This is a genomic window from Dinghuibacter silviterrae, from assembly GCF_004366355.1.
Lineage (GTDB): Bacteria > Bacteroidota > Bacteroidia > Chitinophagales > Chitinophagaceae > Dinghuibacter > Dinghuibacter silviterrae.
This window is the reverse complement of the sequence record NZ_SODV01000001.1, coordinates 343,001-572,922: the sequence shown is the minus strand read 5'-3', so window position 1 is coordinate 572,922 and position 229,922 is coordinate 343,001. Positions and strand designations below refer to the sequence as shown.

The 229,922-nt window shown below is 55.2% G+C and carries 214 protein-coding genes, 1 tRNA gene and 1 pseudogene (2 of these 216 running past the window's edge); 130 read left to right on the top strand and 86 right to left on the bottom strand.

Features of this window, described 5'->3' with window-relative positions; all coding sequences use genetic code 11:
- Positions 1–614 carry the 5' portion of a sensor histidine kinase gene (locus tag EDB95_RS02490; RefSeq protein ID WP_133990242.1) on the bottom strand. Its footprint begins 889 nt before the window's first position, so the window shows 614 of its 1,503 coding nt (coding positions 1–614); the start codon lies at positions 612–614; the stop codon falls past the left edge of the window.
- An 11-nt stretch (positions 615–625) separates the two neighbouring features.
- On the bottom strand, positions 626–2,065 hold the full coding sequence (locus EDB95_RS02485) for a sigma-54-dependent transcriptional regulator (protein WP_133990240.1): 1,440 nt from the start codon (positions 2,063–2,065) through the stop codon (positions 626–628).
- Between the two features lie 188 nt (positions 2,066–2,253).
- Here EDB95_RS02485 and EDB95_RS02480 point away from each other — a divergent pair, with 188 nt between their 5' ends.
- Positions 2,254–2,673 carry a response regulator gene (locus tag EDB95_RS02480; RefSeq protein WP_133990239.1) on the top strand — a complete coding sequence of 140 codons (420 nt, stop codon included), beginning with the start codon at positions 2,254–2,256 and terminating at the stop codon, positions 2,671–2,673.
- A 103-nt stretch (positions 2,674–2,776) separates the two neighbouring features.
- Positions 2,777–3,112: a response regulator gene (locus EDB95_RS02475; RefSeq protein ID WP_133990237.1), complete on the top strand. Its 336-nt coding sequence runs from the start codon at positions 2,777–2,779 to the stop codon at positions 3,110–3,112.
- Here EDB95_RS02475 and purH read toward each other — a convergent pair.
- The 3 genes from purH to EDB95_RS02460 all read right to left on the bottom strand — a co-directional run bounded on the left by purH (position 3,109) and on the right by EDB95_RS02460 (position 7,854).
- Positions 3,109–4,629: a bifunctional phosphoribosylaminoimidazolecarboxamide formyltransferase/IMP cyclohydrolase gene (gene purH, locus EDB95_RS02470; protein ID WP_133990235.1), complete on the bottom strand. Its 1,521-nt coding sequence runs from the start codon at positions 4,627–4,629 to the stop codon at positions 3,109–3,111. The genes EDB95_RS02475 and purH overlap by 4 nt on opposite strands.
- Positions 4,630–4,676: 47 nt before the next feature.
- Complete coding sequence (gene carB, locus EDB95_RS02465) at positions 4,677–7,496, bottom strand: carbamoyl-phosphate synthase large subunit (RefSeq protein WP_133990233.1); 2,820 nt, start codon at positions 7,494–7,496, stop codon at positions 4,677–4,679.
- A gap of 130 nt (positions 7,497–7,626) precedes the next feature.
- The gene (locus EDB95_RS02460; protein WP_133990231.1) at positions 7,627–7,854 is read right to left on the bottom strand and encodes a hypothetical protein; all 228 of its coding nucleotides are present in this window, start codon (positions 7,852–7,854) and stop codon (positions 7,627–7,629) included.
- 353 nt (positions 7,855–8,207) lie between these two features.
- Here EDB95_RS02460 and EDB95_RS02455 point away from each other — a divergent pair, with 353 nt between their 5' ends.
- Both EDB95_RS02455 and bcp read left to right on the top strand, forming a co-directional pair.
- Positions 8,208–9,776, top strand: coding sequence for a M23 family metallopeptidase (locus EDB95_RS02455; RefSeq protein WP_162852461.1), 1,569 nt, complete (start codon positions 8,208–8,210; stop codon positions 9,774–9,776).
- A gap of 13 nt (positions 9,777–9,789) precedes the next feature.
- Positions 9,790–10,260, top strand: coding sequence for a thioredoxin-dependent thiol peroxidase (gene bcp / locus EDB95_RS02450; protein WP_133990227.1), 471 nt, complete (start codon positions 9,790–9,792; stop codon positions 10,258–10,260).
- Position 10,261: 1 nt separating this feature from the next.
- On the opposite strand, the gene EDB95_RS02445 is transcribed toward bcp, so the two are convergent.
- Both EDB95_RS02445 and EDB95_RS02440 read right to left on the bottom strand, forming a co-directional pair.
- Positions 10,262–11,710, bottom strand: coding sequence for an isocitrate/isopropylmalate family dehydrogenase (locus EDB95_RS02445; RefSeq protein WP_133990225.1), 1,449 nt, complete (start codon positions 11,708–11,710; stop codon positions 10,262–10,264).
- Between the two features lie 58 nt (positions 11,711–11,768).
- The gene (locus EDB95_RS02440; protein WP_246073454.1) at positions 11,769–12,563 is read right to left on the bottom strand and encodes a biotin--[acetyl-CoA-carboxylase] ligase; all 795 of its coding nucleotides are present in this window, start codon (positions 12,561–12,563) and stop codon (positions 11,769–11,771) included.
- A 22-nt stretch (positions 12,564–12,585) separates the two neighbouring features.
- Here EDB95_RS02440 and rsfS point away from each other — a divergent pair, with 22 nt between their 5' ends.
- Genes rsfS through EDB95_RS02415 form a run of 5 tightly spaced genes read left to right on the top strand, consistent with a single transcriptional unit; the run spans position 12,586 to position 17,311 of the window.
- Positions 12,586–12,990 (top strand): ribosome silencing factor, encoded by a 405-nt coding sequence (rsfS, locus tag EDB95_RS02435; RefSeq protein WP_133990223.1) that lies wholly within the window; start codon positions 12,586–12,588, stop codon positions 12,988–12,990.
- Positions 12,991–13,037: 47 nt separating this feature from the next.
- Positions 13,038–15,110 (top strand): ATP-dependent zinc metalloprotease FtsH, encoded by a 2,073-nt coding sequence (gene ftsH / locus EDB95_RS02430; RefSeq protein WP_133990221.1) that lies wholly within the window; start codon positions 13,038–13,040, stop codon positions 15,108–15,110.
- A gap of 9 nt (positions 15,111–15,119) precedes the next feature.
- The gene (locus EDB95_RS02425) at positions 15,120–15,755 is read left to right on the top strand and encodes a LutC/YkgG family protein (RefSeq protein ID WP_133990219.1); all 636 of its coding nucleotides are present in this window, start codon (positions 15,120–15,122) and stop codon (positions 15,753–15,755) included.
- A gap of 9 nt (positions 15,756–15,764) precedes the next feature.
- A complete protein-coding gene (locus EDB95_RS02420; protein ID WP_133990217.1) occupies positions 15,765–16,520 on the top strand; it encodes a UDP-2,3-diacylglucosamine diphosphatase in 756 nt (251 codons plus the stop codon).
- Positions 16,517–17,311, top strand: a complete 795-nt coding sequence (locus EDB95_RS02415; RefSeq protein WP_133990215.1) for a hypothetical protein — start codon at positions 16,517–16,519, stop codon at positions 17,309–17,311. Before EDB95_RS02420 ends, EDB95_RS02415 begins: the two co-directional genes overlap by 4 nt.
- Here EDB95_RS02415 and EDB95_RS02410 read toward each other — a convergent pair.
- Together EDB95_RS02410 and EDB95_RS02405 are read right to left on the bottom strand one after the other, a co-directional pair.
- On the bottom strand, positions 17,308–18,012 hold the full coding sequence (locus tag EDB95_RS02410; RefSeq protein ID WP_133990213.1) for a MerR family transcriptional regulator: 705 nt from the start codon (positions 18,010–18,012) through the stop codon (positions 17,308–17,310). The two genes, EDB95_RS02415 and EDB95_RS02410, sit on opposite strands and share 4 nt — an antisense overlap.
- Positions 18,012–18,983: a M23 family metallopeptidase gene (locus EDB95_RS02405; RefSeq protein WP_133990211.1), complete on the bottom strand. Its 972-nt coding sequence runs from the start codon at positions 18,981–18,983 to the stop codon at positions 18,012–18,014. The genes EDB95_RS02410 and EDB95_RS02405 overlap by 1 nt, the downstream gene beginning before the upstream one ends.
- Before the next feature lie 132 nt (positions 18,984–19,115).
- Between EDB95_RS02405 and alaS the strand changes: the two genes are divergently transcribed.
- From alaS to EDB95_RS02385, 4 genes are all read left to right on the top strand, one after another.
- Positions 19,116–21,752 carry an alanine--tRNA ligase gene (gene alaS / locus EDB95_RS02400; RefSeq protein WP_133995052.1) on the top strand — a complete coding sequence of 879 codons (2,637 nt, stop codon included), beginning with the start codon at positions 19,116–19,118 and terminating at the stop codon, positions 21,750–21,752.
- Between the two features lie 109 nt (positions 21,753–21,861).
- Complete coding sequence (locus tag EDB95_RS02395) at positions 21,862–22,878, top strand: PDZ domain-containing protein (protein WP_133990209.1); 1,017 nt, start codon at positions 21,862–21,864, stop codon at positions 22,876–22,878.
- A 329-nt stretch (positions 22,879–23,207) separates the two neighbouring features.
- The gene (gatB, locus tag EDB95_RS02390) at positions 23,208–24,653 is read left to right on the top strand and encodes an Asp-tRNA(Asn)/Glu-tRNA(Gln) amidotransferase subunit GatB (RefSeq protein WP_133990207.1); all 1,446 of its coding nucleotides are present in this window, start codon (positions 23,208–23,210) and stop codon (positions 24,651–24,653) included.
- 5 nt (positions 24,654–24,658) lie between these two features.
- On the top strand, positions 24,659–25,831 hold the full coding sequence (locus EDB95_RS02385; RefSeq protein WP_162852460.1) for a TlpA disulfide reductase family protein: 1,173 nt from the start codon (positions 24,659–24,661) through the stop codon (positions 25,829–25,831).
- 366 nt (positions 25,832–26,197) lie between these two features.
- Here the strand turns inward: EDB95_RS02385 and EDB95_RS02380 are convergent, their stop codons facing one another.
- Positions 26,198–28,528 (bottom strand): efflux RND transporter permease subunit, encoded by a 2,331-nt coding sequence (locus tag EDB95_RS02380; RefSeq protein ID WP_133990203.1) that lies wholly within the window; start codon positions 28,526–28,528, stop codon positions 26,198–26,200.
- Positions 28,529–28,583: 55 nt separating this feature from the next.
- Here EDB95_RS02380 and porZ point away from each other — a divergent pair, with 55 nt between their 5' ends.
- The gene (gene porZ, locus EDB95_RS02375; protein ID WP_133990201.1) at positions 28,584–30,782 is read left to right on the top strand and encodes a type IX secretion system anionic LPS delivery protein PorZ; all 2,199 of its coding nucleotides are present in this window, start codon (positions 28,584–28,586) and stop codon (positions 30,780–30,782) included.
- The gene (gene recO, locus EDB95_RS02370; protein ID WP_133990199.1) at positions 30,779–31,513 is read left to right on the top strand and encodes a DNA repair protein RecO; all 735 of its coding nucleotides are present in this window, start codon (positions 30,779–30,781) and stop codon (positions 31,511–31,513) included. Before porZ ends, recO begins: the two co-directional genes overlap by 4 nt.
- 41 nt (positions 31,514–31,554) lie before the next feature.
- Here the strand turns inward: recO and EDB95_RS02365 are convergent, their stop codons facing one another.
- Positions 31,555–32,490, bottom strand: a complete 936-nt coding sequence (locus EDB95_RS02365; protein ID WP_133990197.1) for an NADP-dependent oxidoreductase — start codon at positions 32,488–32,490, stop codon at positions 31,555–31,557.
- Positions 32,491–32,532: 42 nt separating this feature from the next.
- Here EDB95_RS02365 and EDB95_RS02360 point away from each other — a divergent pair, with 42 nt between their 5' ends.
- The gene (locus EDB95_RS02360) at positions 32,533–33,291 is read left to right on the top strand and encodes a hypothetical protein (protein WP_133990195.1); all 759 of its coding nucleotides are present in this window, start codon (positions 32,533–32,535) and stop codon (positions 33,289–33,291) included.
- Here the strand turns inward: EDB95_RS02360 and EDB95_RS02355 are convergent.
- Positions 33,288–34,481 carry an amidohydrolase family protein gene (locus EDB95_RS02355; protein ID WP_133990193.1) on the bottom strand — a complete coding sequence of 398 codons (1,194 nt, stop codon included), beginning with the start codon at positions 34,479–34,481 and terminating at the stop codon, positions 33,288–33,290. The genes EDB95_RS02360 and EDB95_RS02355 overlap by 4 nt on opposite strands.
- Before the next feature lie 68 nt (positions 34,482–34,549).
- Here EDB95_RS02355 and prfA point away from each other — a divergent pair, with 68 nt between their 5' ends.
- The gene (gene prfA, locus EDB95_RS02350; protein WP_133990191.1) at positions 34,550–35,611 is read left to right on the top strand and encodes a peptide chain release factor 1; all 1,062 of its coding nucleotides are present in this window, start codon (positions 34,550–34,552) and stop codon (positions 35,609–35,611) included.
- 411 nt (positions 35,612–36,022) lie between these two features.
- Here prfA and EDB95_RS02345 read toward each other — a convergent pair whose 3' ends face one another.
- From EDB95_RS02345 to EDB95_RS02330, 4 genes are read right to left on the bottom strand one after another with little or no spacing between them, the layout of a single operon-like run.
- Complete coding sequence (locus EDB95_RS02345) at positions 36,023–36,436, bottom strand: VanZ family protein (protein WP_133990189.1); 414 nt, start codon at positions 36,434–36,436, stop codon at positions 36,023–36,025.
- Positions 36,437–36,439: 3 nt separating this feature from the next.
- Positions 36,440–36,817, bottom strand: coding sequence for a glycine cleavage system protein GcvH (gene gcvH / locus EDB95_RS02340; RefSeq protein ID WP_133990187.1), 378 nt, complete (start codon positions 36,815–36,817; stop codon positions 36,440–36,442).
- 42 nt (positions 36,818–36,859) lie between these two features.
- A complete protein-coding gene (locus EDB95_RS02335; RefSeq protein ID WP_133990185.1) occupies positions 36,860–37,516 on the bottom strand; it encodes a peptidylprolyl isomerase in 657 nt (218 codons plus the stop codon).
- Positions 37,513–37,845 carry a hypothetical protein gene (locus EDB95_RS02330; RefSeq protein ID WP_133990183.1) on the bottom strand — a complete coding sequence of 111 codons (333 nt, stop codon included), beginning with the start codon at positions 37,843–37,845 and terminating at the stop codon, positions 37,513–37,515. Before EDB95_RS02330 ends, EDB95_RS02335 begins: the two co-directional genes overlap by 4 nt.
- 90 nt (positions 37,846–37,935) lie before the next feature.
- On the opposite strand from EDB95_RS02330, the gene EDB95_RS02325 reads away from it, so the two are divergent.
- The 5 genes from EDB95_RS02325 to rsgA are packed head-to-tail and all read left to right on the top strand — an operon-like array spanning position 37,936 to position 42,620.
- Positions 37,936–38,937 (top strand): AAA family ATPase, encoded by a 1,002-nt coding sequence (locus tag EDB95_RS02325; protein ID WP_133990181.1) that lies wholly within the window; start codon positions 37,936–37,938, stop codon positions 38,935–38,937.
- Complete coding sequence (locus tag EDB95_RS02320; RefSeq protein WP_246073451.1) at positions 38,937–39,809, top strand: DUF58 domain-containing protein; 873 nt, start codon at positions 38,937–38,939, stop codon at positions 39,807–39,809. Before EDB95_RS02325 ends, EDB95_RS02320 begins: the two co-directional genes overlap by 1 nt.
- Positions 39,806–40,702, top strand: coding sequence for a DUF4381 family protein (locus EDB95_RS02315; RefSeq protein ID WP_162852459.1), 897 nt, complete (start codon positions 39,806–39,808; stop codon positions 40,700–40,702). The genes EDB95_RS02320 and EDB95_RS02315 overlap by 4 nt, the downstream gene beginning before the upstream one ends.
- The gene (locus EDB95_RS02310; RefSeq protein WP_246073449.1) at positions 40,699–41,694 is read left to right on the top strand and encodes a vWA domain-containing protein; all 996 of its coding nucleotides are present in this window, start codon (positions 40,699–40,701) and stop codon (positions 41,692–41,694) included. The genes EDB95_RS02315 and EDB95_RS02310 overlap by 4 nt, the downstream gene beginning before the upstream one ends.
- The gene (gene rsgA, locus EDB95_RS02305; protein WP_133990175.1) at positions 41,694–42,620 is read left to right on the top strand and encodes a ribosome small subunit-dependent GTPase A; all 927 of its coding nucleotides are present in this window, start codon (positions 41,694–41,696) and stop codon (positions 42,618–42,620) included. The genes EDB95_RS02310 and rsgA overlap by 1 nt, the downstream gene beginning before the upstream one ends.
- Here the strand turns inward: rsgA and EDB95_RS27210 are convergent.
- Positions 42,617–42,772 (bottom strand): hypothetical protein, encoded by a 156-nt coding sequence (locus tag EDB95_RS27210; RefSeq protein WP_162852458.1) that lies wholly within the window; start codon positions 42,770–42,772, stop codon positions 42,617–42,619. The two genes, rsgA and EDB95_RS27210, sit on opposite strands and share 4 nt — an antisense overlap.
- Positions 42,773–42,809: 37 nt before the next feature.
- Positions 42,810–43,322, bottom strand: coding sequence for a gamma carbonic anhydrase family protein (locus tag EDB95_RS02300; protein ID WP_133990173.1), 513 nt, complete (start codon positions 43,320–43,322; stop codon positions 42,810–42,812).
- A gap of 51 nt (positions 43,323–43,373) precedes the next feature.
- On the opposite strand from EDB95_RS02300, the gene EDB95_RS02295 reads away from it, so the two are divergent.
- The 7 genes from EDB95_RS02295 to EDB95_RS02265 all read left to right on the top strand — a co-directional run bounded on the left by EDB95_RS02295 (position 43,374) and on the right by EDB95_RS02265 (position 53,001).
- Positions 43,374–44,552: an aspartate aminotransferase family protein gene (locus EDB95_RS02295; RefSeq protein WP_133990171.1), complete on the top strand. Its 1,179-nt coding sequence runs from the start codon at positions 43,374–43,376 to the stop codon at positions 44,550–44,552.
- Entirely contained in the window at positions 44,537–45,211 is a 675-nt protein-coding gene (locus tag EDB95_RS02290) for a response regulator (protein WP_133990169.1), read from the top strand. Before EDB95_RS02295 ends, EDB95_RS02290 begins: the two co-directional genes overlap by 16 nt.
- Entirely contained in the window at positions 45,208–46,563 is a 1,356-nt protein-coding gene (locus EDB95_RS02285; RefSeq protein WP_133990167.1) for a sensor histidine kinase, read from the top strand. Before EDB95_RS02290 ends, EDB95_RS02285 begins: the two co-directional genes overlap by 4 nt.
- Before the next feature lie 192 nt (positions 46,564–46,755).
- Entirely contained in the window at positions 46,756–48,072 is a 1,317-nt protein-coding gene (locus tag EDB95_RS02280; protein ID WP_133990165.1) for a TolC family protein, read from the top strand.
- Positions 48,073–48,174: 102 nt separating this feature from the next.
- Complete coding sequence (locus tag EDB95_RS02275) at positions 48,175–49,299, top strand: efflux RND transporter periplasmic adaptor subunit (RefSeq protein WP_133990163.1); 1,125 nt, start codon at positions 48,175–48,177, stop codon at positions 49,297–49,299.
- A 9-nt stretch (positions 49,300–49,308) separates the two neighbouring features.
- Positions 49,309–52,545 carry an efflux RND transporter permease subunit gene (locus EDB95_RS02270; protein ID WP_133990161.1) on the top strand — a complete coding sequence of 1,079 codons (3,237 nt, stop codon included), beginning with the start codon at positions 49,309–49,311 and terminating at the stop codon, positions 52,543–52,545.
- 135 nt (positions 52,546–52,680) lie between these two features.
- Positions 52,681–53,001, top strand: a complete 321-nt coding sequence (locus EDB95_RS02265; RefSeq protein ID WP_133990159.1) for a four-helix bundle copper-binding protein — start codon at positions 52,681–52,683, stop codon at positions 52,999–53,001.
- A 111-nt stretch (positions 53,002–53,112) separates the two neighbouring features.
- Here EDB95_RS02265 and EDB95_RS02260 read toward each other — a convergent pair whose 3' ends face one another.
- Positions 53,113–55,356 (bottom strand): putative Ig domain-containing protein, encoded by a 2,244-nt coding sequence (locus tag EDB95_RS02260; protein ID WP_133990157.1) that lies wholly within the window; start codon positions 55,354–55,356, stop codon positions 53,113–53,115.
- Positions 55,357–55,494: 138 nt separating this feature from the next.
- Between EDB95_RS02260 and EDB95_RS02255 the strand changes: the two genes are divergently transcribed.
- On the top strand, positions 55,495–55,845 hold the full coding sequence (locus EDB95_RS02255; protein WP_133990155.1) for a DUF7674 family protein: 351 nt from the start codon (positions 55,495–55,497) through the stop codon (positions 55,843–55,845).
- Between the two features lie 12 nt (positions 55,846–55,857).
- Here the strand turns inward: EDB95_RS02255 and EDB95_RS02250 are convergent, their stop codons facing one another.
- From EDB95_RS02250 to EDB95_RS02240, 3 genes are all read right to left on the bottom strand, one after another.
- Positions 55,858–56,778, bottom strand: coding sequence for an NAD-dependent epimerase/dehydratase family protein (locus EDB95_RS02250; protein WP_133990153.1), 921 nt, complete (start codon positions 56,776–56,778; stop codon positions 55,858–55,860).
- Between the two features lie 63 nt (positions 56,779–56,841).
- Complete coding sequence (locus EDB95_RS02245) at positions 56,842–57,411, bottom strand: Crp/Fnr family transcriptional regulator (protein WP_162852457.1); 570 nt, start codon at positions 57,409–57,411, stop codon at positions 56,842–56,844.
- Positions 57,412–57,454: 43 nt separating this feature from the next.
- Positions 57,455–59,314 (bottom strand): T9SS type B sorting domain-containing protein, encoded by a 1,860-nt coding sequence (locus tag EDB95_RS02240; protein WP_246073447.1) that lies wholly within the window; start codon positions 59,312–59,314, stop codon positions 57,455–57,457.
- Positions 59,315–59,704: 390 nt separating this feature from the next.
- Here EDB95_RS02240 and EDB95_RS02235 point away from each other — a divergent pair, with 390 nt between their 5' ends.
- From EDB95_RS02235 to EDB95_RS02215, 5 genes are read left to right on the top strand one after another with little or no spacing between them, the layout of a single operon-like run.
- Positions 59,705–60,334 (top strand): hypothetical protein, encoded by a 630-nt coding sequence (locus EDB95_RS02235; RefSeq protein WP_133990148.1) that lies wholly within the window; start codon positions 59,705–59,707, stop codon positions 60,332–60,334.
- Positions 60,315–60,614, top strand: coding sequence for a winged helix-turn-helix domain-containing protein (locus EDB95_RS02230; protein ID WP_133990146.1), 300 nt, complete (start codon positions 60,315–60,317; stop codon positions 60,612–60,614). The genes EDB95_RS02235 and EDB95_RS02230 overlap by 20 nt, the downstream gene beginning before the upstream one ends.
- 56 nt (positions 60,615–60,670) lie before the next feature.
- Positions 60,671–61,171, top strand: a complete 501-nt coding sequence (locus tag EDB95_RS02225; protein WP_133990144.1) for a Coq4 family protein — start codon at positions 60,671–60,673, stop codon at positions 61,169–61,171.
- Positions 61,168–61,530, top strand: a complete 363-nt coding sequence (locus EDB95_RS02220) for a diacylglycerol kinase family protein (protein ID WP_133990142.1) — start codon at positions 61,168–61,170, stop codon at positions 61,528–61,530. The genes EDB95_RS02225 and EDB95_RS02220 overlap by 4 nt, the downstream gene beginning before the upstream one ends.
- Complete coding sequence (locus tag EDB95_RS02215) at positions 61,527–62,162, top strand: DUF1361 domain-containing protein (protein WP_133990140.1); 636 nt, start codon at positions 61,527–61,529, stop codon at positions 62,160–62,162. Before EDB95_RS02220 ends, EDB95_RS02215 begins: the two co-directional genes overlap by 4 nt.
- Here EDB95_RS02215 and EDB95_RS02210 read toward each other — a convergent pair.
- Positions 62,128–65,589: a hypothetical protein gene (locus EDB95_RS02210; protein WP_133990137.1), complete on the bottom strand. Its 3,462-nt coding sequence runs from the start codon at positions 65,587–65,589 to the stop codon at positions 62,128–62,130. The genes EDB95_RS02215 and EDB95_RS02210 overlap by 35 nt on opposite strands.
- Positions 65,590–65,672: 83 nt before the next feature.
- Between EDB95_RS02210 and EDB95_RS02205 the strand changes: the two genes are divergently transcribed.
- Positions 65,673–66,314 carry an MBL fold metallo-hydrolase gene (locus EDB95_RS02205; protein ID WP_133990135.1) on the top strand — a complete coding sequence of 214 codons (642 nt, stop codon included), beginning with the start codon at positions 65,673–65,675 and terminating at the stop codon, positions 66,312–66,314.
- Between the two features lie 221 nt (positions 66,315–66,535).
- Here EDB95_RS02205 and EDB95_RS02200 read toward each other — a convergent pair whose 3' ends face one another.
- From EDB95_RS02200 to EDB95_RS02190, 3 genes and pseudogenes are all read right to left on the bottom strand, one after another.
- On the bottom strand, positions 66,536–68,056 hold the full coding sequence (locus EDB95_RS02200; RefSeq protein ID WP_133990134.1) for an oligosaccharide flippase family protein: 1,521 nt from the start codon (positions 68,054–68,056) through the stop codon (positions 66,536–66,538).
- Positions 68,057–68,085: 29 nt separating this feature from the next.
- On the bottom strand, positions 68,086–68,853 hold the full coding sequence (locus tag EDB95_RS02195; RefSeq protein WP_133990133.1) for an MbnP family protein: 768 nt from the start codon (positions 68,851–68,853) through the stop codon (positions 68,086–68,088).
- 38 nt (positions 68,854–68,891) lie between these two features.
- Positions 68,892–69,278, bottom strand: a pseudogene (locus tag EDB95_RS02190) (aminoacyl-tRNA hydrolase); the annotation flags it as partial.
- A 49-nt stretch (positions 69,279–69,327) separates the two neighbouring features.
- Here EDB95_RS02190 and dtd point away from each other — a divergent pair.
- The 5 genes from dtd to EDB95_RS02165 all read left to right on the top strand — a co-directional run bounded on the left by dtd (position 69,328) and on the right by EDB95_RS02165 (position 72,870).
- Positions 69,328–69,780 carry a D-aminoacyl-tRNA deacylase gene (gene dtd / locus EDB95_RS02185; protein WP_133990131.1) on the top strand — a complete coding sequence of 151 codons (453 nt, stop codon included), beginning with the start codon at positions 69,328–69,330 and terminating at the stop codon, positions 69,778–69,780.
- Positions 69,781–69,782: 2 nt separating this feature from the next.
- Positions 69,783–70,112 carry a nucleotide pyrophosphohydrolase gene (locus EDB95_RS02180; RefSeq protein WP_133990130.1) on the top strand — a complete coding sequence of 110 codons (330 nt, stop codon included), beginning with the start codon at positions 69,783–69,785 and terminating at the stop codon, positions 70,110–70,112.
- On the top strand, positions 70,109–71,008 hold the full coding sequence (locus EDB95_RS02175; RefSeq protein ID WP_133990128.1) for a YihY/virulence factor BrkB family protein: 900 nt from the start codon (positions 70,109–70,111) through the stop codon (positions 71,006–71,008). Before EDB95_RS02180 ends, EDB95_RS02175 begins: the two co-directional genes overlap by 4 nt.
- 20 nt (positions 71,009–71,028) lie before the next feature.
- Complete coding sequence (locus EDB95_RS02170; RefSeq protein ID WP_133990126.1) at positions 71,029–72,477, top strand: glycine--tRNA ligase; 1,449 nt, start codon at positions 71,029–71,031, stop codon at positions 72,475–72,477.
- A 105-nt stretch (positions 72,478–72,582) separates the two neighbouring features.
- Positions 72,583–72,870 (top strand): hypothetical protein, encoded by a 288-nt coding sequence (locus EDB95_RS02165; protein WP_133990124.1) that lies wholly within the window; start codon positions 72,583–72,585, stop codon positions 72,868–72,870.
- Positions 72,871–72,885: 15 nt separating this feature from the next.
- On the opposite strand, the gene EDB95_RS02160 is transcribed toward EDB95_RS02165, so the two are convergent.
- Positions 72,886–73,602 (bottom strand): ferredoxin--NADP reductase, encoded by a 717-nt coding sequence (locus EDB95_RS02160; RefSeq protein ID WP_133990122.1) that lies wholly within the window; start codon positions 73,600–73,602, stop codon positions 72,886–72,888.
- 279 nt (positions 73,603–73,881) lie between these two features.
- On the opposite strand from EDB95_RS02160, the gene mfd reads away from it, so the two are divergent.
- Both mfd and murI read left to right on the top strand, forming a co-directional pair.
- Positions 73,882–77,277: a transcription-repair coupling factor gene (mfd, locus tag EDB95_RS02155; protein WP_133990120.1), complete on the top strand. Its 3,396-nt coding sequence runs from the start codon at positions 73,882–73,884 to the stop codon at positions 77,275–77,277.
- Between the two features lie 41 nt (positions 77,278–77,318).
- Positions 77,319–78,146 (top strand): glutamate racemase, encoded by an 828-nt coding sequence (gene murI / locus EDB95_RS02150; protein ID WP_133990118.1) that lies wholly within the window; start codon positions 77,319–77,321, stop codon positions 78,144–78,146.
- Here the strand turns inward: murI and EDB95_RS02145 are convergent.
- A complete protein-coding gene (locus EDB95_RS02145; protein ID WP_133990116.1) occupies positions 78,143–79,489 on the bottom strand; it encodes a M20/M25/M40 family metallo-hydrolase in 1,347 nt (448 codons plus the stop codon). The genes murI and EDB95_RS02145 overlap by 4 nt on opposite strands.
- 125 nt (positions 79,490–79,614) lie before the next feature.
- Here EDB95_RS02145 and EDB95_RS02140 point away from each other — a divergent pair, with 125 nt between their 5' ends.
- Together EDB95_RS02140 and EDB95_RS02135 are read left to right on the top strand one after the other, a co-directional pair.
- The gene (locus EDB95_RS02140) at positions 79,615–82,758 is read left to right on the top strand and encodes a SusC/RagA family TonB-linked outer membrane protein (protein ID WP_133990114.1); all 3,144 of its coding nucleotides are present in this window, start codon (positions 79,615–79,617) and stop codon (positions 82,756–82,758) included.
- Between the two features lie 10 nt (positions 82,759–82,768).
- Positions 82,769–84,406, top strand: coding sequence for a RagB/SusD family nutrient uptake outer membrane protein (locus EDB95_RS02135; RefSeq protein WP_162852456.1), 1,638 nt, complete (start codon positions 82,769–82,771; stop codon positions 84,404–84,406).
- On the opposite strand, the gene EDB95_RS02130 is transcribed toward EDB95_RS02135, so the two are convergent.
- The 4 genes from EDB95_RS02130 to gyrB all read right to left on the bottom strand — a co-directional run bounded on the left by EDB95_RS02130 (position 84,403) and on the right by gyrB (position 90,342).
- Positions 84,403–85,665 (bottom strand): sensor histidine kinase, encoded by a 1,263-nt coding sequence (locus EDB95_RS02130; protein ID WP_133990110.1) that lies wholly within the window; start codon positions 85,663–85,665, stop codon positions 84,403–84,405. The genes EDB95_RS02135 and EDB95_RS02130 overlap by 4 nt on opposite strands.
- Complete coding sequence (locus EDB95_RS02125) at positions 85,662–86,354, bottom strand: response regulator transcription factor (RefSeq protein WP_133990108.1); 693 nt, start codon at positions 86,352–86,354, stop codon at positions 85,662–85,664. The genes EDB95_RS02130 and EDB95_RS02125 overlap by 4 nt, the downstream gene beginning before the upstream one ends.
- A gap of 72 nt (positions 86,355–86,426) precedes the next feature.
- Positions 86,427–88,274: a lectin-like domain-containing protein gene (locus tag EDB95_RS02120; protein WP_162852455.1), complete on the bottom strand. Its 1,848-nt coding sequence runs from the start codon at positions 88,272–88,274 to the stop codon at positions 86,427–86,429.
- Positions 88,275–88,353: 79 nt separating this feature from the next.
- On the bottom strand, positions 88,354–90,342 hold the full coding sequence (gene gyrB / locus EDB95_RS02115; RefSeq protein ID WP_133990104.1) for a DNA topoisomerase (ATP-hydrolyzing) subunit B: 1,989 nt from the start codon (positions 90,340–90,342) through the stop codon (positions 88,354–88,356).
- Between the two features lie 207 nt (positions 90,343–90,549).
- On the opposite strand from gyrB, the gene EDB95_RS02110 reads away from it, so the two are divergent.
- The 4 genes from EDB95_RS02110 (at position 90,550) to EDB95_RS02095 (ending at position 94,466) form a co-directional block, all read left to right on the top strand.
- On the top strand, positions 90,550–91,482 hold the full coding sequence (locus EDB95_RS02110) for a helix-turn-helix domain-containing protein (RefSeq protein ID WP_133990102.1): 933 nt from the start codon (positions 90,550–90,552) through the stop codon (positions 91,480–91,482).
- Positions 91,483–91,559: 77 nt separating this feature from the next.
- Positions 91,560–92,780 (top strand): di-heme oxidoredictase family protein, encoded by a 1,221-nt coding sequence (locus EDB95_RS02105; protein ID WP_133990101.1) that lies wholly within the window; start codon positions 91,560–91,562, stop codon positions 92,778–92,780.
- 4 nt (positions 92,781–92,784) lie between these two features.
- The gene (locus EDB95_RS02100; RefSeq protein WP_133990099.1) at positions 92,785–93,204 is read left to right on the top strand and encodes a QcrA and Rieske domain-containing protein; all 420 of its coding nucleotides are present in this window, start codon (positions 92,785–92,787) and stop codon (positions 93,202–93,204) included.
- Positions 93,201–94,466 carry a hypothetical protein gene (locus tag EDB95_RS02095; RefSeq protein WP_133990097.1) on the top strand — a complete coding sequence of 422 codons (1,266 nt, stop codon included), beginning with the start codon at positions 93,201–93,203 and terminating at the stop codon, positions 94,464–94,466. The genes EDB95_RS02100 and EDB95_RS02095 overlap by 4 nt, the downstream gene beginning before the upstream one ends.
- A 289-nt stretch (positions 94,467–94,755) precedes the next feature.
- Here EDB95_RS02095 and EDB95_RS02090 read toward each other — a convergent pair whose 3' ends face one another.
- Positions 94,756–95,220 carry a PepSY-like domain-containing protein gene (locus tag EDB95_RS02090; protein WP_162852454.1) on the bottom strand — a complete coding sequence of 155 codons (465 nt, stop codon included), beginning with the start codon at positions 95,218–95,220 and terminating at the stop codon, positions 94,756–94,758.
- Positions 95,221–95,377: 157 nt separating this feature from the next.
- On the opposite strand from EDB95_RS02090, the gene ileS reads away from it, so the two are divergent.
- Complete coding sequence (ileS, locus tag EDB95_RS02085; RefSeq protein ID WP_133990093.1) at positions 95,378–98,767, top strand: isoleucine--tRNA ligase; 3,390 nt, start codon at positions 95,378–95,380, stop codon at positions 98,765–98,767.
- On the opposite strand, the gene EDB95_RS27640 is transcribed toward ileS, so the two are convergent.
- The gene (locus tag EDB95_RS27640) at positions 98,735–99,133 is read right to left on the bottom strand and encodes a hypothetical protein (protein ID WP_246073446.1); all 399 of its coding nucleotides are present in this window, start codon (positions 99,131–99,133) and stop codon (positions 98,735–98,737) included. The genes ileS and EDB95_RS27640 overlap by 33 nt on opposite strands.
- Here EDB95_RS27640 and EDB95_RS02080 point away from each other — a divergent pair.
- Entirely contained in the window at positions 99,120–99,857 is a 738-nt protein-coding gene (locus EDB95_RS02080) for a TraR/DksA family transcriptional regulator (RefSeq protein ID WP_246073445.1), read from the top strand. The genes EDB95_RS27640 and EDB95_RS02080 overlap by 14 nt on opposite strands.
- A gap of 59 nt (positions 99,858–99,916) precedes the next feature.
- Here EDB95_RS02080 and EDB95_RS02075 read toward each other — a convergent pair whose 3' ends face one another.
- A complete protein-coding gene (locus tag EDB95_RS02075; RefSeq protein ID WP_133990089.1) occupies positions 99,917–101,743 on the bottom strand; it encodes an ABC transporter ATP-binding protein in 1,827 nt (608 codons plus the stop codon).
- A gap of 38 nt (positions 101,744–101,781) precedes the next feature.
- Between EDB95_RS02075 and EDB95_RS02070 the strand changes: the two genes are divergently transcribed.
- Complete coding sequence (locus tag EDB95_RS02070) at positions 101,782–102,159, top strand: ribosome-binding factor A (protein WP_133990087.1); 378 nt, start codon at positions 101,782–101,784, stop codon at positions 102,157–102,159.
- Positions 102,160–102,161: 2 nt separating this feature from the next.
- Positions 102,162–103,385 (top strand): FtsX-like permease family protein, encoded by a 1,224-nt coding sequence (locus EDB95_RS02065; protein WP_133990085.1) that lies wholly within the window; start codon positions 102,162–102,164, stop codon positions 103,383–103,385.
- A 210-nt stretch (positions 103,386–103,595) separates the two neighbouring features.
- On the opposite strand, the gene EDB95_RS02060 is transcribed toward EDB95_RS02065, so the two are convergent.
- Entirely contained in the window at positions 103,596–104,429 is an 834-nt protein-coding gene (locus EDB95_RS02060; protein WP_133990083.1) for a transketolase, read from the bottom strand.
- Between the two features lie 339 nt (positions 104,430–104,768).
- Between EDB95_RS02060 and EDB95_RS02055 the strand changes: the two genes are divergently transcribed.
- From EDB95_RS02055 to EDB95_RS02030, 6 genes are all read left to right on the top strand, one after another.
- A complete protein-coding gene (locus tag EDB95_RS02055) occupies positions 104,769–105,917 on the top strand; it encodes an MraY family glycosyltransferase (protein ID WP_162852453.1) in 1,149 nt (382 codons plus the stop codon).
- Positions 105,918–105,997: 80 nt separating this feature from the next.
- Entirely contained in the window at positions 105,998–106,561 is a 564-nt protein-coding gene (gene frr / locus EDB95_RS02050) for a ribosome recycling factor (RefSeq protein ID WP_133990079.1), read from the top strand.
- 32 nt (positions 106,562–106,593) lie between these two features.
- Positions 106,594–107,340, top strand: coding sequence for a PPK2 family polyphosphate kinase (locus tag EDB95_RS02045; protein WP_133990077.1), 747 nt, complete (start codon positions 106,594–106,596; stop codon positions 107,338–107,340).
- A 20-nt stretch (positions 107,341–107,360) separates the two neighbouring features.
- Positions 107,361–107,807, top strand: coding sequence for a large conductance mechanosensitive channel protein MscL (gene mscL / locus EDB95_RS02040; RefSeq protein ID WP_133990075.1), 447 nt, complete (start codon positions 107,361–107,363; stop codon positions 107,805–107,807).
- A gap of 5 nt (positions 107,808–107,812) precedes the next feature.
- Complete coding sequence (locus tag EDB95_RS02035) at positions 107,813–108,745, top strand: DUF3078 domain-containing protein (RefSeq protein WP_133990073.1); 933 nt, start codon at positions 107,813–107,815, stop codon at positions 108,743–108,745.
- A 27-nt stretch (positions 108,746–108,772) separates the two neighbouring features.
- Complete coding sequence (locus EDB95_RS02030) at positions 108,773–109,549, top strand: segregation and condensation protein A (protein ID WP_133990071.1); 777 nt, start codon at positions 108,773–108,775, stop codon at positions 109,547–109,549.
- Positions 109,550–109,555: 6 nt separating this feature from the next.
- Here the strand turns inward: EDB95_RS02030 and dxs are convergent, their stop codons facing one another.
- Positions 109,556–111,496, bottom strand: a complete 1,941-nt coding sequence (gene dxs, locus EDB95_RS02025) for a 1-deoxy-D-xylulose-5-phosphate synthase (RefSeq protein ID WP_133995050.1) — start codon at positions 111,494–111,496, stop codon at positions 109,556–109,558.
- A gap of 115 nt (positions 111,497–111,611) precedes the next feature.
- Between dxs and EDB95_RS02020 the strand changes: the two genes are divergently transcribed.
- Entirely contained in the window at positions 111,612–112,655 is a 1,044-nt protein-coding gene (locus tag EDB95_RS02020; RefSeq protein WP_133990069.1) for a sensor histidine kinase, read from the top strand.
- A 9-nt stretch (positions 112,656–112,664) separates the two neighbouring features.
- Entirely contained in the window at positions 112,665–113,396 is a 732-nt protein-coding gene (locus EDB95_RS02015) for a LytR/AlgR family response regulator transcription factor (protein ID WP_133990067.1), read from the top strand.
- Here the strand turns inward: EDB95_RS02015 and EDB95_RS02010 are convergent.
- Positions 113,374–113,616, bottom strand: a complete 243-nt coding sequence (locus tag EDB95_RS02010; protein WP_133990065.1) for a hypothetical protein — start codon at positions 113,614–113,616, stop codon at positions 113,374–113,376. The genes EDB95_RS02015 and EDB95_RS02010 overlap by 23 nt on opposite strands.
- A 244-nt stretch (positions 113,617–113,860) precedes the next feature.
- On the opposite strand from EDB95_RS02010, the gene EDB95_RS02005 reads away from it, so the two are divergent.
- Positions 113,861–114,640 (top strand): hypothetical protein, encoded by a 780-nt coding sequence (locus tag EDB95_RS02005; protein ID WP_133990063.1) that lies wholly within the window; start codon positions 113,861–113,863, stop codon positions 114,638–114,640.
- On the opposite strand, the gene EDB95_RS02000 is transcribed toward EDB95_RS02005, so the two are convergent.
- Positions 114,637–115,392, bottom strand: coding sequence for a geranylgeranylglyceryl/heptaprenylglyceryl phosphate synthase (locus tag EDB95_RS02000; protein WP_133990061.1), 756 nt, complete (start codon positions 115,390–115,392; stop codon positions 114,637–114,639). The genes EDB95_RS02005 and EDB95_RS02000 overlap by 4 nt on opposite strands.
- Before the next feature lie 266 nt (positions 115,393–115,658).
- Here EDB95_RS02000 and EDB95_RS01995 point away from each other — a divergent pair, with 266 nt between their 5' ends.
- Positions 115,659–119,000: a vitamin B12-dependent ribonucleotide reductase gene (locus EDB95_RS01995; protein ID WP_133990059.1), complete on the top strand. Its 3,342-nt coding sequence runs from the start codon at positions 115,659–115,661 to the stop codon at positions 118,998–119,000.
- A gap of 156 nt (positions 119,001–119,156) precedes the next feature.
- Here EDB95_RS01995 and EDB95_RS01990 read toward each other — a convergent pair whose 3' ends face one another.
- Complete coding sequence (locus EDB95_RS01990) at positions 119,157–119,429, bottom strand: hypothetical protein (RefSeq protein WP_133990057.1); 273 nt, start codon at positions 119,427–119,429, stop codon at positions 119,157–119,159.
- A 163-nt stretch (positions 119,430–119,592) separates the two neighbouring features.
- Here EDB95_RS01990 and EDB95_RS01985 point away from each other — a divergent pair, with 163 nt between their 5' ends.
- The 3 genes from EDB95_RS01985 (at position 119,593) to EDB95_RS01975 (ending at position 120,743) form a co-directional block, all read left to right on the top strand.
- Positions 119,593–119,916 carry an RNA polymerase sigma factor gene (locus tag EDB95_RS01985; RefSeq protein WP_133990055.1) on the top strand — a complete coding sequence of 108 codons (324 nt, stop codon included), beginning with the start codon at positions 119,593–119,595 and terminating at the stop codon, positions 119,914–119,916.
- 9 nt (positions 119,917–119,925) lie between these two features.
- Complete coding sequence (locus EDB95_RS01980) at positions 119,926–120,159, top strand: helix-turn-helix domain-containing protein (RefSeq protein ID WP_133990053.1); 234 nt, start codon at positions 119,926–119,928, stop codon at positions 120,157–120,159.
- 197 nt (positions 120,160–120,356) lie between these two features.
- Positions 120,357–120,743: a hypothetical protein gene (locus tag EDB95_RS01975; RefSeq protein WP_133990051.1), complete on the top strand. Its 387-nt coding sequence runs from the start codon at positions 120,357–120,359 to the stop codon at positions 120,741–120,743.
- A gap of 51 nt (positions 120,744–120,794) precedes the next feature.
- Here EDB95_RS01975 and EDB95_RS01970 read toward each other — a convergent pair whose 3' ends face one another.
- From EDB95_RS01970 to EDB95_RS01955, 4 genes are read right to left on the bottom strand one after another with little or no spacing between them, the layout of a single operon-like run.
- Positions 120,795–122,345 carry a DHA2 family efflux MFS transporter permease subunit gene (locus tag EDB95_RS01970; protein ID WP_133990049.1) on the bottom strand — a complete coding sequence of 517 codons (1,551 nt, stop codon included), beginning with the start codon at positions 122,343–122,345 and terminating at the stop codon, positions 120,795–120,797.
- 12 nt (positions 122,346–122,357) lie between these two features.
- On the bottom strand, positions 122,358–123,404 hold the full coding sequence (locus EDB95_RS01965; protein WP_133990047.1) for an HlyD family secretion protein: 1,047 nt from the start codon (positions 123,402–123,404) through the stop codon (positions 122,358–122,360).
- A gap of 31 nt (positions 123,405–123,435) precedes the next feature.
- Complete coding sequence (locus tag EDB95_RS01960; RefSeq protein ID WP_133990045.1) at positions 123,436–124,761, bottom strand: TolC family protein; 1,326 nt, start codon at positions 124,759–124,761, stop codon at positions 123,436–123,438.
- A 31-nt stretch (positions 124,762–124,792) separates the two neighbouring features.
- On the bottom strand, positions 124,793–125,413 hold the full coding sequence (locus EDB95_RS01955; RefSeq protein WP_133990043.1) for a TetR/AcrR family transcriptional regulator: 621 nt from the start codon (positions 125,411–125,413) through the stop codon (positions 124,793–124,795).
- Positions 125,414–125,538: 125 nt separating this feature from the next.
- Between EDB95_RS01955 and EDB95_RS01950 the strand changes: the two genes are divergently transcribed.
- Entirely contained in the window at positions 125,539–126,015 is a 477-nt protein-coding gene (locus EDB95_RS01950) for a YcxB family protein (RefSeq protein WP_133990041.1), read from the top strand.
- Here EDB95_RS01950 and EDB95_RS01945 read toward each other — a convergent pair.
- Positions 126,012–126,443, bottom strand: a complete 432-nt coding sequence (locus tag EDB95_RS01945) for a GNAT family N-acetyltransferase (protein ID WP_133990039.1) — start codon at positions 126,441–126,443, stop codon at positions 126,012–126,014. The two genes, EDB95_RS01950 and EDB95_RS01945, sit on opposite strands and share 4 nt — an antisense overlap.
- 142 nt (positions 126,444–126,585) lie before the next feature.
- On the opposite strand from EDB95_RS01945, the gene EDB95_RS01940 reads away from it, so the two are divergent.
- Genes EDB95_RS01940 through rnc form a run of 3 tightly spaced genes read left to right on the top strand, consistent with a single transcriptional unit; the run spans position 126,586 to position 128,849 of the window.
- The gene (locus EDB95_RS01940) at positions 126,586–126,822 is read left to right on the top strand and encodes an acyl carrier protein (RefSeq protein WP_133990037.1); all 237 of its coding nucleotides are present in this window, start codon (positions 126,586–126,588) and stop codon (positions 126,820–126,822) included.
- A 47-nt stretch (positions 126,823–126,869) separates the two neighbouring features.
- Positions 126,870–128,123, top strand: a complete 1,254-nt coding sequence (fabF, locus tag EDB95_RS01935; RefSeq protein ID WP_133990035.1) for a beta-ketoacyl-ACP synthase II — start codon at positions 126,870–126,872, stop codon at positions 128,121–128,123.
- Between the two features lie 60 nt (positions 128,124–128,183).
- Complete coding sequence (gene rnc, locus EDB95_RS01930) at positions 128,184–128,849, top strand: ribonuclease III (protein ID WP_246073442.1); 666 nt, start codon at positions 128,184–128,186, stop codon at positions 128,847–128,849.
- A gap of 2 nt (positions 128,850–128,851) precedes the next feature.
- On the opposite strand, the gene EDB95_RS01925 is transcribed toward rnc, so the two are convergent.
- Positions 128,852–129,082 carry a helix-turn-helix domain-containing protein gene (locus EDB95_RS01925; protein ID WP_133990031.1) on the bottom strand — a complete coding sequence of 77 codons (231 nt, stop codon included), beginning with the start codon at positions 129,080–129,082 and terminating at the stop codon, positions 128,852–128,854.
- A 102-nt stretch (positions 129,083–129,184) separates the two neighbouring features.
- On the opposite strand from EDB95_RS01925, the gene EDB95_RS01920 reads away from it, so the two are divergent.
- From EDB95_RS01920 to EDB95_RS01910, 3 genes are read left to right on the top strand one after another with little or no spacing between them, the layout of a single operon-like run.
- Positions 129,185–129,508: an RNA polymerase sigma factor gene (locus EDB95_RS01920; protein ID WP_133990029.1), complete on the top strand. Its 324-nt coding sequence runs from the start codon at positions 129,185–129,187 to the stop codon at positions 129,506–129,508.
- Complete coding sequence (locus EDB95_RS01915; protein ID WP_133990027.1) at positions 129,505–129,729, top strand: hypothetical protein; 225 nt, start codon at positions 129,505–129,507, stop codon at positions 129,727–129,729. Before EDB95_RS01920 ends, EDB95_RS01915 begins: the two co-directional genes overlap by 4 nt.
- Positions 129,726–130,286, top strand: coding sequence for a hypothetical protein (locus EDB95_RS01910; protein WP_133990025.1), 561 nt, complete (start codon positions 129,726–129,728; stop codon positions 130,284–130,286). Before EDB95_RS01915 ends, EDB95_RS01910 begins: the two co-directional genes overlap by 4 nt.
- Here EDB95_RS01910 and EDB95_RS01905 read toward each other — a convergent pair.
- Complete coding sequence (locus tag EDB95_RS01905) at positions 130,283–130,900, bottom strand: HAD family hydrolase (RefSeq protein WP_133990023.1); 618 nt, start codon at positions 130,898–130,900, stop codon at positions 130,283–130,285. The two genes, EDB95_RS01910 and EDB95_RS01905, sit on opposite strands and share 4 nt — an antisense overlap.
- Positions 130,901–130,934: 34 nt before the next feature.
- On the bottom strand, positions 130,935–131,192 hold the full coding sequence (locus tag EDB95_RS01900; RefSeq protein ID WP_133990021.1) for a hypothetical protein: 258 nt from the start codon (positions 131,190–131,192) through the stop codon (positions 130,935–130,937).
- A gap of 552 nt (positions 131,193–131,744) precedes the next feature.
- Here EDB95_RS01900 and EDB95_RS01895 point away from each other — a divergent pair.
- Positions 131,745–132,017, top strand: coding sequence for an ArsR/SmtB family transcription factor (locus EDB95_RS01895; RefSeq protein ID WP_133990019.1), 273 nt, complete (start codon positions 131,745–131,747; stop codon positions 132,015–132,017).
- A 70-nt stretch (positions 132,018–132,087) separates the two neighbouring features.
- Positions 132,088–132,840 carry an SDR family NAD(P)-dependent oxidoreductase gene (locus EDB95_RS01890; protein ID WP_133990017.1) on the top strand — a complete coding sequence of 251 codons (753 nt, stop codon included), beginning with the start codon at positions 132,088–132,090 and terminating at the stop codon, positions 132,838–132,840.
- A gap of 41 nt (positions 132,841–132,881) precedes the next feature.
- Here the strand turns inward: EDB95_RS01890 and EDB95_RS01885 are convergent, their stop codons facing one another.
- The 4 genes from EDB95_RS01885 to EDB95_RS01870 form a co-directional block, all read right to left on the bottom strand.
- A complete protein-coding gene (locus tag EDB95_RS01885; protein ID WP_133990015.1) occupies positions 132,882–134,543 on the bottom strand; it encodes an FAD-dependent oxidoreductase in 1,662 nt (553 codons plus the stop codon).
- A gap of 6 nt (positions 134,544–134,549) precedes the next feature.
- A complete protein-coding gene (locus tag EDB95_RS01880; RefSeq protein ID WP_133990013.1) occupies positions 134,550–135,950 on the bottom strand; it encodes an ATP-binding protein in 1,401 nt (466 codons plus the stop codon).
- A gap of 98 nt (positions 135,951–136,048) precedes the next feature.
- On the bottom strand, positions 136,049–137,599 hold the full coding sequence (locus EDB95_RS01875) for a T9SS type A sorting domain-containing protein (RefSeq protein ID WP_133990011.1): 1,551 nt from the start codon (positions 137,597–137,599) through the stop codon (positions 136,049–136,051).
- A gap of 136 nt (positions 137,600–137,735) precedes the next feature.
- Positions 137,736–139,103 carry a hypothetical protein gene (locus tag EDB95_RS01870; protein WP_133990009.1) on the bottom strand — a complete coding sequence of 456 codons (1,368 nt, stop codon included), beginning with the start codon at positions 139,101–139,103 and terminating at the stop codon, positions 137,736–137,738.
- 60 nt (positions 139,104–139,163) lie between these two features.
- Between EDB95_RS01870 and EDB95_RS01865 the strand changes: the two genes are divergently transcribed.
- The 3 genes from EDB95_RS01865 (at position 139,164) to EDB95_RS01855 (ending at position 141,590) form a co-directional block, all read left to right on the top strand.
- Entirely contained in the window at positions 139,164–140,045 is an 882-nt protein-coding gene (locus EDB95_RS01865) for an AraC family transcriptional regulator (protein ID WP_317128950.1), read from the top strand.
- A gap of 61 nt (positions 140,046–140,106) precedes the next feature.
- The gene (locus EDB95_RS01860) at positions 140,107–140,994 is read left to right on the top strand and encodes an NAD(P)/FAD-dependent oxidoreductase (protein WP_133990005.1); all 888 of its coding nucleotides are present in this window, start codon (positions 140,107–140,109) and stop codon (positions 140,992–140,994) included.
- Positions 140,991–141,590, top strand: coding sequence for a short chain dehydrogenase (locus EDB95_RS01855; RefSeq protein WP_133990003.1), 600 nt, complete (start codon positions 140,991–140,993; stop codon positions 141,588–141,590). Before EDB95_RS01860 ends, EDB95_RS01855 begins: the two co-directional genes overlap by 4 nt.
- Here EDB95_RS01855 and EDB95_RS01850 read toward each other — a convergent pair.
- Positions 141,579–143,831 (bottom strand): gliding motility-associated C-terminal domain-containing protein, encoded by a 2,253-nt coding sequence (locus EDB95_RS01850; protein WP_133990002.1) that lies wholly within the window; start codon positions 143,829–143,831, stop codon positions 141,579–141,581. The two genes, EDB95_RS01855 and EDB95_RS01850, sit on opposite strands and share 12 nt — an antisense overlap.
- A gap of 130 nt (positions 143,832–143,961) precedes the next feature.
- Between EDB95_RS01850 and EDB95_RS01845 the strand changes: the two genes are divergently transcribed.
- On the top strand, positions 143,962–144,978 hold the full coding sequence (locus tag EDB95_RS01845; protein WP_133990000.1) for a fatty acid desaturase: 1,017 nt from the start codon (positions 143,962–143,964) through the stop codon (positions 144,976–144,978).
- Between the two features lie 35 nt (positions 144,979–145,013).
- Here the strand turns inward: EDB95_RS01845 and EDB95_RS01840 are convergent, their stop codons facing one another.
- From EDB95_RS01840 to EDB95_RS01830, 3 genes are all read right to left on the bottom strand, one after another.
- Complete coding sequence (locus EDB95_RS01840) at positions 145,014–145,418, bottom strand: FxLYD domain-containing protein (protein ID WP_133989998.1); 405 nt, start codon at positions 145,416–145,418, stop codon at positions 145,014–145,016.
- 305 nt (positions 145,419–145,723) lie between these two features.
- Positions 145,724–145,813 (bottom strand) — tRNA-Ser (locus EDB95_RS01835).
- A gap of 31 nt (positions 145,814–145,844) precedes the next feature.
- Positions 145,845–146,615 carry a TatD family hydrolase gene (locus EDB95_RS01830; protein WP_133989996.1) on the bottom strand — a complete coding sequence of 257 codons (771 nt, stop codon included), beginning with the start codon at positions 146,613–146,615 and terminating at the stop codon, positions 145,845–145,847.
- 63 nt (positions 146,616–146,678) lie between these two features.
- Between EDB95_RS01830 and EDB95_RS01825 the strand changes: the two genes are divergently transcribed.
- On the top strand, positions 146,679–147,572 hold the full coding sequence (locus EDB95_RS01825; protein ID WP_133989994.1) for a hypothetical protein: 894 nt from the start codon (positions 146,679–146,681) through the stop codon (positions 147,570–147,572).
- Between the two features lie 150 nt (positions 147,573–147,722).
- Here the strand turns inward: EDB95_RS01825 and EDB95_RS01820 are convergent, their stop codons facing one another.
- The gene (locus tag EDB95_RS01820) at positions 147,723–148,349 is read right to left on the bottom strand and encodes a polysaccharide deacetylase family protein (protein WP_133989992.1); all 627 of its coding nucleotides are present in this window, start codon (positions 148,347–148,349) and stop codon (positions 147,723–147,725) included.
- Positions 148,350–148,378: 29 nt separating this feature from the next.
- Between EDB95_RS01820 and gltX the strand changes: the two genes are divergently transcribed.
- The 6 genes from gltX to fumC all read left to right on the top strand — a co-directional run bounded on the left by gltX (position 148,379) and on the right by fumC (position 156,002).
- Positions 148,379–149,914 carry a glutamate--tRNA ligase gene (gene gltX, locus EDB95_RS01815; RefSeq protein ID WP_133989990.1) on the top strand — a complete coding sequence of 512 codons (1,536 nt, stop codon included), beginning with the start codon at positions 148,379–148,381 and terminating at the stop codon, positions 149,912–149,914.
- 41 nt (positions 149,915–149,955) lie between these two features.
- Positions 149,956–150,726, top strand: a complete 771-nt coding sequence (locus EDB95_RS01810) for an enoyl-CoA hydratase/isomerase family protein (RefSeq protein ID WP_133989988.1) — start codon at positions 149,956–149,958, stop codon at positions 150,724–150,726.
- 335 nt (positions 150,727–151,061) lie between these two features.
- A complete protein-coding gene (locus tag EDB95_RS01805; RefSeq protein ID WP_133989986.1) occupies positions 151,062–153,191 on the top strand; it encodes a nitrite reductase in 2,130 nt (709 codons plus the stop codon).
- A gap of 5 nt (positions 153,192–153,196) precedes the next feature.
- Positions 153,197–153,982, top strand: coding sequence for a uroporphyrinogen-III C-methyltransferase (gene cobA, locus EDB95_RS01800; protein ID WP_133989984.1), 786 nt, complete (start codon positions 153,197–153,199; stop codon positions 153,980–153,982).
- Positions 153,979–154,566: a precorrin-2 dehydrogenase/sirohydrochlorin ferrochelatase family protein gene (locus tag EDB95_RS01795; RefSeq protein ID WP_133989982.1), complete on the top strand. Its 588-nt coding sequence runs from the start codon at positions 153,979–153,981 to the stop codon at positions 154,564–154,566. The genes cobA and EDB95_RS01795 overlap by 4 nt, the downstream gene beginning before the upstream one ends.
- A 32-nt stretch (positions 154,567–154,598) precedes the next feature.
- Positions 154,599–156,002, top strand: coding sequence for a class II fumarate hydratase (gene fumC, locus EDB95_RS01790; protein ID WP_133989980.1), 1,404 nt, complete (start codon positions 154,599–154,601; stop codon positions 156,000–156,002).
- Between the two features lie 143 nt (positions 156,003–156,145).
- Here the strand turns inward: fumC and EDB95_RS01785 are convergent, their stop codons facing one another.
- From EDB95_RS01785 to EDB95_RS01745, 9 genes are all read right to left on the bottom strand, one after another.
- Positions 156,146–156,808, bottom strand: coding sequence for a lipoprotein signal peptidase (locus EDB95_RS01785; RefSeq protein WP_133989978.1), 663 nt, complete (start codon positions 156,806–156,808; stop codon positions 156,146–156,148).
- Positions 156,809–156,836: 28 nt separating this feature from the next.
- Positions 156,837–159,293, bottom strand: a complete 2,457-nt coding sequence (locus EDB95_RS27635; RefSeq protein WP_133989976.1) for a bifunctional UDP-N-acetylmuramoyl-tripeptide:D-alanyl-D-alanine ligase/alanine racemase — start codon at positions 159,291–159,293, stop codon at positions 156,837–156,839.
- Positions 159,290–160,045: a TerC family protein gene (locus tag EDB95_RS01775; RefSeq protein ID WP_133989974.1), complete on the bottom strand. Its 756-nt coding sequence runs from the start codon at positions 160,043–160,045 to the stop codon at positions 159,290–159,292. The genes EDB95_RS27635 and EDB95_RS01775 overlap by 4 nt, the downstream gene beginning before the upstream one ends.
- Positions 160,042–161,721: a gliding motility-associated ABC transporter substrate-binding protein GldG gene (gene gldG / locus EDB95_RS01770; protein ID WP_133989972.1), complete on the bottom strand. Its 1,680-nt coding sequence runs from the start codon at positions 161,719–161,721 to the stop codon at positions 160,042–160,044. The genes EDB95_RS01775 and gldG overlap by 4 nt, the downstream gene beginning before the upstream one ends.
- Entirely contained in the window at positions 161,718–162,443 is a 726-nt protein-coding gene (gldF, locus tag EDB95_RS01765; RefSeq protein ID WP_133989970.1) for a gliding motility-associated ABC transporter permease subunit GldF, read from the bottom strand. The genes gldG and gldF overlap by 4 nt, the downstream gene beginning before the upstream one ends.
- 892 nt (positions 162,444–163,335) lie before the next feature.
- Positions 163,336–164,499, bottom strand: a complete 1,164-nt coding sequence (locus EDB95_RS01760; RefSeq protein WP_133989968.1) for a cysteine desulfurase family protein — start codon at positions 164,497–164,499, stop codon at positions 163,336–163,338.
- A gap of 148 nt (positions 164,500–164,647) precedes the next feature.
- Entirely contained in the window at positions 164,648–165,253 is a 606-nt protein-coding gene (locus EDB95_RS01755) for a MarR family winged helix-turn-helix transcriptional regulator (RefSeq protein ID WP_133989966.1), read from the bottom strand.
- 405 nt (positions 165,254–165,658) lie between these two features.
- Complete coding sequence (locus EDB95_RS01750) at positions 165,659–166,945, bottom strand: UDP-N-acetylmuramoyl-tripeptide--D-alanyl-D-alanine ligase (protein WP_133989964.1); 1,287 nt, start codon at positions 166,943–166,945, stop codon at positions 165,659–165,661.
- An 86-nt stretch (positions 166,946–167,031) separates the two neighbouring features.
- Positions 167,032–168,570: an SUMF1/EgtB/PvdO family nonheme iron enzyme gene (locus tag EDB95_RS01745; protein ID WP_133989962.1), complete on the bottom strand. Its 1,539-nt coding sequence runs from the start codon at positions 168,568–168,570 to the stop codon at positions 167,032–167,034.
- Positions 168,571–168,741: 171 nt separating this feature from the next.
- Here EDB95_RS01745 and porU point away from each other — a divergent pair, with 171 nt between their 5' ends.
- The 6 genes from porU to EDB95_RS01715 all read left to right on the top strand — a co-directional run bounded on the left by porU (position 168,742) and on the right by EDB95_RS01715 (position 176,754).
- The gene (gene porU, locus EDB95_RS01740; RefSeq protein ID WP_133989960.1) at positions 168,742–172,170 is read left to right on the top strand and encodes a type IX secretion system sortase PorU; all 3,429 of its coding nucleotides are present in this window, start codon (positions 168,742–168,744) and stop codon (positions 172,168–172,170) included.
- 83 nt (positions 172,171–172,253) lie between these two features.
- Positions 172,254–173,423 carry a type IX secretion system outer membrane channel protein PorV gene (porV, locus tag EDB95_RS01735; RefSeq protein WP_133989958.1) on the top strand — a complete coding sequence of 390 codons (1,170 nt, stop codon included), beginning with the start codon at positions 172,254–172,256 and terminating at the stop codon, positions 173,421–173,423.
- Positions 173,424–173,498: 75 nt separating this feature from the next.
- Positions 173,499–173,981 (top strand): 2-C-methyl-D-erythritol 2,4-cyclodiphosphate synthase, encoded by a 483-nt coding sequence (gene ispF / locus EDB95_RS01730; RefSeq protein WP_133989956.1) that lies wholly within the window; start codon positions 173,499–173,501, stop codon positions 173,979–173,981.
- Positions 173,982–174,091: 110 nt separating this feature from the next.
- The gene (gene dut, locus EDB95_RS01725; RefSeq protein ID WP_133989954.1) at positions 174,092–174,535 is read left to right on the top strand and encodes a dUTP diphosphatase; all 444 of its coding nucleotides are present in this window, start codon (positions 174,092–174,094) and stop codon (positions 174,533–174,535) included.
- A 10-nt stretch (positions 174,536–174,545) separates the two neighbouring features.
- A complete protein-coding gene (locus EDB95_RS01720; protein ID WP_133989952.1) occupies positions 174,546–175,373 on the top strand; it encodes a DUF4292 domain-containing protein in 828 nt (275 codons plus the stop codon).
- A 52-nt stretch (positions 175,374–175,425) separates the two neighbouring features.
- Entirely contained in the window at positions 175,426–176,754 is a 1,329-nt protein-coding gene (locus tag EDB95_RS01715) for a murein hydrolase activator EnvC family protein (protein ID WP_133989950.1), read from the top strand.
- A gap of 3 nt (positions 176,755–176,757) precedes the next feature.
- Here EDB95_RS01715 and bshA read toward each other — a convergent pair whose 3' ends face one another.
- Positions 176,758–177,891 carry an N-acetyl-alpha-D-glucosaminyl L-malate synthase BshA gene (bshA, locus tag EDB95_RS01710; RefSeq protein WP_133989948.1) on the bottom strand — a complete coding sequence of 378 codons (1,134 nt, stop codon included), beginning with the start codon at positions 177,889–177,891 and terminating at the stop codon, positions 176,758–176,760.
- A gap of 88 nt (positions 177,892–177,979) precedes the next feature.
- Here bshA and EDB95_RS01705 point away from each other — a divergent pair, with 88 nt between their 5' ends.
- Both EDB95_RS01705 and EDB95_RS01700 read left to right on the top strand, forming a co-directional pair.
- Positions 177,980–179,335, top strand: a complete 1,356-nt coding sequence (locus EDB95_RS01705) for a M20/M25/M40 family metallo-hydrolase (RefSeq protein WP_133989946.1) — start codon at positions 177,980–177,982, stop codon at positions 179,333–179,335.
- A gap of 11 nt (positions 179,336–179,346) precedes the next feature.
- Positions 179,347–179,745, top strand: a complete 399-nt coding sequence (locus EDB95_RS01700; RefSeq protein ID WP_133989944.1) for a hypothetical protein — start codon at positions 179,347–179,349, stop codon at positions 179,743–179,745.
- On the opposite strand, the gene EDB95_RS01695 is transcribed toward EDB95_RS01700, so the two are convergent.
- Together EDB95_RS01695 and EDB95_RS01690 are read right to left on the bottom strand one after the other, a co-directional pair.
- Positions 179,739–180,437 carry an SAM-dependent methyltransferase gene (locus EDB95_RS01695; protein ID WP_133989942.1) on the bottom strand — a complete coding sequence of 233 codons (699 nt, stop codon included), beginning with the start codon at positions 180,435–180,437 and terminating at the stop codon, positions 179,739–179,741. The two genes, EDB95_RS01700 and EDB95_RS01695, sit on opposite strands and share 7 nt — an antisense overlap.
- A complete protein-coding gene (locus tag EDB95_RS01690) occupies positions 180,434–181,198 on the bottom strand; it encodes an EI24 domain-containing protein (RefSeq protein ID WP_133989940.1) in 765 nt (254 codons plus the stop codon). The genes EDB95_RS01695 and EDB95_RS01690 overlap by 4 nt, the downstream gene beginning before the upstream one ends.
- Positions 181,199–181,239: 41 nt before the next feature.
- Here EDB95_RS01690 and EDB95_RS01685 point away from each other — a divergent pair, with 41 nt between their 5' ends.
- Positions 181,240–181,875 (top strand): DNA-3-methyladenine glycosylase, encoded by a 636-nt coding sequence (locus EDB95_RS01685; protein ID WP_133989938.1) that lies wholly within the window; start codon positions 181,240–181,242, stop codon positions 181,873–181,875.
- Here EDB95_RS01685 and EDB95_RS01680 read toward each other — a convergent pair.
- Positions 181,856–182,875 carry a PorP/SprF family type IX secretion system membrane protein gene (locus tag EDB95_RS01680; protein ID WP_133989936.1) on the bottom strand — a complete coding sequence of 340 codons (1,020 nt, stop codon included), beginning with the start codon at positions 182,873–182,875 and terminating at the stop codon, positions 181,856–181,858. The genes EDB95_RS01685 and EDB95_RS01680 overlap by 20 nt on opposite strands.
- A 101-nt stretch (positions 182,876–182,976) precedes the next feature.
- Complete coding sequence (gene upp / locus EDB95_RS01675; protein WP_133989934.1) at positions 182,977–183,630, bottom strand: uracil phosphoribosyltransferase; 654 nt, start codon at positions 183,628–183,630, stop codon at positions 182,977–182,979.
- Between the two features lie 46 nt (positions 183,631–183,676).
- Between upp and EDB95_RS01670 the strand changes: the two genes are divergently transcribed.
- Both EDB95_RS01670 and EDB95_RS01665 read left to right on the top strand, forming a co-directional pair.
- Positions 183,677–184,843, top strand: a complete 1,167-nt coding sequence (locus tag EDB95_RS01670; protein WP_133989933.1) for an anhydro-N-acetylmuramic acid kinase — start codon at positions 183,677–183,679, stop codon at positions 184,841–184,843.
- A gap of 30 nt (positions 184,844–184,873) precedes the next feature.
- On the top strand, positions 184,874–185,812 hold the full coding sequence (locus tag EDB95_RS01665) for a hydrogen peroxide-inducible genes activator (protein ID WP_133989931.1): 939 nt from the start codon (positions 184,874–184,876) through the stop codon (positions 185,810–185,812).
- A 36-nt stretch (positions 185,813–185,848) separates the two neighbouring features.
- Here the strand turns inward: EDB95_RS01665 and EDB95_RS01660 are convergent, their stop codons facing one another.
- On the bottom strand, positions 185,849–186,415 hold the full coding sequence (locus EDB95_RS01660; RefSeq protein WP_133989928.1) for a DNA-3-methyladenine glycosylase I: 567 nt from the start codon (positions 186,413–186,415) through the stop codon (positions 185,849–185,851).
- A gap of 5 nt (positions 186,416–186,420) precedes the next feature.
- The gene (gene ade / locus EDB95_RS01655) at positions 186,421–188,091 is read right to left on the bottom strand and encodes an adenine deaminase (protein ID WP_133989926.1); all 1,671 of its coding nucleotides are present in this window, start codon (positions 188,089–188,091) and stop codon (positions 186,421–186,423) included.
- A gap of 136 nt (positions 188,092–188,227) precedes the next feature.
- Between ade and EDB95_RS01650 the strand changes: the two genes are divergently transcribed.
- Together EDB95_RS01650 and EDB95_RS01645 are read left to right on the top strand one after the other, a co-directional pair.
- On the top strand, positions 188,228–188,947 hold the full coding sequence (locus EDB95_RS01650; protein WP_133989924.1) for a LolA-like protein: 720 nt from the start codon (positions 188,228–188,230) through the stop codon (positions 188,945–188,947).
- Position 188,948: 1 nt separating this feature from the next.
- Entirely contained in the window at positions 188,949–189,671 is a 723-nt protein-coding gene (locus EDB95_RS01645) for a LolA-like protein (RefSeq protein WP_133989922.1), read from the top strand.
- A 54-nt stretch (positions 189,672–189,725) separates the two neighbouring features.
- On the opposite strand, the gene trmD is transcribed toward EDB95_RS01645, so the two are convergent.
- From trmD to EDB95_RS01615, 6 genes are read right to left on the bottom strand one after another with little or no spacing between them, the layout of a single operon-like run.
- Positions 189,726–190,409 (bottom strand): tRNA (guanosine(37)-N1)-methyltransferase TrmD, encoded by a 684-nt coding sequence (trmD, locus tag EDB95_RS01640; RefSeq protein ID WP_133989920.1) that lies wholly within the window; start codon positions 190,407–190,409, stop codon positions 189,726–189,728.
- 9 nt (positions 190,410–190,418) lie between these two features.
- On the bottom strand, positions 190,419–190,811 hold the full coding sequence (locus EDB95_RS01635; RefSeq protein ID WP_133989918.1) for an RNA-binding S4 domain-containing protein: 393 nt from the start codon (positions 190,809–190,811) through the stop codon (positions 190,419–190,421).
- Positions 190,804–192,180, bottom strand: coding sequence for a dipeptidase (locus tag EDB95_RS01630; protein WP_133989916.1), 1,377 nt, complete (start codon positions 192,178–192,180; stop codon positions 190,804–190,806). The genes EDB95_RS01635 and EDB95_RS01630 overlap by 8 nt, the downstream gene beginning before the upstream one ends.
- 5 nt (positions 192,181–192,185) lie before the next feature.
- On the bottom strand, positions 192,186–193,142 hold the full coding sequence (locus EDB95_RS01625; RefSeq protein WP_133989914.1) for an EamA family transporter: 957 nt from the start codon (positions 193,140–193,142) through the stop codon (positions 192,186–192,188).
- Entirely contained in the window at positions 193,139–193,606 is a 468-nt protein-coding gene (locus tag EDB95_RS01620) for an Lrp/AsnC family transcriptional regulator (protein WP_133989912.1), read from the bottom strand. Before EDB95_RS01620 ends, EDB95_RS01625 begins: the two co-directional genes overlap by 4 nt.
- 53 nt (positions 193,607–193,659) lie before the next feature.
- Complete coding sequence (locus EDB95_RS01615; protein WP_246073439.1) at positions 193,660–195,135, bottom strand: LptF/LptG family permease; 1,476 nt, start codon at positions 195,133–195,135, stop codon at positions 193,660–193,662.
- A gap of 29 nt (positions 195,136–195,164) precedes the next feature.
- On the opposite strand from EDB95_RS01615, the gene EDB95_RS01610 reads away from it, so the two are divergent.
- Positions 195,165–195,740 (top strand): hypothetical protein, encoded by a 576-nt coding sequence (locus EDB95_RS01610; RefSeq protein ID WP_133989910.1) that lies wholly within the window; start codon positions 195,165–195,167, stop codon positions 195,738–195,740.
- Between the two features lie 15 nt (positions 195,741–195,755).
- On the opposite strand, the gene EDB95_RS01605 is transcribed toward EDB95_RS01610, so the two are convergent.
- Positions 195,756–196,136, bottom strand: a complete 381-nt coding sequence (locus EDB95_RS01605; protein ID WP_133989908.1) for an START-like domain-containing protein — start codon at positions 196,134–196,136, stop codon at positions 195,756–195,758.
- A 313-nt stretch (positions 196,137–196,449) separates the two neighbouring features.
- Here EDB95_RS01605 and EDB95_RS01600 point away from each other — a divergent pair, with 313 nt between their 5' ends.
- The 8 genes from EDB95_RS01600 (at position 196,450) to EDB95_RS01565 (ending at position 203,547) form a co-directional block, all read left to right on the top strand.
- On the top strand, positions 196,450–197,325 hold the full coding sequence (locus tag EDB95_RS01600) for a sigma-70 family RNA polymerase sigma factor (RefSeq protein WP_211352037.1): 876 nt from the start codon (positions 196,450–196,452) through the stop codon (positions 197,323–197,325).
- 114 nt (positions 197,326–197,439) lie between these two features.
- Positions 197,440–198,759 carry a signal recognition particle protein gene (gene ffh / locus EDB95_RS01595; protein WP_133989906.1) on the top strand — a complete coding sequence of 440 codons (1,320 nt, stop codon included), beginning with the start codon at positions 197,440–197,442 and terminating at the stop codon, positions 198,757–198,759.
- A gap of 103 nt (positions 198,760–198,862) precedes the next feature.
- A complete protein-coding gene (rpsP, locus tag EDB95_RS27940) occupies positions 198,863–199,336 on the top strand; it encodes a 30S ribosomal protein S16 (protein ID WP_133989904.1) in 474 nt (157 codons plus the stop codon).
- A gap of 72 nt (positions 199,337–199,408) precedes the next feature.
- Positions 199,409–199,930, top strand: a complete 522-nt coding sequence (locus EDB95_RS01585) for a ribosome maturation factor RimM (protein WP_133989902.1) — start codon at positions 199,409–199,411, stop codon at positions 199,928–199,930.
- A 70-nt stretch (positions 199,931–200,000) separates the two neighbouring features.
- Entirely contained in the window at positions 200,001–200,636 is a 636-nt protein-coding gene (locus EDB95_RS01580) for a peroxiredoxin (RefSeq protein WP_133989900.1), read from the top strand.
- Positions 200,637–200,665: 29 nt separating this feature from the next.
- Positions 200,666–201,367, top strand: coding sequence for a phosphoadenylyl-sulfate reductase (locus tag EDB95_RS01575; protein WP_133989898.1), 702 nt, complete (start codon positions 200,666–200,668; stop codon positions 201,365–201,367).
- A 13-nt stretch (positions 201,368–201,380) separates the two neighbouring features.
- Positions 201,381–202,283: a sulfate adenylyltransferase subunit CysD gene (cysD, locus tag EDB95_RS01570; RefSeq protein WP_133989895.1), complete on the top strand. Its 903-nt coding sequence runs from the start codon at positions 201,381–201,383 to the stop codon at positions 202,281–202,283.
- A gap of 10 nt (positions 202,284–202,293) precedes the next feature.
- The gene (locus EDB95_RS01565; RefSeq protein ID WP_133989893.1) at positions 202,294–203,547 is read left to right on the top strand and encodes a sulfate adenylyltransferase subunit 1; all 1,254 of its coding nucleotides are present in this window, start codon (positions 202,294–202,296) and stop codon (positions 203,545–203,547) included.
- On the opposite strand, the gene EDB95_RS01560 is transcribed toward EDB95_RS01565, so the two are convergent.
- Genes EDB95_RS01560 through rlmN form a run of 3 tightly spaced genes read right to left on the bottom strand, consistent with a single transcriptional unit; the run spans position 203,544 to position 206,656 of the window.
- Complete coding sequence (locus EDB95_RS01560) at positions 203,544–204,266, bottom strand: RluA family pseudouridine synthase (protein WP_133989891.1); 723 nt, start codon at positions 204,264–204,266, stop codon at positions 203,544–203,546. The genes EDB95_RS01565 and EDB95_RS01560 overlap by 4 nt on opposite strands.
- Positions 204,266–205,567 (bottom strand): pseudouridine synthase, encoded by a 1,302-nt coding sequence (locus EDB95_RS27625; protein WP_133989889.1) that lies wholly within the window; start codon positions 205,565–205,567, stop codon positions 204,266–204,268. The genes EDB95_RS01560 and EDB95_RS27625 overlap by 1 nt, the downstream gene beginning before the upstream one ends.
- 39 nt (positions 205,568–205,606) lie before the next feature.
- Positions 205,607–206,656: a 23S rRNA (adenine(2503)-C(2))-methyltransferase RlmN gene (rlmN, locus tag EDB95_RS01550; RefSeq protein WP_133989887.1), complete on the bottom strand. Its 1,050-nt coding sequence runs from the start codon at positions 206,654–206,656 to the stop codon at positions 205,607–205,609.
- A gap of 43 nt (positions 206,657–206,699) precedes the next feature.
- Between rlmN and EDB95_RS01545 the strand changes: the two genes are divergently transcribed.
- Positions 206,700–207,899, top strand: coding sequence for a thiolase family protein (locus EDB95_RS01545; RefSeq protein WP_133989885.1), 1,200 nt, complete (start codon positions 206,700–206,702; stop codon positions 207,897–207,899).
- A 2-nt stretch (positions 207,900–207,901) separates the two neighbouring features.
- Positions 207,902–208,393 (top strand): DinB family protein, encoded by a 492-nt coding sequence (locus EDB95_RS01540; RefSeq protein WP_133989883.1) that lies wholly within the window; start codon positions 207,902–207,904, stop codon positions 208,391–208,393.
- A 209-nt stretch (positions 208,394–208,602) separates the two neighbouring features.
- Here EDB95_RS01540 and hisS read toward each other — a convergent pair whose 3' ends face one another.
- The gene (gene hisS / locus EDB95_RS01535; RefSeq protein ID WP_133989881.1) at positions 208,603–209,994 is read right to left on the bottom strand and encodes a histidine--tRNA ligase; all 1,392 of its coding nucleotides are present in this window, start codon (positions 209,992–209,994) and stop codon (positions 208,603–208,605) included.
- A gap of 9 nt (positions 209,995–210,003) precedes the next feature.
- On the bottom strand, positions 210,004–210,459 hold the full coding sequence (locus tag EDB95_RS01530) for a low molecular weight protein-tyrosine-phosphatase (RefSeq protein WP_246073437.1): 456 nt from the start codon (positions 210,457–210,459) through the stop codon (positions 210,004–210,006).
- A gap of 91 nt (positions 210,460–210,550) precedes the next feature.
- Between EDB95_RS01530 and EDB95_RS01525 the strand changes: the two genes are divergently transcribed.
- The 20 genes from EDB95_RS01525 to EDB95_RS01435 all read left to right on the top strand — a co-directional run bounded on the left by EDB95_RS01525 (position 210,551) and on the right by EDB95_RS01435 (position 229,400).
- A complete protein-coding gene (locus tag EDB95_RS01525) occupies positions 210,551–211,378 on the top strand; it encodes an energy transducer TonB (RefSeq protein ID WP_162852452.1) in 828 nt (275 codons plus the stop codon).
- Positions 211,379–211,417: 39 nt separating this feature from the next.
- Positions 211,418–211,651, top strand: coding sequence for a hypothetical protein (locus EDB95_RS27205; RefSeq protein WP_162852451.1), 234 nt, complete (start codon positions 211,418–211,420; stop codon positions 211,649–211,651).
- 47 nt (positions 211,652–211,698) lie between these two features.
- The gene (locus EDB95_RS01520; RefSeq protein WP_162852450.1) at positions 211,699–212,583 is read left to right on the top strand and encodes a PstS family phosphate ABC transporter substrate-binding protein; all 885 of its coding nucleotides are present in this window, start codon (positions 211,699–211,701) and stop codon (positions 212,581–212,583) included.
- Positions 212,584–212,671: 88 nt separating this feature from the next.
- The gene (locus EDB95_RS01515) at positions 212,672–214,354 is read left to right on the top strand and encodes a tetratricopeptide repeat protein (RefSeq protein ID WP_162852449.1); all 1,683 of its coding nucleotides are present in this window, start codon (positions 212,672–212,674) and stop codon (positions 214,352–214,354) included.
- A 109-nt stretch (positions 214,355–214,463) separates the two neighbouring features.
- Positions 214,464–214,877: an NADH-quinone oxidoreductase subunit A gene (locus tag EDB95_RS01510; protein WP_133989872.1), complete on the top strand. Its 414-nt coding sequence runs from the start codon at positions 214,464–214,466 to the stop codon at positions 214,875–214,877.
- Between the two features lie 22 nt (positions 214,878–214,899).
- Entirely contained in the window at positions 214,900–215,481 is a 582-nt protein-coding gene (locus EDB95_RS01505) for an NADH-quinone oxidoreductase subunit B (RefSeq protein WP_133989870.1), read from the top strand.
- An 8-nt stretch (positions 215,482–215,489) separates the two neighbouring features.
- Positions 215,490–216,011 carry an NADH-quinone oxidoreductase subunit C gene (locus tag EDB95_RS01500; RefSeq protein ID WP_133989868.1) on the top strand — a complete coding sequence of 174 codons (522 nt, stop codon included), beginning with the start codon at positions 215,490–215,492 and terminating at the stop codon, positions 216,009–216,011.
- Positions 216,012–216,020: 9 nt separating this feature from the next.
- Entirely contained in the window at positions 216,021–217,250 is a 1,230-nt protein-coding gene (locus tag EDB95_RS01495; RefSeq protein ID WP_133989866.1) for an NADH-quinone oxidoreductase subunit D, read from the top strand.
- Positions 217,251–217,264: 14 nt separating this feature from the next.
- Entirely contained in the window at positions 217,265–217,756 is a 492-nt protein-coding gene (locus EDB95_RS01490; RefSeq protein ID WP_246073435.1) for an NADH-quinone oxidoreductase subunit NuoE family protein, read from the top strand.
- 34 nt (positions 217,757–217,790) lie between these two features.
- Positions 217,791–218,405, top strand: a complete 615-nt coding sequence (locus tag EDB95_RS01485) for a hypothetical protein (protein WP_133989864.1) — start codon at positions 217,791–217,793, stop codon at positions 218,403–218,405.
- Between the two features lie 19 nt (positions 218,406–218,424).
- Positions 218,425–219,786, top strand: coding sequence for an NADH-quinone oxidoreductase subunit NuoF (gene nuoF, locus EDB95_RS01480; RefSeq protein WP_133989862.1), 1,362 nt, complete (start codon positions 218,425–218,427; stop codon positions 219,784–219,786).
- Between the two features lie 11 nt (positions 219,787–219,797).
- Positions 219,798–220,886 carry a 2Fe-2S iron-sulfur cluster-binding protein gene (locus EDB95_RS01475; RefSeq protein ID WP_133989860.1) on the top strand — a complete coding sequence of 363 codons (1,089 nt, stop codon included), beginning with the start codon at positions 219,798–219,800 and terminating at the stop codon, positions 220,884–220,886.
- Between the two features lie 4 nt (positions 220,887–220,890).
- The gene (gene nuoH / locus EDB95_RS01470) at positions 220,891–221,928 is read left to right on the top strand and encodes an NADH-quinone oxidoreductase subunit NuoH (RefSeq protein WP_133989858.1); all 1,038 of its coding nucleotides are present in this window, start codon (positions 220,891–220,893) and stop codon (positions 221,926–221,928) included.
- 9 nt (positions 221,929–221,937) lie between these two features.
- Entirely contained in the window at positions 221,938–222,471 is a 534-nt protein-coding gene (gene nuoI / locus EDB95_RS01465; RefSeq protein WP_133989856.1) for an NADH-quinone oxidoreductase subunit NuoI, read from the top strand.
- Between the two features lie 12 nt (positions 222,472–222,483).
- Entirely contained in the window at positions 222,484–222,984 is a 501-nt protein-coding gene (locus EDB95_RS01460; RefSeq protein WP_133989854.1) for an NADH-quinone oxidoreductase subunit J family protein, read from the top strand.
- Between the two features lie 7 nt (positions 222,985–222,991).
- Positions 222,992–223,330, top strand: a complete 339-nt coding sequence (gene nuoK / locus EDB95_RS01455) for an NADH-quinone oxidoreductase subunit NuoK (protein ID WP_133989852.1) — start codon at positions 222,992–222,994, stop codon at positions 223,328–223,330.
- A gap of 2 nt (positions 223,331–223,332) precedes the next feature.
- Positions 223,333–225,228: an NADH-quinone oxidoreductase subunit L gene (gene nuoL, locus EDB95_RS01450; RefSeq protein WP_133989850.1), complete on the top strand. Its 1,896-nt coding sequence runs from the start codon at positions 223,333–223,335 to the stop codon at positions 225,226–225,228.
- 15 nt (positions 225,229–225,243) lie between these two features.
- Positions 225,244–226,680: a complex I subunit 4 family protein gene (locus EDB95_RS01445; RefSeq protein ID WP_133989848.1), complete on the top strand. Its 1,437-nt coding sequence runs from the start codon at positions 225,244–225,246 to the stop codon at positions 226,678–226,680.
- 13 nt (positions 226,681–226,693) lie between these two features.
- A complete protein-coding gene (locus EDB95_RS01440; protein ID WP_133989846.1) occupies positions 226,694–228,085 on the top strand; it encodes an NADH-quinone oxidoreductase subunit N in 1,392 nt (463 codons plus the stop codon).
- 37 nt (positions 228,086–228,122) lie between these two features.
- Complete coding sequence (locus EDB95_RS01435; RefSeq protein ID WP_133989844.1) at positions 228,123–229,400, top strand: ABC transporter permease; 1,278 nt, start codon at positions 228,123–228,125, stop codon at positions 229,398–229,400.
- A 329-nt stretch (positions 229,401–229,729) separates the two neighbouring features.
- On the opposite strand, the gene EDB95_RS01430 is transcribed toward EDB95_RS01435, so the two are convergent.
- On the bottom strand, positions 229,730–229,922 hold the final stretch of the coding sequence (locus tag EDB95_RS01430; protein WP_133989842.1) for a zinc-dependent metalloprotease. It continues 2,354 nt past the right edge of the window; 193 of the gene's 2,547 nt are visible here — the last part of the coding sequence; its start codon lies off the right edge, out of view — the gene reads right to left on this strand; it ends in the stop codon at positions 229,730–229,732.

Below are 229,922 nucleotides of genomic sequence, written 5' to 3'. Positions count from 1 at the left end.
ATGACGGCGTCTACCCGGGGCCGGTCCTCGGGGACGATGTGCCCCATATAAAACTCATATTGTTCCGCCTCTGAAAGTGTACGAACCGTGGCGCTGATGGACTCGTCATAGCCTAAGATCGCATACACGCCCGCGGAGCGTTCGAACCGGCCTTCCGAAAAGTCCCAGTCCCAGGTACCGAACTCCAGCATAGTTTCCACTTCCTTGCTGAGTTCCCTGGACTTTCGAAGTTCTTCCTCCGAACGGAGCTGATCGGTGATGTCCAGGGCGATAAAAAGTATGGAAAGCGGCTTCCCATCTGCGTCTCGTTTCAGGATATTGCCATGGGTCCTGAAGTAACGCCAGGTGTCCCCTTTCCGGTTGTACCGGGCCTGGAAGGAACGGGTCTCGTTGTTTTTGAGGCCGGCATAATAGGCGAGTTCCTTTCTTACGAATGCCACGTCGTCCTTGAATACCAACTGCATCCAGTCGTCCTTCCACGACAGCACGTCCTCCGCGGAATAGCCCAGGAGTTCCGAGACCCGTTTGGAGACAAAAGACAAATGACCCGTCCCGGTGTCATATATGTACACGATGCCGGGGAAGAAGTCATAAATCAAGTCTTGCTCTGTCATTATCCCCCTCCCTACAATTGCTTGATCTTTTTGTACTGGTTCAGGATGTTGTAGATCGTTTTGCGGTCGATATTGAGGAGTTTTGCAGCCTTGGATTTATTGAAGTCCACTTCTTCCAGCGCCTTCAATACCATTTCGTATTCGGCGTCGAGGCTGGCGGTTTTGAGGCTTTTGAATTCCTTTTCCTTTTTGGGCTCCGTCATAACGGGCGGAAGGGGATCGACAGCATCCTTTGACTCCGATCCTTGGTCAAACCGGAGCTTTTCAAAGTGGGTGATCTCAAAGGGAAGGCTCGACACTTCCACCCGTTCTCCCTCGGTCAGCAGGGTAGCGCGCTTGACGACGTTTTTGAGCTCGCGAAGGTTTCCAAACCAGACATAATTGAGGAAAATGTCTTCCACTTCGGGGGAAAAGCCGCGGACGTTTTTACCCAATTCCCCATTGGTGATCTCCAGGAAGTGCCGGGCAAAAAGCAGGATGTCACCCTTTCGATCCCTCAACGGCGGAACGGCAATGCTGAATTCGTTAAAACGATGAAACAGGTCCTCGCGGAACTTGCCCTTGTGGGCCGCGTCCCACAATTTCTCGTTGCTGGCAACGATGATGCGAACGTCCAGGTCGATGTCCTTGACCCCGCCCACGCGCCGCATTTTCCTTTCCTGTACCACGCGCAACAGGGACACCTGGATATCGTAGCTCAGGTTGGCGATCTCGTCGAGGAATATGGTGCCGCCATTGGCCAGCTCGAAGCTGCCGGTCTTTTGGTTAAGTGCCCCGGTAAAAGAGCCCTTTTCGTGGCCAAACATTTCACTCCCGGCCAGCTCCTTGGACATGGCGCCGCAATCGATGGCAACAAAGGGTTGGGCGCTCCGCCGGCTGCGGGCGTGGATCTCCCGCGCGATCACTTCTTTGCCGCTGCCGCTTTCCCCATAGATGACAACACTATAGTTGGTGGGGGCCACCAGGTCGATCTGTTTGAGGATGTTCCGGAACTCTGCGGTGTTTCCGTGGATGTATTCGCTACCCAGGGCGGTGGGGGTGGGCGCCGCCGTCTCTGTGTTTTCCCGCACCGGCGCCGGCGTCTGGATATTTTTTTCGGCCAATGCCTTTTTGATCGTCAGCAGGATCTCGTCCGGAAAAAGAGGTTTGGTGATGTAATCGAAGGCGCCGTGCTTCATGACGTCCACCGCCGCCTTGACGTCGCTATAGCCGGTGATGATGATAAAGGGGACCTCGTAGTGAAGCTCCTTTGCCTTTTTGAGCAGCTCATCCCCGTTCATGTCTTCCAGCCTGAAGTCGCAAAGGATCAGGTCTGGCTTGTTGCCCTGCAGCCATTCTATCGTTTTTTTGCCGGTATGCAACGTTTGTACCTCGAATCCATTTCTGGACAGGAAACGTTGCAACAACAGGCACATATCACGGTCATCGTCGGCGACTAGGATCTTGAGCATGGTAGCGGTTTTTGCTGTTTTTCATGAGTTAGCAGAGAATTACCCGGTTGCAATACGGAAGCCAAAGTATAACTAACTCCAGGTCAAATATTTGAATTTCACTTTTGGGCTTCTTTTTCTGAAATTTACTGCTTTTGTGGAAGAATTTCCACAGCGGATGTGCGGAGGGCATGTGTTATCTTTAAGCTATGGTACCCAATGTTTCGATTCTTATAGCAGAAGACGATGCAGACGACCGCTTCCTGCTCGAAACGGCTTTTGCGGAAAACGGATTTGCGGATACGATCGATTTTGTGGAAAATGGCGTGGAGGTGATGAACTATCTCCGCGGTCTGAAAAAAAATGCCTATCCCCATTTCATTTTACTTGACCTGAACATGCCCAAAAAAGGCGGCCGGGAGGTGCTCCGGGAAATAAAAGAGCACCCGGATCTTAAGGACATACCCGTTGTTATCTTCACGACGACGAATAACGAAAAGGAGATCAGCCGTTGTTACGAATTGGGGGCCAATAACTATATCGTCAAACCCTATAGCTTTGAGCTTTTGCTAAAGATCGTCCGTCAGGTGCGGAGCTATTGGCTGAAGAAACCGGCGGCCTCCTTATAACGGGTTTTGGCACGACAATTTAATAGTACTTACAAGTGACGCCGCAGGCGCCTATAGAACATGGGCCCCTCGCCGGGGCCCATGTGGAATAAATTCTACGTCCATGAAAAAGGTGTTGGTCATCGATGATGAGGTCGATTTCTGTCTGCTCATGAAACAATTCCTGCAACGAAAAGGGTACGCGGTGGAAATAGCGCATACGCTGGCCGAAGGTCTCGACAAACTGCAGGAATACCATCCCGACCTCGTCTTTTTGGACAACAACCTACCCGACGGAACAGGCTGGGAAATGGCTTTCAGCCTGATGCGCCTCCATCCCAAGCTCAAGATCAACCTGATCAGCGCCTTCAAAAACCTGATGACGCCTGTCGACAGTCAGCAAGTAAGGGTGTTAGAGAAGCCGGTAAGCTTCTCCGCCCTGGAGGCCTATCTCTACTAGTGCCTGAAGTGCCGCTGCCCGGTCATGACCATGGCGATTTTATTGTCCACCGTATATTGGATCGAATCTTTGTCCCTGACCGAGCCGCCCGGTTGGATGATCGCTGTGATGCCTTCCGCGTGCGCCATCCGGACGCAGTCGTCGAACGGGAAGAAGGCGTCGGAGGCCAGCGCGGCGCCCTTCAGATCGAATTCGAACTGGTGCGCCTTTTCAAGTGCGTGACGGAGCGCGTCCACCCGGCTGGTTTGGCCGCAGCCCTTGCCGATGAGCTGTTTGTTTTTCACCAGCGCGATGGCGTTTGACTTGAGGTGTTTGCACACGAGGTTGGCAAAAACCAGGTCGGATTTTTCCACGGGAGTGGTTTCCCGTCCGCCCACTTCTTTCCATTCGGCATAGTTCCCTTTGTCGGTATCCTGGGCCAGAATGCCGCCCAGCAGGGACTTGAATTGCTCGCCAGCCTTGACCGGAGCTTTCTGGACGAGGAGGATGCGGTTCTTTTTTGTCTGCAGGATCGCCAGCGCGTCGGCGTCGTAGCCCGGGGCGATGAGTACCTCGAAAAATATCTCGCTGATGGCTTCTGCCGTGGCCTTGTCCACCCTGGTGTTGGAGACCAGGACGCCGCCGAAAGCGGACTCGGGGTCCCCCGCCAGCGCCGCCTTCCAGGCTTCCGCCAGCGTAGGACGGCTGGCGATGCCGCAGGGGTTGGTGTGTTTGATGATGGCGAAGGTGGCTTCGTTGTTTCCGGCGAATTCTTCGATCAGCTGAACCGCGGCGTCTACGTCGACGAGGTTGTTATAGGAAAGCTCCTTCCCGTGGAGCTTGTCGAAATACTTGTCCAGGTCGCCATAGTAGGTGCCTTTCTGGTGCGGGTTTTCGCCGTAGCGGAGGACTTGCTGTGCTGCGTCCCTGTTGTTCAGGGCCGCCACGCTGGCGGGGCTAAAATACCCGGAGATGGCGATATCGTAGTGCATGACGACTTCGAAAGCCAGCGCGGCAAAGGCTTTGCGTTGCGCCAGGGTGAAGACGCCCTTTTGTTCCCGGAGCAGGTTTTCCAGGGTGGGGTAGTCTTTTTTGGCAGCTAAGACAACGACGTCCTTATGGTTTTTGGCGGCGGCCCGGATCATGGACGGACCGCCTATATCGATCTTCTCGATGATGGCTTGTTCCTCGGTGGTGTTCCTCAGGGTTTCCTCGAAAGGATAGAGGTCGACGATGACGAGGTCGATGGGTGGAATATGGTACTGGGCCATTTCCTGTACATCCGTTTCGTTGGCCCGCCGGCCGAGGATGCCGCCGAAAACGGCGGGGTGAAGGGTTTTTACCCGTCCGCCTAAAATAGAGGGGTAGGTCGTCAGGCTTTCCACACCGGTACAGGGAACGCCTAAGGATTCGATGAACTGCTGGGTGCCCCCGGTGGAATAAATGGTGACGCCCAGGTCGTGGAGTTGTTTGACGATCGTGTCCAGGCCGTCTTTATAAAAGACGGAGATCAGAGCGGATTGTATCTTTTTGTCCATAGTTATATAAAATGCGTGCGGCGGCCCCGAAGGGGCCGCCGCTGTGTTTATTTGCTCAGGCGCATACTGCGTTCCTTGTATAAAGTCCGGAAGTAGGGATCCCGGAGGTCCTTGATGAAGCGGATCGCCTCACCCGTGGACTTCATTTCGGGGCCCAGCTCCATGTTCACACCGGGGAACTTGTTAAAGCTGAACACCGGTTCCTTGATGGCAAATCCTTCGAGGTTTTTTTCGAAGGTAAAGTCGGTGAGCTTCTTGGTGCCCAGCATGACCTGTGTGGCGACGTTGAGGTACGGAATGCCGTAGGCCTTTGCGATAAAAGGCGTTGTCCGGGAGGCCCTGGGATTGGCCTCGATGACATAGACCTTTTCATCCTTGATGGCGAACTGGATATTGATCAGGCCTTTGATGTTCAAGGCGCGGGCGATCTTTTCGGCATAGTATTCCATCGTGGTCACGGTCATGGGGCCCAGCTTGAAGGCGGGCAACATGGCGTGGCTGTCCCCGCTGTGGATACCTGCGGGCTCGATGTGTTCCATCACACCCATGACGTGGAAATTCTCCCCGTCGAAGATGGCGTCGATCTCGGCCTCCTGGCAGCGGTCCAGGAAGTGGTCGATGAGGATCTTGTTACCGGGGAGGTGTTTGAGCAGGCTGACGACGGCCTTTTCCACTTCGTCGTCGTTGAGGACGATGCGCATCCGCTGGCCTCCAAGTACATAGCTAGGACGGACAAGGACAGGATAGCCTACCTTGTTCGCCACTACTACGGCTTCGTCTACGTCGTGAGCGGTGCCGTAATCCGGGTAAGGGATTTTAAGGTCTTTCAGCATGTCGCTGAACCGGCCGCGGTCTTCGGCGATGTCCATGCTATCATAGGAGGTACCGATGATGCGGATACCGCGGTTATGTAGCTTTTCCGCCAGCTTCAGGGCGGTTTGGCCTCCGAGCTGTACGATGACCCCTTCTGGTTTTTCCAGCTCTATGATCTCCCAGAGGTGTTCCCAGAAGACGGGTTCGAAGTACAGTTTATCGGCTATGTCGAAGTCGGTGGAGACGGTTTCGGGGTTACAGTTGATCATGATGGCCTCGTAACCCGCTTCTTTGATGGCCAGCAGGCCGTGGACGCAGCAATAGTCGAACTCGATCCCCTGGCCGATGCGGTTGGGACCGGATCCGAGAACGATGACCTTCTTTTTGCCGGACGCCTTGCTTTCGTTTTCCCCGTCCTCGAAGGTGGAGTAGAAGTAGGGGGTCTTTGCCTGGAACTCTGCGCTACAGGTGTCGACCATCTTGTAGACCCGGGTGATGCCGGCGGCCTTCCGCTTGTTGTATACGTCGTCTTCGGTGGCGTTGGGGATGATCTTGGCGATCTGGTCGTCGCTGAACCCGTGGCGCTTGGCCGCCTTGAGCAGGTCCAGGGGCAGGGTATCCAGCCGGTATTTGGCCAGTTGTTTTTCCAGGTCGACGATCTTCTGGATCTCGTAAATGAACCAGCGGTCGATCAGGGTGGCCTGGACGATGGTCTTTACGCTGACCCCCATCATGAGGGCGTCCTTTATCCGGAAGATCCGGTCCCACTTCGGAGTCTTGATATAGTCGATGATGGCTTCGGCGTGCATCATGCTTTTGCCATAGTAGCCCAGGCCGACGGCGTTGTTCTCCAGGCTTTGGCAGGCCTTCTGGATGGCTTCGGTAAAGCTCCGGCCGATGCCCATGACCTCGCCCACGGACTTCATCTGCAAACCCAGGGTATCGTTGGCGCCCTTGAATTTGTCGAAGTTCCAGCGGGGGATCTTGACGATCACGTAGTCCAGGGCAGGCTCGAAGTAAGCGGATGTGGACTGGGTGATCTGGTTTTTTAGTTCGTCGAGGGTATAGCCGATGGCCAGCTTGGCGGCGATTTTGGCGATAGGATAGCCCGTGGCTTTGGAGGCGAGGGCAGAGGACCGGCTTACCCGGGGGTTGATCTCGATGGCGATGATCTCTTCCGTCTGGGGGTTGAGGGCGAACTGGACGTTACACCCGCCGGCAAAATTGCCCAGGTCCCGCATCATCATGATGGCGGTATTGCGCATCAGCTGGAAGGCCGTATCGCTCAGGGTCATGGCGGGCGCCACGGTGATGGAGTCCCCGGTATGCACCCCCATGGGGTCGAAGTTCTCCACCGTACATATAATCACGACGTTGTTATTGGCGTCCCTAAGGAGCTCCAGCTCGAACTCCTTCCAACCTAAGACGGCCTTTTCGACGAGGACTTCGTGGATGGGGGAAGCGGTCAGCCCCCGGTTGAGGGCCTCGTCCAGATCCTCTTTGCCATGGACGAAACCACCGCCGGTACCCCCCAGGGTAAAGGAAGGACGGATGACCAGCGGAAAGCCGATCTCCTGGGCGTACTCCTTTCCTTCCAGCCATGAGTTGGCGGTCCTGGCCGGGGCCACGGGGACGCCCAGCTCGATCATCCATTGACGGAACTTCTCGCGGTCTTCGGCCTTGTCGATGGCCTTGATGTCCACCCCGATGAGGCGGACGTTATATTTTTCCCACATACCCAGCTCCTCTGCCTCTTTGGCCAGGTTCAGGGCTGTCTGACCGCCCATGGTCGGCAGGACGGCGTCAATCTGGTTCTCCTGGAGGATCTGCTCGATGCTCTCCACCGTGAGGGGCAACAAATACACCTTGTCCGCCATCATAGGGTCGGTCATGATCGTAGCGGGATTGCTATTGATCAGGACCACGCTTACGCCTTCCTCTCTCAGACTGCGCGCAGCCTGGGAGCCGGAATAGTCGAATTCACACGCCTGGCCGATAATGATCGGCCCTGAACCGATGATCAGGACTGACTTGATGGAAGTGTCTTTTGGCATTGCTAAATGGGGGGGCTTTTTGCGGCGCGAAGGTACAAAAAAATCGTCGGGTTTTCGCTACGGCGCGATCGGGCACAAAAAAGGGTTATGCATTGGCATAACCCGTTGATTATCATCAGATGAAAAAAAGTTACTTCACCGCGCCGTCGTGATAGGCGGAGATTTCGAATTCGTCAAGCTTGACTTCGGAGGTGCGCTTCTTTTTTCGCTTGCCTTGATAGAAGGGATCATAGGGATGAACGTAATTGAATCCGTCATTCCATACGGGGTCATTGTCCCCTTTACGATGAAAAACCCTCCCAGGCCATTCGGCAATCATCGTTGCCCATCTTTTTAGTGTGTAAAATGTCCTTTTCATAACCCACAGATTTTTTTAGGTGCTTTGATCACGGCGAAGAACTACCTCCTTATCATTAGACAAACGAACTTAGTCAAACGCTGTACCAAAACATACGATTTTCATTTAGTTAACAGTTTTCGCCCGAAATAGAAAGGCCATGGCTATTTTTGCAAACTATCCGTTAACAAGATTCAGGCGTTATGGTTATCCGACAAAGGACGAGATGGATCGTGCGATTTTTCGCAGGGTGGATTTTGAGTGTAATTTACAACATTTCTTTCGCTCAGGAAATACCACAAAGCGGGTATCCACAAGGATACTTTATAAACCCGCTTGACCTGCCGGTCCATCTGGCCGGGAATTTTGGCGAATTGAGGCCTGGCCATTTCCACATGGGCCTGGACATAAAAACAAACGGACGCACTGGCTTCCCCGTACATGCCGCAGCCGACGGGTATATTTCCCGCGTAAAAATCGAATCCGTCGGTTTTGGAAATGCGATATATATCAACCATCCGAACGGGTATACGACAGTTTATGTGCACCTGGACCATTTCACGCCGGCCCTGGAGGCGTATGTAAAGGAGCAACAGTACAAGCTCGAACGCTGGGAAGTACTTCTTGACATTCCGCCCGACCTTTTTCCTGTCCGCCAGGGCCAGGTGATTGCCGCCAGCGGGAATACGGGCGGTTCCATGGCGCCGCACCTGCACTTCGAGATCCGGGACACCCATGCGGACGAAAACCGGAATCCTTTTCTTTTCGGATTGCCGATCGTCGACAACCTGCCCCCTGTCCTGTCGAGGGTAGGCGTGTACGACGGAGACCAGAGTGTTTATCTCCAGGTTCCCCGGCTTTACCCGCTCGCGCCGGCGTCCGGCGTCTATACGGTACCGGGACATGAGGTCGTGACCCACGCCACCAAGGTCCGCCTGGCGATCGGCGCGGTGGATCTCCAGACGGGTTCGGCGAACAAACTGGGTATCTACAGCGCAACCGTTTTCGTGGACGGCAAGCCGGTGAACGGATTTACGCTCGACCGGTTTGGTTACGACCTTACGCGCTATGTCAACGCCCATACGGACTACAGCCTGAAAACCGGCGGCGGTCCGTCCCTGGAGTTCCTAAGCCCCCTTCCGGGGGACCTGCTCCCCATCTATCATCCCGCGTCCGAAGACGGTTTAGTCCACTTGAATGACGACGAACCCCATCCGGTCAGGATCGAAGTAAAGGATGCGGCAGGCAACACCTCGGTGGCGGCCTTTACCTTGCGCAGGGAAGGCCCTGCGCCGGTCAACGACCAGGGCGATCTTTTCCTGCCGAACCAGGTCAATGTCTTCGAAAACGACGAATTCCTGTTGTACTTGCCGGAACATGCGTTGTATGATGCGGTGAGACCGGTGTTTCAGAACCTCGGTTCGACTGCCGCCGAGCCCGGTTCGGTCCCGCTTTCACCGGTTTACAGCGTGCTGGCCTCGTCTATTCCCGTCGAGGATTCCTTTACGGTCAGCATACGTCCCCCGGCGACGCTCCCCGATCAGGAAACAGGGAAGTATGTCATTTTCGAAACCGGGGCCCGCGCCCACCACGTCTCGCGGGTGACCTGGAGTAAAGGCTGGGCCAGCGCCAGGCTGAAGGACCTGGGCGAATTCCGGTTGCTCAGGGACGACACACCCCCTGAGATCCGGCCGTTGGGCTGGACCGACGGGGCGCAGCTTTCCCGGCGGGGGGTATTGAGTGTTGCGGTAAAGGACAACCTCGGTTCTGTGAACGGGTTCCGCGCAGAGCTCGACGGCAAATGGCTGATGTTCAGTTATAAGGGGGATGTATACACGTATCATTTCGATGCGCACTTTCCACCGGGGGAGCACGTCCTCACTTTATCCGTTTATGACGAGGCAGGCAACCTGACCCGTCGGACCTATCACGTAAGTCGCTAATCAATTTTACTATATGAGTCACTTAAAAGAAGGGGATGCAGCCCCGGCATTTACCGCAAAAGACCAGAACGGCAAGACCGTCTCCCTCTCCGATTACCGGGGCCAAAAGGTCATCCTCTACTTCTACCCGAAAGACGATACGCCGGGTTGTACGGCCCAGGCCTGTAACCTCCGGGACAACTATGCCCTGCTGAAAAAGAAAGGTTATGTGGTGCTTGGCGTCAGTACGGATTCTGAAAAGAGCCACAAGAAATTCGAGGAGAAATTCGACCTGCCGTTTACGCTCGTCGCGGATCCCGACCAAGTGATCGTGAATGCGTACGGTGTCTGGGGCGAGAAGCAGATGTTTGGGAAAAAATACATGGGCACCATACGGGAGACCTTTCTCATTGACGAAAAGGGGATCATCAAAGGAGTGATCGCCAGGCCGGATACGGGGAACCATACCCAGGAGGTGCTGGATGCGTGGGCGAAGGTGGCGTAAGCTACTGCCCTTGCGCGAGCGAGTACCCGCGGGTGTTCCCGTATTGGAGCAGCAGCTCATAGGAACATATCTTGAAGTCCGCGGAAACGCGCCCGCAAAGATCCAGGACCTCCTGGACGGTAACGGGGCCCTCCTTTTTCTCGAAGCGGGCCGTGTAGACGTTCGCGCAGTTTGTAAAAAGCGAGCCCGTTGGCCAGACCTGCGTCCCCCGGTTGCTCAGGGTCGTCAGGGTAAAGCGGGCCCCTGGGTGGCGGAGGCACTTGTCCGCGACAACGCCCGGTTGTTCGGCGCTTTCCACGAAAAGGTCGACGCCATTGATGGTTTCCGGTGCAGGGTTTTCGGACACCAGCATCTGGTATTCCTTCGGCTTTGCCGGGTGGTGGTCCACCAGGTGGTTGGGCTGGGTGGCTACAGCGTTGGTGGCCGGGAGCTTTCCGAAATTACTGATGATGGCGGCGGCAAACTCCGGGGTCATGACCGGGGCGGTGGTTTTGTCCCCGAAGTCCCCGGTATGGACGCCTTGCTCCAGGGTATGTAAAAGGGCGTTTTCAATGGTGGCGGCCTGTTCCCAGATGCCCAGGTGCCGGAGCATCATCAGACCGCTCAACAGGAGGGAGGTCGGGTTGGCAATGTGCTTGCCGGCAATGTCTGGAGCGGTGCCATGGACGGCCTCGAAGATGGAAATGGCATCCCCGATGTTGGCGGAGGGGGCGAAACCAAGCCCGCCGACAAGCCCGGCGCAAAGGTCGCTGACAATATCGCCCTGGAGGTTGGTCAGACAAATCACGTCGAATTCATGGGGTTTGATCACCAGCTTCATGGCCAGGTCGTCCACGATGATATCGTCCGCCTTCAAATGGGGGTATTCTGTCGCGATTTCGTTAAAACAGTCCAGGAACAAACCGTCGGTCAACTTCATGATATTGGCCTTATGGGCGCAGGTGATCCGGCGTGCGCCCTGTTTGGAGGCCATATCGAAACAATAGCGAAGGAATTGCATACAGCCGGGGCGGGTGATCATCCGGCGGCTGACGGCGACGTCCCCGGTGAGCATGTGCTCGATCCCACCGTAAGTGTCTTCTATATTTTCGCGGAGGATCGTAAGACGGATGGGAATACCAGCCTTGGAAAAGACGGTGTCCACGCCGTGAAGGGATTGGAAAACGCGTTTGTTGGCGTAGGTGTTCCAAACCTTCCGGGCGGTCACATTGATGCTTTTTACACCCTTGCCTTTGGGGGTTTCCATGGGACCCTTGAACAGGATGCCCAGGCGTTCGATCGTTTGTTGGGCTTCGGGGGTCATCCCGGTACTAAAACCTTTGTCGAAAACCCACTTGCCCATCTCGACAAATTCATAAGTGAGGGGGACGCCGGCTGCTTCAAATATGTGCAGGACGGTGTCCATGATCTCGGGACCGATCCCGTCCCCTTTTGCTACAGCGATTTTCATGGTTGTAAACGATTTTGAGTGGCGCCGCCGGCGGCCTTGCCGGCGCAAAGTTACGCCATTAATGGTCAAACATCCATTCTACGTCGCCGATGGAGAAGAGGGCCTCGCCGCCGGCGCCGGGCGCCGCATCGGGCGAGGCTGTGGCCGGGCCGCTCGTCCGTAGCCGCCCGTCGGGCAGCACCCCAAGGACCTCGGTTTCGAAAACAAAACCGTCGTGCCGTAGCCGCACGGGACGCCCCATTCCCAGCAAGTGATCCTGGTAGCGGATCAACGTTGCGTCCGCGCCGTCGCGGAGCAACGCCTGCCAGCGCTCTTCCAGGAGCACGCACAACTCCCGGGCGAGGCCGGCGGCATCGAAGTCCCTTCCGGTGACCTGTTTGAGCGATACGGGGGGGCGGGGAAGCTCCGGGAAGCGGACCTGGTTGACGTTTAGACCGATGCCGATGACAGCCCACTGCCATTCTTTGCCGTGGTAGGCGTTCTCGATGAGGATGCCGGCTGCCTTTCTGTCACGCCAGTAAATATCGTTTGGCCACTTGATGGAAGTCTCGTGTACGGCGTAGCGGGTGAACAGATCGTAGGCTGCAAGCGCCGTGGCCGCGCTCAGGGAGAAGGGCGGGAGATGCCGGACGGGCGACGCATCTACGAGCACCGACAGGATAATATTGGAGCCGGGCTCCGTGTTCCATTGCTTGCCCCGCTGGCCTTTTCCGGCGGTCTGGGCGTGGGCGAAAATCGCCGTTCCATGGCTCGCCATTCCTTCATGGACCAAGGCCATGGCATAGTTGTTGGTGCTGTCAACGGTTGACAATTCGACAAAGGAGAAACCGATCAGAATTGTTATTTTTGGCAAAGTAACTCAAAACAGTATACATTTGGCAGCATTATCTATATTGTCTACCCGCCCGAAAAGCAGCAGTACAAGGCTAACCAGGAGCAGTAAGATCTTCAAAACCATCATACAATCCATCCAACAAAAAAAAGGGGAGTATATTGTCAGCCTGGACTTACGAAAAATACCCGAGGCCGTGGCAGACTTTTTTATCATCTGCCAGGCCAGTAGCCATATCCAGGTGAAAGCGATTGCCGACTTTATAAGAGAAGAAGTAGCCGAACACTGTCAGGAACGACCCTATCACCACGAGGGCACTCAGGCAATGCAATGGGTACTAATTGATTACGTAAATATCGTGGTGCATATATTCCTCCCTGAAACCCGGAAGTTCTACCGTTTGGAAGAGATGTGGAGCGACGCGCCTCAGACGGAACACGCCGGGTAGTGCGGTGGTTATTTAACAAATATTAAAACTTCTGATTCCAAATCAACATGGCACAAGACGAATTAAAAAAGGATAGAAGGATCGGCCCAGGCAATGAAGTGACCGGAAGAGGGGACCGGGACCCAAAAAAGGGTCCCCGTTTCAATATATATTGGGTGTATGGTCTTATCGCAGCCGTCATCATAGGTTTTCAGCTGTACCGGGGGAGTAACCCGGAAGCCATGATCACCACCCGCGAGGACTTTATCGACAGCATGCTGTCCAAAGGGGATGTGGAACGTTATCTGGTGGTCCCCAACAAAAACCTGGTCCGGGTATACATCAAACCATCGTCCCTCAACAAGCCGTATTACATCAGCCTGGAGAAGGCGAGCAACTATACGCCTTCCACCAGCAACGGGACCGACAAGGGACCCCAGTTTATGTTCCGGGTAGTGGACGCCAAGGGCTTTGACACCCAGATGCAACAATTTTTCAAGGACCACCCGGATGTCGTCAAACCGAAGTCCGACGCCAGCGACGAAGAGAGCTTTTTTGGCCCCCTCGTCCAGCTCCTGCTGCCCGTACTGTTGTTCGTAGGGCTCTGGATCCTCTTTATGCGTAAGGTAGGCGGACCGGCAGGCGGGGGCGGACCCGGTGGTATTTTCAATATCGGCAAATCCAAGGCGACCCTGTTCGATAAAGGGACCAAGGTCAACATCACTTTTAGCGACGTGGCCGGTTTGGACGAGGCCAAAGTAGAGGTGATGGAGATCGTGGATTTCCTGAAAAACCCCAAGAAGTACACCTCGCTGGGGGGCAAGATTCCGAAAGGAGCGTTGCTGATAGGCCCTCCCGGTACCGGTAAAACCCTGCTGGCCAAAGCAATGGCCGGTGAGGCGCAAGTGCCCTTCTTTTCCATGTCCGGTTCGGACTTTGTGGAATTATTCGTAGGGGTGGGTGCCAGCCGTGTCCGGGACCTGTTCAAGCAAGCAAGGGAGAAGGCGCCCTGTATCATCTTCATAGACGAAATCGACGCCATCGGGCGGGCCCGCGGCCGTAATGCCATCATGAGCAACGACGAAAGGGAGAACACCCTGAACCAGCTCCTGGTGGAAATGGATGGTTTTGGTACGGACAGCGGGATCATTATCCTGGCGGCCACCAACCGCCCGGACGTTTTGGACAGCGCGCTCCTCAGACCGGGCCGTTTCGACCGCCAGATCACCATCGACCGCCCGGACGTAAAGGGACGGGAAACCATCTTCTATGTCCACCTGAAACCGATCAAGAAATCGTCCAGGCTGGATATCCGTAAGCTGGCCGAACAAACGCCCGGTTTTGCCGGGGCGGATATCGCCAATGTTTGTAACGAGGCCGCGCTGATTGCCGCCCGTAAGGGGAAGACGGAGGTGGAAATGGAAGACTTCCAGGACGCCATCGACCGCGTGATTGGTGGTTTGGAAAAGAAAAACAAGATCATTTCCCCGGACGAAAAGGAGATCATCGCTTACCACGAAGCCGGTCACGCCATCTGTGGATGGTACCTGGAACACGCCTATCCCCTGTTAAAGGTGACGATCGTGCCCCGTGGTACGGCCGCCCTGGGTTACGCCCAATATACCCCGAAAGAACAATACCTCTACAATACCGACCAACTGTTCGACCAGATGTGTATGACGCTGGGCGGCCGCGCCTCCGAAGAGATCTTTTTTGGCAAAATCTCCACCGGGGCCAGCAACGACCTTCAGCAGATCACCAAGATGGCTTATTCCATGGTGACGGTCTACGGGATGAACGAAAAAGTCGGAAATATCAGCTTTTACGATCCCGCGCAGGAGGGCTACTTTACAAAACCCTATAGCGAGGATACCGGCAAGATGATCGATGAAGAGGTTCGTAAACTGATCGAGAAGGCATACATCAGCACCAAGGCGTTGCTCCAGGAGAAAAAGACCCAAGTGGAGGTTCTTGCAAAGGAACTGCTCAAGAAAGAGGTCCTTTTCCAAAGCGATGTGGAGGCCCTGATCGGTAAAAGGCCTTATGAAGAGAAAAAACCGGCCGAAGTGGTGGACACTCATCACGATACGCTGCCCCCTACCCTCCAAAATGGTTTACCGCCCGAGGTTGAAAAATTTTAACCGCGACAGATGAAGGTATCGTCTGCGAAAGAAAATATACTCAAACGAATCAGACAGGCACTGAGCAACCCAGTGCCTGTTCCTTTTCCAAACAGTGAAGGAACCGCCTCGGTTTACCAACCGACCCCCGAAGAACTGGAAGTGAAATTTGCGGAAGAGTTTTCGGCCCTCCAGGGCAAATTCCTCTACTGCGCGGGCCGGGAAGAACTCCTGGAGGGGCTGAGGTCCCTGATCCAGGTCCGGGGATGGAAGGAGACCAAGGTGGTGTGTAAGGAAGAAGGCCTTCGCGACCTCGTGAGCCCCCTTCGCCTGGTGTATACCGATTCCGTGCAGGAAGCCGCCGCAGGGATCACCGGCTGTGAATACCTCGTGGCGCGTACCGGGTCTATCCTGATGAGCAGCGCCCAGTCCAGCGGGCGGACGACGAGCGTGTATGTCCCGGTCCATCTTTGCATCGCCTACGTGGACCAGTTGGTATACGATATAAAGGAAGGTATACAACGGATCAAGGAAAAATACCCCGACAGACTCCCTTCCCTGATCACCCTGGCCTCGGGACCCAGCCGCACGGCCGATATTGAAAAAACCCTCGTCGTGGGTATACACGGCCCAAAAGAGGTCTTCGTATTCCTCGTAGAACGGTAATTTCGCGCCATGGCCGGTCAAAAAAAGATCTATTTCCTAAGCGACTTTCACCTGGGTGCTCCCAACCGGGACGCCAGCCTTGTCCGGGAACGGCGGATATGCGCCTTCCTGGATGAAAAAGCGGACGATATGGATACCCTGTTTCTGCTGGGGGATATGTTCGACTTCTGGTATGAATACAAGGATGTTGTCCCCAAAGGGTACACGCGTATCCTGGGCAAGCTGGCGGCGTTGACGGACCGGGGTATACCGGTGCACTTTTTTGTGGGCAACCACGACATGTGGATGAAAGGCTATTTCGAACGAGAGCTCAACATACCCGTCTATCACGAGCCAAAAGTGTTCGAGCTCCGCGGGAAGCGTTTCCTGATCGGACATGGCGATGGCCTCGGGCCCGGGGACCACGGCTACAAGTTTATCAAGAAGATTTTCAGAAACCCCTTATGCCAGGCGATGTTCGGTACCCTTCATCCTTATGTGGGGATAGGGCTGGCCAATTATTTTAGCCGCAAGAGCCGGGAGTCCACCGGACAGCTCCACGAAAGGGTGTGGCTTGGGGAAGAAAAGGAATGGCTCCTGATCTATTGCAGGGAGGTACTGACGCGGGAACATTTTGACTATTTTGTATTCGGACACCGGCACCTACCGGTCGACTATCCGGCTTCTCCCACCAGCCGGTACATCAATACCGGGGACTGGATCACGCACGACAGTTACGCCGTGTTTGACGGGATCTCCATGGACCTTCAATATTATAAGCCATGAGGTGGTTGGTTTCCATACTGCTTGCGTGTTGCTGTCTTGCCGGCCGGGCCCAGTTCACGCTTGTGAGCCAAACGCCGCTTGCCGCCGCCGACTTTTGTATCGATAACCTGGGCAACAGGTTCGTGATTGGTTTTGACGGACAGCTCCGGAAATTTAGCACATCCGGAGATTCGGTCGCTGCATATAATGAAGTAAAGCGGTACGGTGTTCTTGACCGTGTGGACGTTACCAACCCCCTAAAGATCCTGCTGTTCTATAAAGATTTTATGACGGTGGTTGCGCTGGACAGGTTCCTCGGACACCTGTCCACCATCGACCTGCGCCAGGCCCAGATCCTCCAGGCATCCACCGTGGCCGCCGCCTACGACAACAACTTTTGGGTTTTTGATGAACAAAATGCCCAGCTCAAAAGAATAGGCGACCAGGGCCTGCCGGTCATGACCACCGACGACCTCCGGCAGGTCTTTGGTGAAAGCATCACCCCCGAGGAAATCGTCGACCAGGGCGGCCTCGTTTACCTGAACGACACCGCCCGGGGCATTTATATTTTTGACTACTACGGCGGTTTCAAAGTCAAGTTGTCCTTCCCGGGCGTCACCGGCCTGACGGTATTTGGGAAAAAAATTTTCGGATTCGTTCGGGGCCAGCTCTTTACCTACCAGCCGGGCACGCTCCAGGAAGAACACCTGCCGTTGCCTTTTGTCCTGTCCGAAGCGGACAAGGCACAGATCGTATTCGGAGGCGTGTGGGTGCTCCGGAAGGGGGTGTTGTATTTCTATAGACTTTCCTAGAGTCGAGCCTTTAATTCCAGGAGGAAGGCCTTTACTTTTTCCAGCGAACGGACCAGCTCCAGCTTGGTATTGCCGTCCTGGCTTTTCGCTTTTAAATACTCCTTGGCCCCCTCGATGGTCAGCTTTTTACGGCGCAGGAGAAAGTGGATGAGCTCCAGGGTCTTGATGTCGGCCGGGGTAAAAAAACGGTCGCCCTTTTTGTTTTTGCGCGGTTTGATGTCGTTGAACTCCGTTTCCCAGTAGCGGATCAGCGAAGTATTGACCTTGAACATGGCGGCAACCTCGCCGATCGCGTAGTATTGTTTTTGAAAGAGGACCTCGTCCTCGGGTATCTCGATGAGGTCGGCGGCCGCGGCGAGCTCCTTTACCGATTTACGGCCGCGGGTGCCCTTGGCGGCGGGTGCCCGCTTTGGCTTGGGCGCCGGGAGGGCGGGGTCCCAAGCGAAGAGTTCGCCGGGGGGAGGGGCCGCGGGGCGGGGGGCTGGCTCCGGTTCCGGCGGAAAAAGCTCCGCGGTTTGGGCGGTGGCGAGCGGTTCTTCCGGCGGAAACAGCTCGGGGGCCGCGGGGTCGGGCCTGGGGGCGGTTGCCTCCGGCGGGGCGGCTTCCGTGGCGGGTTCTTCTGCAGCAGGCGGCGTCTCCCCCGGTGGGGGCGGGGCCGGGGGTTCATCCCCGAAGGAGAAGGGAATCTGCTGCAGTGCCATTAGTCGAAGCTTTGGTTGCTGGCCTTGGACAATTTCAGGATTCTATCAAATTGCTCGGGGGACAAGTCGTTGTAGAAGAAGTAGATCGGATCGACGGGGGAGCCGTTTTTGTGGACCTCGTAGTGACAGTGGGGGCCGGTGGATTTGCCGGTGGAACCGACATAGCCGATGACCTCACCGCGTTTGACAACCTGGCCAACGCGGGCGATCACCTTGTACATGTGGCCATAGAGGGTTTCATAACCGTAGCCGTGGTTGATGACGACGTGGTTCCCGTAACCACCCTCGGTAAATCCGGCGACGGCGACGGTCCCATTGGCGGTGGCATAGATCGGGGTACCCTGGGGTGCGGTGAAGTCGAGACCGGCGTGGAATTTTGTCGTTTTGTAGATGGGGTCGATGCGATAGCCGTATCCGGAAGCTACCCGTGTGAGGTCTTTGTTGGAAACCGGTTGGATGGCAGGGGTGGCGGCTAAGAGGAGCTGTTTATTGGCGATCATCTTGTCGATGTCGTCATAGGACTTTTTCTCGTAATTCATCCGGTTGGCCAAGGTACTCATGGACTGGGCGATGGAGGAGGCGAGGTCGTCGTCTCCCATGCTTTCTACCAGCTTTTGTTCGGCCTCGGAAGCCATGGCCTTTTCGCGGGCGCTGTCCGGTATGGGGCTTGCTTCGAAAATGGAACGGTAGACGGAGTTGTCCCTTTTTTCAAGGTCGCCCATCTGGCCCTTCAATTTTTCGAGTTCGGTATTGAGTTCGTCGTAATGTTCCCGCATCGTGGAAAACTGACTCCGGATGATCTGCTCCTTGGGGGAGGGTACGTATTGGAATGCAATGGATACGATGATCAGACCACTTACAAATACCGCGGACAGGAAACCAAGCACCCTAAGCAGTTTCACCCTGAGGGGAACTACCAGTTTTTCATACCGGAGGGTATTCGTATTATAGTAATACTTAATTTTCTTCATGATCGTGCCTCTCGGGTTGCCGTTGGCAGCAAAATCCGAGCCGAATTGAGTACCTTCGCGGGCTCGTAATCAGCTCGAAAGAAAGCAAATATACAGTTCACCCTACAAAAGTCAATAAATTTGCCGTTTGTGATGACCAGCGACTCCATTAGGACCACCTTTCTCGACTTCTTCCGTTCCAAGGGGCACGAAATCGTGCCTTCCGCCCCCATCGTGATCAAAAACGATCCCACGCTTCTTTTTACAAACGCCGGGATGAATCAGTTCAAGGATTTTTTCCTTGGCAACAGGGAACCAGGGCACCGGCGGGTGGCGGATACCCAAAAGTGTCTACGTGTGAGTGGGAAACACAACGACCTCGAAGAGGTAGGGGTGGACACCTATCACCATACCATGTTCGAGATGCTGGGCAACTGGAGTTTTGGCGACTATTTTAAGAAAGAAGCCATTTCCTGGAGCTGGGAGCTGCTGACCGGGGTCTACAAGATTCCCAAGGACCGCATCTACGTTACGGTGTTCGGGGGGGACAAGGCAGAAGGTTTGGCGATGGACGAAGAAGCCCAGGACCTTTGGAAGCAGCACGTCGACGCCGACCGGATCCTGCATGGCAATAAGAAAGACAATTTTTGGGAGATGGGGGATACCGGCCCCTGCGGCCCTTGTTCGGAGATCCATATGGACTGCCGTACGGATGTCGAAAGGTTGGCCGTGGATGGCAAAACGTTGGTCAACGCCGACCACCCGCAGGTGATCGAGATCTGGAACATCGTCTTTATGCAGTTCAACCGGTTAAAAGACGGTCGCCTGGAACCATTGCCTGCACGTCACGTAGATACGGGTATGGGTTTTGAACGGCTGGTACGGGTTCTTCAGGGGAAGCAAAGCAACTACGATACAGACGTCTTCTCCGGAACCATAGCAAGGACCGAACGCCTCACCGGCAAGACATATACCGGTGACGATAGCAAAGTGTCCGTGGCCTTCCGGGTGATCGCCGACCACATCCGTGCCATCGGGTTTACGATCGCCGATGGGCAACTCCCTTCGAATACGGGGGCTGGGTATGTCATCCGGCGTATCCTGCGCAGGGCCGTCAGGTATTATTATTCCTACCTGGACTACAAACAACCGCTGCTCCACCAGCTCATGGATGGGCTGGCCGACCAGTTTGCAGGTGTCTTTCCGGAGCTAAAGGCACAGGTGGAATTTGTGACCAAAGTAGTGAAGGAGGAAGAGGATGCATTCCTGAGGACCCTGGAGAAGGGGTTGAAGAAAATGGAGGACATCGTGGGCGAGGCAGGCGCAGTTCGGGCGACTGCCACTGTGATCGACGGCAAAGCCGCCTTCGAACTTTACGATACCTATGGCTTCCCCTTCGACCTGACGAAGCTGATCGCTTCCGAGAACGGGCTGGGGGTTGATGAAAAAGGTTTTGCAGCTGAAATGGCGCTCCAAAAAGAAAGAAGCCGCGCCGCTACCGCCCTGGACACCGACGACTGGGTCGTGTTAAACAACGAAGGCGGCTCCCGGTTTATCGGGTACGACTCCCTGGAAACCGTCACCGGGGTGAGCCGCTACAGGAAAATAAAGGCCAAAAACAAGGAATCCTTCCAGATCGTCCTCGAAACGACACCTTTTTATGCCGAAAGCGGGGGACAGGTGGGGGACACGGGTTTGCTCACTTTTGGAGAAGAGGCCATTCCCGTGGAGGACACCAAAAAAGAAAATAACCTTACCATACAATTTGTTCCCAGGCTCCCCGAAGTCCTGGACGGCCCTGTGCTTGCCCAGGTCGACCCGGAGCTAAGAAAGGCCACGGCGGTCCACCACACCGCCACCCACCTGCTCCATGCCGCTTTGAGAAAGGTGTTGGGTACGCACGTGGCTCAAAAGGGTTCCCTGGTCAATGCGGAATACCTGCGCTTTGACTTCTCCCACTTTGCAAAGGTCACCGACGCGGAGATCGCCGAAGTGGAAGCCATCGTCAACCAGAAGATCCGCGAAAACATACCGGTGATGATCCGGGAAATGCCCAAGGACGAGGCCGTTGCCATGGGTGCCATGGCGCTTTTCGGTGAGAAATATGGAGACCGGGTTCGCGTCGTGATCATCGACCCTTCTTATTCCATCGAGCTTTGCGGGGGTACGCACGTGGGCAGCACCGGGGAACTGGGTTTCTTCAAGGTGACGGCCGAAAGCGCCGTGGCCGCCGGGGTGCGTCGCGTGGAGGCCGTGGCCGGTCCTGCGTCCGAACGTTACCTGAACGGGCAACTCGGGGTCGTCAAGGCCGTCCGGGAACAACTCAAAAACGCCAAAGACCCCGTAGCCGCCCTCGAATCCCTGCTCCAGGAACACGCAGAGGTAAAGAAACGCCTGGAACGCCTGGAGGCCAAACAACTGGCCGCCCTGTCGCGGGAGTTGGCCGCGGGCGCGGTTGCTGTAGGCGACGTCCGTTTTGTCGGCGCCGTTGTGGACGTGCCCAGTGCCGACGCCCTGAAAAAAGTCTGTTTTGACCTGAAGCCCCTGCTGGAGGCCGCTTATGTCGTGGTCCTCGCTGCGGCCATCGAGGGTAAGGCCTCCGTGGCGGTCATGATCGACGAAGCCCTGGTCACCGGCCGGGGTTGGGAGGCGCCGAAATGGATCAAGGAAAGGGTGGCCCCGCTGATCTCCGGCGGGGGCGGCGGACAAAAAAGCCTGGCGACGGCCGGGGGGCAGGATACCTCCAAGCTGGCGGCGGTGATCGAGGCCGTTCGGGCGGCTATTCAATAGGGCGCGCCGGGCTGGCGGCGCCTCTTTGACGGCGCGTAAAAAATTTAACATCTGCGAAGCACTTCGTACTACGAAAGTTTTCCTACATTTGAAAGGTAAACCAACGTGTATGAAAAAGTATATCTATGTATTGACCGCCACGGTCGCTCTTATCTCCTTGAGTGCCAAAGCCCAAGATGGGCAGGATGACGGCGGCAACACCAAGGAGAAGCATAAAAAAGCCAAAGAAATCATCATCCGGGAAAAACCCGATGCAAAGGGGAAGACCACGGTGACCATCGACGAGAACGGGAATGTCACCGTCAACGGCAAGCCAGCCACGGAATGGGACGGCGGGAAGATCACCGTCCTGCCCGGAGGGGATGGGGACGACGTGATATTCCTTAAACGGAAGCTGGACGACCAAATGGCCGAACGGATCAACGACGACATGGCGAACCAAACCCGGAAATTCAAGGTGATGATGGACCGGTTCTATGTCGACGGCAAAGGCGCCCGGCTCGGTGTATACAGCACCGAGAATGAAAAGGGTGCCGAGGTCACCGAGGTGACGGACAGCAGTGCCGCCTTCAAAGCCGGTTTGAAAAAAGGGGACATCATCACCAAAGTCGGCGACAGCCCGATCTCCAGCCCTGAGGCCCTTTCCAAGGTGATCCGCGACCACCAGGCCGGCGAAACGCTCACGATCCATTATCTCCGGGGCGACAGAGAGGAAGAAACCAGGGTCACCCTCCAAAAACAAAAGGAATTCCAGTTCCGGACGCTCACCATGAGCCCCGACATGAAAATGAAAATTGGCCCCGACTTCGGTCCCGACCAGAAATTCTTTTTTAGAAACTTTCCCGGCCGCCCGCGCCTCGGCGCCAACATCCAGGACACGGAAGACAGCACAGGCGCAAAGGTGCTCCGGGTCAACCCCGAGTCCCCCGCCGCCACCGCCGGCCTGCAAAAAGATGACGTCATCACCTCGATCGACGGAAAACCCGTCAAAAGCGTAGACGACGCCCTGGACGCCCTCCGCGACACCGAAGAGAAGTACAACTACACCATCACCGTGACCCGCAGCGGCTCCCCCGTAACCCTCCAAATCAAAATCCCGCGGGACCTTAAATCCGCGACCCTCTAGGGAACGCCCCTCCAAGGAATGACCCTCAAAGGTGCTTGGGTCGGCGCCCGTTACATCGCCGGACTGCCGCCCCAATAGCTTTCACCTTGCCCTTAAGCGCTTCCGCCAGGCCGAGGGGGGGTATGTCCATTTTACTTCTTTTCCTCAGGTGATTTGAACGATGCCCAATCGTTTCGGTTACCTGAGGAAAAGAAGTAAAATGGACATACCCCCCCTCGGCCTGGCGTAGGTGTTTAGGCGCGGGAAGGGGCGGAACCGGAAGGGGAGCAGGAAGAACCGGGGCACCAATAAATTTTAGGAATGGGGCCGCCCACCGTACCTTTGCCGCCATGTCATTAAAAGACCAATACGAGTCCGTGATCGGTCTCGAAGTGCACGTGCAACTGCTGACGGAGAGCAAGCTCTTCAGCGGGGACAGCGCGGCCTTCGGGGGTGAGCCCAACACGCACGTGAGCCCCATAACGCTGGGGCATCCGGGGACGTTGCCCCGGATGAACCGGAAAGCGATCGAGTACGCGGTCCGGTTGGGGTTGGTGCTGGAATGCGATATAGTGCGGAGGAACTACTTTGCGCGTAAACATTACTTTTACCCCGATCTTCCAAAGGGATACCAGGTGTCCCAGCATACGACGCCTATCTGTGAGAACGGCAGGGTATTGATCCGCACGTCCGAAGGGGCGAGGGCGGTCCGGCTGAATCGTATCCACATGGAGGAAGACGCCGGCAAAAGCATGCATGACCAGGACCCGCTGGCGACGCAGGTGGATTATAACCGGGCCGGGGTGCCCCTGCTGGAGATCGTGACCGAGCCGGACCTGCACAACGCGGAGGAAGCGGCGGCTTACCTGACGGAGCTTCGTAAGATCGTGCGGCACCTGGGGATTTGTGACGGGAATATGGAAGAAGGAAGTATGCGTTGCGACGCCAATATCTCCATACGACCCAAAGGGGTGAAAACCCTGGGGACGAAGGTGGAGGTAAAAAATATGAACTCGATCCGGAATGTGCGCAAGGCGATCGATTTCGAGATTGGACGGCTGGTGGAGCTGGTGAGCACGGGGGGAACAGTGGTCCAGGAGACGAGGAGCTTTGACGCGGATACGGATACGACGTTTGCGATCCGGACAAAGGAACACGCGGAGGACTACCGGTATTTCGCGGAGCCGGACCTTACCCCTTTTAAAATTTCGGAGGCTTTCCTGGAGTCGGTCAGGGCAACGATCCCGCTGATGCCGGAAGCCTTGTTTGAACGCTATACCCAGGAGCTGGGATTGCCGGAATATGACGCGCGGTTGATCAGCGACGATAAGGAACTGAGCACCTGCTACGAGGCGTTGATCCGGGAAACCAATGCCTATAAGGCGGCCGCGAACTGGGTGATGGGGCCGGTGAAGTCCTGGTGCAACGACAAGGGTGTTGGGGTTGACCAGTACCCTTTGGGCGCCACGCAACTGGCCGGGATCATCCGGTTGATTGAGGAGGGGAAAATAAATTTTTCCATCGCCTCTTCCCGTCTCGTGCCCTATATGATGGAGAACGGGGGGATCAGCGCCCTGGAAGCGGCAGGCCGGCTCAATGTGGTGCAGGATTCGTCGGAATCGAGCATCCTGCCACTGATCGAAGAGGTCCTGGCGAGCATGCCGGACAAGGTGATCGAGTACCGGAAGGGGAAGAAGGGACTGGTGGGTTTGTTTGTGGGAGAGATCATCAAAAGGTCGAAGGGCAAGGCCGACCCGAAGATCGTCAATCAATTACTGGCCGAAAAACTTAAATGAGCAACATGCGTCAAGCACCGATCGTACGCAGCCTGGCCCTTTTGGGGCTTGTGGCCGCTACAGCCTGTACCCAGAAAGGAAAAGAATTTGTCATCAGGGGTGACATCAAGGGCATTCCCTTGAAGAAAGTCTACCTGACCTCTATCAGTTTTGACAATAAGCCGATCCTGATCATGGACTCGGCCACCGTAAAGGACGGGAAGTTCGTCCTGCACGGCCCGAAGGAAGAAGCGCTGTTCCGGGTCATGCTGGGTGATCCGAACAACGGTCCGTGGATGGGGGTGATCAACGACAACGGTTCGGTGGATCTGTCGATGGATGCGACCAAGGACGACAACTATAAGGTATCGGGCTCTCCAGCTTCGCAGCGGTTCCATACCCTTTTCGATTCATTGCACGTGATCCTGGATAATATTCAACGGGACCGTATGGCATCGATGCCGGCTCAGGACTCCGCGAGCGCCGCGGCGCCTGCAGATACCGCCGCGGCCAGGATAAGGGCCGAACAGGAGGTCAAGGATTTTTATACCTATCTCGCGGCTGCGGTCCGGGTGGATCCGAATCCGGTAGTGGCCTCCTTCGCCCTGAATTTTTATGGGATCGGGGCCAATGAGGACGAGGCTGCTCAATACGGAGTCGCCACGCCGGACTATGCGGTCGACACCCTGAACGCCCTGACCCAGGAGCTGAAAACGCGTTTTCCTCAAAGCACAGCAGTGGCCGCCACGGCCGAGTCGGTGGCAAAGATCCTGGATGTTCCCCGGGTGGGGTCCATCGCGCCGGATCTTACGCTTCCGGACACCAGCGGCAAAGCCTTTGACATCCGCAGCCTGAGGGGAAAATACGTGCTCGTCGATTTCTGGGCCAGCTGGTGCGAACCATGCCGCATGGAAAACCCGAACGTGGTCAAGGCGTATGCCCGTTTCAGGAATAAGAACTTTGCGATCGTGGGGGTTTCCCTGGACCAAAAGAAGGAAGCATGGCTAAAGGCGATCCACGACGACAACCTGAGCTGGACCCAGATATCCGACCTGGGTTTTTGGCAAAGCAAGGCGGTGGAAACCTTCCAGTTCAACGCCATACCTTATAATATACTGCTGGATCCGCAAGGGAAGATCATTGCTACGAGTCTCAAAGGCGATGACCTGGAAGCAAAACTTCAACAAGTGCTTCAATAATAAAAAAGGTAGGGGCCGCACATGCGGCCCCTTTTTTTCGGTGTTTATACACAGGTTAGCGCCAGGCTTGACGCCTGCAAAAGATATTATATCGCCCGGTTGCCTTTTGTAACGACAAACCGTCAGGTTCTTCTGTCAGCGGAATGATTGCGGGTTTTAAGACGAGGATATTTGGCTACTGATTTCCGGGGACCCAAACGGGTATGATACCGGAAATGTTATTTGGTTGTTAACGGCGGTGTAAAAGTAATCAGAAAAAGACAGCGGAACAAATAAAATTATAGAACCATATTTGGTCTGAACGCCAATAGCTTATGCGTTCGTATACCTGACGATATGGACGTTCGCCCTTCGGGCGGCGGCCCCTTAACCCCGGCGTTTCGGCTGTGTGACGACCAGGAGCACAGGCAGGAGAACAAGGTTGGTCACCATGGCGACCAGCAGCGTGAGAGAGGTCAGCCAACCCAACGACTTTGTCCCACCGAAGTTGCTAAAACAGAAGATGACGAAACCGGCAATAAGCACAAGAGAAGTATAGATGATGCTGATCCCGGTGTGCCGGATGGTCTGGCGGACCGTTTCCTCCACGTCCCCGTTGTGCGTAGGCAATTCCTGTTTATAGTTGACCAGGAACCGGATGGTGACGTCGATGGCAATCCCGAGCGCCACACTGAATATCAGAACGGTGCTGGGCTTTAAAGCAACCCCGGCCCAGCCCATGATCCCTGCGGTAATGACAAGGGGAATGATGTTGGGGATCAGGGAACACAAAAGGATGCGGATGGACCGGAACAGGTACAGCATACAAAGCGCGATCAACAGGAATGCCCAGGCGATACTTTCTTTGAGTCCATTGATGATAAAGCTGCTGCCGACCTGAAACGTGACGCTCGACCCGGTGAAGGTGACGTGATAATGTGCGGTGTCGAACAGTTGGGTCGCGCGCTTTTGAAAGGTATCCAGGAGCACGGGGAGTCTTTCCGTCCCTACGTCGGCCATGTTCACGCTGAGACGCGTACGCTCCCTGGCAGTGTCGATAAAGGAGTGGAGCAAACGGCCAAGGGTGCCACCGCCGGCGGCTGCCGTGCTTTTGGGGGAAAGATAATCGGCAAGGAAAGCACCGTCGAATTCGTTGGGAAGGGCGTAGTAAGCGCTGTCCCCGTCATAAAATGCCTGCTTGACGAATTTCAACGCTTCCACCACGGACAACGGACGGCCGGTCTCCGGGAAAGAGGCGATCGTCTGGGAAAGCGAGTCGATTCGCGCATACACCCGGAGCGCCTTCATGCCTGAAAGGCCATTCCGCTTTTTGGTATCCACGACGATCTCCAGCGGCATGACGCCGTGAAAATTCTTCTCGAAAAATTTAAGGTCCGTGTAGATCTTGTCGTCTTTGGGGAGGTCGTCAACGATATACCCCACCGACTTCAGACGGAAAAGACCTGCGACAGCCACCACCAGGATAAGCGCTGTTCCGGTAAAGACAGCTTTCCGGTGGAGAAATACCCAACGCTCGATCCTTTCCAGGAAGGACTGGAGGGTGGCGTTTTCGATGTAGCGGGTGTGCTTTGGCTTTGGCTCGGGCAGGTAGCTCAACAACGGGGGAAGGATACAAAAAGAGACCACGAACAAGGCCATGATGTTGATCCCGGCCACGACACCAAATTCCTTCAGCACCGGGCTTTTGGTCAGGGCGAAGACAGCAAAGCCGATGGCCGCGGACAGGTTGCACATAAACGTGACGATACCCATACGGCTGATCATGGCCACGAGCGCCTGCTGTTTGCCGACACCCTTAAGGTACTCTGAATGGTACTTGTTGAGGAAGTAAATACAATTGGGGACGCCGATCACGACGATCAGCGGGGGCATCAGCGCCGTAAGCAGGGTGATCTTGTACCCCATGAGCTCGGTGGTACCCATGCTCCAAAGGACACCCATGATGGCCACGACGAGGGAGATGCCCATTGCGCTTAAGGACCGGAAAAAGAGCAGCAGGATGACGGCCATGAGCAGGATCGATCCCAGGAGGAACCATTGCATTTCGTGCTGGACCCGGTTGCTCATGAGGGTGCGGATAAGCGGCAGCCCACTGACGGAAAGCGGGAGTTGGGTGCTTTGCTCAAAGCCGTGCAGGGTATCCAGGATGGCGTTGATCAGCGGGGTCCGGGCGGGGGAATTGACGAGCTTTTTGTTCAGGCTCACGGCCATCAGGTAGGCGTGCGTGTCCGGGTTATAGAGCAATCCTTTGTATATGGGCAGTTTTTCAAAGGCCCTGTGGGCGCTGTCAAGGGTGGCCTGGTCGTTCAGACCGGCGGGGAAAAGGGTTTGTACCTTGAGGGTGGATGTCACCGTATCCTTGACAAGGTTGACGGCACCGGGTACGCTGAGGATGGATTCCACCCCCTTGATGTGTTTCAGCCGTTGCTGGAGCGCGGTGTAGGCCTTAAAAACGGGAAGGGTATAAAAATGGTCGGTTTGCAGCCCCACCACGAGCAGCTCTCCGTCGTCCCCGAATTCCTTTCGGAATTCCTGGTATTCCTGGTACTTGGGGTGATCGGTGGGGATGGACTTTGAAAATTCATAGCTCAACTGAAGGCGGCTGGCGAAGTATCCCATCAATACCGTGATAAGGCCGGTCAGTATCAACAAGGGTAGCCGGAATTTCAGTACCCATTTTGCCAGGTAGGTCCACATGGGCCGCAAGCTAAGGCAAAATTTTTAAACCGGGTGATTGGCCTATTTTTGACGGATGCGTGCTGCTTTTTTGTGCCTGGTCTTCCTGCCGGTTTTCGGTCTTGCCCAGTTGCCCCCCATAGGGGCGTGGAGGGAGCACCTGTCCTATCACCACGCCCGGGCCATAGCGGGCAGCCCGAACGATTTTTTTGTGGCCACCCCTTCCTCGGTCTTTAATGTGTCGGGGGAGGATAACGCGATCACGCGTTATTCGACCATCAACGGCCTGCACAGCATAGGGATCAGCGCGATAGGGTCGGGTCAGGGCGTCCTTGTCATCGGATATAACAACAGTGACGTGGATATCCTTTCCGGTGCGTCCATCACGGAGGTACCCGACCTGGAAATATCACCCGTTTCAGGGGACAAGACGATTCATGGTGTCTTTGTAGCCGGAGACAATGCCTACCTGTCCACCGGTTTGGGGATCGTGGTGGTAGGGATAGACGAGGCGCAGGTCCAGGCCACTTATGTCATTGGCCCGGGGGGTAGCCAGGTACCGGTTTTTGGCGTGGCGTCGGATTCGTTGTATTGGTATGCCGCCACGGGTTCGGGTCTCCGGAAAGCCCTCCGGACGACGCCCAACCTGGAGGACTTTAACAACTGGCAACAGCCCACCGGGGATGCAAACATGGACGTGCTGTCCTGCCAGGCGGTGGTCAGCGGTAACGGGAAGGTCTATGTCCTCCGGGGAGATTCTCTTTTCGTTTCCATCGGGGGTTCCTGGAGTACCGGGTATAACGATGGCTGGAACATCAGCGGTATCCAGGTGGCAGGGGACAGCCTGGTGATCAGCGAACAGGATCCCACGGGCACGACCGGCCGTATCCTTTGGTGGAGCGACGCGGGCGGGGTAACAAAGACGTTGACGGTGCCGGGTTTGCTGGTCGATCCAAGGGCCGTTTTGCAAGGCGACGCCGGGCTTTGGATCGCCGATGCCCAACGGGGGCTCCAGGAATGGAACGGTACGACCCTTGTCCCCCTCGTGCCAAACTCACCGGACGGGCCGCTCGACGGACAAATGGTGGATGCCGGGAGCGGGCTTTGGGTGGCGGGTGGAGGAACCTCCTCCGATACAAGTGGGTTTTATCATTTTGCCGATAACATTTGGACGGACTATAACAGTATCACCCAACCCCTGCTCACAGGCGTGCGGAATGTAGGAACCATTGCCGTGGATCCAAGGGGAGACACCGTTTTTGCGGGCGCTTCGACGGGCGGGCTTATCCGCGTGTCGGGGAACGCTCTGCGCGCAGGAGGCGCACCGGTTACGGGGCTGACCTTCGACCTCCAGGGCAACCTTTGGGTAGTGAATGGCGGTGCGCTCCAACCCCTGACCGAATACCGTCCCGATGGGTCGGCCGCCTCCTTCAACCTGCCGGTGGTCATACCCGGTAACCAGTTGGGACAAGTCATCGCCGACGACTACGGGTATCTTTGGATAAAGGCGCCGCCCGGTAACGGGGCGCTTTGTTTCAACCCGGCCACCCAGCAGTGGAAGCCCTACCTCACCGGCAGCGGTCAGGGGAACCTGCCCGATGCTACCGTGAACAGCATCATCACGGACAAACAAGGCCTGGTATGGATCGGGACCAACAACGGCATAGGCGTGGTGGAGTGCGGAGCCTCGATCTTTTCCGGCGGGTGTGACGTGACCCTGCCCGTGGTCCAGCAGGATGCCTTTGCGGGCTACCTTTTCCAGGGACAAGAGGTCTTGTGTATGGCCGTGGATGGGGCCGACCGGAAATGGGTGGGTACGCCCTCGGGGGCCTGGCTTATTTCCGAAGACGGAGAACAGGTCATTGCGACGTACAATACAGCCAACAGCCCGTTGTTTAACGATACGGTCAATGCCATCGGCATAGACGGGAAAACGGGGGAGGTTTTTTTCAGCACGCCCGCAGGGATGTGTTCCTTCCGCGGAAGTGCCACGGACGCCAGCCAGACCCAGGGGAGCCTGCTGGTTTTCCCCAATCCCGTCCCCCCCGGATATACGGGGACCATCGCCATCCGCGGTGTACCGGACGGCGCCGTTGTCAAGATCGCCGAACTGAGCGGCCGGCTGGTGTACCAAACCGTGGCGTTGGGCGGGCAGGCGGTTTGGAACGGGAACGATCACAATGGACAAAGGGTGGCTACGGGGGTTTACCTTGTCCTTATCGCTTCCAGGCAAGACCAGGAACGCGTCGCCGCTAAAATTGCAATTATCCGATGATCCATTCGACGAGGGGTATAGTATTGAGGGCCGTCAAGTACGGCGATACGAGCCTGATCGTCTCGATGTATACCGAATTGTTCGGCATCCAGTCATATATCGTGAGTGGTGTAAGGACGGAAAAAAAAGGGGGTACGCGCGCGGGTATGTTCCAGCCGGCTGCTATCCTCGACATGGTGGTGTATCATCAAGACCAAAAGAACCTGCACCGCATCAAGGAGTTTAAATGGGGATACGTCTACCGGGAAGTATACGCCGGGGTTGTCAAAAATACCCTCGTCATCTATATGATGGAGCTATTGCAAAAATGTCTCAAGCAACCCGAGTCCAACCCCGACCTCTACGCTTTTGTCGAGTCTTCCCTGTTGCGCCTGGATGCCGCGGATGACGGGACGGCGGCCAATTATGCGCTGCACTTCACCCTGGCCCTGGCGGCCCACCTCGGGTTCCGCATCGGCGGGCAATATTCCGCCGCCACCCCTGTCCTGAATCTTCAGGAAGGCGTGTACGAGGCCGAGCAGCCGGGTCATCTGCATGTCCTGGACGGATACCTCGCGGAAGCGACGTCGCTGCTGATGGATGCGGAGACCGTGGATGACCTGAGGGCCATCCGCCTCAACCGCGAATTGCGTCGCAGCTTGCTCGAAGGCTACCAAACCTTTTACGCCCTCCACGTGCCCGACTTCGGGAAGTTGAGGTCACTTCCGGTGTTGCAGGATATTTTAGGATAGTGGTGCCGCGCGGGCCGCGGGTTCGCCACGCGCCGCGTGCGCTAGATCTCGATCGCGATCTTCCCCCGGGTGCGGCCGCTTTCGATCTGAAGGTGTGCGGCGCCCATTTCTACAAAGGGGAAAACTTGCGATACGAAGGATTTTACCGCCCCGCTTTCCAACAGCCTCGCAACCTGTTGCATGTCTTCCCCGTTGGATTGAACCAGGAAGGAAAACCCATGGACACCCTTTGCTTTCGCCTTTTCGGCGACGTGTTCATTCAGACCGGAAGGAATACTAATGATGGTTCCGCCGTTTTTGATGACGGGAAGCGATTTGTCGATATTGTCCCCGCCGATGGTATCCAGGACCAGGTCCACATCATTTACCGCGTCTTCAAGACGACCGCTTTTGTAATCGACGTGTTCATCCGCGCCCAGCCCCAGCACAAAGTCGCGGTTGGCGGCGGAGGCGGTTCCGATCACATAAGCCCCCAGGTATTTGGCCATTTGAACGGCAAAATGTCCGACGCCTCCGGCGGCCGCGTGTACCAGGACCCTTTGGCCGGGCGTGATCCGGGTCTGGTGGACGAACGCATGCCAGGCGGTTAGTGCGGCGAGGCTCGCGGCGGCGGCTTCGTTGTGGCTGATGCCCGCGGGTTTTAGCGCGAGGTGATCGGCCGGGGCGGTGACAAAACCGGCGTAGGCCTTTCCATGCCCTGGGAAACGGATCATCCCGAAGACCTCGTCACCTGTTTTGAACTTGCCGGAGGTTGATTCCCGCACCGTTCCGGAAATATCCCACCCGAGGATAATGGGGTCTTCTGTCTTCAGACGACCGGCCATTCCTTTGCCGGCCCTGGTTTTTACATCCACGGGATTGATGCTGATGGCGCGTACTTCCACGAGGACTTCTCCTTCCGACAGGGCAGGGAGGGGGAGTTCGGTGTAAGACATCTGGTCGATTCCTCCGAAACCTTTTAGGATGATGGCTCGCATCTGGCAAAGAAACACTATTTTTCCCTCATCAAATTACCCTCGATGCTTAGCCCACGAACCCCGCTCATTACCCTCTTGTCCGTCTCTCTCGTCCTTGCATGCAATACCCGGAGCCGTAACCCCGCCGACCGGAATAGCGGCTATCTGGCCACCATACAATGTACTTTTGGTAACCGGACGCAAACGGATTCCCTCGCCTATGACAGCCTGCACAGGCTGGTCCGCTTTTGCCGGATCGGAAACGAAACGGTGACCGCCGACTTCTCTTATGCAGGGAACAGCGACAGCCTCGTCTCCTACGCCCTGAATAACCCGCAGAAAAAAGGCCCGGTGATACACAGGTTGTCGTATGACGCACAGAACAGGATCATCAAAGACACGACGTTCCCCGGCGGCCCATGGGTTTACTATCGTTATTCGGGAGACAGCATTCTGATCGCCGGGGCTTCAAAAACAGGCGATACACTGGTATCGAAGAACAACGGAAATCTCCTCGTTATTTTGACCCCGGATTATAGGAAGGACATGGAATTATCCATCGGTGCCAACCCGGCGTACTATATTCCCAATGCAGCTGTGAGGCTCCTCCTTTATGAAATGGCTGGCGGCTGTTACCCAAACTGGCTGTCTAACAGGGGTGTGACCGTTTTAAATATCGTGTCACCCGGCAACGCCGGCTTTCCGGACGGACAGGCTGGTTATCATTTCGCCTGTGATCTGGATACCAGTCTAAAGATCACACGGCTATACGACAACGGTAGCCATCATCCGAAGTGTGACATACGATTCACCTATTACTAAGACCGGAGCCGGACGACCTTCGCCCCTGCTGTGATCCGCTGTCCTTCCAGCGCGTCGAGCAGGAGGACGCCGGGCCGGGTCCCCGGGGCAAAGCGGCCGTAAAGATGGTCGATACCCAGCGCCCTGGCGCCATTGACGGTGGCCCACCGGAGCAGCTCTTCCAGGGACAGGCCGGGAACATGTTCCTGCAGGAGGCGCATCTCGTGGAGGATGCTCAACTGGTGGTTGGACGCCAGGCTGTCCGTGCCCAGGGTGAGGGTACAGCCCGCCTGCCGGAGTACGTCGACCGGTGGCATTGCACGCTGGATATACTGGTTGGCGCCGGGGCAAAGACACCAGAAAAGCGATTGATGCCTTGATGCCGCCAGGTGTTGGGCTTGCCGGACGCCCGCTGCGTGGCTGGTCACGTTGTGAACCAGCAGGATGTTGGAGGGCGTGTCGAGCCAGGGGAGATAAGTTTCCAGGCTGTCCTTACCGTAAGGGGTGAAGAAGTCGAGGTTTTGGCCAAGGGCGGCGTAGAGCCGGAGGAAGTCGCCGGTGGCGGTCCGGTAAAATTCGTTTTCGGGTTCGCTTTCCTGGTTGTGGATGGAGAGGGGCGCGCGGGAGCCTGCGCAGGTGCGGTTGATCGCCTCGAAAAGCGGCTTCGAGACGGAATACGGCGCGTGCGGCACCAGGCTGGCCGTCCCCGGTCCCATGACCCTGACGGCGGCGTCGTATACTTGCCGGGCCTGGGCCAGGCGGGCGTCGGCGGAGGCGGGGAGGAAGCCCATGACTTCCACGAAGGTGTGGTAATACAAGGAACTGCCGGCTTTGAGGGGGAGGGTGCTGATGTTGTTGGAGATGTCGCCTACGGCAACGATGCCCTCGTCGTACATCCGCCGGTCGGCCTGGCGCGCGGCCTCCAATGGGTCCAAAGCCCCATCGCCTCGCCGTCCCATGACCTGTAGCAGGAAGTCCACCATACCGGTTCCTTCCGGGATGACCCCGGCCATGTGGGACAGCTCCAGGTGACAATGGGTGTTGACAAAACCGGGGCTGAGAATACCCGGCAGGCGTTGTACGTCTTCTCCCGCCTCCTCCAATGGGACGAGGGCGGTGATTTCGCCGTCGCCCGTGCCGACCAGGACGAGACCGGTTTGTATTTGTTCCCCGTCGAAAAGTCCGTCGGCTTGTATTTTCCAGTATCCCATCGCAATTAATTATTTTTGCACCCCGGACGGCGCAAAAGTGCCGTACGCGGAAAAACGAGGGTAAAGGTATGTTAGATAAATTGGAAGCCATCAAGGCCAGGTTCGAGGATACCGGGGTGGCGCTGACGAATCCGGAAGTGGTCAGCAACAACGCCCGTTTTAGCAAGCTGAGCAAGGAATATCGTAGCCTGGAGAAGATTGTCCAGGCGTACGAGGCCTACAAGCGGACCTTAGCGGACATCGAATTTAACCGGGAAGCCCTTTATGGGGATGATGAAGAGTTGCGGGAACTGGCGAAGGAAGAAACGGAGGGCCTGGAAGAAAACAAAACAAAGCTGGAAGCCCAGATCCGGCAGATGCTGATCCCCAAGGATCCCCAGGACGAAAAGAACGCAGTCCTGGAAATCCGGGCGGGCACCGGTGGGGATGAAGCCTCCCTGTTTGCCGGAGAACTCCTCCGGATGTACCTCCGGTATTGCGAAGGCAGGGGTTACCAGACCGCCATATTGAGCGAGACCGAGGGTACGGTAGGGGGGTACAAAGAAGTGAACGTCGAGGTTACCGGGGATGACGTGTATGGTACCTTAAAATTTGAGAGCGGGGTGCATCGTGTACAACGGGTTCCTGCCACGGAGGCGAGCGGCCGGGTGCATACCTCGGCGGCGACGGTGGCCGTCATGCCCGAAGCGGAAGAAGTGGACTTCGAACTAAAGGACAGCGATGTGAAGATGGAAACCGCGCGAAGCGGGGGTGCAGGCGGCCAGAACGTCAATAAGGTCGAAACGAAAGTGATCCTTACCCACGTGCCCACGGGCACCGTGGTCATGTGCCAGACGGAAAGGACCCAGCTGGGCAACCGGGAAAAGGCCATGCAGATGATGCGCACAAAGCTCTATGAAGAACAGGTCCGCAAACAGGAAGAAGAGATCGCCCGGCACCGGAAAAGCCTGGTCAGTACCGGGGACCGGAGTGCGAAGATCCGCACCTACAACTATCCGCAGGGAAGGGTGACCGATCACCGGATCAACCTGACGGTGTATAACCTGGACGATGTTATGAACGGAGACATCCAGGAATTTATTGATGCGCTGCAGTTTGCCGAAAATGCCGAAAAGATGGCAAACTCATAATAGCTTAATAATCATATAATTAAAAAAAGCCCTGTATCATGGGGCTTTTTTTGTGCTTTCATTTGTGGAAAATATTGCGTATCTTAAGAGAGAAAGCTCTTTTGGTTTGGCTCATTGTTAAATTAGCTGTCCGGAAGGTATTCTATAACAAAACTTTTACACCTCCGGATTGAAAACGTATTACCTTTGCATAAAGGATTTAGCTATTTAGATCTGAAGCGTTGAAAGATAAATGAGATTAGGCTTTTCTTAACATTGGATTTTTAAACTTTGGCTTCAGATTTGGATCTAGATATTAAACAAGCAAGCAGTCAATTTTCTCATAAGCAGTTAGTTTTGGTGAAGCGGCCCCTGTTTCCACAGGGGCTTTTCTTTTGCCCCCCACCCACCGCGCTGCGCGCGCAAAGCCGCTTATAACTTCCCCACCCGCCGCTGACGACGCACCCAGAGCATACTGATGATCATCCCGGTGATCGCCCCAAGGGAATCGGCCACGATGTCCCCGTTTTCGTAGTCGCGATCGGTAAAACGGAGCTGTACCCATTCCATAAAGGCGCCGAATGCACAGGCCGAAATACAGATCGTCAAGAAAAAGCGGGTATTGGCCGCCGGGCTGTGCCGGCTGGCATAAGGGATGGTCCAGAGTCCTACGAGAACGCCGAACAAAGTGAAATGGACGATCTTATCGGCGTGAATACGGCCTAAAAAGGCAGACCAGGCATGGGGCGCCTGGACGTCCCTGGAGGGCAGCACCAGCAAAATAAAAATGATGGCGAGCCAAACGATGGCGGGCCAGTAGCTACGCTTCAGAAGTCGAAAAAGCATAAATTAACCAACCAGGTTCTTGTAGGCGTCTGCGCTCAAAAGGCCATCGACGTCCGCCGGATTGTTCACGGTCATCTTAATCATCCAGCCGTCGCCGTACGGGTCGTTGTTGACAAGCTCCGGTTGGGCTTCGAGGGCAGGATTGACTTCGGTGATGGTTCCGGCCACGGGCAGGAAGAGGTCGCTGACGGTTTTTACAGCCTCGACGGTGCCGAAAATGGCTTCGGCGCCCAGGGCTTCACCCTTGGTCTCGATCTCCACGTATACGATGTCTCCCAGTTCGCTTTGGGCGAATTCGGTGATGCCGATGGTCGCAATGTTGCCTTCCAGGCGAATCCATTCATGGTCCTTTGTGTAGCGGAGATTTTCAGGGAATTGCATGTAATGCTTTTAGGAAACGCTAAGGTGGCTATTTTGGCGCAATCAGAAAAATAAAAATTTTCTGATGACGCGCATCTTCAGAATGCGTACATCGCTGACGGGGCGGTTGTTTCCGTCCGTTTTTACAGAAGCGATATTGTCGACGACGTCCATGCCGGAAACGACCCTTCCAAAGACGGTATAGTTCCTGTCGAGCCAGGGGGTGCCGCCTTCGGTCTTGTATACCTGCCGGTGAGACCAGGGGATTTGCTGACCATGCATGCGGCCTTTTTCCAGGGCATCGAGTTCCGCATCGGTATATTTTTTCCCCTGCACAATATAGAACTGGCAGCCGCTGCTGGCCTTGGCGGGATTGTCGTCCCTGGCGGCGGCGAGCGTTCCCCGGACATGGAAAAAGGCGGTATCGAACTCGGCAGGGATCGTATAGCCGACGTCCCCATTACCGAGCAGTGTCCCGGGAGCGGCGTGTTTGCTGGTGGGATCCCCACCCTGTATCATAAAATGGGGGATGACACGGTGAAAAAGCGCACTATCGTATACGTGTTTCCGGACAAGCTTCAGGAAGTTGTCACGGTGTTTGGGGGTCTGGTCGTATAATTCGACGACGATGACACCGGCGGTGGTCGTAATCTTTACCCGCTTGGGGCGGGCAAAAAGAGCGACGGGAATGAACAAAAGACAGAGGAAAAGCGATCTCATAGTTGGTCAAAATACAAAAGGACGTGGTCTTTTATAAAATTTTCCTGATCCCGGAGGGAAAGAGCAGGGAGGGGTTTTAATTGTGCATAATGAGGCCAGCCGTCCTCGTCCAACCGCTCCAGTGTGTAGTACCCGCTGCCGGAAAGGAGGTGACAAACGGCCACATGCATCAGGTCTTGTTTTTCCTCCTTTGTATATTCCTGTTTATGCTGACCAGATTCCTGGATGCCGATCAGCATGAGGATGGCGTTCAGGTCGGGTTTTTTTCCAAAACGTTCCACGAGTTGGGCTTCCAGTTCCGCCCAGCGTTCTTCAAGGGTCTCACTCATGCCACAAACCTAATCAAAAACGTTAAAATCTGGTGAGGGCGAAGCGGAACGCATTATTTCCTAATATTGGGGTCTTAAAATGGAAAATCCATGATCCAAACCGCTGAAGATATTCGGCTTGTAAATGAGAAGATCCAGGCGGCCGGGGTCTTTATAGACCGGGTCCGTACGGAGATCAACAAGGTGATCGTTGGGCAGACATACATGATCGATCGTTTGCTCATTGGCCTGCTGAGTAACGGACACATCCTTTTGGAGGGTGTGCCGGGTCTGGCCAAGACGCTTTCCATCAAGTCCCTTTCCCAGTCGGTCAATGCGGCCTTCAGCCGTATCCAGTTTACGCCCGACCTTTTGCCGGCGGATGTGCTGGGCACGATGATCTACCACCAGCAAAAAAATGAATTTGTGGTCAGAAAGGGCCCCATCTTCGCCCATTTTATCCTGGCAGACGAAATCAACCGGGCTCCGGCCAAGGTGCAAAGCGCGCTTCTGGAGGCCATGCAGGAAAGACAGGTGACCATTGGGGATACAAGCTACCGGCTGGAAGAACCGTTCCTGGTCATGGCGACCCAGAACCCCATCGAACAGGAGGGAACCTATCCGCTCCCCGAAGCCCAGGTGGACCGGTTTATGCTAAAAGTGGTCGTCGGTTATCCCAAAAAGGAAGAGGAGCAACGCATCATCCGTCAGAACGTACAGGGAATCTCTTCCCAGCAGGTCCAGCCCGTGATCTCTGTCCAGGAAATCCTGAAGGCCCGCGACCTGGTGCGCCAGGTATATATGGATGAGAAAATAGAAAACTACATCCTTGATATTGTTTTTGCCACGCGTTTTCCGGAGCAGTACAAGCTGGAAAAACTGAAGTCCCTGATCGCCTACGGGGGATCTCCCCGTGCGTCGATCAACCTGGCGCTGGCGTCGAAGGCGGTGGCCTTCCTGGCGGGCAGGGCTTACGTGATCCCGGAAGACATACGGACGATCGCCCATGACGTGCTCCGGCACCGCCTGGGGCTGACCTACGAGGCAGAAGCGGAAGGCGTAAATGTGACCAATATCATTGACGACGTACTGAAGGTGGTGAATGTACCATGATGACCACGGCCGACATCATCAGAAAGGTGCGGGAACTGGAGATCAAGAGTAGAAAGCTCTCCAATGACCTGTTTAAGGGCGAATACCATTCCGCCTTCAAGGGGCGGGGTATGAGCTTTAAGGAAGTCAGGGAATACCAGCCCGGGGACGACATCCGGTTTATCGATTGGAACGTCTCGGCCCGTTTTTCCCACCCCTTTAGCAAGGTTTTCGAGGAAGAACGGGAACTGACGGTCCTTCTCCTGGTGGATGTAAGCTCCAGCGCCCTTTTTGGTACGCACGCCCAGCGGAAAAAGGACGTTATCACGGAAGTGGCTGCAGTCCTTACCTTCAGCGCCATCAATAACAACGACAAGGTGGGCGTCATTTTTTTCTCCGATAAGGTGGAGAAGTATGTTCCCCCCCGCAAGGGCAGACAGCACGCTTTGTACATCGTCCGGGAAATGTTGACGGCCTCGCCCCAGCGGAAGGGGACACGGATTACGGAAGCGGTCCGCTACCTCAACAACAGTTGCAAGCAGAAAAGCATCGCCTTTCTGTTGAGCGACTTCCTGGATGAATCGTATGAGGACGCCCTGAGGGTGGCGTCGAGCAAGCACGACCTGATCGGGATCAAGGCGTATGACCGGATGGATATGATCCTTCCGGACGTCGGCCTTTTGGAGGTGGAGGACGCGGAGACCGGATCGGTTGCTTATGTAGACACATCCAGCCCTTTCGTGCGAAAGGAATACGAAGAACAGTTTCACCGCTATAACGACGAATGCAAGCAGATATTTCTAAGGGCAGGTTCGGACCTTCTCCATATCGGAACAGGGGAGGACTATGTGAAGGTGCTGCAAAAGTTCTTCGCCCACAGGAACCGCCGATGAAAAAAGCGTTATTGTACATAGGACTGTTGGTCCTGGCGTTGAAGGCCGGGGCACAATCCGTTCCCACAGGGCTGTCGGCCGACGTCTCGGCCGACAGACAAGCCATCCTGATCGGGGAACCGATCCGGTTGACCCTTACCGTCCGTTCCACGCCGGGTCACCCGGTGTTTGTGACGATCCCGGACTCCCTGCCGCATTTCGAGGTCCTCACGCGCAGCAAGATCGATACGGTGGCCGACAAGGACCTGTTGCAACTCCAACAGGTGGTGACCCTGACGAGCTTTGACAGCGGACATTGGGAAATACCCGCCTTCGAGCTGGCGGGCACAGACATCGTTACGGACAGCCTGGGGGTGGACGTGGGTTTTATACCCATGAAACCCAACGATCAACTGCGGGACATAAAGGACATCGTACCCGTCAAATTCAGCATACCCTGGTGGATCATAGGCGTCTCCGCCATCGTCCTGGCCGTGTTGATCGTCCTGTTGGTGCGCACCCTTAGATCCAGGCATGAGATAACAACCGGGAAAAGGGCCGCGCCCCTTGATCCGCCCTTCGAGGAAGCGGTCAAGGCGTTGGAGGACCTTGCGCTTCCGGTGGCCACGGCCGATGTCAAACCTTACTATACGCGGCTGGACGCCATCCTGAAGCGGTTCCTGTCCCGGAACTTCGGCTGGAAAACGTCCCAGTTTACGACGACGGACCTGCTGACCCACCTCCAGGACACGGTAACGGATCCCGGGGAGCGTTCCGCCATTGCCGAAACCCTCCGGCTGGAGGACGCCGTGAAGTTCGCGCGTTTCTACCCGGGGAACGACCTCCACCAACAGGCGAAAGAACGGGTACGCAAGGCCCTCGATATTCTCCACAAAACCACCCCTGTGTCGTGATCCTTTACTGGCTGCAACATATCACCTTTGCCTGGCCCTGGGTTTTCACCCTGATGGCGCTCCTGCCCCTGATGATATGGTGGCGTATCGGGCGCAAGGGGAAGCTGAGGGCCACCTTGCAGGTCTCGTCCACCCGGCATTTCAAGGGCGTATCCACGTTTAAAACGGCCCTTGCCCAGGTGCTTTTTGTCCTCCGTGTTTTGGCGGTGGCGTTCCTGATCGTCGCCCTGGCCCGCCCGCAGATACACAACACCCAACAACAGGTGACGGGGGAAGGGATAGACATTATCCTGTGTATAGACGTGAGCGGATCGATGACGTCGGAAGACTTCTCCCCCAACCGCATAGAAGCCGCCAAACGCGAAGCCATCGATTTTGTCCAGCACCGGCCCACGGACCGGATGGGCGTGGTTATCTTTTCGGGGGAAAGCTTTACGATGTGCCCGCTGACGACAGACCGGTCGGCGATTATTGGGCAGATCAACGCCGTCCGCCCGGGTCTCCTGGAAGACGGGACGGCTATAGGGTCGGGTCTGGCCACCAGCGTGGAGCGCCTGAAAAACAGCCCTTCGAAAAGCAAGATCGTGATCCTGTTGACAGACGGGGTCAACAACAGCGGTCTGATCGATCCCATCACCGCCAAGGAGATCGCCAAGGCGATGGGAATAAAAGTGTATACCATCGGCATCGGTACAGAGGGCTATGTCCCCATGCCCGGACCGGACGGCCAGACCACCCAGGAAAAGGCCGGTCTTGACGAAAAGCTCCTGAAGGACATCGCGTCGTCTACGGGTGGGCAGTATTACCGGGCCACGGACAACGCGGGCCTGGACAGCATCTATAAAAGCATCGACACGCTCGAAAAGTCAAAGGTCGAGGTGACGACCTATACCCGGACGATCGAAGAATACTGGCCATTCGCCCTGGCAGCCATGGCGCTGCTGCTGATCGACATGCTGCTCCGGTATACGCTTCTTCGTAAATTCCCGTGATGGAGGCGACGATCTATAAGTCGACGGGTGTCTGGTACCAGGCAAAGACCATGGATGGCCAAACCTGGAATGCCAGGGCCAAAGGCAAGTTCAAAACCCACGACATCTCTTCTACCAACCCACTGGCGGTGGGGGATGTGGTGGACCTCGAAGTGGAAAACGAGGGTGAGTCCTCCGCCATTATCACGGCCATCCACGACCGGCGCAATTACATCACCCGGCAGTCGCCCCACAACAAACGGTACCACCACATCGTGGCGTCCAACCTGGACCAGTTGCTCCTGATTGCCACCCTCCGGGAGCCCAGGACGTCCCAGGGTTTTATCGACCGCTTCCTGGTCGCGGCAGAGATGTACGGCGTACCCGCCCGCCTGGTCTTTAACAAGGCAGACGTGTACCGGGCAAAGGAAATGGAACATTTCGCGGCCTGGTCGGATATGTATAGCGGCATCGGCTACCCGGTGCTGCTGACCAGCGTAAAGGAGGGGACGGGCATGGACACCATAAGGGATGTCTTAAAAAATAAGATAACGCTGCTCTCCGGGCATTCCGGGGTGGGCAAGTCCTCCTTTGTCAACGCACTTTTTCCCGGGATGCAGTTGCGTACGGGGGAGGTGAGCGACTGGAGCGGGAAGGGGATGCACACCACGACTTTTGCGGAGATGTTCGACCTGCCCGGCGGGGGACGCGTCATCGACACCCCGGGTGTCCGGGAGTTCGGGCTGATCGACGTGACCCGTCAGGAGCTGTCCCACTACTTCCCGGAAATGAGGGTTGTCCTGGGGGATTGCCAGTTTAACAACTGTCTGCACCTGGAAGAGCCGGGCTGCGCCGTAAAAGCCGGTGTGATCCGGGGAACGATCACCGAAGACCGTTATGTCAGCTATGTAAACCTTCTGGAGTCGCTACAGGAAAAATTATACTAGAACTTGCGGAGGCTGGAACTCATCCGGGACTGGTGTTTGGTCTCGGCGTTTTCGGCGCCGACCGAATTGGCGGGACAGCCGTACCTGGGAGCACAGCTGTAGAGCGCAGCCGTCAGTGCGGTAAGAATGGTCAGGAGGCGTAAGGTTTTCATGATGGAAGGATTGGATCAGGCTCTAAATATAACAAATTTATTTGAACCATCCCGCATACTCCAGGTAGTTCTTCGCGATCCTTTCAATCTGGCCGCTGATAAGGTCCTGGGGTATGTCTTTTATTTTCCTGGCAGGGACGCCCCCGTAGATCACCCCCTTTTCGACGATGGTGCCTTCCAGCACCACGGCTCCCGCGGCGATGATGGAATTGCTGCCGATATGGGCATCGTCCATGACGATGGCGCCCATGCCGATCAGGACGTTGTCGTCGACCCGGCAGCCATGGACGATGGCATTGTGGCCGATGGACACATTGTGGCCGATGAGGGTCTTGGTTTTTTGAAAGGTGCAATGGATGACGGCCCCGTCCTGTATGTTGACCCGGTTTCCTATGCGGATGCTGTTGACGTCTCCGCGGACGACGGCATTGAACCAGACGCTACAGTCATCCCCCATGACGACGTCACCGACGATGGTGGCGTTGGGGGCGATAAAACAATTATTGCCCCAATGGGGATCGACGCCTTTGACGGGAAGGATGACAGGCATAGCGGTGTATTTTTTCAAAAATAGGGAATACACGGGTTAATTTTGAATCTTATGAACCATCGAGATATTTTCCTGAGACATGTCGCCCAGACATCGGACGCGCCCCTGGCGCTGGAATTTGTCAAAGCGGAGGGTTCCTATCTGTGGGACGCTTCGGGAAAGCAATACATCGACCTGATCGGGGGCATCAGCGTATGTAACGTGGGCCACCGGCATCCGGCCGTGGTCGCTGCCATCAAGGACCAGACGGACCGCTACCTGCACACGATGGTGTATGGGGAAACGGTCCAGGCGCCCCAGGTGCGTTACGCGGAGCTGCTCACGGAGCACCTGCCGTCTTCCCTGAACTGCGTCTATTTTACCAATTCGGGTACCGAAGCCACCGAGGGGGCCATGAAGCTGGCCAAAAGGGCCACGGGCCGGACGGGGATCGTGGCGTTTCACGAGGCCTATCACGGGTCATCCCAGGGGGCGTTGAGCCTGATGGGGGACGAATACTGGAGAAACGCATTCCGGCCGCTGCTGCCGGGTGTGGAACGGTTGCGCCACAACGACTTTTCGGAGCTGGAGCGGATCGACGGGACGACGGCTTGCGTGATCCTCGAAACCATACAAGGGGAAGCCGGGGTACGGGTGCCGGACCCCGAATGGATCCGGGCGCTCCGGGCGCGGTGCACGGAGGTGGGGGCCCTGCTTGTCCTGGACGAGATCCAGTGCGGTTTTGGGCGAAACGGTTCACTTTGGGCCTTCGAGCAATACGACGTCGTCCCGGACATCCTGCTGCTGGGCAAAGCCCTGGGTGGGGGTATGCCCCTGGGGGCCTTTATCGCGGACCGGCCCCTGATGCATACGCTGGCCGACCGCCCCGTGCTGGGGCACATCACGACGTTCGGGGGACACCCCGTCAGTTGTGCAGCAGGTATGGCGGCCATGCGGGCGCTCCTCGACGAGGGCATGTTGGAGGGCGTGCCGGAGCGGGAACAGTGGTTCCGTTCCGGGTTGCAACACCCCTCCATACGGGCGTTCCGTTCCAAAGGTTTGATGATTGCTTTGGAATTTGATAGTTTTGAAACAAACAAGCGGGTCATTGACCGGGCGATTGCCTCCGGTGTTTTCACCGACTGGTTCCTGTTCAGCGCCCGGAGTATGCGGATCGTGCCCCCCCTGAATATTTCGCGGGAGGACGTCCGCAAGGCCTGCGACATAGTATCGATATGCATATCTTATTAGTGGAAGACGAACCCAAGGTGGCGGACTTTATCCGGAAGGGTCTGCAGGAAAAGACGTATTCCGTGGAGCTGGCTACAGACGGTTTGTCGGGAGAAACCCGGGCCCTGAAGGAGGCCTTCGACCTGGTGATCTTAGACGTTATCCTCCCCGGGAAAAGCGGTCTGGAAGTCTGCAAGGCCATCCGCCACGAAAAACCGGACCTGCCCATCCTGATGCTGACGGCACTGGGCACGACGCAGGATAAGGTTACCGGGTTTGAATCGGGTGCGGACGATTACCTTGTAAAGCCCTTCCACTTTGAAGAACTCCTCGCCAGGATAAAGGCCCTCGGCCGCCGCAGGACGGTCCCCACCCCGGGGACCATGCGGAAGGTCGCGGACCTGGAGATCGATATATACCAAAAGAAGGCCTGGAGGGGCGGGAAAGAAATCATGCTGACGGCCAAGGAATTTGCGCTCCTGGACCTCCTGATCCAGAACAAGGACAGCGTACTGTCCCGTTCGTCGATCGCCGAGGCCGTCTGGGGCATCGATTTCAACCGGAGGACCAACCTCATCGACGTCTATATCAACTATCTCCGGGAGAAGATCGACAAGGGTTTTGGCCGTCCCCTGATCCATACGGTGATCGGCATGGGCTATGTTTTGAAGGAAAAATGAAAATACGCGACCGACTTTCCCTGCAGTTTACACTCATTTTCGCGGTGCTTTTGCTCCTCGTACTGGCGGCTATTTACCTGTTGACCGCCAAATACCGGGCGGCTGATTTTTATACCCGTCTGGAGGACCGTGCGTTTATCACCGGCCAGTTGTTCCTGGCGGAAGACAACCTCAGCGAGGAGAAATTCCGTGCGGTACAGCAAAAATACCCGCAATCGCTACCGGGTGAGTTTGTCAGGATTTACAATGATCAAAACCAGGCGGTTTTCTTAAAGGACCCGACCCAGACCTGGCCCCCGTCGGTCATCGAAAAGGTCCGTTCGCAGGGGACTTTCCATTACAGCCAGGGCGCCGTGCGCACGGCCGGGATTTATTACAAGGACAATTCCGGAAATTTCGTCGTGCTGGCCTCCGCCATAGACGTGTACGGGGACGCCAGCATGCGCCAGCTTTTCTGGTCCATGTTCTCGGTGTTGATCATATCGATCGTCATCATGTACTTCCTGGGCAGCCTTTTTGCCCGGATTGCCCTTTTCCCGATCACCAAGGTGATCAACGAAGTAAAAATCATCCGTTCCTCCAGCCTCAACAAACGGTTGGCGATCAAGGAAGGGGGTAAGGATGAGATCGATGAGCTGGCCATTACCTTCAACAACCTGCTGGAGCACCTGGAACAGTCGTTTGATGCCCAGCGGTCTTTTGTCGCCAACGCCTCCCATGAGCTCCGGACCCCGCTGACCTCCATCGTCGGAAACATTGAGGTAACCTTAGGGGTGGAAAGGGAAAAGGAGGAGTATAAGGAGGTATTGACCGAGGTCCTGGTGGAAACCGAAAAGCTCACGGATCTTGTCAACGATCTTTTTGACCTCTCTCACTCCAACATAGACGTCAACGACTTCCACGACCTGAGGCTGGACGAGCTCCTGTGGCAGGTCAAGGATGAGTGGAGCCACCTCATCCCCGGCAGCCGGATAGAGTTGCACTACCACCATCTCCCCGACGACCCCCGGCGGTATACGATCCCGGGGAACAGCCACCTGCTTTTTGTGGCACTGGGGAACATCCTAAAAAATGCGGTCAAATTCTCCGACATGAAACCCGTCACCTGTACCATGACGGTCCAGGACGACAAAGTCATCATTGCCATCGAAGACCGGGGTATCGGGATCAAACCGGAGGACGTCCCCCATATCTTCGAGCCGTTTTACCGGGGGACCAATGCCCAAAATATCGATGGCCTGGGCATCGGGCTGTCGCTCACCGACAAGATCCTCCGGTTGCACGGAGCGACGGTGCACGTCCGCTCGGAATGGAATGAGGGGACCACATTCTTTATCATATTCCCGGTGTAACCCATTGGACCCTATATATTAGGGAAATTTAATGGGTTCATTAATGTATTCTAATCGAAACGGACGCATTTTAAAGGGGAGGCCCGGTAGATTTGCAGGGCCGTAAGGGGAGATTCTATTTATTTTGCCACGTAATTCGGCAAAAATCAGTTTTTGACGAGTTGCTTGCAAAATAAAAGTAATATCAAAAATATGAGAAAGTATTGTCCGTCGATTGGAAAGATAGCCCTTGCATCCGTGTTTTTATGGCTTTCTCCTCGTACAACGGTGATTGGGCAGGCCCTTCCGGGCGAACAGCAGCTTCAGTCCGATACCCTGAGGGTTGGCCTGGACAGTGCGGAGAACATTTTTGTTCGCCAGAACCTGTCCTTATTGGCTCAGCGCTATAATGTCAGCGCCCAAGACGCCCTCGTCCTCCAGGCCAAGCTCTGGCCAAACCCCAACCTGTCCTTGTCGACCATTATATATAATGGAGACGCAGAAAAGTGGTTTGCTTTCGGGTTTCCGTATGGTGAAGTCGCGGGGAACATCTCGCAACTGATCATGCTGGCGGGGAAGCGTGGCAAGTCGATAGATATCGCCAAGGCCAATACCAAGCTTGCCCAGTATCAGCTGTATGACCTCTTGAGGACGTTGAAATATACCCTGCGTACCGATTTCTACAATATCTATTACCTGATGCAGACGGCGTCGGTGTACGACCAGGAAATAAGGGCGTTGCAACAGGTCGTTACGGCCTACAATGCACAGGCGGGTAAGGGATATATCGCAGAATCCGAAGTAGTCCAGATCAAGGCGCAATTGTACAGCCTGCAAAGTGAGTACAACGACCTGATCAACCAGATCAACGACACGGAAAGCGAACTGAAGCTGGTGATGCAGGTTAAGAACACGGTCTATGTCGCTCCGATCGTAGATACAATGGCTGTCAAGGCTATGGAACCGTCCAAGTATGGCCTGGGCCCCCTGATCGATTCCGCCATGGCCAACAGGACGGACCTGATGGTTGCCAAGGAGAATACGGAGATCAATAAGCTCCAATATTCCTACCAGAAAGCCCTGGCCGTGCCGGACCTGACCCTCAGCCTGAACTATGACCAGCAAGGCAGCTTTGTCCACAACTTTACGTCGTTTGGGGCTTCCATAGACCTGCCCTTCCTGAACCGCAACCAGGGGAATATCAAATCGGCGAAGGCGATGATCGGATTCGCCGAGGCTACCCAGAAAAGCACGGAGCTTACGGTACAGGAAAATGTTTACCGCGCCCTTCAAAAGGCGTACGCGAACCAGAAGCTGTACCAGAACATCGACCCCGCCTTCGCAGCCGAATTCGAGGCATTGTCCAGGGCGGAGCTGGAGAACTATGAGAAGCGGAATATCGGGCTTTTGCAATTCCAGGCATTTTACGACGCGTACAAGCAAAATGTGGTACAGGTGAATACGATATTGTTCAACCGGGTGAGTTCCTTTGAAGACCTGAACTTCTACACGGGAACGAACCTGTACTAACCTCCTCTTGCCATATAAAGAAAAAAGGGCGCATAATGGCGCCGGATACTCTTTTGTCCCTTGCGCCAGATAATTAATTATGTTTACTATATATTTCATGTTATGACAATATCAACTCCGAAATGGCTACAGGCAGGCGGCCTGTCGTATTGTTTGATCCTGACCTGCGGCATGCTGCTCCAGTCGTGCGGTGGCGGTGGCGGAGTGGCCATGGACGTGGGGGAACGACAACCGTACGTTATACCTGATTCCCTCCTGCGTACGCTGAAGATCGATACGGTACGGCAGGACGAATTGATCAATTCCATGACCCTGACCGGCCAGGTCGACTTCGACCAGGACAAGGAGGTGAATATTTTCCCGTTGATCAGCGGGAATATTAACGCCATCAAGGTACAGTTGGGGGACTATGTCAGGAGCGGGGAAGTGCTGGCCACGGTTCGAAGCAGCGAGATGGCCGGGTATAGCAACAACCTGATCGTCGCCCAAACCAACCTGACGGCCATGAAGAAACAGTTGGATGCCACGCAGGACCTGTATAAAAGCGGTCTTGCCTCCGTCCTGGACCTGACCACTGCCCAGACCAACTATGACCAGGCGGTCGCTCAACTGGATTTGGCCAAGCGGGTATTGAAGATCAACGGGAACGACACCAGTGGCGTCTTTTCGGTCAAATCCCCGATCGACGGTTTCATGGTGCAGAAATTCGTCACCAACGACCAGGTGTTGCGACCGGACAACGGGGGGGTCATGTTTACCATATCGGACCTCAAGGATGTCTGGGTATGGGCCAATGTGTATGAAGCAAACCTGGACAAAATCCACATCGGGGACCCGGTGGACATTACCACTTTGTCTTATCCCGGCAGGACCTTTAAAGGTAAAGTAGACAAGATCATGCACGTGCTGGACCCTAACAGCAAGGTCATGAGGGTTAGGGTCGTGATCGACAACCCTGACTATGCGCTCCGCCCCCAGATGTTTGCCACGGTTACGGCGACCAATTCCGCGCACCAAAAAGCCATTTTCGTCCCCCTCAGTGCCCTCGTATTCGACCACAGCCAGTATTATGTAATGACGTACCAGGGGAGCGGAAAAGCATCGATCACCCCCGTCAATAAACTGAGCCAATTGGGTGATAAAGTGTACCTGGTGGATGGGGTAAAAGCGGGCGACCAGATCATCGCGTCTGATGCTTTGCAGATTTACGATCAGTTGAACAATTAAACCATTCCAATGACCAAGTTCCTTAGGAGAGTCGTAGGGTTCTCCCTTAAGAATAAATATTTTATCATTTTCCTTACCTCGGTACTGATCGTCAGTGGCATCATTACGTTCATGGATATGCCCATCGAGGCTTTCCCCGACGTAACCAATACGGAAATCGACATCATTACGCAATGGCCGGGCCGCAGCGCGGAGGAAGTGGAAAAGTTTGTCACGATCCCCATCGAGATTGCGATGAACCCGGTGCAGGATAAGATCAGCCTTCGCTCGACAAGCATCTTTGGTTTGTCCTACGTCAAGCTCATCTTTGAAGACAATATCATCGACAAGGATGCCCGTCAGCAGGTGATGAACCTGTTACCCAATGCAAACCTCCCGTCGGGCTTACAACCGCAGGTGCAGCCACCCACCGGGCCGACCGGTGAACTCTACCGGTATACGATCAAAAGTACCTTCAGGGACGTCCGGGAACTAAAAACCATACAAGACTGGGTCATCGACCGTCAACTGCGGTCTGTCCAGGGCGTGGGGGATATCAACAGTTTCGGGGGTAAGACGAAGGTGTATGAGATCGACGTCGATCCCGGGAAATTGACGAACCTGGGGCTTACGCCCCTGGACGTGTTTAACGCAGTTCAGAACACGAATATCAATGTCGGCGGGGACATGATCACCCAAAACAACCAGGCATTCGTGGTCCGGGGCATCGGTCTTTTGGACAATACCGAAGACATCAAGAATGTCATCATTCAGAATACCAACGGGGTGCCGCTCCTGGTAAAGGACGTTGCCACCGTGCAGATATCCAATGTGCCGCGGCTGGGTTGGATCACCCGGGCGGATGGTTCCAGCGACGATCCCCAAACGCGAAAGGTGGTCAACCAGGACGACGTGGTCGAAGCCATCATCGTGATGCGCAAAGGCGAAAACCCATCGGAAGTGGTGAAGGGTATCGAGCAAAAGATCAAATATCTCAATGAAAACGTCTTACCGGCCGATACGAAGATCGTGCCGTACTATGACCGGACAGACCTGATCTCCTACGCGACGCACACGGTATTGCACAACCTTGTAGAGGGGATTTTATTGGTGATCGTGTTGATCTCCCTATTCCTTTTCGACTGGAGGGCGACCGCAGTGGTCGCTGTAATCATACCCATCTCGCTGCTTTTTGCCTTTATTTGCCTGCACCTGATGCACATGAGCGCCAACCTTCTTTCGTTGGGCGCCGTCGACTTTGGGATCATCCTGGACGGGACCATTGTGATGGTGGAGGGCATCTTTGTTATCCTTGACCATAAGGCCAAGGAGGTGGGCATGCAGCGGTTCAATGAGATGAGCAAACTCGGGCTCATCAAAAGGAGTGCGGCCGAAATTGGTAAAAGGCCTTTCTACCTGAACGTCATCATCATCACCGCGCTGCTGCCGATCTTTTCCTTCCAGAAGGTGGAGGGTAAAATGTTCTCGCCCCTGGCGTACACCCTTAGCTTTGCGCTGCTGGGCTCCCTGATCACCACCTTGACCCTGGTGCCGGTCATGATCAGCCTGCTGATGAAGAAGAACGTGAAGGAAAAGCACAACCCGATCATCGAACCGATCATGAACTTTATGCTCAAGGGCTTTGAGCTGTCGTTCAAAGCCAAGGAGGTGGTCGTCGTTACTGCGATGGTGTTGATGCTGGCGGGTATTTACTCTTTCAAGTACTTGGGATCGGAGTTCCTGCCACAATTGAACGAAGGGAGTATATGGCTTCGTGTACAGGCCAACTATAGTATGGGTCTGAACAAATCTGTGGACATCGCTAAACAGACCCGGGACATCCTCATGAAGTTCCCCCAGGTACAATATTGTGTGTCCCAGACGGGCAGGCCGGACGACGGTACGGATGTCACCGGATTCTACAACAACGAATTCGACGTACTCATGTTCCCGGAGTCGGAATGGCAGCCCAAAATGAGCAAAGAGGAGTTGATCGACACGATGAACAAGGCGCTGTCCGTCATACCGGGTGTGAACCTTAACTTCTCCCAACCGATCATGGATAACGTCGAAGAGGCGGTGTCTGGGGTAAAGGGGAGTATCTGTTTAAAGGTCTATGGCGACACGTTGCCGTATATGGAAGACAAGCTGCAAGAGTATTATAATGTATTGAGGAACATCAGGGGGATCGAGGACCTGGGGATCATGCACAATACCGGGCAGCCGGAGCTGGACATCAACCTGGACCAGCAAAAAATGGCTTTGTACGGGGTGACGACCGCCCAGGCAAACGCCGTGATCAGTATGGCCATCGGCGGCCTGGGTGTCGGAGGGGTGCCGGCCAGCACCTTGTATGAAGGGATAAAAACCTTTGACATCCGGGTGCGGTTGCCGGAAGAGTACAGAAGGAACCGGACGGATATCGAAAACCTGCTGGTGCCCACCACGAGCGGCACCAGGGTGCCCATCAAGGAAATCGCCACGATCACGGAAAGGACCGGCGCCTGTCTGATCTACCGGGACGACAACAAACGGTACGCCGCCCTTAAATTCTCGATCCGCGGACGGGACATGGGGTCGACCATTGCAGAAGCCCAACAGAAAGTGGCCGAGGCCGTACACCTGAAGCGCGGGTACAGCATGGCGTTCCAGGGAGACTTCGAGAACCAGCAGCGGGCGCAAAAACGGCTGGCCCTGGTTGTCCCGATCAGCCTGGCGCTGATCTTCATCCTGCTGTTCAGCATGTTTGGGAATTTCAAAGACTCCCTGCTGGTCTTCATCAATGTGCCCTTTGCCATTGCCGGCGGCATGATCGCACTGCACCTGACGGGCACCAACTTCAGCATTTCCGCGGGGATCGGCTTTATCGCCCTGTTCGGGATTTGTATACAGGACGGGATCATCCTGATCACCATGTTTAAGGAAAACCTGATGCATCGAAAGGGTGATAAGTCCTTCTATTACGACCTGGAAAAAATGGAGGAGGACTCCCATGGAGAAGCTGTATCCGAGGACAGGGAACCGACTTTGTACGAATCGATACGGATGGGTGTCCGGGCGAGGGTACGGCCGGTGATGATGACGGCCTTGATGGCAGCCATCGGTCTGTTGCCCGCGGCCATATCACACGGTATCGGTTCCGAAAGTTCCCGGCCCCTGGCCAGGGTGGTGATCGGGGGTATCCTGAGCGCCATGGTGTTCTCGCTGTGGGTGTTCCCTCTGATCTTCGGATGGGCGTACCGGCATTATGATAGGAACAAGAAGTAAAAGGGCGCCGGAGGCGCCCTGCCCGAAGGGCCATCATTAGCGGTGTTGCGGCGGCGGCCTAAATTGTCCGCTTAGGCCGTCGCCGCAACTCAAAGTTTGGCACAGTTTTTTTAGAGGGTAGGGAAAGGATCAATGATGAAATCTCCGAATGAATGCCTGGAGGCTTGCCTCCGTTGTATGATCGTTTGCCAGGACTGCGGGCTCATTTACCTGGAAGCAGGAATGAAGGAATGTGCCCAGCTTTGCCTGGATTGTGCGGAGATCTGTGACCTTTGTTCCACCCTGATCGCCAAAAACGCGGATTGTACGGCCGATATATGTGCCCTTTGCGAGGACATCTGTACGGCCTGCGCCCAGCAGTGCAGGGAAAAGGTGGTCGAGGACGAATCTTGCAAAGTGTGCGCCCTGGCCTGCGAGAATTGCGCTAAAGAATGTGCCCTGGCGTACGCCGCCTAGTGCTTTTGCCCCTTCGGAAAAGATGTCCGCGGGGTTCCACATACATATACGCAACAATAAAAAAGAGAGGGAGCCCCGTAAGGCTCCCTCTCTTTTTGTGCCCCGGGGGGCTTAGTCTTTTGCGTGCCGCACTCGTACCAGAAGTACCCCATGCGAAGGGATCATCTGGGCGGGTGTATAAACGCCGGTAAACGTCCCAAGATCGCGCTGCCGCCAGCAGTCCCGGACGACCTGGGCGCCGTAAAGACCGAGGTCCGACAGGGATACCGTTGCCTGCGTGGCTTTGGAACCCAGGTTGAATATACCGACCGCGAGGGTGCCGTCGCTCAGCGGTTTTGTCCAGACCTGTATGTCGCCGTCCACGATCGCTTTCCGGGCGGGTTTGCCGTCCGCGTCCTGGTCAATGGCAAGGACCTCGTCGTTGCTCAGAAGGTTTAAGGTAAAGTCGTCCATTTGACTCATGTCGCAACCAATGAGCAGCGGGGCGGAAAGGAGGCACCAGAGACTGATGTGGGTATATTGTTCGTCAGGCGTGAGGTGGGTGTTGTGCAGACTGGGTCCCCAGCCGACTTTACCGACGACAAGCATGTCAGGATCGTTCCAGTTGCCGGGTTTGGTAAAAGGAGCGCAGACGTCCTGGCGGAAGCCGATACCGGACATGGAAGACCAGGAATCGTTGATGTCGCCGGTGGTCCGCCAGGAGTTGCCCCCGGTGGCACCGCCCCATTCCCAAACGTTGCCCATGCCGTACTGGCAAAAGCTGAAAAGGATGTCGCGGTTGACGCCGGCCAGCGCGGCGGCCATGACCTGGTAGGGCTTTTTCATGTCGTCTAAGCTGGGCTTTGGAAAAAGGTCTCCGTAGGAGCACCAATCGTATTTGAGGTAGTCGATGCCCCAATTGGCGTAAGTGTTGGCGTCCTGGACTTCATGTTGGTAGCTGCCCAGGAAACCGCCGCAGGTTTTCGGGCCGGGTGAGGAATAGATACCCACCCGTAACCCCAGTGAATGGACATAAGCGGTCATTTTCGCCATGTCGGGGAACTTATTGTTGGGTACGACCTCCCCCTGGGGGTTGCGGGTGTCCCGTTCCCAGCCATCGTCCATATTGATATAGGTCCAACCGTGGTTGATAAGACCGCTGCGGTTCATGGCGTCGGCGGCGGCCCGGACCTTGGCGTCATTGACGCTGAGCCCCCAGCAGTTCCAACTGTTCCAACCCAAAGCAGGGGTAAGAGCGATCTGGTCACCCACGACGATTTTCAGGTCCCTGTTGGCCTTGCCCATCTGGTTGGAGGCGGAGAGGTGGACAACGTAGGTCCCCGCTTCCCCGGCCTTGCCGGACAGGACACCCGTTGCGGGATCGATCGTGATCCCGGCGGGAAGATCGGTTGCCGCATACCGCATGGGCCGGACGCCGGTAACCGGTACCTTGAAAAGAAACGGATGGCCCGGGCGGACGCCCACAATCGCCGCCCCGTTGATCCGGGGGGAAGCCGGGGCGGGTGGGGTCAGGATATAGGGGATGCCTTCGGAGGCAACCACCTGCTTGTTTGACTTTTTGTCCCGGAAGGTATAAAACGCTTCGTAGGACTTACCGGACGGGAGTTTGCAGTTATAGACATAACGAAAGGGCGTACCCGGGGTGACCGATGCGATAGGGACGGTTTTCCGCCATACGACGGTTCCGTTGGAAGGATCTTCCACCATGATCGCCATGGTCCCGGAAAAGACATAGTGTGGATCGGTGGAGACGATCGCGATATTTTTCCGTGCCTGTCCCGGCGTACGGAAACGGAAAGGGGTGGATTTGACTTCTATGCGCACATAGTCGTTGACGTCGCTGGCGGTGAGGGTATAGGGACCTTCCCACATCCCACCGTCGCCACCGTGGTCGTAGACACGGACGGCGAGCACGTTGTCCTGGTCCCAATGGATGCAGGGATCGTTAAGGGATATCGTGTAGATCCTGTCCAGCTCCCAATTGCCTTCGGTGATGTCCTTGGATTTTCCGCCGTTTTCCCCCACCAGTTTCCCATTTAAAAAAACCTCGTCCCCATCATCGATCTTCCCTAAAGCCAGGCGGATGGATTCTTTAAGGTAGGACGAATGCTTAAGAGAAGAGGGGATGACCAGGTGAAGCCTGTACCAGGCGTACCCGTCGTAACCGGGGTAGCCTTGCGTTTCCCATTGATGGCCCACTTCTATGGGTTTCCAGGTGCTTTCGTCGAGACCCGGCGTAGCCCAGGAAGGGTCGTCGCCAGTCCGGAATTTCCAGCCGTTGGAGAGGTCCACCTGGGCCATGGTCGTCATCGGTAAAAGGGTGGTGATAAGCAAGCGTAGTAAATAAAACATCATGGAATTTGTCGTTATATAGAGGAAGGTACGCCTGCTTTTTTGAAAAACGTTTGCCAAAATGAAAAGCGGCAAATATTGCGCAAACGTTTGATAATATGTGTTTTGTCTTGTGGTATGGGCTTTGGGCCTGAGCACCGTATGATCAACCAGTATGAGGTGGCCGCCTGTTTGAAAGACGAGCTGCCACAAGTCAGCAGGGGGCTGTCTCCCCTGGCCGCCCTCGATGTGGTGGCGAACATCCAGGAGCTTACGGACTACGCCCGTAAAATGGCATCGCTGATGAACCTGAAAGAGGTCCGGAAGTGTATGGTGTTTGCGGAAAAAATGTATGGCAAGGGCAACAAATACGTCCGGGACGTTATCGAAAACGTGTTCGTATTTTCGTTCTCCACGCTTTTCCTTGGTGACCGCCCACGCCGCAAACAGCTCCAGGCGCTGATACCGTTGTCGCTGTACAGCGTGTATGTGCGTCAGATCACGGCGCCTTAAGCGGGGGGCTTTTTAACGATACGTCGCCGCAATCTGCCGGATGCCCTCCTCGTACGAGGTCGGGGCAAAAGCAAATGTTTTTTCGAAGTCGCTGCTGTCGAAAAGGTAGTCGTATTTGTTTTGGTACAGCATTTCGAGCATACTCCTCATGTTGGGTATAAACAACGCGGTCAGGCTGAGCATCCATTTCGGCAGCACTGTATAACCCGAGGGGCGTCCGAAGGCTTTTGCGGCAAGATCCAGGAGTTCCTTCCCGGTCAGCGCGGGCCGGGCCGTAGGGAGGTTCCAGATGCGGTTAAACGCAGATGGGGTGTTGCCGAGGATAGCGGTAGCGCGTGCGGCGTCGGGGGTATAAATCATAGAGTGTTTTGTCGCAGCGCTCACCATCCATTGCGGTTTTTTACCCTTGTGCAGGTTGTCAAACACGAGTATCTGGGCAACACTGTTGGCGCAATCGGGACCGTAAAAGTCCGGGGCACGGGCAATAATTGCCTGTATGGAACCCGAACGGACTTCTGACAACAGCTTCTCTTCGATTTGTTTACGGACGGCGCCCTTTTTGCTGCTGGGGTTCATCGGAGAGGATTCCGTCATCCAGCCATTGACCCTTCCCAGGGAATATACATTGCTGAAAAATACAAGCCGGGCGCCGGTGCGCTTGCAAGCTTCTATGACGTTGTCCATGATGACGGGCCAGTCGCGTTTCCACACTGTATAGCTGTATTGTATACCGGCCGTCAGGTAAACGACTTCAGAACCTGCGCAGGCTTTGATGACTTGCTCGCGGTCCAGGAGGTCGGCGGTCATCAGCGTATCTGTATCGTTGATCTTCCGGGGATGACGGCTGACGAGACGGATGTCGGTGGTATATGTCAACAAGTATTTGGCGAGGTCTTTGGCGATGACGCCGTTGGCGCCCAGGATGGTTTGCATAACGAAGTGTTTATGCAAAGGTGGTCATTGGATGGCCTCGCTTGCTTGACAAATGTCAAGAATTCAGGTGAGCTGTTTTTTCCGCATGCGGCTCAGGGTTTCCGGGGTCATCCCCAGCATGGACGCCAGGTATTGCAACGGGACGCGGTTGAAAAGCTCAGGGTTCTGCACGAACAATTGCTGAAAACGTTCTTCCGCGCTCATGTAGAGATGGCTGAAAATGCGCTCTTCCAGGTAGATGAAGCAATTGATCAGGAGCAGGCGTTCAAACTCGACCCAGCGGGGGACGGCCTTTGCCATTCGGCGGTATTCCTCTTGCCGGATGACCCAGATCTCGCAGTCTTCCAGGGCTTGCATGTTCCAGCGGCCAGGTTTGGAGAGCATAAAACTGGAAAGGTCGGTGGTGAAATAGTTGGGGGTAACGATCCATTGAGTCACCTCCTTATCCCCGGCTTCCAGAAAGATGCGGATCAGGCCGGTGGCGACAAAGGCCATGCAGTCGCAAACACGGCCGGTCCTCATCAGGAAATCCCCTTTCCGGAGTAACTCCGGTCGAAAGAACTGGCTGATGTTTTCGGCCTCGGTCACTTCTGTCTTGAAGGACGTCCGAATGTAGTCGTTGAGCTGCTGCATATTGCCAAGATACGAAAAGGCGCCCTCGGCGCCGCAACGCATTTTACCGTATAAGGACGCTGGTTCCTTGCTGGACGACCTTTTGGCCGGTTTCCGAGTTGGTGTACCGGAGGGTCCATACATAGGTACCTACGGGTTGGATTTGGCCGTTGACCGTTCCGTCCCACCGAATGGTCCAGTTGGTCGTTTCAAAAACCAACTGCCCCCACCGGTTAAAGACCTTGAAATCCAGGTTGACAGCCTTGTAGGCATTGAGGGGATAGAGATAATCATTGATGCCGTCGCCGTTGGGTGTAAAGGCCGACGGTACCGCAATAAAGCAGTTGGCGACGGCCCGGATCACCTGGGTGGCGGTATCCGAACAGGAAGGACTGCTCGACACGATGAGTTGTACAAGATAGTTCTTGTCTTCGGGCAGGTCCGGGTATTGTTTGGGCGGGGGGTACTGGAGGGTGCTGGTGGTCCCGTCTCCAAAGTCCCAGTGGTAGGCAATGATCGAACCGATGCTGCTGTCGGAGAAATAGGCCTTGTCGTTGGGACAAAGGAGGTTGGTGGCTTCAAAAACGGCCTTCAGGGTATTGTCCAGGTCCACGGTCACGGTCGAGGAATCCGTGCAGAAGCCGTTGGACACCACGAGTTTTGCGGTTTTTTGCCCAAAAATTGTGTAGACCACCTGCTGTTGTTCCCCGCTAGCCTGTTGGGTCGTGTCGAAGGTCCAGTTCCAAAGGGTGATGCCACCCTCCCCGGGGTCGCTGTAGTCGATGGTATCCGATTTGCAGCCGAGGTGGACCTGGTAGCCGATTTGGGCGGAAATCGTGTCCCCCGCCTGGAAAGAAACGGTCTGACCGGCGGTGAGCTGTTGGGAACAGGCGTCGATCAGGGTGTTTCCATCGTTTCCGGTGACCAGTTGCAATTGATAAGTACCCCCCTTGACGATGGGACCGGACAACTGGACTTTGACGATGTTGGTCGGGCTGGTATTGGAACCCGGGGGCAGGGTCCCGCAACCCGAACCGATGACGATCACGCCGGAGGGCCCGGTCAGACGGAACTCGCTCCCGTCTGCGTCCACGCTGGAACACTGGATATTTTTGTCAAAAACAACCGTCAGCACCGAGGGTGCGCAACCCACGGGGGCGATGCTATCGAAGGGGGCAGGGGGCGGGGGTGTTGGTATGGTGATGGTGGCGGAGTCCCCGACGCGGATGGGGGTACTGCAGTCGTCGAGGAGGGTGTTGCCGTCGTTCCCGTTCTTTATGGCGATGAGGTAATTCCCGGGGGAAATGGGGCCGGAAAAGGTAACGGTCACCGAGTCCATGTCAAAACCGGAGTTGCAATTGTCGCCGGTGGCGCCGATCACCGAGGGGGGTGTTTGTCCTGCCAGCGGGATCAGCGTGAAGTCGCTGCCGTTCGCGTCCAGGGAGGAGCATTGCATTTCCTTGCTGAGGCCAATCTTTATGGTCGTGGAGCCGCAGTCGGCCACGATGGCTTGCGTGAGTGCCGGGGTCGTGGTGTCTGTGATGACGGCGGTGCCTACGTCACTGCCATAGCTGCTGACGCCTCTGCCTCCGCCAAGGTTGGGGTTGCCGCCGAAGGACAGGGTATAACCGCTTTGGGTATTTGTGAAATGGCTGATGAGAAGAAGGTAGGTGTGGCCCTTTAGGATCGAGGGCATCGAGCTGAAGGGGTCCTGGTAGTTGGGACTACCGGGGCCTACACCTGTATCGGAGGGGCATTCTATAATGGACGTGCCCTGTGTGGCGGCGCCTGTCAACCCAACTGTTCCTGACCAGTCGCAGGCGACAAATAGAGACGCGTCCGAGTAAATAAGGTTCGGATCTTTTCCGGTTATATCGAAAAGCTGCCAATCATAGTCGTCTCCCAAATTGTTTGGCGTTATCACAAACCCGAGGGTACCGGATGTAAAGCAAGTAAACCTATAGTAATAAGGGTTGATATCGCCTATCGAGCCGCCGGTGTTGCATGGGCAGGTAACAGATTTGTTCCCACATAGATTCACGGACGTTTGTACAAAATTGCTCGTACCGCACACCGGGAAGGCAGTAGTGGGCGTTTGCCCCATGGCGGAACAGCCGTTTATGGACGATTGGGCATACACCCCACCCGACGCCAGCAAACTGGCGACCAACAGCCAAATACTTCTCCCATGTCGAGCCATTCGTACCACAGTCAAATGTAATAACGACAGAATTGCCCCAGCATTTGGATGGTAGGAAAATTAAGTTTTGGAGAAATGGGTCCGAAGAATTTACTTTGTATTTCAAAGCACTTTATGGACCCTCATGCGTCTTCGCACCTGGATACCCTGAAGGACATCCGCAATATGATGGAGCGGAGCGGCCGGTTTATCAGCCTGAGCGGCTGGAGCGGGATTGCCGCGGGTTCTTGGGCCCTGGCGGGGGCCTACCTAGCTTCCCGGGAGTTTCGATACCTACGGGGTGGGGAGATCGACTGGACGGTGGGGCTTGCGCACCTAAGGGCGCGGCTGATGGTGATGGGGTTGTGCATTTTTGTGGGCGCCCTGGCGTCGGCCTTTGCTTTTACTTATGCCCGGAGCCGGAAACAGGGTGTACCTATATGGGGGAGCGCCGCCCGCCGGCTTTTGTGGAATACCATGCTGCCGATGCTGGCGGGTGGGGTGCTGGTGTTGAGGTTGTTGTACCTCGAATTAGGGGGCTTGGTGGCGCCGGTTTGCCTGTTGTTTTATGGCCTGGCACTGGTGAACGGGAGCAAATATACGCTGGGAGAGGTGCGCTACTTAGGGTACGCGCTGATCCTGTTGGGTGCTATCAATTGTTGGGTGCCGGGTTATGGGTTGTATTTCTGGGCGGTGGGTTTTGGCGTTTTGCATATTGTCTACGGCATCTGGATGTGGAGGAAGTATGAAAAACCCGATCGCTAACCTCAACAAGGTCTTCGACAGCAGGATCCGGCTGGGGATCATGAGCGCGCTCATGGTGAACGAGTCGGTGCACTTCAACGAGCTCAAGGAGCTGATCGAGGTCACGGATGGCAACCTGGCTTCGCATCTTAAAACGTTGGAGGAGAGCGGGTATATAAAGGTGCAAAAGGGTTTTGTGGGAAGGAAAACCCAAACGACCTACTCGGTCACCAAGGCGGGGGAGAAGGCCTTCCGGCAGCATTTGGAGGCGTTGGAGCAGATGATCAGGTCGATGGAATAACGCCCGGCAGCGGGCTTTTTTTAGAGCATATCACTTTGAAAAACAAAGTACTTTTTATGAAAAAATTCATCCGTTGGGCGCGAACGCGCTTTAGCCGCGCCCGGACCTGGTTGCTGGTGTTCCTCACGCACGAATGCGCCCTCCCGGTGCTCAAGGTATTCCGGCGGCCGGCCCCGTTTCCGTATACACTGGAGGCGCTGGAAGCTTTGCCGAAAGACACCCTGGGACATGCGCTGGTGCAGTTTATCCGTGAAAAGGACCTGAGCCTGCTGGTGCACTATGCGCGGCACGACCTGAAGCACATCCTGTTGGACTATGACACCACGGACAAGGGAGAGGTCTGTCTGCAAAGCTTTATGCTGGGAAACGGGCGGGTGTCCTTTCCTGTCGTGGCGACCGTGGTGTATGGGGTGTGTACGATGCCGGAGTATTGGAAGGCAATGCGGGACGCCTGGAGGCGGGGGCGCCGGTGCCGGCCCATTCATGGGTGGGACTGGTTTTCACTCCTGGAGGAGCGGGTTGAGGTGTTGCAAAAAAAAATCTATTATACGCTATGAACCGTTTTTTAAAATCTTTCCTATACGCGTTCCGGGGCATCCTGTGCGCTTTGTCCAGTGAGAACAACTGCCGCGTGCAACTGGCGGTGGCGGTGGTGGCCGTGGGGATGTCGTGGTGGCTAAGGCTCGGGCCGCTGGAGTGGGCCCTGGTGGTTCTTTGCATCGCGCTGGTGATCGGCATGGAGATGGTGAACAGCGCCATTGAAAAGGCGTGTGACCGGATCACGAGGGAAAAGGATGACTATGTGCGGTACGTCAAGGACATGGCGGCCGGTGCCGTCTTGTGGGTGTCCATCGGGACGGCCGTGGTGGGCGCCATTATTTTTATACCGAAAATCGTAAAACTGATCAACCTATGACACGTACAAGATGGTGGGCGCTGTCGCTCGCTATTCCTATGATATTGGTCGCCCTCAGGATGGGGTGGACGCATTCGCTGACCTATGCATTTTACTATTGGAACCTTTTCCTGGCCACCATACCGCTGATGGCGGTGCGCCGGCTGGATCCGGAGGCTTCGCTTTGGTCATACAGGAACCTGGTGGGTCTGGGCATGTGGTTTTTTTTCCTGCCCAACGCACCTTACCTGATCACGGATATGGTGCATTTTCAGGAGGGGCCTAAAGCGCCGGTATACCTGGACGAGGCAATCGTCTACGCATGCGCGTTTAACGGCGTGTTGCTGGGGTACGCCTCGGTGAGGCGTGTCGAGGACTGGATGCTGAAAAGGTACCGGGAACGCCCGGTCCGGTTTGCCATCCTGGTCGTATTTCTGGCTTGTGGTTTTGGGATATACCTGGGCCGGTACCTGCGGTTGAACAGCTGGTATATCGTCACACAGCCTTTGCGTGTGGGCAGGGTCGTCGGCGTCCGGGTGCTTTGCCCCCTGGAATACAAACAAACCTGGGCTGTAACCCTGTTGTTTGGCGCGCTTCTCTGGCTGGGATACCTCGCCTTTAGAAGTCAAGTCCCAAGGAGAAATACAGCTTAGGACTTCCCCTGAAGAAGCCGCCCCACGGCCAGCCGCAATCCAGCTTGAGGAAATAACCCAGCAAGGTGCTCCGTACGCCAAAGCCATAGCCGGCCAGGAAGGGGCCGATGCCGGGTGATTTGACGGTGATCGACACCGGGGTGACGACGGGGGTGGTACCGTTCGGATTCCGGTCGGTATAGTTTACGGTGGGTCTTCCGATCTGTGACCAGTTGGTCCAGGCGGTACCCATGTCCAGGAACTGGGTGAACTGGAAGTTCCTCAGGAAAGCATTATTGATGGGCTTGTTGAAGAAGGTGGTAAAAATGGGGAGGCGGAGTTCGCTGTTGATGGTGACGGCGTTGTCCCCGTTTGCGGCGTTTTGGTCGTATCCCCTCAGGTTGAGCTCCAGACCCTGGTAGATGTAGTTTTCCACACCGGTGGGGTCGGGTTGGTTGTTGTTGTTGAACTTGGGCCCGATCCAGCCGTCCATGCCCCCGACGTAGTAGACGATGTGTTCGTCCCCGATGGCGGAGAAGTCGCCGGCGGCGCGTACCGCCCAGATAAAGTTGCGGTAGATGGGGAGGTAATTGCGGGCGTCAAAGCCTATGTTGTTCAACAGGCCGTTGTCCCCGGAGGAGGTTTTGGTACCCACATTCTTATAGAAGTCGTTGTAGATTTTCCAGCGGAGACCCTTCCAGATGTTCATCGCGGGGTAGGAGGTATTGTCCATGACGTATTCCAGGTGCAGGAAGACGTATTTCTGCTGGATGTCGTCGGCGGCAAGGGACAGGGGAGGCCCGATGGGCGGGGGATCGGCGGAGTAGTCGCCGCGGATCACCGTCTTGTCGTCGCGCAGCCCCACGGTCATGCCTACCCGGTGGACGCGGTCAAATGGATAGGCGACGTTTCCTTCATAGATGTTGGTGATGGTCCGGGCCTGCGAAATGAGTTCGACCGTGGGCGCCACGAAGTCTCCTTCGAAGGAAGACGCACCCCGGTAATAGGAAACCCCGTAGTCGAACCGGTGTTTGTAGTTCTGGAACGAGACCATATAGTCGTTATCCCTGAGGTCGGTACCCAGCTGTACGCCCCCGATGAACTTGTAGTCTTCCAGTACGTCGCTGATGCTGACCCGCAGCATACCGCTCAGGTCGGTACCGCCCGCGGGCTGTATGGGTCCGGAACCGCCGGCATAAGGCTGGTATTGGGTAAACGTGACGGAATTGTTCAGGTTGGCCACCACGTAGTCTGTGGAGAACTTGAGTTTGTATTGGAAAAGTTTTGACCGGCTCAGCGCCGAATTCTCCTTGGCAGGCGCGGGCGCTGCAGCGGTGGGTGCCGCTGCACCGGGTTTGGCGGCGGCGGCGTGGTTGGCGGTGTCCTTCTTTTCCTTATTGAATTCGCTTTCAAAGAAGTCGTTGGCCGGGGCCTTTTGGGCGGGGGAGACCAAGGGCGAAGGCGCGGCGGCAGCGTTGCCCTTGCTCAACTGGTCGGCCTTCATGATACGGCGCATATAGTCGGTGGGCCGGTCATTGAGGTTGCGGTTGTGCAGTGTTTTCTCGTCGACCTGGAGCTTGTACAGGAATTTGTAGTCGCCCTGGCGGGTGACCTCGCTGACCTGGTTGTTCACCCCGGCCACGTTGGTTTCCACGACCCCGGTCTGATAGTTGGAGAGGGGGAAGATGTACGTCGAATCGTTGGTCACGGAATAAAGCGCCACGGAGTCGGGTTCGGTCTTGTTCCACGACTTGAGGGCGGAATCCAGCTCCTGTACCGAGGGATTTCTCAGGAGATCGTCCCCTACCGTGATGAGGGTATCCAATCCGGCCCTCTTTGTGGAGAAGAAGCCCGCAAAACGGTTGTTGATCCCGTTCTCGTCGCAAATGAAGGTGAAGTTGGAGGTGTTGTAGGGCATGGGATAACGGGCGTTGCCGTACTTCAGGTTGGTCAGCTTGGTGATTTGCCGGAAGGTGGATTTGGGCCCGTTGTTGTCCACCAGGAAAATGTTGAACCGGTGGCGGGACGGCAGCACGGTATCGCCGTCTATGTCGTTCCCCGTGGGACGGTTGGAGGAGAATATGATACCGGTTTTATTCGGGAAGGCCACGAAAACGGGATCGAGGTCGTCGTAAATGTCGTTGGTGACCTGTTCGTCCGTTTTCTCCTTGATTTTATAAATGTAAATATCCGATTTGCCGTTGCGCGTGGCGCTCAGCAGCAGGGTATTGTTGTCCAGCATGTAACTCATGCTCTGGAGCTGCTGGAATTGGTCCAGGGTAAAGTGCGTGGTCGTGGTCCGGGTGAACAGGTCGTACACAAAGACGTTGATCACGCCTTCACTGCTGACGGCGTAGGCCAGCCGCGTTCCTTTCGGGTCCCAGCAAACCAGCGGGAAATGGGGGTCCTTTTCGTCGAGCTGTTGTCTGGCGCCTTCCCTCCAGAGGATCTTTTCGTCCGTGAAGTTTTGGATGAGCTTTAGCTTGTAGCGACCCTTTTTGTACTCCACGACTGCATAAGTGTAGTTTTTCGGGTTCGGGTTGGCCGTGAAATGGTAGTAGTCCATAGTGGGAGAAACTTCCTGGGATACCGTCAGCCGGCCCTTGGGCACATTTTTTCTTCCCCGTAGATCCTTGTAATATTTCTGTTGTTCCTGGGTCATGAAGTCTGCCAGGACGTCTTTGAACTTCTTTTTGCACAGCTCCTGGCAGGCGTGGTTGAGGTTTTTGTACAAACGGGCCAGGTAAAAGAGATAGCTCACCTTGTCCTTGCCGTACCGCTCCTCGATATAATACCAAAATGCCTGACCGGCCAGGTCAGGTTGCTCGTAGGCAAACTGGTAAAAATTCGTATAGTCGGATCCCAGCAGGGCGCTCCGGAGGGCGTCGTCCTGGGCGGTGCTCCAGTTCTGTGCGGCGTAAGAGATAAAACCGTCCGTCAGCCATTTGGGAAGATCCAGGAGGGTGGAGTTCCCCGCGAATTCGCCTATATCGTCTCCGAAAAGCTGGAGGGACACCAGCACACGTGCGATCCCTTCGCGGATCTGGCGGCGGAGTTCGTTGTGGTCACTGGTATAATAAACGACGAGTTTGCTGTTTACCAGCTTGGTCATGCCCCCGCTGTTCTGCCAGTCGAAGTCCATGCCGATATTGCTTTGGCGGTATTCGTTGTAGCTGTTGTATACGATGATGTTCGCCCTTCTCTGCATGCCATAATCGACGAAGCGCTCGATCCCGGGCAACTCTTCCTCGGCGACCTGTACGACGAACTTTGCGATGTTGAGACCCCCGTCTGCAAAATAAACGTTGAAGTTTGGTGCCTGGTAATACCTCCAGTGAAACTTCTTGTACTGCACCCTGTTCTTACCAAACTGTACCGTGTTGACCTGAGCAAACGAAATGTTCCACAACATGCCAAGGCTACAGATAATCAGGAGTAATCGCTTCATAAAGTTCAATGTTCTAAATTCGTGTTTTGTCGGTGGAGCAGGAACAAGGCCGAACCAGGTTTTAAAAGTACAAAAATCAATTTATGTTCACGGTCCGGGTTTTTACATTTAGCCCCCTACAGGAAAATACCTACGTCTTGATCAGCGGCCGGGAGGGGATCGTCATCGATCCGGGTTGCTATGGGGAGGAAGAGCAGGAGGCATTGGCGGATTTTTTTACTCAAAACGGCGTCCAACCTAAAATATTGTTGCAAACCCACTGCCATTTGGACCATGTTTTCGGCACCCGGTGGCTGGCCGGCGCCTATGGCCTGACCCCCCTGATGCACCCCCTGGAAGAAAAGATGCTCCAGCTGGCGCCGTCTTCCGGCCTGATGTGGGGGTTGCCGTTCGATAACTACCAGGGGCCCCTGGCCTTCCTGGAGGGTGGGGCTCCCGTATCGCTCGGGGACAATCACCTTTCGGCACTGTTCGTACCGGGTCATTCCCCCGGACACCTCTGCTTCTACTGCCAGGCCCAGGGCTTCGTCATCGGTGGGGACGCCCTCTTCCGGGAGAGCATCGGGCGGACCGACCTCCCTTTCGGCGACCACGCCACCCTTCTCCAGGCAATCCGCTCGCAGCTTTTCACCCTGCCCGATTCCACTGTCGTGTATCCTGGACATGGGCCGGCTACAACCATCGGTTATGAAAAACGGCATAACCCGTTTCTTCGCTTGCCCTAGGTGCTAATCCTTTCTTTCTTCCCGGACTTCCGACCGTTCGCTCCTGACCTTCGGAACGTCGCGCAGGCCGAGGGGGGGTATGTCCATTTTACTCCTTTTCCTCAGGTGATTTGAACGATGCCAAATCGTTTCGGTTACCTGGGGAAAAGGAGTAAAATGGACATACCCCCCCTCGGCCTGCGCGGGGTGTTTAGGGGCGGGACGGAATGGGTTTAGCGTGTTTAGGCGACCAGTTTGTTAAGGATGGGTAACCGGGAGACGTAGGGGAGACGGGAGAATTCCTTTTTTTCTACGCGGGTGATGAAGGCCAGGTAGGCCAGGAAAAGGGCGGTCGCGGAAAAGAGGTTGAACCAGCGGGCGGGGTAGAGGTGGACAAGGGCACCGTGGATGAAATAGAGGACCAGGACGATGGCCATGTAGGCGGCGAGCTTTTTCCAGGCGTAGGGGACGGGGTAGACTTTTTGACCCCAGACATAGGACAGGACCATCATGGTGCCGTAACAAATGCAGGTGGCCCAGGCGCAGGCCATGTAACCGAAATAGGGGATAAAGGCATAGTTGATGACCAGGGTGATGGCGGCGCCTATGACGGTGATGTAGGCGCCGGCGGAGGTTTTATCGGAGAGTTTGTACCAGATGGATAAATTGTAATAGATCCCCAGGAACATATTGGCGAAAAGCAGGATGGGTACGACTTTAAGGCCGACCCACATGGAGTGCCGCGTGATGAAATATTTCCAGACGTCGAGGTAGAGGGCGACAAAAAGGAACATCAGGGTGATGGTCAGGACAAAGAACTTCATTACCCGGGCGTATACCCGCTGCGGGTTTTCCCCTTTGGCCTGTTTGAAAAAGAAGGGCTCGGCGCCCAGCCGGAAGGCCTGGATAAAGAGCGATATGAGCAGGGATAGCTTGTAATTGGCACTGTAAATACCTACCTGGAGGTCGGCGGCTTCCCGGGTGGGCGCGTGCACCCACCATCCCAGCATGATCCGGTCAAAGGTTTCGTTGATCATCCCACCGAAATTGTAGATGGTGATCGGCAGGGAGTAGATCATCATTTCCCTCCAGAGGGTGCCATTGAACTGGGGCCGGAAGCTGGCCAGCTCCGGGAGCAGCAGCCCGAGCTGGAGGCAGTTCTGGACAAGGTTCGCGATAAAGACATACCCCAGCCCGATAGAGGGGGCGTAGAGGACGAGGAGAGGGGACACGCCGCCCTTTGCCTCCAGGGACGGGCAGATGGAGTAGAAAAAGTACAAAAGCCCCATGTAGCAAAAGATGCCCGCGACACGGACAAAGGCGTATTTCCGGGGGCGTCCGTCGAGGCGGAGCTTGGCAAATGGCAGGGTGCTCAGGGCATCGGTGGCGACGATCAGGACGGTCAGCCGGATCCATTCGGGGTGACTGTCGACCAGCAGGAAGTGTGCGAGGGGCCGGGCAAGCATGTACATCAGGCCGCCGACGCAAAGCGAAGAGGCGATGATGGACATGAGCAGGGTGTTGTAGAGCTCCTGGGGATGGGGGTGTTTCTGGGCGTACCGGAAAAAGGTCGTTTCCAGCCCGTAAGTGAAAATGACGTTGAGAAACGGGATGGCGGCGTAGATGATGGCTTGTTGTCCGTATTCCGGACCGGTAAGGACGAGCAGGAGATAGGGCGTCAGCAGGTAGCTCAACATCCTGGCTACAATCGAACTAACGCCATACCATATCGTTTGCCCCGCTAATCCCTTGATCGAGCTCACTGCCTTGTAATTTGGGGATAAATATACGGCTATTTGACCTGTACATTCCGGGCAACGAACATCCGGGCGTAGTTGTCGGCGTATTCGCTGGCCAGGGCGCCGGGGGTGGTACAGGTAGCGTTCGAGGAAATGGGCAGGTAGTGGGGGCCGCTGAACCAGGCGTCCACATCGGCGTCGATGGAAATCAGGATGGTGTCGGCAAAAAGAGAACGGGCGGTGACGGGGAGACCCGGGAGGGCGAGGGTGACCTTGCGCAGGACGTTATTGGGACCGGTATAGCCGCCGATCTGGTAGGTATAAGCATACCCCGGCTGCGTGGATGCCGGGGAAATGCCTTCGAGCTCGGCCATGATGTACCCTTGCGCGGCGTTCCAGAACATCCCTTTGGCGGGGTCCAGGTCCCCGGTGCGGGGACCGTTTGCGCAGTGGGTACTGTCCACCCCAACGAGAAAGGAAAGGGCGATCAGGGAATCGGGGCTGGCAGTGAAGGAAAGGGACGCGGTGGTCGTATCGGAGGCATCTACCAGGTGATAGACCGAAGGGGCGTTCGTAAAAGTGCCGTTTTTGGAGATCAACTGAACGTTGGAAATGTAATATTTCAGCGTGGTGACGTCGAATTGTTCGCCCGTCGTGGCATTGGTATAGACCGTACCCAGTGTGAGGGGGGCCAGGCCGACCTTGTTGGTGAATTGCAGCGTGACGGTCGTAGGACTGCCTTCCGCGCTTAGTTCCTTTTTACAGGACCATAAGCTCCAGCAAACGATCATCAGAAAGCCCGTGGTCCATAGCCGCAGCATGTGCAGGTAAGTTTATGAGTTGCGACGCCGGAGGCGCCCTATATGTCAGACAAACGAATATTCTTCCTGGATGTTTTGCGAAGGGACGTGATTTTTTTTGATTCCAGGCGTTTTTCGGAGACACCTTTGGGTGCTTTGGTGGCAATCCTCGCCTTTTTGGGGATCAGGGCACGGTTGACCCATTCATTCATTTTTTCCAGGACCAGTTCCTTGTTGCCCAGCTGGGTGCGTTCGGTTTGAGACCTGCCCATCAGAAAGCCTTCCTTGTTGATCCGGGAGGAAAGGTGCTGTAAGATAAGCGCTTTTTCCCGGTCTCCGACCAGGTTGGAGCAAGCCACGTGCCAATATCCCTCCACCATGGTTTCGACCTTGTTTACGTTCTGGCCGCCCTTTCCGCCGCTGCGTGCCGTCCGGTACGTTATCTCCTTTGAAATATCTACCTTCATCCCACTACAAAAGTACACAAAAGATCCTATGCGGGCGATCATTCAAAGGGTTTCGGAAGCTTCGGTTAGGGTGGACGGTGAGGTGGTGGGCGCCATCGGAGACGGGCTCCTGGTCCTGCTGGGTATAGAAGACGCGGATGCAGCGGAGGATGTCCGGTGGCTGAGCACCAAGATGATAAATCTCAGGATATTTAACGACGACGAGGGCGTGATGAATGTATCGGTAAAGGACAAACAAGGGGACATCCTTCTCGTTAGCCAGTTTACCCTGCACGCGTCCACCAAAAAAGGGAACCGCCCCTCGTACATCCGCGCCAGCAAACCACCCCATGCGATTCCCCTTTATGAAATGATGGCGGAACAACTGGGGCTTGACCTGGGCAAACCGGTACAGACCGGGCGGTTTGGGGCAGATATGAAGGTTGCCCTGCTCAATGACGGACCGGTCACCATTTTTATCGATACCCAAAACAAGGAATAAACATGACCATCGGCGACGCGCAAGCCAGGGTAGACGCCTGGATCAGGACCGTGGGGGTCCGGTATTTCGGGGAGCTCACGAATCTTGGCATTTTAATGGAAGAAGTAGGAGAGCTGTCCCGGATCATGGTCCGGCGTTACGGGGACCAGTCCTCCAAGGAAAGCGACCTGGGCCGGGACCTGGGAGACGAAATGGCGGACGTTCTTTGGGTATTGCTCGCGCTGGCCAACCAGACGGGGGTAAACCTGGAGGAGGCCCTGGAAAAGAATTTCGGGAAAAAGAATGCACGGGATGCCGAACGGCACCGGGACAATCCAAAGCTCTCCGGATGAGAAAGGTCAGGGATATATGGGGCATTGTCAAAAAGGCGGGGGCGGACCTGGCGGGTGACCGGGTCTTCCGGATGAGCGCCGCCCTGGCGTATTACACCGTTTTTTCCATGGCGCCGATGCTCATCGTGATCACCACCCTTTGCGACGTATTTTACGGACAGCAGGTGATCGAGGGCCGGATCTATGGCCAGATCAAGGACATCGTCGGTCAGAACGCCGCCCTGGAGATCCAGGACATCATCCGCCGGGCGATCCTGTACCTGCATCACAGCTGGCTGGCGCGGATCACGGGATTTGCCGCGTTGTTGTTTGGGGCAACGAGTGTCTTTACCGAAATCCAGGATTCCCTGAATTTTATCTGGAGGGTAAAGGTCAAGAAAACGAGCGGCTGGCTAAAGGTGCTGATCAACCGCCTGTTGTCGTTCTCCATGGTCCTTAGCCTGGGTTTTATCCTGTTGGTATCGCTCGTTCTGGACGCCGTCATGGACGGGCTCAGCGCCCAACTGGACCGGGTGTTCCCGGCGCTGGCCGTGGTACTGGCGCACTCGCTCAACATATTCCTGTCGTTCGTCGCCACCTTTTTGCTTTTTGGAACGATCTTCAAAGTCCTGCCGGATGTCAGGATCCGGTGGCGGGATGTGACGGTCGGGGCTTTTACGACCGCGGTTCTTTTCATGTCGGGCCGCCTGGCCATCGGTTTTTACCTGCACCTGAGCCATATAGACACCAGCTATGGGGCGGCGGGCTCCATTGTGGCGGTACTCCTCTGGGTCTATTATTCGGCGCTGATCCTCTACTTTGGCGCGGAATTTACGAGAGAGTACGCCCAGTACCGCGGAAGGAGGATACAGCCCAATAACTATGCGGTCCGGGCGGGGCACCCGGAGACGCCCTAAATTATTATATTTGCGCCGCTATGTCAGTGTCCAACGAACCGAACAAGTTTCAGGCGGTCATTTCCCACGCCAAAGAATACGGATTTATCTTCCAAAGCAGCGAAATATACGACGGGCTCAGTGCAGTCTATGACTATGGTCCCTGGGGCAGCGAGCTCAAAAAGAACATCCGGGAATACTGGTGGAACAGCATGACCCGCATGCACGACAATATCGTCGGCATAGACGCGGCCATTTTTATGCACCCCACTACCTGGAAGGCGTCCGGTCACGTGGACAATTTCAGTGACCCGATGATCGACAACAAGGACTCCAAAAAGCGCTACCGGGTCGACCACCTGATCGAAGGACACGCCGATGCACTCCGGGGCGAAGGAGACGCGGCCGGTGCGGATGCGCTGCTGGCGACCATGGACCAGCTCCTGGCTGCCGAGGACTACGCGGGGCTTAAACAACTCATCCAGGACGCCAAGATCGTCGATGCCGTGAGCGGAACGGCCAACTGGACCGACGTACGCCAGTTCAACCTGATGTTTTCCACCCAACTGGGGAGCGTAGCCGAAGACGCGAGCGAGATTTACCTCCGGCCCGAAACCGCCCAGGGGATCTTTGTCAATTTTCTGAACGTCCAGAAAACCGCGCGTATGAAGGTGCCTTTTGGCATCGCCCAGGTCGGGAAGGCCTTCCGGAACGAAATCGTCGCCCGTCAGTTCACCTTCCGGATGCGCGAGTTTGAGCAGATGGAGATGCAGTTCTTCGTCCGCCCGGGTTCGGAGATGGAATGGTACAACTACTGGAAACAGGAGCGGATGAACTGGCACCTGGCGCTGGGTTTCTCGCCGGACCGGTACCGCTTCCACGACCACGTAAAGCTCGCCCACTACGCCAACGCGGCGGTGGACATCGAGTTCGACTTCCCCTTCGGGTTCAAGGAAGTGGAGGGGATTCACTCCCGGACCGACTATGACCTTTCCCAGCACCAGAAATACAGTGGCAAAAAGCTCCAGTACTTTGACACCGAAATTAACCAGAACTACGTGCCGTATGTGATCGAGACCTCCATCGGGCTCGACCGGACGGTCCTGTATGTGCTTTGTGAATCGTATGCGGAAGAGGATATCCCGAAGGAAGACGGCTCCAAGGACAGCCGGGTCGTCCTGAGAATTCCCCCGCGGATTGCCCCGATCAAGCTGGCGGTCCTCCCGCTGACTAAGAAAGACGGCCTGCCGGAGATCGCCCGGGACCTGATGAAGGAGTGCCGGGAGGATTTTTATTGTTTCTACGAGGAAAAAGACAACATCGGAAAACGCTACCGCCGGATGGACGCGATCGGGACGCCTTTTTGCGCCACAATTGATCATCAAACTAAAGAGGATCAGGCAGTTACGATCAGAGAACGGGATTCGATGACCCAGCAGCGGGTCCCCCTTTCGGAAGTCCGGGAGTGGGTAAAATTACGTACGCGCTAAAATGTAGCTTGTCTGAAAGTAGCTACAGGCGGGGTTCAGACGTAAAAGTACTATTGTCGTGAACCTGAATTAGGGTTATATTTGGTTTTTAAACCTATGTGCCGTATGGACCTTTTTACATCTGTCCCTTTGAGCTTAACTGCGCCCATTCCTTTTTCGATCCTGGGCCTTTTTGGCCTTCTTATTCTCGGTTTTTCCGCGGGTTATATGCTGCGCGCCTTGCATCGGAACAAAAGCAAGAAGCAAATGCTAAAACTGGAGGATGAAATGCTGAGGAATCATGCGAAAATCCTTTCGCTGGAAAAGATCATTTCCGACCTGAAACGGGAAAACAACCAGCTCAAGAATATTTACGCCCGCCGCTCGAAGGAGTCGCAGTCGCAACTGCACTAGAAGGGGCCGGCCGGATTAACCGTAGAGCTCCTGGTGGATACTCTTGCGGTCGATACCCAGGGCCGTTATCCGGTTTTTGGCTTCGTCGATCATCTGCTTCCATCCGCACAGAAAGAAAAAGGCGTCCTTTCGCTCCATACAGATGGATTCATAGACCTGGTGGACGTATCCGTGATGGTGTCCTTCGCGTTGCTCCCTGGACAGGGTGGGATAGTAATAAAAGCCTTCCATGACGGCCGACAGCGCCCGCATTTCCTCGTAGTACAACAGGTCTTCAAAGGTCCGTGTACCAAAGACCAGGTGGATGTCCCGGTGGGGCAGGTCGTGGAGCCGTAGGTAGTTCACCATGCTCCGGAAGGGTGCGATCCCGGTGCCGGTACAGACCAGGAAAAGGTCTTTTTCAAGGGGTTCGGGCAAGGTAAATACGCCTTGAGGCCCCCTTACAATGAGCTCCGAGCCTTCCGTGACGTGGTTGAACAGGTAGGTCGTCCCCAGCCCGCCTTCCAGCAACACGATCACCAACTCAAACACGTTGGTGCCGTCCGGCCAGGAGGCAATGCTGTAGCTGCGCCAGCGCTTGTTTTTCTGTTCATGAATCGGCAGATCCAGGGTTACAAATTGCCCCGGTTTGAAATCAAAACGGTCCAGCTCCGGAATCTGTATCCAGAAGCGCCTGGTATTGGGGGTTTCCTGCGTGATACGGATAACCGTACCCTTCCGCCAAGGCTCCATAAGCAATCATTTATCCAAGGAAGATAATTATAATTTCCGGGTTCGCCGGGGACGGTGTAGGGCAACAAAAAAACGAAGCCGGGGGGACTTCGTTTTCAAAGAAAATGGCAAGCAATCGTTCTGTTAAGGACCAAATCTAGTGATATTTTTTTGTTAAATCCAAGTTTATTTTGAAAAAATCAGCTAAATGGTTTAAGGCGGCCCCCCTCCCGGGGGTCGCTTTGAGGGCGCTTCTGCATCGCCGCAACCCATTTCGATGTAACTTTGCGTCCGCGTAGAATGAATCTGCAATGGCTTTTAGACCGGTATTCGAGCGATAACCGCCTTTCTCCCCTGGTGGAAGGGCTTCGTGCGCCCCGTCCGCAGCGTTTTTTCGTGGGGCCGCTCCATGGCAGCGCCGCCGAATTTATTTGCGCCGGTTTGTTCCGGCATCCGGCGATGCAGGAGTGGAACCACCTCGTCGTCCTGAGTGATGCGGAAGCGGCCGCCTATTTTCACAACACGGTGGAAAACCTGACGGGCGCGCTGGACATTCTTTATTTCCCCTCCTCCTTTAAAAACCGGAAGAATTACCGGCTGCTCAACAGCAGCCACGTGATGCTGCGCACCGAGGCATTGATGAAGTGCAGCGCCCCCACCTTGCACAAAAAGGTCCTGGTGACCTACCCGGAGGCTTTGTTCGAGAAGGTGATCGTCGCCCGGGAACTGTCCGGGAACGTCATCTCGGTGAAGGTGGGTGACACGCTGGCGGTGGATGCCTTGATGGAACGATTGGTGGGGTATGGATTCGAAAGGACGGACTTTGTATACGAACCGGGACAGTTTGCGATGCGGGGCGGTATCCTCGATATCTACTCTTTTGGTAACGAAAAACCCTACCGTGTGGAATTGTTCGGGAGCGAGGTCGATTCCATACGCCTGTTCGATCCGGAGACCCAGCTGAGTGAGCGGAAACTGCTCCAGGTCAATATTATCCCCAACATCGAAACGAACTTCGACCAGGGAGAAAAAGTAAGCTTGCTGGACTTCCTGCCCGACAATACGGTGGTCTGGTTGCAGGATTATGACGTCATCCGGGAAAAGCTCCTGGTCCAGGAGGAGGACCTCGGACTTTTTTTTGAAAGGGAAAAGTCAGCGCCGTTTAAGCCAAGGGAAGACAGCGAAGAAACCCTAAAGGAAAAAGTCAGCCCGGAAGAGTTTGTCCACGCGGCTGAGTTACATGAGCAACTGGAACGCCGGCACCTGATCGAATTCGGGTACAAACCGCACTGGGGCGGGATGGACATCGACTGGCCGACTTTGGAGCAGCCTGCCTTTAACCGGAAGTTCGACCTGCTCATCGCAGACCTTCAACGGTGGGAAAAAAAGGGTTTCGGGCTCTTCCTGTTTGCGGAAAACCCCCGCCAACTGGAGCGGTTGCACAGCATCTTCACCGACCTCAAGGCCGAGCTGACCTTTACGCCCCTGGCGACGGCGATCCACGAGGGCTTTATAGACGAGGCAAGCAAAGTCGTTTGCTATACGGACCACCAGATCTTCCAGCGGTACCACAAGTACCGCGTCAAACAGGCCTACAATAAAAGCAAGGCCCTTACACTCCGGACGCTTCGGGAGCTGCAGCCGGGGGACTATGTGACCCATATCGACCACGGTGTGGGCACCTATAGCGGTCTTCAGAAGATAGAATCCAACGGCCGTCTCCAGGAGGCGGTACGGATCCTGTACAAGGACGGGGATATTCTGTATGTGAACATCAACTCCCTGCACAAGATCAGTAAGTATACCGGTAAGGAAGGGACGGTTCCCAAAATCAACAAGATCGGCAGCGAAGCCTGGCAGAAGCTCAAGGAGAAGACCAAGACAAAGGTCAAGGAAATCGCCTTCGACCTGATCAAGCTGTATGCGCAGCGTAAAGCCCAGGCGGGTTTTGCGCATGGCCAGGACAACTATCTGCAGACGGAGCTGGAGGCCTCGTTTATCTACGAGGACACGCCGGATCAAAGCAAGGCCACGGCGGATGTTAAGAAGGACATGGAATCCCCGGCGCCCATGGACCGGCTGGTGTGCGGGGACGTGGGTTTTGGCAAGACGGAAATCGCCATCCGGGCCGCCTTTAAAACGGTCGTGGAGGGCAAACAGGCGGTGGTCCTTGTGCCGACAACCATCCTGGCTTTTCAACACTACAAGACGTTTAGCGAACGGATGAAGGATTTTCCCGTCACCGTGGACTATATCAACCGGTTCAAATCTGCAAAGGAGAAAAAGGAGACACTGACGCGTTTGCAGGCGGGTAAGATCGACATCATGGTCGGCACGCACGCCCTCTTAGGCAAGGAAGTGAAGTTCAAGGACCTTGGGTTGATGGTCATCGATGAGGAACAAAAGTTCGGGGTGGGTGCAAAGGAAAAGCTCAAGACCCTCAAGACCAACGTGGACTGCCTGACGCTTACGGCCACGCCCATCCCCAGGACCCTCCAGTTCAGCCTGATGGGCGCCCGCGACCTGAGCATCATCAATACGCCCCCGCCCAACCGTCAACCCATCCAGACGGAGGTCCAAGTGTTCAACCAGGACTTTATCCGGGACGCCATTTATTTCGAGACGGAACGTGGGGGACAGGTGTTCTTTATCCACAACCGCATCCAGGGTCTCCCGGAAATCGTGGCGCTTACCCAGGCGCTTTGCCCCGACCTCAGCATCGGGATGGCGCATGGACAGATGGAAGGACACGAGCTGGAAGAACGCATCATGGACTTTATCGACCGGAAGTATGACGTCCTGGTCTGCACCAACATCGTCGAAAGCGGGGTGGACATTCCCAACGTCAATACGATCATCGTCAACAACGCCCACCAGTTTGGTTTGAGCGACCTTCACCAGCTCCGTGGCCGGGTGGGCCGTAGCAATAAAAAGGCATTCTGTTATCTCCTGGCGCCTCCCTTGAGCTCGCTCCCGGCGGACTCCCGCAAGCGGTTACAGACCCTGGAACAACACAGCGAACTGGGAAGCGGTTTCCAGATCGCCATGCGGGACCTGGACATCCGGGGCGCGGGAAACATGCTGGGGGGAGAACAAAGCGGCTTTATGGCCGAGATCGGTTTCGAAATGTACCAGAAGATCCTGGACGAGGCCATCCGGGAGCTCAAACGGACGGAGTTCAAGGAGCTGTTCCGGCAGGAGATCCAGCAGCAGGACGATTTTGTCCAGGATTGTACGATTGATACGGACCTGGAGATCCTTATCCCGGACGAATACGTCGAAAGCATCACCGAGCGTCTTTCCCTGTATACCCGGCTGGACAACTGCGAATCGGAGGCAGAGCTGCGGACGTTCCACCAGGAGCTTGAAGACCGGTTCGGTCCTTTGCCACCGCAGACCGAGGACCTGTTCACGACCGTGCGTTGCCGGCGGCTGGCCATCGACCTGGGCATGGAAAAGCTCGTCCTGAAGGACGGCGCGCTTCGCTGTTATTTCATCGGGAATCCGGATTCCCCGTATTTCGAGTCGGAGGTTTTCCAGCGCATTTTGCAGTTTATCCAGACGCGGACGAATAAGGCACGGCTAAGACAGGTCGGGAAGAACTTTTTCCTGGTGATTGCGGACGTGGGCAGCATGGAGCGGGTGCACCAGGCATTGAGTGCGATGCACCAGTTCTCGCAGGAGGCAGCCGCGTAGGGTGCCTTTCGGCTTGCGCCGCGTAAGTCGTATTTTTAACTATGCAACAAGGACCCATAGGCGTTTTTGATTCCGGTTACGGCGGTTTGACCGTGTTGAAGGAATTTGTCCGGGAACTCCCGGCCTACGACTACCTGTACTTAGGCGACAATGCAAGGGCGCCTTATGGAGGCCGGTCCTTCGAGACGGTGTATCACTATACCCTGGAATGCGTGCGTCATCTTTTCGACCTGGGCTGCCCCCTGGTCATCCTCGCCTGTAACACGGCGTCAGCCAAGGCCCTGCGTACCATCCAGCAAAACGACCTGCCCCGGATGAGCCCGGATAACCGCGTGCTGGGGGTGATCCGCCCCACCACCGAGATCGTCGGCCAGCATACCATAACCCGGGAGGTCGGGGTATTGGGGACCGTGGGTACCGTGACCTCGGAATCCTATCCCATCGAGATCAACAAGTTTTATCCCGACGTCAAGGTCTATCAACAGGCGTGTCCGCTCTGGGTACCCCTGGTGGAAAACGGGGAGGCCGACGGCGAGGGCGCCGATTATTTTGTAAAGAAATACCTGGACCAGCTGATGGCCCAGTCCCCCCATATCGATACGCTGGTCCTGGGCTGCACGCACTATCCCCTGCTGGTGGACAAGATCCGCGCCCACGTCCCCGAACACATGCGCATCCTCTCCCAGGGAGAGATCGTCGCCCGCAGCCTCGCAGACTACCTATCCCGCCATCCCTCCATGGAAGCCCGCCTTTCCCGCGGCGGTTCCCTGACCTTCTATACCACTGAGACCCCCGCCTCCTTCGAGCGCCTCGCAGGCATATTTTTCGACCAGGCGGTAAAAGCGAATCACCTTGATGTGGGGGTTTAGCGACCGGGTAGCGGAACCACAGGAAGGCTCTCGTTCCCGCCTGAGCTGACGGATTGAATACCGAAGAAAAAGTTGTCTTTGGATAGGGGCAGCGTGACGTCCGTCAAGGTCGTCCAGATCTTGCGTTGCCATACAGGCGACGTTGTCTCGCGGACCAGGATGTAGTATCCGATGGGCTTGCCTTCCAACGGGGCGGACCAGGTCAGGTGGGTGACGTTGGTCAGGTCGCGGGTGAGGACGCGGGGACTTTGGGGAAGGCCGGGCGCCTTGGCGAGGTTGGCAAGCGTGGAAAGGTTGAGGGCGGTGTTTTTTCGGAGGTACTCGTAGTCGATGTATTCGGGGAGGTCGCCGTATTGGATGCCGTTCTCGACACGGACGTCCTGGTGCTGGCGGGTAAAGTTCTCGTTCATTTCGGTGACGCGGACGGCGGCATACCCGTTCTCGACATAGGGAGAATGATCCCCGCCCCGGAGAAAGCGGTCGTTCCGGTAGATCAGGACGACCTGCATGTTGTCGACGTAGCGTTCCCCCACTTCCTTGAAGTAACGGGCAAGCTGGCGGGCCTTGCCGTCGTTTTCCAAACCCAGTTGCCGGATCATTTTGGCTTGCTTGTCCAGGTCGTAAAAGGGGAGCCCCTCGCTAAAGACCCGGACGTGGGTATTGTCGATAATGTTTGTTTCGCTGCTGTTGTTGGACCCGATGATGTCGTTGTTTAGGACGCCTTCTATGTTCCATTGCCGGGTTTTGGCTTTCTTGGCCATATAGGTGGAGCCCAGCAGCCCTTGCTCTTCCCCGCTGACGGTGACAAAAATGAGGGTGGCGCCAAAAGTGTGGCGGCTCATGATCCGCGCGCACTCGATGACCGCCGCGCTGCCGCTGCCATCGTCGTTGGCACCAGGGGCATCGCCGTTACCGTCCATGACGTTTGTCCTTCTGCTATCCAGGTGGCCGCTGATGACAAAGATCCGGTGGTCACCGGTGTCCGTGCCTTTGAGCACGGCGACGGCGTTCCCAAGGTTGATGGGACTCGCGACGCGTTGTCCATCGGCGGCGTAGGTGGTCGTGTCAAGGTACGCGGTCATCCGTCCTCCGGAAGCCGAGGCGAAGCGCTGGAAGGTGGCGAGCACCCAATTCCGGGCGGCGCCGATCCCCTTTTTCGGATCGGTCACGGAGCTGACAGTACTGCGGGTGCCGAAGTCCACAAGACGAGTGATGTAGGATTTCAGGGAGTCGGGGTTGACTTCTTTGACCATGGAGGCGATGTCCGGGTCTTTTGCGACGGTGGTTTGGGCTCCAGCCCGAAGGGTCAGGGCCAGCAAAGCGGCAGCAGCCAGTTTCTTCATAGCCGAATATAAAAATTCCTGTTTAAACACTGTTCGAAGACCTACCAACATAAAGGCTAACTTATTAGTTAGCCTAATTGTATCCAAAAGTTTTATTTTCTTTTGGTTGTACCAAAATTGACGACATGAGAAATCTTCTAACGATGACCTGCATGGTCATCCTTGCCTCGTGCGTGGCGGCCATCTGCACGGGGCAAACCATCAGCCTCAAAGGCCGGGTCCTCGACGAAAATGGGGTTCCCATCGAAAATGCCACCGTTTATGTAAAGCAAAAGAAAGCAGGAGGAGGGGCGACCATCACCTTAGCCGACGGGTCTTTTACCCTGCGCGTCAATGAGGGCGTCCTCCTGATGGTCACCTCGGTAGGGTATAATGACCAGCAGCTCCCGGCGGTCCAGGGCATGACGGTAAAAATGCACGCCGATCTTCGAAACCTCAGCGACGTCGTGGTGACGGGGGTCGGGGTGGCAACCAGCAAGAAAAAGGTGCCCATTGATGTGGCGACCGTCAGCTCCAAGGATTTTGCAAAAAGCGCCACCACGTCGATCGACCAGGCCCTGGACGGGCAGATTGCCGGGGCCCAGGTTCAGCAGACCAGCGGGCAGCCGGGCGCGGGTTTTAACATCGTCCTGAGGGGTGTCAACACCCTGAGCACTTCCGCCGCCGCGCTCTATATCGTGGACGGGACAGTTGTCCAGGACATCAGCAACCTGGATCCCAGCGTCGTCGACCACGTGGAAGTCGTCAAGGGACCCGCGGGGGGCATGCTATATGGGGCGAAAGGTGGCCAGGGTGTCATCCAGATCTTTACCAAAAAAGGGGCCGCCGGCAGAAAGATGACCATCAACCTCAGCACAAAGGTCAGCATCGACAACATTCTGAAGGGCAAAAGACCCATCCTCGCGGCCTACCATCACTATGTAACGGATGGCAGCGGAAATATCCTGAATGCCGCCGGAACGATCATCAGCCACGACGCCACGGGCACCTGGACCGATCCCGCCGTGCCGGACCCCACGGCCTTCCCCGCGACGGTCAACAACAAGACGTTCAACATACCGACGTATGACCATTTCAAACAGGCTTTTCGCCAGGCGCTTACCTACAACCACACCATCAATGTGGCGGGCGGCGGCAACAGTTCGGACTACGCCTTCTCCGCCTCCAACCTGGACCAGCAGGATGTTTTCAGTAACAAGTTCGAGCGGACGAACCTGACCCTGAACTTGGGGTTGAATCCTTTTAAAGGCTTTACTTTCCGCTCGATTTCCCAGGGTATCATCGGGTACCAGAACCTGCTAAACGGAAACCGTTTTGCGATCGTCAACGCCTATCCCTGGATAGACCTTAACTGGCGGGATTCCACGGGTCACCGGGCTATCAAAACCTCCACCGCCTCCAACCAGAACAATTCACTGTCGGAACAGGAATGGCACCAGCAGTATACAAAATCGCTGGACATCGTGCAAAATTTCCAGGCAAACTTCAAACTGCCGCGATACCTGGAGCTGGATGCCAAATATGGGATCGACTACCGGTCGTCAGATGCGACCAACTACTACCTCAACCAGACGTCCGACCTCCAGACGGCACTGCACTGGGGACCGAGCCGGCAGGGCAGCCTGACCAATACGACGACGACCACGACCTGGCAGGATGCTTTGTTTACGGTCTTTCTCCGAACGGACTTTCAAAACGATTTCCACTTAAGCCTGCCGATACGGACGACTTCCCAGTTCAGCTATGAATGGTTTAACTCATACGAGCGGCAGTATTACGCGGAAGGCATTCAGCTTCCCGCCTATCCACCGATCAACATAAACGTGGCTGCACAGAAAACGGACGGGGATTTTTATACCGCTTTTACCCAGTTCGGTTTTCTTTTCAACCAGACCATAGATTACGGAAACCTCTTTGGCATATCCGGCGGGCTCCGGTCCGACTATGCCTCCACCTTCGGACGAGGTGGAAACGCCCAAACCTTCGACAGGGGGACCGTGTATTTCCGCCCATCCGAATGGATGAAGGGGCAGCACCTTGTAAACGACTGGAAGTTGCGGGCCGCTTATGGAAAGGCAGGCACCCAGCCCCAATCGACCGGAAACTATGACCGCCAGACGACCTTGGGTGTGACGACGCTGGGTACGGGGGTGGCCTTGTCCACCCAGACCGTGGCGCGTAACCCCGACCTGGTCGTGCAACTGACCTCCGAAACGGAGATCGGGACAGACATCACCTTCAATGGACTAAAGGGAGACTGGTTGCCCAGGGTCACCTTTAGCGGCACCTGGTGGCATCGCCTGAACGAGGACCTGGAACAGACCGCCAACGTCGCCCCATCCACCGGTTTTTCCGGTTTGTTGAGCAACCTTTCCACGATCGAAAGCCACGGGTTGGACATGTCACTGGACGTCCAGGTCTTGTCGTCGGGGAAGTTTTCCTGGACCTCCGCCGTACGTTGGGGCTTTAGCCACGCCGTCGTCACGAAGATCTCGGGCGGGCAGGATATCATCAACGGCGAATTCTCGGTCAAGCAGGGCAAGGCGCTGGGGCTGTTTTACGGACAGACGCCTGTGCACAGCCTGACGCAACTGATGGCGGACGGCAAGACGCCGTACGTACCCACGGCCTCCGCAAGCAATTACGAACTGGACAACGGGACCGTCATCAACAAAACGACCTATGCCGCATTAATGACGGCCGCCAACGACCAGTCCGTGATCGGGAAGTCCTATCCGGACTTCACCTCCGCCTGGATCAATACCTTCACCTTGTTTAGGGACCTGACCTTCTCGTTCCAATTCGACTGGGTACACGGGAACAATATCTATAACCTGACGCGGCAGTGGCTGTATTCGCCGGCCGGTGGTTCGGGTGGTTCGGGCGGCGTGTCCAAGGACTTCGACCAGTCTGTCACCATCAACGGCAAGCCGGGCGCTTATGTCAATTACTATCAAAGCCTGTATAACCTGGTCAATCCGTCCTCCTGGTTTGTCGAGAACGGCTCCTATATCCGTCTGAGGGACCTTTCCCTGAGCTATGATTTCTCGCCGTTGATGAAGGTACCCTGGGTCAAGCGCCTGAGTGCGACCATCTCGGGCCGCAACCTGCTCACCTTTACCAAGTTTCACGGAATGGACCCCGAAAACACAACGGCCGTGAACAGCCAGGGTGTGGCGATCGGCGGGGTGGGCGCGATCAATGGTGTCGACTATTTCGGGATTCCCAATTTGAGGTCCTACCAGTTTGGATTGAATGTCGGATTCTAAAAAAATTTCTATGAAAAAGTATATCTCGTTATACATCGGTTTATTGATGCTGGGATGGGCTTGTCAGAAGTCCACCCTCAACCTGATCGATCCCAACAACCCCACACCTTCATCCCTGCAGACGGAAGCAGGTATCGAATCCTTTGCCATGGGCGTTGTCGAGAAATGGATCGCTGCCGTTCCGGGTGAAGGAAACACCAATATTTACCAGATCGTTCTCTCCATGCACAGCAATATGGGGGACGAAGACTTTTCGCCCTGGGCCAACTGGGGTTTGCGGTACCCGGCCAATGTCAATACCATCACCCTTCCATCGCCCTATAACACGGTGATCAAGAACCCATCCGGGTTTACCCAGCAGGGGATCATGGAAGCGGAAAACAGCCGGCAGGCCGGGGAAGGCAATGCGTTCCAGTACGAATGGGCGGTTTGCTATTACATGAATGCGCAGTGTAACCTTCTTCTCCTGGCGGCGAACGACCCGGCACTCCGGCTTTCCGGGGACACGGCCACCAAAAAGGGAATCCTCCGGGCGTGGGCGTATTGGTGGAAGGGTTTCTGCTATTCGAGGATCGGCTCCATGTACCTGGCCGGGATCATCAACGACAATCCCGCCAACGGGGAGACGAACAACAATTTTATCAGCCACGACAGCATCGTCGCGGAAGGCAACGCCAATTTCGACAAGGCCAAGGCCATCTTAAGTACCCTGAATGAAAACGCGGACTATGACTACGTGTTCGAAAACATCATCCCCAGTTTTAACCTCAATACACAGATTGTCACGCCGGCGATGTGGATCCGGCAGATCTATACTTTTGAAGCCCGGAACTACCTGGTGAACCGCAAGGTCGCTACCATGACCGCCGGCGACTGGGCCACGGTGCTTAGCCTGGCGGGTTCCGGGATGGTCCAGGGAGACTACTCTTTTATGTTCGGGATGAACGCGGGAGGTGTCAACGACCTGTCGAACAATTTTTATCATCCCTTTGCCTTCCATTCGTACGGAAGTGGTTTTGCCTGGGTGAGCGAGCGCCTGATCCAGGACTATCAGCCGGGCGACAAACGGTTTTCGAAGAATTTCGAATCGTATCCGGGCGGACCCGTGGTCAATGTGCGCAACCGGGGTATCCAGTTTGGGACGCGTTGGAACGTCATCGATATTGAAAACGGGGGGAGCTATGCCACGGACAACAGTATTGGTTCGATCAGCATCGGTGGGACATGGGAGGAAAACAGCCTGATGATCGCCGAGGCTAAAATCCGGACGGGCAGTGACATCAACGGGGGGCTTGTGCTGATCGACCAGATCCGGGACGCCCAGAACTCCGGTCTGGCGCACATAGAAAACACGGGTCTTACCCAGGCAGCCGCCCTGGCGCAGTTCCGGAGCGAAAGACGGGTGAGTCTCTACCTGAGAGGCCTGGCCTGGTATGATGCACGGCGATGGGGTGTAACGACCGCCGCGGCGAGCGGGGGAGGGCGGACGAACGCCAATGTCCTGGTCCCGGGGAACCTCGTGGGCGGGACCGCGGCGGTGATCCTGCCGTGTACGATCGACTACGACTATATGGACTACTGGGACGTGCCGCAAAACGAACTCGATTTTAATGCGGCGGGACCGGGGTCGGCACCCATTCACAATTAATTCGACCAGGACAGTATGAACGAATGATAAGGGTCTGCGTAGGCATAGGCGATCGCAACGCCCGTGGCTACGCAGATCTGTTGTATAATAGAAAGACCCAGGCCGACATGGTCGCTGTCGTTGGACTCTTTATAAAAACGCCGGAAAAGGCGTTCCCGGTCCAGGCGAACGGACGCACCGGTATTGGAAACCTCCAGGCGTCCTTGTGCAAGGACAAGGGATAAAGAGCCGCCGGGCCGGTTGTGGCGGGTGGCATTGCTGAGGAGGTTGTCAAACAGGATGTCGATCAGCTCGGGGCTGGCATGGATAGAGGTGGGTGCGATGGAGGCGTTTACGGTCAGGCCGCTGTTGTCCCAAAGTTCCTGGAACTGTATGAGCTTTTCGCGGAGCTTTTCGTCGAGGGCGATGTCTTCCTTCCGGTTGTATTGATTGTTTTCAATCTTCGTGATCAACAGGAGGGACTTGTTGAGCCTGGAAATCTTTTTGACCGCTCCATACGCGCTTCTCAGGCTTTCTCCCTGCCGGTCGGACAGGGCTTCGTCCTGGATGACGAGGTCCAGTTTGGAGCGGATGATGGCCAGCGGGGTTTGGATTTCGTGGGAAGCGTTTTCGGTGAATTCCTTGAGGGCCTTGTAGTCATCGGCAGCCTTACCCGTGGCTTCCCTCAGCTTTTTGTTCATCGTCGAAAACTCTTCGATGGGCGTTTCGGGGAAAACGGGCGGGTTACGCTCTCCCAACTGGAATCTGCCCAGGATTTCCAGGCTTTTATAAAACGGGGCCCACAACCGGCGCAGGACCATGCGGTTGATGACGGAAAAGGTGAGAATGATGACCAGTATCACGGGAACGGCGATCCCCATGAGGGCATACGCTACGTGGTGCGGGCCTTCCAGGGGTTTTATGAGGGTGACCTGGTACCAGCTTTGCCGGACCCGGATGGGGAAAAAGTACTTTCTGAACCGGTGGTCTTTACCCAAGGTAGAATCGAAGAAATGGGTGGCCTCAAAACGCTCCGGCCCGGGTATGCTGTCGCCCGTCGGGGTATAGTATACGCTCAGGTCGTCCAGTACCTGCTGGCTGGGCAGTTCCTGGTGCTGGTTGACGTACGTCTGCATCCGGTTGCGGATCCGGATGAAGTTGTGGTCCAGTTGCACGACCAGCACCTGGAAGATCAGGAAATACATGGCCACGCAGGTCACCAGGAAGAGGGCGAGGGTCACCAGGGCATTGATACGGTTATACCGGGTAAACAGTTTCACTCTGCGACGGATTTGCCGGGATTGAATTTATACCCCATTCCATAGACGGCCTTGATATAGTCCGGACACCCGCCCTGAAGGAGTTTCCGGCGCAGGTTCTTGATATGGGTATACAGAAAATCGTAGTTGTCGGTCATGTCGGCCTGGTCCCCCCAGAGGTGCTCGGCAATGGCTTCCTTGGTCAGGACCTTGTTCCTGTTGCCGGTGAAATAAAGCAACAGTTCGTACTCCTTCCGGGTGAGGTCGATGTGCCCATTGTCGCCCCGGACGGTCCTTTCTTCGAGGTCGATCGTGAGTCCGTCCAGCTTTAACACATTGTGTCCACCAAAGGTCTTGCGGCGGATAATCGCCGACACCCGGGCGCCCAATTCCGAGAGGTGGAAGGGTTTGGTGAGGTAGTCGTCGGCTCCCCTGTTGAGGCCCTCGATTTTGTCATCCAGGGAATTCCTTGCGGAGACGATGAGTACCCCATCCGTTTTGCCGGCGGCCTTTAGTTCCCGCAGAAGGGTCAGCCCGTTTCCATGGGGAAGGGCGATGTCAAGGATGATACAATTGTAGTCGTGGAGCTGGATTTTTTCCCGGGCACTGGGAAAGTCGTAGGCCATCTCGCAGGAATAATGATAATCATTGAGATAGGAGGCGATACTCTCCGAAAGGGCCTTTTCGTCTTCTATGATCAAGAGTTTCATCGGGGATCAAAATTAAGGCTGCCCGCGCTTTTGGGAGGTTAAATTTTGGCGGGCCGCGGGTGGCGGCCTGCGCTACCGCGCCAGGAGCACGGTACCCCGCTCCCCCAGGGGTTTCCCGGTCAGGTCAATGCCCAGGACTTCCCACACGTATGTGCCCGAAGGAACCGGCCGGCCGCCGGCCGTGCCGTCCCAGGCGGCCTGCAGATCGGTACTATGGTATACCTCGTTACCCCAGCGGTTGAAAACACGGAAATAGACGAGCGTTTTGATCCCGGGGGCGACGAGCCGAAGAACGTCATTGACGCCGTCGCCGTTGGGGGTAAAAGCACTCGGTACGTAGATCGCCGGGCCCTTGTAGACCTTGATAAAAACCGACGCCTGGGAGGCGCAACCGGCGTTTGAATAGGCCGTGACCGTGTACCGCGTGTCCGTGGTGAGGACGGCGATGGGGTTGGCGATCGACGGGTCGCTAAGACCCGTGGGGGGCGACCAGGTATAGGTGGTGCCTCCGGTCGCCTGTAGCTGGATAGGATAACCAAGGGCATCCGAGGTGTCGTTGCCGGCAAAGGCATGCGAGGCTTGTATGCTGACCTGTTGGGTCACTGTGTCCGAAAGACAACCATAAGGGCTCATGGCCCAAAGACTGGCGTTAAAGACCGCCTCCTGATCATAGACCTGGGTTACCGTTTGTCCGGAATCGGGGCGCTGACCCAGCAACCAGTACCACTGTTGGACCGGTATACCCGTCGTATTGGTCCCCGTCAGCACGAGGGGCGTCCCGGTACAAACGGAATCCGGCGCAAAGGTCACCTGGGGGGTGGGATTGACGGACAGCAGTTGGGTATAGGTGTTGCTGGCGCAACCCTCGGCGCTGACGACATGGAGGGATAGCGTATAGGCGCCGGGCTGGGCAAAGACGATAGAGGGCAGCGAATCGGTAAAGATCCGCCCGTCGGAAAGCGTCCAGGTCCAGTCCGCGAAAAGGCCCACCGTGTCATAACTGGTGTTGACCAGGGGAAGGGTTCTGCCGGTGCAGGCGTTACCCGCGGTAAAGGAAGCCACGGGGTAGGTACCTATGGTGAGTACCGTTTTGTTGGTATCGGAAAGACAGCCGTTGTTGCCGAGGATATTCTGGGTCACGATATAGACACCGGGCGTGGGGTAAACATGGGGCGGCGGGTTTTGCTGCATGCTGGTGTCCCCATCTCCAAAGTTCCAATACCATTGGAGGATGGACCCGAAAGAAGTGGAGCTGTCGCGGAAAACGATGGTGTCCTTTTCGCAGGTTTTGGCGGGAAGGGCGGAATGGCCGGCGTTTAACGATGTACAAAACTGCTGGAGGTTGTCGGACCCGCCGGTGGCCGCGGTGAAACCCCAGAAAACGGTGGGGTTGCCGCTAAATATGGTGGCCACGATGTCCTTGGTCATGCTGAGCCGGAAATTGCCATCCATGTAGGCCACGAGGGTCATGGTGGGTGCGTCCCATTTTACCTCCAGAACGTGCCAGGCGCAGTCCTTGATGTCGGATTGGTTGGGCAGCACCTGCACCGGTCCGGCAAGGTTGTTGGCGTCGGCATGGTTGACATCCCCGTTGGACTGAAAGGCGATGTGGTCGTAGGGCGGGTCGTTTTGGTCCGGATTCTGGTAGGTGTCGATGGTCACGCCCAGGGACGGCACGATGCCGCCAAAACCCAGGCCTTCCCCGGTACTGCCCTGGCTGGTATTGATGGGTTGGAGCACAAAGGCCATACCATCGGCCCCGTTCGTACCCGAATTGCAACCCAAAAACACATTGAAATGATAATCGAACGACTGGGTCAGGTCGATCTCGTTCTTATTCCATACCTGGCCCGCCTGAAAGGTTTCCTGGGGGGTAAGGGTATAGCAATTACAAGTATTCTGCACGGCTGAACCGTGCATCACATAAGGATTCGCTTGGGGCGTTTGCGCATTTGCGCTTAGGACATGGCAGAGGACAATCGTTACGGAGGTAAGAAGCCTAGACGTCGATCCGGGCATATTTTGCATGGGTTTCTATGAATTCACGCCTTGGCGCCACTTCATCACCCATGAGCATGCTGAATACCTCGTCGGCAATGGCCGCGCTCTCCAGGGTCACCATTTTCAGGATACGTTTTGCAGGGTTCATAGTGGTCTCCCACAATTGATCCGCGTTCATTTCACCCAAACCTTTGTAGCGTTGAATGGTGGCGCTGTCTTCTTTACCGCCGGCGATGCGTTCCACAGCGGCCTTGCGGTCCTCTTCGGTCCAGGCGTACACCTGTTCTTTGCCTTTCTTAACGAGGTACAGGGGCGGTTGGGCGAGGTAGACGTACCCCTGCTCGACCAGTTCCTTCATATACCGGAAAAGGAAAGTGAGGATAAGCGTGGCGATGTGGCTTCCGTCCACGTCGGCATCGGTCATGATGATGAGCTTATGATAGCGGAGTTTGGCGAGGTTAAGGGCCTTGGGGTCATCGGGGGTACCGACGGTCACACCCAGGGCGGTATACATGTTCCTGATCTCTTCGTTTTCCAGGATTTTGTGTTCCATGGCCTTCTCCACGTTGAGGATCTTACCCCTTAGTGGCAGGATGGCCTGGAAGCTCCGGTCCCGGCCTTGTTTGGCGGTACCACCTGCGGAATCCCCTTCCACCAGGTATAGCTCGCAACGACCCGGATCGCGATCGGAACAGTCGGCCAGTTTACCGGGCAGACCCCCGCCGGATAGGACGCTTTTGCGTTGGACGAGTTCCCTCGCCTTGCGGGCGGCCACCCGGGCCTGTGCAGCGAGAATGACTTTCTGGATGACGTTGCGGGCCTCTTTCGGGTTTTCCTCCAGGTAGGTATCCAGGGCCTTGGCCACGGTGGTTTCGACGATACCGGAGACTTCGCTGTTGCCCAGCTTTGTCTTGGTCTGGCCTTCGAACTGGGGTTCGGGGACCTTTACCGAAATAATGGCGCTCAGGCCTTCCCGGAAGTCGTCGCCTTCCACCTCTACTTTCGCCCTTTCAAAAAGCCCCTCTTTCTCTCCATATTGCTTAAATACCCTCGTCAGGGCCCTGCGGAAACCGGTAATATGGGTGCCGCCCTCGATGGTATTGATGTTATTGACGTAGGAGAAAATATGTTCTTTGAAATCGTCGTTGTACGTCATCGCCACCTCGACCTCTACGTTAGCGGCATCGTCAAAACCGTCCACATATAAGGTCTTGTTGATCAGTGTGTTCCTCTTTGCGTTCCGGTCGAGCATCTCGACAAATTCGACGATCCCACCCTCGCTGTAAAAGGTTTCGTTATACACAGGTTCACCTTCTTCATTCCGTTCCCGGAGGTCGGTCAGGGTGATGCGGACGCCCCGGTTAAGGAACGATAGCTCGCGGAGACGGCCGGCCAGGATGTCTTTATTATATATGAGGGATGTAAAGATCGTCCCGTCGGGCCAGAAATGCGTGGTCGTCCCGGTGCGGTCGGTCTCGCCAATCGCGCGTACGGAGTATTCCGGGATCCCGATATTGTATTCCTGTTCAAAGACTTTTCCTTCGCGGTACACGGTTACATGGACGTGTTTACTAAGGGCGTTGACGCAGGAAACACCCACCCCGTGCAAGCCGCCGGACACCTTGTAGGTATTCTTGTCGAATTTGCCGCCGGCATGCAGGACGGTCATCACCACCTCCAATGCGGACCTCTTTTCCTTGGGGATGATGCCCGTGGGAATACCCCGGCCGTCGTCCTTTACCGAAATGGAATTGTCCTCGTGGATGGTGACGTCGATATTCTTACAGTATCCGGCCAGGGCCTCGTCTATGGAATTGTCCACTACTTCATACACCAGGTGGTGTAACCCCTTGATCCCTATATCCCCTATGTACATCGCCGGCCTCTTACGGACGGCTTCCAATCCCTCTAAAACCTGAATGCTGTCAGCTCCGTATCCGTTGGTATTCTGTGTGGGCGTATCCACTGCTTGACTTTCAGTACTCATACAGACGTTCAATCCTCCTTTAATAGTGGTGCAAAGGTAGTAAAATTAGGCCTTTTAAGGCAATTTAGCGGTGTTAAAAAGGGCCTTTTTATGAACATTTGAGACACATTTTCAAGGGAGTAGGAAAGGGCGCTTTGTCACGTTGGGGTCAGTATTTCCCCTTAGGAAAGGGTGCTATCCGGGGATGGCCTATTTTTGCGCCGGAATATGCTCCAGCCACCCGACATACTCACCATCGCCCGGAAACAACCGGTCCTCCAGGATACCCTGGACCTGCTCCATCAGAAGGAGCAGCACATCCCGGGAGCGGTGGCTTATGTCATACAACGGTATGCCCTCCAGCCGCAGTGGTCCGTAGACGACACGGGGATGATGGTTTACCAGCACGCCCGGTCGGATGAATCCTACCTCGAACTGCGGTTCTGTCTCTCGGGGAATACCTATTGCAGCGATCCCGCCTGTAACGGGGGACAAACCTGCCGCAAGTCTTCCGCCCAGTGCGGGGCGAAAACCCCCACGATCGACCTTCTTACCTTCCGGTTCTCCACCACCTACCTGGCGCCTTTTGTAAAGGGCCGGCAGACGTTGTCGCGGACCGAAGATGTATTGTCTTTCCGGTACCCTTCTTCCTTTACAAAGATCGTTCCCCTTTGCGGCCGGAGCCGTCTCGTCCTGGAGAGCCTGTTGACCAACCAATATGAGGGCGCCCTCGAAAACATCTTTGTCAACAGCCAGGTACAGGCGTTGTTGTTGTACAGCCTGGAATGTCTTTTGGAGGAAAAAGAAGAAGGCGTTTTTGCTTGCAAGTTTCTCGCCAACGAAGCGGACAGGGTTAAGATCGGACGGGCCCGGGAAATCCTCCTGGAACAAATCGGCGAACCCATCACGATCAAGGAGCTCAGCCGGAGGGTGGCTATGAACGAATGCTATCTCAAAAAGGGATTTAAGGAACTTTTCGGGACCACGATTTTCGACTTTTACCAGGGGCAGCGCATGGAACACGCCCGGTATCTGCTCTATGAAAAAGGACTCAGTGTCACGGAAGTTTCCATGATGCTTGGGTATTCCTCCATTTCTCACTTCTCCACCGCCTTTAAGAAGCATACGGGTTTGAAGCCCTGCGACCTGCTGTTGCACTAGTTTTTTTCCTCTTCTCGAAAACGCATTTACCAATTTCGACAACTCTCCGGGAAGAGCGGGGCTAATTTTACGGCCCAATGAAAAAGAAAACTTTTATAGCGACCGCTTCTATCTCCCTCGCGATCCTGGCGGTGACGGCTTGTTCCAAACTACTGCCCTCCATGATCGATCCCTCCCAGGGTTTGTGCGGACCGATCAGCCTTTCGAATGCTCAAACGATCCTGTTCTCCCAGGGGAACGATCAGTTTTTTTCCAACCGGACCGCGGCGACGGGGCTTGGTCCTTATTTCGTCGCGACAGGTTGCGGTAGTTGTCACTCCAGCGATAACCGGGGCCATCCTTTTACGATCCTCACCCGCTTTGGACAATCGGATACCACGGGCAATACATTTTTAGCCGAGGGCGCGCCCCAACTGGGCACTTTTTGCCTGCCGGGTTATACCCCTGAACAATTGCCCGCCGGGGCCACGAGCACCCGTCTGATAGCACCCATCACGGCGGGTGTCGGGTTTCTGGAAGCGGTACCGGATTCAGAGATCCTGGATATGGTCGCGGCAAACGCGAACAACCCCGATGGTGTGCGGGGGCATCCCAACTACGGTACCCTTCCGGCGTATGCCACCCCGCTAACAGGGGCGATCCCGAGGGCGGACGGCAAATACATCTGCCGCTTCGGAAGAAAAGGGGCCATTTACAATTTGTTGCAGCAGGTGGCGACGGCATATAACCATGACATGGGTATCACCTCGACGTACCTGCCCAACAACCCGAGCAATTACCTCGACCCGACGCCCACTTCTCCCAACGCTACACCCGAAGTAGACAATGCCACGCTCAATTCGGTAGTGTTTTATTGCCAGTGTTTGCAAACGCCGGTCCAGCGGAACCCCAATGACCCGACGGTGGTGGCGGGCAGCCAGCTTTTCCTCCAGATCGGTTGTGCCGCCTGTCACAAGCAAACCCTTACTACGGGCTACTCCCCGATAGACGGTCTTTCCAATCAAACGTTCAACCCGTTCACCGACCTGCTTGTCCACGACATGGGTGCGGGGGACGACGATGGATATACCGAGGGCAGTGCCAAAACCTCCGAATGGCGGACAACACCGCTGTGGGGTTTGGGACTGGCACCCAATGTCCAGGGTGGATATACCTACCTGATGCACGACGGTCGCGCGCATAGTATCGAAGCGGCCATCCAGTTGCACGGCGGGGAAGCCGCTGTCAGCGCCGGCCGGTTTAGCAGCCTGTCCGCTTCCGATAAAAATGCCCTCCTGACGTTCCTGAAATCCCTGTAAGGTCATGGAAAGAAAAGAGTTTTTAAAAACCTGTGGCATGGCCTGTATGGGCGGTGCCTTGCTGGCGGCCTTTTTGGAGGGTTGCTCCGCGGGCAAAGAGGTCAACGGTACCATCGACCGTTCGGACCTGGTGATACCGGTATCTTCTTTCCAGCCGGGTAAGAAATACCTGGTGGTATCCCACGAACGGTTAAAATATCCTGTCTGCGTCTACCGGTTCAGCGATGACCAGTACGTGGCGCTGCTGATGCGCTGCACCCACCAGGGCGCGGAACTCCAGGTGTTTGGCGACCGTCTGCAATGCCCGGCGCACGGGAGTGAATTCAACAATAAAGGCATCGTACAAAATGGTCCCGCGGACACCAACCTGAGGACCTTCCCGGTCAGCCTTCAACACAATCAACTTCACATTTCGTTACAATGAGAAAATACGTATTGATCGCCCTGTTGGCCGTTATCCATCAGGCGGATGCACAAATCGACAGCAGCCTTTTGAAAACACCCGCACCTTCGGACACGGTAAGGCACCTGTTGAACATGGACGCGATCTACAACCGTCCGTTCCTTCAGTTGGGTAAATCCCCGGTGTCCATCGGGGGTTATTTCGAATCCAACTGGCAGTATATGTCGACGTCTGGTATTACGGTCGGCAACCAGTTCCAGTTCAGGCGGTTTAGCCTTTTTGTCGCCTCGACCATCTCCAAACACATCAAATTCCTGTCGGAAATCGAATATGAAAACGATCCCCAGGGGGACGCGGACCAGAGTTCCGGCGGTGAATTCGAAGTGGAATACGCGGCCCTGGACATCGAATTCCATCCCCTGCTAAACCTCCGGGGCGGGATGATCGTCAACCCCATCGGCGCTTTTAACCAGAACCACGACGGACCCAAATGGGAGTTTACGGACAGGCCCATCGCCATGTCCCAGATGTTGCCCGCCACCTGGAATAATACCGGTTTTGGCCTGTATGGCCGTCAATACAAGAACCACTGGATGTATGGGTATGAATTTTACCTGACGGGTGGCTTCAACGATTCGATCATCGACAACGCGCAAGGCAAAACCTACCTTCCGGCCGCCAAGTCAAACGCGTCGAGGTTCACCACCAGCGCCAGCGGTGAGCCCATGTACACCGGTAAAATATCGCTCAGACACGACAAGATCGGTGAGTTGGGCCTTTCCTTTATGAGCGACGTCTACAACACCTGGCGCATCGAAGGGGCGCCGGTCGACGACAAAAGACACGTGCATGTCTTCGACGCCGACTTCAATACAACCCTCCCCCGTCTTCATACGAACATCATCACCGAATGGGCTTGGGTGTTTGTCCAGCTACCCCCCGATTACACCCCGGAGTACAGCAACAAACAGTTCGGTGGTTTTATCGACGTGGTCCAGCCCATTTTCCGCGGCAGGATCCTGGACTGGAAGGACGCCTCCATCAACCTGGCCGTCCGCGGCGAATACGTCGACTGGAACGTCGGCCGTTTCGCCGCCACCGGCACGCGGATGTACAATGACCTCTGGAGCATCATGCCCGCCCTGAGCTTCCGCCCCACCGCCCAAACCGTCCTCCGTTTCAACTACCGCCACCAGGTTGCCCGCGACATCACCGGTTCGACGATCGGGGCGACCATCGGGACGACCGCCGGGTTTAGCGTTGGGTTGTCGACGTATTTCTAGCTTCTATAGTGCCTCGGTACCCACGGTTATCGGACTGACCGCGCTTAAGGAAGGAGGGTATGTTTTTTTATCCCTTTTCCGTAGGATTAAAACAGGCAATGCAGGCCTAAGTCCTACGGAAAAGGGATAAAAAGACATACCCTCCTTCCGGCACGCCGGACGATCCGATATTCGGTGAGGGGACGAAAAAAACCGCCCCCGGAAGAGAGCGGTTTTTTTTCAGCGCATAGGTTAAGGTATAACTTGGATTAACGGTGCCGATGTGTGTTTGCGAGGCCCGACGGCGCTCCTACTCTTGAACGTAGCCCGCGTCATTGACCATGACGTCCTTCGACTGGTCGCCTTGTTTGAGGTTGACTTTGTAGAAGGGGTTTACGTTGTTGTACTCCAACTTCTGGATAGAGGCAATTTCCATGCCGGGATACTTGCTTTGGAGGGCGGTTTTTGCGGGATCGGGCAACTGGTCGAGGGTCATGTCGGTGCGGTTGCGAAGCCACTGGCCATCAGCCGAAAACTCAGCACATTCTTTTTCACCGCTGCTCATGAATGTGGCAGCGTAGTTCCCTGATGGGGTGACGGCCCAGGTCGCCGTGTCACCGCTAAACTTGCCCTGGAAGGCGGTTAGGACAGCGTCCGGAGGGGTGACGGCCTTTACCGTTTCGGTTTTTGCGGCATGGTGGTGATGCGTTGTTTGAGCCGTGGCTGCGGTGGTTCCGAACAGGGCAACGGCTATTACCATAGGAATGTTTTTCATAATGTTTACCATTTTAAGGTTGAAAATTCGTGTCCTGTCCCTCGGAGTCCAAAACTGTGCCAAGATACATAGCGGTTTGTTTTAATGTATATGATAAAACATTAATGGGATCGGGACTTTTTGTACCTTTGCCCATCTTTTTTTGCCTATAAAATTTATGAGTGCCAAGTATAGGGAATACCAGCAGTTGAATTTGCCTTCGATCGAAAAGGAAGTGCTGGATAAATGGGCCGCGGAGCGCACGTTTCAGCAGAGCGTTGACCTTAGGGAAGGGGCCGGGGCGTTTGTTTTTTACGAAGGCCCCCCCAGTGCCAATGGTATGCCCGGCATTCACCACGTTATTTCGCGTACCCTAAAGGACCTCGTTTGCCGTTTTCAGACGATGAAAGGGCACCAGGTCAAACGTAAGGCCGGTTGGGACACCCATGGCCTGCCGGTGGAACTGGGTGTGGAAAAAATGCTGGGGATCACGAAGGACGACATCGGCAAGAAAATATCCATCGCCGAATACAATGCCGTTTGCCGCCGGGAAGTGTTGAAGTATAAAGACAAGTGGGACGAGCTGACGACGAAAATGGGGTATTGGGTGGACCTGGATCATCCGTATATCACGTTCGAAAACAATTATATTGAAAGCCTTTGGTGGATCCTGAAGGAGTTGTACAAAAAGGGGCTTCTTTATGAGAGCGTGAGCATACAGCCGTATTCGCCCGCGGCAGGCACGGGGCTGAGCTCTCATGAGCTGAACCAGCCCGGTACTTACAAGGACGTCAAGGACACGAGCTGTGTGGCGATGTTCAAGGCGGCACCCGGGGAAGCCGCGCGTGCGCTTTGGGGAGACAAGGAGGTTTTTTTCATGGCGTGGACGACGACGCCCTGGACGCTGCCTTCCAACTTGGGTTTGACGGTAGGGGCCAAGATCGACTATGCGCTGGTCAAGACCTTCAACCCGTACACGCACCAGCCGGTGAATGTGGTATTGGCGAAGGCGTTGATCGGGAAATATTTCAAACCGGAAGGAGAAAATGCCGACTTTTCCGCCTATCTGCCTGAATCAAAACTGTTGCCCTGGAGCATCATCGGGGAATTTAAGGGGAGCCAGCTGGAAAACCTCCGGTACGAGCAATTGCTGCCTTACCCTGCAAACACACCGGAAAAATCGGGAGCGACCTACGGTCCGCCCCTTTCGGGGCCCTTCCGGGTTTTGTTGGGCGACTTCGTAACGACGGAAGATGGTACGGGGATCGTGCACACGGCACCGGCCTTTGGCGCGGATGACTATAGGGTAGGGAAAAAATACGGCATTGGGATCCTCACGCTGGTGGACAAAGAAGGCAAGTTCGTGGACGGGCTTGGTGAGTTTAGCCACCGCTATGTAAAAAACTATAAAGACGATCCGCAATACGCGGACGTCAATGTCGATATCTGTGTCAAGCTGAAAAAAGAAAACAGGGCGTTTAAAATTGAGAAGTACGAACACAGTTACCCGCATTGCTGGCGTACCGACAAACCGATCCTGTATTATCCGCTGGACGCCTGGTTTATCAAGACGACCGCGTTAAAGGACCGGATGGTGGAACTCAACAAAACCATCCAATGGAAGCCTAAGTCAACGGGGGAAGGCCGGTTTGGGAACTGGCTGGAGAATATGGTGGACTGGAATCTTAGCCGGGACCGGTTTTGGGGTACGCCCTTGCCGGTCTGGCGGACCGAGGATTGGGACGCAGAGGTGGGGACCGGAGAGGAGGTGTGCATCGGCAGTGTGGCGGAGTTAAAAGCGGCCTATCAACTGGCCGTAGAAGCCGGGTACAATGGGGACCGGAAGGACCTGGGGGATGTGGACCTCCACAAACCCACGGTGGACGAACTGATTTTGTTATCGCCGAAGGGTAAACCCATGAAGCGGGTGCACGACCTGGTGGACGTATGGTTTGACTCCGGGGCGATGCCCTATGCCCAATGGCATTTCCCATTTGAAAACAAGGACGTTTTTACAAGGAATTATCCCGCGGATTTTATTGCCGAAGGCGTGGACCAGACCCGGGGGTGGTTTTATACCCTGCACGCGATTGCGGCGCTGATCAAGGAATCGGTGGAAGAAGAATTGGGGACTAAGGTCCAGGGATTGGCCTATAAAGCCGTGGTATCCAACGGGCTGGTCTTGGACAAAGACGGCAATAAGATGAGTAAACGCGTGGGGAACGTCGTGGATCCCTTTGATACGATCCACCGTTTCGGGGCGGATGCCACGCGTTGGTACCTGATCACCAATGCTTCGCCCTGGGAAAGTCTCAAATTTGATGTCGAAGGGATCCGGGAGGTGCAGCGTAAGTTCTTCGGGACCTTATATAATACGTATCAGTTTTTCGCCCTTTATGCCAATGTAGACGGGTTTGCCTTCAAAGAAGCCTATATCCCGCCTTCCGAAAGGCCGGAAATTGACCGCTGGATTATATCGGCTCTCCAAACGCTGGTGGGAACGGTGGACCGGTATATGAAGGAATTCGAACCTACCCAGGCGGGCAGGGCCATCGAAGACTTCGTGGATGAGCAATTGAGCAACTGGTATGTCCGTCTTTGCCGTCGAAGGTTCTGGAAAGGGGAGTACGAACACGACAAGATCTGTGCCTATCAGACATTATATGAGTGCCTGGAAACGGTCATCCTGCTGATGGCGCCGATCGCGCCGTTTTTCAGCGAGGCTTTGTTCGGGAACCTTAATTCTGTAACAAACAGGATATCAAAGGATTCGATACACCATGCGGATTTCCCGGTTCCGCAGCCCATATACCAGGATACTTCCCTGGAGGAACGCATGCAACTGGCACAGGATATATCCTCCCTGGTGTTATCTTTGCGTAAGAAGGTCAATATCAAGGTACGTCAACCCCTGCAACGGATCCTGATCCCTATCCTCGACCCCGGGATGCGGTCCCAGGTCGAAAAAGTGGGGGATTTGATCCGTTCGGAGGTCAATGTTAAAGAAATCCAATTCTTAACTGATACAGAAGGTTTTATTAAGAAAAAAATAAAACCTAACTTTAAAGCTTTAGGTAACCGTTTGGGCGCAAAAATGAAGCCTGCGGCGGCCGCCATAGGAGCCTTAGGCCAGGACGACATTGCTAGACTGGAAAAAGAAAGGAAAATCCCCCTTATCCTTGAAAATGAGACCTTAGAGATCGGTTTGGAGGATGTTGACATCTCCAGCGAGGACATTCCCGGTTGGACGGTGGCTTCCAAAGGCAGCCTTACCGTAGCACTGGATGTCACGGTTACACCGGAACTCGCCTACGAGGGCAACGCCAGGGAACTGGTCAATCGAATTCAAAAGATCCGAAAGGACAGTGGCTTTGAACTGACGGACAGGGTGGAGGTTAAAGTCGCTGCTTCGGAAGCACTTGCGTCCTCCGTGGCCCATTTTTCCCAATATATCTGTACGGAAATTCTGGCAGATAGTTTGGAAATTGTGCCAGATATTCAGGATGGCATCGAAATTGAAGTAAACGACATTTCTTTAAAAGTAATCGTTACTAAAAAAGGAGCGTAGCATGGCAACTAAAAAAGCGGCCAAGTCTGCAAAGAAAGCACCACAACCTACCAAAAAAGCACCGGCTAAAAAAGCCGCGGTAAAACCCGTTGCCAAACCTGCAAAAAAGGCCGCACCCCAGAAAGTGGCGCCCAAAAAAGCAGCTCCTGCCGCCAAGGCCAAACCATCGCCGGTAAAGGCCACAAACTCGAAAGCAGTACCCGCCAAGGTCGCTAAACCGGCTCCCGCCAAAGCAGTTAATGCCAAGGGTGCCGTCAAAGCCGCCCCTGCAAAAGCTGCTCCTGCGAAGGCCGTTGTCAAAGCCGCCCCGGCGGTCAAAGGGAAGGCACCCGTCTCCGTAAAGGGAGCACCGGTGAAGACACCCATAGCCCCGATCAAAGCAGCCCCGGTAAAGGGTGTGGCTGCCAAGGCAGCTCCTGCCGCGCCGTCTAAGCCGGCCCCGGCCGCCCCTGCCAAAGCACCCATAGCCGCACCAAAACCCGCCCCGGCCCCGGTGGCCATCAAACCGTCTTCGGTAGGTGTGAAACCCGCGGAGGCAAAACCCACGGCTATCGCCAGACCTGCGCCCCGGCCGGAAACCAAAATGGTGGAAATAAAACCCATCAAAACTTCCGTGACCACCCAGGTCAAATACGAACCCGATTTTACAAAATCTGTCCTGGATGATCCGGGTCAAACCATACTTAACGCACCGACGATGAGATATAGCGATGCTGAACTGGCAGAGTTCAAAGACCTGATCATGCGCAAGCTGGACGCTGCGAAGAAGGAATTGACGTACCTGCAGGGACTCATTACCCGTAAAGACGAAATGGGCGGGGATGAGAGTGAAAACCGTTACATGACCATGGAAGACGGGTCGATCAGTATGGAACGGGAACAGCTGAGCCAGATGGCCAGCCGTCAGATCCAGTTCATCGATCACCTGGAGAAGGCCCTGATGCGGATCGAGAACAAGACCTATGGGATTTGCCGGGTGACAGGTAAGCTGATCGACAAGGCACGGCTTAGAGCGGTGCCCCATGCGACCCTGAGCATCGAAGCAAAAATGGGTCTGGTGAAGAAGTCTGAAAACCAAAACGTTCAATAGGGTCCCCCCTGGAATCGTTCGAAAGGGCGTGGCGGCTATGGCTGCACGCCCTTTCGGTGCTATTTGACCTCTTGCATCTCCACCAGGCGGCGGTAAATGCCGCCGGCCTCAATGAGTTGGTCATGGGTGCCCCGCTCCGCAATACGTCCTTTCTGGAGGACAATAATTTCGTCGGCGTGACGGATGGTAGAAAGGCGATGGGCGATGACCAGGCTGGTCCGGTCTTTCATCAGTTTATAAATGGCGTCCTGGACGAGGCGCTCGCTTTCGGTATCCAGGGAGGAAGTCGCTTCATCCAGGATAAGAATGGGCGGGTTCTTTAAAACGGCCCTGGCGATGGTGAGGCGCTGGCGCTCTCCGCCGCTGAGCTTGGTACCCCTGTCCCCGATATTGCTTTCATATCCCCCTTCTTTCTGACGGATGAAATTGTCCGCATTGGCCACGCGGGCAGCGTCCATGATCGCTTCCCGGCTGGCGTCGGGTTCGCCAAGGGCGATATTCGCAGCGATGGTATCGTTAAAAAGAATGGGTTCCTGGGTGACAATACTGATCTGGCGGCGCAGGGACTCCAGGGTGTATCCCTTGATGTTGACCCCGTCGATCAGCAGCTCCCCGTTGGTGACGTCGTGGAACCGGGGGACAAGGTCCGCCAGCGTGGACTTCCCCGCTCCGGAGGAACCGACAAGGGCAACGGTTTTGCCTTTGGGAATCGTGAGGTTGATGTTTTCGAGGATTTGATGGTCTCCATAGGCAAAAGAAATTCCCCGGAATTCTATGGAATGCTGGAAGGTGTCGAGCGTCTGTGCCCCTGGAAGGTCTTTGACGGTGACGGTGGCGTTGAGCACTTCCTCGATCCGGGCGACGGCGGCACTGCCCTTTTGAATATTATACCAGGAGGTCGAAATGGACTTTGCCGGGTTGATGATTTGGCTGAAGGCCGCCAGGTATGCAATAAAGGCTTCAGGTGCGAGGGCGAACGCGCTATGGGTGGTGATGAGGTATCCCCCGAAAAGCAGGACGCCGCAAAGCACGCCCACACCCATCACTTCCGAGAGGGGGGAGGCAAGGTCCCTGCGTTGTTGCATCCTGTTTTTGAGGTGAAAGAGTTCGTCGTTTAGCGTGAAAAACTTATTCCCGAGAAGCTTTTCGACATTGAAGGCCTTAATGACACGCAGACCCGATAAGGTTTCTTCCAACACGGACAGAGACTCTCCGGCTTTGATCGCCGCGGCGTTGCTCGTTTTGCGCAGGGAGCGGCTGATCCGCCCGATGACAAACCCTGTGATGGGTAGAAAGACCAGCAGGAAAAGGGATAATGCGGGACTCAGGACAAACAGGGCGACCAACAGGAAGATGATGTTGATGGGATCTTTGATCAACCCATCCATGGTACCTAAAACGCTTGTTTCGATTTCATAGGTATCGTTGGTCATCCGGCTAAGGACATCCCCTTTGCGTTGTTCCGTGAAATAGCCGATGGGCAGTTCCAGGATCTTGGCGTACAGTTCGTCCTTGAGTCTCCGGACAAGGCTGTTGCGCATAGGGGCCAGGATGTAGTAGGTACAGTACAGAAAGAAATTCTTCAAAGCGATGGCCAGGAGGATGATCCCGCAGATGACCGCCATGGCGTATAGCATGCTGTGGGATTCGATGATCTTGGTGAGGTAGTATTTAAACGTGTCGATCAGCACCTGGGAATTGGTCATCGGCCCCTGGGGAAGCGTGTGTACGAGCTGGTCCGGGTGAAACAAAAGGTTCATGAACGGGATCAGCATCGTCAGGGAGACGAGAGAAAAAGCGACGGACAGGATGGTTAAGCCGGTATACAGGACAATGCTCCACTTAAGATCTTTCAAATACTTGAATAACCGGGTGTATTTCTTCATGTAAGGATGTTACTTTTACAATCAACAAAGGTACGACTATGCAGGAAGGAAAGCGACAAAAACAGGTGGCCGGGTTGTTGATGGAAGAACTCAACCCGATCTTCCAGCGCCTGGGGCTGAACATGATGGATGGGGGCATGGTGTCCATAGCCGGCGTCAAGGTGACGCCCGACCTTCTGGAGGCCAGGATCTACCTCAGTTTTTTTCAGATCCAACAGCCCGCCCTGGCCTTGAAGCTCATCACCGAGCGGGCCTGGGAAATCAAAAAAGAGCTCACCGCGAAGGTCAAAAACCAGCTCAGGCGTATGCCGGAGCTTAAATTTTTCCTGGACGATACGCTCGAACACGTCTTCCACATGGAAGAAATCTTCAAAAAAATCAACGAGGACAAGGACAAACACAAGACAGACGAGTAGCGATGTACCTCCTGTTCTCCTGGCGTTATTTCAAAGCCAAAAAGTCGACCAACGCGATCAACGTCATTGCCTGGATCAGCACCCTGGCCATCGCGGTTGGTGCGGCGGCTTTGGTGCTGATACTCAGTGTTTTCAATGGATTCGAGCACCTCGTAAAGACGCTCTATTCTTCGTTTTATACGGACCTGAAGGTCATCCCCGCCACTGGCAAGGTGCTGGTGCTGACACCGGAGATGCTTCAGCGGATACGGGGCACGGCCGGGGTGGCGACGTTTTCGTGTGTTGCCGAAGAAAAGGCCATCCTGCAAAACGCCGACTACCAGTCCACCCAGGTATTCCTAAAAGGAGTAGACGATACCTATTCGGACATCACCGGCATCAAGGACCACCTGATCCGCGGGCATTTCGACTTGGGCAATGTGGACACCCCGTTCCTCGTGATGGGTTCGGGCGTGGAAGCGGCCCTGGGTGTTCTTTCGGACAGGACTGTCTACCCGGTGACGGCCTATTTGCCACGCCGGGGCGCAGAAGCAGGCCCGGATCCCCTACAGGCTATCAGTGAGGGGAATATTACACCGGTGGGCACGTTTGCGATTCAGCAGGACTTCGACGACAAGTATGTCATCACCAATATCGGCACGGTAAAAAGCCTCCTGGGTTTCGGTCCTGACGAGTATTCCGCCCTGGAGTTAAAAACCTCCCAGCCCGAGAACCTGCCGGGGGTCCAGCAACGGTTGCAAACCCTGCTGGGTAAAGAGGCGGTGGTCCAGACCCGGTACGAACAAAACCAGGGTCTTTACCGGGTCATGAGTATCGAAAAATGGTTCATTTTCGCGGTCCTCATCCTCATCCTCTCCGTGGCTGCATTCAACATGGTGGGCGCGCTCACGATGCTGGTCCTGGAAAAACAAAAGGACATCCAGGTCCTCAAAGCCCTGGGGGCGCAAGATTCCTTTATCCGCAAAATCTTCTTAGGGGAAGGTATGGTCCTCGCCGGCCTGGGAACCATGCTGGGTGTGGGCTGCGCGCTAATCCTGTGCTGGGCCCAGGTGCGTTATAAATTGATTCCTTTACAAGGCGGCTCCTTCGTCATCGACTACTACCCCGTAAAAGTCCTCCCCTCCGACATCGCCATCGTCGTCGGCTCCATCTTCATCGTAGCCTCGTTAGCCTCTTGGTATCCGGCCCGCAAGGCCAGCCACGAAAAGGTCGACCTCCGGAGTTAATATCGGCCCTAGCTGGGCGCAATTAGGCCCGGGACGTGTTTAGAAGGGTGGGTGGTCAATTTTACATTCTTTTCCGTAGCCGATAGGCACGACTGAAAGCTGAGCGTGCTAAAACGCTACGGAAAAGAATGTAAAATTGACCACCCACCCTTCGTGAGGCCTGCCCCCGTTCTGCGGCAAGAGCCAGGTAAGAGATTATGCCTATTAGCTCTAGTAATCCCCGAGGGTCTCGGGGAGTTGCGCCAGGGCTTTCTTCAGCTGGTCGTCGCTGGGGGCGATCCCGTGCCACTCGTGGTGGCCTTCCATGAAGTCGACACCTTTGCCCATGACGGTGTGCATCAGGATGGCTACGGGCTTGCCCTGGCCGGTCATGGCGCGGGCTTTGGCCAGGGTGGCCACGATCTCGTCCATGTCGTTGCCGTTAGCCGTGAGCGTAAGCCAACCAAATACTTCGAATTTCTGACGCAGGTCGCCCTGGGCCATGACCTTGTCGGTCGGGCCGTCGATCTGCTGACCGTTCCAGTCAACGGTGGCGATCAGGTTATCGACGTGCAGGTTGGGGGCGCTCATGATGGCCTCCCAGTTCTGGCCTTCATCCAGTTCACCGTCCCCGTGGAGGGAAAAGACCAGGTGGCTGTCTTTATTCAGTTTTTTTGCGAGCGCGGCGCCGATGGCGACACTCATGCCCTGGCCGAGGGAGCCGGAGGCGACCCGTACGCCGGGGAGGTGTTCGTGGGTTGTGGGGTGGCCCTGGAGCCGGGAATTGAGCTTCCGGAAGGTCTCCAGTTCTTTGAGGGGGAAATAGCCGCTCCGGGCGAGGGTGGAATAGAATACAGGGGAGATATGGCCGTTAGACAGGAAAAAAATGTCCTCGTTGATCCCGTCCATATGGAAGTCCGGATTATGCTGCATCGCATTGAAATACAATGCAGTAAAGAAATCTGTACAACCCAGGGAACCCCCGGGGTGGCCGCTTTGGGCGGCGTGTACCATTCGTACGATGTCTCTCCGGATCTGGGTGGCGGTCGCTTTTAAATCAGTCATGGTCTTTGGATTGGGTCCAAAGGTACCAGAAAATTTTTTTTTAAAGAGAGCAAACGTTTTGCCTTCTCGATGCGTCTATTTACTTTACCCGGGACCACTTCGCAAAATGCTTTCTGAAGCGCTGGACTTCGTGGCGAGCTGCCCCTTAATTAGGATTATTTAATTAGGCAATCTTTACCTATTGCTTATTTTACTGTAATATTGCAATTGTTTTGGATTTGTATATAATTAATATGACATTGTTAGTCAATGTTATACCCTATTTAAATCAGAAAAGCTAGCCCGATGGATAACTTAATTACGGGATTTCTTATAGCATTTTTCGTAACCTATGTCGCCATGCCTGTCATCATCAGGATCGCCAGCGTCAAAAAGCTGATGGACGTGCCTGATAACAGGAAGATTCATAAAGCGCCCATTCCTTCGCTTGGTGGATTCGGGGTATTTGCAGGCTTCCTTCTCGCAGTCCTGTTGGCTGTTCCTTTCAAAGCATCCGCCGGTCTTCAGTATTATGCCGCTGCGGGTTTTATTCTTTTTCTGGTAGGTCTTAAGGACGACGTTGTGGTGATCACTCCCCTCAAAAAGTTCTTAGGGCAGTTGGCGGCTGCGGCCATCGTCATCAACGTGGCGGGCTTGCGCCTGGTGAGTCTTCACGGCATATTCGGGATCACGGAGCTGCCCTATGTGGTCAGCCTTATACTTAGTTATTTCGCTTTCATCCTTGTCGTCAACGCGTTTAACCTTATCGACGGAGTAGATGGTCTGGCGGGTACGCTGGGCGTGGTAAGCGCCCTGGTCTTCGGGGTTTATTTTTATTTTGCTAAAGAGCCTTTGTATGCGATCATGGGGCTTAGCCTGGTGGGCGCTCTGAGCGCTTTCCTTGTGTTCAACTATACACCGGCCAAAATATTCATGGGTGATACGGGTTCCATGCTCGTCGGGCTCGTCAACGCCATCCTCGTATTGCATTTCATACGCGTGGCGGATGCGCCCCAGGCCTTGGTGCCCGTGACTTCGGCGCCAATGATTGGCGTCGCCATCCTGGCGGTTCCCTTGTTCGACACCCTGAGGGTATTTACAATACGGATCTTTTTGCACCGCCGGTCCCCATTCTCCCCGGACCGGAATCATATTCATCACCTGCTGCTGGACTGCGGTTTTTCGCACCCGGCGGTCACTTCCACTCTGGTAATCTACAACCTCGTGCTGATCGCAGGTGCCTTTGCCCTCCGGGACGAAGGAAATTATGTGTTGCTGACGGGGCTTGTGGTAACCAGCCTCTCGTTTTCCGGTCTGGTGGCCTTTTTCCGCCAACCCCGCCGTCCTTTCGTGGTCATGAAGAATGTAGGGACTCCCCTCCCGGTACCCCCGGCCGATGGGGCGGTGGTCGAGACCGTTCAACGCAAGAATGGAAGCCCTCTCCCGCAAAAGGCAGGAGCCGTCAAGGCGCCTTCTATGCACCCCATCTTCTCTATCGAGGAGGAATAAGTGGAATAATCGTTTGGTTTTTTTAGTTTTGCACCGCACTGGGGCCCCCATAGGCGCCCCCAACCCATAATTCATGTACTATGTCGGATGACGTTGCTTTGATATTGGACGATACCCAGGAAACCATGCAAAAAGGGATTGGGCATCTGGAATCGGAATTGACAAAGATCAGGGCCGGGAAGGCCAATCCCCAGATGCTGGAAGGAATCACCGTGGATTATTATGGTGCCTCCACCCCCATCGGGCAGGTGGCCAACGTGACGGTGATCGACGCCCGTACGATCGGTATCCAGCCTTGGGAAAAGAACATGCTCCAGCCGATAGAACGCTCGATCATAGCAGCCAATATTGGGATCAACCCCCAAAATGACGGGGTATTGATCCGTTTGTTCCTGCCACCCCTGACGGAAGAACGTCGCCGTGAACTGGTCAAAAGGGTCAACGGAGAAGGGGAGCAATCGAAGGTCGCCATCCGGAACATCCGCAGGGAAGCCATAGAGCAGATCAAAAAGCTCCAGAAGGACGGCCTGAGCGAAGACGTGGCCAAGGACGCGGAAAAAAACATACAGGACCTCACGGACAGGTATATATCCTTGATCGACAAGCACCTCGCCGCCAAAGAAAAGGAAATAATGACGGTATAGAAGCCGGCGAATTGTCTATCTTAGCGATACCTATGACGAAAATCAGGCTGGAGGCCATTTCTACAAAGGCCCCCCATGATATAGAGAAAGACGCCACCAAAAAGAGGCTCGAAACATTGCTGGAGGAATTGGACGAACTGCAGAACCTCCTCTATGCACAAAACCGCCATGCCGTATTGGTCGTCATACAGGGTATGGATGCCAGCGGAAAAGACGGACTCATACGCCGGGTATTTGGCCGGTTGAATCCTGAAGGAGTTCAGGTTGCATCCTTCAAGGAACCTACTGCCGTAGAGCTTTCTCACGACTTTCTTTGGAGGATCCATCTTCAGGCTCCAGCCAAGGGCCGGATCCAGGTATTTAACCGCTCTCATTACGAGGACATCCTGGTGACCCGCGTCCACCAAATGATCGACGACGACACCGCTAAAAAGCGGATGCGGGCCATCAACGATTTCGAGTGGCTGCTTCATGAGTTGGGCGACACCCATATCCTTAAATTCTATCTGCATACATCTCCCGAAGAAAGGCACAAGAGACTGGAGGAAAGGCTTAGTATCCCTTCCAAGATGTGGAAGTACAACGACAGCGATTCCAAAGAGGCAAAGCTGTGGCCCGCGTACGAAAAGGCGTACGAGGATTGTTTCGACCATTGTAGCGACATTCCCTGGATCGTCGTTCCCTCCGACCAGAACTGGTATAAAGAGTTCGTGGTCGCCCAGACGCTGAAGGACACCCTGAAGGGGTTGAAGATGAAGTACCCGGGCTTGAAAAAATAAGAAACCAAACCCCATCATATATGAGCTTCATCAAAGACTTTAAAGAGTTTGCCTTAAAGGGAAATGTCATCGACCTCGCCGTCGGTGTGATCATCGGCGCCGCGTTCAAGACGATTGTGGACTCGGTGGTGAATGACCTGATCATGCCGCCGGTTGGACTTGCCATTGGGAATAAGGATTTCAGCAACTATTACCTGCCCCTGAAACAGAGCGTACGGGACGCCGTGGCGAAAGATCCCAGCCTGACGCTTGCCGAAGCGCGCAAAATAGGCCCCGTATTTGCATGGGGAGATTTCGTGACTGTTTGTCTCAACTTCCTGATCCTCGCCTTTATAATTTTCATGATGGTAAGGGGCATCGCGGCGTTACAAAGGAAGCAGGCAGAGGCACCTGCGGCCCCGGCAGGACCTTCCAGCACCGACCAGTTGCTGATGGAAATCCGGGACGAATTAAAAAACAAACAATAGGCATAATGACCTTTCGTACACTTTGGTTAAGTATCCTGATCGCGTTTGCCACAGGGGTAAACGGCCAAAATTCCATTAAAGATATCCAATCGGCCTCCGGCCAGACGTTTTCCGGTAAACCCGACAGCCTGCGACAGGGCTGGACCGTGGGTGCGTTGCTGGGGCTTACTTTTGCGCAGGCCAGCAGCAGCAACTGGGCCGCGGGCGCCCAGGATTTTACGATGTCGTTGAACACGGCGGACAATTTCTGGGCCTTTTACAAAAAGGGACGGGTCAGTTGGGACAATACACTGACCGCCAATTATGGATTCACGAACACGACCGACCTTGGCCTGCAAAAAAGCAGCGACCTGTTCGACCTTCTGAGCCGTTACGGCTACCAGCTCGACAGCGGCAAGTGGTTTATATCCGCCATGTTCGACTTCCGTTCCCAATTCACCAACGGCTACAACTACTATAAGAACCAGCAAGGCAAGGATTCCAACCAGTTGATTTCACAGTTTATGGCGCCGGCGTACATCCTGCTTAGCCCGGGTGTGCAGTACAAGCCAAAGGATTGGTTTTCTCTGTTTTTGTCGCCGGTGTCCGCTCGTTGGATCGTGTCGACCAACAAGACCCTGGCGCCCAGCTTTGGGATCGATACCGGCAAGTCGGTACTTTTCCAGTTTGGGGCATTTGCCAGCGCTATCTTTAACAAGTCCATCGCCAAGAATGTCGTCTATACCGCACGCCTGGACCTGTATTCCAACTACCTGAAGAATTTTGGGGACATAGACGTCTATTCCACGAACCAGATCGCAATGAAGGTCAACAAGGTGCTGACGGCGACCTACAACCTGAACATCATCTACGACGACAATGCCAGGCGACCGAACGGGACGCTTTGGGGGACGCAGTTCCAGTCGATCCTGGGGATTGGGCTCGCCGTGAAGTTGTAGACGGCCTAAATTTCCGTACTTTCGGGGATGGCCAACACAGAAAGCTACCAGATAAAACTTCCCCAGTTCGAGGGACCCTTCGACCTGTTGCTGTTTTTTATCGAACGGGACGAACTGGACATTTACAATATTCCGATCACCAGGATCATCAACGACTTCCTGGACTTTATCCATACCCAGGAATCGTTGAATATCGAGCTTTCCAGCGAGTTCATCCTTTTTGTTTCCACGCTCATGCGGATCAAGGCGAAGATGTTGTTGCCGCGCAAGGAGCTGAATGCCGAAGGCCAGGAGATCGATCCCCGCCAGGAACTGGTCGACAAAATTCTGGAATACAAGCGATTTAAGGAAGCGTCGGCACAATTGGCGGAAATGGAAGCCCTGCGGATGCTGATGATCAAACGGGGCAACCTGGCCAAAGAGTTGGGTGCCATCGGTGAAGACGCCGGGGAAGGGACGGAGATACAGACCATCACCATGTTCAAGCTGATGAAGGTGTTTGAAAAGGTGATGCAACGGGTGTATGACCGGAACAACAAACCTGTCCATACCGTGGTCCCCTACAATTACACCATGGAGGACAGCCGGAAGGGGTTGCTGGAGCTGGCCGGCCGGGAAAAGACATTGTCGTTCGAACGAATCTTCGAGGATGCCCAGGACCGCATCCAGGCGATCTTCCTGTTCCTCTCGATGCTGGAACTGGTGCAGTTGAAGCACTTATCCATCCTTGTGGGGGAAGGCCGCAATAATTTCATCATTGAATGGAATGAAGAGCAACCGGAGCCAGAGCCTGACGGCGTCTAGGCGTGCTTATTTTTTCTCCCATCCTTTAGTGCTCACGACTTCGATCGACATCATGGAGCGGACGGCTTCCTTGATGGCCTCGGCGTCATAAGCACATTCGTGCTGTAGCTCCGCGGGTTTGCCGTGCTCGACGATGCGGTCGGGAATGCCAAGGATCCGTACGTCGGCCTTGTATCCGTTTTCCGCCATGAATTCGAGGATGGCACTGCCAAAGCCTCCTTTCACCGTACCGTCTTCAACGGTGACAATCTTCTTGTATTTCCGGAAGACCTCGTGCAGGAGTTCCTCGTCGAGGGGCTTGACAAAACGGAGGTCGTAGTGCCCTGGTTGGAGACCTTCGGCTTTCAAGTCGCGGATGGCGGCCGCGGCAAAGTTACCGGGGTGCCCAATGGACAGGATGGCGAGTTCCTGGCCATCCCGCAGCTTCCGGCCCTTGCCGATTTCGATGGCCTGGAAGGGGGTCTTCCATTCCGGCATGACACCTTCGCCCCTGGGATACCGGATGACGAATGGTTGGGTCGTGCTGTCGAGCTGAGCCGTGTACATGAGGTTGCGCAGCTCCTGTTCGTTCATGGGCGCGCTGATGATCATGTTGGGGATACAGCGGAAGTAGGCGATGTCGTAAGCCCCGTGATGGGTGGGGCCGTCTTCTCCGACAAGACCGGCGCGGTCCAGGCAAAGCACGACCGGGAGCTTTTGAATGGCGATGTCGTGCACCACCTGGTCGTAAGCCCTTTGCATAAAGGACGAGTAGATGTTGCAGAACACACGAAGCCCCTGAGTGGCCAGGCCGGCGCTTAAGGTGGCGGCGTGTTGTTCGCAGATGCCCACGTCGAAAGCGCGGTTGGGCATCTTTTCCATCATAAATTTCAGGGAGCTGCCGCTGGGCATAGCGGGTGTAATACCCATGATGGCCGGATTGGCCTCAGCGAGCTCGATCAGGGTATGGCCAAATACGTCCTGGTATTTGGGGGGCTGCGGGGTGGGGAAATGTTTTTTATGGATCTCCCCGGTTACCTTATCGAACAAACCGGGCGCGTGCCACTTGGTCTGGTCCTTTTCGGCCAGGGCGTAGCCTTTGCCCTTTACAGTGAGGATGTGGAGCAGCTTCGGCCCCGGGATGCTGCGCATATCCTGGAGGACGTCTACCAGCTTGGTGATGTTGTGACCGTCTATGGGTCCGAAATACCGGAGCTTCAGGGATTCAAAAAGGTTGCTGCTTTTGCTGACCAGCCCCTTGACGCTTTGTTCCAGTTTCGCGGCCATTTCCCTTGTAAAGTGCTTGCCCACGGGCAGTTTGCCGAGAAGTTTCCAGACGTCGTCCCGGACGCGGTTGTACGCCGGTGATGTTGAAATGTCGGTCAGGTATTCCTTGAGCGCACCGACGTTGGGATCGATGCTCATGCAATTGTCGTTGAGGATGATCAACACATTGGAATCGGCCACGCCGGCGTGGTTCAGGGCTTCGAAGGCCATACCTGCGGTCATGGCGCCATCTCCGATGACGGCCACCACCTGGCGGTCGCGTTCCCCTTTGTATTTGGCGGCCATGGCCATACCGAGGGCCGCGGAAATGGAGGTGGAGGAGTGTCCGACGCCAAAGGTATCGTAGGGGCTTTCGCTGCGCTTGGGGAAGCCGCTGAGCCCCCCGTATTTCCTGTTGCTGGGGAAGTTGTCCCGGCGGCCCGTGAGGATCTTGTGTCCATACGCCTGGTGCCCCACGTCCCATACTAATTGATCGTAAGGGGTATTGAACACATAATGAAGGGCTACGGTCAATTCGACGACGCCAAGGGAGGCTCCGAAGTGGCCTCCGTGGACGCTAACGACGTCGATGATGTATTGCCTGAGTTCTTCACAAACCTGGTGTAGCTGCTCCCGGCTTAGCCGCCGGAGGTTTTCAGGGTTGTCTATGTGCTTCAGGAGGGGACCTGGCTTGATGTCCATGTTGACGGAATAAGGGTCCAAAATTACACTTTTTATTCCTCCTTTTACAGGCAAAATCGGCCATTAGTACAGAATTAACCCCTTCCAATGGGGTTTTTCGTAGATTTATGTTGGTATGTCTTCAACAAGGATCTCAAAGTATTGGTGGTGCCAGATCGGTGGTTGGGTGGGCTCCGCAATGGTCACCCTTTTTTTCGCGTACACGTATAACAAGTTTAACGGGGTACAGGTGGAAAGGGCGGGAATCAACATCGTCCTCGGAATTGGCGTCACCCACCTGCTTCGGTATTTTATCATCACCAACGATTGGCTGAAACGCTCTTTCGATAGGGTTTGGGGCATCCTCCTGGCGGCAGTGATGGTGGCGAGCCTGGTGTACAGCGCCCTGATAGAGGGCATCTATATGCTGTTAAACCTGCTCGGACAACATTACATACCGTTTTATAAAAGGATTATGCTGGGCAGCCTGGATTACCTGCCGCTGCTGATGCTGTGGGTCCTGATCTATTACGTCTGGCATATCGTGGACAACAACCGGAAACAGCAATTGGAGTCACTCCGGCTGGAGTCTCTTGTTAAAGAGCTGGAGCTCAAGACGATAAAGTCGCATATCAATCCCCATTTCATATTCAACGCCCTCAACAGCATCCGCGCGCTCGTGGACGAGAACCCGGGGCGTGCCCGGACGGCGATTACGGAATTGAGTAATATCCTGAGGAGCTCGATGCAGACCGAAAAGATGGAAACCGTTCCCCTCGAAAAGGAGCTGGCCATTGTCAGGGACTACCTGGCGCTGGAAAAGATCCGTTTTGAGGAACGGCTGAAGGTGGAAATGGACATCGACGAAGATACCCTGGAAGAACCCGTGCCGGTGATGATGCTCCAGACACTGGTTGAGAATGCCATCAAGCACGGCATCAGCAAGCGCATGCAGGGCGGGGTTATCCGGATACGTTCTTATTTCAAGGGGGACAGGCACGAGCTGGTGGTCCAGAATACGGGTCACCTGAACGGCCAGGCCCGGGAGGAAGGCTTTGGTATTATGAGCACGCTGAGCCGGCTGAGCATCCTTTACGGACCCAAGGCCAACTTTGAGATCCGGGACCTCCAGGAGGACACCGTAGAAGCGAAAATATCGATACCTGTGGAGACATTGTAAATATCAGACATGAGTAAAAAAGCTATCATTATCGACGACGAGCGTCTGGCTCGAAATGAATTGCGAAAACTGCTCCAGGACTTCCCGGAAATAGAGGTCATCGACGAGGCGGCCAACGTGAACGAAGGCCTGGAAAAGATCGAACAGCACCAGCCCGACCTGATTTTTCTGGACATCCAGATGCCGGGAAAAACAGGTTTCGACCTGCTTAGCGAGCTGGATCGCTCCCCCCAGGTTATTTTCACCACCGCTTACGACGAATACGCCTTAAAGGCCTTCGAGGTGAACGCCCTCGACTACCTGCTCAAGCCGGTGGAACCAAAGCGCCTGGCCGACGCCATTCACAAGCTGGAACAGGTAGAGCGGGAGGAAGAGCTGGAGACGCCGGTGATCAACCGCAGCATCCTGAGTGAAAACGACCAGGTCTTTGTCAAGGATGGAGAAAGGTGCTGGTTCGTCCGCCTCAGCGAAATACGGCTTTTCGAAAGCGTGGGCAACTACGCCAAGGTCTTCTTCGGACCCAATAAGCCCCTCATCCTGAAATCGCTCAATGCGCTGGAAGAACGCCTCGATGAAAAGGTATTTTTCCGCGCCAACCGGAAACACATCGTCAACCTCAGGATGATCGAAAAGATCGAACCCTACTTCAACGGCGGTCTTCTGCTGGAGTTGAAGGGAGGGGAGAAGATCGAGGTCTCCAGGCGGCAGGCGGTGAAGTTTAAGGAAATGATGAGTCTTTAGAGATGGGTTCAAGGGCGTCAAGGAAATTGAAGAGCGACTGAAGGTCCACGATGCTCTCTTCCAGGTCCACGGAAGGCGTATCCAATTCATGATAGACATGACTCAGGAAAAGATTCCGGAGGTTTTTGCTGAGCCTGTCTACCGGCACGGCCTTCAAAAAGGTGTTCAGTGCGGCGAGCGCCTCGCTCGGGAGGCTTTCCTCTAGGGGTTTATTTTCCATACGGCTAATTTTACTTTTTCGCTTGATTTTTGTACATTCAGCTAGGCCTGATTGGTACGGGCCTTTTTATCCCATAAACAATTGGCTTCTGAAAGGTGACATCCACGCGCTTAGGTGCGCAGCGGATGGGTCACTGCCGTGGAGTAGTTGGAGATGGACGTTGCAGAAATCACGATCGAAAGGGTAAAGATAAACAAACAATTTTTACTTTTGCAAGGATGTTTGCAATATATAAACATATAGTATGATATCGACGATTGCGCAGAGAATAGGGAAGTTCATTGCGTACCAACAGATCAGCAGGAGAGAGTTCGCAAGCAGGCTGGGCTATACAAGCAGCGAAAAGATCAACAGGCTTTTCAGGAAAGATGGGGCTAAACCGGGATTTGACATCGTGGCGGATATTGCAAACAAGTTTGTCAACCTGAACGTGGACTGGCTTGTTACGGGACGGGGTGACATGCTGAAGAACGGGTCGGAATCCCCGGGCTCCCCTGGTCCCCAGGTGGTCACCAGGGATGTCATGGGACAGAAAACGGTGGTGTATGTCTCTCTAAAAAACAGGGAAGCATACAAGAGTGGGTATGACAAGGATGAGTTTATCCGTCAACTGGCCGTGTTTTCTTTCCCCGGGTTGCCCCAGGGCAGCTTCAGGATGTTCGAAGTGGGAGGCCGGAGCCTCCATCCCCTCTTCCGGGACAGGGACCGGGTGGTGGGACGCTGGAGCACCCTGGAAGACCTTTCGGAGGACCAGGCCTGCGTTCTTCTGACCAGGAACCAGGGTTTGCTGATCCGTCATATAGGGGCCCGCGAGGCGGGTTATCTGTGGATAAAAGGCAACCCGCTTCAAGGGGAAGAGTTTCCGGCTTTCCGGGTCGACGAACGGGATATTTTGGAGGTATGGGAGGTGGTTTACCTGATTACGCGCCATCTGCCGGAACTCACGGGCATACGGCAACAGGTAGCCGAATTGGAAGTATCGGTCCGGTTATTGGAAGAAAGGCTTATCGAAAAGGGAATCTAAGGGGTAACCGCCCTTACGGAATGTACGGCAGCCGCCATTTCGGAGATCAGGGCCGGCTCTTTTTCAATGGCATTGCCGACGACGATGATGTCGGCTCCCGCCTTACAGTTACGATAGGCTTTTTCGGCGCTGGTAATGCCGCCGCCGATAACAAGGGGTACTTCGATGTGCGCGGACACGCGCTCGATCATACTCTCGGTGATGGGTCTTTTTGCACCGCTGCCCGCATCCATGTAGATCAACCGCATGCCCAGCATTTCCCCTGCCATGGCCGTGCACAGCGCGATGTCGTCCTTATCCGACGGGATGGGGCTGGCGTTGGAAATGTACGAAACGGTGGTAGGTTCACCGCCGTCGATCACCATGTAGCCGGTGGGGATGATCTCCAGACCGCTTTGACGGACAAAAGGCGCGGAAATGACGTGCTGGCCGATCAGCAATTCCGGATTACGACCGGAAATGAGGGAGAGATATAAAAGGGCGTCTGCGAATTTCGAGACTTGCGCCGGACTGCCGGGGAAAAGGATGACAGGTATATCGCAGGCGCTTTTGATTTGTTGTATGCAGGTGTCGAGATTATCGGAAATGACCAGGCTTCCGCCCACCAGAAAATAGTCCACTTTGGCCGCTAAAGAACGTTCGATCAATTCGTCGGTGACAGATGTACTCACTTTATCCGGATCAATCAGCACAGCAAAGGACTTTTGGTGTTTATCCTTTCTGGCCTGTAGTGTTTGATATAGGGTCTTCATCCTGTTAATATTATGCGATTGCCTGTATTGCAAATATGCAAAAAGTTTTCTAACCGATGGAAAGTATTTGTGAAAGGGCTTGATTTTGCAGCGGTTAAGGCCCGCAGTTAGTCCCTCTATTTCCTTGCCAATATTCGTGAAATATCCACATATTTCCAGACGTTATCCACAGCTGTGGATTTTTTGAACTTGGGAAATTGGGGGGGTAAGAATATTTTCGTTACCCACGCTGCCTGATCGACTCACCTATATAAACGCACTTTGATATGTCCACCAAGAAGCAGAATTCCAATGGATTGCACTTTGAACGCCGGTTTACAAAAGACGGCGTTAGTCCTATGGACCTGTTTACCTATGACTACAGGACTTCGGTCATCAAAAACCCCAGTGGAGAGAAGGTTTTCGAGATGGAAAACGTGGAAGTGCCCAGGGGCTGGAGTCAGATCGCTACCGATATTCTCGCGCAAAAATACATCCGCAAGGCCGGGGTGCCTCAGCCCGACGGGACCCTGGGTAGAGAAACCTCCGCCAAACAGGTGGCGCACCGGCTGGCGTATTGCTGGCGGGTTTGGGGCGAGCGGTATGGCTACTTCGCCACGCCCCGTGACGCCGAAGTTTTTTACGATGAGCTGGTCTATTCCATTTTGAGCCAGGCATGTGTCCCAAATTCTCCACAGTGGTTTAATACGGGATTGTACGAATGCTACGGCATTAAGGGTAAGCCGCAGGGGCATTACTACGTGGATCCGAAGGATGAGGTGCTGAAGGAGTCGACGTCGGCGTATGAGCGGCCGCAACCGCATGCGTGCTTTATTCTAAGCGTAGAGGATGACCTGGTGAACGAAGGCGGTATCATGGATCTTTGGATGCGGGAAGCGCGCATCTTCAAATATGGTTCAGGGGTAGGAACGAATTTTTCGAGTATACGCGGGGGTGGGGAAAAGCTGAGCGGCGGGGGCACTTCCTCCGGGCTGATGAGCTTTCTGAAGATTGGAGACCGCGCCGCAGGGGCAATCAAGTCGGGCGGAACGACGCGCAGGGCGGCCAAGATGGTTTGCCTGGACCTGGACCATCCGGAAATCGTCGACTTCATCAACTGGAAAGTAGAGGAGGAAAAGAAGGTGGCGGCGTTAATAGCTGCCGGCTATCCTTCCGACTATGAGGGCGAGGCGTATGCTACGGTATCGGGCCAGAACTCGAATAATTCGGTACGCATACCCAACGAATTTTTCCGGTGCCTGGAAGGGGATGAAGACTGGGCACTCACGTCGAGGGCTACCGGAAAGGTCGTGAAAGAGGTCCCCGCGCGGCAGCTTTGGGAGCAGATCGCTTATGCCGCCTGGCGGTGTGCGGACCCGGGGACCCAGTACAATACGACCATCAATGAATGGCATACGTGTCCGAAGGGCGGACCTATACGGGCGTCGAATCCGTGCAGCGAATACATGTTCCTGGACAATACGGCCTGTAACCTGGCTTCCGTCAACCTTCGGAAGTTTTGGGACGAGCGGACCTCCGTTTTTGACGTGGAGGGTTTTGAATATGTCTGCCGGCTTTGGACGGTGGTCCTGGAGATCTCTGTGTTGATGGCCCAGTTCCCCAGTAAGGAAGTGGCCCGTTTGAGTTATGACTACCGCACCCTCGGTTTGGGTTATGCAAACCTGGGATCGCTCCTGATGGTGGGTGGGATTGCTTATGACAGCGAGGAGGCCAGGGGAATTACGGGTGCCCTCACGGCCATCATGACCGGGACGGCCTACAAAACGTCGGCGGAAATGGCGTCGGTTCTTGGCACCTTCCGTCGCTATGAGGAGAATAAGGCGGACATGTTGCGGGTGATGCGAAACCACCGCGCGGCCGCGTATGATGCGGACGGAGCTTTTGAGGGGCTGAGCCTGAAACCGCAGGGGATCAAGGCTCGTTTTTGCCCGGACTATCTCCTGGCTGCGGCGTGCAAAGTGTGGGATGAAGCGGTGGACATGGGGGAACGATATGGGTACAGGAATGCCCAGACAACGGTGATTGCACCCACGGGCACCATAGGGCTGGTCATGGATTGCGATACGACGGGTGTGGAACCGGACTTTGCCCTGGTGAAGTTTAAAAAGTTGAGCGGGGGTGGTTATTTCAAGATCATCAACCAATCGGTCCCGCTGGCCTTGAAGCGCCTGGGGTACGGAACAAAAGAGGCGGACGCCATTGTGAAATACGCGGTTGGCGCGGGTACGTTTGCCGGGGCGCCGCACATCAACCACGCTACCCTGAGTGAAAAGGGTTTTATCGCCAGCGAAATCAAAAAACTGGATGCCGCCGTCGGCTCGGCTTTCGAAATCGGCTTTGTGTTCAATGTCTATACCTTGGGGGAAGAATGTCTCCAGCGACTGGGTTTCCGGCCGGAGGACTACCTGAATTTCGAATGGAGCCTCCTGGAGGCCCTGGGCTTTACCGGGGAACAGATTGACGCGGCCGGGGATTATGTATGTGGTACGATGACGGTGGAAGGCGCACCCCATCTGCGCCCCGAACATTACAGCGTATTCGACTGCGCCAACAAGTGTGGGAAAAAGGGGGAGCGGTTTATCCACGCCCACGGCCATATCCGGATGATGGCGGCGGTTCAGCCCTTTATCTCGGGAGCCATATCAAAAACCATCAACCTTCCGAACGAAGCAACGGTGGAACAGATTGCCGATTGCTATATGCTGAGCTGGAAGCTGGGGCTTAAGGCGAACGCCCTTTACAGGGACGGGTCCAAACTCAGCCAGCCGCTCAGCAACAAAAGCGATAAGAAAAAGGTGGAGGCGGCGCCGGCTCCGACGCAGACCCCGTTGGTGGACCTAGGTCAGCTGACGGCGGAAGAGCTCCTGGAAGAGGTCCAAAGACGCGTCCAGTCGTCTCCGGACACCAAACTGAAAAGACAACTGGCCCGGATCGTCGAGCGGCGTACGCTCCCGGTTAAACGAAAGGGCTTTACCTATAAGGCGAAGATTGGTGGACAACCCATCTTCGTACGAACAGGAGAATATAATGACAGCACGCTTGGTGAAATCTTTATAGACCTTGCCAAGGAAGGCAGCACCTTGAGGAGCCTCATGAACTGTTTTGCGATCGCCATATCGGTGGGTCTGCAGTATGGCGTTCCCCTGGAAGAATTTGTCGACAAATTTGTGTTCACCCGCTTCGAGCCCAGCGGTATGGTGGATCATCCCAATATCAAAAGCGCCACCTCCATGGTGGATTATGTGTTCCGTATGTTGGGCTACGAGTACCTTGGCCGGACCGACTTGGTCCATGTGCTCCAGACCCCGGAGGTATCCAATACCGGGGAGGAGGAGTGGGACGAAACGGATATGCCTACCCTGGGAGAAAGACAGCCTGAGCTGTCCCAGGTGCGGGTCACCCCGGTCGCGGGCTCCCCTGCGGCTTCCGGGCCCTCCGGCAAACGCGCGCCTGCGGCCGCCGCCGGTTCAAAGACAGATAGCACGCAGGAATATATGAAAAGCATGCAAAGCGACGCCCCGGCCTGCAGCACCTGCGGGCACATCACGGTCCGCAGCGGCACGTGTTACAAGTGCCTGAACTGCGGGAACAGCATGGGGTGCAGCTAAACGCGGGCTACTGCCCGCCACTGACAAGTCTGGGAGACTACTAATTATAATTTGGCGCGCGAAAGCCCCCTTTTGGGGGCTTTCCATTTTGGCGCAGCCCCTCGAATTTTAGCTCTGACCTGCAAAATTTTTGCGCTGCGATTAAGATGGCGCGGACTATTTTTTCTTCTTCGACGGGCTGGTCACATCGGAGACAATACGCTTGAAAAGGTGCTCGGCGTTTACGTCGAAAAGGCTGGACATAAAAAGGAGCTCCCGGAAGTTAAAGAGATCGGGTTCGGCCACTTTCCGGGTAAATGTCTGGTAATTCATTCCCATGTCTTTGGAAACGAGGGTCTTAGGGATGACCTCGAAGATTTCTTTGAAGCTGGAAATACTTCCATCTTCAATCATACTTTTGATGGCATTGTATCGCCTGTCCTTGCTCATAAGGGGAAGTTATATCATTTCACAATTATAGAATTTTATTTTTTCAAACAATACAATTCAGCATATATTTTTACATATTTCTACATTGTAGTATAAATGCATCAAAACTGAAGTTTTTTTTCTACTTTGGCCGTGAGGGTGCCTTGGGACAAGGCGTGGATGCATGCGGGTATTCAACCGACAAAAAAAGACTGAACAGAATGAACCGGAGACGGAAATGCCGGACGGGCAGCTCGTCGCCTTACTCGTTAAGGGAGATTTTGCAGCATACGGGCAGCTGATCCGCAGGCATCAGCTTCTGATCAACAAACTGGGTTTTGTACTGACGGGGGACCGGAAAAGAGCCTCGGAACTGGTGGTGGCGACTTTGATGGTACTCTGGACCGAAAGGGAGAAAGTGAAGGATACCATTCCTTTTCCTTGTTATCTCCTGGAACTTATTGTGCGATTGCACAAACGTAATCCTCCTTATTTATCAGATAATTAATATATTCGTATGGATCTTTCATTCGATGCAGCATTGTCGCCCATGACTCGGTCTTCTTTGGGTAAGACGATCAGTTTCAGGCGAAAGTTGCTGGGCCTCACCCGTGAAAAACTTGCCACGCTAGCTAATATCAATCTGAGAGACGTCATTCGTATCGAAGCCGGAGAATCCCCCCAAATTGATGATTACATCCTGTTGATCAGAGGAATGGACGGGGATATCTTTGTGCGATGGAACTCATAGCCCAAAAAAATCCAGGCGTACGTACTATGCGATTGAGCCTATTCCGGGGAGCCCCCTCGTTGTCTATATTTTCATTTCAGCGCGGGCAAGCGGACCCTGGAAGATGTGTACGCAGCCTCAAAGCGGGGCGCCCGGCGGCGCTTAAACAAATCCGCTCGGTTTTCTCGGACTCCTTACTGTATATCGCTACGGAGCTGATGCCCAAGGATACGGACAAACGCCGGATCGCCGAGATCGCCTTCGGGGCTTTTCAGGCGCTTTGGGATCATCGGGAATCCATACAGGACCCGGCAGGGGTAAAGATATTCCTGAACAATACGGTCATGGAGACTTGCAAGCGTCTGAACCCGGCCGTTGACAACCGGTCTGCGGTCATGGTCACGGGCTTTGCAGAGATCGCCCGGATGATGATGGAGATGGAAAAGGCGCTCCCCAAAAAATACCAGCGGTTTTATAAGATGAAGTTCATTATGAAGCTGTCGGATGCCGATATCGCCAGTGAGCTGGGGCTGGATAACGGGGAAGTCCAGCAGTATACCGCGGAGGTCTCCGCGTTTATGAAGGCGTTGCCGAAGTGGGGGTAAAAAAAGGCCGGTCCGCAAAGACCGGCCTTCGGGCACTGCCGCAAAACAAGTTTAGTGGGCGTCGGTGGGCATAGCCACCGGCTTCTTACTGAATTTTTGCAGGAAGATCAGGGGGATGCAGAGCAGGACAAAGAACCCTACCAGGAGGTAGACGTCGTTGAACGTGGTCAGCATCGTTTGTTTGGTAATATTCCCTTCCATGGCGCCGTTGGCCATGGCAATGGCCTGATCACGGGAAAAACCGTTGGACATGAAGTTCTGAATAGCGGCGTTGTTCCTGGCCTGGTACTCCGGGTTGTATATATTGACATTTTCCAGGAGTACAGCCCTGTTGATCCCGCTCTTAATGTGGATGATCGTCGTGATGATGGCAATCCCGAAGGACCCCCCCAGCTGGCGCATCATATTGTTCAAGCCGGTGCCTTGACCGATCTCGGGTCCTCTCAGGTCCTGGATGGCCAGGGTGGTAAGGGGTACGAAAAGAACGGCCATACCTACACCGCGGATGATCAGGGGCCAGAAGAAGTCCCCGGTACCTGAGTTCAGGTTCGACCCGAAAAGCATGTAACAAAACACGAAGAACAGGAAGAAACCGATGGCGGAGAGTATCTGTGCGGGAATGCCCCGTTTGAGCATGTTTCCCACGAAGGGCATCATGCTGATGGTGGCAAGCCCCCCCGGCAAGAGGATCAACCCGGTTTGAGCGGCGGTGAACCCCAGCAGGTTCTGGGTAAATACCGGGAAGACAAAAGTCGACCCATACAATGCCACCCCCAGCACAAAGGAGGTGAATATCCCAATGGAGAAGCTCCGGTGTCTTAGGATCTTAAAATTCACGATAGGGAAGTCGATACTGATCTCCCGCCAGATGAAACAGATCACCGCCACTATGGTGCTCAGGGTGAGCAGGGAGATGTACCAGGTGGAAAACCAATCTTTGTCCTCTCCTTTTTCCAGGACCACCTGCAGGGAGCCGACGGCGATCGCCAGGAAGAGGATACCCCACCAGTCGATACGTTTGCCTTTTCCATATCTTGGAGACTCCCGCACAAAGGTCGACACACAGAACGCGGCGATGGCGCCTACGGGTATGTTCACATAAAATATCCACTGCCAGTTGATATTATCCGTAATAAGCCCCCCGATGGTCGGCCCGACGGTGGGTCCAACGACGGCACCCAGACCGAACAGGGCAGTTGCCATACCCACCTCGGCGGGCGGCCAGGTTTCCAGGAGAATGGCCTGGGCGGTCGAGATAAGACCACCGCCGGCCAGCCCTTGTAACAACCGGAACGCGATCAGTTCCGTCAGGCTATGGGCGTTCCCGCACAAGAAGGAGGCGAAGGTGAAGACGATAATGGAGGTCAGGAAGTAATTTTTCCGTCCAAATCGGTCCCCCAGCCACCCGGACATGGGGAGGATGATAACGTTAGCCACGGCGTACCCGGTGACGATCCAGTTGGCGTCTTCCAGGGTAGCGCCGAGGTTTCCCATGATGTTTGGCAGGGCCACGTTCACGATCGTGGTGTCGATCAATTCCAGCAGCGAAGCGACGATCACCGTAATGGTAATGATCCATCTTCTAAAACCATATTCTGCCATATAGGATGTTTTTTATTTTGTGTGAACGGTCACCTTTACGCTCATGCCGGGACGCAGACGGGCCATCGTGGCGCTGTCGACGTCGAGCTTGATGCGTACAGGTACACGTTGTACGACTTTTACGAAGTTGCCGGTGGCGTTGTCGGGGGGCAGCAGGGAAAACTTGGCCCCGGTGGCGCCGGATACGGATTCAATGGTGCCTTGGATCTTATCGTTGGGGAAAGCGTCTACGGATACGTCGACGGCTTGTTTGATCCGGATGTCGTTCATCTGGGTCTCCTTGAAGTTCGCCGTGATGTAGAGGCTGTCGTGTACGACGGAGAACATCGGGGTGCCTGCCTGTACCAACTGACCGATCTGGATGTTGCGTTTGGATACGATGCCGCTGGCGGGGGCGGTGATAACCGTATAGGACAGCTGTAGCTGTGCGTATTCCACATCGGCTTTACGGGTATCGATGATGGACGCCGTGGCGGTTGTCTGCTGCTCATTGGTGTTGACACGTTTGTCGAGCACGGGGATCTGGCTTTTGGCGGCGTCGAGGGCAGCCTGCGCGCTTTCTTTGTCCGCGGTGGCCTGGTCGAACTGTGCTTTGGTGATCACGTGGTCGTCATAGAGGTTCTTGTAACGGTCGTAATCCTGTTCGGCTTTCCAAAGGCGTACCTGGGCCTCTTCTATGTTGGCCTTTTGCACACCGAAGTTGGACTGGGTTTCGAAGACCGTGGCCTTGTAGGCGGCGACGTTCTTTTGCGCAGCGGTAAGAGCGGCATTGGCCTGGTCCAGCTTGATCTTGTAGTCCTTGTCGTCAAGGACCACCAATGTATCACCTGCATGGACGAATTGGTTGTCCTGGAAATTGATGGCGGTCACGTAACCGGAAACCCGGGGGATGACAGGGCTGATGTCGCCGTCGATCTGGGCGTCGTCGGTTTCTTCATGGCTTTGAAGAAAGATGTATTCTTTCAGTGTGAACCCCAGGGCTATGAGTAAGACCAACCCGAGAATGATCGGGAATAAGAGCTTTTTGCGGGGTTTTGCGGGAGTGGTATTTTGTTCCATATACAAATGCAGTTTATAGACTTGTTGAAGATTACAGGTGAATGTTGCCTGTTGATTTTATCATGGTGTAATAAGCGATGGCAGCGTCCGATTTGGCCAGCTCCAGGTTCACCCTGGATTGGTAGAGCTGCGTCTGGGCGTCGATCCGGTCGGTTGTATTGGCCAGGTTATTCTGGAACTTGGATTCGGTGATCCTTTCGTTTTCTTCCGCCTGGTCGACGGCGACCTGGAGGACCCGGATCTTGTCGAGCGACTGTAGATACCCTAAGTAAGCCTTGTGCACGTCCTTTCGGATGTCATCCTGGGCTTGGTCCTTGCTGGTCACGATCTCCTGTTTCTGGGCTGCGGCTTCCGCCACCTTGTTTTTGGTCGTATACAGCGAACCGATATTCCAGGAAACGCCCACGCCTAAAGTAATCGGTGCCAGAACGGTGTGGTCCGTGGGGATGGGCTTGCCTGTGGGATTGATATAATACATACCCGCTGTTGCTGCCAGGGTGGGCAGTTTCCCGTCCTGGATCTTTTTAATATTGATGTCCGCAACTTTGTCCTGGAAGGCGAGTTCCTGGAGTTCCCGGCGGTTGGCATCGGCCTGGGTCAACAGGTCGGTAAAGACCGGTTGTTCCTGGAGCTTATAGTCAAAATTGGAAACGGTCAGTTGGGTCGAATCGGGCAGGCCCAGGATGATGTTCAGGTCGTAGTTGGCATCCTTGCGGTCGTTTTCCAGCTCGATCTCACTCAGCTCGATCTGGGATTTTTGCAGTTGGAAGCGCAATACATCGTTCCGGGTCGCCAGGCCCTGGCTTTCGTACTTGGTGATCTCGGTCAGCTTCTGGTCTACGTCCTGCATGTTCCGCCCGACAATGAGCTGGTTTTGCAGGATCTTGTTGTAGTTGATATAGGCGCTGATGACCAGGTAGGTCACGTCATCCTTGTCCTTGTCTGCATCCAGTTTGCTGAGCTGCAGGAGCAGGTCTGCGGACTGGCGGGCATATTTGAACTGGTTGCCGTTAAAAATGGGCTCGCTGATCGCCAGGGTGCCTAGGTAGGCAGGGAAATCAAAGCTCAGGCTGAGCGGTTTGCCGGGCTGGGTCAGCCCCGGGAAGTTCAGCGTCCGGGCCAGCATAAGGGCGTGCAGGTATTGGAAGCTCACTTTCGCGCTGGGGAGGCGTAAGTCCTTCGCCTGATCCAGGCGGGCGAGTGCTTCGTCGATCTTGTTTTTGGATTGCCTGAGCTGTTTGCTGTTGTCGATCCCCAGCTTGACCGCCTCTTCCAAGGTGATCGAGCGGGGTGACTGAGCCCTGACGCCCGGGAGGGCTAACAGCAGAAAAGCCAGTGCTACGATTGTTTGCTTCATATAAACCAGGTTTCTATTATTTTAATGTGTTCTATGATTGGGGTACACGTAAGTGGGCGGTCACCATGTCTTTCAGGTGATTTTTGAGCCGGGTGACCAGCTCGGGGGAAAAGTCGTTCGGGTCGGGGGAGAGGATACCGAGGATCCGGCAGTACCATTCCTTGGACAGCGTCAATTGGGAAATAGTCCCGATAATGCTGGCCAGGGTTAATTCCAGGTCCACCTTCCGGAAAACGCCCTTTTTCTGCCCGTCCGCCATGATCTTTTCGATCTGTTCCAGGTTTTTTGCCTTCATCCGCATCAGCGCCTCCTTCAGGTCGGTTGACTGGAGCGTGGAGAATTGCCGGGAAATAATATTATGGAACTGAAAATTGGACAGGATCCTTTCCACATAGAAGTCGATGAGTTTATACATTTTTTGCATCGGCTCCAGGTGTTCGTCCTGGGCCAGTTCCTCCAGCACACCTGTGGTGTATCCGGACCGGTATTCTACAAGCGCCTCGAACAACTTCTCTTTCGACCCGAAATAGTACGATATCATGGCCAGATTGACCCCGGCCGAGTGTGCAATATCCCTTACGGTTGTCCCCTCGAACCCCTTCTCTCCGAAGAGTTTTTCTGCCGCACTGAGTATCAGCGTTCGTTTGTCCATAAGAAAATTTGTATATCGGATGCAAAGTTAAACACGTGTTTAAATTAAACGTTTGTTTAAGTGTTAAGAGAATGTTAAATAAATGGCTTTGTTGATTATTAGGGAATTAAGGTGACCTTAGCAATATGCAAGTGGAATTCTCTTATAATAAAGGTCAGGTGATCCAGGCCCTGCGGTATCATTTTCTTACCAAAAGGGAGATCAGGCTGCTCGTGATCCTTGTCAACGTCTTTGCAATTTTTGCAGCCATCCTTTTTTACCTGCACCGGATCCTGCCCCTCGCCTTTCTGCTGAGCTCCGTACTATGGATGTGCCTCATGGGGGCTTTATGGTTTTTCCTACCCTATTCGATATACCGGAAAGAAAGGACCTTTAAGGATCATTTCACGGCCGCATTGGAGCCACAGCATTTTTTTCTCAGCACCTCAAAGGGGACGGGGCGGTCATGGTCCTGGAGGGAATTTAGCAACTACCTGGAAACGCCCCATTTCTTCCATTTATATTTTGACAGCCGGTCTTTCTTTCTGTTGCCCAAGTCGGCTTTTGGGGAGGGCCTTGCGGATGCGAGGGCGATTTTGAGGGAGAATATAAAGAAAGCCTAGAGCAAGGGCTTCTCCATTATATAATGCGGCAGGGTTACTTCCACGAATTCGGGTCCGCTTATCTTGTATCCCATTTTTTCGTAGAAACCGACGGCGGTAGCCCGGGCATGCATGGTGATCTTTATAAAACCGTGATCCCGGGAAACGGTTTCGGCAAAAAGAATGAGGGCCTTGCCCACACCTTTGCCCTGTACTTCGCTGCTGACGGCCATTTGTCGGAGACGAACAATATCTTTGTTTTGTGGGGACAGCAGGCAGCAGGCTACCAACTGTTCTTCTTCGAACGCGGCGACCAATATGTCTTTGACCTCGGCGGCCAGCTCTTCTTTTGAAAAAGTTAGTCCCAGGGGTCTCCTTAGGATTTCATCCCGGAGCTCGACCATTTGGCGGTAGTCACCGGAGCCGTGTTCGATGATGCGAAGTGCCATGCTGCGCCCGATTTGGGGGGTGTGAAGGTACCGATTTTCAGCCACTTCGCTTTAATGTGGCATTTTTTGGGAAAACTTGCGGTCCGTATGGTTATTAACTCAAAAATTCTATTTTTGCACCCAGTAACTAAATTTTACTATCATGTCAGACATTGCAACAAGAGTAAAGAAAATCATTGTTGACAAATTAGGTGTTGATGAGGCGGAGGTTAACCCGGAGGCGTCCTTTACGAACGACCTGGGTGCCGACTCTCTGGACACCGTTGAATTGATCATGGAATTCGAAAAAGAATTCAATATCTCCATTCCCGACGAACAAGCTGAAACTATTACCACAGTAGGCCAGGCAATTGCTTATTTGGAAGAACACGCCAAATAATTACTAATCCAACTACACCACGCGGACCAAATTCCCGGCTTGCATATATGGAATTAAAAAGAGTAGTTGTTACTGGAATGGGCGCCCTTACCCCATTGGGCAACAATGTGCCTGACTTCTGGAGTGGTTTGATCAATGGTGTATCGGGCGCCGATTTCATTAAGGCTTTTGACGTCTCTAAATTCAAGACCAAGTTCGGGTGCGAGTTAAAAAACTTTGATCCGTTTAACTTCCTGGATAAAAAAGAAGGACGCAAGCTTGACCGGTTCACCCAGACGGCCATCATCGCCAGCGACCAGGCGGTTGCAGATGCAGGCATCTCCAAAGACACCGTCAACCCGGATAGGGTAGGTGTTATTTTTGCAAGCGGTATCGGGGGCCTGATCACGTTCCAGAACGAAGTCACTGAATTTGCCAAAGGCGACGGCACACCCCGTTTCAATCCTTTTTTCATCCCAAAGATGATCCTGGATATTGCAGCGGGTCATATCTCCATGCGCCATGGTTTCAGGGGCCCCAACTTTGCCGTGGTGTCCGCGTGTGCGTCCTCGACGAACGCTATTATTTCCGCGTTCACTGAAGTTCGCCTGGGTAGGGCGGATATCATCCTGACGGGTGGAAGTGAGAGCGTTATCAGCGAGGCCGGAGTGGGTGGTTTCAACGCCATGAAGGCCCTCAGCGAACGGAACGAGGACCCCAAAACCGCTTCGCGTCCCTTTGACAAAGACAGGGATGGATTTGTCATGGGAGAAGGCGCCGGGGTGCTCGTGTTGGAAGAACTGGAGCATGCCAAAGCCAGGGGAGCGAAGATCTATTGCGAAATCGCGGGCGGTGGCGCCAGTGCGGATGCGTATCATATGACGGCCCCCCATCCCGAAGGGCTTGGGGCGAGGAACGTCATGATCACCGCCTTACGGGACGCCGGTATGCAGCCTTCGGATATCGACTACATCAATGTACACGGGACGTCCACACCGCTGGGCGACCTGGCGGAAACCAAGGCCATTCAAATGGTCTTTGGGGAACACGCTTATCAACTCAACATCAGCTCCACCAAATCTATGACGGGCCATCTTCTCGGTGCCGCCGGTGTCATCGAGGCGATTGCCTGCATCATGAGTGTGCAGCACAACATCGTCCCGCCTACGATCAATCACTTTACGGATGATCCGGAGCTTGACAGCCGCCTGAATTTCACCTTTAACAAAGCCCAGGAACGCCCGGTGAATGCCGCCTTGAGCAATACCTTTGGTTTTGGTGGTCACAATGCGTCCGTGATTGTCAAAAAATTCGTAGATTAACGTGTGAAGTTTTCTCTACTACGGCACATATTTCCCGCACGGTCCGCGTTTGAAAAGAATTTGCGTAACGTATTGGGTTTCAGGCCTCGTCACCTGCCTTTATATAAAACAGCCCTGAGCCACCGGTCGATCAAGGAAGGCAGCGATCAAAACAACGAACGACTGGAATTCCTAGGAGACGCTGTCCTCAGCACCGTGGTGGGGGACTTTTTATTCAAAAAGTATCCCTACAAGGGGGAAGGGTTCCTTACGGAAATGCGGTCGAAGATGGTGAACCGCTCCATCCTCAATGAGGTTGCGCTAAAGATGGGGTTGAAAAAGATTACCCTGTACAACAAGCACGATAATTCCTTGAAAATATCCCAGATATTCGGGAATACGCTTGAAGCCCTCATAGGCGCCATATACCTGGACCTGGGGTATCTCCGGACCAAGCGCTGGATCATGAAAAGGGTCATTCTGCCTTATTTCTTCCTCGACGAACTGGAAAACCTGGAGATCAACCATAAGAATAAGCTGTACGGTTGGGCGTCCAAAAACGGAAAGGTCCTCGAATTCGAGACCGTAGACGAACGTTTTGAAAACGGACGCCGTCTCTTTACCGTAGCGGCTGTCGTCGATGGCGCCGTCATCTCGGAAGGGAAGGGCTACAATAAGAAAGACGCCAGCCAGATTGCTGCGCAGGTGGCGGTGGAGAAATTGGGGCTTGCCGATAAGGTGGAGTGACCCTATTCCGCATCAAAATCCAACAATTTTGACGGGGGAAGGTCAAGGCCTTCCGCAAGTTTTCTAAGCGTCGTCAACGTCAGGTTGGCCTTGGCGTGGACCACCTTGTTGATTTTACCGAGACTGATGCCACTCAGCGTGGCCAGACGGCGCTGGCTCATTCCCTTTGCTTCCATCAGACCGGCCAGGTGGGCGGCAAACTTTCCCAGCCAGATGGTATCTTTTTCCTCCATGAGACAGATTTAACGGGAAGGTTGCTCTTTTTTGCAAAAAAGATGTACCTAGATATAGGTACACTCGGGAAATCACCTTATCTTTAAGGGGAGACTTGCATCATGCACGCTATCGATTTGGAACCGTGTGTCCCTGGGGAAATCGCTGCTGACCTTGACCTGATCAAAAGGCTACAACGAAAAGACTTACTGGCTTACAGGGAGTTGATCGAACGCTATTATTCTTTTGTCTATATGATGGCGCTCACGCTTCATCGGGACGAAACCGTGGCCGATCAATATGTCCTGGAACTATTTACCCATGCCTGGAACCACGCATCAGGGATGACGGCCAGGGGCTCTCTCCGGTCTTACTTTTTCAAGCTGATCTATGCAAAGTATCAGCGGTATGTTTCCATGTTACCCACAATAAAAGAAATGGTATGAAGCGTTTGGAAAACCCCGGGGCGGTGTTGGCCGGGTTCTTTGGCAGCTATACTCCCGAACAGGCCAGGGCAATTTTGTGGGATATGTACTGCCATGCGCATTGCTCTGCGGACGAAGACCTGGGAGAATTCGGGCGGAAGGAACTGCTGGCCGGGTATGAGGCGTTAGGGAGGCTGATTGATGCGGCTTATGGGGTATATTGTGAGAAAACCAGGATATGAGCTTTTTTCTCAGGGCGAAGCATTGGCAGATTTTTGTACTAGTCGTTGGGCCGGCGTTTATTTCATTTGCCATATTGGTTGCGGCAATGATCATTTTTAAACGATTCGAGCTGTTGCCCTGGTTTTTCTTACCGATGGTGCTCGTCAATATTGTCCAATACTGCTGGTTTTTTATAGTTGGCAATAAACTGTACCGGAACCTCCCTGGTAAAGTCCGTTTAAGTAGAGGGCTATTCGGTTTCTGTGCTATTTATCCCTGTTTGTACGTCCTGTTTTTTGCTGCTGTGTGGGCACCCCTCTTTTTTCGAGGTATGTTGATTTCTAACGGGGACACCAATCCCCTGGCATTCCTCGTGATCTTTCCCTTTCATTTTCTGGCTGCAATTTGTACTCTTTTTGTATTCTATTTTGCTGCTAAAGCGCTAAGGTCGGTGGAGCTGCAAAAACCTGCCAGGTCCAGTGATTACATCGGCGACTTTTTCTTGATGGTGTTTTTTATCGTCGGGGTTTGGGTGCTTCAGCCGAGGATCAATAAGATTTTTGACGAACAGATTTAAAGCTTGTCCACCCTTACCCACTTCATCCCCGCTGCGATCGCGGATTGCACGCCGGCGTCCCCATCTTCGAAAACCATACAGCGTGTAGGGTCTACACCCAATTCTTCCGCTGCTTTCAGGAAGGGATCGGGGTAGGGTTTTCCTCTTTCCGTCTCACCGGCGCAAACCATCACGTCAACGAGGTCGATGATGTTTAGTATCGTCAGGGTACGGGTCACCGTTGTCCTGCGGCCGCCCGATACCACACCGATTTTTACCCGGCCGACGTGGTTGATGAGGTGGCGGAGTACGAAATCAACCGGTTTTGTTTCCTGTATGTATTTGTCGTAGAAAAGCTGGGATTTGGCCGAGGCGAACTGGGTGGGGTCGAAGACCTTGTTGTAGCGCCTGCCGATTTCCTCGCAAACCTGTACCGTAGGCCAGCCGGCCAGCTCGTCGATGATCGTACCGTCGAGGTCGATGTCGTATTGGGTACGGGCCACTTCCACATAGGCGGAGGTGTGGGCTTTCATATTGTCGGCCAGGGTACCGTCACAGTCGTAGAGGAAGGCCTGGAAGTCCCCGGAGGTCAGTTCGCAGAGCTGCTCGTACCGGGAGGGGGTGGAAATTTCCATGGCCGCAAAGGTACGGGATTATGGGGAGGGGGCGTCACTTTGAATTGATGTCATTGGCGACAAGTTCGACAAGCGATGCCAGTGGAATCCCCGTTAGGTGGGACAGCTTCATCAATTGTTTCACATTCAGAAGCTCCGGCCGGGTTACTTTATTGGCGAAACTGTGGTAATGCATTCCCATGTCGTCCGAAACAATGGATTTCGGTATGATTTCGAATATGCGGGAAAAAGAAGTCAGGTCGCCTGCGCCCCAAACACTTTTGACGTAGCGATAACGATAGTCTGTAACCATCTGAGAATCAACATTAGGGCTGAAGAATGTCGCTTATTGCATCGGCGTATGGGTATTAATATGCAAAATTATGTAGAAAAATGAAATCAAATAGTGTCAAAATGTAAGTATAAAATATCCCTTTTGATGTAAATTTGGTTCTTAAATTAGTTATGAGTAGCCAGATATCTAAAAGTGACCGGTATCATATCCTCGGGTTATTGTATTCGGAGGGCACGAAAGAAACGTATGCCCAGGTCCCTATCCAATACATTTTGTCTGAGCTGAGGAAGGATGGGATAAAAGGGAAAGATCCGGAAAGCTTGCTAAGGGGGCTGCGGAACCAAGGACTGATACGCCTTCACGAGGATTGGGCACAATTGACGGATCAAGGAATGACGGAATACCAGAGGTTGCATCCTCGTTTTTTGGGCAGGGATGTCTCTCCAAACAAAAGGGTAGACACGATACGTGTCTGGATAGGTCCCATCACCAGGCTGATTCAGACAGTTTTAAATGAACTAATGGGGCATCACTAGGTGACAAGAAAAATCCAATTATTTTTGCCAGATAATGACCCTAAAAGACGTCGAAAAAATCTCAAAAGCCCTGGGCGATCCCCATCGGTTGAAGATGCTCCAGGAGGTAAGCAAACGGGGTGTGATGTCTTGCACGGATGTATGCGACCTCATGAACCTGGCGCAGTCTTCTGTGTCGCATCATGCCAAACAACTGGTGGATTCGGGGATCGTGATTGCGGAGAAGGAGGGACGGCACGTGAAGTATGCCATCGACAAAAAGGTTCTTAACGAATACATGAAATTTTTGAAGTGCTTCGGGGGATAAAAAAATATCTTCTATAAATCGAAATATTTCGATGTATTGAATTGTTGCTTACCTTTGGAAAAAAATAACCATGAAACAGTCACTTGCAGGAAAAGTCGCCGTAGTGACGGGGGCTTCTAAAGGAATCGGTGCCGGTATTGCCAAGGGCCTTGCCCGGGCGGGTGCGGCGGTGGTGGTGAACTATTCGAGCAGCAAGGAGGGCGCGGACCGCATCGTATCGGAGATCACCGGGGAAGGCGGAAAGGCCATTGCGGTGCAGGGGGATGTGGGTCACGCGGGCGACGTAGAGCGGCTTTTCCGTGAAACGGCGAAGGCGTTTGGACCGGTCAGCGTGGTCGTGAACAATGCGGGGGTATACCGTTTCGATCCGGTGGAGTCGGTGACGGAGGAGGAATTTCACCGCCAGTTTGGTACCAATGTCTGGGGGCCGATCCTGACCACCCGTGAGGCACTAAAGCACTTTTCGGGGGACGGCGGGAGCATTATCAACATCAGCTCTATCGTGGGAAAGGTTCCGGTAGCTTACGCGTCGGTGTATTCCTCCACGAAGGGGGCATTGGATAGCCTTACCGCGGCCCTGGCGTTGGAACTGGGACCCCGTAAAATTCGCGTGAACGCCGTGTCGCCGGGTATGACGGAGACGGAGGGCGCGCATACCCTGGGGATCATTGGGAGTGAAAGGGCTACGGCCACGGTGGCCGTCACTCCGTTGGGCCGTCTGGGACAGCCGGAGGACATTGCTTCGGTGGTCGTTTTCCTGGCGTCGGATGAGGCGGCCTGGATCACGGGCGAGAATATCCGCGCTGCAGGCGGGAAGATATAGGGCCGCCTGGCGGCGGGTCGGCGGGGCCCGCCGGCGCGACCCTATATCTCCGCGAGGTATTTGTGCACAAAGCTGATGGCCATCGACCCCTCCCCCACGGCGGAGGCGACGCGGTTCATCGCGCCGGCGCGGACGTCGCCGGCAGCAAAAATGCCGGGGCAACTGGTCTCCAATAAGTATGGATCCCGATCCTTTTTCCAGATCGATTTGAACGTGTCGTAGGCGGTCAGGTTGCGGCCGGTTTCGATAAACTCCTTGTCGTTTTTGATGATGTCGAGCTGTATCCAGTCGGTGAAGGGTTTGGCGCCGATAAAGATGTAGAGGGCGCCTGCGTCGAAGGTCTTTTGTTCGCCGTTCCTGATGTTTCGGAGCACCAACTGTTCGAGGTTTTCCCCGCCGAGGGCTTCCTGTATCTCCGTACACGGGATGAGTTCGATATTGGGTGTCGATTCGATTTGGTTGATCAGGTAGGCGGACATGGTGGGGATGAGGTTTTCCCGGCGGATGACAATGTGTACCCTGGAAGCGAACTTGGAGAGGTACATGGCTGCCTGCCCCGCGGAATTGCCGCCCCCGGTGACGAATACTTCCTTGCCCTTGCAGGCTGAGGCTTCGGTCATGGCAGCCCCGTAATAAACGCCGGCGCCGGTAAACCGGTCCACGCCCTCTACCTCAAGTTTTCGATAGTCGACACCGGTAGTGATGACTACGGACCGGCTGATGATTTCCGGACCGTCGTCGAGAACGATGGTCTTGTAGCCGTCTTTTTGCCGGATGTCTTTTACCTCTGTGGGGGAAAGGAATTCCGCCCCGAGCCGCTTGGCCTGGCTGATGGCGCGGCGGGTCAGGTCCGCCCCGCTCAGACCGGACGGGAAGCCGAGGTAATTTTCGATCCGGGAGCTCGTCCCGGCCTGGCCCCCCGGAGCGCGCCGTTCGACGAGGAGGGTTTTGAGGCCTTCGGAAGAGCCGTAGACGGCTGCGGCAAGACCGGCGGGGCCGGCACCGATGATCACCACGTCGTAGACTTCGTTTTTGATCTGGAGGCTGAGGCCGATCTTTTCGGCGATCTGGCGGATCGTCGGTTTGCCCGCGCAGTGGCCGTCTTCGTAAATGATCAGGGGGAGGTCGCCCGTGCTGAGTTGGTTGATCTCCAGCAGGCGTTTGCCTTCGGGATTGGTTTCAATATCATACCAGGCATAAGGGATAAGGTTGCCTGCCAGGTAGTCCTTGATCTCGTGAGACTTGGGGGAGAACTGGTAGCCGATGAGCTTGATCCCCCGGAAGTCGGGTTTGTAGTGTCCTTTCCAGTCGTCCAGGAGATCGTTGATCACCGGGTATAATTTTTCTTCCGGAGGATTCCAGGGTTTTGTCAGGTAGTAGTCCAGTTGGACGTTGTTGATCGCCTTGATCGCCGCTACTGTGTCGGAATAGGCGGTCAACAGCACCCTTTTGGCGTCGGGATAAATCCGGATCGCGCTTTGCAGGAAGTCCACGCCTTCCATTTCGGGCATCCGCTGGTCGACCAGGAACATGGCGACGACGTCTCCGGTGTTCTTGAGATCGACCAGTACTTCGAGCGCTTCTTTGGCCGAGGTGGTGCTGATGATCTTGTAGTCGTCTGCGTATTGTGTTTTCAGGTCCCGGCCAATAGCCCGGAGGACCTGAGGATCGTCGTCGATGGAAAAAAGAATAGGTTTGTTCATAAAGGATCATCCGTTAATGGGGAAACACACGATAAAGGCGGTGTGCCCCTGTGCCAATTGTACTTTTATGGAACCCCTGTGCTGGTTGACGATGCGTTGTACCGTCTCCAGACCCATGCCCGTGCCTTTACCCAGCTCCTTGGTGGTAAAGAAGGGGTCGAATATCCTTGACCGGATTTCTTCCGGTATGCCGGGGCCGTCGTCGATGATACTGACCTGTACAAATTCCCGGTCTCTTTCGGTACGGATCGTGAGAGTGCCTTTGCCGTTGGGTTCCATGGCGTCGAGGGCATTGTCGATCAGGTTTGTCCACACCTGGTTGAGCTCGCCGATCATCGCCTTGACGGGCGGGAGGGTTTTGTCGAACTCCTTGACCAGGGTGATGTTGCCCTTTTTGAATTTATACCCCAGCATCTTGACCGTATTCCAGATACCGATATGGATGTCGGCGTATTGCTTGTCCTGCGCCTGGTCCATGTGGGTATAGGTCTTTACGGAGGCAACAAGGTCGGCGATGCGTTTTGAGGACTCGCTGATGTCTTCGACCATCCGCTCGGTTACCAACAGGTTGTTGATCCAGCCGAAGACAGCGGATAAAAAGGTTTTGGGTATGTGGTTGCTCAGGTCGCGGACGTCTTCTGGTTCAAAGGCAAAACCGACCAGGTTTTCCACGAGCTCACCCGGACCGCTGATGCCTAGTTCGTCGAGCATGTCCTCCATCTCGCCTTCTTTTTTAGTCCGCTCCCGCAAACCAAGCTCGGGTTGTTCGGGCCGGTCCAGGATGCGAAACAGGTCGTCGCAAACGGCATCGACCTGCTGTCCGCTCATCTGGATCGAGATAACCCGTTTAAAGTCTTCGGGTTGGAGCTTGAGGTGTTTGAGGAGGGAGTCGGAATCCCTCACGATGGCGGAAGCGGGGTTGTTGAGTTCATGGGCAAGACCCGCGGACAGCTTGCCCAGCGCCAGCATTTTCTCGTTCTGCTGTTGGAGCGCGGTGAAGCTTCGGACCCGGTTGGTCATGACATGCACCAATGCCTGGGTGAGCTCGAACTGGGTCCGGATCATTTCCTGGATCTTGTCAACGGGGAAGGTCATGAGCTGGCTCTCCCCGACGGTGACGGCATAACCGCTCGCCATTTTTGCCCTGGAGAAGGGCAAATAGCCGGAGATATCACCTGGGGCAAATGATCCGATCTCCCGTTTGACGCCCCCGATGGGCATATATACGCGGAGCATGCCGGTGATGACGAAGTGGGTCCCTGCGATGGCTTTCCCGGGCTCGGCCAGGAGCTCTCCGTCAGGGACCATACGGCAGTAGCTTTGATCGATGAGCCACTGGAGTTGGTCTTCCGGAACTTCCTTGAGCGCGTCAAAGGTTTTTAGCAAGGCAGGTGTGCAGGGAGTCATAATACGAATATATGACGTTCCCACGACTATGCGTTCGCTGCCGCAACACCGCCAATGATGGCCCTTCGGGCAGGGCGCCTGTGGCGCCCTTTTGGTCGTTAATCGATTAGAAGGGGCTTTACCAGGATTTTGTTGTTTTTGCTGTCCAGAACCTGGAGGTAGTACATACCCGCGGCCAGGATCCTGGGCAGGTTGATGGTCTTTCCGGTGCCCGGCGCCTCGTTTAGGGTTTGGGTAAAGACCGGACGGCCGTTGCCGTCGAACAGCCGCAAAAAATAAGCGCCGTCGGCAAGGCCGGAGGACGAAAGCGTGAATTGTCTGTTCTCCACGGGGTTGGGATAGATTTTTATGCCGGGTGTTACCGGGAGGTCTACGGTGCTGACGGAACTGTAGGCCATCGAGCCTCCGTTTTTGTCGAGCAGTAGCAAGCGATAATAATTGGAGCCCGTGAGTGGGTGCTTGTCGACCCAAACCTGGGGCCCGGCGTCGGGTGACGAAATACTGGACAGGGCAACATAAGCCTTGCCGTCGGCGCTTCGTTCCACCACCAGTTCCCCAACGTCATCCGTGATGCCCAGGTTCCAGTTCAGGGTCACGTCGCTGTTCGATGCGCGGGCGTCAAAGGTTTCAATCCGTTCGGGGAGGATGATATAGGTCGGACTGGTGACCCATAAACCCGTGACGGCTACCGGGTCGAGGCCTCCCAAGGGGAGGTCCGTGGTGGTAGGGAAGTTAGTGCCGTTGGTGTAATCAACAATATTGGTGGCGGGGGATGCGACTACGGTCGTATCCATCAACGAATATCCATAGATCAGCGTGTTTGCCGGTACGCCCAGGTTTGAAAACGTGAAGAAGACGCCATCCCGGTTTTGGGCAGTCGTATTGTCCATCATCAACAAATGGCCGTCGGCCGTGGGGACATAGTTCCTTCTTAGGATGACATAGTTGATGCTGCTCCCGACATCGACTCCGTATTCGAAGGATTCGCCCTTGACGGCATTGTAGTACGCGGAGGGATTCCCGCTCCCGTCAAGGGTCTTGATGGCCGCTATCCAGAACGGATCGTGGGTTGGATCGGAGCCCCGGTCAAAAACAACAAATCCGGCCTTAGTGACATCGGTGGCGCTAACGCCCCCGGGGAAGATCACGTCCATCCGTTCGATATTGTTGTTGTTGGTCGTGTTGGCGTTTTGAAAGACATTGTCGATGCCGACGTCAAAAAACCTTTCCGTGAAAACGCGCTCCAAACTGTCATCATAGTCCGGGTACAGGGCGAAGGTGCCGCCGTTATTGATCGCGGCGGCGCCGTTAGCGTAAAACCACAGGGATTTCCTTAGACCAGTAACATTGGCATTGTTTACCCTCCGGAATACGACCGACAAGGGAGCCGTCAAATATTTATAGTGACTCCCGGCTACGGTAAAGGAGTCCAGGACGTCGTTGTTATTAGTGGTAGCAACGTTGGTGCCGAAGTGATACGTATAGAAGTCGCCCGTAAAGCCACTGGGCGAATTGCCCGAAGCGCCCCTGCCTGTATAACTGGTGGCCGTCCCCGCATTGATCGCGTGTGTAAAGATCGCGGTTACGGGACTTTGGGCACGGAGCGTATAGGGCAGCAACAGGGATAGCACCAAAGGATAAGCCTTCATGGGTTTGGATTTGACCCAAAGTACAGCGCTTGAGGCGCTTTAGGAAGCCGCGGAGGCCAAATAGTAGGAATGCTACGGATAGGGGTAAAGGGCGGCTACGGGAGCCGCTGGAATTTGTTAACAAATGTTGCTTGCATTAATGCCAGAACCTGCTTTGTGTTTTATGTCTTCTAAACCGGTTGACCGCTTCCAGGTTGGCCTTTAGCAAACTGTTTTGCCCGGAAGACTGGGCGGCTTCCCAGGCGGGTACCGACTTGAAGGCCATCACCATGTCATAGTCCATGGCCACCTGTCCTTCGTTAAAGGGAACGTTTCCCCAGTTGTCCCTGAACCACAGGTTCCAGTTGGGACTGCCGGGCGTATAGACAAACAGTGTATCCGACGTGGGGAAAGGGCCCGGCAACAGGAAGGATGTAAATGTATCCTGTGCGGGACTGTGACAGCTCATACAGGACGACAACGCCAGGTTTTGGTACACCTGCCCCGTTGTGATGTCCACAGCCTCCTGGGCAACGGCCCCGTCGTTCGGACCGCTGAGACGGCCACCCCAGCCCAGGGTTTCCTTGCTGTACTCCGGCGCCCCGGTATAGATGACGGTCTCATAAAGGGGCGGATAAGGGGGTTGGGTTGGACTGTTTACACCCGGATCATTCCCCCACATGGCACCCAGCGGTACCATTTTGTCCCAAAATGAGCCGGTCGTGTCTTTGTCGTATACAAAAGTAGAATACACCCACCCGGTCTTTGGAGCCGTCGAACTGTCTTTGACGATGACGTCCATTTGAAAAAAGCTCACTTTCCGCATCTGGTAGCCGGGGGCCGGATTCCCCACGGTGGGGATGGTGTCGTATACATTTAAGGTTTGCGCGCCTTCCATCACCGGCCATTCGGGATAATTGATGTTTGAAAAGGCGAGTTTGACGATGACGCTGCCTTCCGGGAATTGGGTAGCGTTGTTCAGTAAGTTTACTTTTTGCCCGGTCTTCCCCCAGATCTGCCCGACTGTATAGGCCGCCAGGGAATCGTAGAGGACCAGTACGTAACCGGACTCGTCGACTTTTAGTGACTTGAACATGTTCGCCGGGTTCCCGTTCCCCAGGTAGGTTCCCAGGATGGCTTCCCTTTGCGAACCCAGCCATGGTTCGTTGAACCAGCCATACCTGGCCGATGTCCAGTTTGGATTATCGGTGAAAAAAGGCATGACGTTGGGGGCGACGTAACTCTTCAACGAGTCCATGTACGCTATGAAATTGGAGCTGGAAATGGGTTGTCCCTGTAGTGCCTGGTGCCAGGGCGGATTGACCAAAGGTGTGGCGGTCGTTGGATAGTCATGGCTGAGCACAAAAAGCGGGTAAGGGTATTGCTGTTTGGTCGGGATGGAGTCGCGGTGGTTTTGGAAGGCGCCGCCCTGGTCCTGACCTGTCATGGTGTTGTTGTTGCAACGGTACGTGAGGAAGGCTACGACGAATAGCATAGCCATGACGGTACTGGTGTTTTTTTTCATGGTAGCTTAGGTTTGTGCAAAGATTGACTTTAATGGTGGGACTGCCTATAGCTCACGGCTATGCGCGTTCTATTTCTTATTTTAGCAGCCATGGCGTCCATTCAAGTCAGGGTCCTAAAGGAGCCGGATTTTACGGGGAGTTTCAATATACGGGATATCGGGGCTTTGCTTTCAGGGAAGGATATGATCCAAGAGCTTCACCGGCATAGCTATTATTTTGTATTAGCGTTGGAAAGGGGTCACGGTGAGCACAGTATAGACTTTGTGTCTTACCCGGTCGGTGACTATTCCATTTACTTTATGCGTCCCGGACAGGTACATAAGTTGGTCCTAAAAAATGGATGTAGCGGGTTTCTTATGGAATTTACGGGCGATTTTTATGCGCCTATGGAAAAGGCTGCCAGACAGGTGCTGAGAAGTGTCAGCGGCAGGAATTTTTGCCCGCTGGATGCGGCGCGATCGAAGAAACTGTTGGACACACTTTCTAATATTTTCGAGGAGTATACGTCAAAACAGGAAAGATACCTGGATGTGATTCGATCGAGTCTGGATATTTTCTTTATAGAGCTGTTGCGGCAATGCAAGAGCCAAAAGGATTTTTCCGACGGCGGCAGCGAACATTACCAGGAGCTGCTCGAAGCCTTTCAGGAGCTCCTTGCACAGCAAGTTGTTGAACACAAGACGGTCGCCTATTATGCCGATCGATTGCATATTACGCCTTACCAACTGAATGCGGTAACAAAAGCAACGCTGGGCAAGACTTGTTCCGGTGTCATCATCGATCATATCATTTTGGAAGCCAGGCGATACCTTTTGGCTACCTCCAGCCAGGTGAACCAGGTAGCAGGGCATCTGGGTTACGAGGATGTTTCCTATTTTATCCGTTTTTTCAAAAAGCACACGGGCTATTCCCCGGAAACCTTCAGACGGAAATTTGCATAAGTCCACCGGAACTCGGGTTTTGTCCTACCCCTGCGCCCTACAGGCCGCGTACTTTTGATGAATGAAATTTGATGTGATCATTGTCGGGGGCAGCTATGCCGGGCTTGCCGCAGCTATGGCTTTGGGTAGGGCTTTGCGGACCGTATTGGTGATAGACAGCGGGCTGCCTTGTAACAGGCAAACGCCGTATTCACATAATTTCCTTACCAGGGATGGAAGCACGCCCCGGGAGCTGGCTGCCATCGGCCGGCAACAGGTTGGGCGGTATAACACCGTGGATTTTATCGATGATGTCGCTTTGCGCGGTTTTAAAAAGGATGGGGGTTTTGAGATCCTGACAGCATCGGGACAAACATTTTACGGTCTTCGGCTCGTATTTGCAACGGGTATTCGCGACCGGTTACCGCTCCTTGAAGGGCTTTCCGAGTGTTGGGGAATATCGGTGCTTCACTGTCCATTCTGTCATGGGTTCGAGGTTCGAGGAGAAAAGACGGGCATACTCGGCAACGGAGATGACGGATTTGAGCTGGCCAGGCTTATTTCGAACTGGACGAGCGACCTGACTCTTTTTACCAATGGTCGTTCGACCTTTACGCCTTCCCAACAATTCATGCTGCAAAGTCACTACATCCGTGTAGTCGAAAAGGAGATAAACCGCCTGGAGTATTCCGGGGGCCAGATCCAGGGCATTGTTTTCAACGATCACACGATAGAGCCGGTCAAGGCGATGTATTTACGGAGCCGGTTTGAACAACACTGTACGATCGCCCAAGCTATGGGATGTTCATTGACGGCGGAGGGCTATGTAATGGTTGATGATTTTCAGGAGACTACTGTGGGCGGCATTTATGCATGTGGTGATAATGTTTCCCGGATGCGGACGGTAGCGAATGCGGTGGCCATGGGGACGGCGACGGGGATGAATATTAGTAAGAAAATGTTTGTATGAAGATAATTATTGTAGGCGCATCCGGGACGATGGGCCGGTACCTGGTCAATGTGTTTGAAAAAGAGCACGAAATAGTAAAGGTAAGCAGCAAGGGTGGTGATATTCCGACCGACATTACCTCGCCTTCGTCTATTGAAGATATGTACAAACAGGCAGGCGCTTTTGACGCGTTGATTTGTACGGCGGGGCCAACTTTCGTCGGGCCCTGGAAAAAGATGTCTGATGCCGAATTCAGAAAAGGGATGGATGGTAAGTTGATGGGTCAAATCAACCTGGTGCTGATCGGGCAACACTATATAAATCCGGGCGGCTCTTTCACCCTGATCACGGGGGCTTTGACGCATGAACCACAACGTCATTTCGCCAATGCTTCGGCGGCGAATGGCGCCGTGGAGGCCTTTGTCCGGGCAGCGGCTATAGAATTGGGGAACGGGATTCGAATTAACGCGGTAAGTCCGACCGTGATAGAGGATTCGCCACAATATTTCCCTTTTTTCCCGGGGGAAATGCCGACGACGATGAAGGCGTTGGAACTTGGGTTTTGTAAAAGTGTCTTTGGTGTGCGGACGGGGCAAGTCATAGCGTTATCTCATTAACATCACCCATCCCTTGTGGGTAACCGGGCCGCAAAAGGTCCGGGCACGGATAATATAACAATAGGCACCGGGTTCCTGGGGCTGTCCATTGTACGTCCCGTCCCAGCAGAAGGAAGGGTTTTGGGTATAGAAGACACGTTGCCCCCATCGGTTGAAGATCATGAACTCTTCCAATTGGACGTCTCCCCATCGTTTGACACCGAAGCAGTCGTTGTAGCCGTCGCCGTTTGGCGTAAAGGCATTGGGCAGTATAAAAAGGTTTTTACCGGTGGCGCTGACGTAAACCGTAATGCTGTCGTAGGCATAGCAGCCATTCAGGCTTATCCCTTTGACCAGGAAAGTGGTGGTGGTGTCGATCAGTGCTGTTGGGCTTGGAGATGAAGGATTGTCGACCCCGGATGCAGGTGTCCAGAGATAGTTGGCGGCACCAGTGGCATTTAATTGTGCGGTGGGTTGCGCGCAATTAATATCGTTGTGCTTTTGAGCAACAACGTCAGGGTCCGGCAATATGGTTACAGAAACGCCGAAGGTGGTGTCGTAGCCGGCACATAAGGAGTCGCTGATATGGACGGTATATGACATCGATGAATCCAATAGGGCTACCGGTGACGGCGCTTCGGGATTGTTCAGGTGATCGGGAGGTGACCAGGCATACCGGTAACCGGGGTTACTCCCGGGCGCCAGGGTATCCGGTTCCCCTTTGCAGACCGTAGTGAGGCCCGGGCTTTCGAACGTGGGTTGAGGCCGTATCGAAACTAAGACAGAGTCTTTTTCCGCGCAATGATTTTGATCGATGGTTTGCAGGTAATAACGAGTCGTCGCACCCGGGGAGGCGTTGGTGGTTTTCGATGCAGGACTGGTAAGACTAGCGGTGGGATACCAGCTATAGGTCAGGCCACCGGCGGCATACAGGGTGGCCGGAGTACCACGGCAGATCGTGGTGTCGGGGGAAATAGTGACCATGGGTATATATAGACCGGCGGTAACGATATTGGAGCTGACCCGGCAATTTGAGGAATTAATGTTACTGCTTTCCGCAGCCTGCATCCTATACTGAGTATTTGTGTCCGTGTTTGTCACCTGGAGCTGCGTGCTGTTGGAGTTCGGAATATCCGTCCATGACATTCCATTGTCGAGGCTGTATTGCCAGATGTACGCCGGATCCACATAGCCCGATGAAACGGCGCCATATAGGTTAAGCGGCGCGCCTGGGCATACGGTGGTCGTATCGATAGCCGCCGAAGAAGAGAATGAAGCTGTATTTAAGGGGCCGCAAGGCTGGAATGTAATATCATCGATGGCCAGGTCGTTGCCTGGATTGTTGTTCCCGCCGGGACTATTGTTGATCATTTTAAGGACAACACCGGATGTGCCCGGGGCGGTCGTGAAGTAAAAACCGTATTGTACCCAGGTCATTACGCTGTTTTGCCCGATGGGTCCCGTATCAAAAGAGCCGAGCAGCGTACCATCGGGTTGTTCGATGAGGAAGGTGATGTCGGGTTGCACGCCCACAAGCACCGCGGGGTTTAGCACATTGGCGATCCAGGCGGCAAACTGATAGGTGGTACCGCCGCAGAGGTTGTTTACCGTCTGTTTATAGAACTCCCCGGGTTGTGCATTGCCGTTGTAAAAGGCCATGTAGCCGTTTGGATCGTTGGGCGTATGGTCCGGTGCACCGGAAAACCATGCCGAATTGACGGGCACATTATTCGTAAGGGTATACTGGCCGTCGACCGGGGTAGGGGTCGCGGGATTGCCGCTGACGGCAACGTACTGGAGCGTTGTGGATGCGCCCGGCACGGCCGTAGGCAGATCGGGGCCCGGGTTGGCGCCGTGGCCAAAAGTAACGTTGACGACAGGGTCACCAAGCGAACCGCTGCAAAGCGTCGATGTGCAGTTTTGGACAACCACCTGCGTCTGGGCTGAGGTCGGCGCGGCAGCACAACCGTTGGCATCCTTTATGGAGATGAGTGTGTAGGTCGTGTTGATGGCTGGTGTCTGCGGGACGACAAAGGGGACGCCGGTGTTGACATTGGACTGTGTAAAGGTGTTAACGCCGTCGGTATAGGTGAGGGTGAAGGGGCCAGTGCCGGCTGCCGACGTAAAGGTGAGGGTGGGGGAGACCCCACTGCAAACGGAGCTTCCGCTGATGGTCCCCTGGGGAGTTATGGAACAGGGTTGCGCATAGCAATTGCTTGCTATTGCGAGGATCAGGGGGAGGAGGCAGCAACGGGGGGTCATCTTGCGGTTATTAAGATAGGTAGAAAGCGGCAATCTTCTTATATTTGGGTTGATTGCTCCATTGTGGGGCCCATTTCCTATCCTGGATCAATGCCTGAAAGTTGCGTTTTTTATCATTCACTCACACAAGATGGCATTCCTAGATTATGTTCTTCAGGCGCCTGCCTATGGTTGGAAAGACAGTCACGACGATGTCGTAAAACCCACGTCCAGCCAGATATTCAGGGAGTTTTTCTCTCGTTTGAACGTATTCCGGTGTAAGACAAACTGGTTACCCTTCGTCAGTTGGTTAAAGGTTGCCTGCCTGGCCCCCTTTTTCTTTCTTTTCCTGTTTCGATATATGAGTCTTCCCTTGCTGGGGGTAGCGTTTGTTTATAGTATGATCATCATGGGGACCCATGGCACGATCTGGTATCACCGGTATTGTACCCATAGAGCGTACACCTTCAGAAACCGCTTTTGGAGGTTTGTCACCCAAAACCTGACGATCAGCGTGGTCTCGGAAGAACTCTACGTGATCTCCCACCATGTCCATCACGCCAAATCCGACCAACCCGGCGATCCCTACAACGCCCAGTGCGGATTTCTTTATTGTTTCCTGGCAGACGTCAATCACCAGCCGATCTCCAAACAGTTGAGCGAATGCGATTACAGGCGGATCTGCTCCCTGATGAAACCGGCAGGGGGAAAGGGGAACAGCTATGCCGGGTATTTAAAATGGGGTTCTTATACCAATCCCTATCGCGCGATACTTTCCTGGCTGTTGAACTGGTCTTTCTGGTACCTGGTGTTTTTCCTTCTTGGCGGAAATGCGTTGGCGTGTTGTATATTCGGCGCGGCGGGCTTCTGGGCCATCGGCGTCAGGACTTTTAACTACGAGGGACATGGCAAAGGGAAAGACAAAAAACGAAAAGGAACCGATTATCACCTCCAGGATAACTCCATTAATCAGTTATGGCCTGGCTATGTGGCCGGCGAATGGCATAACAACCACCACCTTTTCCCACGGAGTGCGCGGAGTGGGTATAAGCCGCACCAGGTGGACCTGGCATGGTGCTATATCAAGATGATGAGTTGGGTGGGGGCGGTGAGTTCCTATAAGGATGATAAGAAGAGGTTTTATCAGAGGTTTTATAGGCCGCAATAGTGCCAAAGTTCACAATTGCAAGATCATTTTATTAGTTATGGATGGTCGGTTATTTCCAATTCATATCTTGCAGCGCTATCTATATTTATTCCAATAACCTCAATTGTTCTTTTTGCTCCTGCTGCCAAATTAGTCGTATTTCCCATACCAGTTCCTACGACTTTTCCATTCTTATCATAAAATGAAGCGCTAACCTGAACATAGTCCATTAATTGTGAGCTATTATTCTGGACGACTGCATCAATTGTAATATGTGTTTCACCATTCAATGACTCAGTCTTGGCATTGCTTTGCAGAATTATCAGATCCTTGGCTGTACTTGGCCCTTTATCCAAGGCTGGAGTATAGGTTTTACTTTTATCACTTCCAATGGAAGAAATAAAGCCGATAACCAGAAGGCTACCCATTATAATTAGGAGCCATTTGATGGCCTTTTTCATTTTACAGGTTTTAGGTTAAGAAATTGTCTATTGAAGCAAAAGTACCTGACGAATACCGGATGCTTTTACGGGAAACCGTAGCTGGATAACTGACATTGTGAAGAGGGGGAGGGATTACCTCCGCCGCGCGGAGCGCGGCTGCGCTGATCCCCTGGTGGGGGTAGCCTAAACCCCCCGCCGATTCCGCAGGTTCGCTTCGCTCACCCGCGGTTTTTCATTTTCCGCACCCGGGACGAACAAGTTCGCCCCGTCTGCTACAAATGAAAAACCCGCAGCGGTACGCTGCGGGAATCGTCTTGCGTGTTTGGCGGAGAGGGAGGGATTCGAACCCTCGATAGGATTTCTCCTATACACACTTTCCAGGCGTGCCAATTCAACCACTCTTGCACCTCTCCTTGGAAGGGTGCAAAAATAGGGTATTTGGGGTTATGGCGTGAATATTTTTTGGGCGTTGGCGGTGGTTACGGAGGCGATGGTGGCGGCGGGGACGCCTTTGATAGTGGCGAGGTGGTCAACGACGTAGCGGAGGTAGGCGGGCTCGTTGCGTTTGCCGCGGAAGGGGACGGGGGTGAGGTAGGGGGCGTCGGTTTCGAGGACGATGTGTTCGAGGGGGATGCGTTGGAGGACGGCGGGGAGGGTGGAATTTTTATAGGTGAGGACGCCGCCGATGCCGAGGGCGAAGCCGGCGTCGATGATGGCGCAAGCGGATTCGTAGGTGTCGCCGAAGCAGTGGAAGATGCCGCGGAGGCCGCGGGGGGTGTATTCGCGGACGACGCGGATGGTTTCGGGCATGGCGTTGCGGGTGTGGATGACGATGGGTAGTTTATAAACAAGGGCGAGCTCTATCTGGGCGCGGAAGGCTTCGTATTGTTGGGCTTCGTGGGTGCGGTCCCAGTAGAAGTCGAGGCCGATCTCGCCGATGGCGGGGAAGGGGCGGCGGTTGAGCCAGGTTTCGATGATGTCGAGCTCGGCCTGATAACCGGCGTCGACGGAGGTGGGGTGAAGGCCCATCATGGGGATACAGATGCCGGGGTATTGGGCTTCGAGGGCGAGCATGTCGTCGATGACGGTGCTGTCGATGCCGGGGAGATAGAATTTTTCGACGCCTTCGGCTTGGGCACGGGCGATGACTTCGGGGCGGTCGGAGGCGAATTGCTTGCCGTATATGTGGGTGTGTGTGTCTACAAGGGGGGCCATAGGGGGGCAATTTACAATTTCACGCCCAGTCGGGCGTTTACATAACAAACCAATCTGTTTCTTATGAAGAAAGCGATTTTCCTTGCTTGCGGCGCCTTGCTCTGGGCAGCCTGCTCCAAAAACAGTAACAACAGCACCTCTACGACCTCGGTGTCGAACACCTCGTTGGCGGCCCAGGGGGACGCGAGCGCGGATGCGATGTTTAATGACGTTACGGCCAATGTGATGACCGCAAAGGTCAATGGCGAGGCGTTGGGCTCGGTGGACGATACGAGCAGTTCTTTTCGCCAGGCGATCGCAAAGGGGCAGATGGCGGGGGTCACGACGTTTGGCGGCGGCGATACCACCAAAGGGACGATCACGATCAGCCTGACCCCGGAGACGCCGGGTGTCTGGCCCAAGACGCTTACCATCAATTTCGGCACGGGGTTCACGGATCTTTGGGGGAATACCTATAGCGGGTCGATCTCCATGGTGTTTACGGGGCGGCTGGATACGGCGGGTAATTCGGTGACGACGACCTTCAACAATTATACGGTGAACAGCATCGGCATCAGCGGGACGCACATCATTACCAATACGAGCGCCAGTGGTACGATCAGCTATAAGGTCCAGATAGAGGACGCGAAAGTGACCGTTGGGACCAACTGGGTCACCTGGAGCGCTACGCACACCTGGACGCTCACACAAGGGGCGTCGACACCGCGTTGGCCGTTCGACGATGTGTATTCAGTGACCGGTTCGGGGGGCGGAATTACATCAACTAATTTTACCTGGACCTCGACCATCGAGACGCCATTAACGAAGGCTTACGTATGTCCCTGGTTTGAGGCCGGAACGATCAAAGTCGTGACCAACTACGGGACAGGTATTTTGGACTATGGCTCAGGAACCTGTGATAATCAAGCAACTATAACGGTCGGTGACAGCACCAGGACCATTACTTTGGGACGTTAACTGATTGTTATTTTTAAATTTAGTTTGGTAATTCGAAAATCCGCAGTAATTTAGTACAGTTTTCATAGGGTACGGATTAAAAACGGGCCAGGGTATCTACCCAGGCCCTTCTTTTTTCCAAATCGACCCAATTCCCTGACCCTAGATGAGTTAAATAGTAATTTTTTCCATCATATAACCGTTCTCCGAAAGGTAATCGAGTACCCGAGGAAGGGCATAGGTTACATGAGGGAATGCTTTTTTGCTATCGTGAAAAACAACGATCGCCCCGTTTTTTAAGGGCCGGATGACGTTCTCCACACATTTTTGCGATGAAATTTCCGGATCGAAATCTCCGCTGAGGATGGTCCACATCACTGCTTTCATTTGCAAAGCGGGCTTTGACAATTGTGCCAGTTGAAAACGGGTGATCCTGCCATAGGGAGGACGGAACAGTGGGGAATCGACGAGTTTCCGTGTGGCGATGATGTCGTCAAAGTATTGCCGGTCGGGCGTTTTCCAGCCATTGAGGTGGTGATAGGTATGGTTGCCGGTGCGGTGTCCTTCCGCGAGGATCTGCGCATAGAGTTCGGGATAGTCGGCGACGTTTTTGCCTATGCAAAAAAACGTGGCTTTGGCGCCATACTTCCGGAGTTGCTCCAGGATGAAGGGGGTGGCCTCGGGATGCGGACCGTCGTCAAAAGTGAGGAACACTTTTTTGTCCTTGGTGGGCATACGCCAGAGACAACCCGGATAGATTTGTCTGAGGAGCCAGGAGGCGGTGGTCAAATAAAGCATGGGATAAAGGTAATAATTACCTTTGCGCCATGAATTCAACGCCACGAGTCAGGGTACGTTTTGCTCCCAGCCCCACCGGGGGATTGCACCTGGGAGGGGTCCGCACGGTTTTATTCAACTATTTGTTTGCCCGCCGGCATGGGGGGGACTTCGTTTTGCGCATTGAGGATACGGACCAGACGCGGTTTGTGGAAGGGGCGGAAGCCTATATTCAGCAGTGCCTGGAGTGGTGTGGCCTGGAGCCGGATGAAAGCCCGTTCAAGGGAGGGCCGTATGGGCCATACCGGCAGAGCGAGCGGAAACCGATGTACCGGGCATTCGCGGAACAACTGGTCAGAGAGGGGAAGGCGTATTATGCATTTGATACGCCCGAAGAGCTCGATTATATGCGATCGCATCTAAAGACACCGGAAAATCCATCGCCGCAGTATGATCATCGGGTGCGGTTGCAGATGCGGAATTCTCTTTCGCTGCCCAAAGAAGAAGTAGAACGCTTGCTCCAGGAGGGCCTCCCGCACGTCGTCCGTATTCGCATGCCGGAACATGAAACGGTGGGCTTTACCGATATGATCCGGGGAGAAGTGGTCTTTCAAACGGGCCAGGTGGACGATAAAGTATTACTCAAGGCGGATGGTATGCCAACCTATCACCTGGCGGTGGTGGTGGATGACTATCATATGAAGATCACCCATGCCTTCCGCGGGGAAGAATGGTTGCCCTCGGCACCGGTGCATGTGTTGTTATGGAAGTACCTGGGTTGGGAAGATGCCATGCCTCAATGGGCGCACCTGCCGTTAATCCTGAAGCCCGATGGGAACGGGAAGTTGAGCAAACGGGACGGGGACCGGTTGGGATTCCCTGTTTTTGCGATGGATTGGACGGATCCCCGGACCGGAGAAAGTACGAAGGGTTTTAAGGAGTTGGGTTTTCTGCCGGAAGCCTTTGTCAACATGCTGGCGATGATGGGCTGGAATGACGGGTCGGGGCAGGAGATCTTCACCTTGCTGGACCTGGTGGCCCGTTTTGATATGGACAGGGTGCATAAAGGCGGGGCGAAGTTCGACTTCGACAAGGCCAAGTGGTTCAACCATGAATGGATCAAATTCTTTCCCACCGATGGCCTGTTCGATTTCGTCGCGCCGCTCTTCGCCGCTAAAGGCGTGACGGCGGACAAGGACTACCAAAAGCGGGTCGTGCAGCTTGTGAAAGACCGGTGTACGCTGCTCACGGATTTCTGGGACCAGGGCTACTTTTTCTTCGAAGACCCGCAGGCGTATGACCTGGCGGCGGTAGCGCCCAAGTGGACCGATAAGAACAAGGTTTTTTTCGAGGCATTGTCCTCGGACATCAGGCAACTGGTGGACTTTGATGCGGTGCTGCTGGAAACGGCTTTTAAGGCACTGGCCACGGCACACGGGATCAAGCCGGGGGAATTGCAGATGCTTTTCCGGGTGATGCTGGTCGGCGGCAAGTTCGGGCCGCCGTTGTTCGATATTGCGGCTTTCCTTGGAAAGGAAGGGACGGCCCGCCGGATCGACAAGGGGATCGCGGCGTTTAGCGCATAAACTGGATCATTGCTTACATTTGTTCGTACAACAAAACCGCTATGTATCAGACACTACTCACGGAAGTAAGGGACGGCCTTCTGGTCATTACGATCAACCGCCCGGACAAGCTCAACGCGTTGAATAAAACAGTCATGGAAGAGTTGGACAGGGCCGTGGATGCGCTTATCGCCGACGCGTCCCTCGCGGGCGCGGTGATCACCGGGGCTGGCCCCAAGGCTTTTGTGGCCGGTGCAGACATAAAGGAGTTCGTCGGTTTGTCGGTGGCTGAGGGAAAGGCCCTGGCGCAAAAAGGGCAGAACATATTCTTCAAAATAGAACGCTCCCCCAAACCGATCGTCGCGGCCGTCAATGGTTTTGCCCTGGGGGGCGGTTGTGAGCTGGCGATGGCTTGTCATTTCCGGATCGCTTCCGATCACGCAAAATTTGGACAGCCTGAGGTTAACCTGGGGCTGATCCCCGGTTATGGGGGCACGCAACGGCTGACCCAACTGATCGGGAAGGGCAGGGCCATTGAATTGATTATCACGGGTGCAACGATCGACGCGGCCACGGCAAGACAATACGGGCTCGTCAACGACGTAGTAGCGGCAGACGCACTGCTTGACAGAGCCTTATCCATCCTCCAGGGGGTGCGCACCAAGGCGCCGCTCGCGGTAGCCCAGGCCATAGCGGCGGCCAATGCCGCTTACACCGAAGACGGTTTTGCGCGTGAAATAGAAGGATTTGGTGCCTGTTTTGGAACCAACGACCTGAAGGAAGGTACCGCTGCTTTCCTGGAAAAGCGGAGGGCGGAATTCAAGGGGAACTAACGAAGGTTAGTGCATCGGCTGAAACGCTCGACAAGCGAGGCTTTCAGGAGACGTGGGTGCACGAGACGTCACTCTTCAATTAGATAGTTTACAAAAATGGTAGATTTTTGTTTGAAATCTTTTTAAAACGCCCTATATTTGTATAGTCTACCTAAAGAGTAGGGAATTATGAATAATCATATCGCCCATAATATGATGAAGCGCTGTTGTTGTCCCTGTAAAAAGGGAGGGGGCGTTTGCATGCTTTTGGATTATTAGTCTTTCAAAACTGATTATACACGTGCAAAGGCCTTCGGAAAAAAAACCGGAGGCCTTTTTTATACAAAACCAGCTATATGCAGAGTTTCAGGACAGAACTGGAAAACCCGATTGTCGAAAAAGACATCATCGACCTGGAAAAGAAAATCAAACTTTTCAGGGATGGGCAGATACCGGATGAGAAGTTCCGCAGTCTCCGGTTGGCCAGGGGCATCTACGGGCAGCGGCAGCCGGGCGTACAAATGATACGGATCAAACTCCCTTTTGGGAAGATGACCTTTGCGCAGGCAAAACGGATCGCGGATATTTCCGACGAATATGCCACCAGCAACCTGCACCTGACGACCCGCCAGGATGTGCAGATCCACTTCGTCAGCCTGGACAGGACGCCTGAACTCTGGTCGAAGCTGGAAGAAGAATCCATCACGATCCGTGAAGCCTGCGGCAATACGGTACGGAACATCACCGCTTCCGACCAGGCGGGGATCGATCCCCTGGAACCCTTCGACGTCACTCCTTATGCGCACGCAGCTTTTGCCTACTTCCTGCGCAACCCGATTTGCCAGGACATGGGCCGTAAGTTCAAGATCGCCTTTTCGTCGAGTGAGCGCGATACCGCCTTTACTTTTATTCATGATATAGGCGCCGTTCCCAAAGTAAAGTATGAGAACGGTAAAGAAATCCGGGGCTTTAAAGTCATGCTTGGTGGCGGTCTGGGCGCCCAGCCTTACTTAGCACACGTGGCGCACGAGTTCCTGGAGGCCGATCAACTGATCCCTTATATCGAGAACGTCCTGAGGGTATTCGACCGCCATGGGGAACGCGCCAGCAGGGGTAAAGCCAGGCTGAAGTTTCTTATTCAAAAGATCGGACTGCCGGAATTCAACCGGTTGGTGGAAGAAGAAAAGCTGGCGTTGAAAAACCATCGCGTGCCCGTCGATGCGGAAAACTGGCCGGTACCGGAGTTGCCTGCGGCGTATACGCCGGTGCCCGCGTATTCCATCAAGAACCCGCTCCAGTACGAGCTGTGGAAAAAGACCAACGTCTTCGAGCAAAAACAGGAAGGATATTTCGGCGCCTACGTCCGCGTCTCTTTAGGGGACATCCCCAGCCATACGACCCGCGAGCTGATTGACCGGCTGAAACCCGTTGCGGCAGACGACATACGCGTCACCGTGAACCAGGGTCTCCTGTTCCGGTATATCCGGCCGCAACATTTGCCGTATTTTTTCAGCGTCCTCGAATCCCTCGGCCTGAGCGCCCCGGGTTTTGACAGCGTGGCGGACGTGACCGCCTGCCCGGGAACGGATACCTGTAACCTGGCGATTTCCAGCAGCACGGGTATTGCCGCGGCCCTGGAAGAGGTCGTTGACAACGAATTCCCCGAACTCCTGGAGAATACGGATATCAAAATAAAGATCAGCGGTTGTATGAACTCCTGCGGGCAACACAGCATGGCGGGGATCGGCTTCCACGGGTCTTCGCTCAAAAGCGGCACCAATGTGGTTCCCGCGCTCCAGGTCTGCCTGGGCGGGGGCGTGCTGGGGGACGGCCTGGGCCGCGTTTCGGACAAGGTCATCAAGATCCCGAGCCGCCGGGGCCCGCAGGCGCTCCGGTTGCTGCTGAAGGACTATGAGGCCTTCAAAGAACCCAAAGAACGCTACCACGAATACTTCGAACGGAAGGGCAACAAATACTTCTATGAGTTGCTCAAACCCCTGGCGGACCTGACGGACGTCAAGGCCGGAGAGCTGGTAGACTGGGGCAAACAGGAGAAATTTGCAACGGCCATCGGTGTGGGCGAGTGCGCGGGTGTTGTGATCGACCTGGTGCAGACGTTGTTGTACGAAGGTGAGGAAAAGCTGGACTGGGCCCTTCAGGCCCTGGAAGAAGGTGCGTATGCCGATGGGATCTACCACATCTACTCGTCCTTCATCCAAACCGCCAAGGCCTTGTTGCTGGGCGAACAGGTGGCTTGTAACACCCAGACGGGCATCCTCCGCGACTTCGACAAACACTTTACCGCGGAAGGCCGTTTCGACCTGTTCACGAACCTGTCAGAAGCGACCCTCCAGATCAATAAAAATGCACCCGGGGCTGAATTTGCCTGGGCTTACCTGGGACAAGCCAGGGACTTTTATCAATGGGCTACCGAATTCCGTAAGGCGCAAAAAGCCAAGGAAGCAGTGCCCGCACTTCAAAGCTAAGCATCATGTCTACGAACGAATCCCTACGCACACAGCCCAAGCTCACCTTGGTGGGCGCCGGGCCGGGCGATCCTTCCCTCATCACGGTGAAAGGGCTGGAGGCCATTAAACAAGCCCGGGTGATCCTTTACGACGCCCTGGTCAACCCGGAATTGCTGAAGCACGCTTCCAAGGATTGTTTGATCCGTTTCGTGGGTAAACGGGCGGGGGTTCATTTGTATACCCAGAAAGAGATCAACCTGATGATCTTGAAATATGTCTTTTCCCTTGGACACGTGGTACGACTGAAAGGAGGCGACCCCTTCGTCTTTGGCCGCGGACAGGAAGAGATCACCTACGCGCAAAAGTACCGGGTCGAAACCGAGGTGATCCCGGGGATCAGCAGCGCCCTGGGGGTGCCGGGTATCAACCACATCCCCGTTACGGCCAGGGGCGTAAGCGAGGGCTTCTGGGTGATCACGGGAACGACGGAGGAACGCAAGCTGTCGCGGGACCTTGCCTACGCGATCCAGGCGAATACAACGGTGGTGATCCTGATGGGCATGGGCTCCCTGCAAAAGATCGCCGAACAATATACCCTTGCGGGCAAACAGGATACGCCCGCGGCCGTCATCCAAAACGGGAGCCTGCCCGATCAGCATATTCGGGTGGCGACCATCGGGGCGCTCCCGGGTATTGCCGAGGCCGAAGGATTGAAAAATCCCGCCATCATCGTGGTCGGAGAGGTCGTGCGGTTTTATGAGGCACACCAGCTATCTTTGGTAGCGGAAGACCTCAAGATCGCGGTATGAGTGAGACCAACGACCTTTTTCCCCTGTTTGTAAAACTGAGCCAGGTAAATACGCTCCTGGTGGGTGGGGGTAAGGTGGGGCTTGAAAAAGCAACCGCCCTGCTCACCAACGATCCCGCGGCGGTCTTGACGATCGTCGCGCGGGAAGCGTGTGCGGAGTTAAAAGCCTTTATACAGGCCTTTCCACAGGTGGTGCTTGAAGAGCGGCCCTTCCGTTTGACGGACCTGGACGGCCGCGGCCTGGTGATCTGTGCCACCGGAAATCCTCCGCTCAACGACGAGATCCGGGCAGCGACCCGGGAAAGACACCTGCTCCTCAATATCGCCGATACGCCGGACCTGTGCGACTTCTACTTATCCTCCGTCGTCCGGAAGGGACACCTGAAAATCGCCATCTCTACCAACGGTAAATCGCCCACCCTGGCCAAGCGTCTCCGGGAATTGTTCACCGAGATCCTCCCGGACGACATGGACGGCCTGCTGGAACACCTCCACACCTTGCGGGACAAGATGAAGGGAGACCTGCCCGAAAAGATCCGCCGCCTGGATCAACTCACCCGGATGCTCCTGGAAGATTTGCCGTAACTTGCCCCCGAATTCTAGAAAACGAGATCGTCATGGAATACCGCATCGAAAAGGACACCATGGGGGAAGTCAAGGTTCCCGCCCATGCATATTACGGCGCCCAGACCCAACGCAGCGTAGAAAATTTCAAGATCGCCCAGGACATCAACAAGATGCCCAAGGAGATCATCCGTGCTTTTGCCTACCTGAAAAAGGCGGCGGCCCTGGCCAACGTCGATGCGGGTGTATTGTCCGTGGAGAAAAAAGACCTGATCGCCGCGGTGTGCGACGAGATCCTCGCCGGGAAACTGGACGAATTTTTCCCACTGGTGGTTTGGCAGACGGGGAGCGGCACCCAAAGCAATATGAACGTAAACGAGGTGATCGCCTACCGGGGCCACGTGCTGAACGGTGGTTCACTCAGCGATAAAGAAAAGGTCCTGGCGCCGAACGACGACGTCAACAAATCCCAGTCGTCCAACGACACCTTCCCCACGGCTATGCACATCGCCGCCTATAAAATGCTTGTGGAAACGACGATCCCTGGTCTGGAAAAACTCCGGGACACGCTGGCGGCAAAAAGCAAACAATTCATGCACGTGGTCAAGATAGGGCGCACCCACTTTATGGATGCGACACCACTTACCCTTGGACAGGAGTTCAGCGGGTACGTCTCCCAGCTCGACCACGGGCTGCGGGCCATCAAGAACACCCTTCCCCACCTGTCCGAGCTGGCCTTGGGCGGCACGGCGGTAGGTACCGGGATCAACACCCCGGATGGCTACGCGGTGAATGTCGCCAGGCACATTGCCGCGCTCACCGGTTTGCCTCTTGTCACCGCCGAAAACAAATTCGAATCGCTGGCGGCGCATGACGCCATCGTGGAAGCCCATGGGGCGCTCAAGACGGTGGCGGTCAGCCTTATGAAGATCGCCAACGACGTGCGTATGCTCAGCTCCGGGCCCCGCGCGGGCATCGGTGAAATCCATATCCCGGACAACGAGCCCGGGTCCTCCATCATGCCGGGTAAAGTTAATCCCACCCAGTGTGAAGCCCTGACGATGATCGCCGCCCAGGTATTGGGCAACGACGTAGCGATCAACATAGGGGGCGCCACGGGGCACTTCGAGCTGAACGTTTTCAAACCGATGATCATCTATAACTTCCTCCACAGCGCCCGGCTGATTGGGGACGGTTCGGTCAGCTTCAACGACCACTGTGCTGTGGGGATCGAACCCATCGAGGCCAACATCCAGGCCCACGTCAACAATTCGCTGATGCTGGTGACCGCCCTCAACCCCAAGATCGGTTATTATAAAGCAGCGGAGATTGCACAGAAAGCGCACAAACAAGGTACGACGTTGAAGGAAATGGCAGTTTCGTTAGGATATCTGACCCCCGAAGAATTCGACCAATGGGTGGTACCGGCCAAAATGGTGGGCAAACTGCCGGAATAGCGCATTATTGGAATGCACTATGTGCAAAGGATTGCATAGTATTATTTAAAAAAATAGTTGATAATTTCAGCGATTTTGCGGAAATTTAAGTAGCCGTTGCTAACCAAGGAATCGGCCGTATTAACAGCGTTTTAATCCGTACCCTAGCGGGTAGTTTGCATGTCATCGACCTTTGGCGCCGCCTTGCCCTCCTGCCGGTGTCTCTTAAAGAACTTGTGTTGGAACACGAGTATAGAGATGACCCCTACCGATATACATGCATCAGCAATGTTAAAGATGGGTTGAAAGAAGGTAAATGGTTTCCCACCCCAAAAGGGGATCCAGGAAGGCAATATCTTGTTATTGATGATGGGGAAGTAGAGCATATCTACCACGCTTCCGTGCAGGAAGCCGGCATAGCCGTGTCCTGTAAAGGCCTGGGACAGGACGCCGTCCCGCGGGCTGTTGGTAAAGATCAGGCCATAGAACAGGCTGTCGATAAGGTTACCCGCGGCGCCGGCATAGATCAGCGCGGCACAGAAAATAAACCCGGGATGGTATTTCTCCCGCACGATGCGGATGAGATAAAAAGTTCCGAAGATCACCGCACCCAGGCGGAAGAGGGTAAGGGCCAGCTTTGCCCAGCTGCCTTGCCCGAACGTGGCCCCGTAGGCCATGCCTTCGTTTTCTATAAAGTACAAACGGAACCAGGGACGGAAGATCATCGTTTCGTCATAGAGGTGCATGTGCGTCTTGACATAAAACTTCAATGCCTGGTCGGCTATAAGGAGCAATAGGATGGTACCGAATACGTATTTGAGCTTCACAAGAAACCGGTTTTTTCCAAAGATAGTGCTATTGTTCAAAATATACCCTGCGTACCCGCTGACTGACCCCCGTAAGGATCTCGTAGGGTATGGTGTCCGCCCAGCGGGCGACTTCCGAAACGGACAGTCCGTTTCCAAAAACCACAACGTCATCCCCTTCTTCCACACCTTCTATGTCCGTGATATCCAACATGGCCATGTCCATGGCAATGCTCCCGATGGTGGGCGCCAGCCGGCCCCGGACGAGCATCCATCCTTTCCCGTTGCCTAGCCTCCGCGGATAGCCGTCCGCGTACCCGATCCGGACGGTGGCCACCAGGGACGGTTGTTCGATCCGGCCCCTCCGGTTGTAGCCCACCGTCTCCCCCGGTTCCAGCCGCCGGATCTGGGCGATGTTGGTCCGGAGGGTGGATACTTCCTGTAACGGGAGTGTCCCCGTCCCGTCGACGCCGTATAAACCGATCCCCAGCCGGACCATATCGAATTGAAAATCCGGGTGTCTGAGGATCCCGGCGGTGTTGTCGAGGTGTTTCAGGAACGGGTACGGCAACGCGGCCTGAAGCGTACGGCAGCCTTCCAGGAAGCGTGCCGCCTGTAAACGGGTAAAATCATCTTCCGCAGGGTCTTCGCTGGCGGCCAGGTGGCTAAAAACGCTTTTGACCTCCAGGGCGGCGTCTTTCTCCAGCAGCCGCGCCAGCGCCTCCGTCTCCGAAGGATTGAAACCCAGGCGATGCATACCGGTATCGAGCTTGATATGAATGGGATAACGCTGTATACCCTCCTCTTCCAGGTAGTCCCGGAACGTTTTGAGGATGGTAAAAGAAAAAAGCTCGGGTTCGAGGTGGTGCTGGACCAGGGTTTCAAAAGCGCTTGTCTCCGGATTCATGACCATGATGGGGAGTGTAACGCCGGAATTCCGGAGGTGTACGCCCTCGTCTGCATAGGCCACGGCCAGGTAGTCAACCTTTTGGAATTGCAAAAGATTGGCGATTTCGTAGCTGCCGCTGCCGTAGGAAAAGGCCTTAACCATGGCCATGATTCGTGTTCCCGGGTGCAGCCGGTTCCTATGCGCCTGCAGGTTGTGGGCCATGGCCTCCAGGTCGATCTCCAGGATGGTCTGGTGCGCCTGGAGCTCCAGGAGGCGGCTGATGCGTTCAAAGGCAAAGGACCTGGCGCCTTTCAGGAGGATGCTTTCGTCCCGGAAGGTGAGGGCCGGGTAGTCTTTTATAAACGCGTCGGTACTGTCGTAGAAAAGGCGCTTGGGAACTTCGTCGAACAGGTGACGCGCCCTTTCTATCCCTGGTCCCACGCCGATAAGCCGGTCGACCTGTCTTTGGCGAAGGGCGCCGGCAACGGCCTCGAAAACGGTTCTCTCCGGCAGCCCGGTTTCCAGAAGATCGGAAAGGATGACCGTCTTGCGTGGGTGTTGGTGTTGCTGGGTGAGGAAATCCAGTGCGATGTACAACGAGTCCAGGTCCGCGCTGTAGCTGTCGTTGATGAGCGTGCAGTGATGGATGGCCTGTTTGAGCTCCAGCCGCATGGCGACCGGTTGAAGTTGCGTCATATCCCTGGGGACGTCCAGCAGCAGCAGCAGGCTCCAGCAGTGGAGGGCATTTTCTATCGAGGCTTCGTCGGTAAAGGGGATGGTGGTCTCCACTTCGCCGCCTTTGTACACGGCGTTGAAGGTCGTCTTGCCTGCCCTGGCCTCTACGTGACGGATGTACAAGGTGGCGTTGGGATCTTTGCGGCTCCAGGAGAACAGCCGGAGGTGTGTCTGGGTGCTGACCTCTTCCTGGATCATCGGATCGTCCTGGTGATAGATCAGCCACCGGGTCTCCGCGAAAAGACGGAGTTTTTCCCTCAATTTCGAACGCCTGCTGTCAAAGCCTTCGTCATGAGCGGCGCCGATGTTGGTCAATATCCCGTACGTGGGCCGGATGATTTGTTCCAGGCGTTTCATCTCCCCGGGTTGCGAGATACCGGCCTCGAATATACCCAGGGTGTCTTCGGGCCGGATTTGCCACACGGACAAAGGGACCCCGATCTGCGAATTGTAGCTGCGGGGGCTGCGAACGATGGTATAGGTGTCCTGGAGGAGCTGGTACAGCCATTCCTTGACGATGGTTTTCCCGTTGGAGCCGGTGATCCCGATGACCGGTAGCTGGAACCGGGAGCGATGCCAGGCGGCGAGGTCGCCCAACGCTTTGAGCGGATCTTCGACCAGGAGCACGCCTGCCCCGGGGATGGTCTCCAGGGGAACGGGACGGCCCACCACGAACTGCCGGACGCCCGCTTTATAAGCGTCCCGGATAAAGTCATGCCCGTCTCTTCGCGCGGTGCATAAAGCGAAAAAAAGACTGGTATCCGGGTGGATGACGCGACGGCTGTCCTGGAGCAGGTAGAGGATAGGTGTGTGTGGGCCTGCGGCCAGCAGGACACCCCCGACGATCGGCGCGATGCGCTCCAGTGTATAAGCTTGCGTCATGCGTTGTTGTTTTTTGACAGGGACAATACGATGGATCCCCCCAGGCAAAGCGCGATGACGGTCAGGGAGACCCAGTCCGGAAGACGGACCTGGATCATATCCGCGAGCATCTTGCCGCCTATAAAGACCAGGACCACCGCCACCCCTTGTTGGAGATAACGGAACCGGTCGACGGCCCCCTTCAGGAGAAAAAACAAAGACCTTAGTCCCAGGACTGCAAAGATATTGGAACTGTAGACAACCAGGGGTACGGTGGAAATGGCCAGCACGGCCGGAATGGAGTCCATGGCAAAGACGATATCGGTGACGGCCAGCAGGACAATGACCAGGAGTAGGGGGTTTTTAAAGAAGCGCTGGAGAAAGCGGTGGACTTTCGGATTGACCTGCGCCTGGTGTTTGCCGGAGAACATTTTTATTCCCGTATATACCAGAAAGGCGCCGAAGACATACAATACCCAGTGCGCGTGGGTAACCAGGGCCAGGCCGCCCGCGATAAAAAGGATGCGGAAGACAATGGCCAGACCGATTCCCGCTGTTAAGATTTTTGGCGCCTCGCGTTCTCCGACCTGGAAAAAACGGAACAGCAGCACAAAGACAAAGATATTGTCCACGCTCAGGGACCATTCGGTGATGTACGCCGTGGCGTATTCGAGCGCGGGGTCGCTCCCCTTCCACCGCCACAGCACCACCCCAAAGGCCAGGGCCACCAAAACCCAGCAAAAGGTCTGGACCAGTGCCCGGCGAAGGGTCATCGTTGGTATTGTCTTTTCCGGATCTGCTGATAAATACCTCCACCAAGGATGACCAGGAGGATGGGTAAGACAATATTGATCAGCTGCCACTGGAGACGCTCGTCTTCGACCTTTTGGCGGTCAAGGCTGCGCAGCACCAACTGTTTGTTTCTGGTCTCGATAACACCCGACGAATCGGTCAGGTAGGCGACGGCGTTCTGGAAAAAGTCTTTATTGGCGTATTGGTCCTGGGTGTACGGGTTGGTCCCCATCGGCAGCGGACCTGTTTCCCGGCTGACCGCATTCAGGATCAGGTCGCCATCCGCCACGACGATCATTTTGGCCGGCACCGTAGCCTCGGCGACAAACGGACGGCCCATCGCCTGGAGCGAATCCCTGAAGGCCGAGGGAAGACGGTTTTCATAAAAGGAATGAAAAGCACCTTCCAGCAGCACACCGGCCGGGATGCCCTTCAGGTTGTATTGGGCCGGGTCCGGTGCCTGTTTGACGCTTTCCCAACTCACAATGGCCGGGGTGCTGAGGATGCGGGAATAGTTAGAGGTGCTCAGCAGTATGGTCTTTTTGATCCCAACCGCCTTTACGGTATCAATGGAATTGACAAAGGTACCCAGCACGGGGTCCAGGTTTTTCGTGATGGGATGATCGTCCGAAGGATTCAGGAGTGGGAAATAAGGCCAGGGCACCAGCTGCATTTGCGGCTTGCCACCGACCGTACCCACCGCCAGGGGCACCTGGTCGCACTGCATGTCCTGGACCAGGTCGTAGTTGATGCGCACCCCGTAGCGGAACAACTGGTCCCCCAGGTTGAGCCCCCGGTCGAAAGCCACAAACTGGTTGGTCTGGCGAAGACTGTCCATCTCGGCGTATAAGTTGTCGATCAGCCAAAGGACTTTTCCCCCGCGCATAACGTATTGGTCGATCTTCAACTTGTCAAACTCGCTAAAGGCCTGCAAGGGTTTGGTGATCACCACCGCGCTGTAGGCTTCGGGTATAAACGGAATCCTGAACAGGTTTAGCGTATCCGTGACATAGTTCCTGGCAAGGGTGGTGATGGCGTCAAAGCTGGTCAGGTCCATGGGTTCCCCATTTCCCAGCAGGTACGCGATCCGGGGCGCCTTTTTCCTGCTCAACAGGTGAATGGCATTGGCGAACTTAAATTCCAGGAGCGACTCGGCATTGTTGATGCGGCTCTCCGCATCGTCTCCTTTATCGTTGGACAGGTCGACGGGTTCCGCCTTGTCCCCATAGCGAACAACCGCCGCCGGAAAAATGGTCCGCTGGCTGGATTCCTCTCCGGGCTTGGCGCTTACCGTCAAGGTATAAGGTTTTAACCCCATGGCCGAGAGGCTGTCGAAAACCCGTGCCTGGAGCGAATCCGGCAATCCTTCCCCGGGTTTTATAAAACGAAAGACCAACCGTCCTCCCGATTCATCCTGCATCTCGCGAAGAAGGTCGCCCGTGGCGCTCGCCAGGTTTCGGAAAACGGCCGGAAAATCCCCTTTCAGGTAGACTTCTACAAAAACAGGGCTGTCGAGCTCCCGGAGGATCCGGCGGGTGGGTTCGGAAAGCGAAAAGCGCTTTTCCTGTGTCATGTCCACCCGGACATGCAGCTTCGATGCCAATATATTGACCAGGACAAGACCGGCCAGGAGGAAGAGCCAGGAATATCGTTTCATTTTTTCAACAATCGGCGTTGGGTCAGGAAAAGAAAAAACAGGACGACACTGGCGAAATAAAGAACATCCCGGCTGTCCAGGACGCCCTTGGAGACGCTTTGATAGTGAAAATCTATGCCCAGCATCTGCAGGTAGAAGTCCGCTCCCCCCGAGAACTGGGAAAGTTTACTCAGAGAATTGAACCCGCTGTACAAGATAAAACAGCCGAAAGCCGAGGCCAGAAAGGCGACAATGGCATTGGCCGTAAGACTACTACACCAGGTCCCCACGGCCGTAAACGCCGCGCACAGCAGGGCAAGCCCGATGTAAGACCCGATGATCCCGCCCGTGTCCAGGGAAGCGTTCCCTGCTTCCAGCGTTTTGATCGTGACAACGTATACCAAGGTCGGGAGAAGGGCTGCCAGGACGACCAGCAGGGCCGACAGGTATTTCCCGCCGACGATCTGTGCCCCGCTGAGGGGGCTTGTCCGTAAAATTTCGATGGTCCCGGACCTCCATTCGTCGGCAAAAAGACGCATGGTGATGGCGGGAATCAATAATAAAAGAACCCAGGGCGCCAGGGAAAAATAATTCTCCAGCGATGCATACCCATAATCCAGTATATTCGAGTCCCGGAATACAAACAACATCAGTCCGTTGAGGAGCAGGAAGACGATGATGGCAACATTACCTGTCAACCCACTGAAGAACTGGCGCAGGTCTTTTTTACAAACGGACCACATAGGGGCAAAAATAACGGAGCTGGGTAAATCGGGCGGTTTTTTTTTAGGGTTACCTTTTTTTTATTTTTTTCCGGAGCCGTGCAGCAATTTTTGAAGAGATTCTGTCTTTTATACTGATACTACACCACGTTTACTTTTGTTGCTTATATTGTTATTTTGATTTTTCCGAAACCAACTGCAGAGAATCCCGCTTCGGCGGGATTTTTTTTGGCCCCAAATCAGGCCTATGGAGAAATTAGGCCTGATTTGGGGCCAAAAAAAATTCATTTGCGTTGCGACCAAGGGGGCTTCGCCCCCTTCGTAATCCCCCTTCAGGGGCTTCGCCCCTGGAACCCCTTCGGGGCTGTGCCCCGGACCCCCTTTTTGAGGGTTTTGCTTACGGGGGGGGGCTGCGGAATGGGGGGCATTCGCATTTTTTGCGGTTTTGCTTCCAGTAGTTTGCTTCGTGGTTGCATATTTGGCTCCTTGGGGCGGCAAATTTTGAGGGGGGGGCGGTTTTTTGGGGGCGGTTGATAAAATGTGCTTGGAATTTGGGGGGAACTGGAGAAATTGAGGGGGATATTGTTTTATTTAGGGCAACAAATAGGGGGGGAGTGCGTTTTTTTGAGGAAAAATGAGGGGTTTGAATTTGCCTGCTAGGCGTTGGCCCGGCAGGGAGGTTTAAAGCCAAAGCTTCCCAAAACTAGGTGTTGATGAAAAAGGCCTTTCGGGTTTCCGGAGGGCCTTTTCATTTTTATGCGTGTTGCGGGGCATTTTTTTGGCCCCTGCGGGGCCGCACTTTTGACGCGGCCGGGGGCCGCGGTTTTTGTGCGGACGGGCCGCAGTTGGGCGGAATTGCTGGTGCGAGCGATGTGGGAGGCGCGGCTGCGCGGGAGTAACGCACTCCCGCGCGCTAGCGGATGGAGGTGGCGCGGAGGCGGGTGATGGCGGCGGAGAGGTGGGTGATGGCGTAGGTGATTTCTTCGGGGGTAGTGGAGCGGCCGAGGCTGAAGCGGAGGGAGGCGCGGGCGTCGGGGTCGGGGAGGCCCATGGCTTTGAGGACGTAGGAGGGTTCGGGGTTGGCGGAGGTGCAGGCGGAGCCGGAGGAGAGGGCGAGCTCTTTGGCAATGGAGAGGAGGAGGGGTTGGCTTTCAATGTATCGAAACGATAAATTGGTGACGTGGGGGAGGCGGTGGGTGGTGGAGCCGTTGACGAAGACGTCACCGAGGGTGAGGAGGGATTTTTCGAGGTGATCCCGGAGCACGGAGAGGCGGTTGGCTTCCGTGTACATGAGGTGAAGACATATATCGGCGGCTTTGCCGAGGCCGACGATGCCGGGGACGTTGAGGGTACCGCTGCGGAAGTTGCGTTCGTGTCCGCCGCCGTCGAGTTGGGGCGTGAGGGTGATGCGGGGATTTCTCCGGCGGACGTAGAGGGCGCCGGTGCCTTTGGGGCCATAGAACTTATGGGCGCTGAGGGCGAGGAGGTCGATGCCGTCTTCCTGGACGTCGATGGGAATCTTGCCGGCAGCCTGGGTGGCGTCGGTGAAGAAGGGGATGTTGTGGGCGCGGGCAATGGCGCTGATCTCGCGGATGGGTTGGAGGACGCCGGTTTCGTTGTTGGCGTACATGATGCAAATCAAAATGGTCTCGGGGCGGATGGCGGCAGTTACCTGAGCGGGGTCGACACGGCCTTGCGGGTCGACGGGGAGATAGGTGACCGAGCCGCCCATTTTTTCGATGTGCTTACAGGTGTCGAGAACGGCCTTGTGTTCGGTGGCGCAGGTGATGAGGTGATTGCCCTTCGGGCGGTATTTATCGAATATTCCCTTTAAAGCGAGGTTGTCGGATTCGGTGGCGCCGGATGTAAAAACGATTTCAGTAGGATCGGCGCCGATCAAACGCGCGACTTGTTCGCGGGCGAGGTCAACGGCTTCTTCTGCGGCCCAGCCGAAGGCGTGTGTGCGGCTGGCAGCGTTGCCGAAGTTCTTGGTAAAATAGGGAAGCATCGCGTCCACCACAGCGGGGTCGCAAGGTGTGGTGGCGTTATGGTCGAGATAGACGGGCAGGTGGAGCATAGGCAAATAACTTCGTACAAAATTAGGTTAAATGCCTATGCTCGTGCCCGGCAACTGAAAGGGCGCCACAGGCGCCCTGCCCGAAGGGCCATCATTAGCGGTGTTGCGGCGGCGGGCTAAATTGCCCGCTTAGACCGCCGCCGCAACTCTATAGTTCGGCGTGCGCCGGGCAATCCGTGCGCAGGCTCTTGACGACGATCTTTTTCTTGTAGGCTTCGCAGAAGTGGTTGTTGTTGAAATTGCCTTTGTAGTGACGGCAATGGAAACACATCCTTTCTACGGCGAGAACTTCGTCTTCCAGAAGATGGCGGGAAAGCCGCATCAGGGTGACGAGCAGGGTTTCCCGTTCTTTCGGGGTCAGGTGACCCAGGGCGGAGTCGAGAGCACCGGTAAAGTTGGAGACCTGCTGAGCGACCTTCTCCCCTTTGGCAGAGAGAGAAATGGTCACGCTCCTCGCGTCTTCCACGTCGGTTTTCTTACGGACGAGCCCTTTTTGTTCCAGCGTTTTGAGGGAGTCGCTGATGGTGGCCTTGGTCATATTGAACTCTTTGGCCATATAAGCCACCTTGCGCAGGTCTTCCTCCGGATGAAACCGGACGAACAACAGCAGTTGGATCTGGATAGGGCTTAGGCCGTATTCTTTTCCAGAATCCCATAATAAAACCCGGAAAACCTCGGAAAGTTTCTCCAGTGATACAATAATCTTGCTGTTGACATGATTTGTCTGATGGATGGGATCAAAAGCTGAAGACATAACAAGATGGATTCGTAAGTGAATAATAAGTGGAGTCCTTACACATAACTAACCTTATTGAGTATAAATAAGCCTTTCTTTCCATATTAACTTATAACACCTGATTATCCCAAACCAACCAATCGATGGTCAGGATAATTGACAAAAAGGGCGGATACAACCCCTGGGTTTAGGTTTTAACCGTTTGACAATTAACAAATAGCGTGCTAAATGTTTTACACGGTTAAATGGAGAACGGCCTTGGTGTCTGGAGCTTTTCAGCAGGATAGGAAAAGTGGATCCTCCAAACAACTGGTGGTAGCAGGTTTTAAAGAAAGATGAAGATACAGGTATTTTTACGAATGTAACAAGACTTGCGCCAGATCATTTGTTAATGGGTCGTAAACAGGGGAATAAATATTCCGATTAGGATTCCAGGACATTTTCCATGGCGATCCCTCTGGAGCCTTTGATGAGGATGGTGGCGCCGTTGAAGGCTTGTTGCGCCAGCCAGGTGCGCGCTTCGTTGGTATCGCCAAGGAAGGCATAAGGATGGTTGACGTGCGCAAAGTCGCCACCAACAAGGGCTACAGCCTTCCATGGGTGACGGCCGATGAGGTCGACGAGGTGCTGGTGCTCCGTCACGCTGTCGGGGCCGAGCTCTTTCATACCGCCGAGCATGAGGACTTTGTCGGGTGCGTCCATGCGGGCGAAGTTGTCGATGGCGGCTGCCATGCTGGATGGATTTGCATTGTATGCGTCGAGGATGATGTGGTTGGTGCCTCTTTGCAACATCTGCGATCGGCTGTTCGTGGGTGTATATGCCTCAATCGCGGCAGTAATGTGTTCATCATGTACTTCAAAATATTTACCGACGGCGACCGCAGCGAGGACGTTGGGTAGGTTGTAATCCCCGACCAGCTTGGTTTTTATGAGGGGGATGCCGGCGCCATTGGTAATGCTTACTTCGAGGAAATCTCGGTTACGCGCGACCGTTCCCGTTAGGTCTTCACCGCCGATGGTGCCGTAGGTAAACCTGTGGGCTATTCCATTGCTCATCTCTCTCAGATAATCGTAGTCCCACATGATAAAGGCAGTGCGATCGTTTGCACGAAGGTGGTCATACAGTTCGCCTTTGCCTCGGCGTACACCTTCGAGGCTGCCGAAGCCTTCGAGGTGGGCCTTGCCGGTGTTGGTGATGAGGCCGTGGGTAGGGAGGGCATAGGTGCAGTAACCCGCGATTTCGCCGATATGGTTGGCCCCCATTTCGATGACCGCGAGCTCGGCATCGGGAGGGATCCTGAGCATGGTGAGGGGCACGCCGATGTGGTTGTTGAGATTCCCCTGGGTGGTGGATGTCTTATAGGTGGTCGACAGAACGGCGTGTATGAGCTCTTTGGTGGTCGTTTTTCCATTGCTGCCGGTGATGGCCAGGACGGGGATCCGGAGGTGCTCCCGGTGGTGTTTGGCGAGCTGCTGGAGGGTGTCCAGGACATCCGCTACCCGGATAAGCCTGGGGTCTTCGAACCCGGGGATGGTCTCGTCGACGACTGCGTACGATGCCCCATCCTCTAAGGCCTTTGGCGCCAAAAGGTTAGCATTGAAGTTGGGCCCCTTTAGGGCAAAGAAAAGGTCGCCCGCCACCAAACGACGGGTGTCGGTTTGGACGGACGGGTGGGCCTGGTACAGGGCGTACAACTCGGGGATGGTCATGGCGCGAAGATACAGGGCGTGGGGCGAAAAAAAAGCCGCCCGGGATCTCCGGGCGGCCAACATGCATTTTGCTCTATATTAATATATTACATTTTGCGGCTGTTCTGGCGGCGCTTGTCGAACCAGTTCCCTGTGCGGGAGCCGTTGCCTTCCTGGCTGCCGTAACGCGTCATGGCGCAGCGGAAACCGATGGTGCAATCGGAATGGTCTTCGTCAAGGAAACGGCGCGTGCCGGGAGAAAGATAATAAGCGCGGTCGTTCCAGCTACCCCCTTTGACGACGCGGCTGTGGTCGTTGATGAGGGTAGTTTTGCCGTAGTCGTAGAAGACTTGGGAAGAGGAGTCGCCGTCGAGCTCGTTGATCACGTTACCGCGTTGATAGTTGCGGCGGTTGTTGCTTTCGGAGTCGGTGACGTCGACCATCTTGATGCGGCCGAGGGAATCCCTTTCCGGTTTGCCGGTGGACATATCGACCTTCTGCCAGCGGTTACCGCGGTAGGGGTTGAAGTCGTCCATGTCTTCGGAAGAAAGCGGGCGGTAGACGTCGGCGCACCATTCGCTCACGTTGCCGGCCATGTTGTACAGGCCGAAACCGTTCGGGAGGAAGGATTTTACAGGAGCGGTAATGGGGGCACGGTCGTTCAGACCACCTGCGACACCCATGTTGTCACCCGAACCGCGTTTGAAGTTGGCAAGGAATTCACCCTGCATGCTGCCGTGGCGGGTATAACGGAGGCCGTTGACGTTTTCAGACCAGGGATAAACCTGTTTGTTGGCGACCAGTTCTTCACCCCTCTTACCCTTTTCTTTCTTGCGGGGTTGGGGGTTCTGGTTGACATACCCATAGGCGGCAAATTCCCATTCGGCTTCCGTCGGGAGACGGTAGTCGGGGAGGATCAGGCCGTCCTCGAAAGAGATATTGGTGGGGGTTTGCTTGGTGATGGGGTCTTTGAATTCCTTCATGTTTTTACCGGGGGTTGCCTGGTATTCACCGAGGAGGTAGGCCTTGGTGTTGAAGTTTTCCTGACCACCGCCTTGCATTTGTTTTTGGAGCTCGGCTTTTTTGTTGGTGAGGCCTTTTTCGAAAAGGATTTCTTCGTTGACCCGGTCGGTGCGCCACAGACAGAAGTCGTGGGCTTGTTTCCAGGTGACACCAACCACCGGATAGAAGTTATAAGCGGGGTGGCGGAAGTAATATTCTACATAGGGCTCGTTGTAGGCCAGGGCACTGCGCCAGCAAAGGGTGTCGGGCAGGGCGTGGTTGTAAACGGCCGTATCTTCCTGGAAAACGCGGCTGATCCAGAAAAGATATTCGCGGTAGTGTACGTTGGCGACTTCGGTTTCATCCATGTAGAAGGACGCTACGGTCACACGGCGGGGAACGTTGTTCCATTCACCCATGACGTCTTCCTGGGTGGCACCCATGGTAAAGGTACCGCCTTGTACAAAGACAAGACCCGGGCCAGTAGCCTGTTCTTTTGCTTTCGCAACCCTGAAGCCGTTACCTTGGGGATCGTTGTAAGTCCAGCCGGTGACAGAGGATTTGTCCTTCTTAGGAGCGCATGACACAACCAAGAGGGAGACGGATAGAAGCAAAACAGCGTTTTGCTTGAGCAGTTTTTGCATGTCGCTAGGATTTAGCATTGGATTTAACGAAGGTTTTTCAACAATATTGTACTGGATTTAACCCAATTTTAGGATTTATCTAAAACGGGTACACCCGCGAATATAGTTCAAATAAACCGTATTCGTTATAAATCTTTCCGTAAATAACGCTTTAGACGGATTTTTGTTGTCATGCGCTGGACAAAATGGGGCCGATGGGCTCGACTGACTGCTTTTGGGTGGGGGATATCGATGGCTTTGTTGGGGGTATCAAAGGCCTCCGGCCAGCGGATATACCGGGCGCATTCTATTTTATCCAGCGGGAACTGGTACAAATTGGGGGTCACGACACCGGGGATTTACCGGATAGACGCGTCGGTATTACAAAAGCTGGGCGTGGGCGCTCAGTCTTTACCGTCATCGGCCTTCCGGCTTTTTGGCAATGGGGGGGCCATGGTTCCGGAAGACAACAAAGCGTCCCGGGTGGATGACCTCCAGGAAGTGTCGATCGAGGTGGCGGACGGCGGAACAGGGGTGTTTGGGCCGGGAGCGTACCTTCTCTTCTACGCACCGGGTCCTCATAGTTGGACGGCGGATTCGGTGAACCGGACATTTCACCACATCAAAAACCTTTTTTCGGACACGGCGTATTATTTCCTGAGCGTGACCTTGCCCGGTGCAGGGGCGAGGGTGGGGGCCCAGGGTGTTCAAGGTGTACCCACCGTGCAGGTGACGACGTACGAAGACCACAACTTTCACGAACTGGATAGCCTGAACCTCCTGTCGAGCGGGAAGGCCTGGTATGGGGAACAAATGGCGGATATGCCGGGGAACAGCACGGAGCTGAACTTTGACGCCCTGGAGCCCGGTTTTGTAGCGGGCGCGAGTGCCAGCCTTACGACGGACTTTTTGTCGCGGAGCATCGGAAGCCCGGGTGTGGTTACCGTCAGGGTAAACGATTCGATCATCCAGACGCATACGATCCAGGCTACGTCCAATGGCGCTTACGATATTTTTGCCTATGAATCGACCCTGACCGGTCCGGTGCCGGAGAACCCCGACAGCCTGCACCTCCGTTTTGATTTTTCCTCCCCTGCCCTCGACGCCGAAGCCTGGCTGGGCTGGTGGGAATTGATCTTGCAGCGGCGCCTCGATTTCAACGGGGCGGGACAGTTCGGGTTCCGGGACTGGAACAGCGTAGGACCCCGGCAGGAAGCGGGTTTTACCATTACCGGCGCGGCACAGGGGGACGAGGTGTGGGACGTGACCAATGCGCAAATACCCTTGCGGATGCAGACGTCGTTGTCGGGCGGACAATTGGCTTTTGCGGACGATGCCACGCGGTTGAGGGAATACATGGCCTTTTCGCCCCAGGGCGCTTTTGTACCGCAGGCGTTGGGCGCGGTAGCGAACCAGGACCTCCATGGCAGCGGGGTAGAAGACCTGCTGATCGTGACACATCCGTCGCTCCTGGCACAGGCGCAAAGGCTGGCGGCGTTTCACCAGGCGCACGACAGCCTCCGGGTACAGGTGGTGACCACCCCGCAGGTTTTTAATGAATTTGCCTCCGGGTCTCCGGATCCAACGGCGATCCGGGACTTCGTAAAGATGTATTACGACCGGGCCGGGGGAGACACGACCAAACAACCGAGGTACCTGTTGTTGTTCGGAGACGGATCGTATGACTATAAACACCGGATACCGGGGAACGACAACCTGGTGCCTTGCTACGAAAGCGTAAACAGCCTGGACCCGCTCAATACCTACACGTCCGATGACTTCTTTGGTTTCCTGAAGGACGGAGACAACATCAACGATCCTACACAGGTCGACCTGCTGGACATCGGAATAGGGCGCGTGCCCGCGGCCACCCTCGCGGATGCGCAGCACTTCACGGACAAGGTGATGGCCTACAAGACCGGCCAGACGCTGGGCCCATGGCGGACGGAAGCGACGTTTGTGGCGGACGACGGAGACCAGAACCTTCACTTACAGGATGCGGAAAGCATTTCGGCCACGGCAGCACAGGCGGCGCCCCAGGATCATCTGGACAAGATCTACCTGGACGCCTATCCCGAACAGGCGACCTCGGGTGGCGGTCGTTACCCGGAAGTGGTGGAGGCGATCAACGAGGAAATGTACGAGGGTACGTTGTTCATGAATTACAACGGCCACGGCGGGGACACACGATTATCCAATGAGGACGTCCTGGATGCGTCGACAGTGGCGGCCTGGTCCAACGCCGCGCACCTGCCGCTGCTGATTACGGCGACGTGTAATTTCGCACCGTATGACGATCCGCAGATACAATCGCTGGGAGAAAGGGTGGTGTTGCAACCGCTTACGGGCGCCATCGCCTTGATGACGACGACCCGGGACGTGTTTGCCTTTTCGAACCTGATCATGAACACCAATTACATGCAGGCGGCCTTACAGACACAGGTGCGTATACCCAGCCTGGGTAACGCGGTCAGAACCGGGAAAAACAATACGTATCAAACGTACGCGGACGTCGTGAACAACCGAAAGTTTACGTTGATCGGCGATCCGGCGCTGACGCTGGCTTTTCCGAAGGTGTTTCCGGCGGGTCTTCAGGCGAACGGGCGTGCCGTGCGACAGGATACGCTAAAGGCGTTAAATAAATATACCCTTACCGGTCAGCTGCCGTCCATCTTCAGCGGGACGGCGTATGTGACGGTCTATGACAAACCGGTGGCGACAAAAACACGAGGGAACAATGCGGGGAGTCTCGTTACTACTTTTACCCAGTGGAACAGCATCCTGTATAAAGGGAAGGCGACGGTGACCGGGGGGAAGTTCCAGATTACTTTTGTGGTACCCAAAGACATCGACTATACTTTAGGTTTTGGAAAGATCCTCTACTATGCGGACAATGGGGCCACGGATGTGTGTGGATCGGATTCGATTCTGGTCGGCGGGACCGGGTCCGGGGTCGCCTTGAGTAGCACGGGTCCGGTGATCAAGGCGTATCTGAACGACAATCGGTTTGTCAACGGGTCGATCACCAACCAGAATCCGGTGTTGTTGCTCAACCTCTTTGATTCTCTTGGGATCAACACGACGGGTACGGGTGTCGGGCACGACCTGACCGCGGTCCTGGACGGAAATACCGCAAACCCGTACATACTGAACCGGTTTTATGAGGCCGCGACGAACAGCTACCAGAGCGGTACGGTTCAATTCCCTTTGCCGACCTTGACACCGGGTCTTCATACCCTGCTCATCCGGGCCTGGGACGTAGCCGATAACTCTTCGGAGGTTACCCTTACATTTGTGGTTGAAGGAGACACCAAATTGGTGCTTTCCCATGTTCTGAACTATCCCAATCCGTTTACCACCCATACCCAGTTCTGGTTCGAACACAACCACCCGGGAGAGTCCCTGGAGGTCATGGTCCGGGTGCTAACGGTCACTGGGAAAATAATAAAAACGATCAGGAAAACAATAATATCAACCGGAGACCGTTCTTCTGACCTGGAGTGGGACGGCCGCGATGATTTTGGTAATAAACTCGGTAAAGGAGTATATTTGTTCGAACTCCAGGTGCGGACGCCCAGTGGCCAGACGGCGAGTGCTATGAATAAGATGGTACTTTTGTAAAATTAAAATTATATATGCTTCCCTCAATGCCAGAAGATATGAAAAAAAATTTAATACCTCGCTTTTAAAAATCCATGTACTTGATGAACCAACGAATCAACCTGAAACTAATTGCCGCCTCGCTGATATCTGCTTGTACTGTTAGTGGTGTTTTTGCCCAAAACGGTGGGTTGCCCATCGTCACTACGGCAGTTCCAATGCTTCGCATTTCCGCAGACGCCCGTTCGGGCGGGATGGGGGACGCCAACCTGGCGATCGCCCCTGACGTGAACAGCATCTTTACGAACCAGTCGAAGATTCCCTTTATGGATAAAAAGGGGGGACTTGGACTGACCTACTCTCCCTGGCTCAAGGACATCGGGGTGACCGACGTATACCTTTTGTCCGCCGCCGGCTATTACAAGCTGGACGACAACCAGGCGCTGACGTCTTCTATCCGTTACTTTAACCTGGGCAATATCGAGTTCACAGATGCCTACGGCAACCCCCAGACCTCTCAAAATCCCCGGGAATTTGCCTGGGACCTGGGTTATGCACGCAAGCTGTCGGATAAAATGAGCCTGGGCATCGCGCTGAGGTACATCAATTCGAAGCTGGCAACGGGTGACCCGAACAATTCCGGTGTTCAGTACAAGGCGGGTACTTCCGTGGCGGGTGACATCACCTGGTACTACAACGGGGTAAAGGAAAACGAGGGCGGGTGGTCTTTTGCCGCCGCCATCACGAACCTGGGTAATAAGATATCCTACACCAACGACGCCCAGGCCAAGGACTATATCCCCGCCAACCTGGGTATCGGTGCTGCCTATACCAAGGTCTTCGACGAATACAACAAGATCACCTTCGACGTGGATATAAACAAGCTCCTGGTGCCCACACCCCCTTCCGACTTCACGGACAGCACCCTGATCCAGTACCGGAGCAAGAACATCGTCTCCAGCTGGTTCAGCTCCTTCGGGGACGCGGGTGGCTTCTCGAACGAGCTCAAGCTTCTGCAGATTTCGGGGGGCGCCGAATACTGGTACAACAGCCAGTTTGCGCTTCGCGCGGGGTATTACTACGAAGACAAATCCCAGGGCGATCTTCAATATTTCTCCTTGGGCATAGGCCTGAAGTACCAGGCTTTTGGGTTGAACTTCTCCTACCTGGTGCCTTCGGGCAGCGGTACGACCCGGAACCCGTTGAGCAATACCCTCCGGTTTGGGGTGTTGTTTGACCTTGGGCATTCGGAAAGCAGCTCCTCCAGCAACTAATTCTCTTGAAAACGATAGGAAAAGCCGCCCCCGAGGGCGGCTTTTTTTTTCCTAACATTGCACAAAACTTTCTGTATGTCGTTCAGGATTGGGTATGGCATTGACTTCCACCAATTGGTGGTGGGGAGGGACCTGTGGTTGGGGGGCGTGCTCGTGCCCGCGGACAAAGGGGCGCTGGGGCACAGCGACGCGGATGTATTGCTGCATGCCATTTGCGATGCCTTGTTGGGCGCCGCGGCTTTGGGGGACATCGGCACCCATTTCCCGGATACGTCGGCGGAGTTCAAGGGGATCGATTCAAAGATCCTGCTGGCCAGGAGCGTGGAGCTGATCGGGCGGGCGGGGTACCGCGTCGTCAATGTGGACAGCACCCTTTGCCTGGAGAAGCCCAAAATAAAGCCCTATGTCCCCCAAATGCAGGAGGTCATCGCCCGTATCCTCGGGCTCACCACGGGCGATGTTTCGGTAAAAGCCACGACCACCGAAAAAATGGGGTTCGTGGGTAGGGAGGAGGGGCTGGTGGCACACGCCGTGGTATTGCTGGAGCGGGTAAACTAAGGGCGCCACGGGCGCCCTGCCCGAAGGGCCATCATTAGCGGTGTTGGCGCAGCGGTCTAAATTGCCCGCTTAGGTCGCTGCGCCAACACAAATATCCTACATTTGCACCCATGCCAAACGTACACATCAAGATCATCAACAAGTCGGCCAATCCCCTGCCGGCTTACGCAACGAGCGGGTCCTCTGGGATGGACCTTCGGGCGGATCTTCCTGAGCCTTTTACCCTGGGCTCCCTGGAAAGGGCATTTGTTCCTACCGGTCTTTTTATCGAGTTGCCGGAGGGATACGAAGCCCAGGTAAGACCCCGGAGCGGTCTGGCGATCAAACAGGGGCTGACCTGTCTGAATACCCCGGGTACCATCGACGCGGACTATAGGGGCGAAATCAAGATCATCCTCATCAACCTGTCCAAAGAACCCCAGGTGATCAACCCGGGTGACCGCGTGGCCCAGATGGTCATCCAGCAGGTTGAACAAGTGACCTTGGTCGAGGTTGCGGAGATCGGCACCACCGAAAGAGGGGCCGGCGGGTTCGGGCATACGGGGCATCAATAAATTATATTAAATGCGTTATGTTGCGGTTTTGGCGGCGTTGGTTCTTGGCGCCAGCTTTTGGGCCGGTTGCCGGTCCACCAAAAAGATACAGCAGGTCATCAATAAAAAAGATACAACGGCGCTGGTGATCGTTCACAAAGACCAGGCGCCGGATTCCCTGGCGCATTTGTACAGCGTCCTTACGGGGATGTTTGGCCACCATATCGACTATACCACCTTCTCGGCAAAGGTCCGGGTGGATTATAGCAATGAGCAGGGCCACCAGCCTGATTTTACGGCATTCATCCACATGAAGAAAGACAGCATCATCTGGATCGACATCTCGGGCCCGCTGGGGATCGGCGGTTTCCGGGTGCTGATCACGAAGGATACGCTGCGCTATTATGACAAGCTGGCCAATACTTATACGGTGCGGCCGCTGTCCTATCTCCAGGACGTGGCCGAACTTCCGCTCGACCTGCCCAAGCTCCAGGACCTCATCGTCGGTAACCTGGTATTTTTTGACAGCACGCGCATCACGTCCTACCGGCAGGGCGCGGCGTCCATCTACCTGCTGAGTGCGGGGGATCAGTATAAAAACCTGGTGACGCTGGCCAACGGGGATTACCGGATCATGCATTCCAAGCTGGACGACGTAGACCCTACGCGTAACCGTACGGCGGACCTGACGTATGACGATTATGTGTCGCAGGGAGGGATCCTTTTCCCTACAACGAGGAGCATCAACCTTTCGGAGAAGTCCAGGGTGGATATCGAGCTCAACTTCAAGCAATTTGAATTCAACCTGCCGTTGACGTATCCCTTTAACGTGCCGAAAAAGTATAGGCGGATAAAGTGAGGCGGGGCAATAAACGGCGCCCGTATACCGTTTTTTTTAGTTAAATTGCCACATGCGCGTATTACCCTTTGTCCTACTCCTGTTGTGTGTCTGGCGGTGCATGCCCGTCGCGGCCCAGCAGTCCAGGACCGAACTTGAAAAGCAGCGCCAGGATATGCTCAGGGAGCTGGAAGAGGTGAACAATACGTACAACGAAATCAAGAAAAACAAGAAGGAAAGCCTGGGCCAGCTTAACCTGGTCCAGCAAAAAATCCGCCTGCGCAACCGCGAAATCGAAAACATCAACGCACAGATCCGCGCGGTCGACGACAGCCTTTTCTTTATTAACCGGGAGATCTACCGGCTCCGGGGAGACCTGGATACGCTGAAGGCCAATTACGCAAAGAGTCTTATTTATGCGTACAAGAACCGGAGCAGCTATGACTTTCTCAACTTTATTTTCTCCGCCACCAGTTTTAACGACGCCGTTCGCAGGGTGGAATACCTGAAGTCGTACCGGCAAAACCGGGAACAACAGGTCACGGAGATCCTGAAAACCGAAGGGTTGATTACCCACAAGGCCCGGGACTTCGCCAACGCCAAGGTGGCCAAGGGGGAGGTCTTGACAAACGACAGCAAGGCCCGGGCAAAACTCGAAGAGGAAAAACGGGAAAAGGACGAGGTCGTGGCCGGTCTGAAGTCGAAGGAAAAGGAATTGTCAAAAACGATCAGCAGGAAGCAAAGGGAATACAACCAATTGCAACTGGCAATCAAGACAGCCGTCCGGCACGAAATAGAAGTTGCCCAGAGGGAAGCGGCGGCCAAGGACGCCAGGGATCGTGCCGCCGCGAGTGCGGCCGCCGCCGCCAGGACGCCGGCCGCTCCGGCAAACAGGTCCAGTGCCATTCCGTCTGACGCGCCCACGGTGGAGAAACCCAAAAGCGTCCATACGAGCGTATTGCTGGGTAATGACGCGGAGATAAAACTGGCCTCCAGTTTTGTTACGAACCACGGGAGGTTACCGTGGCCTGTCTCGAAAGGATACGTCGTCGCGCATTATGGCAAAAACATCATCGAAGGCACCAAGCTGGATTATTTTAATCCGAGCCTGACCATCGGTGCGGAGGTGGGGACGCCGGTAAAAGCCGTGTTTGACGGGGTGGTATCTTCCGTTCCCGACGTGGCGGGGCATACGGTGGTCATCATCAAACACGGGAACTACTTCACTTCCTATTCCAACCTGTCCTCCGTATCGGTGGGAAAGGGAGACCAGGTTCATACGGGCCAGGTGATCGGGGCGGTGGCCGCCGATGATTCCGGAAACGGTCAGATCGACTTCAGCCTATTGAGGGATTTGAATTCGCTGGATCCCGAGCCGTGGTTGCGGCCAAACGCCCGCTAACCGTTAAGAGCGATTCCCGATAAATTGTTGGTACAACGCTTCGTACTGGGGCACGATGTTGTGGATGTCGAATTTTCGCGCCTGTGCTTTGGCTTGGGCGCTCATTTGTTTGTAAAGCGTGTCATCCTGCAATATCTGGATGGCGTGCCTGCTCATCGCCTCGACGTCGCCCACCCTGCCCATAAAACCGGTTTCCCCCTGGAGGATGATTTCCGGCAGGCCACCCACGTCCGTGGAGATGACGGGGACGCCCGCGGCCATGGCTTCGAGCGCGGACAGGCCGAAGCTCTCGTATTCGGAGGGAAGGACGAACAGGTCGGAGATGGCCAGGATGTCTTCCATTTGCTCCTGTTTGCCCACGAAACGGATGTCGTCACAAAACCCGGTTTCCCGGCATAAGGATTCGGCCATGTGCCGTTCCGGTCCGTCACCGACCATCAATAGCTTGGCGGGGAGCGCCCGGCGGACTTCGGCAAAGATGCGGATCACGTCCTCGACACGTTTGATCTTCCGGAAGTTCGAGGCGTGGAGTAGGATCTTCTCGCCTCCCGGGGCGATGACCTTGCGGAAAGCGTCGAAGGGCTTGCGCTGAAACCGTTTTACGTCGACAAAGTTGTGGATGACCTGTATCGGTTTGTTGATGGGGAAGGTCTTCAGGGTTTCTTCCCTGAGGTTGTCGGACACGGCGGTGATGGCGTCCGACTCGTTGATGGAAAAGGCAACCACCGGACCATAGGTCTGGTCCTTACCCACGAGGGTGATGTCGGTTCCGTGGAGGGTGGTAATAAAGGGGATCTTCCGGCCCTGGTTCTTCTCCAGGATCTTTTGGGCCATGTACGCCGCGGAGGCGTGAGGGATGGCATAGTGGACGTGTAAGAGGTCGAGGTTGTCGTTGAGCGTGACGTCCACCAGGGTAGAGGCCAGGGCCGATTCGTAGGGCGGATAGTCGAAAAGGGGATAGGTGGGTACGCGCACCTCGTGGTAGCAGATATTGGCGTTGAATCCACCCAGGCGGACCGGCTCCCGGTAGGTGATGAAGTGGACCGAGTGCCCTTTGTCGGCAAGGGCCTTGCCCAGCTCCGTGGCGAGTACACCGCTTCCTCCAAAAGTCGGATAACAGACTATCCCGATTCTCATTTGTTTTCGTTCTTTGCGGGAGTGAAGTTAGGGAGATTTAATTAGCTTAGCACAGCCGTTGGTGTAACCCCGGTAACCTAACTTATTTATGAGAAAACTTCTTTGGGTTCTTGTTTTCCCGGTATCCGGCGCGTTTGCCCAGGATTCCGCGATCATCCGGCGGATGGCCGACGATATCCTGACCAACGGGCAGGCATACAACAACCTGCGCATCCTGTGCAAACAAGCCCCGGCACGCTTGTCCGGGTCAGCCAACGCGGCAAAGGCGGTAGCCCTGACCGAAGCCATGCTCAGGGAAGCGGGCGCCGATACCGTCTATCTCCAGCCTTGTATGGTCCCGCACTGGGAACGGGGTGCGAAAGAAGAAGCCTACGCCGTGACGGGCAATGGGCGGGTTTCGCTGGCCGTATGCGCCCTTGGCAATTCGGTGGGCACACCGGCCACGGGGTTGACGGCCTCCGTCGTGGAGGTCCGGTCTTTTGACGAACTGGATAAATTGGGTAAGAAGGGGCTGAGCGGCCGGATTGTTTTTCTCAATTACCCCATGAACCAGACCCTGGTCAATACTTTCTCGGCGTACAGCGACGCGGTTCGTTACCGGGTAATGGGCCCGAGTGCGGCGGCGAAATACGGGGCGGTTGGTTTTATCCTGAGGACCTTGTCTACTTCTCTCAACGATTTCCCCCATACGGGCACCACGCGTTATGACAGCACGATGCCAAAAATTCCTGCTTTTGCTGTGAGCACGAACGACGCCGAGCGGCTCCATGTTTTGGTCGCTAAGGGCGCGGTAAAGAGCATTTTTATGAAGGCGTCCTGCCGGATGCTGCCCGATGCGCCTTCGTATAACGTGATCGGCGAGATCCGTGGGAGCGAACACCCGGACGAGGTGGTCACCGTTGGTGGACACCTGGATTCCTGGGACCTGGCGGAAGGTGCCCAGGACGACGGGGCGGGGATCGTGCAAAGCATCGAGGTCATCCGGGCGCTCAAGGCGCAAGGGATCCGGCCGGCGAGAACGGTCCGGGCTGTGATGTTCATGAACGAGGAGAACGGGGGACGGGGTGGAAAGGCATATTCGGATAACGCGGTGGCCGACGGTTTGCAATACATCTTCGGACTGGAAAGCGACAATGGCGGCTTTACACCCAGGGGCTTCTCCATCGGTGCCAAGGGCGCACAGCTCAAGGCGTTTACGGATTGGGCACCGTTGTTTGAGCCTTACGGGGTCTATGAATGGAGGGTTGGCGGCGGTGGTGCCGATGTGGATCCGCTGGTCAGGGCCAAAGCCGTGGTCGGCGAGCTGTTACCGGATTCGCAGCGGTACTTCGACTTCCACCACGCGGGCAATGACGTTTTTGAAGCAGTCAACCGCCGCGAATTGTTGCTGGGGGCTGTAAATATGACCGCTTTGATATATCTTGTAAGCAAGTACGGTATATAAACCCGCCCAAGATGAAAAAAGTTGTTACCTGGCTCACCATCGTGATCGTTGTTATCATCGCGATTTTCTTTTACTATCGCTTTTATTTCGTATACAGTACCGGCGTCTCCTCCGGGAACCTCAATTATGTCACCAAAAGGGGTGTGATCTTCAAGACCTACGAAGGCAAAATGATCCAGGCCGGCTTTGGTTCCAAGGTAGCCGGCGCGCTTCAGTCCAACGTCTTCAATTTCTCCGTCGTCGATGAGGAAGTGGCGAACAAGCTCATGCTGAGTGGAACCAAATCCGTCGAACTACACTACAAGGAATACCTGGGCGGCTTGCCGTGGCGGGGAGAGAGCCGCTTTGTCGTGGATAGTATCATTGCGATACAGGGGGAGGGCGGCGGAGCGACGCAGTTTCCTCAATGACCTAATATAAACAGTACGGGGATTTTGTGAAGGTCGGGAGGCGATTGCTTCCACGAGGCTACTGTTTTTGTGTTTATTGCCTCGGTGGGGCCCGTGATGTCCCGTGCGATACATAGACGGGTGACTGGGCGACAGGTTTTCAGAATCGTGTCGAGCAGCGCATTGTTGCGATAGGGTGTTTCAATAAATATCTGCGTACAGCCGGTGAGGTGGGTCTCGGTTTCAAGACGGCGGAGTGCCTTTACCCGTTCCCCGGGCTCGATGGGGAGATACCCATTGAACCGGAAAAGCTGGCCGTTCATGCCGCTGGCCATGAGCCCCAAAAAAATCGAACTGGGACCCGTTAGCGGGCTGACGACGGCCCCCGCTTCCTGCGCGCAGGCGACCAGGAGCTGACCGGGGTCGGCAACGCCGGGACAGCCGGCTTCGCTGAGGATGCCGATGGTAAGGCCTGCCTCCAGGTCAGCCCTGAAGGCAGTAAGGACGGGCTCTTCGGCTTTGTGGATGGGGGTCCATTTATAATCGTCGATCACGATGTCCCTGGAGAGTTTCTTGAGATACCGCCGCGCCGTCCTTTCGTTTTCGACATAAAGGACATGGCATTGTTTTACAGCGGGGAGTATGTATGCAGGGATGGGGTCCAGGACATCTTCGGCCAGTACGGTCGGGATGAGGTAAACGCGCGCCTTCATGCCGTTTGTTGTTTATGGGGATAAAGGCTCAGCGCCGCGGCGACGAGGGCGTAGGTAGGGGCCAGTACCCATCCAAGCACGAGGACCACGTGCATGGCATAAAAGACGATGCCATTGCCCAGCGCCAGGCCCCGGCGTTCTCCTATAAATTCCACGCTCCTGGACCTGGAAAGGCCGTGGTGGGCGCAGCTGTAGTCCAGCATGGAGAAGCCGTAGTAATAGCACTCTATCAGAAAGGCGACCAGGGGTGTGATCCAGCCAACCACGGGGATAAACGACACGATCAAAAGGGTGAAAGTATAGACGGTTTGCCAAAGGGCGTTGCGCAACGCCTGGCTGGCGCCCCTGCCCATATCCTTCCACAACGACCTCCAGCGGAATTGATAGTCGGTCCCCATGTTGATGGCGTCGATGCGCTCGCTGAGGTAGGCGAAGAGCGGAGACCCCGTAATGAGGATGAGGTATTTGAAGAGGGAAAAATAAAAAAACAACAGGACGAGCCTTAGTATCAGGTCGTCAAAAAGGACAAAGAAGTTCAGCCAGCTGCTTTGCATGGTTTCGAGCCAGCGCCGGATACCCAGCAGGGCGGTCAGGTGTCCGATGGCTTCGTTGGAAGACTTCAGGAAAAACCAAAAACCGGCGCAAAAAAGGATGGCGTAAAGGATACCCGGTATAATGATCCATTTCCATAATTTGTGCTGGCGTATAAACAGGTGTGCCTGGTAATAGGACTGGAAGGATATAATGAGTTCCTTGAGCAAGTAGGACGATTTTCAGGTTCGAAAATAACTGATTTAGACGGATGCAGCGGATAAAAAAGCTACCCAGGGCATTTTACGAACGCCCGGATGTGACCCTGATCGCCAGGGAATTGATCGGAAAGGTCCTGGTGACGAGGATCGGGGGCGAATACACCAGCGGGCGCATCGTGGAAACGGAGGCGTATGCCGGACAGATCGACCGGGCCTCGCACGCGTTTGGCGGAAGACGGACAGACCGGACGGAGGTCATGTATGGACGCGGGGGCACCGCGTACGTGTATTTGTGTTACGGCATCCACCACCTTTTCAACGTGGTGACGCACGAAGCGGATACGCCACACGCGGTGTTGATCCGGGGGATCGAACCCTTGGAAGGGATGGAGGTGATGCTTCGCCGAACGGGCAAAGTTTTTGGCGACAAGTCCTTGGGCAGGGGGCCCGGGAATGTGTCTGTCGCGCTAGGCATCCGCACGACTTTGACGGGCGCGAGCCTGCTGGGGAATGACATCTATATCGCGGAGGATGCGTTCGTATTTGCTCCGGAGGATATTGTGGCTTCTCCACGGATCGGTGTGGACTATGCCGGTGAGGATGCCTTACTACCGTACCGGTTTTCGGTGAGGGGCCATGCGCACGTGAGCAAGGCGCCGCGCGCGGCTAGAACTTCGGACAGTTGAGGTGGCGTTTGTTGGGATCGGATGGCTTCTTGATATAGATCAGCGACACTTCGATACCACCACGGCTGTTGGACGCCGTTTTCAGGGGGGAGATGTTGGTATCGTAGGAGAGACCGATCTGCAAACCGGAGAATTCCATGGATATATAGGGCAGGATGGCGTCGCCAAACCGGACCCATGCGCCCACGTAAACATTGGTCGGATTGACGTACCAGTCGTCGTTGGCGTTGAGGGCGATGGCCGCCCCGGCGACGGTTTCGTTGGCCCCTGCCTGGGATTGGTGAAGGGCGCTCAGGTAGACGGAGGCGTTGTCGGCGATGGGAAAATGTCCCCCCGCGTGAACCGTCCAGCGCGTGGGCAGGTAGTAGTTGGCGTCGTCAAAACTTTCCTTGGGATGGTTGATGTGGTATAGGGATCCGCCGATATAGAAGTTGTTCCGGTCACTGGTCGAGCCGTTGTAGAGTACGCCGGTATTGAAATCGAAATAATGCAGTTGGAAAACCCGGTTGGCAAAGGGGTCGTTGGAAGGAACCGTCCAGGTGCCATCGGGTGCAAGTTCGTCCCCCAGGTTCACCTTGGTTCCGTCGAGCCGGCTGCTGGCATACGTCGCCTGGAATCCGATCGACAGCTGGTGATACCCGTCTTCATCCAGGCCCTTGTGATAGGCGGTGGAAAGGGAAATATAGTTTTGGTTTAGCACGCCGTCGGCTTGTTGGTCCGTCAGACCAAGGATACCGATCCCGAAGTCGTCGTTTTCCGGGATACGGTCGCCGAGTATGCGTGTATCGGCCGAAATCGTGGCGGTCGTAAAGGCGTTATTGATGGTGGGCCATTGGTTGCGGTAGTTGCCGGCGATCCGGTAGAGTCCGTCGAATTTACCGGTCAGGGCGGGGTTGAGCGTCAGTGGGGAGGCGAAGAACTGCGAAAAATGGGGATCCTGTGCACGGACAGTGGTGCAAAAGAGGATCAGCAGCAATGATGATGTCAGCCATTTTTTCATCAGTCAGGATTTTCTAGGATTACGGCGCTAACGCGGTTCAACCGGAAGCTTCCCGTCATAAACGTAAAAGAGTGGTCAATTGATATAAAAGTACGGAAAATTTACATTTGAACCTTGACCCCGAAGGCCAGGTCCCCTGCGTCTCCCAACCCGGGAACAATGTACCCTTTTGCGGTGAGTTCGTCGTCTATGTCGCCGCACCAAATGTGTACGGACGGATGGTTCCGTAGTACCGTTTCGATTCCCACCGTACAGGCGATGGCGGCTACGACATGAATTTCAGAGGGATGCCCTTCTTCCTTAAGGAATTGCAGTGTTTTTACGAGGGAAGCCCCGGTGGCCAGCATCGGGTCGGACACGATAAGAACACGGCCTTCGAGGGACGGGCAGCTGACATATTCGAGGCTGATCTCGAATGTACCGTCCCTATGGTGCTTGCGGTATGCGGAAATAAACGCGTTGTCGGCTTTATCGAAATAGTTGAGCAGGCCTTGATGGAGCGGCAGACCGGCCCGGAGGATCGTCGCCAGTACGGGTTGCTCTTTGAGGACCTTGGCGGTAGCGGTACCCATGGGCGTAGCGACTTCCGCCGCTTCCCACGGCAGTTGCCGGCTGATCTCGTAGGCAAAAACCTCTCCGATGCGTTCGAGGTTGCGCCGGAAGCGCATCCTGTCGGTTTGCACCTCGACGTTCCGGAGTTCGGAGATCCAATTGGTCAATAAGGAATGTGTGGAGCTGAGATTGACTACTGCCATAAATGTGCGAAATTGCAGCTTTGGCCGACAAATCTATACTTTTTGTATGATATACCGGGTTCTGGGTCTCATGAGTGGAAGTTCTTTGGATGGATTGGATCTTGCTTACGTGCACCTGCATGCCGGGGCTGGTAAATGGGGGTATACCTTCGAAGCCGCGGAAACCGTTCCCTACACCCCCGAATGGCGTTCGAGGCTGGAGGGGGCGGCGACACTGGATGCGCGGACGTATTTGCTCCTGGACCAGGAATATGGACATTTTCTCGGGGAAAAAGTAAATGCTTTTATACGGGACCGCGGGCTTGATTTTCAGGTGCAACTGGTGGCGTCCCATGGGCATACGGTATTTCATCAGCCGGCGGCCGGAGGCCGCGGTGCCGGGGCGCCGGCGGGTCACGGGGCCGAAGCGCCAGCGGGACACGGCGCCGGGTCGTCAGTTCCGGGCATGACGGCGCAATTGGGCAGCGGCGCCGCCATTGCGGCGGTGACCGGGCTGCAGACAGTGTCCGACCTGCGGGCACTGGACGTGGCGCTGGGGGGACAAGGCGCGCCCATCATCCCGATCGGGGAAAAGTTATTGTTCCCTGGACAGAGGTACTTTCTCAACTTAGGCGGCATCGCCAATGTATCGGATACAGCGGCGGGGATCGCCTTCGACGTTTGCCCGGCCAACCGGGTGCTCAACCTGCTGGCGGAGCAAAAGGGGGTTCCCTTCGATCGGGACGGGGTGCTGGCGGCCTCGGGAAAGGTCGTTCCGTCGCTTTTGAAGACCCTGGACGGGTTGGCGTATTACCGGCAGGCGCCTCCGAAGTCCCTGGACAATGCGTTTGGTATCCGGATGGTCTATGGGACCATCCGGGAGAGTGGGTGTACGGTGGAGGATGGGCTGAGGACTTACGTGGAACACATCGCCCGGCAGGTGGGTGCGGCCCTTTCGGACCGGCGCGTGGCGGAAATGCCCGCCAGGGAGATGCTTGTCACGGGGGGCGGGGCCCACAACGGGTTCCTGATGGAACGACTCCGGGAAAACCTCGCATCGCTGGGTATACAGGCGACGGTGCCGGAAGCCGGGGTGGTGGACTTCAAGGAAGCATTGGTGATGGCCTTGTTTGGAGTGCTGCGGTTGCGGCAGGAGGAAAATACGCTGGCGTCTGTGACGGGGGCGTCGCGGAATAGTATAGGGGGGGCGTTGTGGAATGGGCAGGAGGGGTAAGGCGGCTGCGCCGCCATTCAAAAGGGAATTATGAATTTTCAGCAACTGGAATACATCGTGGCTGTAGACACCTACAGGCATTTTGCCACTGCGGCGGAAAAGTGCTTTGTGACCCAGCCAACGTTGAGCATGATGATCCAAAAGCTGGAGGACGAGCTCGGGGCGAAAATTTTTGACCGGAGCCGTCAGCCGGTTGTCACGACGGAGGTGGGTAAACCCATCGTGGAACAGGCCAGGATCATCCTGAAAGAAACCGCTCACCTCAAAGAACTGGTCAGGGAACGGCAGGGTACCATCGCGGGTGAGCTGAAGGTGGGGATCATCCCCACGCTGGCACCCTACCTGTTGCCGCTGTTTGTCAAGACCTTTCTGAAAAAATATCCCCTGGTGCGGCTGGTCATCACCGAACTGAGGACGGAGACCATTATAGAGCAGCTCAAAAGCGGGGCGCTGGACGTGGGCATCCTGGTCACGCCCCTTGGGGATGCACACCTGACGGAGCTACCCCTGTTCTACGAGGAATTCGTGGTGTATACCGCCAAGAACGAGCCGATCTGGGGGAAAAAATATGTCCTTGCAGAGGACATCGATGTGAAACACCTGTGGCTGATGGAGGAGGGGCATTGCATGCGCTCCCAGATCCTCAACCTTTGTGAGCTCCGCAAACAGGTGGCGGACCATGATAACTTTCATTACGAGGCGGGCAGTATCGAAACCCTTATCAAGATGGTGGAGGCGAATGCGGGGGTGACCATCCTCCCCGAACTGGCCGCCCGTGATCTGGGGGCCCGCCAGCAAAAAAACCTGCGTTATTTCAAGGACCCCGCCCCGGTACGGGAGGTGAGCCTGACGATCCACCGGCATTACGTGCGCCGGAAACTGGTGGACAAGCTAAAAGAAGAGATCCTGCGGCAGATCCCGGATGGGATGAGGGAGGCGAAAAAGCGGGAGGTGGTGCAGATCGGCTAAAGGCGCCGGAGGCTACAACCTGTGGCGCCGGAGGCTTCAGCCTGTTCTTTTCCAACAAAAATCCATATGGTCGTCCACCATGCCGGACGCCTGCATAAAGGCATAGCATATCGTGCTCCCTACGAATTTGAATCCCCGTTTTTTCAGGTCTTTGCTCATGGCGTCGGATTGCGGTGTTTTTGCGGGCAGTTGTCCCAGCTTTGTCCAGTGGTTGCGGATGGTTTTGCCATCGACGAATTGCCAGATATAGGCGTCAAAGCTGCCCCATTCCTTTTGGATGGCCAGAAAGGCTTTGGCGTTGAGCACCACCCCTTCGACCTTGAGGCGGTTGCGGATGATGCCCGGATTGTCCAGGAGTTTTTCGATGCGGGCCTGTTTGTACCGGGCAATCTTGACGGGGTCCCAGTCGTCGAAAGCCTTCCGGTAGTTGTCCCTTTTTGTTAAGACCGTGTACCAACTGAGGCCGGCCTGGGCGCCTTCCAGGTTGAGGAGCTCGAAAAGCTTCCGGTCGTCATGGAGGGGGACACCCCATTCCCGGTCGTGATAGTCCCGGTAAAGGTCATCCTTTTCACACCAGGGGCAGCGTGGTTTATCGGGGTGCATACGCATTAAATGAGGGTGAATGTATCGCCGTCGAAAAGCCCCTTGTCACTGAGCTTCAGGTGGGGTATAACGAGAAGGGCCATAAAGGACAAGGTCATGAAGGGGGCGGACAGACGGCTTCCGGCGTCCTTGGCCATCTGGTCGAGCGCTGTATAGGCACGGGCCACCTCGTATCCGTCCAGGGGGCTCATCAGGCCGGCGATGGGAAGGGGAAGCAGGCGGCTGCTCCTTGGAACGACACAACTGATCCCGCCCTGGCTGTCGATGACCAGGCGGATGGCTTCGGCCAGGTATTCGTCGCTGGTGCCCACGGCAATGATGTTATGGCTGTCGTGCGCCACCGTGGAGGCAATAGCGCCCGCCCGCAACCCGAAATTCTTTACAAAAGCCTTGGCCACGGGGGCGTCCCGCTGGTATCGGTTGACGACAACCATTTTCAGGATGTCCTTTTCCGGATTGCCCTCCAGGACATTATCGTGGATGCGCAGGTCGGTCAGGGGGAGGTCGAGACGGTTGGTGATGAGTTGTCCGTCCAGGGCTTCGATCACACGGACCTGTTCAAAATTTTCGGGCTCGCTTTCCCCCCATTTGTGAAGGGGATACCGGAGGTCTTCCGGTTGTATCGACCTGGTCTGGAACTTGTTGATCAGGTCCGGTGTGGTGGATTCGATGAGGGTCTTTGCCCCGTCGCTCACCTGCTCGCCGCGGATATAGGTGGCGCGGACGTGGAAGTCTTTGAGGTCGTCCAGGAGGATAAAGTCGGCGGGGTCGCCTTCCCGAAGCTGTCCTATGGCCAGCCGGTAGTGTGTCACGGGGTTAACACAAGCGGCCCGGAGCACATGGAAGACGGGCATGCCCGCTGCCACTGCCCTGGCGCACAGCTGGTTGATGTGTCCCTCGACGAGGCTGTCCGGGTGCTTGTCGTCGCTGCAAAACATGACCTTGTCGGCGTGATCCTTTAGCAGGCCCACCAAGGCGTCGAAATTCCGGGCGGCACTTCCTTCGCGGATGAGGATGTGCATGCCGGCCCGGAGTTTGTCCAGGGCTTCGTCCATGGTAAAACACTCGTGGTCCGTGGATATGCCGGCATCGATATAGGCTTTGACGGCTTCGCCCCGCAAACCGGGGGCGTGTCCGTCCACCGGTTTACCCAGCCGGTGGGCGGAAGCGATCTTGGCCAAAACATCCGGGTCCCCGGCCAGGACGCCCGGGAAATTCATCATTTCGCTGAGGTATCCGATCTCGGGTTTTTCCAGGAGGGTCTCTACGTCCCGGGGGCTTAGGGTGGCACCGGCGGTTTCGAAGACCGTGGCCGGAACACAACTGGGGGCGCCGAAACAAAAGGTAAACGGAACCTGGCGGCCATTGGCAATCATGTAGTTCACCCCCTCCAAACCGCAAACATTGGCGATCTCATGGGGATCACTCACGGTGGCCACGGTTCCGTGGACCACTGCCAGCCGGGCGAATTCACTGGGGACCAGCATGGAGCTCTCGATGTGTACGTGGGCGTCGACAAAACCGGGGCAGATAAACGGTTCACCGGTCGCTGCCGGGTTTTCTTCCAGGGGCTCAACCCTGGCGATCTTGCCTTCGTATACAGTAAGGGCTACCCTGGTGATGGTCTGCCGGGGGATATCTACGAGCCTTCCCCGGAGGGTGAATTCATTTTTCATCATTCGAAGATACGTTGCAGCGACGAAGGCGCCCCCGGATTTGCGGCGTTTGCAGCAGACAATGTAACATTTACATCAACGGGTGTACTAATTGGAGGAATGTTTTATAATATTGTAAGCAACAAATGCGAAATCTATGCAAGTAACCAAATGGGTAGCCGTTACCCTGACCGTTCTTCTTCTTGGTGGAAAAGTGTTCGCCCAGAGCGTGGACGACATCATCGCCAAGAACATCGACGCCATGGGCGGTCAGGACAAGCTGGCCACCCTTAATACCGTATACGAAGAAACGACCAGCTCCATCATGGGGAACGACCTCCCCGCCAAGATCTGGGTGGTCAATAACGTAGGTTTCCGTATGGAAATGGAGATGATGGGCTCCAAGATGGTGACCGTCGTCAACAAGGACAAGGGTTGGATGATCAACCCGATGGCCGGCAGCACGGATCCTCAGCCCCTCCCGGACGAAGCCGTGAAGACCTTTGCCCGCCGCATGACGCTCGGCGGTGCCTTCTTCAACTACAAGGACCGAGGGTATACCGCCACCCTTGTGGGAAAAGAGAGCGTCAACGGCAAGGATACGTACAAGATCAAAATGACCAAGACCGGGGAACCGGACGCCACCTATTACGTAGATGCCACCACGTACTATGTCGACAAATCATCGACCACCACCTTTATGAACGGCCAAAGCGTCGAACAGGATATCATCTTCACCGATTATAAAAAGACGCCGGAAGGTTTTGTTCTCCCGAACTCCTATACGATGGAGCTGCCCCAGGGCGAGCTCGTGACGACCATGACCAAGGTCGTATTCAATCAACCGATCGACACCACAAAGTTTCAAAATCCCTAATATGCAATTTACAAAACGCATTTTCCTTGCTGCCGCGTTAAGCCTTATCGGAGCAAGCTCGTTTGCACAAGACGTGAACGACGTCATCAACAAGAACATCGAGGCTATGGGCGGTAAGGATAAACTGTCCAAACTGCTGACCGTATATGAAGAAAATACGACGACTGTTATGGGCAATGACCTCAACTCAAAGGTGTGGGTGGTCAACGGCCAGGGCATGCGCGCGGAAGTCGAAGTGATGGGTTCGACCATCATCACGGTGATGACAAAGGATACGGGTTGGATGGTGAATCCGATGACCGGTAACAGTGATCCCCAACCGATTCCCACGGAGCAGGTCAAACAATCTGCCGCCCGTATGGACCTCCGCGGCCAGTTCCTGAATTATGCGGCCAACGGGTACGCCGCCACGCTGGTGGGTAAGGAACAGCTTGCCGGCAAGGACAACTATAAGGTAAAGCTCACCAAGAGCGGAGAAGGCGATCTTCTTTTTTATATAGACGCCACCACTTACTACGTCAGCAAGATGATCACGACCGTCAAGACCAACGGGGAAGACGTGACCAGCGAAGTTGCTTTTGCAGACTACAAAACGACGCCGGAAGGGTACATTTTCCCTTATACGACGACGATCTCCAACCCTCAGGCGGGTGAGATCAAAAGCGTCATCACCAAGGTGGTTCCGAACCAGACGGTGGACCCGAAGATTTTTCAGAAACCGTAAGAGCCCGGTGCGCTTTGAAGATAAGGACAGATCCCCGGAAGGGGATTTGTCGTTTTAGGCGCCGTCGTCGAGGAGGTCGGGGCGACGGTTGCGCGTGCGCGCCAGCGACTGGTCGTGCCGCCAATCTTCCACCTTGCGCGGGTCGCCGCTCAACAGGACCTCCGGGACCTTCCACCCCCTGAACTCGGCGGGCCGGGTGTAGACCGGCGGGGCCAGGAGGTCATCCTGGAAGGAGTCGAAAAGGGCGGAGGTTTCGTCGTTGAGGACGCCGGGCAGCAACCGGCCGATGGCGTCCGTCAGAACGGCTGCGGCGAGCTCGCCCCCGCTCAGGACGTAGTCTCCGATGGAGACCTCCCGGGTGACAAAGTGTTCGCGTACGCGTTCGTCTATGCCTTTGTAATGTCCACAGATCATCATCAGGTTTTGCCGGAGGCTGAGCTGGTTGACCAGGCGTTGGCTCAGGCGTTCGCCGTCGGGGGTCAGGTAAATGATCTCGTCATATTGGACGTTGGCCTGCAGGCTTTCGATGGCGTTGACCAGGGGTTCGCACATCATCACCATCCCCGCGCCCCCGCCAAACTGGTAGTCATCGACCTGGCCGTATTTGTTGACGGCCCAGGTCCGCAAGGCGTGGGTATGGACCTCTAAAAGGCCTTTTTCCCTCGCCCTTTTCATGATGGAATGGTTCAGCGGGCTCTCCAGCAGCTCGGGGAGGACCGAAATGATGTCTATGCGCATAGTGTAAAGTTAGTCGGGGTCGTCCATAAAACCTTCGATGTCGCGGCGCTGCTTCTTCGTGGGGCGGCCGATCTTGGACTGTCGTTTGCCGGTATGGAAGGAAGTGGGTTGAAATGCCTTCAGCCGTTCGAGTTCTTCGGCGGGGGTAAGGTCTTCGTAGTGCTGGATGGCTTCGGCGTGTTGTTTGCGCTGGGCGAGCAGACCGGTCACACGGATGACCCACTTGCGGCCTTCGGTCCGGACCTCGTATTCATCGCCGATGGCCACCGTGCGCGAAGCTTTGACGGCGGTGCCTTGTGTCTTGACACGGCCGGCGTCTATGGCGGCGGTGGCCTGGCTCCGGGTCTTGAACAGTCGAATAGCCCAGAGGTATTTGTCGATCCGTAACTTCTCCTTATCCATGCGGGTGCATTTCTGCGAAAAAGCGGTGGAAATAGGGGATCGTTTCTATCCCTTTGTAAAAATTGGCGAGGTCGAATTTTTCGTTGGGGGAATGCAGGTTGTCGCTGTCCAATCCAAAGCCCAGGAGGACGACTTTTACGCCGAGGGCTCTTTCAAAAAGGGCGGTGATGGGGATGCTGCCGCCGCCCCTCATGGGGATAGGGGTTTTGCCAAAGGTCGTTTCCATGGCTTTGGAAGCGGCTTTGAACGCGGCGGAATCGACGGGGGTCACATAAGGTTCGCCCCCGTGGTGTTCGTGGGCTTCCACGGTGACATAAGGAGGAGCGATCTTGTGCAGGTGGTCGATCAGGAGCTTTGTGATCTTTGCACTGCCCTGGTCGGGAACGAGCCGGCAGGAAATCTTTGCAAAGGCCTTGGAGGGCAGGACGGTCTTGGCGCCTTCGCCGGTATACCCGCCCCAGATCCCGTTTACCTCAAGGGTGGGACGGATGCCGGTGCGTTCGTTCGTGGAGTAGCCTTCTTCCCCCCAAAGCGCCTTTACGCCCAAGTCTTTTTTGTACGCCGCTTCGTCAAACGGCGCCCGCGCAAGCTCCGCCCTTTCCGTGGCGGGCAGCTCCCGTACGTCGTCGTAAAAACCGGGGATGGTGATCCGTCCGTGTTTGTCGTGTAAGGAGGCGATCATTTCCGCCAGCGTCGTGATGGGATTGCCGACGGCGCCGCCATACACCCCACTGTGGAGGTCCCGGTCGGGGCCGGTAACGGCTACTTCGATATAGGTGAGGCCCCGGAGACCGACGTCGATGGACGGCGTGTCCAGGGAAAGCATGGAGGTATCGCTGATCAGGACAACATCACAGGCCAGCAGTGCGGCCCGGCTTTCGACAAATTTCCCGAGGTTGGGCGAGCCGATCTCTTCTTCTCCTTCTACGATAAACTTTACGTTGCAGGCCAGGGTACCGGTCTTGACCATGGTTTCGAAGGCCTTGACGTGCATGTAGACCTGTCCTTTGTCGTCGGCGCTGCCGCGTGCAAACAACTTGCCGTCTTTTACGACGGGTTCGAAAGGCCCGCTGTGCCAGAGCTCCAGGGGATCCGCCGGCTGCACGTCGTAGTGTCCGTAAACCAGGATGGTGGGCTTTGCCGGGTCGATGATTTTCTCCGCGTAGACGATGGGGTGGCCGTCGGTGGCAAATATCGTGGCTTTGTCTGCCCCTGCCTCCAGCAGGGCCGTGCGTACGGCCTTGGCGCAGGTTTGCATATCGGGTTTGTGTTCGCTGCGGGCGCTTACGCTCGGAATGCGCAGCAATTCGGTCAGCTCTTGCAGGAAGCGTCCTTTGTTGACCTCCTGATATTCCTTCCAGGCTTGCATGGTGTCTACGTTTTACGAGCTGCTAAGGTAGGGCTTATTCTGCCTTTGCCAAACTGCTTGGAATTGACGAGCATGACCCCGGTCAGGATGATGGCCAGGCCGACAAAATGCCAAAGGCTCATCGGCTCCGAACCGATGAACGCGCCAAGGAAAACGGCCACCACGGGATTGACGTAGGCATAGGTGCCGACCCTCGCGGCGGGCCAGACACTCAGCACATAGATATAGCTCAGGTACCCCACCAGGGAACCAAAGATGATCAGGTAGACCAGGCCGGTCCACGAACTGTTGCTGACGTTGTGCCAGGAGATGCGCGACCAGTCGCCCACGAGGACACTGGCCAGGAGCAGCCCGAGCCCGGCCGAGAGCATTTGCAGGCTCACCTTTATAAAAGTAGACCCGGGGACAGGGTTGCGTTTGGAGTAGATGGATCCCGCGGCCCAGCTCATGGTGGCTACGATCAGGACCAGGAAGGCGCTCAATTGGGCGGTGTTGCGGAGCGAGAAATGGATGGCGTCTCCCCCGACGGTCACCAGGAATACCACCCCCGCAAAACCGAGGAGCAGACCAAAGATGACCTTGGCGCTGGAGAAGGACTCCTGCCAATGTGTTTTGTCAAAAAGCACCATCCATAAGGGCAGGGCGGCCACGATGATAGCGGCCAGGCCGCTGGCGAGGTTGACCTCGGCCCAGGAAACGCCGCCATTCCCGATAAAAAGAAGGAGGAAGCCGGTGATGGCGCTTTGGATCAGCGTTTTGGCGCCGGGCAGGCGCTCGCCCCGGAGCAGGCACCAGCCCAGCAACAGGGATCCGGCCACGGTAAAGCGGAGACCTACCATCAACAGGGGCGGTAGGGTTTTGACGGCAAAAGAGATCGCGAGGTAGGTAGAGCCCCAGATGATACAGACCGCTAAGTAAGCGGCCATGGGCAACCAGGCGGGTTGTTTGGTGTCGGTGTTCATAACGATGCAGGAATTACAAGGTGGTTTTTTTCTTTGATGGTCTCCAGGACGATGGTGGTCTTGGTGGAGACGATGCCGTCTATTTTGCCCAGCTTCTCCCGCATCAGGGTGATAAGGGATTGGGCGTCGGCGGTGCGGACTTTGGCCAGGAGGCAGTCTTCCCCGGCAATGACATGGAGTTCCTGTATTTCCGGGATATTTTTTAACTGGGCCGCGACGCGGTTATCGCCCGGAGGCGTACTTTCTTTGATGAATACAAAGGACAGCAGCTTCCGGTCTACCGCCTGGGGGTTGATCTGGGTGGTATAGGCTTCGATGATCCCCTTGGCCTCCAGCTTCCGGACCCGTTCGAGGACGGCGGAAGGCGCCATCCCCAGTTCCTTGGCCAGGGCGGCGTTCGACATCCGGGCGTCCGGCTGAAGCAGGGTGAGGATCTGAAGATCCGTTTCGTCGATATTGTGCATACAATTCGGAATATTGTTCGGTAAATCTACCGAATTTCCGAATTATATACAAATTATGCCTCTTTTTCCGCTGCGATAGCCTCCAGAGCGGGGTCGGGTGCGCGGCGGAAGCGGGCGATCGTCGCCTGTGCCCATTTGAAGGTCCGGAAATAGAACTCCTTGTTGAAGAGCTGGGAATCCTGCATGGCCTTATAGGTCAGGAAAAAACCGATGGGCAGCATGACAAAGACGGACAGCCACATTCCCAAAAAGGGCGTCAGCTGTGCCCCCCGGGCGAATTTTTCCCCAAAAGTGTTAAGCAGGTGGAAGATGACGAAAAAGATCACCGCAAAGACAAGAGGAAGGCCGAGCCCCCCCTTCCGGATGATGGAGCCCAGGGGCGCCCCGATCAGGAAAAGGACCATACAGGCCACGCTCAGCGAGAACTTGCGGTGCCATTCCACCAGGTGGACGCGGATGTTGGCTTCCATACCCGAGTATTCCAGTTGTTGTATATCGACCTGGCTTCTCAGCCCGGAGAGCGAAGACCGGGCGCGTTCGTCTATGGACCAGCGGAGGGAGTCCGGGATAAGCGTGTGCATACTTACCGGACGGCTGTTCCTGGCCTCCACCTGTGTCCAGGTCGTATCGTGGGTGATCCGGTTGTAATGGAGGTAAGAGCGGATGCCCAGGTTGTTGTTGCGGATAAAGGCCTGGCTGGTATGGTGGAGAGAATCCAGCGCTATGCTCAGTTGCCGGACGCTAAGCATCTGCGCATTGTCCTTATAGAGGCTGTCGGTGGACCGGTTGATCGCAAAGGAACTAAGGTCGAAGTGTTTGGTATAGTCCTGAAAACCCAGGCGGATAAAATCGGTCCCGGTGGTGTACCGGGGTCCTTTTTCCTGGTAGTAAATGCCCTTGACCAGCTTGAAGTTTAGCGTTTGTTTGTCGGAGGACAGCGACATGACGCCCCGGTCGGCGGTGATCAGGTTGTCCTGGAGCACATTGTTTTGTTCGAAGATGACGATCTTATCGATCAGGCTCCCGGTCTTGTCCTTTTTGCTGATCTTGATGGTATAGCCGGGCATCTTGTTGTAAAAAACACCCTCCTTGATGTCAAAGGCGGGTTTTTTTAGTTGTATGTCCTGTAGTAAGGTTTCGAATTTGAGGTTGGCGACAGGGATGACATAGTTGGCAAAAAGAAAGGCCGCCACGCAAAGCACGGCGGTGATCCAGATCAGGGGGCGCATAAAGCGCAACAAAGGGATGCCGGCGGATTTGATGGCGACGAGCTCAAAACTTTCCCCCAGGTTGCCAAAGGTCATGATGGAGGAGAGCAGGATGGACAGGGGCAGCGCAATGGGTACCCAGGTCGTGGTGACCAGGCCGGTGAGTTCCAGAAGCGTGAAGGAGTCCAATCCTTTTCCGACCAGGTCGTCGATGTACTTCCAGAAAAATTGCATCACCAGGATAAACAGGGCGATGAGGAACGTAATCAGGAAAGGGCCTATGAACGCTTTGATGATGAGCCGGTCTAATTTTTTGATCACGAGGTTCAGTTTCTTGGTACCTTGTATGAATGCAGTCCCCAAAAGTACGTCTTTCACCAGAGGAAAAGGCCCTGGTCCTGGATCCGGGTTGGATTTTAACCAAACGTTCGGTGATGGATAAGGCGGGGCTTCTTTTAGGAGCGCTGGCCGTCCGTTACCAGGAGGCCGTTTCGGACAGGCTGCCACCGGAACTGGGCGGGCGTTTTCCAAAGCTGTCGAGGGGGGAGAATTACCGGGGGTTGCCTTACCTCATCTTAGATTACCCGGCCGTTTTCGACCGGGTGGATGTTTTTGCCGTAAGGACGTTATTCTGGTGGGGGCATTATTTCTCCCTCACCCTACACCTGAAGGGGCATTATAAGGACCGTTATTTGCCAAAAGTGTTGCTGGGCCTCGCCTCTGCCGGGGGGACGGGCTGGCAGGTGGCGGTTTCGGAGGACGAGTGGGTGCACGCCGTAGAGCCCGGGGCGTATGCCGCCTGGAACGGCGACGTGACGGAGCGGTCTTTTTTCAAAATGGCATGGGTGATTCCCTTGGACCGGTGGGACAATGTCAGCGATCTGTTAGAGGAGCGTTTGCGGGAAGTGCTCCGGTGGCTGGCATAACCGTGCACACATGCACTAGTTGCCCAGGCGATGGAAGAGGTCCTTCACCTGATACTCCCAAAGCTGGCTTTGGTCAGCGACCTCTCTCTTTTCTGCAAAGTCTTTGATAACCAGTATCGTTTGATTCGTTACCTCCGACTTCTCGATGCGGAACTCAAAGAATTCGTCTCCAGGCGCGGTCAGCCAGTGGAAACGGATAAATTTATCGATTTCGGTTTCTATGACTTGCGCTTTTTCAACCGAACCATTCCATGAAAAACTGAACATTCCTTCGCGTTCGTCTACCTTATCTGCAAACCATTCCTGGAGCCCGGCAGGAGTAGAGAGAAATTCATACAAGATAGTAGGGGAGCACCTGACTGGATATTCCAGCGTATATTGTACCTTTTTACTCATTCCTTCATAAGTTAATCCCGTGATACGTCGTCTGCAATAATAGGAAATAAATGATCACTTCAAAATTTTTTTGAAAGTATTTCCAGGCCAGGGTTGACGCAAAACTTACCACTTTCGGGTACGTACTATTACTGATTATGTTTTGCATAACAAGTTTTTTTTGGCTTGTATTATAAATCTATTTAACTTTTCTACGGAAATGCTTACTGTAATTGACTGTTTGTCTAGAATGCATAGCCGAGTAATGACCATGTGAACCGAGCCCGCCCCTATTGCAGTGTCCTCTTCCCGTGATTGCCAAAACACCCTATATATGAGCATGCGTCAACTCAAGATCACTAAATCCATCACGAACCGCGAGTCCCAAAGCCTCGAAAAGTACTTGCAGGAGATCGGCAAGGTCGAACTGCTGGCGCCCGAGGATGAGGTCAAGCTGGCCGTGCGGATCAAACAAGGTGATCAGGCCGCGCTGGAACGCCTTACGAAAGCTAACCTGAGGTTTGTCGTTTCCGTGGCTAAACAATACCAAAATCAGGGTCTCTCCCTGAGCGACCTGATCAACGAGGGGAACCTCGGTTTGATCAAGGCTGCCCAGCGTTTTGACGAAACCCGCGGCTTCAAGTTCATCTCCTACGCCGTATGGTGGATCCGTCAGAGTATCCTCCAGGCGCTGGCGGAGCAAAGCCGGATTGTCCGTCTGCCCTTGAACAAGGTGGGTCTTACCAACCGCATCAACAAGGCCTTTTCCAGCCTGGAACAGGAATACGAGCGGGAGCCTTCTCCCGAGGAACTGGCCGAGGTCCTGGAAATGGACACCGACGAGGTCGCCGCCACGCTGGGTGTGGCCGCCCGGCACGTCAGCATGGACGCTCCTTTTGCAGAAGGCGAGGACAACACGTTGATCGACGTCCTCGAAAACCCCAATGCGGAATCGGCGGACGCAGCTATCGAACACGACGAATCCCTCAAAACCGAAATAACCCGTTCGCTCCAAACCCTGACAGACCGGCAAAAGGAAGTGATCCGTTACTTCTTTGGCATCGGGGTGGACCACCCCATGAGTCTGGAAGACATCGGCGAGAAATTCAACCTCACCCGGGAACGGGTTCGACAGATCAAGGATAAGGCAATCAACAAGTTACGCTCTAATAGCCGGTGCCGTTTGTTGAGGAACTACCTAGGGGCCTAGGGAGGGCGGGGCTTTAAGCCGATTCCCGTATATTTGCATCTGACATCATTGGAGCCGTCTCCCCATTGGAGACGGCTCTTTTATCCGATTCAGGCAAAGAAGTACTACATCGTTATGTTTGAAAGTCTTAGTGAACGGCTGGAGACCGCGTTCAAGCAGGTAAAAGGGCAAGGCCGGATTACCGACCTGAACGTGGCGGCCACTGTGAAAGAGATCCGCAAGGCGTTGGTTGATGCCGACGTGAATTATAAAATCGCCAAGGAGTTCACCGACAAAGTCAAGGACAAGGCCACGGGGGAAAAGGTGATCAATGCGATCTCCCCCGGGCAGTTGATGGTCAAGATCGTCAAGGACGAGCTGGCCGGTCTGATGGGGGGTGAAGCCTCCGAACTTGTCCTCAAGGGCAATCCGGCGGTAATCCTTATCGCGGGTTTGCAGGGCTCGGGTAAAACGACCTTTAGCGGCAAACTCGCCAATTACCTGAAACTTAAGAAGGGAAAGTCGCCGCTGCTCGTGGCGGCGGACATCTACCGCCCCGCGGCCATCGACCAGCTTAAGGTGCTGGGGGGGCAGATCGGTGTAGACGTATACAGCGAACCGGACACCAAAGATGCAGTACAGATCGCGCGCAACGCGGTCAAAGAAGCGCATTCCAAAAACAAGAACGTCGTGATCATCGATACGGCCGGCCGGCTGGCGGTGGACGAAGCCATGATGGCGGAAGTCGCCGCGATCAAGGACGCCGTTCAACCCCAGGAAATCCTGTTCGTCGTGGATTCCATGACGGGCCAGGACGCGGTGAATACGGCCAAGGTGTTTAACGACCGGCTCGATTTTGGCGGGGTGGTGTTGACGAAGCTGGACGGGGATACCCGGGGCGGGGCGGCGTTGTCCATCCGGTATATCGTGGACAAGCCGATCAAATTTGTCAGCAGCGGGGAAAAGCTCGATACCCTGGATGTGTTTTACCCGGAGCGGATGGCCCAGCGTATCCTCGGAATGGGGGACATCACGACCCTGGTGGAGAAGGCCCAGGAACAATTTGACGCCGAACAGGCGGCCCGGCTGGAAAAGAAAATCCGGAAAAATCAGTTCGACTTTGCGGATTTTAAGCAACAGTTGGAACAGATAAAAAAAATGGGTAATATTAAAGACCTGCTGGGGATGATCCCCGGGGTGGGCAAGGCCGTCAAAGACCTGGATATCAGCGATGACGCCTTTAAAGGGATAGAGGCCATGATAAATTCCATGACCCCCGAGGAACGCGCCAACCCTGACGTGATCGACCTTAGCCGGCGGAAAAGGATCGCCAAAGGGGCCGGGAAAGACGTATCGGAAGTCCACCAGTTTATGAAGCAGTTCGACCAGATGAGACAGATGATGAAGATGATGAATAAGATGCCGATGGGCCGTATGGGCGTGCCCCGAGGGTAAAATTTTGCGGCAAGGGCTTTGTAATTAAAACTTGATTGCATTACCTTTGCCATCCCAATATTGGGAAGAGATATTTATTCACGCATTTAAATTTCTATTTAAGATGCCAGTTAAAATCAGACTCCAACGCCATGGGTCTAAGAAAAGGCCATTCTATTTTATCGTGGTCGCAGACGCCCGTGCCCCCAGGGACGGGAAGTTTATTCAGAAGTTGGGCACCTACAATCCTCTGACTGTACCCGCTTCCATCCAACTCGACCGCCAGCGCGCCCTGGATTGGCTGCACAAAGGAGCACAGCCTACCGACACGGTCCGCAAAATCCTGTCTTTCAAGGGTGTATTGTATCTGAAGCACCTGCTCAGGGGTGTCAAACTGGGTTTGTTCGATGAGGCTACGGCCATGACCAAATTCCAGAAATGGCACGAAGAACACGAGGGTAAGATGAAGCTGAAGCAGGAAGACCATCGCAAACAACGTACGCAAAGGAGGAATCAACCGATCATCCGTCGTACAAAGCCCCAGGGCCATGACGCCCCGAGGCACGAAGGCCCGGCTCCTGAAGCACAAGGCGAATAAGGCAATTTTTTTGATAAAGGCCCCGGTCGTTTTGACTGGGGCTTTTCAATTTGGGCGCCACCGCAATTCCACATGGCAGACCAATATTTCAGCATCGGCAGATTCGTAGCGGCCTTCGGCCTGAAGGGCGAGCTCATCCTGAGACACAGCCTGGGCAAAGGATTGCGCACCCTGGAGGTGGTCTTTCTGGAAAACAGGAAAGACGGCTTCCTGCCCTATTTTGTGGAAGAGATCCGTGTAAAAGGGACGGGGGAAGTGTATATGAAGCTGGAGGGTGTAGATACCCCCGAACAGGCACGCCTGCTCAACCAAAAGGAAGTATGGCTGCGGGAAGCGGATTTTTCGCGCATGGCCGCCAGGTCGGCACCGGTGTCGCTCCTGGGTTTTCACCTGATCGATGGGGAGACCGACCTGGGGGAAGTGGTCGAAGTGATCGAGCAGCCGATGCAGGTCTTGTGCAAGTTGTTCATTCGGGGCAAAGAAGTGCTCATTCCTTTGCACAAAGGGACGATGGGGAAGTTGGATAAAGACCACAAACGGCTGTACGTAACCTTGCCGGAAGGGTTGCTGGACGTGTATTTGGGGGAAACGTAACATTTTTTTTGCGCATATAGTCTACCGGTGTGGTGGATTATTCGTATTTTCGACCCATAAACCTACTGAAATGAGTCTACGTCTTGGGGATATCGCTCCCAATTTCAAAGCTTCCACTACGGAAGGCGAGATCGACTTTTACGAATACCTGGGTAGCGGATGGGGCGTCCTGTTCTCTCATCCCGCGGATTATACACCCGTGTGTACGACGGAGCTGGGCCGCACCGCGCAACTGAAGGACGAGTTCGCCAAGCGTAATGTGAAGGTCTTGGCCGTGAGCGTGGATCCCCTGGACAAGCACAAGGGTTGGGTGAACGACATCAACGAGACGCAGTCTACGACGGTTACCTTTCCGATCATCGCCGATCCCGAAAGGCACGTGGCAGACCTGTACGACATGATCCACCCCAACGCATCGGATACGCTGACGGTCCGTTCTCTTTTCATCATCGGGCCGGACAGGAAGGTGAAATTGTTTATCACTTACCCGGCCAGCACCGGTCGTAATTTCAACGAAGTGCTCCGGGTGATCGATTCGCTACAGCTCACCGCCAATTACAGCGTGTCCACCCCGGCCGACTGGCAGGACGGACAGGACGTCATCGTGGCGAATTCCATACCGACAGAAGACGCACAAAAGAAATTTCCAAAAGGCGTGAAGGTTGTAAAACCTTATTTGCGCTATACGCCCCAGCCGAATAAGTAGGCTGCCCCGATTGCTATGATAGTTTTGACATGGAGTATTTGAATGACATACAGACGTACGCGGAGACCCATTCCACGGAAGAGCTCTTGCGGTACGTAGCGGATCTTTTCCCGGGCGCGGTCCGGTTGTCCTCCTCTTTAGGACAGGAAGACCAGGTCCTGACGGACATGATCGCGAAGGGAAATATCAACGTGCAGATTTTCACCCTGGACACGGGCCGGCTTTTCTACGAGACATACGAGCTCCTGGAGAAGACCACGGCCCGTTACCGCATCCCCGTGGACGTCTTTTATCCGGATGCGGCCGAGGTGGAAGCCCTCGTCCGGTTGAGGGGAATCAACGGTTTTTACGAATCCATCGACAATCGCAAGGCTTGTTGCCATGTCCGCAAGGTTCAACCCCTGGCCCGCGCCCTGGCCGGGGCCCGCGTTTGGGTCACAGGCATCCGCGCCGACCAGTCGGCCAACCGGCACGACATGCCGTTCGTGGAGTGGGACGAAGCACGCGGGTTGTACAAACTCAATCCGCTGCTCAACTGGACCTTCCCCGAAGTGGAGGCTTATCTTCACCAGCACAACGTTCCCTATAATACTTTACACGACAAGGGCTTTGTCAGTATCGGGTGCGCACCGTGTACCCGCGCGATCGAACCCGGGGAAGACCCGAGGGCCGGTCGCTGGTGGTGGGAAACGTCCCAGAAAGAGTGCGGATTACACGGCGTAAAACAGTAAAAGCAGACCGATCATGAGTTCCAGCAGTATTTTCCCCAGGGCCCTCGAAGAGGAAGCCATTTATATAATGAGAGAAGTGGCGGCGCAGTTCGAACGCCCCGCCCTGTTGTTTTCGGGTGGTAAGGATTCCATCACCCTCGTGCACCTGGCGCGGAAGGCCTTTTATCCGGCGGCCATTCCTTTCCCGTTGCTCCACGTGGACACGGGGCACAATTTCCCCGAGACCATTGCCTTCCGGGATGAGCTGGTGGCCCGCACGGGTGCCCGGCTGATCGTCCGTTATGTCCAGGATTCCATCGACCAGGGCAAGGTCAAGGAAGAGACCGGTAAGTTCGCCAGCCGGAACATGCTCCAGACGGTAACGCTCCTGGACGCCATCGAAGAATTCAAGTTCGATGCATGTATCGGTGGGGCGCGCCGGGACGAGGAAAAGGCCAGGGCAAAGGAGCGCATCTTCTCTGTCCGGGACGACTTCGGCGGCTGGGACGCGAAAAAACAACGCCCGGAGCTTTTCGACATGCTCAACGGTCGCATCCACGTGGGGGAAAACGTGCGCGTATTCCCCATCTCGAACTGGACGGAGCTGGATGTCTGGAATTATATAAAAGAAGAGGGCCTGGACTTGCCTTCCCTGTATTTTTCCCACGAACGTTCCATCATCGAAAGGGATGGGTTTTACTGGCCGCATTCGGAATTCCTGCAAACCACGCCGGACGAAATACCTTTCGCCGCCACGGTGCGTTTCCGCACGGTAGGGGATATGACGTGTACGGCCGCGGTCCTTTCCGAGGCGGACAGTGTGGACGACATTATTTCGGAGATCCTGGAAGCCACCATCTCCGAGCGGGGCGCGCGGATGGACGACAAGCGTTCGGAAGCGGCCATGGAAAAACGCAAACAAGTAGGTTACTTTTAAAAACGAGGCGATGGAAGTTTTACGGATTGCTACCGCGGGTAGCGTTGATGATGGAAAAAGCACGCTCATCGGGCGGTTGCTCTATGATACGCGTTCGATTGCGGATGACAGGCTGGAAGCGATCAGCCAGGCCAGCAAACGCAAGGGGCTTGACTTTACGGATTTATCCTTGCTGACCGACGGCCTTATTGCCGAACGCGAGCAAGGCATCACTATAGACGTAGCGCATATTTATTTTTCCACCCCCACCCGCAAGTATATCATCGCCGATACCCCGGGTCACGTGGAGTACACACGCAATATGATCACCGGGGCCTCGAATGCCCAGGCATCCATCGTCCTGATCGATGCCCGCAACGGGGTCGTCGAGCAGACCCGCCGGCACCTTTATATTGCCTCGTTGTTGCGGATGAAGGACGTCATCGTGTGTGTCAACAAGATGGACCTGGTATCTTTTGAAACCTCGGCATTCAACGCCATACGGGTCGAAGTACTCGGCCTGGCGGATCAACTGGGGATAGACCGTTCCACCCTGCATTTCATACCGGTGGCCGCAAAAGGTGGGGACAACGTCGTCACGGCTGGTTCGGATAACATGCCCTGGTACAAGGGGCCCTCCCTTCTGGCGTTGCTGGAGTCGCTGCAACCGGGGAAGGGTTTAACCGATCTTCCTTTGCGGTTCCCCGTTCAATATGTGATCCGTCCGCACCAGGATGCTTTCCATGACTTCAGGGGTTATGCCGGTAAGATCGCCAGCGGGAGCTGGAGCGTTGGCGACAGCGTCGTCGTGTTGCCTTCGGCGCGTACGGCTACTATTTCGGGCTTGTTCAAAGGCACGGAGGCTGTTTCTTCTGCTTCCGCCGGGGAAAGCATCACCGTGACCCTGGCAGAGGACGTGGACGTAAGCCGGGGCAATATGCTCGTCCGGCAAGACCAGGGTGGCTACCCGGAAGTCAGCAACTTTACCGCCAGGATCGCCTGGATGGATGAGCACGAAATGAAGGAAGGGAAAACGTTCCTGCTCCAGCATGCCCAGCAGGTGGTCAAGGTCAAAGTCCTGGGGGTGGAAGAAGTCCTCGACATCCATACGTTCCAGCGCGCGGAAGAGAAAAAGTCGTTTCACCTCAACGACATCGGCACCATCCGGTTAAAGTCCGCGAAGCCGCTGTTCCTGGATAGATATGCGGATAATCCAGCAAATGGGGCGTTTATCCTGATCGATGAGTTTTCGAATAATACAGTGGCCGTCGGATTTGTTTCCTAGCCCTTCCATTTTCTCAGTTGGTTGAGGAGGGCTGCCATGTCTTTGGGCAGCGGCGCCTCGATCTCCCATTCCTGACCTTCCGGGTCGGTGAACCCAATTTTCCAGGCGTGTAGCGCCAGTCTTCCCAGGAGGGGCCGCTCGGTTTCCTCGTATTTGGAGAGTTTGAATTTCCGTTTGATCGACGACAGTAATACGGGCTGCCCGTCCCCGTACAGCGGGTCTACGACGATGGGATGGCCCATGTCCTTGCTGTGTACCCTTACCTGGTGGGTACGGCCGGTGTGGATCTGGAATTGGACCAGGGATAGGATACCAAAGGATTCCAACACGGTATAGTCGGTGAGGGAGGGCTTGCCCTTGGCGTGGACGATCATGGAACCTCGTTTCTGGGGGTTTTCCATGATGGGGCCGTCTATCGTGCCGCTTTCCTGCACGGGTTGTCCATGTACGAATCCGAGGTAATATTTGCGGACCTCGCGCCCTTCGAACTGCGCGGAGAAGTATTGGTGGGCTTCTGCGGTCTTGGCAAAGACGATGACACCGCTGGTGTCCCGGTCCAGGCGGTGTACCGTAAAGACTTTACCGTAGGCTTCATTCAGGAGCTCCCTTAACGAGACTTCGGTTTGTTCCCGGTCAGGAATGCTCAGCATCCCGGAGGGTTTGTGGACGGCAATAAACGACGGGGTGTCGGCGAGTATGTCGATACTTTTCTTCTGCACTAGACTTTCTTACGCGTAAACGATGTGTTGAGGAACTTGAGCAGCCGGACTTCTTTCTCCGCTAAAAAACGCCAGCGGCCGCGGTCCACATTCTTTTTGGTAAGACCGGCATACATGACCCGGTCGAGGTTTTTGACCGTGTAGCCCATGTGCTCAAAAAGGCGGCGCACGATGCGGTTTTTGCCGCTGTGGATCTCAATGCCGATGACGCTTTTGTCTTTCGAATCCGCATAGGCCAGCGCGTCGGGTGTAATGGGGCCGTCTTCGAGCGTGACCCCGGCCATGATGTGGTCGAAGTCCTTTTTGGTAAGCTCCTTGTCGAGCCGTACCTCGTATACCTTTTTCACCTCGTAGGCAGGGTGCGCCAGCTTTTGTGCGAGCTCGCCGTCGTTGGTCAGGAGCAGCACCCCGGTGGTATTGCGATCCAGCCGGCCCACGGGGTAGACGCGTTCGTCGGTGGCCTTGCGGACCAGGTCGATCACGGTCTTGCGGCCCTCGGGGTCGTTGCTGGTCGTGATATAGTCTTTGGGTTTGTTGAGCAGGATATAGACCAGGTTACCCGTAGGGACAATTTTTTTGCCATTGACTTTTACCTCGTCGCCCTTTTCGATTTTATGACCGGGTTCGGTGATCACTTTGCCGTTGACCTTTACCACGCCCTCTTTTACCATATCCGCGGCTTCACGGCGGGAGCAGATGCCGCTGTGCGCGATGTATTTGTTAAGGGGCATTTGGGGGCCGCTGGGGGCTTTGGGGGCCGCCTTCGCGGGGGAGCCTGGGGCGGGGCGAGCCGCGGCGGGCCTGGCCTCGCCTGTTTCAGGGCGGGCTGGACGAGGCTTCGGGGGTGCAACCGGGCGAGTCCTTGCGGCGACTTTTGCGGAGGGTGCGATCGGGCGGGGTTCCGGGGAATCGGCCTTCCGGGGCTTCGCGGGGACGAAGAATTTGCGGTCTTCGGTGGGCGCGGCCGGCGGGCGTGGGCTTGCGGGGCGCGGATTGTCCGTGTGCGGCGGCGCTTTGGGAGCGGCTTTGGACTGCGGCGTTTCAGGACGCGGCGCCTTGTGCGCGGGTTTGTGCGGCGCGGGTGCGTCGGTCTTGCGGGCGCCGTGGGCGTTCCGGGTGGGGACCCCGCCGGCGGCGCGGATGGCTTTTGCCTGGGCGGCCTCTTCGGCTTTACGGGCCTTGGTGCGGGCCATGCCTTCGGCGATCTCTTTTTTGATCTCGCGTTTGGCTTGGCGGAATCCTTCTTTCTTGGCCGCATTGCTGCGGGTGTTCATGAATTTGTCGAATGGTTTCTTTGCCATAGTACGTACTGTTTTACAACAGGAATAAAAGGGCCTTCATCAGGCCTTATTGGCGAGCTGCCCGCAGGCAGCGTCGATGTCCTTGCCCCGGCTCCTGCGGAGACGGGCGTTGACCTTGTTTGCAGTGAGGTGGTCCATAAACTGCCGGATCTTGTCCTCGGAGGGTTTGGAGAACCGGGCGGCGTCGATGGGATTGTACTCGATGATATTGACCAGGTCGGCGGGGACTTTGCGGAACAGTTTTACGAGCTCGTCGGCATCCTGGAGGGAGTCGTTGAACTGGTCGAAAAGGATGTATTCGAAAGTGACCTCGCCGGAGGTTTGTTTGTAAAAATAATTCAGCGCGTCAACGAGGGCTTTCAGGTTGTTGGAATCGTTGATGGGCATGATCTCGCTGCGCTTCTTGTCGTTGGCAGCGTGGAGGGACAGGGCCAGCTTGAAACGGACCTGGTCGTCACCGAGCTGACGGATCATTTTTGCGACACCCGCGGTAGAGACGGTAACCCGTCGGGGGCTCATGCCGAGCCCGTCGGGGGCGCCGATGCGCTCAATGGCGGCCAAGACATTCTTATAGTTGAGCAGGGGTTCGCCCATGCCCATAAAGACGATGTTGGTGAGTTTTTTGCCGTAGGTGACCTCGGCCTGCTGGTTGAGCAGGGCCACTTCGTCGTAGATCTCATCGAAGTCAAGGTTACGCTTGCGACCCATATACCCGGTAGCGCAAAACTTGCAACTGAGGGAGCACCCGATCTGGGAGCTGACGCAGGCGGTCTGGCGGTCTTCGGTGGGGATGAGCACGCCCTCGACGAGGTGGCCGTCCGCGGTCCGGAACCGGCTTTTTACGGTCCCGTCGCTGGAGAACTGGCTGGTGTCCACGGAGAGCGCGGGAAGGACAAAGGTTTCTTCGAGCTCGGCCCTGAGGTCTTTGGAGAGGTTGGTCATCTCCGAAAAGGACCTTGCTTTTTTGCTCCACAGCCATTCATACACCTGCCCGGCCCGGAAACGGGGTTGCCCCTTTTCCTGGAAATACGCTTCCAACTCCTGGGGGGAGAGGTGGCGGATGTTCCGTTTGGCCTGAGTTTCGATCATCCCGCAAAGATACTGTATTTTTGACCCCCTACGAAAAGGACATATGCAGACAGCCTATATCATCGACGCCGTCCGGACGCCCGTAGGGCGCTATGGGGGCGCGCTTAGCACGTGCCGGCCGGACGACTTGCTGGCCCTTGTTATTAAAGCGTTATTGGAGCGGAATCCGGGGGTGGATCCCGGGGCGATCGAGGATGTGATCGCCGGGGCGACCAACCAGGCGGGGGAAGACAACCGGGATGTGGCCCGGATGTCTGCCTTGCTGGCGGGTCTGCCGGTGGGCGTCGGGGGGAACACGGTGAACCGGCTTTGTGCCTCCGGGTTGCAGGCGATCATGGACGCGGCCAGGGCCATCCGTTGTGGGGAGGGCGACCTGTATATCGCCGGTGGGGTGGAGAGCATGACCCGGGCGCCGCTCGTTATGCCCAAAAGTGACGGGGCGTGGTCCAGGAAAACCGAGATCTATGATTCGACGATAGGCTGGCGATTTGTGAACCAGCGGCTGACGGACCTTTACTATCCTTACAGCATGGGGGAAACGGCGGAGAATGTGGCGGAGCGCTGGGCGATCACCCGGGAGGAACAGGACCGCTACGCCCTTCGGAGCCAGCAACTGTATGCGGAAGCCCTTGCAGCGGGGAAGTGGGACGCGGAGATCATACCGGTGGCGGTGACACCGAACAAACAGGAACAAGTCATCGTGTCGAAGGATGAGCACCCCAGGGCGACGTCCCTGGAAAAGCTGTCGGCCCTCCGGCCCGCCTTTGCAAAAGGAGGATCGGTCACCGCCGGCAATTCGTCGGGGATCAACGACGGGGCGTCGGCCTTGTTGCTGGCCGGTGAGGATGCCGTGAAGCGCTTTAACCTCAAGCCGCTGGCGAGGGTGGTATCCGCGGCGACGGCGGGGGTGGACCCGGCGATCATGGGGATCGGCCCGGTGCCTTCTTCCACAAAGGCGTTGCAGCGCGCGGGGCTGGGGGTAAAGGACCTGGACCTGGTAGAATTGAACGAGGCGTTTGCCGTACAGGTCCTGGCCTGTATGCGGGACCTGAATCTGGACCTCGAAAAAGTGAATGTGAACGGGGGATCGATTGCTATCGGGCACCCGCTGGGTTGCAGCGGGGCTCGTATTTCGACGACGTTGTTGCACGAGATGCGCAGGAGGCGCGCCCGGTATGGGCTGGCCACGATGTGTGTCGGGGTGGGGCAGGGGGCGGCGATCGTCTATGAAGGAATTCATTAGCCATGTCATACAGCATTCCAGCCGGTGCCTATGCACAAACAGAGGACGTCCCGGCGTACTTAGGGTATCTCAAGGGGCACCTCGCGGTGTTCCCTGCTTATATGAGCGGACTGAGCGAAGAGGGGCGTCTTAACCGGTCCGCTCCCGGGAAGTGGTCCCGGCAGGAGATCCTGGGTCATTTGGTGGACTCCGCCACCTATAACCTGATGCGGTTTTTGCGGGCACCGTTGGAGCCTTCGCCCTATCTGATACCCACTTATCCGCAGGTGGAACTGGTTCGTATGAACCGTTACCAGGACCTGCCGCTGGGGCATGTGCTCACCCTTTGGGAGGGGCTGAACCGCCAGATCATTTATGTAGTAGAGGGGCTTGACGCGACGCAGCTGGCGCTTCCGGTGCAGGTGAGAGACGGGAGTCTTCCCAGCCTCGGGTGGTTGTTTTGCGACTACGTCGCGCATCTGGAGCATCACCTGGCACAGGTGTACGCGCGGTAAGGGGATATTTCCGGTACTTCTGGTATTTCTGGCCACAAGGGCGGTCGGCGTGCTCGCAAAGTGGTTGTGTCTTTTTATTTCTTTTCCGGTGAGTACAGGGATGCAATGCATGCTAAAATCCACCGGAAAAGAAATAAAAAGACACAACCACTTTGCTTTTAGCCGCACCAGGCCTAATAGAATAGCCTATTAGGATAGATAGAAGGGGGTTAAAACCCCTGGTGCGCCAGGACCTCCTGGCTGATCGTCTTTTGTTCCCCCCGGACGAGGTCCTTTATGACGCAGGTGCCTTGGGAGAGCTCTTGGGAGCCCAGGATGATGGCGTAGGGGATGTTCTTCTTTTCGGCGTATTTGAATTGCTTGTCAAACTTGGCGGCTTCGTGGTAGATCTCGCAACGTACGCCAGTGCCCCTGAGTTGTTGCATGAGGACAAAGGCGGCCTTGCTTTCCTGGGCGCCGAGGTTGAAAAACAGGACCTGGGTGCCGGTATGTACGGCGTCGGGGAAAAGCTGGAGGGCTTCGATGACGTCGTAGATGCGGTCCACGCCAAAACTCACGCCCACACCGGGGACGCCGGATACGCCGAAAAGACCGGTGAGGTCGTCGTAGCGGCCGCCGCCGCCGATGCTGCCGATGGTGACGGTAGAAGGCGCCTTGACCTCGAAGATAAGACCGGTATAATAGTTCAAACCACGGGCGAGGGTAAAGTCGACAACGAGGTTGGGACTGGTGCCCGGGGCATGGTTACCGCCGGTCAGGTGATCCAGGAGGAAACGGAGCTCTTCGAGACCGCGGCTCCCGGCGTCGGTGTGGCCGATCAGCGTGGCGGCCTGCTGCATTTTTTCGGCATTGGTACCACCGATCTCCAGGTAGCGCTGGATGCTTTGGATTTGTTCGGGCTGGAGACCGCGGCCTGCGAGCTCGGCCTTTACTTTGTCCATGCCGATCTTATCGAGCTTGTCGATGGCGATGGTGATGTCGGTAAGTTTGTCGGAGCCGCCGCAGATCTCCGCAAGGGCGCTGAGGATCTTGCGGCTGTTGATGCGCAGCTCGTACCCGTACAAGCCGAGGCGGGTCATGACGGAGTGATAAATAACGGCGAGCTCCACTTCGTTGAGGAGGCTGTTGCTGCCGACCACGTCAACGTCGCACTGGGTGAACTCCCGATAGCGGCCTTTTTGGGGCTTGTCGGCCCTCCAGACCGGTTGGATCTGGTACCGGCGGAAAGGGAATGTGAGCTGGCCGTGGTTCATGGCGACATAACGGGCAAAGGGGATGGTCAGGTCATATTTGAGCGCCTTTTCCGTGAGGCTCGTCGAATTCCTGCCCTCCAGGACCTTTTCAAATCCTTCGCGCGCGCTTTCCTGTTTGTCCGGTTCATCCAGACCGTTATTGAGGATTTTAAAAATCAATTTATCGCCCTCTTCACCATACTTGCCCATCAGGGTGTCGAGGTTTTCCATGGCGGGGGTTTCCAGTGGCTGGAATCCATACAATTCAAAAACACCCCGGATGGTATCGAGGATGTAGTTCCGTTTTCTAACGACCTCGGGTCCGAAGTCGCGGGTACCTTTTGGGAGGGAAGGCGTGGGCTTGGCCATAGCGTGTGTTTAGCTGTACTTCTTAATAATATTCTGGCAGGCTTTATCGACCATGCTGTACACGGCGTGATAGCCGTCTTCTTCGCCGTACCAGGGATCGGGTACGGCCCGGTTTTCCCCGGGATAAAGTTCGTTGAGGAGTAGGTCTACCTTGGATGGATCCCATTTATCACCCGCGGCGCGGCGGACGTCGTTGTAGTTTTCGCTGTCCATCACGTATATACGGTCGAACCGGTCCATATCCTCCTTGTGGAACTGGCGGCCTTTGTGACGGCCGATATCGATCCCGTTCATCCTGGCCACCTTCTGGGAGAGCCGGTGCGGGGCCTCCCCGATGTGATAACCCGCCGTGCCGGCACTGTCCACCTGCATGCTCAGACCGGCTTCTCCGGCCTGGTGTTGTAAAATCCCTTCTGCCAGGGGACTTCTGCAAATGTTGCCTAAGCATACCATTAATACGCGCATGGCCGCAAAGGTACGAATGTTAAAGTTTTCCTTATGTGCCGAAAAGTTTATGGAAAATCGAGGGGGTGTGTATCTCTATAAAAACCATATAATGATGCTCAACCAAAACACACTCCACGGGGATGTGCTGGACATCCTTTTTGCCAACCGTAACAAGCAATACGGGGCTTATCTTCTGAGAAGAACCTATCCGGACCGGCTCAAACGTAGTATCGGCCTTATGTTGGGCGCGGTGGTGTTGTTGTCGGCGGGGTTTTTGTGGAAACAGCGGGGGCACAAGATTGAGCTTCCCCTTGAACGCAGGCCCATTGTTGAGATTACCATTCAACCGCCGCCGGCCGATCCCAAACCGATCGAGAAACCGATCGTGCAGCGGGTGCACCGGACAGTTGCCCCACCGCAAGCTGCTCCGCCGGTAGTGACGACGCCGTTCACGCCATTGAAGCTGGTGGACAAAGTGGATCCCACTAAGGCCTTACCAGACATGCCCACGCTGGATAATAAGCAGATCGGTCCGGTGGCGGCCCCGGGCCCGGCAACGGGTGTGGTGCAACCCGGCGGCGGGACAGCAGCGACAGGCGGCGGGAACAAGGGAGATGAGGGAGTCTATGACCTGAAGGTCATCGAAAAAATGCCCGAATTCCCAGGCGGTGAGGAAGCGTTGCGGCGTTTCTTTATGCGCTACCTCCAGACGCCGGATGACATGGAGGAAGGCGCCCAGGTGCGGGTGGTGATCCGGTTTGTGGTTGGGAAGGACGGCAGTCTAAGCGCATACGCCGTGGAAAAGAGCGGGGGAGAGGTGTTTGACGCGGAGGTCATCCGGGTACTGAAAAAAATGCCGAAATGGACCCCGGGTATCCAAAACGGCCATCCGGTATCGGTATATTTTAATTTGCCGGTGACCTTTATGCATCCTTGAGCCTAATTTTTCCTTATCTTGCCCAACTCAGGAACAGATATGGACATTCATGACCAACAGGATAAGCGGCGACGACTCAATGATCAGCTGCATGCTGTCCGGGACTTTACGATGGGATTGTTGTACGTGGCAGCCGGTCTTTTCCTTTTTCTCTACAGGCGTTGGGGGCTACAGATAGACCTCATTTCAAGACCGATAGAGATCAGTTTAGGGGTCATCGTCCTTGTCTATGGCATATGGCGCATCGTGAGGGGCATCCAAAAAAATTATTAATGAGTCGGCTTTATACGTGGGGATGGGCAGTTCTTTGTGGCGTAATAATGGTTTCATGTAAACAGCAAGGCGGGGAAGCGGGGTTGGAAAAGCCTGCGGATTCCCTTTCGGCGGGCAGGATCAACATCAGCGTGGATGAGTCTTTCAGACCGGTGATGGAAGAAGAACTGAAAGTATTCCGGTCGTCCAATCCGAGAGCGGATATCCGGGTGTCGTATAAGCCGGAAGCGGAATGTCTGAAAGACCTGCAACAGGACAGCGTCCGGATGGTTTTTGTAACCCGGGAGCTGACGCAGGAAGAAGAAGCCTATTATAAGGATAGATTGAAATATGATCCGGTTTACGAAGTACTGGCTTACGACGCTGTGGCCGTCCTTGTAAACCGAACCGCCCCCGATTCCGTATTCACAAGAGAGGAGGTTGCCGACATCCTCCGGGGGAAGGGCGGGAAAATGGCTTATACGCCTGTCTTCGACGGGTTGAATGCCACTTCGACGATTCGCTTTGCCATGGATTCGATCCTGAAAGGGGGTGCCTTTGACCCCGGCCACGTATTTGCTGCTTCCAATAGTACGGGGGTAATCGAATATGTTGCGTCCCACCCGGATGCGATGGGATTTGTCGGGGTCGATTGGATCGGGAACCCGGAGGATACCCTCCAGGCAGGTTACCGGGATAGGGTCCGGATCACCGCGATCCGGTGTGACGAGTGCCCTGGAAAACCCTATGTCGCACCTACCCAGGAGAAGATTTTAACAAAAAGTTATCCTTTCACCCGTGGTTTATATTACATAAAGAAGGAAAATTATGACGGGTTGGGGACTGGATTTGTGGACTTTTTGAAATACCAGAGGGGTCAGCTGATTTTCAGGAGGGCTTATCTGGTACCGGCAATTATGGCGTTTATCGTCCGGGACGCCAAGGTGCAGTAGGGAGCAGACGCCAAGGTGCGGCAGGTATGGGAAACGAATTGTATACCATAAAATAGAACACTCACTTAAAACGAAATTGACAATGAAAATGAGAGTCAGCTTAGTTGCGGCAGCGCTGATCCTGGGTAAAGCCACCTTTGCCCAGAGCGTGGAGGATGGCAAGCGATTCCTGTATTACGAACGGTATCAAAGTGCAAAGGATGCCTTTCAAAAGGCATTGGCGGGCAAGCCGAATGACGGGGAGATCACCTTCTGGCTGGGTCAGGCTGAAATGGGTTTGAAAGATTCTGTGGGGGCAAAGGACCTGTATCAGAAGGTCTCTACCAATACCAATGATCCCTGGGCGCTGATCTGTGCCGGGGAACTGGAGTTGAAGGATGGCAAGAACGCAGATGCCCGCAACCACTTCGAGACGGCGATCAGCCTGACGAAGGCGAGGGACGCCAATGTGCTGGCCGGGGTGGCAAAGGTCAATATCGACGTGCCGTCCGGTGATGCCAACTATGCCATCGAAAAACTGAACCAGGCGATCGAGCGGGAAAAGAAGCACGTAGAGTCCGCCCTGTACGTTGCCTTGGGGGACGCCTATGCGAAGCTGATCGACGGTGGGAACGCCGTTACCAATTATAACAACGCCTTGCAGGCCGACCCGAAGTATGCCGCCGCACACTACAAGATCGGGTTGATCTACGAAACACAGCGGAACCCCACGCAGTACGTGCCTGAGTACGAAGCTGCCATCCAGGCCGATCCGAACTTCGCTCCGGCTTACTACCGGCTGTATGTCCACTACTATTCCAGGGACGTAGAGAAGTCGAAAGACTACCTGACACAGTATACCGCACACGCCGATCCGGGACCCCTGGTAGACCAGGCCAACGTGGATATTCTGTATGCCAGCCAGCACTTTCAGGAAGCCATCGACAAGAGCAAGGCGTTACTGCCCAACACTCCGGACGCCTTTAAGCCGCACTATTACAAGCTGATGGCGTATTCGGACGATTCCCTGAGGAGCTATAACGATGCCAAGACCAATATCGACACGTATTTCAGCCATCCGGACGACAGCCTGACGGCAAAGAACTACCAGGAGGCGGCGCATATCTATTACAAGGGCGGGTTTAGCCAGGACTCTATTTTCGCCTTCCTGAGAAAGGCCATTGCCATGGACACGCTGCAAGCCAACAAGGACGCCTACGTCCAATACGCCGCGGCCCTGTCGGATTCGCTGCACGATCCTGTTCAAAAGGCTTACTGGGTCGGCCAGGTCTACCTGATGGACAAAGAGCCAAACCCCAACGACCTGTACAACTGGGGCAGCCAGCTGTTTACGACGGCAGATACCCTCCGCGCAAGGGACGTACAGGCGACCGGGATCTCCAATCCCTACTACATAAAGGCGGACAGCGTCTTTGGTATGTACATTGACAAGTTCCCCAACTACTCCGTATACGGTTATTATTGGAGGGCCCGCGCCAACTGGGCCCTGGATACGGCCATGGACAAAGGGCTTGCCGTGCCTTATTTCGAGAAAATGATCACCACTGCCACCTCTTCCAAAGACTCCGCTACCTTCGTTCAGCAGATCGAGGTAGGGTTGCAGTACATGATCCAGTATTATTTCAAGAAGAAGGACTATAAGAACGCCCTGGACTACATCAATAAATTCCTGGTGTACGATCCGACCAACGAAACCTTCAAGCATTACAAGGACGTTTTGGAAAAATACTTCGCCCGGCAGACCGGAGGCGGTGGAAAATCCGGTAAGTAATGAGAGGCAAATGCCGATAAATACTTGGAAGGGCCCCATTTGGGGGCCCTTTCTTTTTGGGTTTTTCCCTGCTACTGTCTTATTTTTGTCAAAAATTAATCCTACTGAAATGGATGACTTATTCCTGCAGGCCCGGAATGTCGTTGTCTCTACTGACCCCAGCAGCGCCGTCCACTACTTGCCCATCGTCCTGCAATTGCTCGTAGCCATCGGTATCGTTGTCCTGATGATGGCCGGCACCCACCTCCTTGGCCCCAAGCGCAAGACGGCTGACAAGCTAAAGAATTTCGAGAGCGGTATAGCATCGGTAGGCGACGCCCGTCATCCGATGGCGATCAAATACTTCCTGGTAGCCATTCTGTTTGTGTTGTTCGACGTGGAAGTGATCTTCTTTTATCCCTACGCCGTCAACTTCCGGTCCCTGGGATGGGAAGGGTTTGCGGCTGTCCTGGCTTTTGTGGGTTTCTTCCTGGTAGGGTTTATTTATATTATTAAAAAAGGCGCCCTGCATTGGGAAGAATGAGTACGCCCTAAATTCATGTATCATGGCACGCCCCGTTCGATTTAACGTTCATGCGGAAGCAGATGTAAAGCTGGTAAAGGATGGCCCGGAGGGCTATTCCGGTGAAGGTTTTTTTGCCACGCGACTGGATAAGGTAGTGGGTCTGGCCCGGAGTAACTCTATGTGGCCCTTGCCGTTTGCTACCAGTTGTTGCGGGATCGAATTCATGGCGACGATGGGTGCCACCTACGACTTTGCCCGTTTTGGTGCGGAAAGGGTAGGGTTCTCACCCCGCCAGTGCGACCTGCTGATGGTCATGGGGACCATCGCCAAAAAAATGGGACCGGTGGTTAAACAGGTATACCTCCAAATGGCGGAACCGCGTTGGGTGATCGCTGTGGGGGCCTGTGCGTCCTCGGGTGGGATATTCGATACCTATTCCGTGCTCCAGGGTATCGACCAGATCATCCCGGTCGATGTGTATGTGCCGGGTTGTCCGCCCCGGCCGGAGGCCATCCTGGATGGATTTATGAAAGTACAGGACCTGGTCCATAACCGGGAAATGATCCGGCGCCGGACCTCGGACAGGTACAAGGAATTGATGGAAAGCTACGGGATTCAATAAAAGATATTATGCCCCTGACGAACGAGACCATTACGACAAAACTGAAGGAGCACTTTGGAGACCAGTTGACGGACTACGAGGAGCCTTATGGGCTGTTGACCTTCGTCGCCCCGAAAGACTTGAACCTAAAAGTAATGCAGTTCCTGTATGACGACCCGGAACTGAAATTCCGTTTTCTGACCGACCTCACGGGCGTGCACTACCCGGACAAAAAGGGACAGGAGCTCGCGGTGGTCTATCATCTCCACAACCTGGAAGATAATGTGCGGGTACGCTTTAAGGTATTCACCGACATTACGAAGCCGGATGTCTTCACCGCTACCAGCCTTTTTGCAGGCGCTAATTGGATGGAGCGGGAGACCTACGACTTTTTCGGGGTCAATTTCGTGGGGCATCCCAACCTGAAACGAATTCTGAACGTGGACGAAATGGATTATTTCCCGCTCAGGAAAGAATATCCCCTGGAAGACCAGACGCGTATAGACAAGGACGACGAGATGTTCGGACGCGGGGGGCATATAGGAATATAAACCGCAGTTATGTCAGAACAACACCAACACGTTAAATTGCCGGATGGGTCGATCGAAAAGACGACCACCACGCTCAATATGGGGCCCACCCACCCGGCAACGCACGGGGTATTCCAGAATATATTGGAGCTGGACGGGGAGCGGATCGTGTCCGCGGAGTCGACGGTGGGCTACATCCACAGGGCTTTCGAAAAGATTGCCGAGCGTCGTCCGTTGTACCAGATCACGCCCCTGACGGACCGTCTGAATTATTGTTCCTCCCCCATCAACAATATGGGTTGGCACCTCACCTGCGAAAAGCTGTTGGGGGTCAAGACTCCCAAACGCGTGGACTACCTGCGGGTGATCATCATGGAGCTGGCGCGTATTTCGGATCACCTGATCTGCAACTCCATCGTAGGGGTGGACGCGGGCGCCTATACCGGCTTTCTGTATGTGATGCAGTACCGGGAACTGATTTATGAGATCTACGAGGAGGTGTGCGGGTCGAGGCTGACGACAAACATCGGCCGGATCGGTGGTTTCGAGAGGAACTTTACCAATACCGCGTTTACAAAGCTGGAAAAATTCCTGAACGAATATCCCGCCGTACTCAAGGAGTTCGAGAACATGTTTATGCGCAACCGCATCTTCATGGAACGGACGATGGGAACAGGGGGCATCTCTGCGGAAAGGGCGCTCAACTATGGGTTTACCGGGCCCAACCTTCGGGCGGCCGGGGTAGACTATGACGTGCGGGTCACGCAACCTTATTCCTCTTATGAGGACTTCTCCTTTACCATACCGGTGGGTTCGACGGGCGATAACTATGACCGTTGGCTGGTGAGGGAACAGGAAATGTGGCAATCGCTTAGCATCCTTCGCCAGGCATACGAAAAAGTACAGTCTTTCAAGGGTGCTGAAGCGGAAGTGTACCACGCCGACACCCCGGAATATTACCTGCCGAAAAAACAAGACGTATATACGAAGATGGAGGCCTTGATCTGGCACTTCAAAATTGTCATGGGAGAGGTGGATATGCCCAAGGGTGAAGTATACCATTCCGTCGAAGGCGCGAACGGAGAACTGGGTTTCTACCTGATCAGCGATGGAGGCCGGGCGCCTTTCCGGTTGCACTTCCGGAGGCCTTGTTTCATTTACTACCAGTCGTACCCGGAACTGACCCAGGGGAGTATGCTGAGCGACGCGGTGATCACCATGAGCAGCCTCAACCTCATCGCGGGAGAAATGGACGCTTAATCTGATTCTTATTAATGATGATACAGTTTTCTGAAGAAACACTAGCCAAGGTCAAAGAAATCGTTTCCCACTACCCGGAGGGAAGGCAAAAAAGCGCCTTGATTCCTGTTCTGCATATTGCCCAGGATACTTTCGGGGGATGGCTGGATGTGCCGGTGATGGACTATGTGGCGGGCCTCCTGGAACTGGAGCCCATCGAGGTGTACGAGGTCGCGACCTTTTATTCCATGCTGAATACGAAACCGGTGGGTAAGTACGTACTGGAAGTCTGCCAGACGGGACCTTGCATGTTGAACGGAAGCGACGACATCATTGCCTACATCCGGGAAAAGCTGGGGATCGCTCCGGGGGAAACCACGGCCGACGGTCTGTTTACGCTAAAACCCGTGGAATGCCTGGGGGCTTGCGGATACGCACCCATGATGCAGTTGGGCAATACCTACCGGGAACACCTGACCAAAGAAAAAGTCGACCTGATCATAGATGAAGCGCGCTTAACTCGCTAAAAAAAGTGTGTCTTCAATGATAATCAAAACCAAAATGAAGAGAACAATCCTGATTCTGTTGTTTGTCGGAGGCTTGGGCTGTTTTGCCCAGGCGCAGTTGTTGAACCCGGGTATTGAAATCGGGTACGGTGGTTTTACGCCCCCCATCCTGTCGGGAGATGCCAAGACACGTGCCGAATTTTTCTCCAACTCCGTCCGGGGTTCCGAAACGGTAACGAGCACCGGCGCCTTTCACGCAGCGGCATTTGCAAAGATCTGGCGGGTTACCGTGGGTGTGGAAGGCTCGTATGAGTCGATTCAGATAAAGAACAACTTCAGTTATTTCTCTACCTCGATCAACCAGGAGGTGTACGGAGAGGAAAAGACAACGCATGGTTATTGGACGGCCATGGCCAGGGTCCAATGGTCCTATTGGAGCTTTCCCGGCTTCAAGATGTATGGCGGCCTGGCAGGCGGTGTATACGGTGTACACTCCAAGCTGACGTACAACAGCTCCAACGAAACCCCCGACAACAACACGAAAGGATCCGGTTTTTCTTACCAGATCACCCCGGTGGGGGCAGAGGTCGGAGCCAAGGTCAAGTTCTTCCTGGAAGCGGGTTACGGCTACCTGGGTCTCGTCAGCGGCGGGGTCCGGTTTAAATTATAGATAGCATCACAATATAGATATGGGACGCAAACTGTTATTGGAAAAGGCACACGTGGAAGGCATCCGGTACTACGATACCTATCGCAGGGAAGGCGGCTATGCCAGCGTGGAAAAAGCCTTGAAGAACCTTAGCCCGGAACAGGTCGTGGAAGAAGTGAAGAAGAGCGGTCTCAGGGGCCGCGGGGGTGCGGGCTTTCCGACCGGGATGAAGTGGAGCTTTATCGCCAAGCCGGAAGGTGTGCCCCGTCACCTGGTTTGTAACGCGGATGAGTCCGAGCCCGGTACGTTCAAGGACCGTTACCTGATGGAGTTCCTTCCGCACCTCCTGATCGAGGGGTTGATCGTGTCTTCCTATGCCTTGGGTTCCAACGCAACCTATATCTATATCCGGGGTGAATATGCCTGGGTGGCAGACATCCTGGACCAGGCCATCGTTGAAGCAAAGAACAACGGCTGGCTGGGGAAAAATATTCTCGGTAGCGGTTTTGACTGTGACATCTATGTTCACCGAGGTGCAGGGGCGTACATCTGCGGGGAAGAAACGGCCCTGATCGAATCCCTGGAAGGGAAACGGGGGAACCCGCGTATCAAACCGCCCTTCCCGGCGGTCAAAGGCGCCTGGGACCGGCCCACGGTGGTGAACAACGTGGAATCCCTGGCCGCGGTCGTCCCCATCATCAACATGGGCGGGGAAGAATACGCCAAGATCGGGGTGGGCAAGTCCACGGGGACAAAGCTGATCTCCGCTTGCGGGAACATCAACAAACCGGGTGTATACGAGATCGACATGACGATCTCGGTGGAAGAGTTTATTTATTCTGACGAATATTGCGGCGGTATCCCGAAAGGGAAACGCCTGAAGGCGTGTATCCCGGGCGGATCGTCGGTGCCCATCCTCCCGGCCAACCTGTTGCTCAAGACCGCAAAAGGGGAAACGCGCATGATGACGTACGAAAGCCTGGGCGACGGTGGTTTTGCCACCGGATCCATGATGGGGTCCGGGGGTTTTATCGTCCTGGACGAGGACCAGTGCGTGGTCCGGCATACGATGACCCTGGCGCGTTTTTATCAACACGAGAGCTGCGGCCAGTGTTCCCCCTGCCGGGAAGGCACGGGCTGGATGCACCGGATCCTCAAAAACATCGAATACGGAAAGGGCCAAAAAAGTGATATAGACCTGCTTTGGGACATCCAGCGCAGGATCGAAGGAAATACGATTTGTCCATTGGGAGACGCGGCCGCGTGGCCGGTGGCTGCGGCCATCCGTCACTTCAGGGACGAGTTCGAATGGCACGTGAACAACCCGGATGAGTGCCTGAAGCGCAACTACGGGCTCGCACATTATGCGGATCCCCGGCCTGTACCAGCTGCCACGGCTTAAATTTTTTTTCTATGAGCGACGAAAAAAAGATGTTCAAGGTTACGATCGACAACATAACCATAGAGGTGGAACCGGGGACAAGCATTCTCAACGCCGCCCGGATGATCGGGGGCGAAGTAGCTCCACCGGCCATGTGTTACTATACCAAGTTGAAAGGTAGCGGCGGTAAGTGCCGGACCTGTCTGGTGGAAGTGGCACAAGGGAGCACGGCCGATCCGCGGCCGATGCCGAAGCTCGTGGCCTCGTGCCGGACCAATATCATGGACGGGATGGTTGTCAAGAACATCACCAGCGAAAAGGTGATCGATGCCCGTAAAGGCGTGGTCGAGTTCCTGCTCATCAATCACCCCCTCGATTGCCCGATCTGCGACCAGGCCGGGGAATGTCATCTGCAGGACCTGAGCTACGAGCATGGCGCGAGCGGGACGCGTTACCAGTTTCCGAGGCGCACGTTTGAAAAGCATGACCTGGGGCCGTATATCCAATTGCACATGACGCGGTGCATCATGTGCTTCCGCTGCGTATATACCGCGGACCAGGTGACCAACCGACGGGTGCATGGGATCCTCGACCGGGGCGAACACGCGGAAATCGCGACCTATATCAAAACGGCGCTGGACAACGACTTTATCGGGAACGTCATCGACGTTTGCCCGGTGGGGGCGCTTACGGACAAAACGTTCCGTTTCAAAAACCGCGTATGGTTCCTCAAACCGGTGGACGCGCACCGCGACTGCCCCAAGTGTTCGGGCAAAGTACAACTGTGGTACCGGGGGGACGAGGTGTTCCGCGTGACGGCGCGTAAGGATGAGTTTGGGGAAGTGGAGGATTGGATCTGTAACGACTGCCGCTTTGAAAAGAAAAAAACCGCCGACTGGGTGATCGAAGGGCCTTCGAAGATCGACCGGCATTCGGTCATTTCGGCCAACCATTATGTGGGTGCCCACAAACCGACGGAGATCGAACCGGAAGTCATGGGACGTCCGCCCCGGCTGCTGATGGATATACACAGCGTGAGCCAGGTGAACCAGCCTTCTGTAGACCTGTCGCTGTTGCCGGGTCCGGCGCATTCAGACGATTTTAACGGGAAAGAAAAATAAGTTTATGCATCTTTTAGCGATTGATTGGATGTTTCTGGTAGAAAAGCTGGTCCTGATCGTAGTGATCATATCGGTCTCTCTTGGCGTGGCTATGTATTCCACCTGGGGAGAGCGCAAGGTCGCTGCCTATATGCAGGACCGGATCGGGCCCAATCGTGCCGGTCCCCTGGGTCTCCTGCAGCCCCTGGCGGATGGTATGAAGCTCTTTATGAAGGAAGAGATCTTCCCTGCCAGCTCCAACAAGTTCCTCTTTCTCCTGGGGCCCTGCCTGGCGATGCTGACGGCGATGATGACGAGTGCCGTCATCCCCTGGTCGAGTCCTTTAAAGGTATCGGGGCACGACGTTCCTTTGCAGATCGCGGACGTGAACATCGGGATCCTGTATATATTCGGTGTGGTGAGCATGGGCGTGTATGGAATCATGATGGGCGGCTGGGCGTCGAACAACAAGTTCTCGTTGCTCGCCGCCATCCGCGGGGCATCCCAGATCATTTCCTATGAACTGGCCATGGGCCTTTCGCTGATTGCCCTGCTGATGCTGACAGGTTCGCTTTCGCTCAAGACGATCGTGGAACAACAATCACATGGACTATGGAATGTGCTGTATCAACCTTTGGGTTTTATCATCTTTTTTATCTGCGCACTGGCGGAGTGTAACCGCACGCCCTTTGACCTGTCGGAAGCGGAGAACGAATTGAACTTCGGTTACCACCAGGAGTATTCTTCCATGAAACTCGGCTTTTACCTCTTCGCCGAATACGTCAATATGTTTATCAGCAGTGCGATCATGGCGACGCTCTTCTTCGGGGGCTACAATATTCCCTATGTACACATCGCCGACCCGAACGTGGCAGCGATCGTGGGTGGCCTGGCGCTTTTTGCAAAAACGGTCTTCTTCATATTCGTATTCATGTGGATCCGCTGGACGATACCGCGCTTCCGTTATGACCAGCTGATGCGGCTGGGTTGGAACGCGCTGATCCCCCTGGCGCTTCTCAACATGGTGATCACGGGGGCTGTGATCCTGTGGCTGAAAAAATAAAAATTGTTTATGAACGCACTCACCAATAAGGCAAAAGCAGTAGACCGCCGGCCGATGACCTGGCTGGAAAGGATCTACCTGTGGAATATCGCGAAAGGGATGGCGATCACGCTGCGCCACTTTTTCAAGAAAAAGGCGACGATCAAGTATCCCGAGGAAAAACGCCCCTTCAGCCCTGTGTTCCGCGGAACCCAGGTATTGAACAGGGACGAGGAAGGTCGTGAACGCTGCACCGCCTGCGGTCTTTGCGCCGTGGCCTGTCCGGCGGAAGCCATCACCATGGAAGCCGCCGAGCGCAAACCCGGCGAAGAACACCTGTACCGGGAAGAGAAGTACGCGGCCCGGTATGAGATCAACATGCTTCGCTGTATCTTCTGCGGTCTGTGCGAGGAAGCCTGCCCCAAGGACGCGATCTACCTTTCCGAAACGTTTGCCCCCGCGAACTATCAGCGCAAGGGCTTTATTTATGGCAAGCCGGAGCTCCTGATTCCGGACCCGAAGACACAACCGGAGGAATACGCAAAGGCCAAGGGGCAACACTAAACCATACTGACGATGAGCATTACGCAAATATTATTCTGGTTCCTATCCATCCTTACCGTTTTCGGCGCCCTGATGGTCATTACGCGCAAGAATCCGGTCTATAGCGTTCTTTGGCTGATCATCACCTTTATGGCCATATCGGGACACTATATCCTGCTGAACGCGCAATTCCTGGCTATCGTGAACGTGATTGTGTATGCCGGGGCGATCATGGTCCTTTTCCTGTTCGTGATCATGTTGATGAATCTCGACGCTGACGCGGAGCCCCAAAAGAACAAGTGGCTGCAACTGGCCGGTGTGGTGGCGGGGGGCTGTCTCCTGCTGATCCTGGTCGCCTCCCTCAAGGACGCGGAGACGAAGTCGAAAATGGCGGAGCTTGGCACGGGGTCGATCGGGTTGATCCAAAACCTGGGCCAGGCCTTGTTCAAGACGTATGTGCTGCCGTTCGAGGTATCGAGCGTGTTGTTCCTGAGCGCCATGGTCGGCGCGGTGGTTATAGGGAAGAAAAACTAAAGCGACTATGCCAATCAACAATTATATTTTTCTCGGGATCATCCTTTTCTGCATCGGCGTCACGGGCGTACTGACCCGGCGGAACGCCATCATCATCTTCATGTGCATCGAATTGATGTTGAATGCGGTGAACCTGTTGCTGGTGGCCTTTTCCAAGATGCACCACCAGGTAGCAGCCCTGCACCAGGGCGCGGCCTCGACGGTGGGTACGGAAGGGCAGATTTTCGTTTTTTTCATCATGGTCGTGGCGGCAGCGGAAGTGAGTGTGGGTCTGGCGATCATCGTCATGATGTACCGGAATACGCACTCGGTGGACGTTAACTTCTTGAACCGGTTGAAACACTAGATATGAGCCAATTTGTTTACTTAGTACCGCTGTTCCCGCTCGTCGGGTTCTTGGTGATCGGCCTGGGACGCAACGTCTTGTCCAGGACCCTGACGGGCCTGATCGGCTGTGCGACAGTGCTGGCCTCCTTCGTGGTAAGCGTGATGATCTTTAACGAAGTCCGGACGCCGGGCTTTATGCCGGTGACCGTCCGGTTGTTCGATTTCATCCACACGGGTTCTCTGAACATCTCTTTTGCTTTCCAGGTGGACCAGCTTTCTTCGCTGTTCCTTCTCATCATCACCGGGGTCGGGTCGTTGATCCATATTTACTCCACCTCGTATATGCACGAGGAGAAACCGCACCATTTCGCGCGTTATTTCTCCTACCTGAACCTGTTTGTGTTCTCGATGCTCCTGCTGGTGCTGGGCGCGAACTATGTCATCCTGTTTATCGGTTGGGAAGGCGTCGGTTTGTGCTCCTACCTCCTGATCGGCTTCTGGTTTACCAACGGGGACTATAACTACGCCGCCAGGAAGGCATTTATCATGAACCGTATCGGGGACCTGGCGTTCCTGATCGGCATCTTCTGGATCCTGGCGCAATTCGGCTCGCTCAATTATGCGGATGTCTTTACCCGCTGCCAGGGCGGCGCCACCGCCCCTGTGCTGACCGGCATTACCCTGCTGTTGTTTATCGGGGCCACGGGTAAGTCGGCGCAGATCCCCCTCTATACATGGTTGCCCGACGCCATGGCGGGTCCCACGCCGGTATCCGCCTTGATCCATGCGGCGACGATGGTGACCGCGGGGATCTATATGATCGCCCGGAGCAACGTTATGTATACGCTGGCCCCGGCCACACAAGCCGTCATCGCCGTCATCGGTCTTTGTACGGCCATCCTGGCGGCGTCCATCGCGATCCAGCAAAACGACATCAAAAAGGTGCTGGCGTATTCCACGGTCAGCCAACTGGGCTATATGTTCCTGGGGCTTGGCGTAGGTGCGTATACCGGCGCCGTCTTCCATGTGATGACCCATGCCTTCTTCAAAGCCCTGTTGTTCCTCGGCGCGGGGAGCGTGATCCACGCCATGGGTGGGGAACAGGACATCCGTAAGATGGGAGGGCTACGCAAATATATGCCGGTGACTTATTGGACATTCTGGGTCGGGACCTTTGCCATCGCCGGAATTTTCCCATTCGCAGGGTTCTTCTCCAAGGATGAAATTCTCTCACACGCCTATGCACACAACCCCGTGTTGTATGCTGTTGGCTTGTTGGGGTCGTTATTTACAGCATTTTATATGTTCCGGTTGCTGAGCCTCACTTTCTTAGGTAAGTTCCGGGGTACGCACGAGCAGGAACACCACCTCCACGAAAGCCCTGCCGCCATCACGATTCCCTTGGTGATCCTGGCGGTGCTGGCGATTTTCGCCGGTTTCCTGGGTATACCGGAATATATAAAGCCCGACGCGCACATCCTGGAGAAATTCCTGGCGCCGGTGTTTGCCTCCTCCCAGGAAATCGCCGCTTCCGCCAGTCCGGCTCCCGGAACGGAATGGGTGTTGACGATCGTGAGCTTGCTGTTGATCGCGGCTGTCTCGATCTGGGGATGGACGAAGTTCAAAGGCTATACCGGTCCGGCAAAAGAAGCCACGGGTTTTGCAAAGATCCTGGAGAACAAGTGGTATGTGGACGAGCTCTATGATGCGGTCATCGTCCGGCCGATCAACGCGCTGGCCGGTTTCCTGAACAAGTACGTCGAGCGGGGGTTGGACGGGATCGTCAACGGCGCCGGGAGGCTCGTGCAATACAGCAGCCGGCAGATACGCCTCCTGCAAAGCGGGCAGGTGGGCGCTTACGTCCTGTTGATGGTGATCGGGGTGATCATTCTTTTTATCGTACAAATTTTTCTATAAAACCGGGTAGGCGATATGTTAGCATTGTTACTTTTTCTGATCCCTCTCGTAACCGGGTGCATCGCATTCCTGCTCAAACAGGGGAATGCCGCAAAGATCTGGTCCTTGCTGTCTTCCCTGGCAACCCTCGGCGTTTCCGTCGCGGCAGCCATGGATAAGAGCGCCACGGCGCGTAGCTTTCACGCGAGCTGGCTGCAAGGCCTGGGCGCCTCCTTCACGCTGTCTATAGACGGCATGGGCGCCATCCTGGTCCTCCTGACCGGCGTCTCCCTGGTGCTGGTGCTGGTCTCCACCTACCGGAATACGTATAAGAACCCCTCGGTGTACTACGGGCTCCTCCTGTTGTCACAGGCGGGTCTGATGGGGGTGTTCCTGGCGATGGACGGCCTGCTGTTCTATTTCTTCTGGGAACTGGCCCTGATCCCCGTATACTTCCTTTCCTCCGGCTGGGGTGGGGAACGCCGGATCCAGGTCACCTTCAAATTCTTTATCTACACCTTCGTCGGCTCGCTCATCATGCTGGTGGGCCTGCTATACCTGTATGCACTCAACCCGCAGGCCTCCTTCGCCCTGGAGTCGCTCTATAAGGTGAAGCTGAACGCAGACCAACAGGATATCCTGTTCTGGATGTTCTTCGTGGCGTTTGCCATCAAGATGCCTATCTGGCCTTTCCACACCTGGCAGCCCGATACGTATGAACAATCCCCCACCTCGGTGACCATGATCCTGAGCGGGGTGATGGTGAAGATGGGTCTGCTGGGCGTCATCCGGTGGGTCGTTCCTATTTTCCCCGAGGCCGTTCATCATTTCGAAAATGTGGTCATCGGTCTTAGCGTGGTCGGGATGGTGTATGCTTCGCTGGTGGCGCTCCGGCAGGATGACCTGAAGCGGATGGTGGCTTATTCCTCCATCGCCCACATCGGCCTGATGTGCGCGGCGATTTTCTCCGTCAACCAGGAAGGGTTACAGGGAGTGATGGTTCAGCTCTTCAACCACGGCATCAATATCATCGGGTTGTGGATCGTCATCGACGCCATTGAACAGAAGTTGGGCACCCGAAAGATGAGCGAGCTGGGGGGGATGGCTGCCAATGCACCCGTCCTGGCCATCCTGCTCGTGGTCATGTCGCTGGCCAACGTCGCGCTGCCCCTGACCAACGCCTTTATCGGGGAGTTCCTGATGTTTAACGGACTGTACCACTTCAACGTATGGTACATGGCCTTTGCCGGGCTGAGCATCATCCTCGGTGCGGTCTATACCCTGCGTATGGTACAAAAGGTGATCTATGGGAAGGAGAACAGCCTGACGGCCGCCATGACGGATCTTACGATAAACCAAAAACTGATGCTGGCGGGTATCACGATCCTGATCATCGTCTTCGGGGTATATCCCGACCCCTTGTTCAAGATGACCCAGGACACGGTTCACGCCATTATCGCACAGCATATATAATTTTCGAAGCAACATGAACGTACTAATACTGTCAACCATCTGGGGCATTGTGATGATGTTTAGCGGCCTTGTTTTCAAAAAAGGCGGCTATGCTACGTACCTCGCCATTGCCGGCGCCCTCGTTTTGCTGCTGGGCTCGATTGGCGACGTGAGCAATGTGGTGATCACACACTCGACCTTCGGTGGAATGCTGTCCTTCGACGGGTTCACCGAGCTGTTCCTTTCGGTGATCCTGGTGGCGACCTTATTTTATTTCCTGTTGTCCGGACGGGAAATCGAGGCGGTGGGCAACGGGGGCTTTGACTACTATGCGCTGATCTTTTTCGTTATAACGGGGATCACCCTGTCCGCTTCTTACAATAACCTGCTGATGCTTTTCTTAGGCATCGAGATCCTGTCTATCCCCTTGTATATCCTGACCGGGTCGGACAAAAAGAACCTGAAAAGCAACGAGGCTTCCCTGAAGTATTTCCTGATGGGGTCGTTCATCACCGGCGTCATGCTGCTGGGTATCACGCTGATCTACGGGGATACGGGCAGCTTTAACCTCGGACCGGCCGCTTCTCCTTTCGGGATGATGGCGGCGTCGCTTCCCGTGTTGTCGAAGGTGGGTTTGCTACTGCTGATGTTTGCCATGGCCTTTAAGGTCTCGGCCGCACCCTTCCACTTCTGGACGCCGGACGTGTACGACGGCGCCCCCACGGTGTTTTCCTCTTTTATGGCCACCATCGTCAAGGCGGGTGGTTTTATCGCTTTCCTGAGGCTTTTCGGGGACGGTTATGCGAACACCCAGTATTCCTGGGGCAGCGCCATGCTGGTCCTGATCGTCCTCACCCTGCTGATCGGCAACCTGACCGCGGTTTTTCAGCAAAGCGCCAAGCGGATGATGGCCTATTCCAGCATTGCCCAGGCCGGTTTTATGCTCATGGCCGTGTACAGTCACAATACCGAAGCCACCGACGGTTTCCTGGTGTACACCGCCTCCTATTGCCTGGCGACGGTCGGCGTCTTTGCTACCTTGAGCAAGGTGAAGGACCATGCTTATGAAGGCTTTAACGGACTTGCCAAAAAGGAGCCGCTCCTGGCGCTTACGACGGCGATCTGTCTGTTGTCCCTGGCGGGGATACCGCTCACGGGCGGATTCCTTGGGAAATATTACATGCTGTATGCGCTGATCAAGAGCGGGCAGGGGCCCTATATGCTGGTCTTTGCGGTCCTTTGCGCGGCGGTCAGCGTGTATTACTACTTCCGGCTGATCCAGGCGATGTACTTCAAGGAAGGCAATCCGGCGACGGCGCCCGTCAGCACCGGGCTGAAGGTCGGTATGGTCGGGTTGACCGTTTTGATCATCCTGCTGGGGATCATGCCGTATGACCTGCTCATCAACTGGAAACTTTTCTTCTAGCGATCTTTTGGTATTTTAGAGGGACATAAAGACCCTCATGAGGTTTTCAGATACATTTTCGCTGGCATTTCATACGATCAAGGCCAACCGGCTGAGGGCCGGGATCACGATCTCTATTATTGCGCTGGGTATCACGGCCCTGGTGGGGATCATGACGGCCATCGAGGCCATGGATAACAGTATCTATGAGAATTTCACGCTTTTGGGCGCCAATACTTTTGTGATCCATTATAGGGCGCACGATTTTTTGGGGGACGATGGGAATGATGTCAAAAAGACGTCCCGCAAAAACGCGGAAAAGGTAAAAAAGTCGCAGGAAGGGCAGGTGATCACTTTTTACCAGGCCAAGACGTTTAAGGACCGGTTTACTTTTCCAGCGGCGGTCAGCATTGCCCAAACGGGTGACTTCAATGCCACGGTTTTTTACGGAATACACAAGACCAACCCCACCGTCCGGGTGATCGGCGGGGATGAAAATTACCTTTACAGCAGTGGGTATACCCTGGAGGTGGGCCGGAATTTTTCTCCCCTCGACCTGGAGACGGGGCGTGACGTGGCGATCCTGGGCATGGATGTGGCCAAAAAGATTTTCGGGGATGCATGGCGCACGGCGGAGAACTCGATCATCCGGGTGGACGGCGCCCGCTACCGGGTGATCGGAGTCCTCAAGGCCAAAGGGGCAAGCTCCTTCTTAAGCCTGGACAATATCGTGATCACCACCCTGAACAACGTCCGCCGGGTATACCAGGGTTCTTCCAACACCCTCAACCTCAGCGTAACGGTCCGGGACATCCAACAGATGGACGCCGCGATCGGGGAGGCGACCGGCATTTTCCGCCAGGTCCGCGGCCTGAGCGTTACAGAAAGCGACAACTTTTACATCGACCGCAGCGATAGCCTGGCCAACCAGCTCAAGAACCTTCTTTTATATGTGACGATCGCGGCCATCTTCATCGGGTGCATAACCCTCATCGGCTCGGCCATCGGCCTGATGAACATCATGCTGGTCGCCGTCAACGAGCGCACCCGGGAAATCGGGCTCGTCAAATCGCTGGGCGCCCGCCGCGGCACGATCCGCAGCCAGTTCCTCCTCGAAAGCATCCTCATCAGCCTCTTCGGCGCGTCCCTGGGGATCCTGCTCGGCATGTGCGTAGGAAACCTCTTTGCGGTCTTCCTGGGGACGGGTTTCGTCGTCCCCTGGCTATGGATGTTCCTCGGGATCGTGATCTGCTCCCTCACGGGGCTCCTCGCGGGGCTCTATCCTGCCATCAAGGCGGGCGGCCTTGATCCAATCGTAGCGTTGCGGTACGAATGATGTGTTGACTCCTCGGTTTTACGAACTCTTGCCCCCCTTACCGTTTTGCCCCCAGTCCCGACCGCGCCGCGCGCGAAGTGGGTTGTCCTTTTACTCTCTTTTCCGTGGGGTTAAAACCGGAATTGCATTGCAGGCCGTAGCCCCACGGAAAAGAGAGTAAAAGGACAACCCACTTCGCTGCAACACGGGGCGGTAGGGTATGCTGGGGGTGGGGCGTACGGACCGGTTTGTGTTGTGTTGTGTTGTGGTGTGTTGGGATGGGTAGGGTGGGGGAAAAAAAACGGGCCTCGTGGTGAGGCCCGATTATTTTTTTCCTAAAAAAAGATATTCTACTTGCGCGGTTCGAGGGCGTCGGTGATGTGGTCGGCAAGGTATTGAAGGTGGTTACGGGTCAGGGCGTCGTGGGCGCCGGGGATGGCGGCGCGGATGCGGGCGCGCAGGCTGACGAGGGCCGCGCGGGCTTCCGCGGGGACGTCTGATTTCATGGGGTCTTCACCTTGAGAGACACTGAGGCTGCGGCCG

Bases quoted from the DNA above. Each gene is read 5' to 3' on its own strand.
- EDB95_RS02485 (WP_133990240.1), bottom strand. From the start codon at position 2,065: ATGCTCAAGATCCTAGTCGCCGACGATGACCGTGATATGTGCCTGTTG.
- EDB95_RS02480 (WP_133990239.1), top strand. From the start codon at position 2,254: ATGGTACCCAATGTTTCGATTCTTATAGCAGAAGACGATGCAGACGAC.
- EDB95_RS02475 (WP_133990237.1), top strand. From the start codon at position 2,777: ATGAAAAAGGTGTTGGTCATCGATGATGAGGTCGATTTCTGTCTGCTC.
- purH (WP_133990235.1), bottom strand. From the start codon at position 4,629: ATGGACAAAAAGATACAATCCGCTCTGATCTCCGTCTTTTATAAAGAC.
- carB (WP_133990233.1), bottom strand. From the start codon at position 7,496: ATGCCAAAAGACACTTCCATCAAGTCAGTCCTGATCATCGGTTCAGGG.
- EDB95_RS02460 (WP_133990231.1), bottom strand. From the start codon at position 7,854: ATGAAAAGGACATTTTACACACTAAAAAGATGGGCAACGATGATTGCC.
- bcp (WP_133990227.1), top strand. From the start codon at position 9,790: ATGAGTCACTTAAAAGAAGGGGATGCAGCCCCGGCATTTACCGCAAAA.
- EDB95_RS02445 (WP_133990225.1), bottom strand. From the start codon at position 11,710: ATGAAAATCGCTGTAGCAAAAGGGGACGGGATCGGTCCCGAGATCATG.
- ftsH (WP_133990221.1), top strand. From the start codon at position 13,038: ATGGCACAAGACGAATTAAAAAAGGATAGAAGGATCGGCCCAGGCAAT.
- EDB95_RS02425 (WP_133990219.1), top strand. From the start codon at position 15,120: ATGAAGGTATCGTCTGCGAAAGAAAATATACTCAAACGAATCAGACAG.
- EDB95_RS02420 (WP_133990217.1), top strand. From the start codon at position 15,765: ATGGCCGGTCAAAAAAAGATCTATTTCCTAAGCGACTTTCACCTGGGT.
- EDB95_RS02415 (WP_133990215.1), top strand. From the start codon at position 16,517: ATGAGGTGGTTGGTTTCCATACTGCTTGCGTGTTGCTGTCTTGCCGGC.
- EDB95_RS02410 (WP_133990213.1), bottom strand. From the start codon at position 18,012: ATGGCACTGCAGCAGATTCCCTTCTCCTTCGGGGATGAACCCCCGGCC.
- EDB95_RS02405 (WP_133990211.1), bottom strand. From the start codon at position 18,983: ATGAAGAAAATTAAGTATTACTATAATACGAATACCCTCCGGTATGAA.
- alaS (WP_133995052.1), top strand. From the start codon at position 19,116: ATGACCAGCGACTCCATTAGGACCACCTTTCTCGACTTCTTCCGTTCC.
- EDB95_RS02395 (WP_133990209.1), top strand. From the start codon at position 21,862: ATGAAAAAGTATATCTATGTATTGACCGCCACGGTCGCTCTTATCTCC.
- gatB (WP_133990207.1), top strand. From the start codon at position 23,208: ATGTCATTAAAAGACCAATACGAGTCCGTGATCGGTCTCGAAGTGCAC.
- EDB95_RS02385 (WP_162852460.1), top strand. From the start codon at position 24,659: ATGCGTCAAGCACCGATCGTACGCAGCCTGGCCCTTTTGGGGCTTGTG.
- EDB95_RS02380 (WP_133990203.1), bottom strand. From the start codon at position 28,528: ATGTGGACCTACCTGGCAAAATGGGTACTGAAATTCCGGCTACCCTTG.
- porZ (WP_133990201.1), top strand. From the start codon at position 28,584: ATGCGTGCTGCTTTTTTGTGCCTGGTCTTCCTGCCGGTTTTCGGTCTT.
- recO (WP_133990199.1), top strand. From the start codon at position 30,779: ATGATCCATTCGACGAGGGGTATAGTATTGAGGGCCGTCAAGTACGGC.
- EDB95_RS02365 (WP_133990197.1), bottom strand. From the start codon at position 32,490: ATGCGAGCCATCATCCTAAAAGGTTTCGGAGGAATCGACCAGATGTCT.
- EDB95_RS02360 (WP_133990195.1), top strand. From the start codon at position 32,533: ATGCTTAGCCCACGAACCCCGCTCATTACCCTCTTGTCCGTCTCTCTC.
- EDB95_RS02355 (WP_133990193.1), bottom strand. From the start codon at position 34,481: ATGGGATACTGGAAAATACAAGCCGACGGACTTTTCGACGGGGAACAA.
- prfA (WP_133990191.1), top strand. From the start codon at position 34,550: ATGTTAGATAAATTGGAAGCCATCAAGGCCAGGTTCGAGGATACCGGG.
- EDB95_RS02345 (WP_133990189.1), bottom strand. From the start codon at position 36,436: ATGCTTTTTCGACTTCTGAAGCGTAGCTACTGGCCCGCCATCGTTTGG.
- gcvH (WP_133990187.1), bottom strand. From the start codon at position 36,817: ATGCAATTCCCTGAAAATCTCCGCTACACAAAGGACCATGAATGGATT.
- EDB95_RS02335 (WP_133990185.1), bottom strand. From the start codon at position 37,516: ATGAGATCGCTTTTCCTCTGTCTTTTGTTCATTCCCGTCGCTCTTTTT.
- EDB95_RS02330 (WP_133990183.1), bottom strand. From the start codon at position 37,845: ATGAGTGAGACCCTTGAAGAACGCTGGGCGGAACTGGAAGCCCAACTC.
- EDB95_RS02325 (WP_133990181.1), top strand. From the start codon at position 37,936: ATGATCCAAACCGCTGAAGATATTCGGCTTGTAAATGAGAAGATCCAG.
- EDB95_RS02320 (WP_246073451.1), top strand. From the start codon at position 38,937: ATGACCACGGCCGACATCATCAGAAAGGTGCGGGAACTGGAGATCAAG.
- EDB95_RS02315 (WP_162852459.1), top strand. From the start codon at position 39,806: ATGAAAAAAGCGTTATTGTACATAGGACTGTTGGTCCTGGCGTTGAAG.
- rsgA (WP_133990175.1), top strand. From the start codon at position 41,694: ATGGAGGCGACGATCTATAAGTCGACGGGTGTCTGGTACCAGGCAAAG.
- EDB95_RS27210 (WP_162852458.1), bottom strand. From the start codon at position 42,772: ATGAAAACCTTACGCCTCCTGACCATTCTTACCGCACTGACGGCTGCG.
- EDB95_RS02300 (WP_133990173.1), bottom strand. From the start codon at position 43,322: ATGCCTGTCATCCTTCCCGTCAAAGGCGTCGATCCCCATTGGGGCAAT.
- EDB95_RS02295 (WP_133990171.1), top strand. From the start codon at position 43,374: ATGAACCATCGAGATATTTTCCTGAGACATGTCGCCCAGACATCGGAC.
- EDB95_RS02290 (WP_133990169.1), top strand. From the start codon at position 44,537: ATGCATATCTTATTAGTGGAAGACGAACCCAAGGTGGCGGACTTTATC.
- EDB95_RS02285 (WP_133990167.1), top strand. From the start codon at position 45,208: ATGAAAATACGCGACCGACTTTCCCTGCAGTTTACACTCATTTTCGCG.
- EDB95_RS02280 (WP_133990165.1), top strand. From the start codon at position 46,756: ATGAGAAAGTATTGTCCGTCGATTGGAAAGATAGCCCTTGCATCCGTG.
- EDB95_RS02275 (WP_133990163.1), top strand. From the start codon at position 48,175: ATGACAATATCAACTCCGAAATGGCTACAGGCAGGCGGCCTGTCGTAT.
- EDB95_RS02270 (WP_133990161.1), top strand. From the start codon at position 49,309: ATGACCAAGTTCCTTAGGAGAGTCGTAGGGTTCTCCCTTAAGAATAAA.
- EDB95_RS02265 (WP_133990159.1), top strand. From the start codon at position 52,681: ATGAAATCTCCGAATGAATGCCTGGAGGCTTGCCTCCGTTGTATGATC.
- EDB95_RS02260 (WP_133990157.1), bottom strand. From the start codon at position 55,356: ATGATGTTTTATTTACTACGCTTGCTTATCACCACCCTTTTACCGATG.
- EDB95_RS02255 (WP_133990155.1), top strand. From the start codon at position 55,495: ATGATCAACCAGTATGAGGTGGCCGCCTGTTTGAAAGACGAGCTGCCA.
- EDB95_RS02250 (WP_133990153.1), bottom strand. From the start codon at position 56,778: ATGCAAACCATCCTGGGCGCCAACGGCGTCATCGCCAAAGACCTCGCC.
- EDB95_RS02245 (WP_162852457.1), bottom strand. From the start codon at position 57,411: ATGCAGCAGCTCAACGACTACATTCGGACGTCCTTCAAGACAGAAGTG.
- EDB95_RS02235 (WP_133990148.1), top strand. From the start codon at position 59,705: ATGGACCCTCATGCGTCTTCGCACCTGGATACCCTGAAGGACATCCGC.
- EDB95_RS02230 (WP_133990146.1), top strand. From the start codon at position 60,315: ATGAAAAACCCGATCGCTAACCTCAACAAGGTCTTCGACAGCAGGATC.
- EDB95_RS02225 (WP_133990144.1), top strand. From the start codon at position 60,671: ATGAAAAAATTCATCCGTTGGGCGCGAACGCGCTTTAGCCGCGCCCGG.
- EDB95_RS02220 (WP_133990142.1), top strand. From the start codon at position 61,168: ATGAACCGTTTTTTAAAATCTTTCCTATACGCGTTCCGGGGCATCCTG.
- EDB95_RS02215 (WP_133990140.1), top strand. From the start codon at position 61,527: ATGACACGTACAAGATGGTGGGCGCTGTCGCTCGCTATTCCTATGATA.
- EDB95_RS02210 (WP_133990137.1), bottom strand. From the start codon at position 65,589: ATGAAGCGATTACTCCTGATTATCTGTAGCCTTGGCATGTTGTGGAAC.
- EDB95_RS02205 (WP_133990135.1), top strand. From the start codon at position 65,673: ATGTTCACGGTCCGGGTTTTTACATTTAGCCCCCTACAGGAAAATACC.
- EDB95_RS02195 (WP_133990133.1), bottom strand. From the start codon at position 68,853: ATGCTGCGGCTATGGACCACGGGCTTTCTGATGATCGTTTGCTGGAGC.
- dtd (WP_133990131.1), top strand. From the start codon at position 69,328: ATGCGGGCGATCATTCAAAGGGTTTCGGAAGCTTCGGTTAGGGTGGAC.
- EDB95_RS02180 (WP_133990130.1), top strand. From the start codon at position 69,783: ATGACCATCGGCGACGCGCAAGCCAGGGTAGACGCCTGGATCAGGACC.
- EDB95_RS02175 (WP_133990128.1), top strand. From the start codon at position 70,109: ATGAGAAAGGTCAGGGATATATGGGGCATTGTCAAAAAGGCGGGGGCG.
- EDB95_RS02170 (WP_133990126.1), top strand. From the start codon at position 71,029: ATGTCAGTGTCCAACGAACCGAACAAGTTTCAGGCGGTCATTTCCCAC.
- EDB95_RS02165 (WP_133990124.1), top strand. From the start codon at position 72,583: ATGGACCTTTTTACATCTGTCCCTTTGAGCTTAACTGCGCCCATTCCT.
- EDB95_RS02160 (WP_133990122.1), bottom strand. From the start codon at position 73,602: ATGGAGCCTTGGCGGAAGGGTACGGTTATCCGTATCACGCAGGAAACC.
- mfd (WP_133990120.1), top strand. From the start codon at position 73,882: ATGAATCTGCAATGGCTTTTAGACCGGTATTCGAGCGATAACCGCCTT.
- murI (WP_133990118.1), top strand. From the start codon at position 77,319: ATGCAACAAGGACCCATAGGCGTTTTTGATTCCGGTTACGGCGGTTTG.
- EDB95_RS02145 (WP_133990116.1), bottom strand. From the start codon at position 79,489: ATGAAGAAACTGGCTGCTGCCGCTTTGCTGGCCCTGACCCTTCGGGCT.
- EDB95_RS02140 (WP_133990114.1), top strand. From the start codon at position 79,615: ATGAGAAATCTTCTAACGATGACCTGCATGGTCATCCTTGCCTCGTGC.
- EDB95_RS02135 (WP_162852456.1), top strand. From the start codon at position 82,769: ATGAAAAAGTATATCTCGTTATACATCGGTTTATTGATGCTGGGATGG.
- EDB95_RS02125 (WP_133990108.1), bottom strand. From the start codon at position 86,354: ATGAAACTCTTGATCATAGAAGACGAAAAGGCCCTTTCGGAGAGTATC.
- EDB95_RS02120 (WP_162852455.1), bottom strand. From the start codon at position 88,274: ATGCACGGTTCAGCCGTGCAGAATACTTGTAATTGCTATACCCTTACC.
- gyrB (WP_133990104.1), bottom strand. From the start codon at position 90,342: ATGAGTACTGAAAGTCAAGCAGTGGATACGCCCACACAGAATACCAAC.
- EDB95_RS02110 (WP_133990102.1), top strand. From the start codon at position 90,550: ATGCTCCAGCCACCCGACATACTCACCATCGCCCGGAAACAACCGGTC.
- EDB95_RS02105 (WP_133990101.1), top strand. From the start codon at position 91,560: ATGAAAAAGAAAACTTTTATAGCGACCGCTTCTATCTCCCTCGCGATC.
- EDB95_RS02100 (WP_133990099.1), top strand. From the start codon at position 92,785: ATGGAAAGAAAAGAGTTTTTAAAAACCTGTGGCATGGCCTGTATGGGC.
- EDB95_RS02095 (WP_133990097.1), top strand. From the start codon at position 93,201: ATGAGAAAATACGTATTGATCGCCCTGTTGGCCGTTATCCATCAGGCG.
- EDB95_RS02090 (WP_162852454.1), bottom strand. From the start codon at position 95,220: ATGAAAAACATTCCTATGGTAATAGCCGTTGCCCTGTTCGGAACCACC.
- ileS (WP_133990093.1), top strand. From the start codon at position 95,378: ATGAGTGCCAAGTATAGGGAATACCAGCAGTTGAATTTGCCTTCGATC.
- EDB95_RS27640 (WP_246073446.1), bottom strand. From the start codon at position 99,133: ATGGGTGTCTTCACCGGTGCTCCCTTTACGGAGACGGGTGCCTTCCCT.
- EDB95_RS02075 (WP_133990089.1), bottom strand. From the start codon at position 101,743: ATGAAGAAATACACCCGGTTATTCAAGTATTTGAAAGATCTTAAGTGG.
- EDB95_RS02070 (WP_133990087.1), top strand. From the start codon at position 101,782: ATGCAGGAAGGAAAGCGACAAAAACAGGTGGCCGGGTTGTTGATGGAA.
- EDB95_RS02065 (WP_133990085.1), top strand. From the start codon at position 102,162: ATGTACCTCCTGTTCTCCTGGCGTTATTTCAAAGCCAAAAAGTCGACC.
- EDB95_RS02060 (WP_133990083.1), bottom strand. From the start codon at position 104,429: ATGACTGATTTAAAAGCGACCGCCACCCAGATCCGGAGAGACATCGTA.
- EDB95_RS02055 (WP_162852453.1), top strand. From the start codon at position 104,769: ATGCCTGTCATCATCAGGATCGCCAGCGTCAAAAAGCTGATGGACGTG.
- frr (WP_133990079.1), top strand. From the start codon at position 105,998: ATGTCGGATGACGTTGCTTTGATATTGGACGATACCCAGGAAACCATG.
- EDB95_RS02045 (WP_133990077.1), top strand. From the start codon at position 106,594: ATGACGAAAATCAGGCTGGAGGCCATTTCTACAAAGGCCCCCCATGAT.
- mscL (WP_133990075.1), top strand. From the start codon at position 107,361: ATGAGCTTCATCAAAGACTTTAAAGAGTTTGCCTTAAAGGGAAATGTC.
- EDB95_RS02035 (WP_133990073.1), top strand. From the start codon at position 107,813: ATGACCTTTCGTACACTTTGGTTAAGTATCCTGATCGCGTTTGCCACA.
- EDB95_RS02030 (WP_133990071.1), top strand. From the start codon at position 108,773: ATGGCCAACACAGAAAGCTACCAGATAAAACTTCCCCAGTTCGAGGGA.
- dxs (WP_133995050.1), bottom strand. From the start codon at position 111,496: ATGGACATCAAGCCAGGTCCCCTCCTGAAGCACATAGACAACCCTGAA.
- EDB95_RS02020 (WP_133990069.1), top strand. From the start codon at position 111,612: ATGTCTTCAACAAGGATCTCAAAGTATTGGTGGTGCCAGATCGGTGGT.
- EDB95_RS02015 (WP_133990067.1), top strand. From the start codon at position 112,665: ATGAGTAAAAAAGCTATCATTATCGACGACGAGCGTCTGGCTCGAAAT.
- EDB95_RS02010 (WP_133990065.1), bottom strand. From the start codon at position 113,616: ATGGAAAATAAACCCCTAGAGGAAAGCCTCCCGAGCGAGGCGCTCGCC.
- EDB95_RS02005 (WP_133990063.1), top strand. From the start codon at position 113,861: ATGATATCGACGATTGCGCAGAGAATAGGGAAGTTCATTGCGTACCAA.
- EDB95_RS02000 (WP_133990061.1), bottom strand. From the start codon at position 115,392: ATGAAGACCCTATATCAAACACTACAGGCCAGAAAGGATAAACACCAA.
- EDB95_RS01995 (WP_133990059.1), top strand. From the start codon at position 115,659: ATGTCCACCAAGAAGCAGAATTCCAATGGATTGCACTTTGAACGCCGG.
- EDB95_RS01990 (WP_133990057.1), bottom strand. From the start codon at position 119,429: ATGAGCAAGGACAGGCGATACAATGCCATCAAAAGTATGATTGAAGAT.
- EDB95_RS01985 (WP_133990055.1), top strand. From the start codon at position 119,593: ATGCGGGTATTCAACCGACAAAAAAAGACTGAACAGAATGAACCGGAG.
- EDB95_RS01980 (WP_133990053.1), top strand. From the start codon at position 119,926: ATGGATCTTTCATTCGATGCAGCATTGTCGCCCATGACTCGGTCTTCT.
- EDB95_RS01975 (WP_133990051.1), top strand. From the start codon at position 120,357: ATGCCCAAGGATACGGACAAACGCCGGATCGCCGAGATCGCCTTCGGG.
- EDB95_RS01970 (WP_133990049.1), bottom strand. From the start codon at position 122,345: ATGGCAGAATATGGTTTTAGAAGATGGATCATTACCATTACGGTGATC.
- EDB95_RS01965 (WP_133990047.1), bottom strand. From the start codon at position 123,404: ATGGAACAAAATACCACTCCCGCAAAACCCCGCAAAAAGCTCTTATTC.
- EDB95_RS01960 (WP_133990045.1), bottom strand. From the start codon at position 124,761: ATGAAGCAAACAATCGTAGCACTGGCTTTTCTGCTGTTAGCCCTCCCG.
- EDB95_RS01955 (WP_133990043.1), bottom strand. From the start codon at position 125,413: ATGGACAAACGAACGCTGATACTCAGTGCGGCAGAAAAACTCTTCGGA.
- EDB95_RS01950 (WP_133990041.1), top strand. From the start codon at position 125,539: ATGCAAGTGGAATTCTCTTATAATAAAGGTCAGGTGATCCAGGCCCTG.
- EDB95_RS01945 (WP_133990039.1), bottom strand. From the start codon at position 126,443: ATGGCACTTCGCATCATCGAACACGGCTCCGGTGACTACCGCCAAATG.
- EDB95_RS01940 (WP_133990037.1), top strand. From the start codon at position 126,586: ATGTCAGACATTGCAACAAGAGTAAAGAAAATCATTGTTGACAAATTA.
- fabF (WP_133990035.1), top strand. From the start codon at position 126,870: ATGGAATTAAAAAGAGTAGTTGTTACTGGAATGGGCGCCCTTACCCCA.
- EDB95_RS01925 (WP_133990031.1), bottom strand. From the start codon at position 129,082: ATGGAGGAAAAAGATACCATCTGGCTGGGAAAGTTTGCCGCCCACCTG.
- EDB95_RS01920 (WP_133990029.1), top strand. From the start codon at position 129,185: ATGCACGCTATCGATTTGGAACCGTGTGTCCCTGGGGAAATCGCTGCT.
- EDB95_RS01915 (WP_133990027.1), top strand. From the start codon at position 129,505: ATGAAGCGTTTGGAAAACCCCGGGGCGGTGTTGGCCGGGTTCTTTGGC.
- EDB95_RS01910 (WP_133990025.1), top strand. From the start codon at position 129,726: ATGAGCTTTTTTCTCAGGGCGAAGCATTGGCAGATTTTTGTACTAGTC.
- EDB95_RS01905 (WP_133990023.1), bottom strand. From the start codon at position 130,900: ATGGAAATTTCCACCCCCTCCCGGTACGAGCAGCTCTGCGAACTGACC.
- EDB95_RS01900 (WP_133990021.1), bottom strand. From the start codon at position 131,192: ATGGTTACAGACTATCGTTATCGCTACGTCAAAAGTGTTTGGGGCGCA.
- EDB95_RS01895 (WP_133990019.1), top strand. From the start codon at position 131,745: ATGACCCTAAAAGACGTCGAAAAAATCTCAAAAGCCCTGGGCGATCCC.
- EDB95_RS01890 (WP_133990017.1), top strand. From the start codon at position 132,088: ATGAAACAGTCACTTGCAGGAAAAGTCGCCGTAGTGACGGGGGCTTCT.
- EDB95_RS01885 (WP_133990015.1), bottom strand. From the start codon at position 134,543: ATGAACAAACCTATTCTTTTTTCCATCGACGACGATCCTCAGGTCCTC.
- EDB95_RS01880 (WP_133990013.1), bottom strand. From the start codon at position 135,950: ATGACTCCCTGCACACCTGCCTTGCTAAAAACCTTTGACGCGCTCAAG.
- EDB95_RS01875 (WP_133990011.1), bottom strand. From the start codon at position 137,599: ATGAAGGCTTATCCTTTGGTGCTATCCCTGTTGCTGCCCTATACGCTC.
- EDB95_RS01870 (WP_133990009.1), bottom strand. From the start codon at position 139,103: ATGAAAAAAAACACCAGTACCGTCATGGCTATGCTATTCGTCGTAGCC.
- EDB95_RS01865 (WP_317128950.1), top strand. From the start codon at position 139,164: ATGCGCGTTCTATTTCTTATTTTAGCAGCCATGGCGTCCATTCAAGTC.
- EDB95_RS01860 (WP_133990005.1), top strand. From the start codon at position 140,107: ATGAAATTTGATGTGATCATTGTCGGGGGCAGCTATGCCGGGCTTGCC.
- EDB95_RS01855 (WP_133990003.1), top strand. From the start codon at position 140,991: ATGAAGATAATTATTGTAGGCGCATCCGGGACGATGGGCCGGTACCTG.
- EDB95_RS01850 (WP_133990002.1), bottom strand. From the start codon at position 143,831: ATGACCCCCCGTTGCTGCCTCCTCCCCCTGATCCTCGCAATAGCAAGC.
- EDB95_RS01845 (WP_133990000.1), top strand. From the start codon at position 143,962: ATGGCATTCCTAGATTATGTTCTTCAGGCGCCTGCCTATGGTTGGAAA.
- EDB95_RS01840 (WP_133989998.1), bottom strand. From the start codon at position 145,418: ATGAAAAAGGCCATCAAATGGCTCCTAATTATAATGGGTAGCCTTCTG.
- EDB95_RS01830 (WP_133989996.1), bottom strand. From the start codon at position 146,615: ATGGCCCCCCTTGTAGACACACACACCCACATATACGGCAAGCAATTC.
- EDB95_RS01825 (WP_133989994.1), top strand. From the start codon at position 146,679: ATGAAGAAAGCGATTTTCCTTGCTTGCGGCGCCTTGCTCTGGGCAGCC.
- EDB95_RS01820 (WP_133989992.1), bottom strand. From the start codon at position 148,349: ATGCTTTATTTGACCACCGCCTCCTGGCTCCTCAGACAAATCTATCCG.
- gltX (WP_133989990.1), top strand. From the start codon at position 148,379: ATGAATTCAACGCCACGAGTCAGGGTACGTTTTGCTCCCAGCCCCACC.
- EDB95_RS01810 (WP_133989988.1), top strand. From the start codon at position 149,956: ATGTATCAGACACTACTCACGGAAGTAAGGGACGGCCTTCTGGTCATT.
- EDB95_RS01805 (WP_133989986.1), top strand. From the start codon at position 151,062: ATGCAGAGTTTCAGGACAGAACTGGAAAACCCGATTGTCGAAAAAGAC.
- cobA (WP_133989984.1), top strand. From the start codon at position 153,197: ATGTCTACGAACGAATCCCTACGCACACAGCCCAAGCTCACCTTGGTG.
- EDB95_RS01795 (WP_133989982.1), top strand. From the start codon at position 153,979: ATGAGTGAGACCAACGACCTTTTTCCCCTGTTTGTAAAACTGAGCCAG.
- fumC (WP_133989980.1), top strand. From the start codon at position 154,599: ATGGAATACCGCATCGAAAAGGACACCATGGGGGAAGTCAAGGTTCCC.
- EDB95_RS27635 (WP_133989976.1), bottom strand. From the start codon at position 159,293: ATGACGCAAGCTTATACACTGGAGCGCATCGCGCCGATCGTCGGGGGT.
- EDB95_RS01775 (WP_133989974.1), bottom strand. From the start codon at position 160,045: ATGACCCTTCGCCGGGCACTGGTCCAGACCTTTTGCTGGGTTTTGGTG.
- gldG (WP_133989972.1), bottom strand. From the start codon at position 161,721: ATGAAACGATATTCCTGGCTCTTCCTCCTGGCCGGTCTTGTCCTGGTC.
- gldF (WP_133989970.1), bottom strand. From the start codon at position 162,443: ATGTGGTCCGTTTGTAAAAAAGACCTGCGCCAGTTCTTCAGTGGGTTG.
- EDB95_RS01760 (WP_133989968.1), bottom strand. From the start codon at position 164,499: ATGCTCCACCTGCCCGTCTATCTCGACCATAACGCCACCACACCTTGC.
- EDB95_RS01755 (WP_133989966.1), bottom strand. From the start codon at position 165,253: ATGTCTTCAGCTTTTGATCCCATCCATCAGACAAATCATGTCAACAGC.
- EDB95_RS01750 (WP_133989964.1), bottom strand. From the start codon at position 166,945: ATGACCATCCCCGAGTTGTACGCCCTGTACCAGGCCCACCCGTCCGTC.
- EDB95_RS01745 (WP_133989962.1), bottom strand. From the start codon at position 168,570: ATGCAAAAACTGCTCAAGCAAAACGCTGTTTTGCTTCTATCCGTCTCC.
- porU (WP_133989960.1), top strand. From the start codon at position 168,742: ATGCGCTGGACAAAATGGGGCCGATGGGCTCGACTGACTGCTTTTGGG.
- porV (WP_133989958.1), top strand. From the start codon at position 172,254: ATGAACCAACGAATCAACCTGAAACTAATTGCCGCCTCGCTGATATCT.
- ispF (WP_133989956.1), top strand. From the start codon at position 173,499: ATGTCGTTCAGGATTGGGTATGGCATTGACTTCCACCAATTGGTGGTG.
- dut (WP_133989954.1), top strand. From the start codon at position 174,092: ATGCCAAACGTACACATCAAGATCATCAACAAGTCGGCCAATCCCCTG.
- EDB95_RS01720 (WP_133989952.1), top strand. From the start codon at position 174,546: ATGCGTTATGTTGCGGTTTTGGCGGCGTTGGTTCTTGGCGCCAGCTTT.
- EDB95_RS01715 (WP_133989950.1), top strand. From the start codon at position 175,426: ATGCGCGTATTACCCTTTGTCCTACTCCTGTTGTGTGTCTGGCGGTGC.
- bshA (WP_133989948.1), bottom strand. From the start codon at position 177,891: ATGAGAATCGGGATAGTCTGTTATCCGACTTTTGGAGGAAGCGGTGTA.
- EDB95_RS01705 (WP_133989946.1), top strand. From the start codon at position 177,980: ATGAGAAAACTTCTTTGGGTTCTTGTTTTCCCGGTATCCGGCGCGTTT.
- EDB95_RS01700 (WP_133989944.1), top strand. From the start codon at position 179,347: ATGAAAAAAGTTGTTACCTGGCTCACCATCGTGATCGTTGTTATCATC.
- EDB95_RS01695 (WP_133989942.1), bottom strand. From the start codon at position 180,437: ATGAAGGCGCGCGTTTACCTCATCCCGACCGTACTGGCCGAAGATGTC.
- EDB95_RS01685 (WP_133989938.1), top strand. From the start codon at position 181,240: ATGCAGCGGATAAAAAAGCTACCCAGGGCATTTTACGAACGCCCGGAT.
- EDB95_RS01680 (WP_133989936.1), bottom strand. From the start codon at position 182,875: ATGAAAAAATGGCTGACATCATCATTGCTGCTGATCCTCTTTTGCACC.
- upp (WP_133989934.1), bottom strand. From the start codon at position 183,630: ATGGCAGTAGTCAATCTCAGCTCCACACATTCCTTATTGACCAATTGG.
- EDB95_RS01670 (WP_133989933.1), top strand. From the start codon at position 183,677: ATGATATACCGGGTTCTGGGTCTCATGAGTGGAAGTTCTTTGGATGGA.
- EDB95_RS01665 (WP_133989931.1), top strand. From the start codon at position 184,874: ATGAATTTTCAGCAACTGGAATACATCGTGGCTGTAGACACCTACAGG.
- EDB95_RS01660 (WP_133989928.1), bottom strand. From the start codon at position 186,415: ATGCACCCCGATAAACCACGCTGCCCCTGGTGTGAAAAGGATGACCTT.
- ade (WP_133989926.1), bottom strand. From the start codon at position 188,091: ATGAAAAATGAATTCACCCTCCGGGGAAGGCTCGTAGATATCCCCCGG.
- EDB95_RS01650 (WP_133989924.1), top strand. From the start codon at position 188,228: ATGCAAGTAACCAAATGGGTAGCCGTTACCCTGACCGTTCTTCTTCTT.
- EDB95_RS01645 (WP_133989922.1), top strand. From the start codon at position 188,949: ATGCAATTTACAAAACGCATTTTCCTTGCTGCCGCGTTAAGCCTTATC.
- trmD (WP_133989920.1), bottom strand. From the start codon at position 190,409: ATGCGCATAGACATCATTTCGGTCCTCCCCGAGCTGCTGGAGAGCCCG.
- EDB95_RS01635 (WP_133989918.1), bottom strand. From the start codon at position 190,811: ATGGATAAGGAGAAGTTACGGATCGACAAATACCTCTGGGCTATTCGA.
- EDB95_RS01630 (WP_133989916.1), bottom strand. From the start codon at position 192,180: ATGCAAGCCTGGAAGGAATATCAGGAGGTCAACAAAGGACGCTTCCTG.
- EDB95_RS01625 (WP_133989914.1), bottom strand. From the start codon at position 193,142: ATGAACACCGACACCAAACAACCCGCCTGGTTGCCCATGGCCGCTTAC.
- EDB95_RS01620 (WP_133989912.1), bottom strand. From the start codon at position 193,606: ATGCACAATATCGACGAAACGGATCTTCAGATCCTCACCCTGCTTCAG.
- EDB95_RS01610 (WP_133989910.1), top strand. From the start codon at position 195,165: ATGCAGTCCCCAAAAGTACGTCTTTCACCAGAGGAAAAGGCCCTGGTC.
- EDB95_RS01605 (WP_133989908.1), bottom strand. From the start codon at position 196,136: ATGAGTAAAAAGGTACAATATACGCTGGAATATCCAGTCAGGTGCTCC.
- EDB95_RS01600 (WP_211352037.1), top strand. From the start codon at position 196,450: ATGAGCATGCGTCAACTCAAGATCACTAAATCCATCACGAACCGCGAG.
- ffh (WP_133989906.1), top strand. From the start codon at position 197,440: ATGTTTGAAAGTCTTAGTGAACGGCTGGAGACCGCGTTCAAGCAGGTA.
- rpsP (WP_133989904.1), top strand. From the start codon at position 198,863: ATGCCAGTTAAAATCAGACTCCAACGCCATGGGTCTAAGAAAAGGCCA.
- EDB95_RS01585 (WP_133989902.1), top strand. From the start codon at position 199,409: ATGGCAGACCAATATTTCAGCATCGGCAGATTCGTAGCGGCCTTCGGC.
- EDB95_RS01580 (WP_133989900.1), top strand. From the start codon at position 200,001: ATGAGTCTACGTCTTGGGGATATCGCTCCCAATTTCAAAGCTTCCACT.
- EDB95_RS01575 (WP_133989898.1), top strand. From the start codon at position 200,666: ATGGAGTATTTGAATGACATACAGACGTACGCGGAGACCCATTCCACG.
- cysD (WP_133989895.1), top strand. From the start codon at position 201,381: ATGAGTTCCAGCAGTATTTTCCCCAGGGCCCTCGAAGAGGAAGCCATT.
- EDB95_RS01565 (WP_133989893.1), top strand. From the start codon at position 202,294: ATGGAAGTTTTACGGATTGCTACCGCGGGTAGCGTTGATGATGGAAAA.
- EDB95_RS27625 (WP_133989889.1), bottom strand. From the start codon at position 205,567: ATGGCAAAGAAACCATTCGACAAATTCATGAACACCCGCAGCAATGCG.
- rlmN (WP_133989887.1), bottom strand. From the start codon at position 206,656: ATGATCGAAACTCAGGCCAAACGGAACATCCGCCACCTCTCCCCCCAG.
- EDB95_RS01545 (WP_133989885.1), top strand. From the start codon at position 206,700: ATGCAGACAGCCTATATCATCGACGCCGTCCGGACGCCCGTAGGGCGC.
- EDB95_RS01540 (WP_133989883.1), top strand. From the start codon at position 207,902: ATGTCATACAGCATTCCAGCCGGTGCCTATGCACAAACAGAGGACGTC.
- hisS (WP_133989881.1), bottom strand. From the start codon at position 209,994: ATGGCCAAGCCCACGCCTTCCCTCCCAAAAGGTACCCGCGACTTCGGA.
- EDB95_RS01530 (WP_246073437.1), bottom strand. From the start codon at position 210,459: ATGCGCGTATTAATGGTATGCTTAGGCAACATTTGCAGAAGTCCCCTG.
- EDB95_RS01525 (WP_162852452.1), top strand. From the start codon at position 210,551: ATGATGCTCAACCAAAACACACTCCACGGGGATGTGCTGGACATCCTT.
- EDB95_RS27205 (WP_162852451.1), top strand. From the start codon at position 211,418: ATGGACATTCATGACCAACAGGATAAGCGGCGACGACTCAATGATCAG.
- EDB95_RS01520 (WP_162852450.1), top strand. From the start codon at position 211,699: ATGGTTTCATGTAAACAGCAAGGCGGGGAAGCGGGGTTGGAAAAGCCT.
- EDB95_RS01515 (WP_162852449.1), top strand. From the start codon at position 212,672: ATGAGAGTCAGCTTAGTTGCGGCAGCGCTGATCCTGGGTAAAGCCACC.
- EDB95_RS01510 (WP_133989872.1), top strand. From the start codon at position 214,464: ATGGATGACTTATTCCTGCAGGCCCGGAATGTCGTTGTCTCTACTGAC.
- EDB95_RS01505 (WP_133989870.1), top strand. From the start codon at position 214,900: ATGGCACGCCCCGTTCGATTTAACGTTCATGCGGAAGCAGATGTAAAG.
- EDB95_RS01500 (WP_133989868.1), top strand. From the start codon at position 215,490: ATGCCCCTGACGAACGAGACCATTACGACAAAACTGAAGGAGCACTTT.
- EDB95_RS01495 (WP_133989866.1), top strand. From the start codon at position 216,021: ATGTCAGAACAACACCAACACGTTAAATTGCCGGATGGGTCGATCGAA.
- EDB95_RS01490 (WP_246073435.1), top strand. From the start codon at position 217,265: ATGATGATACAGTTTTCTGAAGAAACACTAGCCAAGGTCAAAGAAATC.
- EDB95_RS01485 (WP_133989864.1), top strand. From the start codon at position 217,791: ATGAAGAGAACAATCCTGATTCTGTTGTTTGTCGGAGGCTTGGGCTGT.
- nuoF (WP_133989862.1), top strand. From the start codon at position 218,425: ATGGGACGCAAACTGTTATTGGAAAAGGCACACGTGGAAGGCATCCGG.
- EDB95_RS01475 (WP_133989860.1), top strand. From the start codon at position 219,798: ATGAGCGACGAAAAAAAGATGTTCAAGGTTACGATCGACAACATAACC.
- nuoH (WP_133989858.1), top strand. From the start codon at position 220,891: ATGCATCTTTTAGCGATTGATTGGATGTTTCTGGTAGAAAAGCTGGTC.
- nuoI (WP_133989856.1), top strand. From the start codon at position 221,938: ATGAACGCACTCACCAATAAGGCAAAAGCAGTAGACCGCCGGCCGATG.
- EDB95_RS01460 (WP_133989854.1), top strand. From the start codon at position 222,484: ATGAGCATTACGCAAATATTATTCTGGTTCCTATCCATCCTTACCGTT.
- nuoK (WP_133989852.1), top strand. From the start codon at position 222,992: ATGCCAATCAACAATTATATTTTTCTCGGGATCATCCTTTTCTGCATC.
- nuoL (WP_133989850.1), top strand. From the start codon at position 223,333: ATGAGCCAATTTGTTTACTTAGTACCGCTGTTCCCGCTCGTCGGGTTC.
- EDB95_RS01445 (WP_133989848.1), top strand. From the start codon at position 225,244: ATGTTAGCATTGTTACTTTTTCTGATCCCTCTCGTAACCGGGTGCATC.
- EDB95_RS01440 (WP_133989846.1), top strand. From the start codon at position 226,694: ATGAACGTACTAATACTGTCAACCATCTGGGGCATTGTGATGATGTTT.
- EDB95_RS01435 (WP_133989844.1), top strand. From the start codon at position 228,123: ATGAGGTTTTCAGATACATTTTCGCTGGCATTTCATACGATCAAGGCC.